Origin of the sequence: Rhodovastum atsumiense, assembly GCF_937425535.1 — a bacterium.
Classification (GTDB): Bacteria; Pseudomonadota; Alphaproteobacteria; order Acetobacterales; family Acetobacteraceae; genus Rhodovastum; species Rhodovastum atsumiense.
The window spans coordinates 5039881-5270566 of the sequence record NZ_OW485601.1 but is presented as its reverse complement, the minus strand read 5'-3'; the positions used below and the strand labels follow the sequence as shown (position 1 = coordinate 5270566).

Sequence of the window (230686 nt, the reverse complement as noted above, 5' to 3'; positions counted from 1 at the left end):
TTCCTTCGGCGCGGTAGCCCACGATGTCCGGCGTATTCTGCAACACGCCGAGCGGCGTCAGGAAATGCTCCCGCCGCCCGGGCTTGCCGGTCGAGACATGGGTCGCCCCGATGACCTGCCAGCCTTCGGACGGCGACGCAGCAACAACGAGGAGTTGTTGGACCGATGGGCTGCGGTCCACGATGATCAGCAGTTGGGGGCGGCTCAGCACGACGTTCGATGCCTGCAACTGGCCACGCGCGAGGTCGAGGAGTTGATCGGTCTGAACCGTGGAGAGCGTCAGCAGACCGGGCACTTCCTGCCGCATCTGTTCGCGCAAGAGCGTCAGGCTGGCCTGAAACCCAGAGGCGACAACCGGAATGGCCTGCATCCGGGCCTGCACCGGTTCGGCGATCGCGGCCCCCGTCGTGGCCGACGCAGCGAGCATCAAGCTGCAAAGGAGTGCAGAACGGAACATCAACATCATCGTGCAGCCTTGATACGAGGTCGGTTCAGGCGGATGGAATGGACGCCAGGTGCGGAAGCTTCCGGCCAGTCGCCACAGGAAGGCGGGGGACCAGGCGTCAGCCGATCGCCTGGCCACGCTGTTGCTCGATATAGGGAAGCAGGCGGCGGGCGATGACCTCGTATCCGGCATTGGTCATGTGGATGCCGTCATTGGCGCGCAGCCGTGTCGTCTCCCCGCCCGGTCCCGGCCCGTGCGCGCTGAACCCGCCATCCGGCCCGACGAACGCATCCCACACCGGCACCCAGATACCGCCATCGGCCAGCACGTTGCGCTTGTAGATGTCGTTCAGCATCAGCATGTCTTCGGTGTATTCCGGATCCCGTACGTTCGGGTGGCCAACCCAGAGCACCGGGGCACCGGCGCCGTGCAGCGCGGTGACGACCTCGCGCACCCGCGCGCCATAGCGCTGCTCGAAGGCAGAGCAGAGCGCAGGCACCACCTTTCCGTGCGTGCGCACCGGTGGCCGGTCATTGGCGCCGAACATCACCACGGCAACGCCAGGCTGCTCGCTTGCGGCAAGCGCGCGCGCATTGTTCGGCCAGTCGGAGGGACCACGGGCGATCAGGCCGGTGCCGATCCGCGTGCGGTCGAGCACGCGCACCGCCGGCATGCCGCGAAGCACTTTCTGCAGGCCCGCAGCCAGGCCTTGCGCCTGGGAGTCGCCGATCACCAGGATCCGCAACGATGGCTCGGCGCGTGCCGGCGGCGCGCCGGCCAGGAAGGGCAGGACAAGGCCGCCCAGCATGGCGCGGCGCGACCATGTCTTGTCGGTGCGCCCGAAGGATATTTGACTGGCTGATAACATTTCCAGGTTTCTACTTCAGGTTAAAAAGCTTCTCTTTAGAATTCTACTTTTGCTATTAGCTGCTGGTCAAATGATATGGACCCGTTTTGTGATGAGCCCAAAACAGCGGCCGTCCGCGGAGCAGCGGCTTTTACGCAACGACATCCCCCTGTTGTCGCGCCGGTCCCTCACTGTCCTGCTGGCGACGGCGCTGGCGGCGCCCGCCCTTCCGGCGAGGGCCGCGCCGTTGCCACCGCTTGCCGTGTTCGGCGACAGCCAGGCCGAAGGCGTGGCCGTGGCACTGCGCCAGGCAAGGCGCCGCTATCCCGATCTGCGTGTACAGAACTGCGCCCGGGCCGGCTCGGCGATCAGCCAGGCGGCCGCCTATGACTGGCCGGCGGCGATCCGCACCTACACCGCGACCGCGCAGGGCGGCGTGGCGATCATGTTCTTTGGCGGCAATGACCGCCTGCCGATCCGCCTTGCCGGCGAACGCCCGGTGCAGTTCCGCAGCGATGCCTGGCGCGGCCTCTACATGGCCCGCGTCACCGCAATGCTGGAGACGTTGCGCGGTGCCGGGATAGGGGTGCTCTGGCTTGGCCAGCCGGTAGCGCGCGATGGCGTCTACAGCCACGACATGGCGTACCTGAACGGGATCTATCAGGACATGGTGCAGGCCGCCGGCGGAACCTTCGTGCCGCTCTGGTCGGTGGTAGCCGACGCCGCGGGTCACTACGTCTCGCATGGCCGCTCGCTGGAAGGACGCGAGGAGCGGATGCGGCTCGATGACGGCATCCATTTCACCCCCGCCGGCTATGCGCTGATTGCCGAGCGGGTGATGCAGACGCTCACCGCCGGAAACGCAGCGGGGATCTGATGCGCCGCCGTGCCCTCTCCGCGTTGCCGGCAGTGTTGCTGCTCGGTAGCTGCTTTCCACGTGACGAAGCGGCCCCGGCCAGGAACGGGGGGCGTGCCCAGGCCGGCACGGGCACGCCATACCTACCGCTCTATGCCGCGCTGGCCGCGCTCGAGGACGGACAGGGCGATGGCCAGTTGACGGCGTTGCAGATCGGCGACAGCCATACCGCCGCCGACGGCTTCAGCGGCCGCATGCGCGAGTTGTTCCAGGCGCGCTTCGGCGATGCCGGCCGGGGCATGCTGCCGCCGGGCATTCCCTTCGCCGCCTACCGGCCGGCGCAGGTCGAGGTAACCGCCCAGGGCTGGCATACGCTCAGCAGCTTCGGCCGGGCCGCCGCGCCCGGGCCGTTCGGCCTGTCCGGGTTGCGCCAACGCGCCGAGGGCACCGCCGAGATGACGCTCACCGCCCGCACGCCGGGCGGCGTCTGCAGGGTGTGGGTCGAGGCGCTCGGGCAGCCGGGCGGCGGCACCCTGGAATTGCGGGCCGACACCGGTGCGAGCGTCAGCCTTGCCACCGCCGCCGCCCCTGCGCCCGGCCCGGGCGGCGCGATTGGCCGGGCGCCGCTCTGGCTGGATCTGAAGGCCGGGCCGGCGGCGAAGGCGGTGGTGCTGCGGGCCGGCGGCGACGGCCCGGTCGATGTCCTGTCCTGGGGCGCGGCCAATGGACGTCGCGGCGTAAGCTATGCCAATCTCGGCACCATCGGTGCCACCATCGACCTGGTCGGCCGCTGGGACGCGGACCTGATCGCCGCCGAACTGGCGCGGCTGCAGCCGGCATTGCTGCTGGTCGCCTTCGGCTCCAACGAGGGCTTCGACGACAACATCGACCCGCACGCCTACGAACGCCGCTATGCCAACCGGTTGCAGACGTTGCGGCGGGCCTGGCCTGCGGCGGCGGCTGCGGTACTCGGTCCGCCCGACGGGGCGCGGCGCGCGCGGGCGGGGCATGCCGGCGAGGCCTGCCCCGGGCAATCCGCCTGGGTACGACCGCCGCGCCTCGATGCGGTGCGGGCAGCGCAGCGCCGCGTCGCCACCGCCACGGGCTCCGGCTTCTGGGACTGGTCGGCGGCGATGGGCGGTGCCTGCAGCATTCTTGCCTGGGCGGAATCGGTGCCGCCGCGGGCCGCCCCCGACCGGCTGCACCTGCTGCGGCCGGGCTATCGCGCCACCGCCGAGGCGCTGTTCGAGGATATCATGCGTGGCTACGACCGCTATCGCGGGCTGCCCGGGAAGGCCGGCTGATGCTGTTCCCGACGCTGGATTTCGCGCTGTTCTTCCTTGGCGTCGCGGCGCTGATGGTGCCGCTCGCCGACCGCTTCGAGGCGCGCAAGCTCGTCCTGCTGGTGGCGAGCTACCTGTTCTACGCCAACTGGAACTGGCGGTTCTGCTTCCTGCTGGCGTTCAGCTCGCTGGTCAGCTACGTCGCCGGCCTGCTGCTGGACCGCAGCGCTGGCGATGAACGGCGGCGCGGACGCATCGTCGCGGCGGCCGTCACCATCCACCTCGCGTTGCTCGGCACCTTCAAGTATTTCGACTTCTTCGTCAGCTCGGCCAACGATCTGGCCCGCGCGCTCGGCCTGCCGGAGATGCTGCCCTTCGTCGAGATCATCCTGCCGGTCGGGATTTCATTCTACACCTTCCACGGCATCTCCTACGTGGTCGACGTCCGGCGCGGCGACGTGGCGGTGTGCCGGTGCCTGACCGACATGCTGCTCTATCTCTCGTTCTTTCCGCAGCTCGTCGCCGGGCCGATCGTGCGCGCCTCCGCGTTCCTGCCGCAGCTCTACCGCCCGCAGGCCGGGGCGGTCGACATCCCGGCGGCGCTGCTGCTGATCCTTGGCGGGCTCTTCAAGAAGGTTGTGATCGCCAACACGCTCGCCACGGATCTGGTCGATCCGGTGTTCTTCGATCCCGCCGCCTTCGGGGCCGCCGACCTGCTGCTCGCGGCCTACGGCTACGCGGTGCAGATCTATTGTGACTTCAGCGCCTATACCGACATCGCCATCGGCTGCGCGGCGCTGCTCGGCTTCCACTTTCCGCGCAACTTCGACCAGCCCTATCGCGCCGCCAGCCTGCAGGAATTCTGGCGCCGCTGGCACATCTCGCTGTCGTCATGGCTGCGGGACTACCTCTACAAGCCGCTCGGCGGCAGCCGCGGCGGGCCGTGGCGGACGGCGCGCAACCTTGCGATCACCATGCTGCTCGGCGGTATCTGGCACGGCGCCGCCTGGCCGTTCGTCGCCTGGGGGGCGCTGCACGGCCTCGGCCTGATCGTCGGGCGCGCGCTCGCCCCGCTCACCGGCGGGTGGGCCGGCACGCGGGCCGGACGCATCCTTGGCACCTTCGTCGTCTTCCACGTGGTCTGCCTGAGCTGGATCCTGTTCCGCGCCGGGTCCTTCGAGACGGTGATGATCTATCTCGCCGGCTTCGCGCGGCTCGATGGCGGGATCGCGCAGACGACGCCGCTGGCGCTCGGCCTGATCGTGCTCGGGCTGGCGCTGCACTTCCTGCCGCCCGACCTGCCGGCGCGGCTGAACCGGCTCGTCCCCGCGCGGCAGGGCTGGGCGATGGCCGCCGCGTTCGGCGTCTGCGCCCTCGCCATCGACGCGCTCGGGCCCGATGGCGTGCCTCCCTTCATCTATTTCCAGTTCTGAAAGAATCCATGAGCGACATTGTCAACTGGCGGACCCTGGACAGGACGCTCGACCGCGCCATGCCGGCCGCGGCGCCGCGGCAGGTGCTCACGGCCCTGCTGCTCGCCACGGCCCTGGCGGCACCGTTCGGCTCGCGCGCCCTGCTCGACTGGACCGAGCGCCAGCCGGACAGCCCGGCGATGATGATCCTGCATGACGGCGCGCTTGCCTGGGACGCGGCGATGACCCGGCTCGGGCTCGCCGACGCCTACGGGGCGGTGCGGCAGGGAATGCGCAACCTGCAGGCGGCCCGCTTTGCCTCCCCTGGGCAGCCCTGAGCGTTTCCAGCCGGCATCAGCGCTCGAGCGCCAGCGCGACGATTTTCCGGTACCCCCCCGCTGTCGGGTGCAGCCTGTCCGGCTCAAGCGACACGGTCGCCGTGTCCACCGTCGCATCGTTGTTCGCCGCCGCCACCGACCGGATGGCCGCGCGCGCTGCCTCCGGGCGGGACGGCAGGACCCACACGACGCGGCGCGCCCTGAGATTCTGCCGTATTTCGCTCAGCGCTTCCCGCGTGCCACGATCGTCATTGGCGCCGAGGGACACCACCACCGTATCCGAATCCTGCGGAGATTGCAGGTACTGCCTGAGGAATCTCCGCGAGCCGATGCCGATCCGGACCATGCTGCGGCAGGTGGGGGCGGCGGCGGCGATGCCGACCGCGAGGCTGTCTCCAAGGATGAGGCACGCGCCCGTAGCGGCGGACGCCGGCGCAACCGGCATCGCGGGCAACAGGGCAGGCGTGCCACCCATCGCCGCGGCAACTACTCCCACCAGGGTTCGAAGCAAAGCAGCGGGTCGCCAACGAACCCGGTTCATCCGGCACTCCCTGGACAACGCGCGGCCATGCGGTCCGACAGGTCTCTCCGGTGCCAGACAGTACCGCATCGGCCTTCCCACATACAACGTTGCCGTCCTCCGGCATCCTGCGTGGTCCGGCAAAAATGCTCGCATCGAGGAGGTCGCGGCTGGTAGAGGTACGGCCGCCATTGCCATGGCCGTCCGTATGATGGCGGCCGCGCCTGTTCGCATCAGGACCTGGACTCCGCGGGATAGGGCGACATGACCTGGTATTTTCGGCGCACCCGCCTGACGCGGGTGATGGTCCTTGCTGTTGCGACCCTTGCCATGGCGAGGGCCGCGGCCGCCCAGCCGCGGCTCGAGGAGCTGGCGGGCCTGTGGACCACCGGGCCGGCGACCGCCTGCCCGGCCAAATCCTATGTCTGGAGCGCCACCGGCAACGACATGACGTTCCGCGATCAGGCCGGCCGTGTCGATGCCGAGCGCGTGACCGGCCGCCGGGCGGACGGATTCACGACCGAAACCCTTGCCTCGACCACGACGCCGGTCGGGACGCAATGGGACTATCGCGTCGTCGGTCCGGATTCCGTGCAGGTCCGCAATCTGTCGAACGGACGGGGCTTCACCCTCAGCCGCTGCCCGGCGGGCACGGGCCTGCAGAGATGGAGCGGAACCTGGAAGCGGGAGAATGCCGAGATCACCATCAGGGTCGTCGGCAACCAGCTCCAGGCCGAGGGGAATGCCTCGTGGATCGGCCGCGTGCCGGGCGCGGTCCATGTCGGGCAATTCTCCGAACGAGCCGTCCCGCGCGGCTCCCGCGTGACGTTCGGACGCGCCGACGAATGCCTGGTGGAAGCACGGCTGGAACAGGCGCGGCTGGTGGTGCAGGACAACGCCGGCTGTGGCGGCCTGAATGTCTCGTTCAATGGGGTCTACACCCGGGCCGGCGCCACGTCGGAACGTCCCCGTGCCGCGCCCCAGGCGCCGCATGACGGGACGGGGCGATGGCAATTCATGGCCCCCGACGGCGGCGGCGGACCCAAATTTGGCTGGATCGTGTCGGATGCCGACGGATCAAGCGAGATCGCCGGGCCGTTCTTCGTGTGCGGCGAGCCGCCCGGCTCCGACGATATCTTCTTCGGCTTTACCGTGGCGCCGGATATCCCGCTCGGAAGGCGCGTCACCCTCAGGATCAGCACCGCCGCCAGGGCGGTCACCCTGACCACCAACGTCAGCGAGAGTCCCAATGGCCACGCGTTCTCGGTGGTCCTGCGGCCGGACGCCCCCCTGTTCAGCCTTTTCCGCGACACGGGCATGCTGACCGTGGAGGTGATAGCCCTGGAGCCGCCGCAACGCTTCAGCCTGCAGACAGCATCCGAACCGTTCCGTCGCTTCGCCAGGGCCTGCAATCTGGGATTCTGATGCGCCGGACCCAATGGACCAGTCTCGCGCCTCTCCCCCAAAGGGCGAGGCAGTCCCGACAATGGCGGCACTGACTATGTTACCAGCTACTACCAACTGCCATGTGATGACAATGTCGGCCCAGGGTGTGATCGCGTCACCTGAATTCGGGACCTGATTCGGATCCGATCCGGGTGTTCCCCCGAAGACAACGCCTCCCTCATCGCCATGCCCGGCTTTCTCGCCCATGCCGACCGGGTCGCGATCGAGCAGGCCGGACGCGAACACCATGTGTTCAGGATCGCAGGCGCAACCGTCACCGAAACCAGCCGACAGGGCAGGCAGGAACCGGCCGCGGGGTCTTCTGCCTCCCCTTCATCCCCGGCCCCGCCGGGGCGCGGCCGTCCCCATCACTCGATGATGGCCGGACGATTTTTACGAAAAAGCAACTAAATTATATAAAACTAAGAAAAATTCAGAGTAGCTAATCAATAAATTTATCGTTTTGTACACTTCTCTGTGTTTTATTCCCGCCATCTCCGCCGGCACGGAAGTTATCTTTCCGTAGAAGTTATCTTTCTGTACCGGTGCGGGCAATCAGCGGAGACACCGTTCGCGGGCCCTGGTCCGCTTCAACAGGATCCCGAGACCCATGGCTGCGTCGCGACTGCTCACCGCCACTGAAACCACCGGCTTCTCTTTCGTTCCCACCGGCAGCGCTCCCGGTATCGAGCAGTTCCCCGCTCTGCGGGCGCTGCTGGACGAGCGCGTGCCGGCGGTTGCCTCCCTGTTCGCCGAACCGCAGCCGGATCGTCGTCCTGGCCAGGCGGGGACACGGGTTTCCTGGTATGCGCCGGCCAGCCAGGCGCCGGTGCCACTGGTCAACCTGCCCTTCGCCGAGCGGACCGCCGCCGAGGAATCGCTGCGCGCCCAGGTGGCGGCGCTCGGGCCGCTGCTGACCGACCCGGCGACGGCACCGCTGCTGCGCGCTGCCCTCACCGTGCCCGCCGCCACCGACCTGCTCTGGACGGGAGAGGCGGTCGCGCTGGTGAACTGGGGCATGATGCCCGCCGGCACCGACGGGACGCCGGCGGCCCTGGCGGCGCACTGGGCCAAGGTGTTCCAGGACATCCTGCCGCTGGAGCTGAACCCCTGGAAAGTCCCGGCGACGGCCCCCGCCGCGCCGCCGTCCCTCTCCCCCTCTCCCCCGGGCAGCGCGGCGCCGCCACCGGTGGCGCCGGGTGGGCACCGGGGGCTCTCGCTTGCCGCCACCATCGCCGCCGCCGTCGCCATCGTGCTGCTGGTGGCCGGCATCGCCCTCGCCGCCGGCTACTACGCCGGCTGGACGATACTGGCTCGCCGGCTGGAGGCCACCGCCCCCCGCCCGCCCGAGCCCGGGCTCGACGCCGGCCTGCGGCGGATGCAGGAAGCTGTCAACGACGGCCTCCGCCGGCGCGTCGACCAACTGGAGACGGCACTGCGCGGGGATGTCTGCACGCTCGACGCCGGCGGCGCCGGGCGGGCGCCGCTTTCGCCGATGCCACCGGTGCTGGCCGCGCCCCCCGAGCAGCAGCCGGTGCAGCGCCCGGCCGCCCCCGGCCAACCGGCCCAGGCCACCAACCTCGCCGACCTGCTGGAACAGTCCACCGTGCTGGTGCTGGCCGAGATCCGCGCCCCGAACGGCGACACCGGGCTCGCCACCGGCAGCGGCTTCGCGGTGGCGCCGGACCGGGTGGTGACGAACCTGCATGTGGTCGACAACGCCCTGCCGGGCCGCCTGCTGGTGGCCAGCCGCAAACTGGGGCGGGCGGTGCCGGCCGAGGTGGTGGCGCGCACCCGCAACCACGAGATCGGCCAACCCGATTTTGCCGTGCTGCGCCTGCAAACCGGCACCTTGCCGCCGCTGGCGCTCTCGACCGGAGTGGACCGCCTGCTGCCGGTCGTGGCGGTGGGCTTCCCCGGCTTCGTGACCGGCGCCGGCGACGATTTCCGCCGCTTCCTGGACGGCGACAACGCCTCCATCCCCGCCGCTCATTTCACCTCGGGCGAGGTCAGCGCGGTGCAGGCGTTCGAGGGCCAGCAGGTGATCGTCCACACCGCCAACCTCAACCGCGGCAATTCCGGCGGCCCGCTCACCGACCGCTGCGGGCGGGTGGTGGGGGTGAACACCTTCATCCGCACCGACCAGGAAACCGCCTACCGGGTGGACTACGCCCTCACCGCCACGGTGCTGGCGACCTTCCTCGGCCAGAACGGTGTCGACATCCGTCGCGAGGACGGTCCGTGCCACCCCGAAACGCCGCCTCCGCCGACCCCGGCCACGCCGTCTCCGGTCGCCCCCGCCCCGGCGACACCCGCCCCGACCCCACCCGCCACGCCCCCCGCGCGCTGAAGGCACACCCGGATGAGCGCGCTGCGCCTGCTGAAGGAAACGCCGAGTTCCGAGCGCCGCCCCCGGCGCATCCTCGACGGCGTGGTTCCGGATTACCGCGACCAACTGGTCACCCATCTCGAAGCCGTTGGCCTGCACGCCCAGGCCCGGCTGTTCTCGCAGCCGAACATCCTCGCCGACCGGGTGCAGTGGTACACGGATCTTCCCGGCACGATCCACGTCGCCGCCGCCCTGCCACCGCATCGCCGCGCTGAAATCGCCGCCTCGCTGCTGGCGCTGATGCAGGCGCTGGACGCCGAGACCGCCCGCCTGCGGGCCAACCGGGCGACTTCCGACCAGGCACTCGGCGCCCTGCTCGAGGTAGCGCTGCAGGACGTGGTGCTGGCTGACGTCCATTTCGTCACGGCGATGAGCAAGGCGGCGCTGGAAGGCACCGAGCCGCTCACCGGCGAGATCACCGCCGCCGCCTGGGGGCTGACCCGCACCGAGGGCCAGCCGCCCCTGCCCGACCTGCTGGGCGACCTGCAACGCCTCGCCACCCCCCGCCCGGTGGCGACGCCGCCACCCCCCGTCCCGGCCATGCCCTCGCCGCCGGCAACGCCGATCTCACGGCCCCGCTGGCCATGGTGGTGGCTGCCGCTGGCGCTGCTGCTCCTGCTGCTGGCAGCGGGGCTGGTGTGGTTCATCCCCCGCCTCGCCGGCGCGATTGCCGGGCTGCCGCCGCCGACTGCCTGCGCCGAGCCCCCGCCCGCCGAAGCCGCCGACCTGCAGGACGAGGAACTGCGCCTGCGCGCCCGCATCGCCGAACTGGAGCAACGCCTCGCCGGCCACGCCCTGCAATGCCGCGTCGAGGAGGCCCAGCGTCCGCCCCCCACCCCCCCCGCGCCCCCACCGGCACCGCAGCCGCGCGCCGAGTTGCCGAAGGATCGCTGGGAGCAACGCGATCTCAGCATGCTGGAAGGCTGCTGGCGCAACATCACCAGCATGCGCACCATCGACATGAAGACCCGGGTGGTGAACGAGGTCCGCGACTGGAAGCTGTGCTTCGATCGCTCGGGCCACGGGCAACAAACAGTAAGCTGGGGCGACGGCGATGTCTGCCAGGGCTCGTTGCGCGCCTCCTTCGCCGAGGGCGGCAAGCTGACCCTGACCGACGCGGAGCACTGCACCGGCCCCGGCAAAGGACTGGTGCTCGGCCAGACCGAGTGCCGCCGCGACAGCGATTTCGAAGCCACCTGCCTGCGTCGCGACCTGGAGGGAGGACGCGGCAAGCAAACCGGTCGCTTCCGGCGCTGACCCGGCCGCAGAGACGATCCCGAGGTGCGAGCATGCCCACATTGATCAGCATCCTTCTCCAGATCCGGCGGCCCGCCCGGCGCGGCCCCGGGTGCGCGGTGCCATGACCCGCCCGGACGTCGACCGCTCCGCCGCGCCAGTCGCCACCGCCCCCTGGCTGCGCCGACGTTTCCTGGTGGCGTTGGCGATCACCGCAGTGGTTGTCGGGGTACCGCTCGCGGTATTCGCCGCCTGGGCCGGCGCGCGGCTGGCAATCGCCCTGGCCGGGGCGAACGATCCCCGCGCCGCCTTCTGCCCGATGCCGCCAGGTGCCCTGTTGCAGGCCGAGGCAGCCGAGCTGCGTCGCCGTATCGCCGAGCTGGAAGGCGACCTCGCCCGCCGGCACGGCCGCTGCCCGATCTGCGCCCCCGCCCCCGCCGACGCGGCGGAGGTGGCAATCGTGCTCGACACCTCGACCTCCATGCGCTGGCCCGGCAGCATGGACGCGGCGGCCGAGCAGGCCCGCATCGACGAGATCGAGCGCGCCACCGGCTCCGACCGCAGCAGGCTGGAGGAACGGCTGGAGGCCGACTGGGCCGCCGTGCCGGCCGCAGAGCAGCGCATGGAGGTGGCGCGGCGGGCGGTGCTGGCGGTGGCCGGCACGCTGCCCCAGGCAAGCCGGGTGAGCCTGCTCACCTTCGCCCCCCCTCCCAACGGCAAGGGCGTCGCGCCCCGCTGCCAGATCGCGCCGGTACGCCGTTTCGCCCCTGGCGAACGCGACCACCTGGCGGAGGCGGTGACCGCGGCGCAGCCCAACGCCACCACCACACCGCTCGCCACCGCCATCACCGAGGCCGCCGCCGCCGTGCGCCCCCGCGCCGCCGGCACGGCGGCGACGGTGGTGGTGATCACCGACGGCCAGGAAAGCTGCAACGCCGATCCCTGCGCCGCCGCCCGGGCCGCCCGCGCCGCCGATCCGGCGCTCAGCCTGACCGTCATCGACATCGCCGCCAACCCGACCCTTGCCTGTCTCGCCGAGGCCACCGGCGGGCGGGTGCTGGCGCCAACGGCCGGCGCCGACGTGGGGCGCCTGCTGACCGAGGCGCTGCGCCCGCCGCCGCGCGCCTGCATTCCTCTCCCGGCCGCCGGCCGCCGTGCGGAGACGCCCTGATGATCATACCCGCCAACAAGCTGCCCCCCCTGAACGCCGGCACCGACGTGCCGCTGGTGCCGGGGTCCGGCATCCAGTTCCTCGACGTGCCGCTCGGGCTGGAGGCGCTGCGCCTGACCCGCGACTGGTACGAGCTGCCGCGCCAGGATGGCCTCGCGGCGTTGCGGCCGCTGCGCGAGATGCCGGACGATCCCGGCAACTGGGCCTGCGAGCAGGATGGCCGGCTGGTACCGGTGGCCCGTGACGACGAGCGCGCCTACACGCTCGACCTGCGCGGCGCGCTGCTGCCGTTCCTGCGCAAATGGGTGCCGGTGCCGTTCCTGCAGGTGGAGGTGGACGGGCCGCCCGGCCGCCGCCGTCTCTCGCCGGGGCCGTCCAACTGGGCGCGGCTCCACGTCGTCCAGCTCGCCACGCCGGATGAAGGCGGGTTCAGCCACCGCGCCGTGCTCGCCTTCGACACCACCTTGGCGAAACGGGACGACGCGGCCGGCTACCTGGCCCCGCGCGAAGGCGAGCCGGGGCGGTTCGCGCTGGCCACCCGCACCGAGGAAGTGGCCTGGCTGCTGAACACCCCCTGGATGCAGGGCTGGCTGGCCGAGACCTACCGCGAACGCGACAGCGCCGGCCAGGAACTGCCACGCGACGCCGCGATCGGCTGCCGCCACTTCGCCGCCTACCTCACCCTGCTTGACCTGCTGGAGCGGAGCGAGGCGATCCCCTCCGTGCGGCTGATCGACCTGGCCGCCGCCGAGCGCGAGAACAGCTTCATCAACGTCGATCTGGTGCTCGATCTCGGCAACAGCCGCTCCTGCGGCTTCCTGGTGGAGGAAACGCCCGGGCGCGGTCGCTCGATCGCCGATGCCTGCCGGCTCAGCCTGCGCGACCTGTCGATGCCGGAGGTGGTCTCCGACCTGCCCTTCGAGAGCCGGGTGGAATTCGCCCAGCCCGCCTTCGGCAAGGAGGAATGGTCGCTGCAATCGCGCCGCAGCGCCGCCTTCGAGTGGCCGAGCCCGGTGCGGGTGGGGCCGGAGGCGGTGCGGCTCTCGGCGCTGAACCGGGGCAACGAGGGCGAGACCGGGCTCTCCAGCCCGAAGCGCTATCTCTGGGACGAGCAGGCGCGCCTGACCCCCTGGCGCTTCAACCCCGCCACCGCCGGCGACGAGGGGATTCGCGGCAGCTACCTGCGCCATCTCACCGAGGACGGCACGGTGAAAAGCCTGCGGACGGGGACACGCGGCATCGCCCTCAGGCCGCTGTTCAGCCACGCCAGCCTGTTCACCCTGTTCCTGCTGGAGGTGCTGCTGCAGGCACGGGCGCAGGTGAACAGCTACGCCGCCCGCTACGGCCGGCACGTGATGGCGGCGCCGCGCCGCCTCGGCAGCCTGGTGCTGACCCTGCCGCCGGCGATGCCGCTGGAGGAGGTGCGCAAGGTGCGCGAGCGCGCCCGCGCCGCCACCCACCTGCTGCGCGACGTCACAGGCGACGGCCTGCCCGAGCCGCAGGTCAGCAGCGGCGAGGCGCCGGCCCGGCGCCGGGCAATCCCGGTGGAAGCGCGACTCGACGAGGCCACCGCCACCCAGATCGTCTATCTCTACGACCAGATCACCCGCGCCTGCCGGGGCAATGCGCAGGAATACGTCGAGCTGGCCGGGCGGCCACGGCCGGGGCCGGACGGCACGGCACGGCCTGCGCTCAGGATCGCCTCGATCGATGTCGGCGGCGGCACCACCGATCTGGCAATCCACACCTACACCCTGAACGCCCGCGTGGTGATGCCGCACGAGGAATTCCGCGAGGGCTTCCGGCTGGCCGGCGACGACGTGCTGGAAGCAGTGGTGATGCGCCACGTGATGCCGCCGGTGATGGACGCACTGGCCGAGGCCGGGCTCGGCGAGGAAAGGGCGCGGCAATTCCTGGTGTCGCTGTTCCGGGTGCCGGCCGGCACCGCGCCGGCACGGCAGGCGCGACGGCTGGCACTCAGTCACCTGTTCGCCCCCGCCGCCCTCGGCCTGCTGACCGAGTACGAGAGCTGGGATCCGATGGTGGCCAGCAGCGTCGAGACCCGCCTCCTCGGTGCCCTGCTGGCGGCCCGCGCGGGCGGGCTGCAGGCCGCGCCGGTGCCGACGCGCAACCGCAAGGCCCGGCCGGCGCAGTTGCAGGCCGCCGCGTGGTTCAACGAGCAGGCCGCCGAAGCAGGGGCGCATGGCTTCGACGTCGTCGCCGCGACAATGGCGCTCGATTTCCCGGCGATCCACGAGACGGTCATGCAGACGCTCGGCGAGGTGCTCGAGCCGCTCTGCGAGATGGTCTATCATTTCGATTGCGACGTGCTGCTGCTCTCCGGCCGCGGCGCGCGCTGGCCGGGGGTGCTGGAGCGCGTGCGCGCCTCGCTGGCGATCGAGCCGCAGCGTATCCAGCCGATGCACCGCTACCGGATCGGCGCCTGGTATCCCTTCGCCGACGGCACCGGCCGTATCTTCGACCCGAAGACCACCGTCGCGGTGGGGGCGATGCTCCACCGGCTGCTGCGCGGCGGGCAGCTCACCAACCTCGCTCTGGTCGACCGCTTCGCCATGCGCTCCACCGCGCGGCACGTCGGCATCATGGAAAGCGACCGACGCATCCTCGATGACCATATCCTGTTCCGCGACATCGACACCAGCGCCGCCGGCGAGGGCGAGGTGGCCGAGGCCACCGCCACTTTCTCCAGCCGCTGTTTCCTCGGCTTCAAGCAGTTCGCCGCCGAGCGCTGGCCGGCGAGCGCGCTCTACCGGCTCGACCTCGCGCCCTCCCCGCCGCCCGACCTCGTGCTGCCGCTCAGCTTCACCCTCCGCCGCGAGCTGACCCGCAAGGAGGACGGCGACGCCATGGAACTGGAAATCGACCAGCCGAGCGTGGTGGACGCCACCGAGAAACCCCGCCCGCGCGCGCTGACGCGCACCCTGCAGACACTGCCTGCCGACGAAGGCAGCCAGTGGCTCGATTCCGGCCAGTTGGCGACGCTCGACGTGATCCTCGCCACCTTGCCGCGGCACCGCTGAGAAGGAAACGCGCCCGATGTCGGACCCGGCCATCGATCGTCTCGCCGGCCAGTGCGGCAATGCCGAGCAGGCGGCGCAGCAGGCACTGGCGTGGCTGCGCGACTACCCCGAACGGGTCGCCGCGCAACGCCCCGTGCTGGAGAAGGATTTCCGGCTGCAGGCGGTCACCGCCCGCAAATTGCGCGCGGCCGCGGCGCGACCGGTGGCGGTGGGGGTGTACGGCCTGTCGCAGGCCGGCAAGTCCTACCTGATCTCCACCCTCGCCCGCCCGCCCGGGCAAGAGCTGAAGGCGCTGCTCGACCAGCCGCGCGGCTTCCTCGCCGATATCAACCCGGAATCGGAGAAGGAAGCGACCGGCCTCGTCACCCGCTTCACCATGCGCCGCGAGGCCGCGCCGGCGGGTTTCCCCGCCCGGCTGCGCCTGCTCAGCGAGACCGACCTGGTGAAGATCCTCGCCAATTCCTGGTACTGCGACGCCCTCGATGCGACCAAAACCGAGTTGCCGGCAGCCGAGATCGAGAAGCTGCTGACCGCCTGCGAGGCCGAGGCCCGCGGTGCTCGCGCGCATGGCGAGCTGGCGCAGGAGGATATCTGGGACCTTCAGAGCTATGTGGAGCTGGAGTTCCGCCGCTTCCCCACGGCGGCCGCCTTCGCGGGGCCGTTCTGGGACCGGATGGCGGCGATGCTCCCGGTGCTGCCGCTGGCCCGGCGGGTCGAGCTGTACGAGCTGCTGTGGCACCGCTTCGCCCCGTTCACCGGGGTGCTGCGCCGGCTCGGCGGGCGGCTGCAAGATTTGCGCTTCGACCGCGAGGTGTGGGCGCCGATCAAGGCGCTGGTGCCGAAGACCGACAGCGTGCTGCGGGTGGATACGCTCGACCATCTCGCCGATGCCGACGGCCCACGCCTCGATATCCAGGCGCAGAACGGCGCCCGCTGCACGCTGACCCGCGCCGAGCTGACGGCACTGGTGGCCGAACTGCAGATCAGCATGGCCGAGCTGCCCTGGCCGATCTTCGAGAGCACCGACCTGCTCGACTTCCCCGGCGCGCGCGAACGCACCGGCAAGGACCACGCCGCCGAGATCAACGCGCGCTCTACCATGCTCGGCGAGTTCTTCCTGCGCGGCAAGGTGGCCTACCTGTTCGAGCGCTACGCCGCCGAACGCGAACTGAACGCGCTGCTGCTCTGCATCAAGGAAAGCAACAACCCGTACGACGCCACTATCCGCCAGTCGATCCGGCAATGGATCCACCGCACCCACGGCGAGCGGCCGGAAGACCGGGCGCGGGTGGAAACGGCGCTGTTCGTGGTGCTGACGCGGGTGGACATGCACTTCAACCGCACCCCCGGCCGCGCCGACGATGCTCCCTCGGGCGATTTGTGGGAGGCGCGCATCAAGGCCAGCATGCTGCAGCCCTTGCAGGAAGCAAAAGGCTGGCTGGACGAATGGCATCCGGGCACGCCCTTCCGCAACACGCTGCTGGCGCGCAACCCGGGCAAGTCGCAATCGCTCTCCGTGCTTGAGGACGGCAAGGAGGTCGGTTTCCAATCCGGCATTCCCGAAAAGATCGAACGCTGGGGCCGTGAATTCGCCGCGCACGCGGATGTCCGCCGCTACATGGACAACCCCGAACGCGCCTGGGCGGAAGTGTTCCGGCCGAACGACGCCGGCATGAGCTACCTGGTCGAGCGGCTGACCCCGGTATGCCGGCCGGAACTGAAGCTGCGGCAGGTAAGCAACCAGCTTGCCATGCTGCGCGAGGGAATGCGACGGCGGCTGGCGGAGTGGCATGTCAGCGACGACCTCGACGCCGAAGTGGCCAAGCGCCGCGCGGCGCTGCGCCCGGCGCTGGAAGTGGTGGAGGCGAACGGCGCCAATGGGCGCTTCGGCCTGCTGCTGACCATGTTTCACCTCGAGGCGGCGGAGGCGCTGCAGATCCTGCTCGGCAGCGAGGATGAGGCCGAGCGCACCGGCGTCACGGCGGAGGAACGGCCGAAGCCGATCAGCCTGCGCGGCCGCCTGCCGGGCGGCGCGGCGGCGCAGGCGCCGGACACGCCCTCGCCGCGCATGCAGGCGCTGGCCCGGGTGCTCGCCGCCGGCTGGATCGGCAAGCTGCGCCGCTTCGCCGCCGAGGCGGAACTGCGCGGCCATTTCGGCTTCGAGGCCGCGCAGGCCGACGCGCTGGTGGCCGAGATCATCGCCACCGCCGTCCGCTGCCGCCTGCCGGAGCGGCTGGCGCAGATGCTCCAGCGCACCAGCGGCGGCCAGCATTTCGTGCAGTCGGCCGAGCGGCGGGCGGTGCGCGCCTGCCAGATCGTCAACGAGCAACTGAACTTCGTCGGCCTGCGGATCGAGGGCATGCTGGCGGCGGAGCGGCCGGTGATCGGCGAGGACCCTGCCCACCCCGGCGCCAGGTTGCTGGCCTTCACTCCGCCCGCCCCGCCCGGCCCCGGCTTCGAGATCGGCCCGCAACCGGTGCCGTTCGGACCGATGTTCTGCCTCGGCTGGGTGGATTCGCTGGCCGACGCGGTGGAACGCAACGTGCGCGACCGCGAGGGCGGCGGAATGGTGGACCGGGCCGAGAACGATGCCCTCGGCGCCGTGCTGGCGCTGCTCCAGGAGAGCGCATGATGGAGTTCAGGATCGAGCCGGTCGAGGCCGACCCGGAAGGCGCGACCGGCGCCTTCGTGTTCACGCCGGCCCCGTTCGTCGGCGCCGAAGTGCGGGTACTGCTGGAAGCGCCGGCCCGCGACCGCAACAACCGGATCGGCCCGCATGGATGGTCGGTGTCGGGCGAGGGGCTGGCGGCACGACGGGTGGAGAAGCGCGGCAACGAATTGTGGGTGTTCTTCGGCCGCGAGATTTCCTTCTACATGCGCCCCGATGAGGCGGTACAGGTGACGCTGCTCGACACCGAGGCGGTGGGCGAGGAGATCTGGCCGCCGATCGCGCGCGGCGACGAAACCCCGCCACCGCCCTACCAACGCCCGGCGCCGACCCCGCCGCCCCCTCCGCCGGCGCCGGCACCGCCTCCTCCGCCGGCCCCACCCCTTCCACCACCAGAGCCGCCGCCGACAACGGAGCCGCTGCCAACACCGGAGCCACCGAAACCGGAGCCGGTGACGCCGAAGCCAGTGACGCCGGAGCAGCCGGTCAAACCCGTACAGCCGTCCTGGCCGCTGTGGGGTGCGCTGGCGGCGGTGCTGTTGCTGCTGGCGGCGGGCGGCGGCGCGTGGTGGTGGCTGCATCGCCCGGCGCCGTCGTCGCCAGAGGCCGCCGTCACGCCGCCCCCGCCCCCGGCGCCGGCCCCCGCCCCCGCGGCGCCGCCTGCCCCGGTCGCGCCGCCGGCGCCCCCACCGGCCGCCGCCGCGGCCGATCCTTGCCAGGACGCCGCCGCGGTGCTGGCGCGGCGCTGCCCACCGGAGCGGCTCGCCGCCCTGCCGGCGGCGCAGCAGACCGTGCTGGCCGACGCGCTGATGGCGCTCGGCGGGCCCGAGGCGGGCAACATCGCCGTGGCCCTGCTCGGTGCTGCCGGCAACACCGGCGATCCCGCCGCCATGCTGCGGCTCGGGCGGCTGTACGACCCGGCGACCTTCCGCGCCGGTGGGCCGCTCTCGGCCGCCAACCCGGCACGGGCGCTGGATCTGTACGGCCGCGCCGCCGCCGCCGGCAACACCGAGGCAAGCACCGCCCGCGAGACGCTGGTGGAACGCCTGCGCACCCTCGCACGCGGCAACGACGCCGAGGCAACGAAGGCCCGCCAGGCCCTCGCCGCCGCCGGCATCGCGCCCTGATCATCCCGGAGACCCGGCATGCACCGCCGCCTGTTCCTCGCCGCCGGCCTCGGCCTGACGCTGCCCCATCCCGGCGCCGCCGCCCCCCCCGCCGCGCCCCCGGCCGGCTCCCCCCCGGCCGGCGAGCGGCAGGCACTGCTGATCGAGGGAAAGCGCACCCTGCGCCAGCGCGCGCTCACCCGACCGGGGGCGGCACCGCGCCCGCAGCCCGGCGCAAGCGGGGCGCAGGCGGCGCTGCCCCCGCTGACGCCGCTGTATGTGTTCGCCCGCCGCCCCGGCCCGGACGGACAGGAATGGCTGGAACTCGGCCGTGCCCAGCGTGGGCCGACGCTCGGCTGGTTGCCGGCGACGGACACCATCCCCTGGGCACACACCATGACGGCGGCGTTCCAGAACCCCGCCGCCCGTGAGCGCACCCTGTTCTTCCGCGAACGCGCCGCGCTGATCGCCATGCTCGGCGGCGCCCATCCCGAGCAGGAAGCGCACGGCCTCGCCCTCGCCGCCGCGCGCCGGCCGGTGCCGGCGGACTTCCCGGTCACCGCCGTCGAACCGCCCGAGCACGTCGACATCAACCGGCAATTCTACCTGCTGCCGATCCTGCAGGCCGAGCAGATCACCTTCCAGGACGGGCGCGAGTACCGCGCGCTGGAAGTGGCGTCGATCCCGATCACCCAGGGGCCGCCGCCGGCACGGCAGGCATTCGGCGTCGGCATCGCCTTCGTGGTCGACACCACGTTGTCGATGGACCCCTACATCGAGCGCGTGCGCGCCGCCCTCAACGAGATGGTGCGCGCCACTGCCGGCACCGGCCAGAACACCCGTTACGCCCTGATCGGCTTCCGCAACAGCCTGGAGGCGCAGCCGCGGCTGGAATACGTCAGCCGCGTGTTCGCCCGCTTCGCCGACAACGCCGACCCCGCCAGCTTCGCCCGCCGCATCGCCGAGGTGCGGGCCACCAACGTCGACAGCCTCTCCTTCAACGAAGACAGCTTCGCCGCCGTGCTGGCGGCGGTGCGGGAACTGGACTGGGGCGACCTCGCCGCCCGCGTGGTGGTGCTGGTGACCGACGCCGGCAGCCGCGCCGCCAACGACCGCTTCTCCTCCACCCGGCTCGGCCCGACCGAGATCGGCGCGGTGGCGCGCGAGGCCGGGGTGGCGGTGATGGCACTGCACCTGCTCACCCCCGCCGGCGCCAACAACCACGCCTTCGCCGAGGCGCAATACAAGACCCTCACCGCCGCCCCCTTCCCGACGCTCGGGCCGCAATACTTCCCGGTGCCGGCGGGCGATCCGGCGGCGATGGACCGCATGGTCCGCCAGTTGCTGGCCTCGCTGCGCGAGGTCGCGGCCCAGCCCGGTGCCGCCGGGGCGCCCCCCGCCGGCGGAGGGGCACCGATCGGACGGCAGGCGGCGCTGCTCGGCCATGCCATGCGGCTCGACTGGCTCGGCCGGCAGAACCAGACCACCGCCCCGGCGGTGCTGCGCGGCTGGGCCGCCGATGGCTACCGCGCCGCCAACCCGCCCGAATGCCTGGAGGTGCGGGTCCTGCTGACCCGCAACCAGCTCAACGATCTGGCCCAGGCGGTGCAGATGATCATCGAGCAGGGCCGCGCCAACATGATCGACTCGAACGCCATGTTCGACCGGCTGCAAAGCGTTGCCGCGCATCTCTCGCGTGACCCGGAGCGGCTGCGCGAGCGCGGCCTGGAGAACCTCGGCGGCCTGCTCGGCGAGTATCTCGACGACCTGCCTTATCTCTCGGCGGTGGCGACGCTCGACCGCGACACCTGGCGCAGCATGCTCGGCGGGCCGCAGATCGAGTTCCTCGACAACCTGGAAACCCGGCTACGGGCCTATCGCGAATATAACCGCAGCGCCATCTGGACCAACATCAGCGGCGGCAACGATCCGGGCGAGGAAGTGTTCCCGGTGCCGTTGGCGATGCTGCCCTGATGACGGTTGCCTCCCCTTCCGGGGCGCTGCCCCGGCCCCGCCAGGGGGCGTTGCCCCCTGGACCCCCACCAAGGGCCGAGCCCTTGGAACCCAGGGGGTGCAGGGGTCTGCGACCCCTGCCGGGTCCAGGGCAGCGCCCTGGCGGGGTGCGGGGGCGGAGCCCCGCCTGCACAAGCAGTGCTCAGGCATGACCCATGCTCCGCCATTGCTCGACCTGCGCACCGCGGTGATTCGCCGTGGCGCCGGCGAGCATGCCTTCCGGGTGGAGGTGCCAGAGCTATGCCTGAGGGCTGGGGCGCGGCTGGCGCTGCTCGGCCCGTCGGGCAGCGGCAAGAGCACGCTGCTCGACCTGCTGGCGCTGGCGCTGCGCCCTGATGATGCTGCCGGTTTCACGCTGCATGTCGGCGGCGCGGCGTGTGACATCCTGGCCGGCTGGCGGCGCGGCACGCTCGATGCGCTGCGTGCCCGCCACATCGGCTACGTGCCGCAGACCGGCGCGTTGCTGCCGTTCCTCTCGGTGGGCGACAACATCGCCCTGCCCCGCCGCATCTGCGGCCTGCCCGGCCGGGCGCGCGTGGAGGCGCTGGCGGGGCGGCTCGGCATTGCCGGGCAACTGGGGAAGCTGCCGGCGGCGCTCTCGGTGGGGCAGCGCCAGCGCGCCGCGATCGCCCGTGCCCTCGCCCATCAGCCTGCCCTGGTGCTGGCCGACGAGCCCACCGCCGCGCTCGACCCGCCGCGTGCGGCGCAGGTGCTGGAGCTGCTGCTGGCCGAGACGGCGGCGGCCGGCGCGGCCCTGGTGATCGCCACCCATGACCACGCGGCGGTGGCGCGGCTCGGGTTGCCGGTGCTGGGCTTCGCCGTCGTCGCCGAGGGCGGGGAGACGGTGGCGCGCGCGGCAGCGGAAGCGGCGCCATGCTGATCCTGCGCCTCGCCCTCGCCGATGCCTGGCACGAGTGGCGCCTCTCTGCCTGCGCCGCCCTGACGGTGGCCGCGGTGGTGGCGCCGCTGCTGTTGCTGCTCGGGCTGAAGACCGGCGTGGTGGACCACCTGATGACGGCCCTGCGCAGCGACCCGCAATCGCGCCAGTTGGCCCTGCGCGGCCATGGCAGCTTCCCGCCCGCCTGGTTCGAGGCGTTGCGCGCCCGGCCCGATGTTGCCTTCGTGGCGCCCCGGCTGCGCCAGTTGGCCCAGCCGGTGGATGTCGCCCGCCCCGAGGACCCGGTGACCGGGCTGAACGCCGATCTCTGGGTGTCGGCCGCCGGGGATCCGCTGCTCGGCCCGGCGGCGACGGCGATCGGCCCGGCCAGCGTGGTGCTGAGCGCGCGGCTCGCCCGGCAGGGCCGGTTCGCGGTGGGGGACCGGCTGGTGGTATGGGCGCTGCGGCGCGGCCCCGAAGGGAACCGCCGCAACGACGCCACCGTGACGGTCGGCGCCATCGCCCCGGAGAGCGCCACCCAGAACGCCGTGGTGTTCGCGCCGCTGGCGCTCGCCGCCGGGCTGGAGCGGTTCCAGGAACGCGGCACCGACGCGGTCGCCGATGACTACGCCTTTCCCAGCTTCCGCCTGTACGCCCGCGACATCACTGACGTTGCTATCTTGGAACGTCTTCTGCTCGACCAGGGGCTGGAGGTGCGCACCGACGTGGCGCGGATCGAATGGACGCTGGAGATCGGCCGCAGCCTCTCCGCCCTGTTCGCCATCCTCACCGCCTGCGCCGCCGCCGGGGTGGGGGTGGCACTGGCGGCCAGCCTCGGCGCCAACGTGCTCCGCAAGACCCGCGACCTCTCGCTGCTGCGGCTGCTCGGGGTGCCGCCGCGCCGGCTGGCGGGCTTTCCGCTGGCGCAGGCGGTGGCCCTGGCCGGCGCCGGCACCGTGCTGGGGGCGCTCGTGGCCCTGACGGTGGGCGTGCTGATCAACCTTGCCTACGGCCGCGGCCTGCTTGGCGAGGACACGCTGTGCCGCCTCGCCCCCGGCGACCTGCTGGCGGCGCTGGGCGCGAGCCTAGCTTTGGCGCTGCTCGCCGGCGCGGCGGCGGCGCGGCCGGTGCTACGCATTGCCCCGGCGGAAGGATTACGGGAGACCTGACCATGCCTCGCTGCCATCCCGCGCTGCTGCTCGGCGCGCTGCTGTGCCTGCCGCTCGCCGCCCCGCGCGCCGCGGCCCCGCCCGCCCCGACCGGGGCGCCCGACTGGAACCCTCGCCCCGCCGAGGGCGACCTGATCGTGCCGCTGCCCTGCGAGCAGGCGCTGGTGTTCCGTCGCGTGCCGGCGCCGGTGGCCGACAGCCCGCTGTCGGACCGGCGGGAACTGCTCGGCGACGAACAGGCGAGCCTCCCCTATTCCGAGTTCGTGCACGAGGCTTTCCTGGCCGGCGCCTTCGGGCGCGGCGCCTCGGCGCATTTCTGGCTGGGCAAGTACGAGGTCACGCGCAGCCAGTACGTGGCGGTGACGAGCGGGTGCGAGGCGCTCGCCGCCCTGCCGGCCGAGCAGCGGCGGCTGCCGCAAGGCGGGGTGAGCTGGGCCGAGGCGATCCGCTTCACAGAAGCGGCCACCCAGGCGGCGCTGAAGCTGCGCGCGACGGCACTGCCCGCCGAGGGCGTGGCGCGCGCCTATGTCCGCCTGCCCACCGAGGCCGAGTGGGAATTCGCCGTGCGCGGCGGCGGCGCCGTGACGCCCAACGAATTCCGCCAGCGCCTGCCGCCGATGGACGAGCCGGTCACCGCCTATGCACAGTTGCGCCGGGTCGGCCGGCGGGCGCCGCCGCAGCCGGTCGGCCTGCTGAAGCCCGACCGGCTCGGCCTCTATGACATGCTCGGCAACGTCGCCGAGATGGTGCTCGACCCCTACCGCCTGACGCGCGGCGGGCGCGCGGGCGGACGGGCGGGCGGCATCACGGCGCGCGGTGGCGATATCGGCGCCGCCGCCGACACCATCCGCAGCAGCCTGCGGGTGGAATATCCGCCGGTGCAGGAAGACGGCTCCCCCACCGCCCCGGCGACGCTCGGGCTGCGGGTAGCGCTCGGACTGCCGATCCTCACCGACCTCACCGCCGACGGCGCGTTGCGCCAGGCCTGGGACCAGGAAACCGCCCGCCAGGACGAGGCGCTCTCGCCGGCCGCCGACCCGCAGGCATTGGCGCGCTCGCTGGAGGAGGCGATCAGTGATCCGGCGCAGCGACGGGCGGTGGCGGCGCTGCGTGGCGCGGTGGAGAACGAGCGCGCCAACCGCCTGCAGGCCAGCGAACGTGCCGCCCGCAGCGCGATCGGCGCCGGCGCCGTGCTGATCCGCGCCTTCCGCAACGAACATCGGGGGGTGCTCGGGCATCGCGCCTATCTGGCGGAAACCGAAACGGCGCTGCGGGGGCGGACGCTGACAGCGGCGGAAACCGACCGGCTGCAAACCGCCCGGCGCGCGGTGGAACAATACACCACCGCCCGCGACACCAGCTTCGCCGTGCTCACCGGCCTGATCCTGCAACAGACGGAACTCCCGCAGAAGCTGCTGCAGGCGCAACTGGCCGTGTGGAACAACGAGAACAGCGGGCCGGTGTTTGAAACCCTGCGGCGCTTCGCCGGCCTGTTCGTGGCCGAGGTGGCGACCGCCCGGAGCGGCCGCACGGTCACCCCGGAAGACGCGTACCGCCGGCTCGCCGGGGATATTCGTTAATAAACCAAAATTTTCCGCTCAAAAAAATCTACCTTCGGGGGATCTTTCCACCCATTTTTCAACTTCCAGTTATATTGGCGCTGCCTGTATAGTCGAAAACATACGATGCCACTCGTTAAGTAACGAGAAAGGATTAGCTGATGTCGACTATGATGAAGGCGTGCCCGCGCTCGCTGCGGCTGACGATGGCGGTGGCGCTGACGCTCGGCACCGTGGGGTGCTCGAATGTGCCACTCGCCGGGCAGGGCGCGCTGGTGGGCGGTGCCACCGGTGCAGCGATCGGCGGCATCGCCGGTGGCAAGAACGGCGCGCTGATCGGCGCCGTGGCCGGGGCAGCGGTGGGCACCGTTGCCGGCGCGGCGATGGACAACGAGCAGCAGAAATTCGCCAGCGTCGAGGACGAACTGCGCCAGCGCACGGCGACGGCGCAACAGGCAGCATTGCAGCAGCGCCAGGCCGCCACCTCGGCGGAGCAGGCGGCGCACCGCTACGAAAGCTCGCTGCGCGGCCTGCGCCGGCAGTGGCAGGCGAACCACGCATTGACCGAGCAGCAGCAGGCGACCCTCACCCAGGCAAAGGCCGAGCGCGACGCCGCCAGCGCCGCCGTGCAGCGCGGCCGCGCCCAGGCCCGCGCCGTCTACCAGCAGGTGGCCGATCTGAAGGCGAAGGGACAGGACACCTCGGGGCTGGAAAAGCAGGCCCGTGACATCCAACAGCAGACCGACCGCGCCCAGAACGGCCTCGACCGCCTGAACAAGAACATGGCAGGCATCGACGCGTGAAACGTTCGGCCGTTCTTGCGCTGACGCTCGGCCTCGCGGCCTGTGCCAATCAACCCTGCGATCCCCACCGGGATCGCAACATCTTCACTGTTGGGGGGTGCTTGGTCGGCGGCGGCTACCAGGCGCGCGTCGACCAGTTGCAGGTCGACCTCGCCCAGGTCGAGCAGGAGCGCAATGCGGCCGAACAAGATGCCCGCGCGGCGATGGCACGCCGCGACCAGGCGGCCGCCGCGCAGGCCCGGCTGCGCGTCGACATCGCCGATGAGCGCGCCCGCGTGCTGATGCTGCAACAGTCGATCGCGTCCGCGCGCAGCCGCGCCGGCGCCGACCAGAAGCGCCTGGCCCAGTTGCAGCAGGACCTCGGGCAATTGCGCGGCGAACAGGAACGCCTGCAGGCCGAGGCGGCCACCCGGCCGGACGCGCCCCCGCGCCTGCGTGAAGAGCAACAGCAACAGCAACAGCGCGTGCGGGCACTGGAACAGGCGGTGTTGCGAGCGGCGCCACGCGACTGACACCAACGGGACGGTTCTCCTGTCCCTTCCTCATCATCGCCATCGCCTCGTCGTTGGCGCTGAACGGCTATCCGGTCGTTCAGCGCCAACTGGAGGGTCAATGGCGGCGTGATCAAACCGCGCAAACCGAAGGTCCGCGCGGCCGAAATCCGGTCATGTGACGACCGCGGCGGTGCCAGCCTCCGCCGCGTCGGATGATGCGGCGTCGACAGACAGCACGGTGAGTCTCCTGATCCGGCCATCCTGGGTGGGCCAGTCGATCGACTGCCCCTCCGCCAGCCCTATCAGCCCGGCCCCAACCAGGGACAGCACCGAAATGCGCCCCGCGGCAATGTCGGCCTCGCCCGGGAGCACCACGCGAACCCGCCGTGTCTCGCCCGTGCTCGCTTCGCCGAACTCGACGACGGACCCCACGGTCACGATGCCGGCAGGCATCTGCCCCGCCGGCACCACATCGGCACGGTCGACCTCCTCCATCAGCAGGCGAGCGACCAGCGGACTGCGCCGCACCGCGGCCTCTGCCAGGGCCACCAGCCGGGTGTGATCCTCGACCGACATCAGCAACGGCGGGCGCATGGCGTCCGCCCTGGCTGTTTCATTCATGAAGCTCCTCCCTGCTTGTTTCGATGCCTCGCCTGAGGCACGGGGGGATATGTCACGCCACGCCTCACCTTCCCCCGACATGTGCGGCGGTCCGACGGCCTGCCCACCGTGAGGCGCGGACCAGGATCGTGGTGCACGGCCAGGACACACAGGACAACGCGGCGCCCGCCCGGTTCCGCCGCCTCGACCGATTGCCCGACGGAGGCGCCGAGCAACGCGGCACCGACCGGTGTCGTGACGCATAAAGTGAAGCCTTCACGGGCATCATCCCCGGGCGTCACCAGAACGCGGGATTCCGGCACGCCGTCCGCGCCGGCAAAGATCACCCGGGCCCCCAGGACTGCCACGCCCGATGACACGGCATCGGGCGGCACCACGCGACACCGGCCAAGCTTGTCGGTGAGCATCCATTTGACCGGATCCTCCGGATGGCGCCAGGACCGGGCCAGTCCCTTCAGGCAGGAATAGTCGGGCGCAGCCAGGACAGGCACCACGTCGGGATCTGGTTCCGGCAGGGCGTCCGCGGGAAGGTCAGGCAGGACCACAGGCCCGGGATCCCCTGAGGGGGGCCGCGAAGACGGTATGGACATGGTGGATTCTGTCCTTCCAAGTGACAGAGGCGCCCCAACCGGTGCGGCGGGGCGGCCACGCTTGATGCGTCTCAGAAATGAGGTCATCCCCAGGTTGGGGCGGGCGTCGGACGCGCACCGCCACAAACCTGGGGCTAGAGGCCCGCGATCAGGCTTCCCGCATGCGCCAGCCGGCGCCGGAATATCGCACTCACCCACACCATGCTGATTAGTTTGCCCACCAGACGGGTTCGGTCAAGTCACGCCGCCGTTCGAAGGAGGCTCCATGGCCGAATCCGGGACGCGCAACCGCTCCGGTCCAGCGGAAAGCGACGGAGCCCGGAAAGTGGAATATATTACAAAGTTGTAATGCGATGCCGCCGACCGAATGGGGAAGCGCCTGCGGGAGTGCGGTCCTTCGGGCAGGCGCGCTCTCCCTCGAAGCTTTCGATGTAAAGCTCGCGCCCGGTCTGGATCTCCGCCTCCGTGCCGCCGCATCCGGGGCATTGCAGCCGGTACGCGGCGGCCACCCAGCTACGATCACAGGCCGGGCAATGCGCCTGCACCGGCACCTCCTCGATGATCAACTGCGCGCCTTCAGCCAGGGTGTCCTCGGCGAACAACGCGAAGCAGCCGCGAAGCTGGCGTGATTCCAGCCCGCGCAGCCGGCCGACCTTCAGCCGCACCGAGACGATCCGGCGAATGCCGCTTTCCGCGGCCTTCTGTTCCAGGATCCGCATCAGCCCGCGCACGATGGCTGTTTCGTGCATCTCTTCGTCTCCGCTGTTCGCCGGCAGGGCCTGACCTAGCGCATCCCCGGTCCGGTCGGTGTCGCCCAGACGACACCCAAAAAGGTGAACCTGTCGGGAGCCTGACAGCGCCAGGCCCGCCATCGCGCGACTGTCCCGATGGCACTGGATGCCATGTGACCGGACGGAGATCCCGATGCTCTCGATGGGTGTGCTCGATCCCATGGCCTTGGCCTGGGTAGGCACCATATTTCTTTTGTTCGGCGAGGCTGCAGCACTCGCAAGCCTGCCGAACCTGCCGCGCGTCCTCCTCGTATCGACTGTCGCCGAAGTCGGCTATGTGCTGATCGGCCTGGGGCTGGGGGGACCGGCCGGCGAAACCGGTGCCTTCATGCATCTCGGCTACCAGCTGGTCATGCGCGGCCTGGTGGTCGTGATGGGGTGGTACCTGATCCGCCGCACCGGCTCCGCCAGCCTGAACGACCTTGCAGGCAGTGGCCACCGCATGCCGGTGCCCGCGACCCTGTTCGGCTTCGGCATGTTCTCCGTCATGGGGCTGTCGCCGTTCAAGGGATCGTACTCGAAGTTCCTGATCCTTTACGCGGCCATCGAGCAGGGCCATTGGCAACTCGCCGCCATCGCCACGGCCGCGACGATCCTTGCTGCTGTCTACTACATGCTGATCATCCAGCGGGTCTGCTTCGAGCAGCCGCCGCGGCGCATCGACCTCGCCCCGGTGTCACGGCAGGTGCTGCCGGTGGCGGCCGTGCTGGCCGGTGTCACGGCGCTGATCAGCTTCTGGCCCGTGCCGCTGCAGCATCTTGCCGAATGGCTTGCCGGCGTGACCGACGCCACGGCCGTGCCGGCCTTCGAGGCGCCCTGGGCCTCCCTCGTGCTGGTGCCCTATATCGGCGGCTTTCTTCTCTATGCGATCGGCCGCTTCTCGCCGCGCTGGCGCGACGTCGCGGCGGTGGCGCTGGCTGTCGTCACCCTGACCCTGGTGGCCGTCGACGACACGCTCGACCCGGCATCCCGGCTGTTCGCCCTGCTGTTCGCCGGCATCGCCTGCGTCATGGTGATCTACTCGCTCGGCTACATGGCCCATGCGGAATGGACCAACCGCTATTATTTCTTCGCCTTCCTCATGTTCGGCTCGCTCCTGGGCCTGGCAACGGCGCATGAGCTGGGGAATTTCTACGTCTATTGGGAGCTGATGACCTGGACCTCCTATTTCCTCGTCATCCATGAGCAGACCCGCAGCGCCCTGCGCGCCGGCCTGATCTACTTCCTGATGTGTGCCTCCGGTGCCTATGTGATGCTGTTCGGCATCCTCGTGGTGCATTCCGGAATCGGCTCCTTCGAATTCTCCGCGATCGCCGCCGGGATCGACCGGATTGCGCCGCTGACGGGCTTCCTGGCCGCCGCCTGCTTCTTCGTTGGCTTCGCCGTGAAGGCCGGCCTGGTGCCGCTGCATGCCTGGCTGCCGGTCGCGCATCCGCAGGCGCCTTCCTCGGTGTCCGGCCCGCTCTCCGGCATCCTGACCAAGGCCGGCATCTTCGGGTTCGTGAAGATCCTATATGCGGTTTTCGGCATCGGCGCGCTCGCGCGCTTCTCCACCGAGGCCATCGACCTGCGCACCATCCTGCTGATCCTTGGCTGCGCCACGCTGCTGTATGGTGAAATCCGCGCCCTGTTTGAAACCGAACTGAAGCGGATGCTGGCATTCTCGACGCTGGCACAGATCGGCGAAGTGGCCGCAATTCTCGGCATCGGCACGGCGCTGGCGACGGACGCGGCGTTGCTGCATGTCACCAACCACGCGGTCATGAAGATCCTGCTCTTCTATGCGGCGGGCGCCTTCCTGCTGCGCGCCGGCCTGCGCCGCATTGAAGACATGGCCGGGCTCGGCCGCGTCATGCCGCTGACCGCCGGCGCCTACGCGCTCGCCAGCGTGGCCATCATGGGGCTGCCACCTTTCTCCGGCTTCGTCTCCAAGTTCCTGATGATCTACGCCGCAGCCAGCAATGGGGATTACGCGGTTGCCGCGATCCTTCTGCTCGGCGGGATCATCGGCGTCGTCTACTACACGCGCGTCATCGGCGTGCTGTTCTATCGCCCCTATGCGGGGCCGACCGGCCTGCGCGAGGCGCCGGCCTCGATGCTGGTGGCCATGGGCGTGCTGGCCGCGGCCATTCTCCTGGGCGGCCTTGTCCCCGGATACCAGATTGATCTCGTGGCCCGTGTCGGCACGCTCGTCGCCCTGCGCGGCGGGATGGCCCCGGCGGTGCTGCCGAACCTCGTGACCGCCTGGCCGCTGAGCGCCAGCCTGGTCATGCTTGGCGCGATCGGCGTGCTGGCGATCGGCCGGGTTTCGGTCACCTGGGCCGGGCGGCTGGCCGTGGCGACCCTCGTGGTGGCGCTCGGTGTCGTGCTGCTGCAGGCCGGGCACGGCGATCTGCTCTCGGTTGGCTTCGCCGCCCTGATTGCCGGCGTTGCCGCGCTCAACATGACCCATGCCACGGCGTATCTCGCGCATGGCCATGCCCAACCCCGCTTCTACGCCGCCTTCCTCGTGATGGTCGCCGGCCTGCTCGGCATGACCACGGCCCCCGACCTGTTCACCTTCTTCGCCTTCTGGGAACTGATGAGCAGCTGGGCCCTGTGGGCGGCCATCATCCACGAGGAAACCGAGGAGGCACGGCGCGAAGGCTTCAAGTACTTCCTGTTCAACACGATCGGGGCAAGCTTCCTCTTCCTGGGCGTCGCCGGCCTCGCCGCCCGGACCGGGACTGTCATGCTCGGGGACATCGCGCCCGCACTGGCCGCGCTGCCGCCGCTGACGGCTGGGTCGATGGTCGGGCTAATCCTGCTCGGCCTGGTGATGAAGGCGGCAATGCTGCCGGCGCGGATCGACTACCAGATGCATCCGGCCGCCGCCCCGACGCCCGTGTCCGGCTACATCTCGGCCGTGCTGTTGAAGAGCGGCCCCTGGGCGGTGCTGAAGCTGTCCTTCGCCTTTGGCGGCGCGGCCGCCCTGGCGCGGTTCGGCGGCATGATCGGCGGCCAGCCCACCCTCCTCGCCGTGATCTCCGTCATTGCCGGCATCACCATCGTCTATGCCGGCGCGATGGCAATGGTGCAGAAGGGCATCAAGCTGCTGCTGATCTACTCGACGGTCTGCCAGCTCGGCTACGTGCTGCTGGCGCTGTCGTTCGGCACATCGCTGGGTGTCGCCGCCGGCCTGATGCACCTCGTCAACCATATGCTGCTGAAGGACACGCTGTTCCTGGTCGCCGGTGCGGTGATGGTGCACAGCCACGCCACCATGCTGGACGAACTGGGCGGGCTCGGCCGCCGCATGCCGCTGACCTTCGGCATGTTCCTCTTCGCCGGATTGTCGCTCTCGGGCATCCCGCCGCTGAACGGCTTCAGCTCGAAATGGATGATCTTCGAGGCGGCCTTCCAGTCCGGCCATTGGATGCTCGGCGTCATGGCGATGGTCTCGAGCCTCTTCACCCTGGCGGCCGTGCTGAAGTTCGCGCACGTGGCCTTCATGGGGACGCCGACCGCCAGGACCCTGAGCGCCCGCGAAGCGCCGATCGGAATGCTGGTTCCAATGGGGCTGCTGACGCTCGCGAGCCTGGCCGTCACCTTCCTGCCCGGCCTGGTGCTGGTGCCGATCTCCTGGATCCAGGCCGAACTGGGGCTTACCCCTGTCGCGGCGCGCCTGTTCGGCGGACTGCCCGGAGTCGATGGCTGGAACCCGAGCCTGCTGGCCTTCCTGATGCTGGTGCTGGGCCTTGCGCTGCTGCCCTGGCTCCGGCTCGGCCACCGCGCCGGGCTGGTACGCAGCGAGCCGCACAGCTGCGGCGTCACCACCCTGGCCCCGGATCTCACGCGGGTTGGCGCGGCGAGCCTCTTCGAAGACCCCGACGCCGCCATCCGTTCCCTGCGCGTGCCCGCACCGGCCGGGCAGGGCTGACAGGCCTGAGAGAGAAACGATCATGTCGATGCAACTCACGACGTTCGCGGCGGTGCTGGTGTTTCCTGGCGGCCTGTTCGCCCTGGTGCTTGCCCTGGCCCTGAAGGGCGTGGACCGCCGCGTCGCGGCCCGGCTGCAGGGCCGGGTCGGCCCCCCCCTGCTGCAACCCTTCTTCGATCTGGTGAAGCTGGGCTTCAAGCGCAGCATGGTGCCGACCAGCGCCTGCGAGGCGGTCTTCTTCGGCGCGCCGCTGGTGGGGGTCGTCTCCCTGCTGGCCGCCGCGGCGATGGTTCCGGTGGCCGGCCTCTACACGCCGTCCCCGGCCCTGGGCAACCTGCTGGTGCTGCTCTATCTCCTGGCAGTGCCGGGGATCGCGCTGATGCTCGCCGGATCGGCCTCCGGCTCGCCCTATGGTGCGATCGGCTTCTCGCGCGAGATGGTCATGATGCTCGCCTATGAAGCCCCCCTGGTGCTCGTGCTGGCCGCCGTCGCCCTGCGCACCGGCTTCGCCGAAGGGCACTGGGTGACGTTCTCCCTCACGGACATCGTCGCCTGGCAGCGAGCGCATGGCGCCAACCTGTTCGATCCGGTGATGTGGCCGGCCCTGGCCGCCTTCGCCCTGTTCTTCCCCGCCAATCTCGGCGTCGTGCCCTTCGACGTGCCGGAGGCCGAGACCGAGGTGCTGGAAGGGCCCCTGCTGGAATACTCCGGTCCTGCCCTCGCCTTGTTCAAGGTCATGTCGGCGCTGAAGGCCGCCGTGGTGCTGAACCTCGGGATCGCCCTGTTCCTGCCGATCGGCCCTGGCGGCATCGCCGGCCTGCTGGTCTGGCTGGTGGAAATGACCGCCCTGATGCTGCTCTCGGTCACGGTGGTCCGGCTCTCGGCGGCACGGATGCGCATCGATCAGGCGTTCACCTTCTTTCTCAAATGGGCCCTGCTGCTCGCGGCAGCGAGCCTGGCCGCCGTTGTTGCGCTCTAGGGGAGGACACGTCATGGACATCCTGACCCGCCTGAAGACGATGGCGACGAAATCGCCCTGGATCTACCGCATCAATGCGGGATCCTGTAACGGCTGCGACGTCGAGATGGCGACCGCCGCGCTGATCCCGCGCTACGACGTGGAACGCCTCGGGTGCCAGTACTGCGGCAGCCCCCGCCACGCCGACATCGTGCTGATCTCCGGGCCGCTGACACGCCGCGTGCTGACGGCCGCGCAACGGGTCTTCGACGAGGTGCCCGATCCCAAGGTGGTCGTGGCGGTGGGGGTCTGCCCGATCTCCGGCGGCATCTTCCGTGACAGCTATGCCGTCATGGCGCCGATCGACCAGTTCTTCCCCGTGGACGTGAACGTGCCCGGCTGCCCGCCGCGGCCACAGGCCATCATCGAGGGCATCGCCGAGGCCATCGGCATCTGGCGTGAGAGGTTGTGAGGACACGACGATGAACTTCCTGACGCTGTTCGCCCGCAACCTGCGCCATGGCCCATACACCGAAAGCTTCCCGTTCGGCCCGGCCCCGACGGCAAAGCGCTTCCGCGGACGGATCACCTTCGATGCCGCCTCCTGCGAAGGCTGCCGCGTCTGCGAGCGCGTCTGCCCCGCCGGGGCCATCCGCTTCGCGCGGACACCGGAGGGCATGACCTTCGATTGCTGGCACGACACCTGCGTCTTTTGCGGAAATTGCGAGTTCCACTGCCCGACCAAGTCGATCCAGCAGTCCGCCGACTGGCATCTCGCGCATCGGCAGGAGGCGAAGTTCACGCTGGTCGAGCACGGCCTGATCCCCAACCAGCCCTGCTCCGAATGCGGCGCCAAGGCGCTGGCCACGGCTCCCTCGGCGATCGCCGCCAAGCCGCCCCTTGTTCCCGAGGAGGTCGCGCATATGCGCACACTCTGCCCGAAGTGCCGGGCCAGGTTCCTCAAGAGCCGGAGGACCGGCGCATGAGCCGCTTCCCGGACGCCCTCGAATTGCAATTGCGCGAAGCGGCGCCGGCAGGCCTGCAGTTTGCCGCCAGCACCGACCGCCACGGTGTCACCGCGGCATGGTGCGACCTGGCCAGCAAGGACGACCTGCCGAAAGTGAGCGAACTGCTGCGGACGATCGGGGCCCGCCTGTCGATGATCACCGGCGCCCAGCCCCCGGCGCCGGAAGCCGAGGAGGACCAGGAGCCGGAAGAAGGGAAGCCCGCCGCCCCGCTGCCGGTGAATTTCGGCGGCACCCCGATGGACGGAACCACCTATGAGATCACCTACCAGTTCGATCTCGCGGGTGACACGCTCACCCTCACCGCCTTCGTGCCACAGGGCGGGGCGATTGCGTCACTGACCCCGCTGTTCCGTGGCGCCGACTGGCCGGAACGCGAGATCATGGAAACCTTCAACCTGGTCTTCGAGGGCCACCCCAACCCGGTGCGCCTGTTCATCGCCGATGACATCGAGCCGGCCGTGCTGGAACGCCTGATCCCGCTTTCCACCCTGGTCAACGCGGCCAGCACCAAGGACCTGTGGAACAAGGTGGCCAAGGCGGCCGCCGGAAAGGCCGCGCCATGACAAGCACATCCTCGACCTACACGATCCCGGTCGGTCCGCTGCACGTCGCCCTCGAAGAACCGATGTATTTTCGCCTTGACGTGCAGGGCGAGACCGTCCGCCATCTGGAGATCAATGCGGGCCATGTGCATCGGGGCATCGAGTACCTCGCCACCAAGCGATCGCTGTTCCAGAACATCGTCCTGACCGAGCGTATCTGCTCGCTCTGCTCCAACAGCCATCCCGAGGCCTTCGCCATGGCGGCCGAGCAGATCGCGGGCATCGAGGTGCCCGAGCGCGGCGCCTATCTGAGGGTTATCGCCGGCGAAGTGAAACGGATCGCCTCCAACCTGTTCAACGTCGCCATCCTCGCCCATCTCGTCGGATACGAAGCCCTGTTCATGCACATCATGCAGGTCCGCGAGATTGCCCAGGAGATCAAGGAAGCCGTCTTCGGCAACCGGATGGACCTGGGGGCGATGTGCATCGGCGGCGTCCGCTACGATCTCGACATCGAGACGACGGCCATGCTCATCCTCGGGCTCGACAAGCTGGCGGCGGAGATCGTCGGAATCGAGGACGCCTACCGCAGCAACGGCTCGATCCTGCGGCGCACCCGTGATGTCGGCGTCCTGTCGCACGAGGAAGGGCTTGCCTGCGGCGTGGTCGGGCCGGTGGCCCGCGCCACCGGCATCGACTACGATGTCCGGCAGATCGCACCCTACCATGTCTATGACCGTCTGCCGCTCGAGGTCCGGACGCGCACCGAAGGTGATGTCTGGGCCCGCGCGATGATCCGGTTGCACGAGGCGCGCAACGCCATCGAGCTGATCCGCGCCTGCCTTCATCAGTTGCCGGACGGCCCGGTCAATGTCGGCGAACGGCCTGACATTCCGCCCGGCCGCGGGGTGGCCAAATGCGAGGCCCCGCGCGGCGAGCTGATCTACTACCTGAAGACCAACAGCACGCCGAATCCGGAACGGCTGAAGTGGCGCGTGCCGAGCTTCATGAACTGGGATGCGCTCAAGTTCATGATGCGTGACGCCAAGGTCGCCGACATCGCCATCATCGTCAACAGCATCGACCCCTGCGTCTCCTGCACCGAGCGCTGAGGCCCACCGCATTCCCTGGCCGGCCAATCACGGCCGGCAGTCACTGAGGAGAGATCCCATGCCATTCGCCATCGACAACGAAGTCTGCAACGCCTGCGGCTCCTGCGAGGAGGTGTGCCCCAACAATGCCATCTCGCACAAAGGCAAGGTGTTCACGATCAATGCCGCCAAGTGCAAGGAATGCGTCGGGGACTTCGACGTGGCGCAATGCGCCGATGTCTGCCCATCCGGCGCCTGCGCGCTGATTGCTGCCTGAAGGGCGGGCCGGGGCCGGTTCCCGGTCCCGGCCGCCGCGGTTCACGACCACGGCTGCGCGGCCACTTACGCCGGAGGAGTACCATGGATGTCTATGAACAACTGATCCACGAAAGAGCGGAAGGACGCTCCTGCGCGCTGGCGACCATCGTCAACGTGGTCGGCTCCATTCCCTCCTATACATGTGCCAAGATGCTCGTCCGGGAAGACGGCACGATCGTCGGCACGATCGGCGGCGGCGCCGCCGAAGGCCGGGCCATCGCCATTGCCCGGGAAGTCCTGGAGACCGGCCGTCCGCAGATGATCTCGTTCAATCTGCACGAGAACCCGGTCCTCGATATCGGCATGGTCTGTGGCGGCAGCCTCGATATCTTCGTCGAAGCCATCCGGCCTTCCCCCACCGCCTATATCTTCGGCGGCGGCCATATCGGCTTCATCATGGCACGGCTGGCCAGGCTGGTGGGCTTCGAGGTCGTGGTGATCGACGATCGCCCCGAATTCGCCAACCGGGACCGCTTCCCCGAGGTCCAGGCGGTTCATGCGGGCGACCTCGCGGCCAGCATGGAGCAGTTGCGGCCGAACCGCAGCTCGCTGATCTTCATCGCCACCCGTGGCCATGGGCTCGACGGCCAGGCACTTGCCTGGGCGCTTGGAACCTCCGCCGGCTACATCGGCATGATCGGCTCGAAGCGGAAGGTGATCACCATCGGCAAGCGGCTGATGGCCCAGGGCATCCCGGCGGAGCAATTCCGTCGCGTGCAGGCCCCGGTCGGCCTGGACATCGGCGCCGACACACCGGAGGAAATCGCCATCGCCGTCATCGCGGAGATGATCGCCAACATACGCAAATCGGAAGGTGCCCGCCCGCTGGTCCGCACCATGGCGGACCTGATGGCCCGCGTGCCGGCATCCGGCCAGGTGCATCTGGTGGGCACGGACAGCGATACCGAGGAACTTGGCGCGGCCTGACCGGCCCGCCGTCGTCCTGGCTTTGGGTGTTCGGGACATATGTCCCTGGTGGAAGAGAGAAGAGCATGAAACGGACTTCCCTGAACGTTAACGGCGTTGAGCGCTGGGTGGTTGCCGAGAAAAGGGCAACGCTGGCGGATGTCCTGCGCGAGCAGATGCTGCTGACCGGATGCAAGGTCTGCTGCGAGGACGGACAGTGCGGCGCCTGCACCGTGATCATCGACGAGAAGCCGGTGCGCGCATGCCTGACGCCGTTGGAGAAGGTCGCCGCCAACGCCAGGATCACGACCATCGAGGGCATCGGCACACCCGACCGCCTGCATCCGCTGCAGGTCGCCTGGATGGCGCATGGCAGCGCGCAATGCGGCATCTGCACGCCGGGCTTCATCATGTCGGCGAAGGTCTTGCTGGACCGCAAGCAGAACCCGACCCGCGAGGAAGTCCGCTCCTGGTTCCAGCGTAACCGGAATCTCTGCCGCTGCACCGGCTACAAGCCGCTGGTGGATGCCGTCATGGACGCCGCCGCGGTGATGCGGGGCGAGAAGCGGATCGAGGACCTGGTGCCGAAGGCCAAGGAAGACGGCTCCATCCTGGGCACCGAGTTCATCCGCCCCTCGGCCCTGGCCAAGGTCACCGGCACATGGGATTTCGGCGCCGACGTGGCGTTGCGCATGCCCGAGGGCACCTTGCGGCTCGCGCTGGTGCAGGCCGAGGTCTCGCACGCGCTGATCAAGGGCATCGACGTCTCCGAGGCGGAAGCCATGCCGGGCGTGGTGAAGGTCCTCACCTGGAAGGACGTCAAGGGCAAGAACGCCATCACCGGCCTGATCACCTTCCCGACCAACAAGGGTGACGGCTGGGACCGCCCGATCCTCTGCAAGGACAAGATCTTCCAGTTCGGCGACGCGATCGCCATCGTCGCCGCCGATACCGAGGAACATGCCCGCGCCGCGGCGAAGCATGTGAAGGTGGACCTGGAGGTGCTGCCCGCCTACATGTCCGGCTTCGCCGCGCTGGAGCCCGACGCGATCGAAATCCATCCTGGCGTGCCCAACGCCTATTACGAGCAGGGCGTGGTCAAGGGACAGGACACCAGGCCGTTCTTCGAGAAGGCGGCCGCCGTGGTGGACATCACCACCTACTGCAGCCGCCAGCCGCATCTGCACCTGGAGCCCGATTGCGGCGAGGCGTTCATCGACGATGATGGCGTGGTGACCATTCTCTCGAAGAGCATTGGCCTGCACCTGCACCATGCGATGATCTGTCCGGGCATCGGTGTGGCGCCGGAGAAGCTGCGCATCATCCAGAACCCGACCGGTGGCACCTTCGGCTACAAGTTCTCGCCCACCATGGAAGCCCTGCTCGGCGTCGCCGTGCTGGCCCTCGGCAAGCCGGTGTCGCTGATCTACGACCAGTACCAGAACATCACCTATACCGGCAAGCGCAGCCCGGTGAACCTCAACATCCGTCTCGCCTGCGACGATGACGGCAAGCTGACGGCGATGGAGACGGACTGGTGGCTCGACCATGGGCCGTATTCGGAGTTCGGTGACCTGGTGACGCTGCGCCAGGCACAGTTCACCGGTGCGGGCTATCACCTGGAGAACATCCGCGGCCGTGGCCGGACCGTGGCCACCAACCATGCCTGGGGCTCGGCTTTCCGCGGCTATGGCTCCCCGCAGGCGTTCCTGGCCTCCGAAACCGCCATGGACATGCTGGCGGAGAAGATGGGCGAGGATCCGTTCGAGTTCCGCTACAAGAATCTCTATAACGAGAACTCGACCACGCCGACCGGGCAGAAGCCGGAAGTGCTGGTGCTGAAGCAGCTGTTCGACATGATCCGCCCCAAGTACGAGGAGGCGAAGGCGCGCTGCAAGGCGCTCTCCACCGCCGAGAAGAAGCGAGGCGTCGGCATCTCCCTCGGCATCTATGGGTGCGGGCTCGACGGGCCGGACAGCTCGAACGCGCGCGCCGAACTGACTCCGACCGGGGTCACCATCTACAATGCCTGGGAAGATCATGGCCAGGGCGCGGACCTGGGCACCCTGACCATGGCGCACGAGGTGCTGCGTCACGCCGGCTTCAAGCCCTCGGACATCAAGCTGGACCTGAATGACACCCGTGGCCCGGATTCCGGTCCGGCCGGCGGCAGCCGCTCCAACGTCTTCACCGGCCAGGCCACCCGCGTGGCGGCGGAGATGCTGCTGAATGCCATGCGGAAGGAGGACGGCACCTATCGCACTTACAAGGAGATGGTCGCCGAGAACATTCCGCTGGTCTATGACGGCAAGTGGGTCGCCGCCGCCTGCACGGATTGCACGTCCGATACCGCCCAGGGGGCGCCGTTCCCGATCTACATGTATGAGGTCTTCCTGCCGGAGGTCGAGGTCGACATGGAGACCGGCAAGGTCCAGGTGGTGAAGTTCACCACGGCGGTCGATGTCGGCACGATCATCAACAAGGCAACCGTGGACGGCCAGATCTACGGCGGCCTCGCGCAGGGCATCGGGCTTGCCCTCAGCGAGGACTTCGAGGATCTGGAGATGCACAACACCCTGCGCGACTGCGGGATCCCCTATCCGAAGGACGTTCCGGACGAGATGGAGATCCTGTATCTCGAAACGCCGCGCGAACTGGGTCCGTTCGGGTCCGCGGGATGTGGCGAGGCCCCGCTCACCGCGCCGCATCCGGCCATCCTCAACGCCATCTACAACGCCTGCGGCGTGCGGATCTTCCGGATTCCGGCACTGCCGGAAGTGGTGAAGATGGGGCTTGATCAGCTGCGGGCCGCCCAGGCGCCCGTCGCCGAACCCGAGCACGCCTGATCACCACCGGGGACCGCGGCGGTGACGCCGCGGTCCCCGGCCCGTGTTGCGGCCCTGGCGCCGCATGAGGAGAATGGTCATGGACGGCGAACGTGTCAGGGCATGGGAAGCGCGCTGCGTCGAGGAACAGCCGCCGGCCTGCGTGCTGTCCTGTCCGCTGCGCGTCGATGCCCGCTCCATGATGGAGAAGATGGCGCAGGGCGCCTTCGCCGAGGCCCTGGCGATCTATGCGCGGGTGGTCCCCTTCCCCGCCATTCTCAGCCGGATCTGTGACCGGCCCTGCGAAACCAGTTGCCGGCGCGGCGAGGCCGGGGGAGCCGTCCAGATCCGGGCGCTGGAGCAGGCCTGCGTCACCGGCTACTACGGCACGCTGCGGCGCACGCCCCAGAAGTCCCGCAAGCCGCGCCGGATCGCCGTCATCGGCGCCGGGCTGGCGGGCCTCACCGCGGCCTTCGACCTGGCGATGAAGGGCAATGCCGTCGAGGTCTTCGAGGCCGCGGCCGAGCCCTTGCCCCGGCTGCGGCAGGAGCACGGGGCCACGCTTCCGCCCTCCGTGGTGGTCACAGAGCTCGACATGCTGGCCAGGATCGGCGTGGCCCTGCACTGTGATACCAGGATCACCGGCGGTGACTCGCCACTCGGGTTGTCGCGCCTGATCGACACCCATGACGCCGTCGTGCTGGCCACCGGGGCGGCTGCGGCCGGGTGGGCCGGCCTCGGTGATCTCCCGGGCCTCGACCTCGCCCCGGACGGCGCGCCGGCCATCGATCCCCTCACCCATGCCACCAGCCATCCGAAGCTGTTCAGCGGTGGGACCCATGCGGCCGGCACTTCGGCGATCGTCTCGATGCGTGATGGCCGGCGCGCCGCGGTCTCGATCGACCGGCTGCTGCAGGGGGCATCGCTGACGGCAAACCGGACCGATGGCAGCAGCGGCCCGTCATGCCTCTACACCAACGTTGCCGCCCATGCGCCGGTCGCCCCGGTCGTGCCATCCGATCCCGGACAAGGCTACGACACCACGGAGGCCATCCGCGAGGCGGCGCGCTGCTTCCCCTGCCGCTGCCAGGAATGCGTCAGGGCCTGTGCCTTCCTGGCCCACTACAAGACCTACCCGAAGCGGACGGTGCGCGAGATCTACAACAACGACTGCATCGTCATGGGTACGCGCAAGTCCAACCGCATGGTGAACAGCTGCACCCTGTGCGGCCTGTGCGCCACGGTCTGCCCGAACGATCTGCCGGTCGGCGAGGTCTGCCTGGAGGCACGGCAGAGCATGGTGGAGAAAGGCCGCATGCCGGCTTCCCATCATGAGTTTGCCTTGCGCGACATGGCCTACAGCCGCTCCGGGCTGGTGGCCTTCCATCGCCACCAGCCGGGCCACGACAGCAGTGCGGCGGTATTTTTTCCCGGCTGCCAGCTCGTTGCCTCGGCGCCGGAGCATGTCGCGCGTGTCTATCGCCACCTGGCCGGGACCCTGCCCGGCGGGGTCGGGTTGATGATCGAATGTTGCGGGGCCCCGGCTCATTGGGCCGGGCGCCGCGACCTTCATGCGGAGGTGCTGGCCGGACTGCGCACGCACTGGGAGGCGCTGGGACGCCCGCGGATCATCACCGCCTGCAGCACCTGCCTCGGGATGTTCCAGGACTTTGCCCCGGAGATGGCACCCGAACCGGTCTGGACGGTGCTGGCCCGGATTGGCTGGCCCGCCGACGCGGCCCAGGCCCCCGGGCGGCACCTGGCGATCCATGATCCCTGCACCGCCCGGTCGGCGGCGGGCATGCAGCAGGCGGTGCGCGACCTCGCCGCCGGTCTCGGTGTTGTCCTGCAGGAGCTTGGCGGGGCTGACCACACCACGTGCTGCGGCTATGGCGGCCTGGTCTCCTTCGCCAATCCAGAAGTCGCCAACAAGATCGTCGACCAGCGCGCCGGCGCGAGCGAGGCGGACTATCTCGTCTACTGTGCCATGTGCCGGGACAACTTCGCCCGGCGAGGCAAACGCGCCGTGCATCTTCTCGACCTTGCCTTTCCGCCCGCCGACGGCACCGATCCCGCCGGCCGGCCGGATCCCGGATTTTCGCGCCGCCGCGACAACCGTGCGCGCTTCCGGACCACCATGCTGCGTGACGTGTGGGGAGAAACCATGAGCGATCCCGTGCCCGACCTGCCGCTCACGATCGCCGATGACGTGCGCGCCGACATGGAGCGGCGGCTGATCCTCGTCGAGGACGTCGCGGAAACGATCGCCCATGCCGAACGTGGCGGGCGCAAGCTCCGCGATCCGGCCAGCGGCCGGCTGGTCGCCACGCACCGCATCGGCAATGTCACGATCTGGGTGGAATACGCGGTGGCGCCGGCCGGGATCGTCGTGCACCGCGCCTACAGCCATCGCATGGTCGTGGAGGCGAAGCCGTGATCCGCCCCACCACGCTCCCCGCGACCGCGACGCCGGGACTGGTCTGCGCGCAATGCGACGTGCCGCTGGTCCCGGGGCCGGTCGAGGCCTCCTATCTCGGGCAGAGCTTCACCGTGGATTTGCCACGCTGTCCCCGCTGCGGCTTCGTCTATGTCTCCGAGGAACTCGCTTCCGGCCGCATGCTGAACGTCGAGCAGGCCCTGGAGGACAAATGACGCCCTGGGACGGCCCGCCGGCGGACAGCCTGTATGGAAGCGGCCTGGTCACCGACGGGCACGGCCTGCCGCTGCGGCCCGGCGGCGCGGCGCTGAGCACGGCATTGATCAGCGCGGCGGGCTTCCGGCCCGGCGGGATCGTGCTCGATATCGGATGTGGCCGGGGCGAAAGCCTGGCCCGGCTCCGTGCCCTGGGATGGCAGGCCGTGGGGATCGACCAGGCGGCGGCGGCACTCTGTCATGCCGGCGATGAGCCCGCGCGGTCCCTGCTGGTGCGCGGCAATGGCCTCTCCTTGCCGTTCGCCGACGCGAGCCTCGACGGCGTGCTGGCGGAATGCAGCCTCTCCGTCATGCCTGATCGCGCCGCGACGCTGCTGGAATGGGCGCGCGTGCTGCGGCCGGGCGGATCGCTGGCGCTCAGCGATGTCTATCATCGCCGGGACGATGCGGCCTTCGCCCCGGCCGGCGCGACGACACGCGCGAGGCTGCAAGGCGAAGTGCGGGACGCGGGGCTCGGCCTTGCGGTGTTCGAAGATCATTCCGACGTGCTCCGGGAATGGGTGGCACGGTTCATCTTTCGCTACGGGACACTGGACGCGTTGTGGGCCGGCGCCGGCTGCCGCGCCGCGACGTCGGCCCGTGCGGGCGCGCCCGGTTACTGCCTGTTGATCGCGCGCAAGCCGGATGACGCCACGGGCGGGCCCGGTCGGGAGGACTTCCACGATGGCCGATGACTCATTCAGAATTGCCGAGTTGCTGCTGCAGGGCTTCAAGTGCAGCCACATCCTGATGCAGCTGGCGCTGGAGGCGCAGGGACGCGCGTCACCGGAGCTGGTCCGGGCGATGTCGGGGCTGGCGGTGGGAATGTCGCAGGGCTTCAATTGTGGCGCGCTCACCGGCGGATGCTGCGTGCTCGGCCTCTATGCCGGCCGTGGCGCGGAGGATGAAGCCGAGGATCCGCGCCTTGATGTCCTGGTCGATGAATTCAGCTGGTGGTTCCGCAACCATGCCAGGGAGCAGTTCGGCGGCATCGATTGCGCGGAGATCATGCGGTTCGATCCGGCCTTGCGCCAGCAGCGCTGCCCCGGACTGATCCTGCGCAGCTGGGAGAAGCTGGTGGAGACGCTGGAACAGCACGGGATCGACATCGCCGTCCCGCCACAGCCGGCGGAGCCGGCCTGATGTCGGCCTCCTGCTTCGACGCCTTCCGCCAGGAGGTGGGCGCGGTGGTCCTGGCGGCCGGATGGTCCTCGCGCATGGGGGCGTTCAAGCCGCTGCTGCCGCTCGGGGAGAGCACCGTGGTCGGGCGCGTGGTCGCGACGCTGCGCCAGGCCGGCATCACCCGCATCCACGTCGTCACCGGACACCAGTCCGAGGCGATGGCACCGGTGCTGGCGCGGCTCGGCGTGGTGGGCGTGGCGAATCCGGGCTTCACCGACGGGATGCTGAGCAGCGTGCGGCGCGGCCTGAGCTCCTTTGCGGATGCGCCGCGCGGCTGCCTGCTGCTGCCGGTGGACCTGCCGCTGGTCCGGCCGCAGACGATCCTGCGCACGCTGCGGGCGGCTGCCGCGACCGGGGCCGCCGTGGTGCATCCCTGCATGCGCGGCCGGCGTGGCCATCCCCCCTTCATCGACCGCCGGCTGTTCGCACCGATCCTGGCGACCGACGCGCCGGGCGGACTGCGTGCCATCCTCGACCGGTATCCGGCCGAAGAGGTCGCGGTGGCGGACCGCTTCTGCCTGCACGACCTCGATGAACCGGCCGATTATCGCTGGGCCGTCAGGGCGCTGGCGCAGTACGACATCCCCGATGCCGAGGAATGCGCGGCCATGTTGGCCGCCACCGGGGCCCGCGCCGACCTGTGCGCGCACAGCCAGGCCGTCACCGACCTGGCGCTGCGGATCGCCCGCCAGCTGCGGGCCGCCGGTGTGCCGCTCGACCTCGATCTGGTGCGGGCGGGCGCGCTGCTGCACGATATCGCCAAGGGGCAGCCGCACCATGCCGCCGCCGGGGCCGCCCTGGTGGCCGAATGGGGCTTCCCCGAGGTCGCGCGGATCGTCGCCAGCCATATGGCGCTCAGCTTCGACCCTCCGGTGATCGACGCCCGCGCGGTGGTCTATCTCGCCGACAAGCTGGTCAGCGGCACCGCGCGCGTGTCGCTGGCCGAACGGTTTGGCCCCGCCCTCGCCCGCTGGCACGACAATCCCGACGCGCTGGCCGGCGCGCGGGCCCGGCACGCGGCGGCACGGGCGGTGCTGCAGGCCATCACCGCCCGCATCGGTGCCGCCGATGTGCTGCGGGGGGCGGAGGCTCCGGCATGACCTGCTCCGACAGCCGCCTGGACCTGGGCCGGACCGAGAGCGTCTGCCCCGATTGCCTCGCCCGCCTGCCCGCCACCCGCTTCGCCGAGGGCGATACGGTGTTCCTGGAGAAGACCTGCCCGACGCACGGCACCTTCACCACGGTGATCTGGCGTGGCCTGGACAGCTATCTGCGCTGGGGCAAGGCGCCGCGCGCCCAGGCCGTGCCGCCGGTCTGCGCCACCCCGGTGCGACAGGGCTGCCCGCATGATTGCGGGCTTTGCCCCGACCATCGCCAGCAGAGCTGCTGCGTGCTGCTGGAGGTGACGTCGCGCTGCAATCTCGCCTGCCCGGTCTGCTTCGCCGCCGCCCGCCGCGACGGGGCGGATGCGGGGCTCGACGACATCGGCCGCTGGCTGGACACCCTGGCCGAGGCGGGCGGGCACGTGCACATCCAACTCTCGGGCGGGGAGCCGACGGTGCGCGACGACCTGCCGGAGGTGGTGGCCCTGATCCGCCGGCGCGGCTTCGATTTCGTCCAGCTGAACACCAACGGCCTGCGGATCGCGCGCGAGCCCGCCTATCTGGACGCCCTGGCCAGGGCGGGACTCGACTGCGTCTTCCTGCAGTTCGACGGCGTGACCGACGAGGTCTACCGCCGGCTGCGGGGGGCGGCGCTGCTGCGGGTGAAGCGGCAGGCCATCGCCGCCTGCGGCGAAGCGGGGATCGGCGTGGTGCTGGTCCCCACGCTGGTGCCGGGGGTGAACACCCGCCAGATCGGCGCGATCGTCGATTTCGCGGTGGCGGAGATGCCCACCGTGCGGGCGGTGCATTTCCAGCCGGTGAGCTATTTCGGCCGCACGCCCGTCCCCCCGGCCGACCCGGCGCGGATCACGCTGCCCGAGGTCATGGCGGCGCTGGTCGCGCACGGGGGCGGCACGATCCGCATGGCCGACTTCATCCCCGGTTCCGCCGAGAACCCCTATTGCTCGTTCAGTGCCCGATTCACGCTGGGCGCGGACGGCAGGCTGCGGGCGATGCGGGAGGAAGCCTCCGGGTGCTGCGCCACGCCCCCCCGCCGCACCTGCTGCGGCACCCCGGAGCGCCCCAGCCCGGAGGTGGACCGGGCCCGGCGCTACGTCGCCGGGCAATGGAAGCAGCCCGGCGCCCCGGCCCCGGTGGCGGGGCTGGAAGCGTTCGACGCCTTCCTGGGGGGGCGGCAGCGCACGCTCGGCATCTCCGCCATGGCGTTCCAGGACGCCTGGACCCTGGACGTGGAGCGGCTGCGCCAATGCCACATCCATGTCGTCGCGCCGGACCGGCGGGTGATCCCGTTCTGTGCCTACAACCTCACCAACCGGCAGGGCCGGTCGCTCTACCGCCCCGCGGGAGACTGAGATGAAACCCGCGACGCTGGACCACTGGGCGGCCGCGCGGATGGGGGTCGCGGCGCCGCTGACCGAGGCGGCGGTCGCCGCCTACCAGCTTGCGCACCTGCGCGAGACCCTGGCCCATGCCCGGGCGGCGAGCCCGTTCTACCGGTGCCAGGACTGGCCCACCGGCCTGCCGGACAGCCTCGCCGATCTGGCCCGCTGGCCCTTCACCACTCCCGCCGACCTGCAACGCGGCGATCCGGCGTTGCTGGCCATTTCGCAGCGTGAGGTGGCGCGCGTGGTGACGCTCGAGACATCCGGCACCAGCGGCCCACCGAAGCGGGTGCATTTCACCGCGGCCGATCTCGAGGCGACCGTCGATTTCTTCCATCACGGCATGGCGCTGTTCACCCGGCCGGGGGACCGGGTGGTCATCGCCTTCCCCGCCGCGCGACCGGGCGGCGTGGGCGACGCCCTGGCGCAGGCGGCCCGGCGACTCGGGGCCGAACCGGTGCCGGCGCCGCTGGACCAGCCGGTGGAAACAATGGTCGCATTGCTGCGGGCGGAACGGCCGCAGGTGGTGTTCGGCCCGCCGGTCAGGCTGCTGGCGGCGGCGCGGGTCTCGGCCTGCGACGGCGGCCCGTCCCTGTCCGTGCGCGCGGCCCTGGCCAGTTCCGACAGCATCCCTGCCGCACTTGGCGACGTGCTCCGCCGCCATTGGCGCTGCGAGCTGTTCGCCCATTGGGGCATGACCGAGACGGGGTACGGCGGGGCGCTGGAATGTGGCTGCCACGCCGGCCAGCACCTGCGCGAAACCGACCTCTACGTGGAGGTCGTCGATCCCCTCACCGGCGCGGTGCTGCCGCAGGGGGCCAGGGGCGAGCTGGTGCTGACCACGCTGCGGCGGCGCGGCGTGCCATTGATCCGCTACCGCACCGGGGACCTGGGCCGACTGCTGCCGGGCCGCTGCGCCTGCGGCTCCGTGCTGCGCCGCCTGGACGAACGAACCGGACGAACCGGGGGGCACATCGCCCTGCCCGGAGGCGCCGCGTTGTCGCTGTCCGCGCTGGACGCGGCGCTGTTCGCCCTGGACCGGGTCACCGACTTCACGGCGGAGTTGCACAGGACCGTGCCGCCGCGGCTGGCCGTGTGCGTGGCCAGCCCGGCGCCGCTGCGGGGACCGGGGGTGACGGAGGCGGTGCGCCGGGTACTGGCCACCACGCCCGCGATCAGGTCGGTCCTGGAATCGGGTGCGCTCGGGCTCGAGGTCACGGTGGCCGAGGCGACGACCTGCCGGCATGGCGGCAAGCGACGCCTGGTCTGCCGGCCTGGCCCGGTCGCGCAATGGCCACGCGCGGTGCTGTTCGATCTGGACGGCACGCTGCTCGATTCCGTCCCGGACGTCCACCGGGCCCTCACCGTGGCGCTGGCACGAGCCGGCCTGCCGCCGCTGCCCCTGCCGGTGCTGCGTCCGCTGGTCGGCGGGGGCGCGCGCCGGCTGATCGAACGGGCCTGCGCGGTGCTCGGTCACCTGCCGGACACGGCCGGGCTCGATGCGCTGGTGACGGCGTTCCTGGCCGCCTACCATCCTTGCAAACCCGTGTTGACCACACCTCGGGCGGGGGTGCACAAGGTCACGCGCCGGCTTGTCGATGCCGGCCTCCAACTGGCTGTGGTCACCAACCGCCCGGGTGCGGAAGCAACGACGTTGCTGGAACGATTCGGACTGTCCGACGTGATCGAAGTGGTGGTTGGCGGCGACGCCGGTCCACCGAAGAAGCCGGATCCCGGGCTGGTGCTGCTGGCCTGTGCATGGCTCGGCGTGCCCGCGGCCGAGGCCGTGATGGTCGGCGACAGCGCCTATGACGTCGATGCCGCCAGGGCGGCCAACATGGCTTCGGTGGTCATGCGCGGCGGGTGTTCGGCGCAGCCAGTGGAAACGCTCGGCGCCGCCCGCGTGATCGATGGCCCGGACGACCTGCCCGAGGCACTACGTGGCCTCGGCGTCACCTAGATACGTGTATTTCGGTTATTGCCTCTGCACACGCAAACGGTCATCATTGTTCGCATATGTACGTTCTGACCAGATGGCCATACAATGATTATGCCAGCAGGAACGTCAGGAAATGAAACTATTCTATTTTGTAATAATTTCAAATTCGTTTCATTCCCTATCAGCCTGATAAGGGCAAGGAATCCCTGACAAGGCTTCCCACCGTTCGGATCCAAGCGGCTGCAGAAGGGAGAGTCTTCGATGTCACAATGCACGGACGGGCGGAGTGACGTCTGCTACATAGCCTGCAGCGCCCACGACGGACCGCTTCCAGATCGTTGCGTCACCTGTGGGGAAAGCCCGGTGACCGGCCGGGCCTCGGTGCAGTCCTGCCAGGTCTCTGCGGTGCAGGACGAGTTGGCGGGGGCGCCCCATCCGCTGATGCTGGCACGGCATCATTTCCTGGCGCATGGCGTGGTCCCGGCGGGGGTTCCCCTTGCCATCCTGCGCTCATGGCAGCGCAGTGCCGCGCATGGGCTCGATCCGGCCAACGCGCTGGCCGAGGAAGCGGTCTCGCGCACCGAGTTGCGCGAGGTGCTGGAGCGCAACCAGGACCTGGTGCAGGCTGCCTGGGGCGAGATCGAGACCTTGTGCCGCGACACCGAAGCCGCCGGCGGCATCGTCGTGCTGACCGATCCGGATGGCGTCATCCTGGTGCGGGCCGGCAGCACCAGCTTCGCCGAACAGGCCGACCGGATCGCACTGCGGCCGGGCATGCGCTGGAGCGAACCCGTCGTCGGCACCAATGCGATCGGCACCGCCCTGTTCGAGCGGCGGGAGATCTCGGTATTCGGTGCCGAGCACTTCCTGGCACCACACAGCGTGCTGAGCTGCTCGGCCACGCCGGTTTTCGGGCCGCGCGGCGAGATCGTCGGCGTGCTCGACCTCTCTTCCTCCGCGCAGTTGCCGCATGGCTATACGCTGGCGCTGGTGCGGCGCGCCGCCGAGCAGATCGAACGCCTGCTGTTTCAGCGCGCCTTCAGCACGCAGGAACAGATGCACCTGCATTCCAATCCCTACCTGCTCGGCAGCCCGCACGAAGGACTGCTGGCCTTTGACGGCGACCGGCTGGTCGGGGCCAACCGCAACGCCGTGAGCCTGCTCGGCCTGGCCTGGTCGGCCATCGGGTCGGTGCGCTTCGATCAGCTGTTCTCGGTGCAGCAGGCCAGCATCCAGCGCAATGCCTCTTCCGACGAATGCCTGGTGCAGACCATGCGTGGCAGCACCCTGTTCGCCCGGCTGCAGCAGCCGCCCCGGTCGCGGCCACCGATACCGCAAGCGGCCCCTCCCGGCGACGTCACCCCCCGGCCCATCCCGCCCGGTGGTGGACCGGAGCTGCCAGCGCGCGAAGCGCTGGAGCGCCTGCTGACCAACGTCCCGCCCGGTCAGCTACGCACCCGTCGCCTGAAGCCGGGCCATCTGCTCTATGGCGCGGAGGAAGCCAATGAAGGCCGCCCCTGCATCGTGGTAGTCCGCAGTGGTCGGCTGCGCTGCTTCATCTCGTTCGAAGGCAAGGAACTGACGCTGTTCATGCTGGAAGCGGGAGACGCGATCCTGCTGCATCCCCAGTCGATCCTGGAAGCCAAGAAAAGCTGCGACGTCGCCATCATGCGCCAGTCCACGTTCCGGGCGCTGGCCAGCAATGATCCGAATCTCGGCCTGTCGATGATGTCGGCCGTCGAGTGGATGCTGCAGAAATCGATCCGCATCATCGAGGAGATGGCTTTTCACGGCGTCAAGCACCGGCTGGTGCGGGTGCTGTGCGAGACGGCCGATCGTGACGGACGGCACACGGAGCATGGCACTGTCATCGACATCGCCCCGAACGGCGAGGACCTGGCCATGCAGGTGGGCGCGACGCGGCAATCGGTTTCGACGGTCATCGCAGGTCTGATCCGCGCCGGCGTGATCCAGCGGATGGGCAGTTGCGCCATCGTGGTGCCGAGCCTGGAACGGCTGAAGGCGGAAGTTCAGACGCCGGGTTGAGCAGCCTCTGGCGTACGGTGGGATAGCAGGAGCGGATGGGCAGTTGCGCCATCGTGGTGCCGAGCCTGGAACGGCTGAAGGCGGAAGTTCAGACGCCGGGTTGAGCAGCCTCTGGCGTACGGTGGGATAGCAGGAAAGGATCTCCCGATGTGCGGGAACTGTGGGTGCGGCGGGCACCAGACGACGGACCACGCAACGGTGACGGTCCATGAACACTTGCTGGCGGCAAACGACCACGTCGCCGCGCATGTGCGCGAACATCTCGATGCGAACGGCGTGCTGGCGGTCAACATCATGTCGTCGCCGGGCTCGGGCAAGACCAGGCTGCTGGAGGCAACGATCGAGGCGTTGCGTCCACATGCGCGCATCGCCGTCATCGAGGGTGACCTGGAAACCGAAAACGACGCGGATCGTATCCGCCGGCATGGCGTGCGCGCGGTGCAGATCACGACCGGCGTCACCTGCCATCTCGACGCGACGATGGTGCACGATGCGCTGCACGCGATCCCGCTCAAGGATGTGGACCTGCTGTTCATCGAGAATGTCGGCAACCTGGTGTGCCCGGCGGATTTCGACGTCGGGGCACATCTCAGCGTGGTGCTGCTCTCGGTGACGGAGGGCGACGACAAGCCGGAAAAATACCCGGTGATCTTCCGCGGGGCCGACATGGTGCTGGTCAGCAAGACCGACCTGCTGGCGTTCATCACCGAGTTCGATGTCGGCCTCGCCCGTGCCTGCGTCGGGCGGCTGGGCGGGACACGGCCGTTGCTGGAGGTATCGGCGAAGACCGGACAGGGGATTGGTGACTGGACCGATTGGGTGCTGAAACAACTCGCGGCCCGGCGCGCAACCCATCCGAAGCATGAGCACGTGCCATCACATAGCCATGCCGTTCAGGAAGCGATCTGAGGGAGCTTGCATCATTTAGATACCGCAATGGGCCAGCCACCTGACAGTAGGCGGCAGGGTGTTGCCACCGCTTGAACCCAAGCAGCACGCCTGGGTCTGCAGCAGCGCAGTGATGCATTGAGGGACAGCTGGCTGGCTGCCCCCATCTCCGAGGAGACGCGAGTAGCAGGCCAGCAAGGCGGTTGCTTTCGTGAGCCGGGCATGCCTGAGTACAGATCGTTCCGCTTTCTCTTGATCGTCCAGGACCGCTCGTGTCGATCCCGACGTACGATGACCTGATGCTCCCCGTGGTGAAGCTGTGCGCGGAGAAGACCTGGACGATGCGGGAGCTGATCGCCCGCGTGTCAGACGACCTTGGCCTCGCTGCCGTCGAGCGAGCGGCGCAAATCCCCAGCGGTAGCACGACCACGATCGCCAACCGGGTCCACTGGGCAAGACCTACCTGAAGCAGGCGAAGCTGCTCGAGCAACCGAAGCGGGGAACCGTTCAGATCACCGACCGCGGCAAGCAGGTGCTGGCCGCTACCCCGCCGAAGATCGACGGTGCTTTCCTGCTTCAGTTCGCCGAGTTCCAGGCGTTCCAGTCCCGGACCAAGTCGCATGACGCCCCTGCGGCCGCTGAGGGCACCTCCGCACCGACTCCGACGCCCGTAGAGCCGACCAGCACTCCCGAGGAGCAGATCACGACCGCCTCGCTGGCGCTCACCGAGGTCCTGCGGGACGCGCTGCTGGCCCGGGTCCTGGAGGCCTCGCCGACCTTCTTCGAGAGGCTGATCATCGACCTCCTGCTGGCGATGGGCTACGGCGGCTCGCAGACCGACGCCCGCCAGCAGCTCGGCGGCACCGGCGACGGAGGCGTCGACGGGGTGATCCGCCATTCCTAAGAAATTCGGCGCGTTGCTGGGGATGTTGGTCACACCCACTGAACTTGGAGGCAAGCGCCGGTTTCTATTCCCACAGGGGGGCGGCGGCCCGCGAGAGGTTATGTAGCATGCGCCACTGGTGAAATCGGGCTTGTACTCGGCGCCCCTCTCTGGCAAGAGGGGCGCACGGAGTTTCGTGCAACGGGTCGGCATGGCGCAACATTTCCTGCTTTCCGCAGCGGCACGCTCACTCAGCGCGGCGAAGGTCATGCGCATGTCGGAGAGCGGCGTGGTGAACGTGTTCATGCGCCTGCGCTGGCCTGAAACTGGCGGCAGGCCGGTCTGCCCTGGCTGCGGTTGCATGGTCTGCTATGCCTGCCCAAGATCTCCGGACCGGCCGCGCTGGCGTTGCAAGGTGTGTCGTGGCGATTTCTCGATCACCTCGGGCACGCTGTTCGCGCACCATAAGTTGCGTTGCGCACGTATCTGCTGGCGGTTGTCGCGTTCTGCAACGAGGTCAAGGGCCACAGCATGCTCGCGCTCTCCCGCGAACTCGATGTCCAGTACAAGACGGCGTTCGTGCTGGCGCACAAAATGCGTGAGGCCATGGCGTCCAGCGCGAAGGCGGTGCGCATCGGCGGTGCAGGACGTCAGGTCGAACTCGACGGCGCCTATTTCGGCAGCCATGTCCGGCCAGCCAATCTAGCGGCGAACCGCGTTGACCGGCGGCTGGCCGAGAACCGGTCGGACAAGCGCCAGGTCGTCGTGGTGATGCGCGAACGCCGCGGTCCCACGCTGGTGCAAGTGGTGCCGACCGAAGATGCCGCACTACCGCTCATCTCCCAGCGGATCGCCAAGGCGACCGTGCTGCATGCCGATGAGAGCCCGGCCTGGAACAAGCTGCACGCCAGGTTCCCGATGCGGCGGATCAACCATCAGGAGGGCTACAGCATCAACGGCGCCTGCACCAACGGTGCGGAATCCTACTTCTCCCGCCTGCGCCGCAGCGAGCTGGGGCATCACCACCACATCGCCGGACCGTATCTCCTCCGCTATGCCCAGGAAGCCGCCTGGCGGGAAGACGCAAGGCGCGTCAGCAACGGCGAGCAGGTGCATGGGGTGGTTCGCCTGGCCTTGCGCTGCCGACCATCGGTCGACTTCTGCGGTTACTGGCAGCGTGCCCATGTGGCCTAACGCACCCACCATCCGACCACGCCCACGGTCTCGACCCGCTCGATCGTATCCTTGGCGCGATTCAGCGACGCCAGCACAGTCTTTTGGATCAACGCGCGCTGGCGGTCGTCGCTGACCGCGATGCTTTTCAGATCCATCATTCGTTCGCCGATTTCGCGTGTCGTCATTGGCCGTGGCGCATCGCGCAACACGTCGTAGATCAGCCGAAGGCTTTCACCTGGACGGAACCAGGCGTTGCAACGTCGCCGCGGTCGAGGGCCGATCCCCTCGGGTCGGATCTCCGGATCGAACAGCCGCATGGTCGCGTCAAGGTGCGTCAAGGCGGTGCGGCGCTCGCCCAGCTGCTACTCCAGGTCTTTCACCAGCCCGGCCAACTCGGATCGCTTGTCACGCAATATACGGATGACTTCCTGCTCGGCCACCGTCGCCCTCCTCCTGAATTCCAGTGGAACGAGGGTAGATGGCCGATCTCAGAACCCGAACCGGCTGCAGGTGGCGTCTGCTACATGATGCCGCGGGGCCGCACACCGGAATGGCCGCTGCGCGACATTGTGGATGCGATCTTCTACGTGCTCCGCGGTGGCATCCCGTGGCGGATGATGCCGCCTTGCTTCCCGCCGTACCAGACGGTCTATGGCTGGTTCGCCCGCTGGCGCGACCGCAGCGTGTTTGAGGTGATCAACCATCACCTCGTCATGGCCGACCGCGAGCGCGCCGGTCGCGAGGCCAGCCCTTCGGCGGCGGTGATCGATAGCCAGAGCGTCAAGACCACCGAGGCAGGTGGCCCACGCGGCTACGACGCAGGCAAAAAGATCCTAGCATTACAGTTGCTTTTTTCGTTTCAGATGCGAGCGCTGTGCAGCGGCTTGGTGGGCGCGTCGCCAGAGCGACCAGGCGATAACGTGTGCGGGCTGGATGCGTCGTTGCGCAAGACGTGTGGCGACGCGTCGGATTTCCTGCATGGACCAGCGGATGAGCTCGGAAGGTTTCTTGCTGTCCGCAGGATTGTTTTTGGGGGTGGCAGGCAGTTGGCATGGTGGCGGATGGTCGCCAGCATGGCGAAGGCAAGCATCACCAGGGAGACGTGGCGGTGCCAACCGTGCCAGGACCTGGTTTCGTTGTGGTCGAGACCGAGCTCGTTCTTCGTGGTTTCGAAGCTGTCCTCGATCGTCCAGCGCTGGCCTTCGACGGTCACCAACCTCTCGATGCCGGTTCCGGCCGGGCACCAGGTGGTGAAGTAGGCATATTCGCCGTCGGTGATGTTGCGCCGGATCAGCAGACCGCGGGTCCAGAGCCCACTCTGGCTATCGTCGTATTCGGCCGCCTTGAGGTCGGCCAGTTCAAAGTAGGCCCAGTCATAGAGCCGCGCTCCCTTGGTGCCCGCGCCCGCCGAGAGGCGCTTCCAGGCGGAGGGGGCAAGATCCTTCGCAATGTCTTCGGCGGTGCCCGATACCTCCGGCTTGCCGATCCAGGACTGGAAGGTCTGGTTCGATTTGACGCCGAGCACGTAACCCTTGCCCGCCTTGCGCAGCGCCATCTCGATCTCGCCCACGCCGTAGACCGTATCCGCCGCCACCCAGGCAAACGGTACGCCTGCGGTGATGGCTCGCCTGATCATCTCCATCGCCAACCGCGGTTTGGTGGCAAAGCTCACCCCGGGCGGCACATGCGCGGCCGTAAGGCGCGCCGGGGAGTCGGTCCAGGCTTTCGGCAGGTAGAGGGCGCGGTCGATGAAGGCGTGGCCATGGCGCGACACGTAGGCGGCGAACACCCCGATCTGGCAGTTCGTGATCTTGCCCGCCGAGCCGGTGTATTGCCGCGCCACCCCGCAAGACGACTTACCCTGCTTGAGGAAGCCGGTCTCGTCGATCACCAGCACCGCTTCCGGGTCGGCCAGCGTCTCCAGCGCGTAGTCGCGTACAATGTCGCGCAAGGCGTCGGCGTCCCAGCGACCACGACCGAGAATGGCCTGTTGCCGCCAGGGGCCCGAATCGCCTGCCGCCTCGGCACGCATCCAACCGGTCTTGCGCCGCTCAGGCCCGAGCAACCCATCCAGGAACTGCCCCGCAGAGGCCGCCACCCGGTCCTGCGTGAACAGAGAACGCATGCGGGCTTTCACATCCCGCAGCGACGACGCCCAGAGTTCGAGCGTCGTCTCCATGCCTGCACTGCTCATCCGTTCCTCCCACCAGCGCATCACACATGGAGAGGGAACAGAAAAAAAGCAACTGTAATGCTAGGTTGGCAAGATTGACTGGCAGGCTTTGTCCTCCAGCTCTGCCAGATAGGCGGTCGGATCACGGCGGAAGCGGGTGCGCATGGTGCGGGCGTGGCGCCGACGATCGAGACGCCGTCGTAACTCCTTCCATCGCTCACGGTCGACGCGGCCAAGATCAGCGCCGTTGGGCGAATGGCGCCTGGTGGCGACGGCGGCGACCAGGCGCGCTTCGCCACGCAGCACGGCCGCGGGTGAGGCCACCTTGCGGCCGGTGGCCCGCCGCTCGTGGTAACGCTGCGAGCCGAACTCATGCTCGAGGTCGTTGTTGGTGCGCGGCAGGCCCAGGACGGCGTAGCAGTGGAACAACCCGGGGCGATAGCTGCGGGTGACCTTACAGAAATGGTCGACGGCGCCGCTGAGGCTGCCTGCGCTGTCACGGTGACGGGCCATGGCGCCGACCAGGCCGTCGAAGCGACGCTGGAGGGTGGCAGCATCCTCGGCATCATGGTTGTTCAGGAGGTGAGCGGCCTTGTGCACCCATGGATAGACCCGCTCGATGTCCGGCCACAACGCGGCCGTCTGCTCCAGACCGCGTTCGATCAGGTCTTGTAGTCGCGCGAGCGGCGGCGTGTCCCCCCTTTTTCCGCCACACGGTCCAGGCTGTCCGCCACCGCCTCCAGCCGCCCCTTGAGCTTCAGGCCCGCGGCCGCCAGCGGCGGACGGCCGTCGTCGGTGATGGCACTGCGCACCGCCGCGCAGTAGCCGCGCACCACCTCGGCCTGCGGCTCATCGCTGCCCTCGACGGACCGCTCGATCTGGCGGACGCCGCGAACCCGCTTCTTCAACTCCTTCTTCGCGTGCCGGTCGGCCTCGAAGATCGGCAGCACCGCCTCGCGCAAAAAGTGGAACTGGCAAAGCTGGTGCGGCACCCCGGGCAGCGCCCGCTCCACTGCCCGACGGATCGAGGTCTGGCCGTCGCTGACCACCCCCACGACCGGCACGCCCACCGCCTCCGTCACCTCCCTCAGCAGCGGGGCGAGGTCCCTGGCCGTGCCGGAGAGCAGGCTCCGCGCCAGCAACACCTCGCCCGAGACGCAGTCGCGCACCACCCACAGGACCTCGTGCCCCACGTCCGGCTGCAAGCCGTCCAGCGCCAGGATCACCCGCCTCTGCTTCGCCAGCAGCGCCCGCAGCCGACGGCTGTCGGTCAACGACGTCGCCAGCAGTTCGTCGTAACGGTCGAGCAGGTTGGTCACGCTCCGCTCGGAGATCTCCAGCCCGCGCGCCCGCAGGGCCTGGTGGATCTCCGGCACGCTGCGGTGGTCGCGGTGGCGCAGCACCCCCGCCAGCGCGATCACGTCCAGCCCAAACTCGTGCTTCGCCAAGGCGATCGAGCCTTCCGCCTCAGGCCGCCAAGGAAGGTCCCGGCGCTCGCAGCCAGCCTGCTCGCAACGCCGAACCTTCAGGCGCAGACGCGTCGGGCCCGCCAACGTCACAAGCGTGCGCTGGTTCTCGTAGCGTACCCGCATCGGGCTGCCGCAGGCCGGGCATGATTCCTGGATAGGCCACAGCACCGTTTCCCGGTCCGGTCGCTCGCGGGGCGATATCCTGGCCATCCGCACCTCCTGAAAGGAAGGTCCACCCCCCAGTCTAGCAGACAGTCAATCTTGCCGACCTAGAAAAGATCAATGGGCGCAAGCGCCACCTTCTGGTGGACACCGACGGACGCCCGCTGGCCGGCCAAGTGACCCCGGCCAGCGTGCAGGACCGCGACGGCGCACCGCCCGTGCTCAAGGCGTCGCGCGGCAGCTTCCCGTTCATCAAGCATGTCTTTGCCGATGCCGCCTACGCCGCCGAGCGTGTGGCTGCCGCGACGTGCATCGCCATCGAGATCGTCCGCAAGCCCCCCGGTCAGGTCGGCTTCGCCGTTCACCCGAGGCGCTGGGTGGTCGAAAGGTGCTTCGCGTGGGTCGGCCGAAACCGCCGTCTCGCCCGAGACTTCGAGGCCACCATCGCCTCGGCTACCGCCTTCCTCTACGCCGCCTCCGTCATGCTGCTCACCCGGCGGCTCGCTCGTTCCGCATGAGTTCAGAGACAGACTCTAAATCATGCAAAGCCATCGATCAGGAAGGCCGCACAGGACAATACCGATCATACAAGTCGCGTGAATATCAGCGCGAGTATCAGCGATGAAGATCACTGAACTGCACATGACCACCCGGCGGTCATCGAACCTCGGCAACTCGAATTACCTCACGTTGGAGGCCGGCGCGAAGGCTGTCCTCGACGAAGGCGATGATGTCGCGGATGTCCGCTCTGAGTTGGTGTCCGAGATCAACAAGTCCCTGCACGCGCAGTTGGACATGATCAGGGAAGGCGAATAGCTATGCTCGACGCCACCGAAGCCACCCCGGCCGCCATTGTGCCGACTGCCGGTTCCGCCACGCTGGTCCTGCCGGATGACCCGACCGAGGTCATCCCGACCCTGACCGCGGAAGTCGCGTTCGCCCCCGGCAACCCGCAGGTCATCATCTCGGCCGTCGAGAAATGGGCGAAGGCCGAGGCCGAGAAGCTGGACGCCAAGACGACGAAGTTGGCCCAGGCGCAGGAGACCGGGGATCGGGATTGGCAGGAGTTCGCCGACCCAGCAGCCGACGCCCGCGCCGCAACGGTGGATAAGCTGTCTGCCATGCACGCCGCTGCCGTGGCCCGGGAGGCTGAGCGCGCCGAGCTGGCACGTCTCCGGGCCGAGGCCGAGCGCCGTCGGCTGGAGGACGAGGCGCGGGCGCGCGCGGAAGCCGAGGCGCAGGCCGCCAAGGAGCAGGCCGAGCGCGAAGCGAGGATCGCGCAGGAAGCCGCCGAGCGCGCCGCCCGGGAGGCTGCAGCCAAGGCGGAGGCCGAGCGCCTGGCAGCCGAACGTCGTGCCGCTGCGGAGCGGGAGGCGATCGAGCAGCAGAAGCGGGAGGCCGAGGAAGCTGCCGCCCGCGCCGAAGCCGCCCGGCGCGAGGCAGAGGTGCGGGCCGAGCGCGAACGCCAGGAGGCTGCCGCCCGCGCGGAGCGTGAGCGCCAGGAGGCGATCGAGGCCGAGCGCCGCCGGGTCGCCGCCGAGGAAGCCGCCCGGAAAGCCGAGGAAGAGCGCCGGGCAGCCGACAAACGGCACCGCGGCCGGATCAACCGCGCCGTCCTGCAGGCCCTGGTCGGCCTGCCGATCGGCCTGACGGAGGACCAGGCCAAGACAATCGTGGAGGCCATCGCCCGCAGCGCCATCCCGCACGTCAGCATCGGTTACTGAGATGGCCGTCCGCCTCACCGAGCCCGGAGTGTATTCGCTCCGGGCCGCCGACTACCATTCCGATCCAGCCCCGGAGCCCAGCCTGTCCCACAGCATCGCCAAGATGCTGATCCCCGGCCGGCGCCCGACGCGGAGCCCCCGGCACGCGTGGCACGCGCACCCGCGCCTGAACCCGAAGTGGGAGCCGAGCAAGCCGACCCAGGCCAAGGACGAGGGGGCCATCGTGCATTCCCTGATCCTCGGCACCGGCGTCCCGGTCATGGAGGTGGCCGCCGACAACTGGAACAAGAAACAGGATCAGGTGCGCCGCGCCCAGGCACGCGCGGCCGGACAGATCCCCATCCTCTCCTGGCGCCTCGCAGAGCTGCATGACTGCGCCGACGCCGTGGTCGAGCAGATGATGGAGATCGAGTCCTGCACCGACTTTTTCGATCCGGATTGCCAGTCGGAGGCAACGCTGCTGTGGCAGATCGGCCCACTGTGGGCACGCGCCATGGTGGACCGCATGGCCCCGACCGGTATCTGGTATGACCTGAAATCCACCGGGATCAGCGCCGCGCCGGAAGACTTCAACTGGACGATGGAGCGCGAGCACGCGACCCAGGATGTCTAGTATCGGTCCGGCGGGCGCGCGCTGGCGGAGATCGGCAAACTGCCCGTGGCGCCGAAGGCTTTCCGGTTCGTCGCCTTCGAGACCTACGAACCCTATTGCGTCGCGATCTACGAGGTCGCCCAGACGCTCCTGGAAGCCGCAACCACCGACATGCACAAGGCAACCGCGACATGGGCGCGGTGCCTGCTGACGAACGAGTGGCCGGGCTACTCGTCCCAGGTCAACTACGTCGAGGCCAGCGTCGGACGGATGATCAATGCCCAGGAGAACGAGCTGCAGTGGTCTATGCCCATGGCGGAAGCAGCATGACCAAAGCGCCGCGCACCACCGGCCGGGGCGATCCTGGGCAGTCGTCCAAGATAGCGGCTGCCCTGCGCGAAAGCATCGCCACCTGGGCCAGCTACCTGTTCAACGTCGATGCGTTGCCACCGTCCTGGCCCATCAACTGGCGTCCGGATGGCGCCAAGCCCTGCATCGTCTGCCACGGGCGCCGCTGGTGGCGCCTCGCGTCCGATCCCAACTCCACTACCGGCTACGGGCCGGGATGGTGCTGCCAGACCTGCCACCCACCGCTGGCAGGAGCGTCCATCCTCACCGCGCCGGAACCCGAAAGGATCGCGGCATGACCACCACCGAGCACACGGCTCCCGCAGCAGCAGGGGCCAACCCTCTCAAATCCGCTGCTGAGCGGATCGCTCTGGTCCGGGCTGAGCTTGACCGGCTCCGCGCCGAGACCCAGCGCCTCCAGGCGGATGTGGAGCGGCTGACGCGGGAGCGGGATGAGGCAATCGACCGCGGCGCCCAAGCGCTGGAACGGCAGGATCAGAATTACCGCGCCCGCCTCGCCACGGCCGAGCGGCTGGCGGAGGCGGTGCATGGCCTGATCCCGGAGGGATGGGATACCGGCGCCATGGACCATATGCCCGGAATCGCCGATGCGCGCGCCGCCCTCGCGGCGTGGGAGGCGAGCCGTGGGTGAGCAGCAGACACCCCTCGACGCATTCCAGACACACATGAACCGCTGCATGGCGGCGGTTCTGGCGCCGATGCGCAGGCCGGATATCAGGGTCACGATCATCGTCCGTGCGCCAGAGGCCCTGCCCGAGGAAGCGATGATATCAACCAACGATGACCTGAGCGTCGTGCGCGACGCGGTGGTGCATTTTGCAGAGCGCTCCAATGGCTGACCGCGACACGATCGCCCGCGCGCTCGCGGCGAACCCAGCGCCCGGCGACTACGAGGATGTGCCGGCCGATGAGGTGTTCAACCGGCCGCGCTACTGCCACCTCGCGGAGCTATACCGACGACAGGCCGACGCGGTGCTCGCCGTCCTGGCGCCGGCCGGGGATGTGGAGGCGGTGGCGCGGGAGATGGCCGTCAATCGCGGTGAAGATCCAGACCAGATCGTCACCAATGACAGATACGAGGATGAGCCGCTGTGGTGCTCGTTCCGGCCCGAGGCGAGATGGCACCTCGGCCGCCTCGCCGCGGTGAGGACGGAAGCCGACCAGTTGCGGAGCGCGCTGCGGCGCGTCACCGATGCCGCCGGCATGCTCGCCACCGAGCTGACCGATCCAGGCCCCGAGGCGCTGACCGCGATCCACTGCGCAAGGGAGGCGCTGCGCACCGATGCCGCCCAGACCCCGGCGGAGGGAGGCGGCAATGCCTGACGCCCTCCACCGCGAGACTGCCTCAACCCGGCAGGAACGGCGTCGACTTACGGTGGCGATCCGCAGTCGTCGCTGGATGGCTCAGGTTGTGGTGCCTGTTCGCCATCTGGCCGCGAACACTTTCCGCCACGGCCCGAAGGCTGCCGAGCAGTCCAGAACTGCGCCCGATCGTAGGTCGCTGCAAGCGCCTTGCAATCAAACTGCCTTTTTCTACGGCGAGGCTCAATATTTTTGTAAACATCGCGCACCTCCAATAGTTATAATTATAACACATGGAGAGATGAAACGACGAACAAATGCAATGAGAATTTCAATAATGCTTGACTTGATGCTGACAGGCCCGTCGCCGAACGAGATCGAGACCACCGCCGGTGACAGCGGCCGGTGCCTGACCTGCCGGCATTTCACCCCGATCGACAACGGCTGCGTCCGGAACGGCACCGTGTGATTGCTCACGGGGGTGGCGGGAGGGGGTTGCGCTGGGCGCTGAGATGTGAATCAAAATCGGGATGCCGACCCCTCCTCGCATCCGGCTGACCGAGGCTGAAAAGGACGCGCTGCTGTTGGAGCAGGCGGCGCTGATTGAGCGCATGGCGGCGCGGATCGCCGAGTTGGAAACGCTGGTTGGCAAACCGCGGAAGACGTCGTCGAATTCCAGCCTTCCGCCGTCCCAGGATGGCCCGGGGCGCAAGAACCGGGAGCGGAAGCGGTCGCGCAAACCCCGCCCCTCGCGACCGGGGGCGACGCGGCCCCTGGCGGACACCCCCGATAAGACGGAACGCTGCCTGGTCGAGGCCTGCCCGCATTGCGGAGCGGCCGTGGCCGAGACGGCGCAGCAGTGCCGCGAGCGCTACGACCACGTCGACCTTCCCGCCGTCCGCCCGGAGGTGACGCGGGTCGAGGTGTTTGGCGGGCGGTGTCACGGCTGCGGCCGGCGCTATCGCGCCCCGACGCCCGCGGCCATGCCACCGGGGACGCCGTTCGGGCCAGGGATCCACGCCCTGCTGGCCTACCTGCATCACAGCCACCACGTTGGCTTCGAGCGCCTGTCGCGGATGTGCAAGGAACTGTTCGGGCTTTCCATCTCGGAAGGGGCGATCGCCAATGCCTTCCGCCGGATGGCAGGCAAGTTCGATGCCGCTTGCGCGGCCATCAAGGCGAAGCTGCTGCAGGCCCGCGTCATCGCCTCGGATGAAACCACCACCCGCATCGACGGCGTCACCCATTGGCAGTGGGTGTTCGTCTCCGAGCAGGCAATTCTGCACGAGATCGCGCCAGGGCGGGGACGCGCCGTGGCCGAGGCGGTGCTCGATGGCCACCGGCCCGAGGTGTGGGTTTCGGATCGCTACGCCGGGCAGCAGGAGTTGGGCCAGACCCATCAGGTCTGCCTCGCTCACGTGCTGCGCGACGTGCAATACGCCATCGACTGCGGCGATACGGTGTGTGCCCCGAAGATCCGCGACCATCTGCGCTGGGCGATCCGGATCGGCAAGCGACGACCATCGCTCAAAGACAGCACGCTCGCCGTCTATGCCGGCCAGGCCGAGCGACGTCTGGATCGCCTGCTCGGCACGCCGGCCGCTCATCCGGCCGGGCGGGAGTTGCAGCGGCAGATCAAGGCCTGGCGAAACAAGTTCTTCGTCTTCCTGCATGACCGGCGCGTTCCGCCGACCAACAACATCAGCGAGCAGGAAATCCGGCCCTCCGTGGTGTTCCGCAAGGTCACCAACGGGTTCCGCTCCGCCTGGGGCGCCAAGGTCCACGCCGGCTATCGCTCGGTCACCGGGACGGCCCGCCTGAAAGGAACGACCGCCCTCAACGCCGTCCGAGCTCTCATCGACGGTTCGTTCGCCATCGCCTGAACCCCGCGTCAGCCAACCCGGTGAGCAATTACGGCACCGTCACCGACGCCGCCGGGAATGAGCGGCCCATGATGTATGTCTATCCCGCGATGCGGGCACGGTGCTGGAAGGCCCCTGATGTCCGGTGACCGCAAAATCCACCGCCTCGGGCGGCGCCCGGATCCACTCGCCGAGCTGGTGCGGGACTGTGCCAGGGAGGCGGCCAAACCCGTCACCGCGCGCGGCGGCTGGGGCGCCCGCCTGCGCCGGCAACAGGCGCTCCTGCAGCGCGCGGCGGAGGCCCTGGGTAAGTGGGGACGCCGTCCCAACCACGCCCCGGGCCAGGGTGACCTGTGCGACCTGTTGGAGGATCGGGATGCAGCCTGAGGGTGAGCGCAAGGCCATGCCGCACTGGCCACGCGGTCTCTCGGAGGACTTGGCCGCCGCCTATGTCGGCCTATCGTCCAGCACGTTCCGCCGCGAGGTAGGGGCCGGCCGGGCACCTGCCTCGGTCCGCCTCACCCCCGGCCGTCAGGTCTGGCTCCGCGAGGATCTGGATGCCTGGCTTGACCGCCTGGCCGGCCGCGCGCCAGCCTCGGCCGGAACGAACCCATGGATGGCCAGGGTCAATGTCGCCGGTTGATCTGCCATACCTGAAAATCTACCGCTCTCGCGGCCGGCTCTACGCCTACTACCGGCGGGCCGGCTGCCGGATCCGGCTTGCCGGCGAGATCGGCAGCCCCGAGTTTCTGGCCAGCTACGACGCAGCACGGCGCCAGGTAGAGGCCGTCGCCACTCCGGGCCGCCAACGGGAAGCATCGCCCCTCCCCGGCTCTCTGCTGGCCCTCGTGCAGCTCTATCGCAGCGCGCCGGAATATCGCTCTCTGGGAGACGCTACCCGGGCCAGCTACGACCGCCACATTGATGCACTGCTGCCACGTTTCGGTGACCTGCCCGTCGCCCAGGTGCCCCGGGCGTGGGTGCTGGCGATGCGTGACGAGCTGCAGCAGACACCCCGGGCCGCGAACTACAGGGTGGCCGTGATCAAGCGCCTGCTGTCATTCGCGGTCGAGCGCGAATGGCGCTCGGATAACCCGGCGTCACGGACCAAGGGGCTCCGCACAGGCCCTGGGCATCGGGCGTGGGCCGATTCGGAGGTCGAGGCCATGACCAGCGAGGCCGCGGGAGACTTCCGCATTCCGGTTCTGCTGGCCCTGCACACCGCCCAGAGGCAGGCCGACGTGCTCGCAATGACCTGGGCCGCCTACGACGGCAGCGCCATTCGGGTCCGCCAGGGGAAACAGCGCCACCTGCGGGACGCCGCCGAGATGGCCATCCCGGTGCACCCGATACTGCGCACTGTCCTGGACGCCGAGCGTGAACGTCAGCGGGCCGAGGCCACGGCACGCAACTGCCCGGTCCCCGCCACCATCTGCGTCACCAACGATCTGCGGCCTTGGAAGGCGGACTGGTTCAAGCACCGATTCGCAGCGACACGCGCCACGATGGGGCTACCGACCGACCTGCACTTCCACGGGTTGCGGCACTCGGCCGCCTCTCGGCTCGCCGAAGCCGGCGCCAGCGACGCCGAAATCCAGGCCATCACCGGGCACCGGACACGGGCCATGGTGGCCCATTACACGGCCGGAGCGCGGCAAAAATCGCTGGCAAAATCGGGAATGGCCCGGCTGTCGCGGAAACGGACCGGGAACCAGAGTGTCTAACGCACCTGATTTGGAGTGTCTAACTTGGACCGCTTCCGAACCAGAAATCGCATATCCGGTTGATTTAATTGGTGAGCCCGGTGGGACTCGAACCCACGACCCCAAGATTAAAAGTCTCGTGCTCTACCGGCTGAGCTACGGGCTCTCTCACCGCGCCTTGAACGCCAAGGCGCGGCTTCGGTCAAGACGCGAAGTTACTTCACGTCCGCTGCAACGCGCATATGCACGATGCGATCCGGATCTGTCACTTCCCCGTTCCGGCCGGTTCCCTTTTTGATCTTGTCGATGAACTCCATGCCCGACACGACCTGGCCCCAGATCGTGTACTGCCCGTCCAGATGCGGCGCGGGGGCGAACATGATGTAGAATTGGCTGTCGGCGCTGTTCGGGTTCATCGACCGCGCGGCGCCCACCGTGCCCCGCAGGAAGCGGCGCTTGTTGGTGAACTCGGCGGGAATATTGCCAAGCCCGCTGCCGCCCGTGCCGGTGCCGGTCGGATCGCCGCCCTGCGCCATAAAGCCGTCGATCACGCGATGGAACGGGGTACCGTCATAGAACCCCTTCCGGCACAGCGTCTTGACCCGCTCCACGTGCTTGGGCGCGATGTCCGGAAGAAGCTGGATCACCACCCGCCCATCCTTGAGGTCGAGATAGACGGTGTTCTCGGGATCCAGCTGCGTCTGGGCTTCGCTCATACTGCTGCTCATTATGAATGGCGTTGCGGAAAAGGCTGCCAGCATGGCACGTCTGCGCATCATCACACGCTCCAGGTCTGTTGCGCCCTATGCGTGCGGCGGCGCCAGTCGGGCGCGCGTCCGCTGCAAGGTCAGCGGCGGCACGAAAGAGGAGATGTCGCCCCCAAGCTGGGCAATCTCCTTGACGAATCGCGACTGGATGAACTGGTGCCGTTCGCTGGCCATGAGGTAGACGGTCTCAACCGTCGAATCGAGCCGGTAGTTCATGCCGGCCATGGCGAATTCGTAGTCGAAATCCGAAACCGCGCGCAGCCCCCGCACGATCACGCTGGCCCCGACCGACTGCGCAAAATGCATCAGCAGGCCTTCGAAGGGCCGCACCTCGATCTCGGTGCCGGTGCGCTCGGCAATGGGCGCCACTTCCGCGCGCACCAGATCGACGCGCTCATCCAGCGGGAACAACGGCCCCTTGCCGATGTTCATCGCCACGCCGACGATCAGCTTGTCCAGCAACCGCGCGGCGCGCCCGATGATATCGAGATGCCCATTGGTCACCGGATCGAAGGTACCGGGATACAGCCCGATGCGATAGCGGCACGACGGCTCAGACATCGTCCGGCTCTCCCTGCTGCGTGCCAGGCCGATCCTCGGCCACACCGTCGCCCGGCGTCTCGATCACCGGGAAAACGCTCGTCACATGCTCGCCGGACTCCAGGCGGAACAGCGTCACCCCCATCGCGGCGCGGCCGGTCAGCCGCACCTGGTCGGCGGGAAGACGGATCAGCTTGCCCGCATCGGTCACCAGCATCACGTCATCGCCCGATCGCACCGGCAAGGTCCCGGCCACCGCCCGTCCAGTGCGCGCCGAGAGGCTGATGTTGGCGATCCCCTGTCCGCCCCGGCCGCTGACGCGGTATTCATAGGCAGAGCTGCGCTTGCCGAAGCCCTGGTCGGTGACCGTCAGCAGGAACTCCTCGGCACCCTCCAGTTCGGCGAAGCGCTCGGCAGACAACGCCACTTCGCTCGCACCCTCCTCTTCCTCGGTCGGCGCCTCGGCCTCCTCGCCGGCGGCACGGCGACGCGCGGCGGCGAGCTTCAGATAGGTCGCGCGCTCGTTGACGTCGGCCTCGACATGCCGCAGCACGGCAAGACTGACCACCTCGTCGCGCGGCTTGCCGCCTTCCTGCAGCTTCACCCCGCGCACGCCGGAGCTGTCACGCCCGGCAAAGACACGCAGATTCTCGTCGGTGATCTGGAAGCGGATGCAGCGGCCGCGCCGCGTGGCCAGCAGCAGGTCGTCACCGCCCTCGCGGCAGGTGGCGACCCCGATCAGCCGATCGCCCTCGTCGAGCTTCATGGCGATCAGCCCACTCGCGCGCACGTTGCGGAAATCGGACAGGCGGTTGCGGCGGACATTGCCCTGGGCGGTGGCGAAGACCAGGTGCAGGCTGTCCCACAGCGTCTCGTCCTGCGGCAGCGGCAGCACGGTGGTGATGGTGTCGCCGCCGAGTTCGGGCAGCAGGTTCACCAGCGCCCGTCCCTTGGCGGTGGGGCCGGCCTCCGGCAAGCGCCAGACCTTCTCCCGGTACGCCTTGCCGCCGGATGAGAAGAACAACACCCACTGATGCGTGTGCGCATTGAAGCTGCGGGTGACGACGTCGTCGCCACGCGTCGCCGCCGCGCTGCGACCGCGCCCGCCGCGGTTCTGCTGGCGGAACGTCTCCAGCGGGGTGCGCTTGATGAAGCCGTCGCGGGTGATGGTGACCACCATCTGCCCCGGCTCGATCAGGCTCTCGTCGTCCTGGTCGGCGACGCCATCGACGATCTCGGTCAGGCGCGGCGAGGCGATGGCGGCGCGCACCTGCTGCAGTTCGTTGCGCATCACCTCCATGCGGCGGGGATGGCTGGCAATGATATCCAGCAGGTCGGCGATCTTGCGCGCGACCTCGGTCATCTCGTCGTGGATCTTGTCGCGCTCGAGCCCGGTCAGGCGCTGCAGGCGCAGATCCAGGATGCCGCGCGCCTGCTCGTCAGTCAGGTGCACCGTGCCGTCATCGGCGACCACGTTGCGCACGTCCTCGATCAGGGCGAGCAGCGGCAGCACGTCGGCGGCCGGCCAGGCACGCTCCATCAGGGCGGTGCGCGCAGTGCCCGGATCGGGGCTGGTGCGGATCAGGCGGATCACCTCGTCGATATTGGCAACCGCGATCGCCAGCCCGACCAGCAGATGCGCCCGGTCGCGTGCCTTGCCCAGCTCGTAGCGGGAGCGGCGCAGGATCACGTCCTCGCGGAAGCGGATGAAGGCCTGCAGTGCGTCCTTCAACCCCATCAGCCGCGGCCGGCCGCCATCGAGCGCCAGCATGTTCACGCCGAAGCTGGTCTGCAGCGCGGTGAAGCGGAACAACTGGTTCAGCACCACCTCGGCGGTGGCTTCCCGCTTCAGCTCGACCACGATGCGCATGCCGGAGCGGTCGCTCTCGTCACGCATGTCGGAGATGCCCTCGACCTGCTTGGCGCGCACCAGCTCGGCGATGCGCTCCAGCAGGGTGGCCTTGTTCACCTGGTACGGGATCTCGGTGACCACGATCTGCTCGCGGTCGCCGCGGCCCATCTTCTCGATCTCGGCGCGGGCCCGCAGCACGATCGAACCCCGCCCGGTCTCGAAGGCCTGGCGGATGCCCGCGCGCCCCAGGATCAGGGCCCCGGTGGGGAAATCAGGGCCGGGGACGATCTTCATCAGCTCGTCGAGGCCGGTCTCCGGCTCGTCGATCAGGCGCAGCGTGGCGTCGATGATCTCGCCGGGGTTGTGGGTGGGGATGTTGGTGGCCATCCCCACGGCGATGCCGTTGGCCCCGTTGATCAGCAGGTTGGGGAAGCTCGCCGGCAGGACCCGCGGCTCCTGCGCCGATTCGTCGTAGTTCGGCTGGAAATCGACCGTGTCCTTGTCGATGTCCTCGATCAGGAAGCTGCTCGCGCGCGCCAGCCGCACCTCGGTGTAGCGCATGGCCGCCGGCGGGTCGCCGTCCACCGAGCCGAAATTGCCCTGCCCGTCGACCAGCGGCACGCGCATGGAGAAGGACTGCGCCATGCGCACCATGGCGTCGTAGATCGCCGCGTCGCCATGCGGGTGGTACTTGCCCATGACGTCGCCGACCACGCGGGCCGACTTGCGATAGGGCTTGTCGGCGACGTAGCCGGATTCCTGCATCGCGTACAGGATGCGCCGGTGCACCGGCTTCAGCCCATCGCGCGCGTCCGGCAACGCGCGGCTGACGATCACCGACATCGCGTAGTCGAGGTAGGAGCGGCGCATCTCCTCCTCGAGCATTACCGGCAGCGTGTCGGAGGGGGTGCCGGACCCGGAGGGTGGGTTCCCTGAGGGCGGATCCTGGGGCGTATCGCTCACGTCGGTCCTGATTCACTGGGTGGGGCTCACCCGGCGAACCGGGCAAGGCATCTGAGGGTCCAGGCAAACAAAACCAGCAGCGCGAACCGCCCGGTCGCGACTCCATGCCAGCCCATTGCCGTCACGGCTTCCTAGCATGCCCTGGCGGCTTGGGGGAGTGGCAGGGATGCAGCCGGGCCACCGGCCCGCCGAGAGCGCCCGATTGGGTAAATCGGAGCCCAAATAAATACATACGCAATCAATCGCATCGGGCGAACACGGATATTTTGATCGCAAGGTAAATTATTAAACCCGCAAATCACAAACACGAGAAATACTGTTGCTTTCGTGCAACACATGTCAAGGCGATATCTTCGCCGCCGGGATCCCGGCGCCCGGCCGGCAACTTCCACCCTGCTTTGAACTTTCGCGGGTTGAACTTTCGCGGACGATCTGCCCCCGCCTCGCGGCGGAACACCAGGCAGCCCGTCATCAGCGATAAGGGGGAGAGTACAGTTGAAAAGCCTGAACAGCGCCTTGCTGGCCGGAACGATTCTTGTTGCCCTCCCGATGGTGGCCCGGGCCGAAGCGATCAGCGGCCTTTATATCGGGGCCGGCGTCGGGGCCAATTTTCTGCAGAACCAGACCATCAAGGGGGTGCAATTGCCCGGCGCCCCGTACGCCTTCGCCGGCAGCAACCCGAAATTCGACACCGGCCTCGCCACCCTGGGCAGCGTCGGCTGGGGCTTCGGCAACGGGCTGCGCGTCGAACTGGAAGGCAATTACCGATTCAATAACCTGCGCAGTGTTGGCGGCATCCCGGGCAGCCCCACCGGCACCGAAGAGAAATACGGCGCGATGGTCAACGTGCTGTACGACATCGACATCGCCCGGTACGGGCTGAGTTTCTACAACATATCCCCCTATGTCGGCGCCGGCGTCGGCTGGGTGCACAACCGCTGGTCCAACGTCAATGTCGGCTCGGGCGCGCCCGGCGGGACCTTGCTGCGGATCAACAGCCAGGTGGACGACATCGCCTACCAGGCCATCGCCGGCGTGGCCTTCCCGATCGAGGCGGTGCCCGGCCTGGCGGTGACGGCGGAATACCGCTTCTACATCGAGCCGAACGACCGCAAATACGAAAGCCAGTACTTCGCCCCCGGCACCAAGCTCGGCCCGAACACCAAGGTCTCCGACGATCTGAACCACAGCGTCATGATCGGCGTCCGCTACGCCTTCAACGCCGCCCCGCCACCGCCGCCGCCAACCCCCGCCCCGGTGGTCGCGCCGGCCCCCGCCCCCTCGCGCACCTATCTCGTGTTCTTCGACTGGGACCGGGCCGACCTGACCGGCCGCGCCCGCCAGATCATCGCCGAGGCCGCCCAGAACTCGACGCGGGTGCAGTACACGCGAATCGAGGTGGCCGGCCACGCGGACCTGACCGGCACGCCGCAATACAACCAGCGCCTGTCGCTGCGCCGTGCCCAGAACGTCGCCGGCGAACTGGTCCGCAACGGCGTGCCGCAGGCCGCCATCTCCATCCAGGCCTTCGGCGACAGCCGCCCGCTGGTGCCGACCGCCCGCGGCGTGCGCGAACCACAGAACCGCCGGGTCGAAATCGTCCTGAGATAACCCCCAACCCGGACCGGCCGGGCGCGCCCGATCAAGGGCGCGTGCGGCGGCGGCAACGGCACTATCCGTCTCCGTCACCGCCCTGGCATGGTCCGGCCTCCGCACTGGAGGCCCCAATGCCTCTTCCCCTGCCTGGCTCCTGCCCGGCTCCTGGCCGGTCCGCCGGATGACACCCCTGACAGGCGCACCGGCCGCGGCGCGGCTGCGGATCGCCGACGAGGTCTCCTTGCCGGAGCTGACACTGCGCGGCCTGCTGCTCGGCGCGCTGATCACGGTGCTGTTCACCGCCTCCAACGTCTATCTCGGCCTCAAGGTCGGGCTGACCTTCTCCTCCTCGATCCCCGCCGCGGTGATCTCGATGGCGGTGCTGCGCCTGGCCGGGGGCGCCAACATCCTCGAAAACAACATGGTGCAGACACAGGCCTCGGCCGCGGGCACGCTGTCCTCGATCATCTTCATCCTGCCCGGCCTGGTCATGACCGGGCACTGGGTCGGGTTCCCGTTCTGGCAGACCGCCAGCGTCTGCGCCATCGGCGGCATCCTCGGCGTGCTCTATTCGATTCCGCTGCGCCGTGCCCTGGTGGTGCAGAGCCCGCTCGCCTATCCCGAGGGCGTGGCGGCGGCGGAGATCCTGCGCGTGGGCAGCGCGTCCCCCACCCCGGACCCGGCGGCCGCGCCCGGTCCCCCCGCGCCGGGCCTGGCCGACATCGTCGCCGGCGGCGTGACCGGCGCCGCCTTCAGCCTGATCGCCAGCGGCTTCAAACTATTCGGGGAAGGCCTCACCTGGTGGTTCGCCGCCGGTGGCGCGGTGTTCCGCCTCGGCACCGGCTTCTCGCTCGCCCTCGTCGGCGCCGGCTATCTGGTCGGCATCGTTGCCGGGCTGGCGATGCTGCTCGGGGTGGTGCTGGCCTGGGGTGTCGCCGTGCCGGTGCTCACCGCCACCACGCCGATGCCGCCCGAGGCGACGCTCGCCGGCTTCGCCACCCGGCTCTGGAGCACCCAGGTCCGCTTCATCGGCGCCGGCGTGATCGGCATCGGCGCGGTCTGGACCCTGCTGGTGCTGCTGCGGCCGGTGGCCGAGGGCATGCGCGCCTCGTTCGCCGCCCTGCGCACCTCCCGCAGTTCCGGCGCCGATGCCATTCCCCGCACCGAGCGCGACATGCCGATCCATCTGGTCGGCGGCCTCAGCCTGCTGCTGATCGCGCCGATGGCGCTGATCTTCCACCGCTTCCTAGCAGCCAGCGGACCGGCGCTGCCCGCCGGCCTGCACGCGAGCCTGGTCGCCGGGGCGGTGCTGTTCGCCTTCGCCTTCGGCTTCCTGATCGCCGCGGCCTGCGGCTACATGGCCGGGCTGGTGGGATCCTCGGCGAGCCCGATCTCCGGCATCGGCATCGTCGCGGTGACGCTGGTCTCCCTGTTGCTGCTGGTGCTGCCCGGCAGCGGCGAGCTGCTGGCAAGCCAGGAGGGCAGCGGGCTCGCAATCGCACTGGCGCTGTTCACCACCTCGGTGATCGTCGCGGTGGCATCGATCTCCAACGACAACCTGCAGGATCTCAAGACCGGCTGGCTGGTGGGGGCGACCCCGTGGCGCCAGCAGGTCGCGCTCATGGTGGGGTGCGTCGCGGGGGCCCTGGTGATCCCGCCGATCCTCGACCTGCTCTACGGCGCCTACGGCTTCGCCGGGACGCTGCCGCGGGCGGGCATGGATCCGGCCCAGGCCCTCGCCGCGCCGCAGGCGACCCTGATGTCGGCGATCGCGGTCGGCATCTTCACCCACCGCATCGACTGGTCGATGATCCTGCTTGGCATCGGCATCGGCCTGGTGGTGATCGGGCTGGATGCGCTGCTGGCGCGGCGGGGCGGCCTCGCCCGCCTGCCGGTGCTCGCGGTCGGGATCGGCATCTACCTGCCGCCCACCATCAGCGTGACCATCGTCATCGGCGCGGTGCTCGGCTGGCTGATCGCGCGGGCACTGCAGCGCCGGGCAGCCGCCGCCGGCACCGATGCCGCGCCGGCCCTGGAGCACGCACAGCGTCGCGGCGTGCTGCTGGCCTCGGGGCTGATCGTGGGCGAAAGCCTGGTGGGCGTGCTGCTGGCCGCCATCATCGGGGCGAGCGGCAACCAGACCCCGCTCGCCCTGGTCGGCCCGGGCTTCGAGCCGGCGGCCGGGTGGTTGGGACTCGCCGGCTTCCTGCTGGTCTGCGCCGCCTTCGCCGGGCGCGTGCTCGCCACCAGATAAGGCTGTTCGCGGGGCTTCGCCCCGCACCCGACCAGGGCTTCGCCCTGGACCGACCAAGGGCTTCGCCCTTGGATCCCATTGTTTTCCGTGCCGCGCAGCGCTCCTGGGATCCAAGGGCCTTGTGGCCCTTGGTGGGTCAAGGGCAAAGCCCTTGCCTTGCCTAACGCTTATGAGCCTCAGCCGCGCCCCGGCAGCGCCGCCAGGACCTCCCGTCGCAGCCGCGCTAGCAGCGTGCCGCGATGCGCCATATCGTGTTGGTCCAGATAGCTGCGTGCCGCCGTCGACAGCACCCGCCGTTCCGCCCGTCCGCCCAGCCGCATGGCCGCCGGCCAAGCGCGCAGCGTCTGCCATCCGACGCCGTTGCGCACCCCTCGCAGCAGGTAGCCGCAGAAGCGCGGCAGCAGCGCCAACTGCGACGCCCCCCATTTCCGCTCGATGTAGAGCCGGTTGCGCACGAAGTGGAACCAGCGCGTGCCCGACCACGCGAAGCGCTGCTCGCCGCTGACCTTGTGGCGGACGACGATGTCGCCGCGGTAGCGCACCCGCCAGCCATGCTCGATCGCGCGCAGGCAGAAATCGAACTCTTCCCAGCAGAAGAACAGGGCGTCGTCATAGCCGCCGGCTTCTTCCCAGGAACGGCGCCGGATGGCATGGCCCGCCCCCACGAAGGTCGCCGCTTCGAATGTCTCCGCCGCGCGCGGCAGCAGTGACCGTGGATAGCCCCAGGACAGCAGGTCGTCCGCCCCGTCGGCGAACCGCACGATGCGGAAGCCGACAGCGGCCAGCCCCGGATCGGCATCCAGCGCGGCCACCGCCCGGGCCAGGGTGTGCACCTCGTCGAACTCGGCATCGTTGTCGAGCGCCACCACGACCCGGCCATGCCCGAGCCCGGTCCCCCGGTTGCGCCCCCCCGCCACGCCATGGTTGCGGTCGAGCTGCACCAGCGTCGCATCCGACCGCCCCTCCACCGCAGCGGCGAGCAGGGCGAGGTTCGCGGGGCGCGAACCCTGGTCCACCACGATGACGTGGCGCGTGACGCCGATCTGCGCGAGCGCCGATGTGATCGCCGCAACCGTGTCCTGGGCGCGGTCGAGTGCCAGAATGACCACGTCCGCATCATAGGCCCCCGCCGGCGCCGCTGCGGCACCGGCGATATGCCGGGGTGTTGTCCGATCGCTATTTGTCATGCTTCGGCGCAACGCAGGCCCGGGCTTGTCGTTGCATCCGGACGCAAATGAGGGAGCGACCTTTCTTGCACATCCGCGTTGTCATGCCTGCCTTCAATGTCGCCCCCTGGATCGGCGCGGCACTGACCTCCCTGCAGGAGCAGACCCACCCCGACTGGAGCGCGGTCATCGTCGACGACGGCTCGACCGATGGTACCGAGGCCGTGGTGGCGCAGCACCAGGACCCACGGATCCGCCTGATCCGCCAGGCCAATGCCGGTGTCTCCGCGGCCCGCAACCGCGGCCTCGAGGAAGCGGGGGGCGATGCCGTCCTTTTCCTCGATGCCGACGACTGGCTCGCCCGCGACGCCATGGCCCGGCTCGCCGCCGCGCTCGGCCCGGCGGTCGCCGCGTACGGCCCGTTCTGCTTCGTTTCGGAATCGGGTGCATTGCGCCAGCGCAAGCGCGGCCCATTCCCGCAGGGCGATATCCTGGAACGGCTGCTCGAGCAGAACCTGTTCGCCAATGGCGGACACATGCTGATCCGCCGCAGCGCCGTTGACGCCGCCGGCCGCTTCCGCACCGACATCACCTACGGGGAGGACTGGGAGTTCTGGATCCGCGTGGCGCTGCATGGGTCCTTCGTCGTCACCCCCGGCCGGGCGCCGCTGCTGTTCGTGCGCCAGCGCGCCAGCGGCGCTTATCTGCGGTTGGCTCATGATCCCACCTCATTCCGTTCGTGCCTCGATGCCGCCTTCGACCATCCCGCCCTGATCGCCCGCCTGGGCCGCGACCGCCTGGCCGCGCTGCGTGCGCGCACCGAGGCGGAGAATGCCTGGATCATCGGTCGCGAACTGATCCGTCACGGCGACCACCGCGCCGGATGCCACTGGCTGCGCCAGGCCCTGCGCGCCAAGCCGCAGGCGAAGCGGGCAGTGCTGGCCGGGGCGGCGCATATGCTCGGCCTGCTGCCCGAGGCCCTGCAGGGCCCGTTCCGTCCGTATCCGCGGGCACAATAGCGGCCGGCCTCAGATGCCGGCGGCATAGCCGTCGCGGCGGGGGTCGGCCGCACCGGTGATCACCCCCGTCACGGCATCGATGGCGACCGCCTGGACAGCGCCGGTTGCCTCGCTCCAGGCACCGGATGCAGTGACGTCGTGGCCGCGTGCCCGCAACGCCTCCAGCACCGCCGGCGCGATCCGGTCCTCGGCCGTCACCCGCCGCCCGTCCCACAGCCGCGCCCGGGGGGCCTCGATCGCCTGCTGCAGTGGCTCCGCGAAATCGACGATGCGGACCAGCGCCTGCGCCAGCACCTGGCTGATGCCCCATCCCCCCGGACTGCCGAGCGCAAGCCAGGGCCGGCGGTTGCGCGTCGCGAGCACGGGGGCGATCGGCGTGGCGATCCGGCGCCCACCCGCCGGCCGCGCCCCGGTGGGCGGGGGAATCCGTCGCCCCCAGGACAGGGCGTTGTTCAGGCACAGGCCCAGCTCCGGCACCACCACCCCGCCACCGAAGGCCGATCCGAGCGTCTGCGTGATGCACACCAGGTTGCCCATCCGGTCGGCCACCGCCAGCGCCGTGGTGTGCGGCTGCGGCGCCTGCCATGGCTCGACCGCTCCTTCCACCGGCTCGCCATCGCGCGCGCGCAGGCGCAGCCGCTCCAGCGTGTCGTCCGCGAGCCATCGCTCCGGCTGGGCTTCTTCCGGCAGATCCTCCCCCGCCGCCCGTTCCATCGCCGCCAGCCGCATCGCCCGCCACACCGCGTCGAGATGCGCGACCCCGCCGCATTCCATGGCGGCGAGGTCGACATCATCGAGAATGCCCAGGGCGAGCAGCAACTCGCCCCCCCGGCCCGGCGGCGGCGGCACATGCAGCACAAGATCGCGGTAGCGCATCGAGACCGGCCGTTCCCACCGCGCCGACACGGCTTCCAGGTCAGCGAGCGACAGCACGCCGCCGAGCGCCTGCACCTGTGCGACCAGGGCCTGTCCCAGCCGTCCGCCATGCAGCGCACGCGGCCCCTCCGCCGCGATCGTCGTCAGCGTCGCCGCCAGGGCGGGCTGGCGCAGCACCGCCCCCGGCCGAGGCCTTCCGCCAGCGCCATAGATCCGGTCCCAGGCGGCGAAGCAGGGCGAGTCGCGCAGCTCCCGGGCGGCATGGGCCAGAGTGGCAGCGACGCACCCGACCACCGGGATCCCGTCCTCCGCCAGTTCGATCGCCGGCGCCAGCACCTGCGCCAGCGTGAGCGTGCCATGGGCGCTCAGCAGGTCGTACCAGCCGGCCAGGGCCCCCGGCGCCGCGACGGCCATCCCTCCGGACGGTGTGCCCCCCTCTCCTCCACCGGGAAACCGCGCCGGCACCACCGGGGTGAAGCCCAGCGTGCGCGCCCGGTGGTCGGCCGCCACCCAGCACGTCGCCATGCCGCCGCCGCCGAGCCCGGACAGGCCCGGCTCCACCACCCCGAGCGCCGCCGCGGTCGCCACCGCGGCGTCGAAGGCATTGCCGCCGCGGCCGAGAATCCGCACGCCCGCTGCGGCAGCCAGAGGATGCGCCGCTGCGACCATGCCCTGTCGCGAGGCGATGAGAGGCGCTTTCCCGTCCATGCCGGCTCCGCCCTCGGAAAATGCTTATGGAACTATGGAATGGCCACCAGTCCTTCGCGGCGGGGGTCGGCCCCGCCGGTCAGCACGCCGCTCGCCGGGTCGATCGCAATCCCCTGCATGCCCCCCAGCTTCGCGCTCCAGTCCGGCACGGCCTCGATGTCATGGCCACGCGCGCGCAGCACCTCCAGGGTCGCCGGAGGGATGCGCCGTTCCGCCTGCACCCGCCGCCCGTCCCACAGCCGCGCCCGCGGCGCCTCGATCGCGGCCTGCAGGTCCAGGCCGAAATCGACATGCTGCACCAGCACCTGTGTCTGGAACTGGCTGATGCCGTGGCTGCCGGGGGTGCCCAGCGCCAGCACCGGCCGTCCCTGACGCAGCGCCAGCACCGGCGCGAGCGGCAGCGTCAGCTCCGTCCCGGGCAGCAGCGGCTGGTCTCCCTGGGCGTCCAGATCGCTCCAGAAGAGAAAATTGCCGAGGCAGATGCCGGTGCCCGGCACCACCACGCCCGAGCCGGACAGCCCGCCGAGGCTTTGGGTGACGCAGACCACGTTGCCGTGGCGATCCGCCACCGCGAAGCTGGTGGTGTGGCCTTTCGCCGGATCCTCCGGCTGCGGCCAGCCGGGCCCGGTTGGCCCTTCGACCGGTGCTGCCTCGCGCAGCCGTGCGCGCAGCGGCGCCACCTGCGGTTCCGACAGCAGCCCGGCCAGCATCGTTGCATTCGGTCGGTTATGGGCAATGCGGACCCCCGCCGCGAGGCGGATCGCCCGCCACACCGCGTCCAGGTGTTCCACCCCGTCGCGCTCCATCCCGGCGAAGTCCACGCCATCGAGCAGGCGCAGCGTCAGCAGGAACTGGAATGCCTCGCAGGGCGGCGGCGGGGCGTGCAGATCCAGGCCGCGATACTCCACCGCGACCGGATCGAGCCAGTGCGGCCGCGCGGTCTCGAGATCCTGCCGGGTCAGGCTGCCGCCCAGCGCCTCGACATGCGCCACCACCCGTCGCCCGAGCTCGCCGCGATAGAGGTATTCCGGCCCTTCCAGTGCGATCGTCTCCAGGCTGCGCGCCAGGGCGGACTGGCGCATGATGAAGCCCGGTCCCGGCTCGCCACTGCCTTCGTCCAGATAGGCGGCGCACCAATCGGCGTAGCAGGGGAAATCCCGCAGCGCGGCGATCGCCTGCAACAGCGTGGCACCGGGATGGTCGATCACCAGGTGGCCGTCGCGCGCCAGCGCGATCGCCGGCGCGAACACCTCCATCAGCTTCTTCTGGCCATGCGTCTTCACCAGTTCGCACCAGCCGGCGAGGCAGCCGGGCACGCCACAGGCGAACCCGCCACGGCTGCTCTCCTCGCCGCGCCCGGTGGGGAAGCGGCCGGGAACGCGGGTGACGAAATCCAGCACCCGCACCCGCTGCTCCGCGGCGATGAAGCAGGTCGCCATGCCCATGCCGGCGAGGCCCGACATGAACGGCTCGACGACATTGAGTACGGCGGCGGTCGCCGCGGCGGCATCGAAGGCATTGCCACCGTTCGCGAGCAGCCGGGCGCCGGCCTGGGCGGCCAGCGGATGCGCCGCGGCCACCAGGCCATGCCGTGCGGAAATCAAGGGGCGCCTGCCGTCCATCGGACTTCGCCGGCCTCCGAATCCTGACCAGGCAACAAACCTGCTCCACCAGGATGGACATCGCAAGAAGTGCATCCCGTAAATCGAAAAGAACGATAAATTCTTATAAGATGATATGCAGAAATTATCTTTGGTGGATCACGACAATTGCGGGGAGCAATGCCAGGGTGAGCCCGGATCTTCTGGAAAAACCTACGGTCGAATGCAGTTCCGGAGACGCTGGTCAGCCCAGGGGGTCGAGCGCCAGCCGCGCCGCCGCCAGCGCGGCATCGGTCGGGCGCAGGGTGATCTCCAGCGCCGGCGCCGCCGCCCGCATCGCCTGCAGGATCAGCGGATGCAGCCCCGCCGCCCGTCCGGTCAGCACCACCGGCCGCCCCCCTTCCTGGCGCACCAGCGCCAGCGCCAGCCGCCCGAGTTCCGTGCCGGCATTGGCCAGGATCTCCCGCGCGGTCGCGTCCTCGCCCGCTGCCGCCGCGACCGCGCGCGCCAGCATCGCGACTTCCGTGCGCCCGCCGCCATAGACGCGGGTCCGCACGACATCCCAGGAATCCCCCCCCAGCGCCGCCGCCAGCGCCACCGCCAGCGGGCTGGTCCAGTCCGGCTCGGCGTCGCGACGGCGCCAGACCGCCCGCAGCGCCTCGCGGCCGATCCAGAAGGCCGAGCCGCCGTCATCGATCAGCATGCCCCGCCCACCGGTGCGCAGCACGCTGCGGTCCGCCCGCACGTGCACCCCGACCGACCCGGTGCCGGCATAGATCAGATGCCCCGCCCCTGGCGCGAAGGCCGCGTGATAGGCGATCCAGGTATCCTCGCGCACCCGCACGGCGGCCCCGGGCAGATCCAGCGCTGCCGCGATCGCCGCGCCGGCCACCGCCGCCTCGTCCGTGTCCGCGGCCAGGCCGGTGATGCCCGCCACCACCGCCCCGGGCCGGGCCAGGCCAGTCAGTGCCCCGGCCAGCGCCGAACAGGCCTGGCGCAGCCGCGCCCGCTCCGCCTCGTGGTAGAGATGCCCGGAGATCGCGGCCACCTCGCCCGCTGCCAGCACCGTCCCCGCCGCGTCGCAGAGCGTCCAGCGCGTCGCCGAGCCGCCGGCGTCCAGGCCGAGCCCGATCATCGCGGCGTGGCCGCCACGAAGCGTTGCGTGAGGCCGCGCGGATCAGTGATCGCGGTGCCCACGCACACCGCATGCGCCCCGATCGCGAAGGCCCGCGCGACCTGCGCCGGCGTCCGGTAGCGGCCCTCCGCCACGACTTTGGCGCGGCAATGTGCCACCAATGCCTCCAGCAGGTTGAAATCCGGCTCCTCCGGCACGGGCGCGTCGGTGTAGCCGGCGAGCGTGGTGGCAACCCAGGTGGCGCCGGCCCGCTCGGCGGCAAGGGCCTCCTCGAGCGTGCTGACATCGGCCAGCACTTCGTGGCCGAGTTCGCCGCGGATGCGGCGGATCAGCGTGGCGGCAGGTTCGCCACGGCGTGCCCGTGCGGTGGCATCGAGGGCGATGATGTCGGCCCCCGCCTCCGCCACCGCATAGGCGCTTTCGAAATCGGGCGTGATGGTGACGTGGAAGCCCTGGTCGAAGCGCATGAACAGGCCGATGATCGGCAGGGTGGTGGTGGCCCGGATGGCGGCCACGTCCATCGGCCCCGCGCAGCGGATCGCCTGGGCGCCGCCCTGCTGCGCCGCGCGCGCCATCGCCGCCATGAAGGTGGGTCCGTGCAGTGGATGGTCCGTCCGCGCCTGGCAGGACACGATCAATGCGCCGCGCGGAATCATGGCCCCTCCCGGCCGACCGGTCCGGCATGGGTCAAGGCCTCGGCCGGCCGGCATGAGGCACCTGGCACCTTCTCTGTCATGAAGCTGACATCCTCCAAGCCTGTTGCCGACGACACGAAGCGATCGCGCGCCCCCCTGCCGCCAGTCCTGGTGGTGGAGGCCGGCCATCGCTGCCAATGCCGCAACTTCATGCCGCACAGGCGGAAGTATCAACCTAAAATTAACCCATAAGTTGGGATGCGGCCTGTTGCTGCCCGGACATCGGGTGCAGCCTCTGCCTGACCGCGTTCTGTCACACAGCCGTTTTCCAAACCCTGTCGCTTTCGGCACGGAATTCGAGCGCCTATAACCCCTCGAAATCGTTCGGCTGCTGAGAGGTTGCGATGGCAAGGAAGACGGTTGTACAGCCCCGTATCGCGCCGCGCGTGCGGGCAACGGCCAGGGCCGAGCCGGCACCGGCGGACGCCGAGCCGGCGCCCGTCTATGTCGGGCTCGATATCGGCTATTCCAACCTCAAGCTGATCGCCGGCCCCGCCGACGGCGACCCGACCGCCACCGTCCTGCCCGCCGGCGCAGGGCCCCGGACGGCGATGCCCGAGCGCATCGGCTACAGCGCCGGCAGCAGCGCCGGCGAGGGGCTGGTGGTCGCGCTGGACGAGGAGACCTGGGTGGCCGGTGTCGAGCCGGGCCGCCTGCAGAACTGGGAACGCGCCCTTCACCCCGATTACGTCGCCACCTCCGGCTTCCGCGCCCTGGCCCATGCCGCCCTGCTGGTCGCCGGCACGCCCCGGGTCGAGCGCCTGGTGACCGGCCTGCCGGTGACGCAATGGCTCGACAGCGCCCGCCGCGAGGCGCTGCACGCCCTGCTGCTCGGCCACCACGCGGTGGCCCGGGACCAGGACGTGGAAGTCGACACGGTCGAGGTGCTGCCCCAGCCGGCCGGCGCCTATATCGACATGCTTGCCGATGCCGAACAGCGCGCCATGGCCGCGCAGTCGCGCGTGCTGGTGGTCGATGCCGGGTTCTTCTCGGTCGACTGGGTGCTGTTCGACGAAGGCGAGATCCGCGCCACCAATTCCGGCACCTCGACCGCCGCCATGAGCGTCCTGCTGGAAGGCGCGGCGGCGCTGATCCAGCAGGAACGTGGCGGGCGGATCGAGCGGGAATTGCTGGAACGCGCGCTCCGCCTCGGCGCCAGCTCGGTGCAGTTGTTCGGCGAACCGGTGCAGCTTGCGCCCTATCTTGCCTCGGCCGCCTCCCAGACCACCGGCGTCGCCATGATGGCGCTGCGCCAGACGCTACGCGGCGAACGGCGCGAGGTGGACGTGGTGCTGCTGGCCGGCGGCGGCGCCGAGACCTATGCCGATGCCGCCCGCGACGCCTTCCCGCGCGCCCGCGTGGTGGTCCCGCCCGAGCCGGTGCTGGCCAATGTCCGCGGCTTCTGGGCCCACGCCAGCCGCCACGCGAGTTGATCTCCGGGGCCGGCCGGCCGTCTTCGCTTGCATGCCATGGGGGCCGCGGGACAGCATCGGCAGTCAGGTCGGACCGCGCGCGGCCCGGCCTGACTGCTTGTGCCCCTTTGTCAGGATTGCCCCGCCGTATGACTGCCCGCATCATTCCCGTCGAGCCGTTCGACCTCGTCGTCTTCGGCGCCACCGGCGACCTTGCCCGCCGCAAGCTGCTGCCCGCGCTCTATCACCGCGACCTTGCCGGCCAGCTTTCCGACGCAACCCGCATCATCGGCGTCTCCCGCCGCCGCCTCTCCGACGAGGATTTCCGCTGCCTCGCCAGCGACGCCATCACCGGCCATGGCGACGAGCCGGATGCCGCCAACCTCGCCCGCTTCCTCCGCCGTCTCTGCTACGTCGCGGCGGATGCCGGTGCCGATGATGGCTGGCCCGCGCTGGCAGCCCGGCTCGCCGAGCAGCCCGAGCACATCCGGGTGTTCTACCTGGCCACCGCCCCCGAGCTGTTCGGCCCGATCTGCGACCGGCTCGGACAGGCCGGGCTCGCCGGCGGCACCGGCCGGGTCGTGGTGGAAAAACCCATCGGCAAGAGCCTCGCTTCCGCCCGGGCGGTGAACGAGGCGGTGGGGCGCCATTTCTCCGAGGATCGCATCTACCGCATCGACCATTATCTCGGAAAGGAAACCGTCCAGAACCTGATGGCGCTGCGCTTCGCCAACGCGCTGTTCGAACCGCTCTGGCGCGCCGCCCAGATCGACCACGTGCAGATCACCGTGGCCGAGACACTCGGCGTCGAGGGGCGCGCCGGCTACTACGACACCGCCGGCGCCCTGCGCGACATGGTGCAGAACCACATGCTGCAGTTGCTCTGTCTGGTGGCGATGGAACCGCCGGCCTCGCTCTCGGCCGACGCGGTGCGCGACGAGAAACTGAAGGTGCTGAAATCACTGGTGCCGATCGGGGACGGCAACATCCACGAACGGACCGTGCGCGGGCAGTACCGGGCCGGCGCCTCCCGCGGCGGACCGGTGCCGGGCTACCTGGAGGAACTCGGCGACCCAACCAGCCGCACCGAAACCTTCGTGGCGCTGAAGGCGGAAATCGCCAACTGGCGCTGGGCCGGGGTGCCGTTCTACCTGCGCACCGGCAAACGCCTCCCGGCCCGCGTCTCCGAGATCGTGGCACAGTTCCGGCCGATCCCCTTCTCGGTGTTCGACGGCAGCGCCGGCCCGATCGAGGCGAACCGACTGGTGATCCGCCTGCAGCCCGACGAGGGCGTGAAACTCTGGCTGATGATCAAGGATCCGGGTCCGGGCGGCATGCGGCTGCGCCACGTCCCGCTCGACATGAGCTTCGCCAAGGCCTTCGGCCTGCGCAACCCGGACGCCTATGAACGGCTGCTGTTGGATGTCGTGCGCGGCAACCAGACGCTGTTCATGCGGCGCGACGAGGTGGAGACGGCGTGGAGCTGGATCGATCCGATCCTGCAATCATGGGCCGCCAACCCGGAACCACCACGGCCCTATACCTCCGGCACCTGGGGGCCTTCGGCCGCCATCGCCCTGGTCGAGCGCGATGGACGGAGCTGGTACGAACCCGTCGAATGACGTCTTCCCCTTGCGGCCGGGCACCTGCTGCCACGCCCGGCCGCGCCTTGTGACGTCACCGGAAACCGGCAGGGCGATGAAGTCCCGCGCTGACGATTTGGTACAATTTTCCGATTTCTGCTGATGAACCGCCGCTGGTCCGCATTTTGTGTTGTCGAAATTCAGCAATGACATGGATACTTTAAATAAAATAAAAATCGTGCGCATCCCGACATTCATGGAACAACACTGAGTTGCAATCCCTGGAATGACTTTATCTCCTGTTTACGGCAGATGAGGCAGACAAGGGGAGGGCAAGCATGTGGAGTGACTGGGAATCATTGAGCGGCCAGTTGACGTCTGATCCGGACGTATCGTCCTGGACATCGGACCACCTCGACGTCTTCGCCCGCGGTACCGACAATGCGCTCTGGCACAAAGCGTGGGACGGATCGCACTGGAGCGGATGGGAATCCCTCGGTGGCGTGTTGACCTCGGGCCCTGGCGCCGTCTCCTGGGGACCGGACCGGATTGACGACTTCGCCCGGGGTGGAGACAACGGGCTTTGGCACAAGGCGTGGAGCTGAAGCGCTCCGGCCCGTCCCGGCCGGGTGAAAGGTGACACCTTCTGCCCGGCCGGATCCGTTGCGCCGCCCGCGGATCAGCCGCCGGGCAGCAGCACGGCCGCCCCGGTCAGCGCCCCGTCACGCAACCGCGCCAGGGCCTCATTCGCCGCGGACAGCGGGAAACCGGTCGTCTGCGTGACCACCGGCACCCGCGCGGCAATGGCGAGGAAGTCCTCCCCGTCCCGCCGGGTCAGGTTGGCCACCGAGCGGATGCTGCGCTCCATCCACAGGATGGAATAAGGAAAGGCCGGGATGTCGCTCATATGGATGCCGCCGCAGACCACCACGCCCCCCGGCGCGGTGGCACGCAGCGCCGCCGGCACCAGCGCCCCCACCGGCGCGAAGATCAGCGCGGCATCGAGCGGCTCGGGCGGCGGCGCATCCGATCCGCCGGCCCAGACCGCGCCGAGCGCGCGGGCGAAGTCCTGCGCCTCCCGGTCGCCGGGACGGGTGAAGGCGAAGACCTCCCGCCCCTCCCAGCGCGCCACCTGCGCCGCGATATGCGCCGCCGCGCCGAAGCCGTAGATGCCGATGCGCCGGGCATCGCCGGCCATGCGCAAGGTGCGATGGCCGATCAGCCCCGCGCACATCAACGGCGCCGCCTCGACATCGGTGAAACAGTCGGGAATGGCGAAGCAATAACGGGCATCGGCCACGGCGTATTCCGCGTAGCCGCCATCGATCTGGTAGCCCGTGAACCGCGCCTGCGGGCAGAGATTCTCCCGCCCGCCGCGGCAATATTCGCACTTGCCGCAGGTCCAGCCGAGCCACGGCACGCCGACCCGGACGCCGCTGCCGAAACGCTCCACCCCCGGCCCCACCGCCGCCACCCGCCCGATGATCTCATGTCCCGGCACGATCGGCGTGGGAATGTCCGGTAACTCGCCGTCCACCACATGCAGATCGGTGCGGCACACCGCGCAGGCATGCACCCGCACCAGCACCTGGCCGGGTCCGGGCTCCGGGACCGGCCGTTCCTCCGGCACCAGCGCCTCGCAGACACGCGGCAACACCATCGCCTTCATCCGCGCCTCCTGCCTTCCCGCCGCCAGGGCCCGGCCCCGGTCAGCCCAGCGCCCGCCGCACGCTGACCGTCGCCACCCCCAGCAGCACCACCGCGATCAGCGCCATCGGCCAGATCGCCTGCACCGCCACCGCCGCCGGCATGTCCTGCAGGAACACCCCGCGGGCCACCACCAGCATCCAGCGGATCGGGTCGGCCCGGCTGAGCCATTCCACCACCACCGGCATGTTCTCAACCGGCGCGGCGAACCCCGACAGCACCACCGCCGGCGAAGCATAGATGAACACGCCCAGGATCGCCTGCTGCTGCGTGCGCGCCACCGAGGAAATGGCCAGCCCCACACCCACCCCGGCCAGCATGTAGACCAGCAGCGCCACTTCCAGCAGCAGCACGCTGCCGGTGAACGGCAGGCGGAACCACAGCAGCGCCGCGGCGATGACGATATGCGCCTCCACCAGCCCCACGATCGCCGCCGGCACCGCCTTGCCCAGCATGATCTCGACCGGGCGCAGCGGCGTCACCAGCAATTGCTCGAAGGTGCCGAGCTCGCGCTCGCGGGCCAGGGAAAGCGAACTGACCAGCATCGCCATCAGCAGCGACAGCACCGCGACCAGCCCGGGCAGGATGAACCACTGCGGATCGAGCGTCGGGTTGAACCAGTCCCGCACCTCCAGCGCGATCGGCAGTACCGGCACCGACTGGTGCTCCAGCGCGAAGCGCTGCACGATCGCGCCGGCATAGCCGTTGACCAGCAGCGCGGTGTTCGAGCGCCTGGCATCCAGCAGCAACTGGACCCGCGCCTCCCGCCCGCCCAGCACGCGCGCGGAGAAATCCTGCGGCACGTGCAGCACCGCCACGACATCCCGCGCGTCCAGATCCGCCCGCGCCGAAGCCGGATCCTGCGGCGCCGCCACCACCCGGAACGCCGGCGAGGCGGCGAAGCGCCGCACCAGTTCGGCGGCCTGCACGCCGGCATCCTCGTTCCAGACCGCCAGCGGCACCTTCTGCACCTCGAAGGTGGCGGCGTAGGAGAAGATCAGCACCTGCACCAGCGGCGGCCCCAGCAGTACCGCCCGCGTCTTCGGATCCTTCCAGAGTGACGCGAGTTCCTTCAGCACCAGCGCCAGCACGCGTCGCCACATCGCCCGCCTCCTTGCCCCTAATCCAGCCGCCGCCGCGTCACCGCCAGCGTGGCGGCAACGGCGATCAGGGCGGCGATGGCCAGCGCCGCCAGGTTCGGCAGGATCAGCGTCCAGACGGTGCCGGCCAGGAACAGCGTCTGCAGGATCGACACCAGGTAGCGCGCCGGAAACACATGCGTCAGCACCTGCAGCCAGCCGGGCATCGAGGCGATGTCGAACAGCATGCCGGAGAGCATCAGCGCCGGCAGCATGGTGGTGATGAAGGCCACCTGCGCCGCCACGAACTGGCTGCGCGCCAACGCCGAGATGAACAGGCCGAGCGACAGCGCGAACACCAGGAACAGCGCGGCGGCGAGCAGCAGCACCGCGAGGCTGCCGCGGAACGGCACGGCGAACACCAGGATCGCCATCAGCACCGACACCACCATGCCCAGCATGCCAAGGGCGAAATAGCAGGCCAGCCGCGCCGCGATCATCTCCGGCAGGCGTGCCGGCGAGGCCAGCATGCTCTCCATCGTGCCGCGCTCCCATTCGCGGGAGACGACCAGCGCGGTCAGCAGGGTGCCAACCATCGACATCACGAAGGCCACCATGCCCGGCACGATGAAATCGGCCGAGCGCAGCTCCGGATTGAACCAGTAACGGTGTTCCAGCGTCACCCCGCCGCGCGGCAGCAGGCGGCGTTCCTGCGCCCGCCCCACCATCCAGGTGGCGAGCGCCCCCTGCACATAGCCTTCCAGGATGCGGGCGGTATTGGGATCAGTGGCATTCACTGCGAGTTGCGCCGGGGCCGGCCAGCGCGACGGCCGGGCCAGCCGGGCCAGGAATTCCTCGCGCAGCACCAGCATGCCCCGCACCGTGCCGGCCACCAGCAGGCGCTCGGCCTCGGCGGCGCTGGTGGTCTGCACCGGCGCGAGATAAGGCGAGGCGGCGAGCGCCTGCAACACTTCGCGGCTGTCCTCGGCGGGCGCCTCGATCACCACGGCCAGCCGCATCTCGCGCGCATCCAGCGAGATGCCGTAGCCGTTCACCAGCAGCAGCACCACCGGTAGCAGGAAGGCGATCAGCAGCGAGGACGGGTCGCGCAGAACCTGCAGCACCTCCTTGCGCAGCAGACCGCGCAGGCGCAGCAGCGTGGCCGCCCGGCCGGCCATCACGCCGCCCCCACCAACTGGATGAAGGCGTCCTCCAGCGTCGGCTCGGGCAGGTCGGGCCGGCGCACCCGCCCCCTCAGCCCGGCCGGCGTGTCGGTCGCGATCAGCCGCCCGCCGCTGATGATCGCCAGCCGGTCGCAGTATTCCGCCTCGTCCATGAAATGGCTGGTCACCAGCACGGTGACGCCGGCCTGCGCCAGCGCCCCGATGCGCGCCCAGAACGCCCGCCGCGCCAGCGGATCGACGCCGGAGGTCGGCTCGTCGAGGAACAGGATGTCCGGCCGGTGCAGCAGCGCCGCGGCCAGGGCCAGCCGCTGCTTGACGCCGAGCGGCAGGCTGCCGGCCACGCTGCCGCGCTGCTCGGCCAGTTCGAACCGCTCCAGCGCCTCCGCGATCGCCTCCGCCCGCGCCCGTCCGGCGAGGCCGTAGACGCGGGCGAAGAAGGCAAGGTTCTCGGCCACCGTCAGCTCTCCGTACAGCGAGAAGCGCTGCGCCATGTAGCCGATGCGCGCCCGCGCCGCCGCCGGCGCCCGCAGCAGGTCCAGCCCGGCCACCCGCGCCGCCCCCCCGGACGGCCGCAGCAGGCCGCACAGCATGCGGAAGGTGGTGGACTTGCCCGCACCGTTCGGCCCGAGCAGCCCGAAGATCTCGCCGCGCGCCACCGCGAAGCTGACATGGTCGACCGCGGTGAAGGCGCCGAAGCGGCGCACCAGGTCGCGCACCTCGATCGCCGGGCCGGGCGCGGCCGCCGGGCGCGGCGGCTCCGGCGGCACCACCGGCGGCGCCGTGGCCAGCCGGTCGACGAAACCGTCCTCGAAGCGGGGCGGCACCGGTGTCAGCACCCCACCACCGAACGCAGCGGCGTCGGGCATGGCGCTGCCCGCCCGCAGCACCAGCCGCAGCGCATCGCCCTCCACCGCGACGTCCAGCACCGCCGGATGCGCCACCACCTGCCGCAGCACTGCCCGCCGCCCACCCGCCGGCACCGCGAGCCGCGCCACACGCCCGCGCAACGGCGCCAGGAACCCGGCGGGCGGCCCGGCGGCAAGCAGGCGGCCCTCGTGCAGCAGCAGCACGCGCCCGCACCGCTCGGCCTCGTCGAGATAGGCGGTGGCCCAGACCACCCCCATGCCGTCCGCCCGCCCCTCATCCAGCATCGCCGCCACCATCGCCCAGAGCTCGCGGCGGGAAGCGGGATCGACGCCGACCGAAGGCTCATCCAGCAGCAGCAGCCGCGGCCGCGCCAGCAGCGCGCAGGCCAGGCCGAGCTTCTGCTTCATCCCGCCGGAAAGCTTCCCGGCCAGCCGCGCGGTGAACGGCGCGAGGCCGGTGAAGCCCAGCAGGCGCGGAATCCGCTGCTGCCGCACCGCCGCGTCCAACGCGTGCAGGTCGGCGAACAGCGACAGGTTCTCGGCGACGGTCAGGTCCTCGTACAGGCCGAAACGCTGCGGCATGTAGCCGATCGAGGGATGCGCCGCCGCCGCCTCGGTCGCCATGTCATGGCCGAGAACTGTCACGCGCCCGGCGCTCGGCTTCAGCAGCCCCGCCAGCAGGCGCAGCAGCGTGGTCTTGCCCGCGCCGTCCGGGCCGACGATCCCGGTGATGACCCCCGCCTCGATGCCGGCGTCCAGCCCCTCCAGCGCCACCACCGGCGACGCCCCGCGCATCCCCGGAAAGACATGCCGCAGGCCCGCCATCCCGGCGAGCATGGCCGGCTACTCCCCGCCCAGGCTGATCGTCACCGGCATGCCCTGGCGCAGCCCGTCATCCGGCGCCGTGATGCGGATTCGCAGGCGATAGACCAGCTGCGTGCGCAATTCCGGCGTCTCCACCGTCTTCGGCGTGAACTCGGCGACCGGCGAGAGATAGCCGACACGCCCCGCATAGACGCGCCCGCCATCCGTGCGCACCTGCACCTCACGCCCCGGCGCGGCGCGGCCGAGCAGCGGCTCGGGCACGAAGGCGCGCACCCACACTTCGCCGGAAATCGCCATGGAGTAGACGGGGGCAGAGGGCAGCACCACCGTGCCCGGCTCGATCACCCGGGTCATCACCACCCCATCGGCCGGGGCCTTGAGCCGGGTGCGCGACAGCGCCTCGGCGGCCAGGGCAACGGCCGCCTCGGATTCGCGCAGCGTCGCCCGCGCCGCCTCGATCTCCCCCGCGCGCGGCCCGGCCACCGCCTCGGCCAGCACCGCCTTGGCATGGTCGAGCTGGGCCCGCCCCGCATCGAGCGCCATGCGCGCGTCGTCATAGGCCTGGCGCGAGGACACGTCGCGGCGCACCAATTCCTCCTGCCGGGCGAACACCGCTTCGGCATGCGCGAGATTGGCCTGGGCGGTCGCTACCGACGCGCGCGCCTGGTCGAGCTGCTCGATCCGCGTGCCGGCGAGCAACAGGCCGAGATTGGCCCGCGCCGCGTCGCGCCGCGCCACCGCGAGATCACGCAGGCTGCGATAGGTCTCGTCGTCCAGCTCAGCGACGACCTCGCCCAGACGCACCGCCTCGCCTTCGCGGCGCGCCATGCTGACGACGCGGCCCTCGGTGTTGAAGGCGAGGTCCACCTGCCGGATCTCGACATTGCCGAACAAGGTGCCGGGCGGCGGCGCCGAGCCGGCACGCTGCACCACAAGCCAGACCACGCCGGCCATCACCGCCAGCGCGACCAGGAGCACCGCGAGTCGTTTCGGTCTCACGCCGCCCTCCTTCGAAACGAAACCATGCATCCCGGGACACCGGAGCGGCTTTGACCTGCGTCAACCGCCGCGGCATGGGGCGCTGCCCCATACCCCGCCAGAGGCCCTGCCTCTGGACTCCGGCAGGGGCCAAGGCCCCTGCACCCCCGGCATCCCTCCTGGAAAGGCAGGAGAATTCCGCCCGGTGACGGGGGCGCCGCGACGTCTCCCGCGGCCTGGGGACAGGGAGCACGCGCCATGAGCGAGTACCAGTATTACGAATTCCTCGCCCTCGACCGTCCGCTCGATGACGCGGCCCGCCAGGAATTGCGGGCGTCGTCCAGCCGGGCGCGCATCACCGCCGCCAGCTTCACCAATTCCTATCAGTGGTTTCTCAGCAACGTCGAATATGTCGGGCTGAAGGTCGCGGACCGGAACCTCATCATCGACATTCACCTCAACGAGGTGGACCTGGACGAGGAGGACGACTTCGCGGCGTTCCTCAACCTCGTGCAGGCCGCGGCCGAACGCGCCGCCGACACGCCTCCCCCCGCCGATGAGGTCCGGACGATTATTTCCGCCCTCCCTGACCACGACAGGGTCGAGATGCTCATGCGCCTGTTCGAAGGCGACCCGCATGTGGCCATGTGACCTGCGGGCATGCACCGCGGCAATCTGTCTGGAGCGCGAGCGGGAAGAAGCCGAACGGGCGGCGGCCGGGCGCGAACGCCGCAACGCCGCAGGCTACACCAGGGCGGTCGCCGTACTGGCTGACCTGCGGACGCTCGCCGAGGAACGCGGCACCCTTGCGGATTTCCACCAGCGCCTTGCGGCAATTCGCGAGCAGGCATTCCTGGGGCGCATAGAAGGCCTCTAAGGCTTCCGCCGCCTCCGCCCGCGCCTGGAGGATTTGGCACCGCTGGTCGGACCAGGCTGCATAGCGCCGGCCCGCCTTGCCGGCGTCATTTCCGGCACACAGAGCCGTGACGGGAGCGCACCCCCGTCACGGTTCAAACGCGTAGCAGGCTCAGGCGAGCTTGAGGTTGGTGGCGGCGGCCTTGCCGCGCTCCATCATCACCTCGTAGCTGACCTTCTGCCCCTCATCGAGGCCGCGCAGGCCGGCAGCCTGGACGGCCGTGATGTGGACGAACACGTCCTTGCCGCCGTCCTGCGGCATGATGAAGCCGAAGCCCTTGGTGGTGTTGAACCACTTGACCGTTCCGATAGCCATCCGAGTCGCTCTCCGCTGCAGGCGCCGCACAACAGCGTGCGGCACGCCAACCGGACCTTGGTTGTCTTGGAGGCGCCCGACGGGTCGATGAATCGGAAGCGCAGCAAGCTTGGCCAAAAATCGATTGCGAGCGCAGGGTCACCAGAAAGCCAGGGCCGTGTCAAATCCTGCCGCAGCCACGTGTCCGTGACACCCGTCTGAGTCGAGCCTGTCCGGGCCGAATCGAGGGCGCGGCGCGGTCACCGACCGCGCCGCTACGACCCCGGGGCTCACGCCAGCTTCGCGAAGGTCATGCGGTCCTTGTTCTCCCGCATGAGCATCGCGAATCCGGGAATGGTGTCGAGACCGAGGCCCAGCGGCATCCCGCTTTCGGGATCGGGCTGGATTTTCGCGTAGCCCTGGCCGGAGATCTTTTCCCACTTCCCCGCCGGCTTCTTCACCTCGATGTTCACCACTGTCGCCTTCAGCACCATCCGCACGATCGCTTCCTTCGGCGACGAGGGCTTCGTCAGGCTCGGGCTGCCGGCGATCATCTGCCAGCCGTTCGCCAGCGCCCAGGCGGTCAGGTCGTCCTTGTTCATCCGATCTCCTTTCCGGAACGTACCGCTTCGTCCTCACCCGGCCACGGCACCCGGCGCGCCGGCCCGGCGCCGGCCGGTAGGCCGCGGAGGGCCGCGCGCACCAGCACGTCCAGCGCGCCCAGGAAGCGCGAGCGATCCGCCCGGGTGAGCGGTGCCGGGCCGCCGGTTGCCACGCCACTCTCGCGAAGGTGCCGCGCCAGATCCCGCCCGGCCAGTGCCTCGCCGATATTGTCCTCCGTCCAGAGATGGCCGTTCGGTGCCACCGCGCCTGCCCCGCGCCCCAGGCAGCGCGCCGCCAACGGAATATCGGCGGTCACGCACACGTCCTTCGCGGTGATGCGCTCGGCGATCCAGTCGTCGGCCGCATCGGCGCCGCTGTCCACCACGATCATGCGCACCCAGGGCAACCCCGGTGGCCGCAACGGGCGCGAGCCGTTCGACACCACGTGCACCACCAGTTCCAGGCGTCCGGAGACCCGATACACTTCGTCGCGCACCGGGCAGGCATCCGCATCGACATAAATCTCGGTCATGCCCCAGGCTCGCACGTCGCGGCCGAGGGTGCCATGCTCCCCCGGCACCACCATCGACCAAGCGGGGGAGGAATAGCGTGGGACGCGAAAAATTCCCTCGGCGAACCGCCTTGGAGGGCCCAAAACCCCCTACGGGTCCTTTGCTGCCGGTCGTTCCCTCCTGCTCGCCCGACGCCTCCGGGGGAGGAATCCGGTGGACACGACCACGCACCCCCCCCTCATCCCGCATGCTTTCCAAGCCGAGCGCCGATCGGCGGATCGACGCTGGCAAGGCGCATTGTGGGTGCGTAGTATTACCTAGCCTGACAAGGTATTACCGGAGGCTGCCATGCCCGCCACGGTCACCCGCAATGGCCAGGTCACCATCCCCAAACCCGCCCGGGACAAGCTCGGGATCGGGCCGGGCAGCGCTGTGGGCATGAGCACCGACGAGATCATGGCGCTGACGCGCGGCGATGGCTGGGCGACGGCACGCGCAGCGCCATCAGCATCCCGAAGCTGGGCGCCCAGGCCGACAGCAGACTGCACAGGCTGAAGACCAGCAGCGAGGCAGCCAGCACCTTGCGCCGGTCGAAGCACGACAGCCACAGCACCATGGCCGGCCCGCAGACCGCGACCACGCCCGCGACCAGCGCGAACAGCCAGCCGGCCTGGGCCACGCTGACGCCATGGCGCTGGACGCTGGCCGGCAGGATGCCGACCACACCAAACGCGATAGCATACAGGCCCAACACCCCCAGTGCTATGAAGAACAGCGCGCGCGTGCCGTTCATGGCTGCGCCCCGGTCCATCGATCGGGCGTCGCTGCACATGACCCGGCCACGCCCACCGGAGCGGGAAAGCCGTGCCGCCTGCTCGCCCACACCACCACCAGCGTCGCCGCCAGCAGCACCAGCAAGGCCGGTGCGAAGGCACCGACACCCAGCCGTTCGAGCAGCACGCCGCCGACGATGCCGCCACCGGCAATCGCCGTGTTCCAGGCGGTGACCAGCATGGACTGCGCGATATCCGCCGCCTCTCCTGCCGTCCTGGCCAGCGCCGTCTGGAACAGCGTCGCCGCACCGCCGAAGGCCAGGCCCCAGGCGGCCACCGCCGCATAGACCACGTCAGGCGCACCGCCTGCCACGCCGAGGCCCAGCACGGACAGGCCGAACACCACCGTGCTGGCCAGCGTCAGCGCACGCAGGTAGCGGTCGATCAGCACGCCGACGATCCAGATGCCCAGCAGCGACGTGACGCCGAACACCAGCAACACCAGGTCCGTCCGTTCGGCCATGCCTGCCGCCGCCAGGAACGGCGCGATGTAGGTATAGAGGATGTTGTGCGCCAGCACGAAGGCCAGCACCACGAACAGCACCGGGCGTACACCGGCCACGGTGAATACGTGTCCCAGCGACAGTCGCCTGCCCACCGCCTGCCCGGCGAAATCCGGCAGTTTGATGCGCACCCACACCATGAGCAGCAGCGACAGTCCGCTCATGATACCGAAGCACATCCGCCAGCCCGTGAGATTGCCGAGGAAGGTACCGGCCGGCACGCCGAGCGACAGCGCCAATGGCGTGCCCACCATCGCAATGGCGATGGCGCGGCCCTTCTGGTGCTCGGGCACCATGCGCGCGGCGTAGCCCGCCAGCAGCGCCCACAGCAACCCAGCCGACACACCCGCCAGGAAGCGCGCCACCATCGTCAGCACGTAGCTGCCGGACAACGTCGTGACGGTATTGCCAACGACGAAGCCCGCGATCGCCGCCAGCAGCAACGGGCAGCGACGTACGGCCTGCGTGGCAGCGGTCAGCGGAAGCGCCGCCACCAACGAACCGATGGCGTAGATCGTCACGGTCTGGCCGACCCAGGCTTCGGACACCGCCAGGTCCTGCGCCATCTGCGGCAGCAGTCCGGCGGGCAACGCTTCGGTCAGGATGGTGATGAAGGCCGCCATGGCGAGCACCAGCAGAGAGGCCAGGGGCAAACGGTCCGTGGCAGCAGCGCTCATCGTCCGGCATCCCGCGCAGATTGCGCCGTATCGTCCACGGAGCGGGCCACAACCACCTTGCCGGCGATGCCACCGCCTTCCACCAGCCGATGGGCTTCGATCAGGCGGGCTGCGTCCAGCGGATGCAGCACGCGACTGGCCGTCGAGCGCAGCACGCCCGCGTCCACCAGCGCCGCCACTTCGTCGAGGATGCGGTGCTGCGCGATCATGTCCGCTGTGCGGTAAAGCGGGCGCGTGAACACCATCTCCCAGTGCAAGGACACGCTCTTGGCCTTGAACGGCGCCGCGTTCAATGTGTCGTGGTCGTCGATGATGGCCAGGCGACCTTGCGGCGCGATCAGTTCCGTCAGTTCGTGCAGATGCCCGGCGGTATGCGACAGCGCCGCGACATGGGTGACGGGCGGCACGGGCAGCGCGCCGATCTGCACCGGCAGCGGCTGCCGGTGGTCGATGACATGGTGAGCGCCCAAGGCGAGGCACCAGTCACGGCTCTCCGTGCGCGAGGCGGTGGCGATCACGGTCAGGCCAGTCAGCCGGCGGGCAAGCTGGATCACCATGGAGCCGACTCCGCCGGCACCGCCCAGCACCAGCAGGCTGCCGGCATCGGCTGGCTTGCCGGGCGCCACACCCAGGCGATCGAACAGCAATTGCCAGGCCGTCAGCGAGGTCAGCGGCAGCGCCGCGGCATCGGCGAAGCTCAGGGTCCCGGGCTTGTGGCCGACGATGCGCTCGTCCACCAGATGGAACTGCGCATTGCTGCCGGTGCGATCGAAGGAGCCGGCGTAGTAGACCGCCTGTCCCGGCCGGAACAGCGTAACCGCTTCGCCGACGGCTTCGACGATCCCGGCGGCATCCCAGCCCAGCGAGCGGACGCCGCCGGGCACCGCGACCAGGCCGGCCCGGACCTTGGTGTCCAACGGATTGACCGAGATGGCGTGGACTTCGATTCGCAGGTCGTGCGGTCCCGGCTCGGGGCGTTCGGTTTCGATGTCGGTCAGGCAGTCGGGATCGGCCAGCGTGGAATGCCTGAGAAACGCGATGGCGGCCATGTGCGGAGGCGTCGTTGTCATCGCCGCACCTCCAATGCGCCATAGACCGCATCGCGCAAGTCGGTGACGAAGCGACCGGACATGCCTTCGTATAGCGTGTTGGTGAAGGCGACAACGCTGAGTCCCTGCGCACGGTCCACGAACCAGGAATGGCCATAGGCGCCGCCCCACCGCCAGGTGCCTTCCGATTCGGGAGAAGCGGCCAATGCCGGGTCGCGCAAGACCGAGACCCCCAGTCCGAAGCCGAAACCCGGCGCATCGGGCAGTTCCCGACCGCCTGTCTGGTCCCGAGCCATCTCCGCGATCAATTCGTTGGGCAGGAGCACGCCGTAACCCTGGCGCAGGGCTTCCAGCAGGCGCATCAGATCTTCCGCCGTCCCTGCCATGCCCGCGCCGCCCGAAGGAAACGCCCGCGGATCGAAGATGCGCCCAGGGCTGTAGAGAATGCCGACGGCGCCCTCGAAGGCCGAGACCGTCTCGCCCTCGGCCAGCCGATGCGGCTGCGGTGTGTCATTCACATAGGCGGTCGCCACGCACTGGGGATCGCGAGCGATGAAGCCGGTATCGACCATGCCCAGCGGGCCGGTCACCAGCCGGCGCACCGCCTCGTCCAGCGACGTGCCGTGGATGCGCGCGATCAGCGCGCCCAGCACGTCGGTCGCCAGTGAATAGCCCCAGGCCGTGCCTGGCTCGTACAGCAACGGCACGCTGGCGAGGCGGCGCAGGTTCTCCTCCAGGCTGATGCCGGAAGCGTCCATGCCGTCCGAGACGCCGGCCCGCGCATACAAACCGTCTGCGTGGATCTCGAAGAAGCGGTAGCCGAGACCTGCCGTGTGGCTGAGCAACTGCCGCGCCGTGATGCGCGCCGGGCGACCGTCGGCCAGCCGGGGCTGAAATTCGGGCAGCCAGCGCTCGATGCCCGCGTCCAGGTCGAGCCGGCCTTGCGCCACCAGTGCCAGTGCCGCGGTGGAGACGATGGGTTTGCTGACCGAGGCCAGCCGGAAGACCGTCTCCAGTGCCATCGGCCGTGCGCTTTCGCGGTCGGCGAAGCCGGCGGCCTGCTGGTGGACCAGTGCGCCGTCGCGCGCCACCAGAACGACGGCACCGACCAGCCGCTGGTCGTCGAGCGCCTGCTGAACGGTGCTGTGAATGCGCGCGCAGAGATTCGCCGGCGGGACGCCTTGGTGCAGAGGAAACAGAGGATTCATCATGGCAAGTGGCTCGATTCAATCGGCGATGCCTTGACGATAGAAATCCTGCGATTAAAGAAAAAGCAGGCTACATTTCCTGTTTGTACGGAGCTATGTGTCCGTAATAGAGGGACGGAATGGACAGCCTGAATGGCTTTGTCGTGTTCGTGCAGGTCGCCGAGACGCGCAGCTTCGTCGCCGCCGGCCGGCTGCTGGGTGTCTCGGCCTCCGCCGTGGGCAAGAGCGTGGCGCGGCTGGAGGAGAAGCTGGGCGTGCGCCTGTTCCATCGCAGCACGCGCAGCGTCACACTGACCGCCGAGGGCACGCTGTTCCTGGAGCGCAGCCGCCGCATTCTGGCCGAGATCGAGGCCGCAGAACTGGAGTTGTCGCAGGCAACGGCCGCACCGCGCGGGCGCCTGCGCGTGAGCCTGCCGCTGGTCAGTTCGCTAGTGCTGCCGGTGCTCGGTGAATTCATGCGCGCTTATCCTGAGATCGAGCTGGACCTGGACTTCACCGACCGCATGGTCGATGTCATCGAGGAAGGCTTCGACGCCGTGGTGCGCACGGGCGAGCCGGCCGACTCCCGGCTGTCGGCGCGGCGGCTGGGCAGTTTCCAGATGCGACTGGTCGCCTCGCCGGACTACCTTGCGCGCCGGGGCACGCCGCGGACACCGGCCGATCTGCGACAGCACACCTGTCTGCACTATCGCTTCCCCAACAGCGGCAAGCTGGAGACCTGGGCGCTGCGGCAGGCGCCTGGCGAGCCCGAACTGCAACTGCCGACATCAATGATCTGCAACAACATCGAGACGCGCGTGTGCTTTGCGCTGCAAGGATTGGGGATCGCCTATCTGCCGGCATTCGCCGTCCGCGAGCCATTGGCCGATGGTCGGCTGGTGCCAATCCTAACCGATCATGTGGAACGCACCGGCGTTTTCCATGTGCTGTGGCCGGCGAGCAAGCACCCCTCGCCAAAGGTTCGGGCACTGGTGGACTTCCTTTGCGCGAGAGTATGTAGAAGTCTCGATTTCATCTGATATATGGTTCGTTCCGCCGTGGTGGGTGTCCGCCGGATCGAAGCTGTCAGCCGAGGCTCCTATGCGACCCTGGCAAGGTTCTGCTTCTCGCACGCGAGCGGAGCGCTGTTGGGGAAGGTCTGCATTGGCGCCTTGCCGAAGCACGAGCCCCCCCTGGTGCGTGCGCACCTCATTGTAGCCGATCATCCAGGCATCCAGCGCGCGCAGGCGCTTCTTCATCGTCTCCAGGCCGTGGCGCGCCTCGGCTTCTCAGTCCCACCAAAACAGACCCAGGCGCTCATGCACGCGCTCGACGCCGAACCGTGCCAAAGCGCCGCGGCCTTGCTGGTGGTCACTGGCGCGCGCAAGTGGGAGGTGCTGAGGGCGACGTGGGACAACGTCGACCTCGACCGCCATCTGCTCACTGTGCCGCGGTCGAAGAGCGGGCGGACGCGGTACGTCCCGCTCTCGCCGGTGGCAGTGCGGATCTTGCGCGCGCAGTGGCTCCGGCGGATGGACGGCTGCACCTACGTCTTTCCGAGCGACCGCCGGGAGGGCCGGCCTCTGGAGAACCTGCGCGGCGCGTGGCAGCGGACGATGAGGCTGGCCGGGCTACCCGACGAGCTGCGCATCCACGACCTGCGGCACTCGTTCGCCTCGGCGCTGGCGAACGCCGGCACACCGCTGAACGAGATCGGGACCGTGCTCGGGCACACGCAACTCTCGACCACGACCCGCTACGCCCACCACGCGCCGCAGCGCCTCGTGGAGACAGCCGCCACCGCCGCGCGCGCCTGGAACCTTCTGCCGGGCGCTCGCCGCAGCCATGCGGGTCGTCCTGCGGTCGTGTCGCACTCTGGCGCCACTGGGCGTCGTGTGCTGCTCTGCTCTGCACTTCACCACGGAAACACTATTGGCAGAATGCGAGCATGACCGAGGAAATGCTGACCGACGACGCCATCCTGGAGGCATTTGCGACAGCGGGAAACACGCTGCCTCGCAAGGCGCTGAAGCAGGCAGCCGAGCGCTGGCCCGAGATCGCCCCTGCCCTGCTCGCACGGCTGGAAGCGGCCGCCGCCGGCAGTGACCGGTCCGACTGCACCGCCGACATCATGTTCTACGCCGTCTATCTGATGGCGCAGACTCGCGAGACCCGCGCCTTCCGCCCGCTTTGTACGCTTGGTGCCGACTCGGAGTTGCTGGAGCGGATCCTCGGCGACGGCATCACCGTAGATCTGCCGGCCATCTTCGCCCGCATCTTCGACGGTGATCCGAAACCGCTACATGCGCTAATTCGGAACAGCGAAGCGGATCAGTTCGCGCGCGACGCCGCACTCGAAGCGCTGGCGTGGCTCACCGCCACCGCGCGGATCGACCGCGACGAGACAGACGCCTTCCTGCGCGACCTGTTCACCGCCCTGCCACCGGAAGGGTCGGAAACTGTCTGGGTCGGCTGGCAGCAGGCGATCGCTGCCCTCGCCCTGGAGGACCTGGTGCCGCTGGTCGAGCAGGCCTTCGCGCGCGGCCTGATCGACCCGTCTTTTCTCGAGCTGAGTGATTTCCACAAGGATCTGCGCAAGGTTCAGCAGCCAGGGGCACCGGCCGATGCGGTCCTGATGCGCATGAAGGACCTGAGCAGCCTCGACGACGCGGTAGAGCACCTGTCGCGCTGGGACAGCTTCCAACCGAAGGCGGCGCGCGAGGAACGATGGAACCCGGGCCTACTGCCGCCCGGAGACCCGGTACGCAACCCGCTGCGGAATGTCGGACGCAACGATCCTTGCCCTTGCGGCAGCGGCAAAAAGTTCAAGAAGTGTTGCCTCGGAAAGCTGGGATAGCGGCGCTGCTTTCCTCTCGCATTAGACGCGATTTTCTCCCCCCAAAGCGACTTGTGCGTTCGCCTGGTGCCGCCAACAGCCAAACGGGGGGAATAGCGGGGGGTGCAAAAAACCTCCCGGCGAACCGCCTCGGAGGGCTGAAAAAATCCAAATCTTTCAGAAAGTTATTGGCACGCCCGAGAGGATTCGAACCCCTAACCCCCAGATCCGTAGTTCTCGGAACACCATCGTAACGAATGGGTGGATAGCACCCTTTCGATCCGTTTCAGGCACTTTGCTACCGGTCGTTCCCGCCTGCCCGCCCCCGATTCCTCCTGTTCGCCCCCATGCGTACCCCATGCCCCCGGGGGAAAGGCGGGGGAAGTTTGGTGGACAGGACCACGCCGCCGCCCCACTCATCTCGCATGGCTTCCCGGCTGAGCTCCGATCGGTGGATCGGGGCTGGCAAAGCGCATTGGGGGTGCGTAGTATTACCTCCCCTGACAAGGTATTACCGGAGGCTGCCATGCCCACTACGGTCACCCGCAAGGGCCAGGTCACCATCCCCAAACCCGTCCGGGACAGGCTCGGGATCGGGCCGGGCAGCGCTGTCGCTTTCGAGTTGGCGCCCGACGGTCGGGTCGTTCTGGTCAAGGCCGGGGTTGACCGACCGCCGAGCCGCTTCGCCCGCCTGCGGGGTGCGGCCGGCGTGGGCATGAGCACCGACGAGATCATGGCGCTGACGCGCGGCGATGGCTGACGGCACGCTGATCGACACCAACGTCCTGCTCGACCTTGTCACCGACGATCCGACCTGGGCGGGGTGGTCAGTCCAGCAGCTAGATGCCGCCGCCCTGCGCGGGAAGCTTCTGATCAACGACATCGTCTATGCCGAGCTCTCGGTCCGCTTCGGGCGGATCGAGAATCTTGAGGCCCTGGTGGATGAGGCCGGCCTGATCGTGACGCCGATACCGCGGCCGGCCCTGTTCCTGGCGGCAAAGGCGTTCCAGCGCTACCGTGCCGCCGGCGGCACGCGCACTGGCGTGCTGCCGGACTTCTTTATCGGCGCGCACGCCGCCGTGGCCGGGCTGCCGCTGCTCACGCGGGACCCACAACGCTTCCGGACGCATTATCCGACCGTCGCATTGATCACGCCCCAAGATTCTCCCCGCTGACATCGACAACGAAGCCGGCGCGCAGGCCGACAACTTTGGATTCCCTTTACACCGCCCTCCCCGCCCGAATGCGTTTGCGTGCGCACTGATGGCTGGTTGGTGCACTTTGGTGGCTGGGGAGAGAAGAGGATTTGGAATCCACCAAGCGGTGTGAGCCCTGCCACCTCAGCCCGCAAACCCTACCCGGTGCCAGAACATGTTGCACGCCAAGAAGGTCCCCGCTTATCAACCAGTCGACCCGGCGAAGGTGGTGGATTCTGGTGGGTCAGACGGGGGCAACGGGCGAGCGGTGCCGATCAGACCCATCACGCTGCGGCAAATCGGCGGCCGTCGTCCAAATTGTCCTTTTGGATCAATAGGTCGGAGCGGATCAATTGGTTGATAAGCGGGAAGAAGGTCAACCCCGACGACGCAGTCCGAGAGAATCGGCACCCCTCACGTCACCTGAATATCCCAAGATTTGGATATCTGTGGCTCTATAAAACAAGCATAATTCTTGTCTCTGACAATCTGCTTGTCCAGTGCTTTTGCAATTGTTTTATCGCCACCAATATTGAAAATTAATAGATTAATACTTTTCTGAACATTTTCGGCTGCGTGTTTTCTAAATTTAATGATGTATTCGCCTTTTATTTCAGTTAATATTCTATCTAGTGATCTACAACCTTCATCAATAGAGATTTTGCATGAGAAAACCCCGCGTGAAATCGGCTGGACTTTTTCCCTGTAAGCAATAGATTGCTCACGTTCATTCTGCGGCTGCTGCTTCGTCTCTACGTCTCGCCACAAAAGCCCCTCAAGAAGCTCATAGGGAACCTCTCGACCTGGATGTCGAAGCAGCACCACAAGCGCCAGCACTCCACGTGCGAGCGCCTGGCGACGCTTCAGTTCGAGACGGGTGGAGTCCCCCTTCCAAACAATCTCGCAAAATTCGAACCCACTAGGCGCACTCGCCAAAGTCAATCTTGGCTGTGATGAACCATAAAGCGATTCTTGTATATTTTCAGCAAGCTGGATTTCATTGAGCATTACCCCCTCAAGATCAAGAAATCCATTTACCTTGATCCCGCTCTTAATCTGTGATTGCTCACGGGGTTGGCGGGAGGGGGTTGCGCTGGGCGCTGAGATGTGAATCAAAATCCGGATGCCGACACCTCCTCGCATCCGGCTGACCGAGGCTGAAAAGGACGCACTGCTGCTGGAGCAGGCGGCGCTGATTGAGCGCATGGCGGCGCGGATCGCCGAGTTGGAAGCGCTGGTTGGCAAACCGCGGAAGACGTCGTCGAATTCCAGCCTTCCGCCGTCCCAGGATGGCCCGGGGCGCAAGAACCGGGAGCGGAAGCAGTCGCGCAAACCCCGCCCCTCGCGACCGGGGGCGGCGCGGCCCCTGGCGGACACCCCCGATCAGACGGAACGCTGCCTGGTCGAGGCCTGCCCGCACTGCGGAACGGCCGTGGCCGAGACGGCGCAGCAGTGCCGCGAGCGCTACGACCACGTCGACCTTCCTGTCGTCCGCCCGCAGGTGACGCGGGTCGAAGTGTTCGGCGGACGGTGTCGCGGTTGCGGCCGGCGCTATCGCGCCCCGACGCCGGCGGGCATGCCACCGGGCACGCCGTTCGGACCGGGGATCCACGCCCTGCTGGCCTACCTGCACCACAGCCACCACGTCGGCTTCGAGCGCCTGTCGCGGATGTGCCAGGAGCTGTTCGGGCTTTCCATCTCGGAAGGGGCGATCGCCAATGCCTTCCGCCGGATGGCAGGCAAGCTCGACACGGCTTGCGCGGCCATCAAGGCGAAGCTGCTGCAGGCCCGCGTCATCGCCTCGGACGAGACCACCACCCGCATCGACGGCGTCACCCATTGGCAGTGGGTGTTCGTCTCCGAGCAGGCGATCCTGCACGAGATCGCGCCAGGGCGGGGACGCGCCGTGGCCGAGGCGGTGCTCGATGGCCACCGGCCCGAGGTATGGGTTTCAGATCGCTACGCCGGGCAGCAGGAACTGGGCCAGACCCATCAGGTCTGCCTCGCCCACGTCCTGCGTGACGTGCAATACGCCATCGACTGCGGCGACACGGTGTGCGCTCCGAAGATCCGCGACCATCTGCGCTGGGCGATCCGGATCGGCAAGCGTCGACCATCCCTCAAGGACAGCACGCTCGCCGTCTACGCCGGCCAGGCCGAGCGGCGCCTGGATCGCCTGCTCGGCATACCGGCCGCTCATCCGGCCGGACGCGAATTGCAGCGGCAGATCAAAGCCTGGCGAAACAAGTTCTTCGTCTTCCTGCATGACCGGCGCGTTCCGCCGACCAACAACATTAGCGAGCAGGAAATCCGGCCCTCCGTGGTGTTCCGCAAGGTCACCAACGGGTTCCGCTCAGCCTGGGGTGCCAAGGTCCACGCCGGCTACCGATCGGTCACCGGGACGGCCCGCCTGAAAGGAACCACCGCTCTCAACGCCGTCCGCGCTCTCATCGACGGTTCGTTCGCCATCGCCTGAACCCAGCGTCAGCCAACCCGGTGAGCAATTACCTTAATCTCCCAGTGCGGGTCGCGCGCGCTGGCACTGGCTGCGAAATAGTCTAGCACCAACGCATCCCACCACTTTGGCAAAACTATCACCGGTGTACCGCACTCCACGGCGGGCAGATCGTTGCTAGATTGGATCCAGCCGCGGGCCGTCGCACTGATCTGCCCAGCACGGAGTACCTGCAGTAGCCAATCGTGCACGCGGCAGACCCTGGCCTCCGCATCCGTCTGCGCCTGACCTTGCCCGCGGTCTTGCAACATTGCCTCCAGCATCCCCGCATTAGGCACGCGCGGTGTCCTTGGCCGCGGGAGCACCGGCGGAGGGCCGCCCACCCTCTGTGGCATCGTGGCAGCGGCCGGCGCGAACCTACGTGAGTACTCGGGGCCTGTGGCCACCGGGGTGGCTGGTGGCTCGTCGAACTCGACCTGACCCGGCAGGCGTCCCAGGCGCATGTCCGGTTCGACCTCGTCCACCTCTTCGAAGCAGGCGAGCACCCAGCGGTACGCGTCATCGAGCTGGATCTGCCGGACCTGTTGATTACGTGGCGGGTCAATGTTGCGGGGTGAACGGGTCATGCTTGCTCTGTCAATGTCGGATTCCGTCGTCGATGCATGGCCTTTCGGAGGCCAAATTCCGAGTTAGACCATTACCCCATTAATCAACTTATTGGCGAGCACCGCCGGTCGATGCGGGCGCAGCTGCGCCGCACTTCGGTGGTACCGGGAGCGGCCGGGCCGGGCCGTCTCGGGTCCCTTCCAAACTGCAAACGGAGCGACCCATGAGCTTCATGATCTCGCCTGAGAACAACGTCTACGACATCGCCACCCTCGGCGGCGCCAAGGCCTTCGAAACCGACGTCAACGCCGGCTTCCTTCTGCTCAGCTCGGTGGCGGGGCAGATCCACGAGTACCACCAAGTCCCTTTGAAGGTTGCGCTCGCCTGGCGCAACGCGACCACCGTGTTGCTCACGAGCCACCGGCCCGGCCGGCCCGTCCAGCAGATCAACTGGCAGGAACTCGCAGTGGAGGCGGACCCCACCTGGGCTGCCGAGTATTACGGCACTCCCCAGGAGAAAACCCCCTCCACCAAGCGCAACTCGCGCCCGGCCAACGGGGCTGAGTAACCCTTGAACCGAGACTGCTGCCGCGGCCTCGGCAGCAGTCGTCAAGAAATTGGCAGAAATGAGCGAAAAACGACTTATCAAGTCTCAGGATACCGCAGACTTCGCTATGCCGGCCAAGGACGAAAGCGGGAAAATGGCCCGCTCGTCCTCCCCGGTCGGCACCGAGGCACAGGGTGCGACCAGTTCTGTCGCTAGTGTTGGTTTTGACACGGAGTGGATCAGTGCTTCGGATCCCTTCCAATCCGAGGTCTGGAACTATGCCCAAGCACGTTAAGGGCGTGACGCCCGGCGAGCCCTCCCGTAAGCCGCCGGCGAACATCGACCCCGCCACCCCAGCGATAGCCGACGGTATTTCGGACGACGTTGGCACCGTGGCACTGGCTCCCCTGGCCGGCCTCCCGGCAGATATCCAACATCTTCTTGCAAATGCTGGGAATTCCGCCCATGCGCGCAACGGCACGCATGGGCTTCAGCCGCGCCAGATCCGCGCCAAAATGAAGGAGCAACTCCGGCAGCAAGTAGCGCTGCTACACCACCATGGCAGCGTCCCGCCCCCGCAGTCCCCCCCCTACGCAGGACCACCTGCGAACGTCGGCTTCGATGCCGAATGGGTCACTTGGCCGGATGGCCGCGGTGGCTGGTGGAACGAGATCCTTTGCATCACCGCCGTGGTCGAGTGCGGCGGGCGCTATGCCCGCTACATGCACGTCCCCCGCGGTCCGGCGCGCAAGGACCGACCGACCATCGCCGAGTTCTTCGAAAAGACCCTTCGCCACGCCATCAAGGCGGGCGTGCTCCCCTCCATGCCGGATCGTGTCACCGTGTTCGGCCACTTCATCCGGGGTGACCTGGCCACTTTCCTCGATTTCTGGGCACGGAAGCGGGAGTTCCGGGGGTTGGGAAAGACGGTTGTCAGCAAAACCGACGGCCACCTCATCGAAGTCGCTCCGGGAACCGATGGGCCGCGGTCCGACAGCGTCACCGACGAGCCCGTCCAGGAAGGTGGGTGGACCCGCCCCCAACAGTTGTATCTCCGAGCTCCCGACGGCAGCCGGCTCCAGGTCCGCCTGCGGTTTATCGACACCATCAGGCTGACGCCCGGGCAAAAAGGCCTCACCTATGTGGGCGTGATGAACGGTCTGCCCAAACTCGACCTGCACGACGATCTTGGCGTCCCGCGGACCAAGGCTTCTGAGCGGCCCGAATGCGTGGGCCGCGGCCTGCCCGCCCGCTACGGCAAGGAGCGCATGGATCTCGTCAAGCGCGACTTCCGCGAGGCCTTCGACGCATACGCCTTCCGCGACAGCGAGATTGCCCTGGCCCACGGGCTCAGGATGCAGGCGTTCGCCCGCGACCAGCTCGGGCTCAGAGAGCTCCCCACGACGCTCGCCGCCTGCGCCGCTGCGTTGGTGCGCAACCTTGCCGGCGGAAGCGCGCCCCTGGCAGCCCAGGTCGGCCGCGTCTTCGAGCCTCGCACCTACTTCAACGAGGCAAAGCGCACGTACCGCAAGCTCCAGTCACACAAGCCGATTCCGTCCCCGGGTCAATCGATCTACTACGAGTTCGCCCGGAATTGCTATCACGGCGGCCGCAATGAGTGCTTCTACCATGGGCCGAGCGATATCTGCCCCTGGTACGACTTCGACCTGCCGGCCGCTTACACGACGGCGCTCACGGCGCTGCGCCCGATCGACTACGACAACATACGCCCGGAGTTTGATCCCGCTGCCTACGGGATTGGCGACATGGGCTTCGCCTGGATTACCTTCGAGTTCCCGCTAGGCACGCGGTTCCCCTGCATTCCCGTCCGGACCCCGTCGGAGGCCCTCGTCTTTCCCCGGGTAGGCCACAAGGAGGACCGCGTCTTCGTTTGCTCCCCCGAGATATTCCTTGCCGTGCGAATGGGGGCGAAGGTCACCATCGTCCAGGGATTCAAGGCACCTTGGAAATCCGAAGAGCGGATCTTCGAGAAGTTCACGCGCCTCGTGCAAACGAGGCGGCGGGAGTTTCCGAAGGACCGGCACCGCGCCACCAACGAACTCTGGAAGGAGATCGGCAACTCCGCCTACGGCCTCCTAGCGCAGGGTCTGAGGGACAAGCGCGTCTTCGATCCCAAGACGATGCGCGGGCAACCGCTCGAGCCCTCGGCACTCACCGAGCCGTTCATGGCAGCGTGGGCGACCAGCTTCATCCGCGCGGTGCTCGGCGAGATCCTGGCCGGCGTGCCCTCGTGGGGAACCGTGCTCACCGCCACCACGGACGGTCTGCTCGTCAACGTACCGCTCGACCAGCTCAGCCTGGATGGCCCCGTCTGTGCTTACTTTGCCGATCTGCGCGAGCGGCTTTTCGGCGCGCGTGAGGTGCTGGATCCGACGCCCAAGCACGGCGCGCGCCAGCTGATCTCCGTGGCGGTCCGGACGACCTTCACCGCGCTCAAGGCCGATGGCTTCGAGCCGGTCTGCGCCAAGGGCAGCGTCAAGCCGCCGACCCGCTCCGATCCGTCCGCCGAGAACCGCTTCATGCTGCGACTCTACCTTGGTCTGCGCCCCGGCATGACCGTGGTCCACGAGCAGCTGATATCCGCCCGCGAGCAGCTGACGCGCGAGGCGGACCTGCACGGCATCGAGCGGACGCGGACCCTCAACCTGCGCTACGACTTCAAGCGGCGCCCCGTGCGGCCACGCATGGTGCGGCTCGGCCGCCGCAAGGACCGCATCGCCTGGGACACCGATGCCTGGGAAAGCGTCGAGCAAGCCGAATTCGCCCGCGTGCGGGTGGACGGCTGGAGCCGCGATCGACAGCGCGTCTTCCGGACGATGGACGACTACCGTGACTGGGAGGCGTATTTCGAGGCTTCCTGGGCGCTGAAGCGGGCCTGCGAGGCCGCCGGCGTCCGGACGCTCCAGGTGCGGCAAGACAATGCCTGGGGCATCCTGAAGCGGGTATTCCTGCAGGCCGGCCGCCAGGGTCTGTGGGGCATCCGATTCCAGAAACGCGGCCTCGCGGCAGTCGCGAGGCTCCTCTCGGAAGCCGGCTTCCCTACCGGAAAAGAGGACATCACCTACGCAGGGCGCCGGTCTGCCCCTCTCCTCGCTCACTGCGTGCCGTGGGTGCCGGAGACACGGGCCCTGCTCAAGGCGATCCTCGCGCACTTTCCCACCTTTGAATGGCAGCTGGCGTTCGTGCCTGCCCGCGGACCGGTCATCGACGCCGCCCTCGATCCCGAAGGCATCGCCCTCGGGGAACCCGGCACCCAAGAGACGTCGTGACGTCCATTCAGCCCTATTTCTTCGCCGCGCCCAGTACGGGCGCGGCAGCAGCCTTCCACGTAACGACCCACAAGAGGAGTTGCCCCGGGATGGCGAAGGCCGCCCTCACCACCGCCTACATCAAGAACCTCCTGGCCGTCGCGCCGGGAGAGCGGAAGTACCGGGTGTATGACCTTGCCATCCCGGGCTTCGCGATCGAAGTCTGCCCCTCGGGCCGCAAGACTTTCTGGCTCCGGTACACCGACCCACGCCACCGGCGCCGGGAGCTGAGGCTCGGCCGCTACGGGGACATCACGGCCGACCAGGCTCGCAAGAAGGCCCAGGAAAAGCGGGCTGCCATCAGCCTGGGCGGCGACCCCGCTGGGACCCGCGACCGACTGGCGGCGATACCGACCGTCGCCGCTTACGCGGCCGACATGTTCATCCCCCACGCGCGCGAGCACCTGCGCTCGCACGCCAACTACGAGGCCGCGATCCGCCTGCGCATCGCCCCCGCGCTCGGGCGGAAGGCGCTCGATGAGGTGACGCCCGCTCACATCGCTGCGTTCCGCCGCGGCCTGATCGACGAGGGGCTGTCGAACGCCTCGGTGAACCGGCACCTGGCTGTGCTGCGGCGCATGTTCAGCCTCGCCCTGCGCTGGGGGCTCTACCAGGGCGCCAACCCCGCCCAGCACCCGGGCATGCTGCGCGAGGAGCCCCGCGAGAGCTACCTGGCGGAGGCGCAGGTGGCGGCGCTGATGGCGGCGCTCGGCGAGGACCCCGATCCGCTCGCGGGCCGGGCGATCGCGCTCCTGGCGCTGACCGGCGCGCGCCGCAGCGAGGTGCTGCGCGCGCGCTGGGCAGACGTGGATGTGGAGCGGCGCCTGCTGACGGTGCCGCGGTCCAAGAGTGGCCGGCGGCGGCACATCCCGCTCAGCGACGCTGCCCTTCGGCTGCTGGAGACGCTGCCGCGCGCGCCGGGCCAGGAGTGGCTGTTTCCGTCCCCCCGCCGGCCCGGGCGCCCCATGCAGAGCGTGCGCTCGGCCTGGGCGCGGGCCCGCCGCGCCGCCGCCCTGCCCGCGGGCACGCGGCTGCACGACCTGCGCCACACCTTCGCCAGCATCCTGATCAACGGCGGCCGGTCGCTGTACGACGTGAGCCGCGTCCTCGGCCACACCCAGCTCGCCACCACCGCCCGATACGCCCACCTGAGCCCGCAGACGCTGGTGGAGGCCGCCAACATGGTCGGGCGGGTCGCGACAGGCGCCGGCGATGCCCTCGCCGGGCCGACAGCGGGGGCGGATCGATGAGGAACGTTACTGCGGACTCCCTGCTGCAGGCGGGATACTCTGAGCCCTCGGCGGGTGGCCTCCTCACGACCGCGGGCGCGGCGGCGTGGCTGGGGGTCAGGCGGAAGGCGTTGGAGCGGTGGCGGTGCAGCGGGGGCGGGCCGCCCTTCGTCCGGCTAGGCCGGAAGACCGTCCGCTATCGCGTCCGCGACCTCGAAGCCTATGTGGCCTGCTGCGTGCGCACATCCACTGCCGACGGCTGAGTCGGGGGCGCTCTGCCGTTTTGGGAAAAGGGCCCAGCACACCTTGGTGCTGGGCCCTGCTCAGTTGCGCCGCCGTCATATCCGATCTGGTTCAAGACGGGGGCGGTGTCCTCATTCCCCGCTCGTCACCATCTGCTCGATCGCGTCGGCAATGGCCTGCTCGCCAGTTCCTCCGCGCCGTGCCACGTAGGCCTTGAAGCGGACGTACAGCTCCGCCGGCAGCGTCGCGCCGACCCGCCGGCTGCCTCCCTTCCGTGGGCGGACCACCGGCTCTGGGGGCGGCTTCGCCTCCCCCTTCGACGCCAATATCCCCCTCTGCAGCGGCCCTCCCCCGATCATGAACGCCGCCCCCCGCCGGTGCTTCGGGCGCGCGGCTGTTCCGGGATGCCGTCGATGAGCCGCCGTACCGCCTGCCAAAGGTCGGACAGTTCCTTCGCTGCCACGCTGTCCGGCTTGGTCTCCAGTACCGTGAGCCCCGCTGCCATCGCGGCCGAGATCTGAACCCGGTTGTGCACCGGCGGCCAAAGCAGCCCGCCGCGGCTGCGCAGTTCCTCAACTGCTCGCCCGGCAATCCGGCTGCGGCACACCGCGCGGTTCAGCACGTAGCGGAACGGCTTGCCCGCCCCCTCGGCCATCTGCGCAGTCGAGGCGACCGCATGCAGGTCCAGCGGGCCCGGCCCCGTCGGCACCAGTACCAGATTGGAGAGGGCGATCGCCTCCTTGTGGATCGCGTTGGCGTAGCCGGGCGGGCAGTCCAGGATGGCGAGGTGAAAGCCGTCGGCTCGCCAGGCACGCAGTTCCTGCGCGAGCGGCCGATCGGCTGACGAGACGAGCTGCGGATGCGTCGACTCGCGGTCGTTCCACCACTCGGTCAACGAGCCCTGGGGATCGAGGTCGGCGATGCAGACCCTGAAGCCACGGCAGGACATGGTGGCGGCGGTGGCCAGCGCGGCAGCCAGCGTCGTCTTGCCGACACCGCCCTTGGCGGCGGCGAGCGCGATCGTCTTCACGGAAGTCCTCCTGAACGGGTGAGCGTGCTGGCCGCGCGCAGATGGGCAAACGCGCGGCCCCACATTCACCTGTTCACGCGAGCGTGCGGACCGGTGTGGTGGAGTTTGGCCCTGGGTGTGCCGAGGCCGCGGCCCCGACCGGATGTGAGCCGTCATCCGGCACTGTGGGCTGAGCGGCTCTTCCATGAGAGCGGTGACCCTGCGGGCCACGCCGGTTCCGATCGCATCTTGCCGACGCTCATCGTGGCTCTGTCGTCATGCCGGGCGCCGGCAAACCCGTTTCACGGCGTGCTTGCGCCGGTTGGTGTCATTTCCAGGTTGGGGAGATAAATGGATGACAGTGACACCTTCCTCCTTGTCACGCGACCATCTGCTCGACCGTTCCGTGCGGTCGAAGCTCGCCGAGGGTGTTACGCACATCGCGCCACAGCGCGTCCAGATCGGGCCCCGGGAAGTCAGTTGGCGACGCCTTCTTCTGCGTGCGCGACCCCAAGCCCGACGTGTCGCCGGCCACGATCTCCTCGATCGTTGGCTATAGCAACCCGGCGGGCGTCAAATCGTCCCAGCTGCCCCGCAGCACGGCCCGGTTCACCACCACCGCAGCGGCACTCCGGCCCGGGTGGACTCGCCTGCCGCCACTGCGACCGTTGCGAAATCCGGTGTACCCAACTGCGCCGGTACCAGCACCAGGTCCGAGCGGCTGATAGCGTCGCGCAGCACGCCGGCCGCAGCCGGCGAGCAGTTCACGAAACAGCAAGGCTACCCGTACCTGCACCGTACGGATCTTGCCCCCCATGCCGTAGTTGGCCGCCACCATCACCTGCTGAGCCCGGTTCAGCCGTGAGGTGGCCAGACGCAACCGCACCGACATCCGAACCCGCCCCGCTATCTCGGCGACCGAGGCCGTCGCCAGGCCGAGCACACCCACCTCCGCCGACACCCGCACCCGGTCAGATGCCGCGGTCATCTCGCGCAGGATTGCCGACGCGGCCGCCACCCTCGTCTTGCAGACACCGGCCTTCGCGGCAGCGCGCATGATCGCTTTCACGGAAGTCTTCCTGAAAAGGGTGAACGTGCTCTCCGCGCGGTACTGGCGAAGCGACAGCCCAAGCGGGATCGCGCCGCCCCCCATAGCCTCAGGGAGGAGGGCCTCCTGCCGATCAACCCTGATACTGATTCATAGCATCACAACCAGCGCCATCGCCTCATGGAACTCGCTGGAAATGTGGCGGTGTGTCGCCTGCTGCAGCATCTTGCGCAAACGTGACGATCTACCCATAATTGATAAGCTATGTGCAATGATCGATAAATGTTAAATCGCACACGATCTCCAGGGGCATTTTGCTGTGTCACGTTCAGGATGTGCCCCTTCTGTAGACATTCAGCGGGCGCCCGATGAGCCGCGGTTTCAATGTGAACGCTGTGGAGCATGCTGTCGCAGTCTGAACGGACATCCCTGGTATCGTCACCTCGACCGGGGGGACGGAACCTGTGTTCATCTTGATACCGATCTGACGAGCTGCGCGATCTACGCAACGCGCCCAGATGAATGCCGTATCGATTTGATGTACCAACGCTTATACGCTGATCGGATTGATCTTCGGCAGTACCACGAACGGGTCCACGCCGCGTGTGCCGTGCTTCGGCAGATGCTGGCCACCGGGCATTCCCCCCCATCCACTTCCACCTGCAAGCCGCGGGGCTTGCGCATTACGAAAGACTTGGCTGGTATGTTCCTGTCCAATCTGCAACCCGATCAGCAGGCTGTTTTCCTGCATCTCGCGCAAAGCCTTGTGGCCGCAGACGCCCGCGTTGATGTGGCCGAAAGCAGCCGCCTTGAAGGTTTTATTAGCGAAATAGGCACCGTAGTTACGCCGCGTGCCTGCACGATGAGCGAAGTTGCCACAATATTTAATACACGTCGCGCTCGCGTCTCGGCTTTTCTCGAACTATTGGCACTCGCGCACATAGACGGGGACTACCACGCCAGCGAAGCCGCTTTTATCACCAACCTTGCCGCTGCTTTTTCCATCCCCCCGGAGGATGTGGACGACATGACGTCCTGGGTTGTTCGACAACTGCATTTGCTGCGTGAAGCCGAGACTTTCCTGGAGGACTGACCGTGCCACTTCCCCTGATTTTGGGTGCCGTTGCCATCGCTGCCGGTGGATGGGGCGTCAAGAAAGGCTTTGATGCAAAAGCCGACTTCTCCCGCGCGAAAAGCATTACTACCGAAGCCCAGAGCACTTTTGAGGAAGGACGAGAGGAACTGGAAGCTGTTCGCCGGATTGTTCAGCAACGACTTGAGTCACTCGGCAAGGAAAAAGCCTTCTTGTACGAGCGCGGACTCATCCCGTTCGTCGATTACTTTCAGAAAATCAAAAATATTGATTTTCATGATCCCAATATCGCCTCGGGATTGCGGCTCGCCGTCAACGCTGCCGACATGCTTGAGGTGCAGGAGATCGCGCTCCGCATGGTCGACGTGCTGCAAGGCGGCGCGGCTGCATTGGGCAGCGGGGCTCTGGCGGGGCTGGCGGCGTTCGGCGGCGTTGGCGCTCTTGCCACGGCCTCTACAGGTGCCGCGATCAGCGGCCTCGCGGGTGCTGCCGCGACCAACGCCACCCTGGCCTGGTTCGGTGGCGGCAGCTTGGCGGCTGGCGGTATGGGTATGGCCGGCGGTGCGGCGGTGCTCGGAGGAATTGTCGCGGGCCCCGTGCTGGCCGTCGGCGGCATGGTGATGGCCTCCAAGGCGGCGAAGGCCGTCGAGGACGCCCAGGCAAACCTGGCGAAGGCTGCGGCGGCCGTGGAGGAGATGAAGACCGCCGAGGTCGCAGCCCGTACCATCCAGCGCCGCGCCGAGGAGATGGCCGACGTGCTGGAGAAGCTCGAGGATTGCTTCATGCCGGCTCTCGTCGACCTGCGTGCGCTGGTCGCTGAGGCGACCGACTACGCCACCTATGACGCCGCTGAGCGGCAGTTGGTGATGCGCTGTGCGGCCCTGGCGAAGACCGTCAAGAACGTGCTGGAAGCGCCGCTGTTCGACGCCGATGGTGCGGTCACCCGCGAGTCGCGGCGGGCCGTGCAGGAAGCACGCGACTTCGTGGCCAAGCTGGCCAGCATGTGACCCCCCGCGCCAGGGTGTGCCGCACACCCTGGCGCCGCCGCATCGGATATCCCATGACGCCTCCCGGGACGCCAGTTCCCTCCTTGCTCGACGATGTCATCACCGAGTTGCAGGCCGAAGTGCGCCGACGTCTCTCGCGTCGGTTCGGCAGCGCAGTCACGCTGATGCCGGGTCCAAATCTGTATGCCGCACATTTCGACCGCTTCGTGGCGATACAGGAAGTCTCGTGCAACGATGACGGCAGCCCAAACCGCAACCCGAACATCAAAGGCCATATGTTTGAGGTGCTGGAGAAAACGGCGGTCAACCTTGATAGCGAAATTAATGGCCGAAATACGCGTGCCTTCACCACCGATGAGCTTGCCAAACGCCAACAGGTGGGTGATCTCCCTGCAGGATTGGCATCTTACGCAGTACGCAACCACACCTCAGTCGACAACGTCATAGTCCGAAAAAATCGAGTCATCGAAGCCCAGCAGCTCAAGGTTGTCGACAAAACCGCTGCGCTTCTGGAGGAAAGATATCTTCAGGATAGTGTCAGCCAGATCGTCGTGCCCCACGATCATTATGATCGCCATAAGCAGACGCTAAAGGAAATAGTAGCCCGGGGTGGGCCGAAAGCTGAAAAGGCACGCATTGCCCTCGGCAAGCTCATCCAGGGCCAGCACACCTCTTGGGCCGCCGAGCACCCTGTGACCCAGTCCGTCATGGGCACTGCCGAACATGCTGCCGTGCGTGTCAGCGAAGGAACAGTCAAGAACGCCGTGCTGGACACCGCGGCCTTCGTCGTCAGCGGCGCGATCTGGGAGATGCAGGACGCCTTTCATGGTGCTGGCGGTCCGCCGGCCCTGGCACGCGTGCAGCGCCTCTTTGCGGCCACCTGGGACCGCCTGAATGTGGCGTTGGCGCAGCACTCGCTTGGTGGGCTGGGGCAGTTAGCTTTCGAGGCCAGCACCGCAGTACTCGCCGGCCTCGTGAAAAGCGCCGCCAATCTGCTCAAGACCGTCGGCGCCCTGGCGCAGCAGATTTGGGACGCCATTTGGGGATATTTCACGGGAAGCGTCCCAAGCTTCGGCCGGCTGGTCGCTATTGTCCTCAAAGTGCTCGCGACACTCGGGATTGCCACCCTGAGCGTCGCACTGGAAGCCCAACTGCAGGCGCAGTTCGCAGCCTTACCGTTCGGCATCGGCGACATCCTGGCCGGGCTTCTGGCCGCCGTCCTCGGCGCGGTGGCAGCGGTCGCCGTCAATCAGGGAATCGATGCACTCCTTTATGGGATAGTGACACACTTGGAGGCCGCGCGTGCTGCCAAGCGGCGACGTGAGCAGATCGAGGCCACCTGCCGGGAGGCCCTGCCCCGGCTGATGGCGAATCGGGAAGCGCTCGCCATGCTGATCGAGCAGCACTACCTTGATCGCGAGGCACTGTTCGCCACCGCTTTCACCGATCTGAGCGCTGCACTGCGCACGACTGATAATCCCCAGCTTCTGGCCGCGCTGGAGCAAATCAACGGCGCTTTCGGCGCCAAGCTAAGCTGGAGCAACCAGACGGAGTTCGACCGCGACATGCTTGATCAGGGCGCTCCGTTCAAACTCTGAAGAAGTCATGGGGGGTAGGCGATTTCAGATTCTCCCTCCCGCCCATATATTTCTAAATAAAAACTAAAGGTTCTTTGCCCGCATTTCACCCGGGATCGCTACGTGCCGCACGTGCGGGAGCGCCTGCGAAGCGCCGCCAACTACGAGGCCTACCTGCGCCTCCGCATCCTGCCCGCGCTCGGCCGCAAGCGCGCAGACGGGCAAACGCGCGGCCCCACATTCACCTGTTCGCGCGAGCGTGCGGGCCGGTGTGGAGTTTGGCCCTGGATACGCCGAGGTCACACGGGGGCCGGACGGATCTTCCCTGGGAGCGATGAGCAAGCGTGCCACGCCGGTCCCGGTCTCATCTTGCCGACGCTCATCCTGGTTTTGTCGTCGTGCCGGACGCCGACAAACCCGTTCCACGGCGTGCTTGCGCCGGTTGGTGTCATTTCCAGGTTGGGGACATAGTAGGTGGCGATGACACCATGCCCCTGTGCCGGTCGGCAGGTGCGCGCCGCGACCTGATCACCGGCACCCGCCACTGCGAGGCATCGCGTCGCTGTCTCCTGCGCCCCGCGCCAGCGGCGGAACACACGGCAACACCGACCGCAGCGGCGCTGCCGGCTCGACATCTCCGCCAAGACGCTGGAGCGTCGAAGCCGCCAGGACGTCTGGCGTGTCCTTTGGGGGGGCCTCTCGCTCAAGGTCATGCGCTACCACGCTGACTACATCAACGGTTCCACCACCGGCCGCGTCATCCCTGTCGGCAAAACCGAACCGAATCCGAACCGATATCCACTTGCCAACCCTCGAGCGAGTTGTTTTGAATCGTGCACATGGTCCTCCTTGAGCATCCGGCAGATGCCGTCGCCAAGACCCTCGGTTCTGCCCCCGAGATCATGCTGCTCTCCTTGAACGCGCATGCTGCCGACGTGGCGGCCGTCACCGAGGCTCTGCTTTCCTTGCCCACAATCTCGATGCGGCTTGGGCATCTGGCGGGCTTTGGTGGGCCCATATCGCCTTCCCTGATTGCCCGACTGTGCGTCCTGGTCGCATTGCATGACGCAGGGAAAGTGAATGTTGGTTTCCGTAACCGCATTCGCTCTCTGCCCGGCCCGACCGCGGGGCATGTTCGTCCAATCATGGACCTATTGTTCCACCCTCTCTCGCGCGGCAGCGAGCAACAGCGGCGCGGAATACGCACCGCACTGATCACGGCGCTGCGGCTCAACGATGTCGTGAACTGGTTTCCTGACCCGGACCAGGCGCTCTGCGCGGTCCTCGCGCATCACGGTGCGCTTCCTGCCACTGGCGAGGCCGACCTTACCCTCTGGGAACCCCTTGGCACTTATGATCCGATCACGGCCGCGCGCCGCCTCGGTGATGCGCTGCCGCTCTGGTTTCCGCACGCTTTCGGGCCTGATTCGCCGACGATCCTGCCGCCGCGTTTCCTGCACGCATTCGCGGGGATTGTGACCTGGGCTGATTGGTTGGGCTCGGATAGCACGGTTTTCGGCCCTGCCGGCGATCCCTGGTGCGAAGACGGTGGCACCTCGCGACTCGACTGGGCACGTGCTCAGGCGCGGGCGCTGCTGGAGCGCCGGTTTATCATGCCGGCCCCACGGCAGAAGGCGGCACAGGCACCCGACCTCGCTTCGTTCGCCCGCCTGCTGCCGGGTTTCACGCCGCACTGGGCTCAGCAGCAGATCCTTTCGGCGCCTTTGCCCGAGCCTGGCGAAGTGCGCGTCCTGGAGGCGGAAACGGGCTCCGGCAAGACCGAGGCCGCGCTCATCCACTTCCTGCGGTTGCTGGCGGCGCGCGCGGTGGACGGGTTGTTTTTTGCCCTGCCTACACGGGCCTCCGCGGTGGCGATGCAGCAGCGGGTCACGAAGAAGCTGCGCGACTGGCTCGGAGCGGCGGCCCCCCCGGTCGGTCTGGCCGTGCCCGGGTATCTTCGTGTCGACGACCGGGACGGGCAGGCCCAAGTCGACTGGTCGGTCCTGTGGCCGGACGATCCCGCCGATACGAGGCACGATCGCGGCTGGGCGGTAGAAACGCCGAAACGCTATCTCACCGGCGCGGTCATGGTCGGCACGATCGACCAACTCCTTCTCGGTGGGATGCGGGTGCGGCACGCGCCGCTGCGCTCGGGCCCCATGCTGCGGCAATTGCTGGTGATCGACGAGGTGCATGCCTCGGACGCCTACATGTCAACGCTCTTGCTCAACGTCCTCGATCAGCATCGGGCGGCAGGCGGCCATACCTTCCTGATGTCAGCCACGCTTGGCGCCGCCGCACGCCATCGTTTGCTTCACAATACCCTCCGTGATCCGCCCACCCTCGCGACCGCGCGCGAGGTGCCTTATCCGGCGCTGTTGGGCTCCCAGGGCCTGATCTGCGGCGCGCCGCCACCGGACGAAGCCGCCGGCAAGGCCGTGACGGTCATGCTCGACGCCGATGCCAGCCCCGGGCATGCGGCCGCCCTTGCGGCCGATGCCGCCAGCCGGGGCGCCCGCGTGCTCGTCATCCGCAATCTGGTCAGGCTGGCGCAGGCGACACAGAGCGCCCTGGAAACCCTGGTTCCCAGCGACTGCCTGTTCAGTCCCAACGGTCGGCCCGCACCGCATCACGCCCGCTTCGCGGTGGAGGACAGGTTTCTGCTCGACGCCGAACTCGAAGCCAGGTTCGGCAGAGATGCGCAGAGTGGCGGCATCATCGCCGTCTCGACCCAGACGGCGGAGCAGTCCCTCGACATCGATGCGGATCTGCTGATCACCGACCTTTGCCCGTGCGACGTGCTGTTGCAGCGCTTCGGGCGGTTGCACCGGCATCGCCGTCCCGACCGCCCGGCGGGTTTTGCGACACCGTGCGCGATTGTTCTGGCACCACCGATCGAGGCGATCGCGCCATCGCCGAATGGTACGGCAAGCCATGCCCCTCTGGGGTTTGGGAAGGTCTATCCTGATCTCTCCATCCTCGCCGCGACCCGGCTGGCGCTGGTAGCCAATCCGATCTGGCGAATCCCCCACATGAATCGCGACCTGGTCGAGCGCACCACCCATCCGGAAGCGCTCAAAACATTGGCGCTCCAGCTGGGCCCAGCCTGGGTCCGCCATGTGAACGAAATCAACACTGGCGCCCAAATAGCCCAGATCACCCACGCGAAGGCGGCCTGGCTTGCATGGAAGAAAGCCCTTGCACCGCTACCCGAACTCGATGCCGCCCTGGCCACCCGGCTCGGGCTCGGCCGGCGGGTCGCGCGGTTTGAGACGCCCCAACCGGGGCCATTCGGCACGACGATCCAAACCCTGCCGGTGCCGGCCTGGATGGTCGAGGGGATCGCCCCGGCCGCCGATCCCGCCCCGGAGGCGATCCGTCCCGAGCCCGATAAGCTTCACTTCCGGTTCGCCGGGCGGGAATTCGTCTATGATCGCCTTGGCTTACGTCTGGCCGAGGCCGCTTGACGCTCCCCCGCCCGCTGCGGGGATGGACCGCTAGTCGGTCTACCAACGGTAGCGGCGCCTGAGCTCCCCCGCACCAGCGGGGAAGACCTACTAGGTTCAGCTCGTTTCGCTTGCACGACGAGAGACCCCGGACTACTCTTTGCTGGTCGTCACGGAAGCACCCCCGTGACGACCAGCAGGAGAGGGTCTCATGCCTGCCCATAATCTCCGCGTCGATGCGTGCTTCCCCGTCACCCTCCCCCACGGCGAGACAAAGCTGGGCCTGGGAGCGATCTTGGCGGCTATCGGGCGTAACGAGATCATCGGCTTCCCGGGTCTCGGCGCGCACCAGCGGCAAGGTTGGTTTCATTTTCTGAGCCAGATTGCGGCACTCTGCCTGCTTGCAGGCCCGTCCGAAGAGTGGCCCCCCGATCAGGCTTCGTGGAACGCCATGCTTCTCGACCTCGCCGGTGGCGACCTTGCCGGGGAGGCCGCCTGGACGCTGGTCGTCGAGGATCCAGCCCTGCCCGCCTTCCTGCAGCCGCCGGTGTCAGCCGACGAGTTGGCCGGGTTCAAGGCCGTCGGCACCGAGCCCGACCAGATCGACATCCTGGTCACCGCCAAGAACCATGACATCAAACAGGCGCGCATCGCCCACCCCGCCCCGCATGACTGGGCCTACGCGCTGATCAATGCACAAACGATGTCCGGATACAGCGGCAAACGCAAATACGGCATCGCCCGCATGAACGGTGGCTTCGGCAGCCGCGTGCTGGTCGAGCGGATCGCCGACATGCGTTGGGGGACCCGGGTCCGCCGCGCCGCCGAGGTGATGGTCACAGGTTTCGACAATCTCCTCGACGAGGCCGCCCCACTGTTCAACCCGAATGGCCACGGGTTGCTCTGGCTGATGCCCTGGAACGGCGCATCGTCACTGTCACTTGCGGAGGTTCATCCCTACTGCGTCGAGATCTGCCGTCGCTATCGCCTGGTGCCGAGCGCTCGCGGTCCATTGCTGCTGTTTCAGACGACCGATGGGGCACGCCTTGCCGCCAAGGACCAATATGGCAGACTCCATGATCCCTTCGTGCCGATCAACGAGGCGGTTCCCCCCGCAGCACTCACCGTCGGCGCCAATGGTTTCGACTATCGCCTCCTTGCCCGCATTCTGCTGGACTGGAAGCCTGCCAAGGGCACCGGCCTGAGTACTCCAACCGCGCTGCTGCCGCTTCCGGGCGAGGGCGACGGCCCCGGCCTCGTTCACTGCAGCGTCCTGGTCCGGGGCGAAGGCGGCACCGATGGCCTGCACGACCGCGTCGTGCGATGCAGTGGACAGGTGCGGCGTGCCTTCGGCAACGCGGAAACCCGGCTCGCGGTCGGCGAAATTGCCCGGGCGATGATCGATCGGATCAACCAGGTAGCTGAGACGCTCCGGCGCGCCCTGCGCGCGTTCGTTCAAGGCGGGCCTGAGAAGCTGGATTTCACCGACGACCGCGTCCGCCCCTTCCTGATCGCCTTCGACCGGACCGTCGATACGCGCTTTTTCGAGTGGCTCGACGCATGGGCCGCACCCGAGAATGAGGCCGCGCGGGAAGCCGGCCGCACCGGCTTCGAGGCGGCGCTCTACGACATAGCTCGACAAACCTTTGACACCGCAATCGCGGCCCTGCCCTGTCCCGCCAATCGCCGCGAGCGCGGCGAGGCCCGCGCCTTCGCCATCCTCCAGAACCGAAAGGATGGGCTTCACGTGCTGCTGTCACGGGCCCGCGCGCCAACCACACCGGAGCCGGAGGTCGCCGCATGAGCGCTCCATCCCCCACATCCTCCCCCACGGCACCACGCCCCGACGAGGTCATCATGGCCGGCGTGCACGCGTTCCAGGAACGGGCCGGCCTGTTCGATCGTGGCGCGATCGCCATGTTGCGACGGATGAGCCCGCGGCAGGGACCGTGGCCCGGCGTGTTCTGGAGTTTCATCACCCGTCCCGACTTCGCTGGCTGGACAGAAGGACGTGGCGCCGAAAACGCATGGGCGGTCCTGCTCGCCGGGATGGCCGAAATGGCCCCGCTCATCCACGAGCGTGGCACCGGATTGGGGACCGCGCTGCGCGGCCCGCGGGAAGGCGGCGGCTACAGCGAGCCGCGCCTGCTGCGCCTGTTGCGCGCCGACCGGCCAGATGCGTTCGCCTACGAGTTTGCGGCGGCGACCCGCTGGTGCGCCAGCCATCGCCGTCCTTTCGACTGGGTGCAGACCGCCCCGCTGGTGTTCGGTCGCATGGCCGGTCGCCTGGATGCCGACAACGCCGCTCGCAGGATCGCCCGCGATTATTTCCGCCCCTTCGGCAAAGGCGGCTCTGAACCCGACACCGCAACTGATCTCCCGGAAGGCATCGCACCGTGACCTCGCGTTTCCTGCAGATCCACACACTGACCACCTACGCCGCATCCCTGCTCAACCGCGACGATGTCGGCGCAGCCAAACGCCTGCCCTTCGGGGGTAGCATGCGCACGCGCATCTCGTCGCAATGTCTCAAGCGACACTGGCGCAAGGCCGCCGGCGCCTGGTCATTGGAAGCACTCGGAGTGCCGATGACGGTTCGCTCCCGCCGCATCTTCCCCGAAAGAATCGCCGCCCCCCTGCTGGCTGAAGGTCACGCCGTCCCCCCTGTGATCGCCGTGGTACAGGCGCTGATGGACGTGGTGTTGCAGAAAAACGAAAAAGGCGACGCTGCGGCCGATAAGCCCTCCCGTAAGAAGGTCGGGACGGTGACGACGGAAGATGCGCTCAAGACTCTGGAAACCGGGCAGGTCATCGTTCTCGGCCAGCCAGAGATAGATTTCCTGCTCGCCGCTGCCCGCGCGATCCTGGCCGAGGGCACCGCCGACCCGAAAGCCGCCGCCATGGCCTACGTGAAGCAGAACCGTGCCAATCTGGAAGCACTGCGCACCGCGGCGGGCCTTGACGGCGCGCTGTTCGGGCGCATGGTCACTTCCGACATCTTTGCCCGCGGTGACGCTGCCATCCACGTCGCCCACGCCTTTACCGTCCATGCCGCCGAGAGTGAGCCTGACTATTTCACTGCGGTTGATGACCTGGTGCAGGCGGCAGGCGAAACCGGCAGCGGCCTGATTTCCACCACCGAACTGACCAGCGGCCTGTTCTACGGCTATGTCGTCATCGACCTCCCCAAGCTGATCGAAAACCTCAGCGATGACGCCAGCCTCGCCGGCCAAGTCACCGAGCGCCTGCTGCATCTGATCGCCTCGGTCTCGCCTGGCGCCAAGCTCGGCTCGACCGCGCCATACGCCTACGCCGAAGCGGTGCTGGTGGAAGCCGGCGCGCGTCAGCCGCGCACCCTCGCCAACGCCTTCCGGCAGGCGCTGCCGGAAGCCGCAAGCCTCGGTGAGACGGCGCTGGATCGGCTCGGCGAGTATTTGCGGCGGTTCGACACCATGTACGGCCCTGACGAGGATCGGCGCGTTGCTGCGCTCACAATGCCGGCGGCGTTTCCGGCCGAGCCGATGCCCCTGGCGCCACTCGCCACCTGGGCGGGTGGAATCGTCGCCGGCACCCCGTGATGGAAGTGCTCCTGCTGCGACTGGAGGCGCCACTGATGGCGTTCGGTGGGCCGCAGATCGACGCCCACGGCGGCACTCGCGACCTGCCCGGCCTGTCGCTGCTCATCGGACTTTTCGGTAATGCCCTTGGTTGGACGCACGCGGACAGCACGCGCCTGCAGCGGTTGCAGGCGCGGCTGGCCATCGCCGGCGCGCTGGTCCGCGCCGGCGAGGTCGTCACCGACTATCAGACCGTCGATCTCGGCCAGCCATGGATGGTCAACACCGGCTGGACCACCCGTGGCCAGCGTGAAGAGCGTGGCAAGGGCGAGGCCACTCGCGGCACCCATATCCGGCTGCGCCAGTATCTGGCCGACGCGGCGGTGCTGGTGGCGGCCCGACTCGATCCAGACGACGAGGCGCCCACCCTCGCCGATCTCGCCGCCGCGCTCGCCAAGCCCGCCCGACCTCTGTTCATCGGCCGCAAGCCCTGCCTGCCCTCGACACCGATCGTACGCGGGATGGTCACAGCACCGACCCTACGAGCGGCGGTGCTCGCCGCCGTTGCCGAGGAGTCTGACGCCGAAGCCCTGGTCACGGTTGAGTGGCCGGCCTGGGAAGGCTGGCCGGGAGCCGATCCTCTGGCTCGCGAGCCAGAGCGCGTGGTGGACCAGCGGGACTGGGCGAACCAGTTCCACAGCGGCGAGCGGACGGTGTTTCGTGCCCGCCTGCCGGCACGTCAGGATGACGGCTTATGAATGCCCCTTCGTTCCCTGTCGACCCGCTGCACGTGCTTTACCTGCCGGTCCAAAGCCGCGCGCTGGCGGCCTTCGCACACGCGCAACGGCTCGGCGGCCGCCGTGAGAGCGCCGAGCCAGATCCGGGCTATGTGCTGCACGCACTGTTGGCCGCTCTGTTCGGCGATCTCGCCCCCCGGCCTTTCACGGTGCAACGCGCCGACTGCGCAGCTACCCTGCCCCTCTTGCCGTTGCTTGCCTACACGTGCCGTCCCGTGCCGGACTTGATGGCGCGGGCAATGGACGCGAGCGAGTTGGCGCGTGACTGCATCGCCTGGTCACAGGTAAGCGCCAAACCGATGCCCACGCGCTTTCCGCGCGGGCAGCGGCTCGGCTTCTCGGTGACGGTCTGCCCGGTGCGACGGCTCGGGCGTGGGGCGGATCTGCGGGCGCCGGGCAGCGAAGTCGATGCCTACTTGCTGGCGCTTGACGCGGCCGGACGTACTGCGGAATCCCCACGCCCCTGCCTCGGCGACCCGCGTCCAGAAGTGGACCGTGCAACGGTCTATCAGGACTGGTTGCGCGAACAGATGGAGCAGAACGGCACCGTGCGGGTGCTGCAGACACGGGTGTGCGCAGTCCGGCGGACTCTGCTGTTCCGGCGTGGATTGGCGACACCGGAAATGTCGGAACGCCCGGTTCATCGGATCGCGCGGCCGGTTGCTGAAATGGCTGGAACGTTGGAAGTTGCCGACCCGGAGGGGTTCGCGAAGCTGATCGCTCGTGGGGTCGGCCGCCACCGTGCGTTTGGCTTCGGCATGCTGTTGCTGCACCCCCCCGAGCGACGATGCTGAAGGGGCGCCTTGGACTTGAGACTGCGCGGGTTCCCCATGCAGACCGTCATGGGCTGATCTGGCTCGCGCGCGGCAATCTTTTTGTGGAAGACGGCACCCTGCGCTTTCGCACGGCCGGCGGTGGGGACCTGGATGCCGGGGACTATGCCATTCCCTACCAGATGCTGTCGTTGATCGTGCTCGGGCCCGGCTCGACGGTCTCGCACGATGCGCTTCGGCTGATGGCCCGACATGGCACTGGCCTCGTCGCTTCAGGCGACGATGGTGTGCGTGCCTACACGGCAATGCCGCTCGGGCCGGATGACAGCCGTCTCGCGCGACGCCAGGCGCGCGTTTGGGCAGATGCCGATGGAGCCCGCATCGCCATCGCGCGACGCCTCTACGCATGGCGGCTCGGTGAGATCCTGCCGCACCGCGACCTCGATGTGCTGAGAGGCATCGAGGGAGCGCGGATGAAGGAGACGTATCGCCTCCAGGCGGAGAAGTTCAATATTCCCTGGCACGGCCGCCGCTATGATCGCGCCAATCCCTCAGCGGCAGACTTGCCGAACCAAGCGATCAATCACGCGGCAACAGCGGTGGAAGCAGCGGCGTTCATCGCCGTGGCGGCGACCGCGACGCTGGCACCGCTTGGTTTCATCCACGAGGATTCGGCGAACGCCTTTGTCCTCGACATCGCCGACTTGTTCCGTGACAGCGTCACGCTGCCGCTCGCCTTTGGCGTTGCGCGCAAAGCGCTGCGCGATCCGAACACCAATCTCGAACGAGAACTTCGTGGCGTCGCCGGACGAATGTTCCGTGACGAACAGGTCATCCCACGCATGATCGATCGGATTAAGGAACTATTCGATGCCGATGACGCTGATCGTAACGCGTGATGTACCGGATCGATTCAGAGGTTTCTTGGCATCGGTCATGCTCGAGATCGCCCCCGGCGTATACACGTCGCCAACGATGACCAACGGCGTTCGGGATCGGGTATGGCACGTACTGAGCGACTGGCACAGTGAGATGCGACAGGGCAGTGCGGTGATGACATGGCGCGACCCAAAAGCGCCCGGTCGGCAGGGTTTGCTGAGTCTGGGGCTTCCGCCGCGGGACCTGCGAGACTATCAAGGCCTTCTACTCGCAAAACGCGAAAATGCCCCACCCAACGACAACCTTGGCTCATTGACAAAGTAAATAATGTCTGTAGCTTAGCGTAGAGAGGCTCCCCCGCCCACGCGGGGATGGACCCGATGCGCTTTGCCGAAGCGGCGTGGCGGTTTCGGCTCCCCCGCCCACGCGGGGATGGACCTGACCCAGGTTATCCCGGTGTCGTTGCTGGAATGGCTCCCCCGCCCACGCGGGGATGGACCGTTGCTCTGCGGGACCGTGAGTTCCGCCAGCATGGCTCCCCCGCCCACGCGGGGATGGACCTGATGGACGCGGCACCAGTCATCGACCTGGCCGGGCTCCCCCGCCCACGCGGGGATGGACCCGCGGCGATGACCTGTCGCGCCGTCTGCGGCAGGGCTCCCCCGCCCACGCGGGGATGGACCCGCAGCCGGGCCCGCGCCATGGAACACCGGACCGGCTCCCCCGCCCACGCGGGGATGGACCCCGCAGCCGCCCGCCGTGCGCACGCCGCAGCGGGGCTCCCCCGCCCACGCGGGGATGGACCCACGTCGGTGATACCGGTGTCGATCGCGAGAGAGGCTCCCCCGCCCACGCGGGGATGGACCCTTGTATCAGGCAAATTCGTTGCCGCCATTGTCGGCTCCCCCGCCCACGCGGGGATGGACCCCGCAGGGGCGTCAGCAGCCCGCTGAATGTGCAGGCTCCCCCGCCCACGCGGGGATGGACCCCTTGTAGGTGCCCGCCTGCGCGCCAGCCAGGAGGCTCCCCCGCCCACGCGGGGATGGACCTGCTCGTGGCTTCGTCATGGCCGGGCCGGTGCGGGCTCCCCCGCCCACGCGGGGATGGACCCGTCCTCACGCCGTCTGCATGGTCCGCGCTCGCGGCTCCCCCGCCCACGCGGGGATGGACCCGAGCAAAGAGCGCGGGGTTGATCTCGCAGCCAGGCTCCCCCGCCCACGCGGGGATGGACCCCACGACGAAGGGTTGTTCGTCGTGGCTCCGCAGGCTCCCCCGCCCACGCGGGGATGGACCCTCGACGCCGGGCACGCAGACCACGCGCACCGCGGCTCCCCCGCCCACGCGGGGATGGACCCGATCTGCGACATCCAGAAGCGCCGCTCTTGGGGCTCCCCCGCCCACGCGGGGATGGACCCTTCCCCAGAGCGTCACTGGCTCCAGAGAAAGCGGCTCCCCCGCCCACGCGGGGATGGACCCCGATCTCCTGACTGGAGGGACCATGAAAGCCCGGCTCCCCCGCCCACGCGGGGATGGACCCCGCCCCAGTGACTGCGGCAACAGGCGCCCTGCGGCTCCCCCGCCCACGCGGGGATGGACCTGGACTTGCCGACCTGGATTTCGAGCGACCGCGGGCTCCCCCGCCCACGCGGGGATGGACCTCAGCCCTTCTGACGTGTCAGATGTCCTGACGGGGCTCCCCCGCCCACGCGGGGATGGACCCTGGATTTCCACAGCACCGCCGCCGCCGTCCTGGGCTCCCCCGCCCACGCGGGGATGGACCCTGGACAGAAATTGACTGCTGCAGAGGTGGCTGGGCTCCCCCGCCCACGCGGGGATGGACCCGGCAGCGACACCACGTCCACCGCGCTGCCCACGGCTCCCCCGCCCACGCGGGGATGGACCCGGAGCGTCCGCTTCCAGCCGCGCCAGGTGCTGGGCTCCCCCGCCCACGCGGGGATGGACCCTGGACCAGGCGCGCTCCGCCGTGCAGCAGGCGGGCTCCCCCGCCCACGCGGGGATGGACCCCGGTCTGGGTCCGCGAATCCATCCTCGGCATGGGCTCCCCCGCCCACGCGGGGATGGACCGCACCAGACCGCCGAAGGCGACACCGAGCCGCCGGCTCCCCCGCCCACGCGGGGATGGACCCGCATCGGACAGCAGGTTGATGGATCGTGCCGTGGCTCCCCCGCCCACGCGGGGATGGACCCGGATCGAAGCCCATTCCCAACTTGGGCAAATAGGCTCCCCCGCCCACGCGGGGATGGACCCCAGGCACTCCGCGAACGCCTGCACGCGGCCGAGGCTCCCCCGCCCACGCGGGGATGGACCCCCGCTGCTTGACGACCGGCGTCACACTAAGGAGGCTCCCCCGCCCACGCGGGGATGGACCTTACCAAATATCCGCCACGCTTCATCAACAACAGGCTCCCCCGCCCACGCGGGGATGGACCCGAGCAGTCGCGCCGCTATGTGGACGCGGCTCCGGCTCCCCCGCCCACGCGGGGATGGACCTGTCTGCCCCTACCTGGGGCGAGAGATACCCGGGGCTCCCCCGCCCACGCGGGGATGGACCCGTCGCGTGGCGTGGAGTTGGACAGGCGGAGGCGGCTCCCCCGCCCACGCGGGGATGGACCTTGACTCTCATAGGTGAGGGGGTCGGTTGTTGCGGCTCCCCCGCCCACGCGGGGATGGACCTCAGCCGCATCACCCGCCAGCACTGGCACAGCGGGCTCCCCCGCCCACGCGGGGATGGACCCTCGATCAGGATCTCCATGCCCTCGCGGACATTGGCTCCCCCGCCCACGCGGGGATGGACCCGCACCAGGCGCCCCGACTCCCGAGCGCGCAGCGGCTCCCCCGCCCACGCGGGGATGGACCCCATGTCGTTTCACCGCGCGCATAAACGTATTAGGCTCCCCCGCCCACGCGGGGATGGACCCCGATATCGTTTCCCTGCTGCCCGGATGCGCCGGGCTCCCCCGCCCACGCGGGGATGGACCCAACACCGAGGTCGAGTACCGCTCCCTCGACGAGGCTCCCCCGCCCACGCGGGGATGGACCCCCTCCGCTTGCATGATTGTCGGGGCCGCCTGGGGCTCCCCCGCCCACGCGGGGATGGACCTGCCTTTAAACTAGGCTGCCCCTTCGGAATCACGGCTCCCCCGCCCACGCGGGGATGGACCCAGATCGCAGTGCCCGGACAGCCGGAAGCGGCGGGCTCCCCCGCCCACGCGGGGATGGACCCAGCTCACGGAAGTGATCCGTCACACCGCGCAAGGCTCCCCCGCCCACGCGGGGATGGACCCCTGTCAATAGATCGCGCGGAGCCACGCGCAAGGGCTCCCCCGCCCACGCGGGGATGGACCCGCCTCATGGCGATGGTGGAGGATGATACCGGCGGCTCCCCCGCCCACGCGGGGATGGACCCCGCCTCCCCCGCTGACCTCGGCAGAGATCATCGGCTCCCCCGCCCACGCGGGGATGGACCCATGAATGCACAGCTCGCCACAGAATGGGCAGCGGCTCCCCCGCCCACGCGGGGATGGACCCTGGTGGACGAGGACGAGGGGCAGGCGCGCGGGGGCTCCCCCGCCCACGCGGGGATGGACCCGTTATAAGGGTTATAAGGTCAGCCCATTACAGGGCTCCCCCGCCCACGCGGGGATGGACCCACTGCATATGGCGTCGGCTCGATTTTCTACTCGGCTCCCCCGCCCACGCGGGGATGGACCGTTCTTCGGTATCTCGCCGGCATCCGCCGCAACGGCTCCCCCGCCCACGCGGGGATGGACCCGTGGGCAACGTATCCATCGTGCGCGGAGCGTGGGCTCCCCCGCCCACGCGGGGATGGACCCGACGAGCGGCGCCGCGCTGGCGCTGACCGGCGGGCTCCCCCGCCCACGCGGGGATGGACCTGCATGCGAGACTTTCGTTTCCGCGTGCATGAAGGCTCCCCCGCCCACGCGGGGATGGACCCGCGCCCACAGCGCATCGAGGGCGGCGGTCATGGGCTCCCCCGCCCACGCGGGGATGGACCCCGTGTTGGGATCGATATCAGTAGGCATCACGAGGCTCCCCCGCCCACGCGGGGATGGACCCCGTCAGGCCCTATCGGACTATCAGCGTGGTTCGGCTCCCCCGCCCACGCGGGGATGGACCCCGGGTTACCGGTGGAAAACTGGACCCAACCGCGGCTCCCCCGCCCACGCGGGGATGGACCCAAATCGTTCGGCGGCGGCGGATATAATGTCTGGGCTCCCCCGCCCACGCGGGGATGGACCCAGGACGGCGGCGGCGGTGCTGTGGAAATCCAGGGCTCCCCCGCCCACGCGGGGATGGACCCCCATACAAGTCCATTCCAGACGAGACGATGCAGGCTCCCCCGCCCACGCGGGGATGGACCCACGGCATCCACCCTCTATCGCGAGGACACGGGGGCTCCCCCGCCCACGCAGGGATGGACCGTTGCATCTCCCGTGCTGCAAAGTTCCGGACGCGGCTCCCCCGCCCACGCGGGGATGGACCTGACCCGCTTTACGAGGATGGGCAGGCGGAGGGGGCTCCCCCGCCCACGCGGGGATGGACCCGATCCAGCCATCCCGGCAGGGTGTGGGTCAGAGGCTCCCCCGCCCACGCGGGGATGGACCCTATGACGATTGCGGATGGACTTGCGGGCGATCGGCTCCCCCGCCCACGCGGGGATGGACCTTGTCGGGAGTGCAGTCGGTCTCGGGACCGGTGGGCTCCCCCGCCCACGCGGGGATGGACCCGGTCATGCTTGCGGTCCCCTCAAGGTCCACAAGGCTCCCCCGCCCACGCGGGGATGGACCCAGCATCACGCCGGCGACGAGCAGGGCGACGATGGCTCCCCCGCTCACGCGGGGATGGACCTGCACGGTTGCCAGCTTGTTCGGCGCGGTCGTCGGCTCCCCCGCCCACGCGGGAACGGGCCATCGCTGCTGACCACATCCACTCTCTGGTCGAAATCATTACCAATTTCGCCCGCATGTCATTGGCGAGCCCGCTGGATCGTCCGGTGCTGGCCGGCCCGCCGCGCCGTCTCGCGGCGTTCCCGACATGCGAGACTTCCATGCCCGAGATCCCCCCGAAGGACATCATTGCCACCCGCCAGGACCACGTCGGCCGCTTCGCCGTGTTCCACCAACCCGGCCCCAACATCGTCGCTCCGCTCCCCTGGCAGGCCATCGCGCTCGACATCGGCAACGACGACACCATCACCATCCAGGTTCGCCTCGACGAGCGCCACGAGCCCGGCGCACCCGCCTGGACCGCCCGCGACCTCCTCCGCGTCGCCCTTGGCCGCCAGCTGACCGAGGGCGACCGCAGCGGTGATGCCCTGGCTCGAACCAGCGCTTCTCACCTCGCCTCCGCCCTGGTCGCGCTGCAGCGCCGCCTCGGCCTGCCGCCGGCGCCCTCGATCGCGGTCGCGCCCGGACCGCACCGCTCGGTCTACGCCTGGACCGTCGCCACGCTGCCCGGCGTCGGCTCGCTACAGCTGTGCCCCGGCTTCCGCGGCGACGGCGAGGGCGTCACCCCCGAGCTGCTGCTGCACGTGCTCGACCAGCTCCTGGCCGACGCCGCCAACGGCATCCGCTCCGACCTCCACCTGCGCGAGGCGGCACAGCGCGTCGGGGACGCACTCGCGGCGGAGGTCGCCCGCATGCGCGCCGTGTGCGGACCGGCGCAGCCGCACTGACGCGACGCATGGAACGCCAACGCCATGCCCCGCCTCACCACCGCCCTACTCCGCGGCCTCCCGCCCCTGCCCAAGGGCACCGCCAAGCAGCGCATCTTCGACGACGCCCTCCACGGCTTCATCGCCGAGCGCCGCCGGTCGGTGACCACCTTCTATCTTCGCTACGCCGACGCGCGCGGCCGCGCCCGCGAGGTCAAGCTCGGACGCCTCGGCGACGTCACCGCCGAGCAGGCCCGGCGAAGAGCCGAGCAGATCAAGGCCTCGGTCAGCCTGGGCGCCGACCCGGTCGCCGAGCGGGCGAAGCTGCGCGCCGTCCCCACCCTGGCCGACTTCACCCGGGATCGCTACGTGCCGCACGTGCGGGAGCGCCTGCGCAGCGCCGCCAACTACGAGGCCTACCTGCGCCTCCGCATCCTGCCCGCGCTCGGCCGCAAACGCCTCGACGAGATCACCCCGCACGACGTCGCCGCCCTGCGCCGCGCGCTGATCGCCGAAGGGCTCTCGGCCTCCAGCGTCAATCGTCACCTCGCCACGCTGCGCTCGATGCTGAACCTGGCGCTGCGGTGGGGCCTGTTCGACGGACGCAACGCCGCGGCCTCGCCCGGCATGCTCCCCGAGCAGCACCGCGACCGCTATCTCACCGCCGAGCAGACCCAGGCGCTCATGCACGCGCTTGACGGCGAGCCGTGCCGGAGCGCCGCAGCCGCGCTCGCCCTGCTGGTGGTCACCGGCGCGCGCAAGCGGGAGGTGCTGAGGGCGACGTGGGACAACGTCGACCTCGACCGGCTCCTGCTCACCGTGCCGCGCTCGAAGAGCGGGCGGACGCGGCACGTCCCGCTCTCGCCGGTGGCGGTGCGGATCCTGCAGGCGCAGTGGCTCCGGCGGATTGACGGCTGTGCCTACGTCTTTCCGAGCGACCGCCGGGAGGGCCGGCCTCTGGAGAACCTGCGCGGCGCGTGGCAGCGGGCGAAGAGGCTGGCCGGGCTACCCGACGAGCTGCGCATCCACGACCTGCGCCACTCGTTCGCCTCGGCGCTGGCCAACGCCGGCACACCGCTGAACGAGATCGGGACCGTGCTCGGGCACACGCAGCTCTCGACCACGACCCGCTACGCCCACCACGCGCCGCAGCGCCTCGTGGAAACAGCCGCCACGGCCGCGCGCGCCTGGAACCTTCTGCCAGAATCCGACGACGACGGCGGCGACAAGCGCGACTGAGCGTTCGCGCGAGTTTTCATTCAGCTGAATGCACGAACGCGCAAACGCGCGTTCGTGCATCTGCAAGGACACTCATGATCATCGTCTGGATGAGCGCCGGCGCTGCAGTCCTCATGGCTGCCGCCGCGCTTCTTCTCGCCTTCATCGGCCACCGGCACCACACGTCGCGCTTCCAGGTCATCTTCATCTGCGTGCTGGGCGCCGTGTGCAGCGGCGCCCTCGCCATCGGATGCTCGGTCGGCCTGCGCATCACCGCCAGGCACGACGCCTTCATGCAGGCCTGTCCGCAGGACCACCCGCGCCATGAGTGCATCGCGCTCTGGCGAGCCGACAGTGTCGGCCTTGTGATCGTCACATCGCCGTCGAGGAAAGATCCTGGATGACCCAGTACCTTCTGATCGCCGCCCTGGTGACCTGCGCCTGTGGCGTCCCCGCCGCAGCCATGCGGGTCGTTCTGCGGCGCCGCTCGGTCGGCGCTGCCGCGCTTGGCTGCACCCTCTCCGCGGTGGCGTTCGTCGGCCTCGGCATCACTGCCATCGGCATCCCGCGCCACCACGCGGCGTTCGAGGACTTCATCACGGATTGCAGGCAGCACCATAAAGCCTACGAATGCTCCATCCTCTGGCGCGCCGGCGGGACCGTCCTGTTCATGCCGACCGCCACCGCGAAGTAGCGCGGCGGGAGACAAATCACGCCGGGATGGGCATATGCCCATCCCAGCACACGTTCTGATTTCTTGCTGTGTGGACGCAGCCTCGTTCCCCACTCTGGCGCCCCCGGATGCCGTGTGCTGCACTGCGCTTCACCGTGGAAACACCCCTGGCCGAATGCGAACATGACCGAAGCAGTGCTGACCGACGACGCCATCCTGGAGGCATTTGCGACGGCCGAGAACGCGCTGCCTCGCGAGGCGCTGAGGCAGGCAGCCGAGCGCTGGCCCGGGATCGCCCCTGCCCTGCTCGCGCCGCTGGAAGCAGCCGCCGCCGGCACCGACCGTTCTGACCGCAACGCCGACATCGTGTTCTACGCCGTCTACCTGATGGCGCAGGCCCGCGACACCCGCGCCTTCCGCCCGCTGTGCGCGCTCGGTGCCGACCCGGAGTTGCTGGACCGGATCCTCGGTGACGGCATCACCATGGATCTGCCGGCCATCCTCGCCCGCGTCTTCGACGGCGACCCGGCCCCGTTGCATGCGCTGGTCCGGAACAACGAGGCGGACGAGTACGCGCGCGACGCCGCTCTGGAAGCACTGGCGTGGCTCACCGCCACCGGGCGGATCGACCGCGACGAGACAGCCGCCTTCCTGCGCGACCTGTTCACTACCCTGCCGCCGCAAAAGGCTGAAGCCGTCTGGGTCGGCTGGCAGCAGGCAATCGCCGCCCTCGCCCTGGAGGGGCTGGTGCCGCTGGTCGAGCAGGCCTTCGCGCGCAACCTGATCGACCCGTCCTTCCTCGCGCTGAGTGATTTCCGGGAGGATCTGCGCAAGGCTCAGCAGCCGGGCGCGCCGGCGGATGCGATCCTGTCGCGCATGAAGGACCTGAGCAGTCTTGACGATGCGGTGGAGCACCTGTCGCGCTGGGACAGCTTCCAGCCGAAGCCGGCGCGCGAGGAACGGTGGACCCCGGACCTGCTGCCGCCCACGGAGCCGGTGCGCAACCCGCTGCGCGATGTTGGACGCAACGATCCCTGCCCGTGTGGCAGCGGCAAGAAGTTCAAGAAGTGCTGCCTTGGGAGGCTTGGATAGCGGCGCGGCGTCCCCCATCGCATTTGACGCGATTTTCTCGCCCAACAAGCGACTTTTGCGTTCGCCCGGTGCCGCCGGCAGCCAAACGGGGGAATAACGGGGGGCGCAAAAAAGCCCTCCCGGCAGACTGCCTTGGAGGGCTCAAAAAATCCAAATCTTTCAGAGATTTACTGGCGCGCCCGAGAGGATTCGAACCCCTAACCCCCAGATCCGTAGTTCGCGGAACGCTATCATAACGAAAGGGCGGATAGCACCCTTTCGATCCGTTTCAGGTACTTTGCTGCCGATCGTTCCCTCCAACCCGCCCTCGATTCCCCCCGTTCGTCCCCATGCGCTCCCCATGCCCCCGGGGGAAAGGCGGGGGAAGCTTGGTGGACAGTACCACGCGCAGCCCCACTCATCTCGCATGGCTTCCCGGCTGAGCGCCGATCGGCAGATCAGAACTGGCAAAGTGCATTGGGGGTACGTAGTATTACCTCGCCTTACAAGGTATTACCGGAGGCTGCCATGCCCACCACGGTCACCCGCAAGGGCCAGGTCACCATTCCCAAACCCGTCCGGGACAGGCTCGGGATCGGGCCAGGCAGCGCTGTTGCTTTCGAGTTGGCGCCCGACGGTCAGGTCGTGCTGGTCAAGGCTGGGGCCGACCGACCGCCGAGCCGCTTCGCCCGCCTGCGGGGTGCGGCCGGCGTGGGCATGAGCACCGACGAGATCATGGCGCTGACGCGCGGCGATGGCTGACGGCACGCTGATCGACACCAACGTCCTGCTCGACCTCGTCACCGACGATCCGACCTGGGTGGAGTGGGCACTCCAGCAGCTGGATGCCGCGGCCCTGCGCGGGAAGCTGCTGATCAACGATATTATCTATGCCGAGCTCTCGGTCCGCTTCGGGCGAATCGAGGATCTTGAGGCCCTGGTGGAGCAGGCCGGCCTGATCGTGACGCCGATGCCGCGGCCGGCCCTGTTCCTGGCTGCAAAGGTGTTCCAGCGCTACCGTGCCACCGGCGACACGCGCACTGGCGTGCTGCCGGACTTCTTCATCGGTGCCCACGCGGCGGTAACCGGACTGCCTCTGCTGACACGCGACGTGCAGCGTTTCCGCACGTACTATCCGAGCGTCACGCTGATCACGCCTTAAACCGCGGCACGAGCGACCTACGTCTCGTGCCAGCATCGCTAAAAGCCCGCGGGCGATAGCGCTCTACGCAATGCCGCCATCTCGATAAAGCATTTCTCTAGGATTTTCATCCTAGCACAAAAGTCCCCTGCGTGAGAGGTCTCCGCCTCTGCGGCCAAGCCCGCCTGCCTTTCCCCGGCACTCGCTGCGGAGTGAGGTGATGTGGTGGATGGCCCTTCCTTCCCGCCTGAGTTGTGGGAAGCTGCGGCAGTCGAAGGGACCACATCACCTCACTCCGCAGCGAGTAGGCGCGAGCGGACGGCCAGTCAGATCGATCAGGGTAGGCTGCGGGAGAGCGCGGGCGTTCCAGCACTGGGCCAGCGATCCTTGTGGATCGAGATCAGCCAGGGCAACCTTGATGCCGGGACGGTACAGGGTGGCGGCGGTGGCCAGCGCGGCAGCCAGCGTCGTCTTACCGACACCGCCCTTGGCGGCGGCGAGCGCGATCGTCTTCACGGAAATTCTCCTGAACGGGTGAGCGTGCGGACCGGTGTGAAGTTTGGCCCTGGATGTGCCGAGGCCACACGGGGGCACCGGGCGGGATGCGGGCGGTCACCCGGCACTGTGGGTGTGGGCTGAGCGGCTCTTCCCTGGGAGCGGTGAGCAAGCGCGCCACGCCGGCCCCGATCGCATCTGCCGACGCTCATCGTGGCTCTGTCGTAGTGCCCGACGCCGGCAAATCCGTTCCACGCAGCGCTTCCGCCGGTTGGTGTCATTTCCAGGTTGGGGATAGAGAAGGTGGCGATGACACCATGCCCCTGTGCCGGTCAGGAGGTGCGCGCCGCGACCTGATCATCGGCACCAGCCGCTGCGAGGCATCGCGTCGCTGTCTCCTGCGCCCCGCGCCGACGGATCACACAGCCCTGCCACCTCCACGCCACGTCTCCGCAACGAGGTGGTGCTGCAGCTCGGTGTCTCCGTCAAAGCTCTGGAGCCCTGATGGCGAAATTTGAGGCACCACGTGAACGAATTGTCCCCGGCACCTCACGGTGCCGGGTTCTCTCGATCGCACTTGCGACGCCCGAAAAGAGGGGAATTCGGTCTAATCACCGCTCGCTCATGGTCGTGTCATCCGGCAGACCCACCGCGATGCACCCCGGCATCATCGCATGCGGCCTTCGCTCGCTGCCAGCAAGGCCTGGATCCGGGCGACCAGTTCATCGGTATTGATAGGCTTGCGCAGCAGCGAGAACGCAGCCGCGCCGGTGTCGCCCAGCGCCCGCGCGGTGCTTTCACCGGCATAGCCGGTCAACAGCACCGCAGGCAGGCCGGGACGGCGGTGCTGTGTCTCCCTGATGACGGCGATCCCGTCCATGCCCGGCATCGACAGATCGGTGACAAGGGCATCCACGGCTTCGCCCGCGTCGAGCAAGGCAAGCGCCTCCTTCCCGTTCCCGGCGACCAGCACGCCGAATCCCGAATCCTCCAGTTGAGCCGCCAGCACTTCGCGCAGAAGGTCCTCGTCGTCGACCACCAGCAGCCTGGCGGCGGCATTGCCGGCCGGGTGGAGCGCCACATCCGCCGCACCATCAGGCGCCGCCGTGCCGACCGGTGCCGGATCGGCCTCGGGCAGCCACAGCGTCACCCGCGTACCCTCGCCTGGCATGCTGGTGATGCGGAACGCCCCGCCGGACTGCTCCGCGAAACCCTTGACCATCGGCAGGCCGAGCCCGGTGCCGACGCCGAGCGGCTTGGTGGTGTAGAACGGCTCGAGCGCATGGGCGAGCGTGGCGGCGTCCATGCCCATGCCGGTATCGGCGACGGTCAGCCGCACGTAGCGGCCCGGGGCGAGCCCGGCCATGTGCTTGGGCCCGTCCGGCGGCATCGCCTCCGACGCGGCGGCGAACAGCAGCCGGCCGCCGCGCGGCATCGCATCGCGCGCGTTGGTCGCGAGATTCACCAGGGCGGTCTCGAGCTGCCCCTTGTCGGCGAAGCACGGCGGCACGCGGGCCTGCACGTCCGTGACGATCTCGATACTGGTGCCGAGGGTATGGGCGAGGATATCGCGCAGGCCGTCGAGCAGCGCGGGAACCTCCAGCCGTTCCGCCCGCAGGTCGCCGCGGCGGCCGAAGGCGAGCATGCGGCGGGTGACCGAGGCGCCGCGTTCGGCAGCCTCGATGACCAGACCGGCGAAGCGACGCACGCTGGCCCGGTCGTCCGGCCGCCGCTCGATCAGCGCCGCCGCGCCCGAAACCGTCTGCAGCACGTTGTTGAAGTCGTGCGCGATACCACCGGCGAGTTGGCCGAGCGCCTGGATGCGCTCGGCATGCGCGGCGCGCGCCTGCGCCGCCTCCCGCGCGGCGACCTCCGCGCGCACGCGCTCCTCCAGGGTCACGTTGGCTTCCGCGAGGATGCGTTCGGCCCGCTTTCGGTCCGACACGTCGAAGGCCGCCACGACGGAAGCAATGATCGCGTCGTCGGCATCGCGCACCGGCGCGGCGTAGATCTCCAGATCCATCAGGCGGCCATCGGTGCGGCGGTAGAGCATCGGCTCGGCCATGATCGTCTCGCCCTGCTGCAACGCCCTCCAGCTGGGATATTCCGCCGGCGCATAGGGGCGGCCGTCGGCGTGCTCGGCCCCATGCCGCGCCAGTCCCGGATTGGCCTGCAGTGCCGCATCCGCCGCGCCGAACACGACATCCGAGTAGCGGCTGCGCATGGCCACGGTGCCATCCGGACGCTCCCGAATGGCGACGGCCGCCGGGATCTGTTCCAGAACCGCGCGCAGGCGCGCCTCGCTCACCTGCAGGGCCGCTTCCATGCGCTTGCGCCCGGAAATGTCCTCGATTACAGAAATGAAACGGTCCGGCTCGCCCCCGGACGCACGCAGCAGGGACACGGTGAGATTCACCCAGACGACGTCGCCGTCCTTGCGGAGGTAGCGCTTTTCCATGGCGTAGGTCGTGATGTTCCCCGCCAGCAGTGCGTCAACCTGCGCGAGGTCTGCATCAAGGTCATCGGGATGGGTGATGTCCTGGAACGTGCGCGCGAGCAACTCATCCCGGGCGTAGCCGGTGATGGCACAAAGCCTGTCGTTGACGCGCAGCCAGGCACCGTCGGGGCCGACATGGGCCATGCCCACCGCGGCCTGCTCGAAGGTGGCGCGGAAGCTCTGCTCGCTCGCCTGCAGGGCGGCGGCGGTGCGGCGCTCCTCGGTCACGTCGCGGAAGAACACCGTGATCCCCTCCGACGATGGATACACCCAGGCATCGAAGTGCTTGTCAAACGTGGCTGAGTAGCCTTCCGCATGCGCCGGTAGCCCAGTATCCATCGCCTTGCGGCAGGCATCCCCGAACGGGCTCTCAACCAGACGGGGCAGCACGTCCCAGAAGACCTGACCCAACAGTTCCTGTTCGCGCGCGATCTGTGCCAGTGCATGCCCGTTGAGGAAAGTGACGCGCCCGGCGCGATCGAGCACCATCACGCTGTCGGTGGTGCTTTCCAGCGCCGTGCGCAAGGCGCGCTCACGATCCTCGTGCGCCTGTGCCATCCGGTCGAACGCCGCCGCGAGCCGGCCGAACTCGCCGGCTTGCGCGGCGAGCCCGCTGCGGGCCGGAAGATCACCGGCCCGCCAGCGCTCGGCGACGGTCAGCAGTTGTTCGACCGGGCGGTGGATCAGGCGCAGGCCGAGCAGGGCCGTCAGCACCAGGGCCAGGCCGCCGCCGGCGAAGATCAGCCAAAACCCGGTGCGGTTGGCCCGCATCAGGGTGGCGAAGGTCACCTCCGGATCCAGCCCGACTGCCACCACCCAGCCCTTCGGCTCGGCGTCGACCGGCGAATACGCCACGATGAAAGGGCGACCATCAGGGCGCGTCATGGTCGTGACCGCGTTCTTGCTGCCGGCGATGATGAAGCGCTCCTCGGCGGGCACGGGCCTGCCGACGAACCGCCCTCCGTCCGGGTAGCGCGCCAGCACGGTGCCGTCGCGGTCCACGATCGTCGCCACGGCGCCCGGCGGCAGGTCGTGACCCTCGAATTGCCGCTCCAGCCAGGCAAGGTCCAACGCGACGACGACCACGCCGCCGATCGTCCCGTCCTGGAGCCTGAACGGCTTGGTCATATGAATGGACGGCTTCCCGGACGTGTCGTCGATCGCGTAATCGCCGATGACGAAGCCGCCGGTCTGCAGGGCGCGGCGGAAATAGGCCCGATCCGACAGGTCCGCGCCGGAATCGAGTGCACCCGGCGCACATCGCATGTGCCCGTCCGGACCGATGACGGCGGCGGAGAGATAGCGCCGCGACTGCTGCAGCAGATTGGAGAGCAGGCGGTGGCAGATGTCGGGAAGGTTCTCGCGCAGGGCGGGCGCAGCGTTGAGGGTGTTCAGCACCTCCTCCGCGCTCTCCGCGATGCGCCCCTGGGCGGCGGCGAACAGGCTCATCAGCCGCAGCGCCTCATCCTGCACGAGTTGCCGGCGGATCTGTCGCGTCTCGCTTTCCGTGTACACCTGGAAGCCCAGGACCGGAATCAAGGCGACGGAAACGATCAACAGCAACCGGACCAGAAGGCTTCGCACTATCAACCTCGTTCGAACGGTGTTTGGTCGCTTGTGCCCCTGTTGTCGTCACGCATTGGAGCCTCGCCCCGTGCCGTCAGCGGTCAGCAGGTCATCCAGGCATTCAGCCAGGCGAGCGGCGGCGATCGGTTTGTGCAGCACCGCCGATGGCCTGCCTGGCCCGTCGCCGGCCGTCGTCGGCCCGGCGGCATCGACGAAACCCGTCAGGATGACCGCAGGCAGGTCAGGCCGCCGCTCCTGCGCATGGCGGATGAGGGACGTCCCGTCCATGCCCGGCATGGACAGGTCGGTGACCAGTACATCCACAGGCTCGCCCGCGTCCAGCAAGGCGAGGGCCTCGGCGCCGCTCTGCGCCAGGAGCACACACAGACCGGCATCCTCGAGCCCGCCGGCGAGGGTTTCGCGCACCATCTCCTCGTCATCGACGAGCAGGATGCGCGCCGCCAACCTCCCGGCGGCCGGGGACTCCCGGAGCACCCGGCGCCGTTCGGCCGTCCCACCGTCGCCCTCCGCCACCGGCAACCAAAGAGTCACGGTCGTCCCGCAGCCGGGCGCGCTCTCGATGGCGAGGCCGCCGCCGCTCTGCTCGGCGAAGCCTTTGGCCATCGACAGGCCGAGGCCGGTGCCGCTGCCGACCGGCTTGGTGGTGAAGAACGGCTCGGAGGCGCGTGCCAGTGTCTCTGCGTCCATGCCGATGCCCTCGTCGCTGACCGCGAAGCGGACGTAGCGGCCCGGCCTGAGGGCGGCCGGACGGGAAGTTTCAGCCTCGACCCTGTCCGCCGTGGCGGCCAGGGTCAGCGTGCCGCCCTCGGGCATGGCGTCGCGGGCATTGGTCGCGAGGTTGATCAGCGCGGTCTGAAGATCGGCCCTGTCCGCGGTCACCGCAGGCAGCACGGGCTGAAGCTCGATCCGCGTCGCGACCTGGCCGCCAAGCGTGTGCGCGAGCACATCGCGCAGGGCGTCCAGCATGGCAGCGGGTTCGATCCGCTCTGGGCGGAAGCTGCTGCGCCGCGCGAAGGAAAGGAGGCGTTCGGTGATGACGGCACCTCGCTCGGACGATTTCAGGACGACGCCGGCGAACTTCCGCACGCCGGCCGGATCGGCGGCGCGCTTCTCGATCAGCCGGGCCCCGCCCTGGACCGCTTGCAGGAGGTTGTTGAACTCGTGGGCGACCCCGCCGGCGATCTGCCCGAGCGCCTGCATGTGCTGGGCATGGGCGGCCCGCGCCTGGGCATTCACCCGCGCCGCCACTTCGGCATGTACCCGCTCCTCAAGGTGCCGGTTCAGCACGGCGATCTCCGCCTCGGCCTGCCGTTGCGCGGTCACGTCGGTCATGGCCACCAGGATCTCCCGCGGGTGCCCGTCCGGGCCGCGCCGGAGCGCTGCGCGGATGGCGACCGTGAGGTGTCTGCCGTCCCGGGTCACCTGCCGCAGGTCGTCGACCCACTCGCCGTCACGCTGCAGCACCGCCATTGCCTCGTGCCGCGGCGCCGGAAAGTCGGTCTGCAGGAGTTCGGGCATCGCCCGCCCGACCGCTTCCGCCACCGTCCAGCCGTACAGCCGCTCGCATCCCTTGGACCAGAAGCAGATGACCCCATCCTCGACGTTGATCATCGCGAACGTGCCGAGGTTCACCGTCTCCAACAGGTCGCGCAGCCGCGCCTCGTTCTCCACCAGCGCCTGATCGGCGCGCAACTGCTCGGTGATGTCCCGTGCCGTCACCACCGAACCGACGATCGTGCCGTTCTGGTCTCGGATCGGGGTCAGGTTATAGCTGCCGACCCAGGTTTCGCCCGTGTCGCGGCGGCGCAGGCGGCACACGGCACCGACCGCCGTCTCGCCGCGCAGCGCCCGCGGAACCGCCCACTGCTCCGGGGGCAGCGGCTCGCCGTTTTCAAGGAAAGCCTCCACGAGCGCCGGATAGGCGTCGAAGGTCCTGGCACACTCGTCCTTGCTGCGGAACCGAAGGAAGGTCGCGAACGCGTCGTTCAGGTGGATCAAGTTCCCGGCGGCGTCGGAGATGTACACCGCGTCCGTCATGGCGCCGAGCGCCGCTTCCAGCTGAACCCGGCTTTCCAGCGATGCCGCCTCGCTCTCGCGCAGCGCGTCCTCGGCGCGCTTGTGGCGGGTGATGTCCTGCACCGTGCCGCGCAGGGCGGTGACCCGCCCCGCGAGGTCCTGCACGGCCTCGCAGCGGGTGGTGATCCAGATCGGCGTCCCGCCCCGGAACGCCTCGACGTCCAGCTCGTAGCCGATCCCGGTCGCCAGGGTCCGCTGGACCGCTTCGTTGATCCGCTCCCAGCTCTCCAGCGGGTAGAGCCAGCCTCGCTGGTCCCGGAAATTCGGCATGCACTCGGCGGCCGGATCGAGGCCATAGATGCGCAGCAATTCGTCCGAGCCGGTCGTGGCGTCCGTCGCCGCGTCCCAGTGCCAGCTGCCGATATGGGCGACCCGCTGGGCCTCGCGAAGCTCCGCATCCCGCTGCACGCGCGCCGCTTCGGCCTCACCCCGCTCCCGCAGGGCGGCGAGCAGCGAGGCGGCAGTAGCATCGGCCTCGCGCAGCCCGAACGAGGGGGTGTCCGTTCCGGCGGCGCCCTCCGCCGCCGCGAGACCCGCCAGGGCGTGGATCGGCCCGGCGATCCGCGCCGCGATCAGACTGGCCAGCGCGAGTGCCGCCAGCAGCGCGAGAGCGGAGAGGGCGAGGGTGATCCCGAGGGCCCGCCAGAGCGGCGCGTAGAGCTGGCTCTGCGGCACGCCGACGCTGACGCCCCAACCCGAGGGACCGGGGCGGCTCCAGGTCGTCAGCACCGGGATGCCTTCGAGCGTGACCGCCTCCATCACGCCCTCGTCGCGTCCGAACAATGTCCGCAGGAAATCCTGGGTCGCCGACCGGCCCAGGAAGCGCTCCGGGTTCGGCATGCGTGCGACGAGAACGCCCTTGCGGTCCAGGACCGCAGACACCCAGCCGGACGGCAGGTGCTGCCGCCGGATCGCCTCCTCGAAGGCGCCGAGCGACGGGTTCATCGCCAGTACCAGGGCGATGCTGCCGTCGGCGCCCCTGACGGGGACGTCGATGGCGATGACGGGGCGGTGCGACACGGCCCCGATGAAGACATCGGACACCGTGGGCCGGCCGGTGGCCACGACGCGTCGCAGGTTCTCCGTGTCCGACCGCGCCGGGAGCGGCGCGCCGGGCGGCTCCGCCAGGTTCATCACCTGCTGCCCGTCCGCGCGCAGGAGCAGGATGTTCGCCCCGGGATCATCGTGCGCGCGGACCGCTTCGGCCTGGGCGCGGAAAGCCGTCAGGTCGCCGGCCGCCAAATGCGGGGAAGCGGCCAGCACCCCCATCGCCGCGATGCGGGCGCGGAGTTCGCCCTCGACAGCGAGCGCGATGCCGCGGGCCATGGCCTGCGCCTGCTGCCCGGCCCGCTCCCGGTCCGCCCGGTAATTGGCGGAGACCACGCCGGCCACGAGCAGCATCAGCGGCAGCATGGCGGCGGCGACGAGCTGGAACAGACGGGCCCGGAGCGAAGGCGCGGCGCCGCGCATCAGCCAACGGCTCATCTGACGGCCTCCCCCGCGACGCCGCGCGGCAGCGGCGGCGGCCTGACTGGCGGAGTGAACAGTCATGACCTTGCGGTCTCCAGGCCGGCCTCGATGCGCGCGGCCAGGGCGCGGCCCGCCACGGGCTTGCGGATCAGGGTGTAGGCGTCTCCGGACGAAAGCGCCGCGCGCTCGCCCATGTAGCCGGTCAGCAGGAAGCAGGGCAGCCCGCGGCGCAGGCCGCGCGCCTTCTCGATGGTCTCGATACCGTTCATGTCCGGCATGGACAGGTCGCTCACCAGCGCATCCACGGCTTCTCCGGACCGCAGCAGCGCCAGCGCCTCGGCGCCGCTCGCCGCGACCAGGGCGGCGAAGCCCACGTCCTCGAGCTGGGCCGCGAGCGTCTCCCGCACCAGGTCGTCGTCATCGACGAGAAGCACGCGGGCGGCGCCCGCGCCGGGCTGGACACTGCCTTCGTCCTCGGCGTGCGGGTCGGCTGCCCCGGTGGCCTGGCGGAGCCACAGCGTCACCGTGGTGCCGGCGCCGGGCGCGCTGGCGATCATGAACCCGCCGCCGGACTGCTCGGCGAAGCCCTTGACCATCGGCAGCCCCAGGCCGGTGCCCTGTCCATGCGGCTTGGTGGTGAAGAACGGTTCCGTCACCCGCGCGAGTGTCGCCTCGTCCATGCCGGTGCCGGTGTCGGACGCGCTGATCCGGACATAGTCGCCGGGCGCGAGGCCGGCCGGATGGGCGGCCGCCGCGGCGACATGCTCCGCCCCGGCCGAAAAAGTCAGGATGCCGCCCTGCGGCATGGCGTCGCGGGCGTTGGTACCAAGGTTGACCAGCGCCGTCTCCAACTGCCCGCGGTCGGCCAGCATCGGCGGGATGTCCGCAGGCACCTCGTTGCGGACGCTGACGGCGCTGCCGAGGGTGTGGCCGAGCACCTCGCGCATGCCCTGCAGCAGTTCGCCGGGCGGGACCGCCTCGGCGCGCATCTCGCCCCGGCGCGCGAAGGAGAGCAGGCGCTGGGTGATCGAGGCACCACGGCCGGCGGCATCGATCGCGGTGCGGGCGAGGCGGCGCACCTTGTCGTGGTCCTCCGGCCGCCGCTCGATCAGCGTGGCCGCCCCGGAGACGCTCTGCAGGATGTTGTTGAAGTCGTGCGCGATGCCACCGGCAAGCTGACCCAGCGCCTGGATCCGCTGGGCGTGGGCGGCGCGCGCCTGGGCATCCTCCCGGGCCGCCACCTCTGCGCGCACCCGCTCCTCGAGGTCCCGGTTCAGCTCGGCGAGCGCCGCCTCGGCCCGTCGCTGCGCGGTGGTGTCGGTCAGCGCCTCCAGCACCGTGAGCGGCCGGCCGTCCGGTCCCCGGCGGAGCACATTGCGGACGGAGACGATGATCTCGCGCCCGTCTTTCGTCCGCTGCCGCAGGTCGCCCGTCCACTCGCCGTCGCGCTCCAGTGCCGCCTCGACCTCGGCCAGAGGCACCGGAAAGACAGTCGGCAGCAAGTCGTGCGACATTCGGCCGAGCGCCTGCCCGGCCGTCCAGCCGTAGAGGCGCTCGGCCCCGTGCGACCAGAAGCGGATGGTGCCGTCGGGGTCGCGCGCCATGAACGTGCCCAGGTCGAGCGTCTCGACCAGGTCGCGCAGCCGCGCCTCGCTCTCCCTGAGGGCTTCTTCGGCGCGCAACCGCTCGGTGATGTCGCGTGCGGTGACGACCGATCCGACGATGGCGCCATGCCGGTCACGGATCGGGGCCAGGGTGTAGCTGCCGACCCAGCTCTCTCCGGTGTCCCTGCGCCGCAGACGGTAGATGGCGCCCACTTCCGTCTCGCCGCGCAGCGCCCGCGGGACCGCCCACTGCTCCACCGGGGCCGGTTCGCCGCTCTCCAGGAAGACGTCCAGCAACGCCGGATACGCGGCAAAGGTCCTGGCGCATTCGTCCTTGTGCCGGAACCTGTAGAACGTGGCGAAGGCATCGTTGAAGTGGATGAAGTTCCCCGCCGCATCGGAGATGAACACGGCATCCGTCATGGCGCCGAGCGCCGCTTCCAACTGCGCCCGGCTTTCCGCCAGCGCGGCCTCGGCCGCACGCTGTTCGGTGACGTCGGTGCTGGTGCCGAACCACAGCGTGACCCGGCCGTCGGCGTCGCGCACCGGCAGGGCACGGGAGAGGAACCAGCGATACGCGCCGTTCCGGCCGCGCAGCGGGAAGGTGTCCTCCCACGGCTCGCCGCTGTCCCAGGCGCGCTGGATGCGCTCCACCACGCGGTTCACGTGGTCCGGGTGATGGACCTTGCGCCAGCCCCAGCCCTCCATCTCCTCCAGGGTGGTGCCGGTGTAATCGTGCCAGCGCCGATTGTACCAGAAGATCCAACCATCCGGCCGCGCCATCCAGGCCAGCTGCGGGATGTTGTCGGCCATGGCGCGGAACCGTGCCTCGCTCTCGGCCAGCGCCCGCTCCATTTGGTGCTGCTCGGTCTCGTCGCGGGCAATGCAGACCAATCCAACGACCTCGCCCGTGGCGGGGTCGTGCAGCGGCGTCTTGGTCGAGCGCCAGGTGCGCGCCATGCCCCGCTGGGCATGGGGTGCGATCTCGATGACCGTCTCGCTCTCGCCGCGGCCCATGATGCGCAGGTCGTTGCGCAGCGCGGCCTCCCCCGCCGCCGGAACGGCGGAGTACTCGGCGGCGGTGCGGCCACGCACCTCTTCGAACGGGAGGCCGATCGCGGTCAGGGTCGCCGGGTTGGCGTAGAGCATCCGCCCGGCACGGTCCTTGGCGAAGAGCAGGTCGGGCGTGGCCTCGCCGAGCGCGCGCAGCATCCCCTCGTGCTCGGCGAGGCGGGCGGCGGTTTTCCGTTCCTCGGTGACATCACGGAAGAACACGGTGATCCCGCCGTCGTCGGAAGGGAACGCGCGCGCCGTGAAGTGGCGATTCAGGGGGACGTAGAACTGCTCGGCCTCGGTCGGCAGGTGCCCGGCCATGCAGCGCTGGTAGGCGTGCCAGAACGGACCGTCCACGGCTTCAGGGAAGGCATCCCAGATCACCTGTCCAACAAGGTCGCGCCCGGCCGCGATCTGCTCCCGGGCCCAGCGGTTGAGGAAAGTGAAGCGCCAGTCCGGGGAGAGCGTGTACACGCCGTCCCCGGTGCTCTCCAAGGCGGCGCGCACGGCGTGTTCCCGCTGCTGTGCCGCCTCGGCCACCGCGTCGAAGGCAGCCGCCAGGCGGCCAAATTCCGACCTGTCCCGTTGCAGGCCGGTGCGGGCCGTGAGATCGCCCTCGCGCCAGCGCCCGGCGGCCGCCAGCAGTCGCGCCATCGGGCGCCACACCATCGGGCCTGCCACCATAACGGTCACGCCCATCGCCAGGATGACGCTGAGGACAAGAAACATCAGGTTCAAGTAGTGTTCTTGGGCCATGGCAGCGAGGAGCACCGGGCTGTCCAGGCCGACAGCGATGCCGAACCATTCGGGTCCCAGGCTGATCGGCGCATAGCCATAGATCCGGACGATGCCGTCCGGTCCTGGCATCTCCCGCACGCCGGTTTGCGCCCTCTCCAGTGCCTTGCGCATGTCCCCGGACACGGACCGGCCGACGGAACGCCCCGGTTCCGGCCGCCCGGCGAGAACGGTGCCGTTTTGGTCGGTAATGACGGCCGCGGCGGCTTTGGGCAGCTTCAGGCGGTCCAGCCTGCCCTGGAGCCACTCCAGATCCAGGGCGATGGTGAGGACACCGGCCACCCGGCCATCCGGGTTGCGGTAACGCTGGGCGAAGTGGACGCTCGGTCGCTTGGAACCGCCGCCGACGGCGTAGTCGCCCACCACCAACTCATCCGTGGCCAGCGCGTGATGGAAATAGGGGCGATAGCTGCCGTCCGCCCCGATGTCCGCAAGGCGGGAGGAGCAGATGACCTTCCCGTTCAGGTCGTACCCGGCAATGGCCGCATACCTGGGGGAGCGCTTCAGCAAATTCGGGAAGTACGGGGCGCAGTCGCTTTCCCAGTGGTCACGGGTGGCGCTTATGTTGACCAAGGCGGTCATGAGCTGTCGGGCGCCTTCGACCACCTGCTCCTGTTCGGAGGCAACAAGATCCACCAGGCGCAATGCTTCGTCGTGGATCGCCTGCTGGCGGGCGCGATGGGCGCTAACCTCGGTCCATGCCTGGAAGGCGAGAGCCGGGAGCAAGGCAAGGAAGGTGATGAGGAGCAAGCGTCCGACGAGGCTTCCCATCGCAGGTGTTCCCCCACCCGGCGATGCATCATGCTCGTCAAGCAATGACCTCACATCGCCGTGATATTTAACATATCAAAAGACGGTCAAAAATCAATTAATTAGTATAGTAAAATAAGGAAAATTCCTTCAAGTCGCATGACAAATTAAAGTGCTATCTAAAAAATAAAATAATCTGCCTTGTCGAAAAATACAAAAGTAAAATACTTTCTTAACTACAACTTATGAACCGTTTCTGGATTTTGTATATTGATGACTCTTGCCGGTCTGATTAATTAATTTTGCTTTCTGGCTGCAGCACGGCCTCCGGGCGCGTAGCAGGCGAGGATATCGAGTGGGAGCCGCCTCGGTATCGGTGCACAGAAGGGCTTCGGTATCGCGATGATGATCGGGGTAACGAACCAGCATCCCGCAGATCGATACTGGTTGCTTACGGAAGTGCCACCACAGCGCGGTGCCGGTCGCATGCGCGATCCAGCGGCCGCTGTGTAGAGCGGAGCGGTTATTCACCCATCGTTGGCCGCGACTGCTGACATGGCGCTCACCATTGGACAGAACCGCATCATGGAAGGCGCTGGCCAGCGCGATCCGCTGTCCTCGGCGCAGTTCCGGCATGTGGTCAAGGCCCATGATGTTCCGCGACTACACAATCAATCCAAGACCGCTCAAGTCGGATCAATAATTTCCAGAATTCAATTTCCGTTTTGAGCGCATGTCATCGCGTCGTCCACCGGAACCCCCGGCGCTGGCCGGCCCGCCGCGTCGCGCTGCGGCGTCCACGCCATGCGAGACTTCCATGCCTGAGATCTCACCGAACGACATCATTGCCATCCGCCTCGACGAACACCAAGAGCCCGGCATCCCGCCTGGACCACCCGCGCCCCCTCCGCATCGCCCTCGGCCGCCAGCTGACCGAGGCCGACCACAGCGGTGATGCCCTGGCCCGAACCAGCGCCTCCCACCTCGCCTCCGCCCTGGTCGCGCTGCAGCGCCGCCTCGGCCTGCCGCCGGCACCCTCGATCGCGGTCGCGGTCGCGCCCGGGCCGCACCGCTCGGTCTATGCCTGGACCGTCGCCACGCTGCCCGGCGTCAGCTCGTTGCAGCTGTGCCCCGGCTTCCGCGGCGACGGCGAGAGCGTCACCCCCGAGCTGTTGCTGCACGTGCTCGGCCAGCTCCTGGCCGACGCCGCCAATGGCATCCGCTCCGACCTCCACCTGCGCGAGGCGGCACAGCGCGCCGAGGACGCACTCGCGACGGAGGTCGCCCGCATGCGCGCCGTGTGCGGACCGGCGCAGCCGCACTGACGCGGCGCATGGAACGCCAACGCCATGCCCCGCCTCACCACCGCCCTGCTCCGCGGCCTCCCGCCCCTGCCCGAGGGCACCGCCAAGCAGCGCATCTTCGACGACGCCCTCCACGGCTTCATCGCCGAGCGCCGCCGGTCGGTGACCACCTTCTACCTCCGCTACGCCGACGCGCGCGGCCGCGCCCGCGAGGTCAAGCTCGGACGCCTCGGCGACGTCACCGCCGAGCAGGCCCGGCGAAAAGCCGAGCAGATCAAGGCCTCGGTCAGCCTGGGCGCCGACCCGGTCGCCGAGCGGGCGAAGCTGCGCGCCGTGCCCACCCTGGCCGACTTCGCCCGGGACGGCTACCTGCCGCACGTGCGGGAGCGCCTGCGCAGCACCGGCAACTACGAGGCCTACCTGCGCCTCCGCATCCTGCCCATGCTCGGCCGCAGGCGCCTCGACGAAATCACCCCGCATGACGTCGCCGCCCTGCGCCGCGCGCTGATCGCCAAAGGGCTCTCGGCCTCCAGCGTCAATCGCCATCTCGCCACACTGCGCTCGATGCTGAACCTGGCACTGCGGTGGGGCCTGTTCGACGGGCGCAACGCCGCGGCCTCACCCGGCATGCTCCCCGAGCAGCACCGCGACCGCCATCTCACCGCCGAGCAGACCCAGGCGCTCATGCACGCGCTCGACGCCGAGCCGTGCATGAGCGCCGCGGCCGCGCTCGCCCTGCTGGTGGTCAGTGGCACGCGCAGGCAGAGGGTGCTGAAGAAAGCAACGTGGGAACATGTCGACCTCGACCGTGGCTGACTCACACCGATCCTCGCCGTTGTATTCTGCTTCTGAGGTATGTGCCTACCGGCGCCCGAGTTGCTCGAGCAGAAGGCGTGCCTGTGGGTCCGATGGCGTCAGCGCGACCAAATCGCGCGCATAGCGTTGCGCAGCGTCGGGATCACCGCTGTCCCGGGCGATCGTGATCAGCCCGAGCAGCACGTCGCGGTCGGCCGGATGCTGCCGGTGCGCCTGTTCCAGCACCGCGATTGCCTGTTTCGTCATCCCGGCCGAGTTCAGCGCAACGGCGTAGACATAGGCGTAGCGCGGATTGCCGGGCGCCAACTCGTTCGCGCGGCGCAGCGCCTGCAGCGCGTCCGCGGCATTGCGTTGGCGCACCAGCGTCAGGCCCAGGGCATGCCAGGCATCGGCGTTGCCCGGCTCGATGGCGATGGCGCGGCGCAGCAGTTCCGCCCCCTCTTGATCACGGCCGCGCATGCGATCGAGATCGGCCAGATTGACCATGCCCGGCACGAAGCGGGGATCGAGCCGCAGCGCGGTCTGGTAGGCCTCCTCAGCCTGCGTGGCCTGGCCGAGGCGGAGGTACAGCAGGCCGATATTGAGATGCGATTCGGACCGGTCGGCATCGACCAACTCGGCGTTCAGCAACTCCCGCAGGCCACGTGCCAGGGCGACGCGCTGCGGGTCTGTCATCTGTGCCTCCGTGCCGGCCAGTGCCCGCGCCGCTTCTACCCGCACCGCCCGCACTCTGTCGTTCAACAGCGGCGCCACTCCTTGCACCATGGAACGCCCCGGCGCGGCCGGCAGCGCTCGCGGCACCGCCGCTCGCACCAGCGGGTTGGGATCGGTGATCGCCGCCTTCACCGCCGCCTCCGAGGTGCCGGTCGCCCGGTTCCGCAGCAGGCCGAGGGCGGTGGCGCGCGCAATCGGCGGCTGGCCCGCGTCCAGAATCAGCGCATCGAGCAGGCGTTCCGCGTCGGCGGCCCCCGTTCGGCCGGCCTGCAAGGCGGCGCCGAAATGCGACGTGGTCCGCCGCCCGGCGGGGTACCAGGCGGCAACTGCGCGCGCGGCCCAATCGGCCGGACGATCGGCATGACACTGGGTACAGGCGTTCGGCGTGCCGAGCGACGCCGACAGGTCGGGCCGCGGCACCCGCAGGGAGTGGTCGTGACGGTCGTGCACGATCATGTAGGTGCGGGTCGGCATGTGGCAATTGACGCACTGACCTCCAGTGCCGCTGGGCTCATGATGGTGGTGGGCCGTGGAATCGAAGCGGGCGGCCATGTGGCATTGGCCGCAGACCGCATTACCCTCCACCCTCAGCCTGAGACCGTGCGGCTCATGGCAGTTCGAGCAGGTGACCCCGGCCTGGTGCATGCGGCTCTGCACGAACGAGCCGTACTCGAACACCTCGCCATCGATCTGCCCATCCGGAAAATAGTAACCGGGGTCAAGCAGTGCGGGCAGATACCCATCGAGCAGCGGCGCCCCGACCAGGGGCGTGTCAAGCAGCTTCTTGCGCCGCATGTGGCAAGGCGCGCAGGTGTCGGGTTCGGTCGAGGCGAGCGGCGCGGTCCGGTGCGCGATGCCGGTCTGCACGTCCATCTCCCAGCCGCCTCCGTCCGTCGGGCGCAGCCAGTTCGCCAGCCCCATGCGGTCGCCCGGCGTCACCGGGACAGGCGGCTTCGGCCGGACCTCGGCCCAGGCGACGTGCACCGAGCCGGCGCCGTGGCACGCCTCACAGGCGACATCCACATCCGTGAAAGCGGTGGCGTAGGCGTTGGTGGCGAGGTCGAAATTCCTCCGAAGGTCGGTGGTGTGGCAGTCGGCACACTGGTAATTCCAGGTCTGGTCACGTCCGGTCCAGTGCAGCCGGTCGCCGGCGCGCAGCCGCTGCTCGGGATACAGGCCGAACCAGCGCTGGCCACCCGACGCCTTCGGCCTGGCGTCCCAGGCGATGCCGAGCGCCTGCAGCCGGCCACCGGGAAAGCGGATGAGGTATTGCTGCAGCGGATCGACGCCAAACGTATAGGCAACGTCGTACTCGTGGGGATAGCCGTCGGGCCCCTCCGTCCGCACGACGAAACGGTCTCCGGCGCGGCTGAACGTCGTCGGTATGCCGAACTGCGTGAAGCTGGCGTTGTTGAAGTCGCCCAGCACCGTCGCCGGCGTCGCCTCCTGCATGGCACGCGCATGGTGCGAGCCTTTCCAGAGGCTGGTTTCGGAAGGATGGCAGGCGGCGCAGGCCTTCGCACCCACGAACCGCGGCGCCTCCTGCGCGCGCAACGGCGACAGCCACGCCACCCCGAGCAGGAGCACGAGAGTCACCAGCCACCGGAGCAAGGCCATCCTGCGGCTTCTTACAATCCAAGGGGTGTGACAGGGTCCTGCCGTGAGGACGAGTACATCCGCTTCCAGGAAATCGAACATATCGGGCTGTTCATCATTCAATGGTCGCTCCCGCCCCAAACCAGACCTTCGTGGCCACGCAAGCCCTCCGTGTGAGGCTGTGTCACAGTCCTCGACGGGTCATGCGCTTCAGGACGGCTACCTGCCGGAAGAACTGCTGCCTCGGCTGGGCGGGGCTGCCGACCAGGGCGGCGCCAGCGGGCACGTCCGACATCACGCCCGCCTGCGCTCCGATCCTGGCTCCCTGCCCGATGCGGATGTGCCCGGCGATAGCTGCCTGCCCACCGACCTGAACGAAGTCGCCGAGCACCGTCGAGCCTGCGATGCCCACCTGCGCCACGATGACGCAGCATCGGCCAAGGCAGACGTTGTGCCCGATCTGCACGAGGTTATCGAGGCGCGAGCCCGCACCGATCACCGTATCACCTGTCGAACCCCGGTCGATGGTGGTGTTGGCGCCGACCTCCACATCGTCGCCCAGGACCACGCGTCCGAGCTGTGGGACCGACAGGAAGCCGTCTTCGGTGTGTGCGAAGCTGAAGCCTTCCTGCCCGATGCGCGCGCCCGGGTAGACATAGACCCGTGCACCGACAATGGCATGGCTCAGGCTCGCGTGCGCGCCAACCCGGCAGTCGGGGCCGATGACCACGCCCTCACCGATGGCGGCGTAGGGCCCGATCCGACAGCGGGCGCCGACTTCGGCCCCTGCTTCCACCAGGGCAAACTGCCCGATCCCGGCCGAGGGATCGATCAGCGCCCGCTCATCGACGAACGCCGTGGGATGTATGCCAGGAGCATCCGGAGCCTTTGGGTGGAACAGGCCAGCCACCCGCGCCCACCCTTCGTACGGGTTTCGCGTGACGATCGGCACCACCCCTGACGGCACCCGCGCGATCATGTCCGGATGGACGATCACCGCGCCCGCCGAGGTCACCTCAAGCGCCGCGGCGTAACGCCGGTTGTCGAGGAAGCTCACCTCATCAGGCCGGGCGGCCTGCAATGGAGCGACACCCGTCAGCAGCAGATCGGCCTCGGGCGCCGTGCCGCCTGCCGCCTTGGCAACGGTAGCAAGTGGGTATGGTCCGCTTCTGGCGAAGAAGCGCGGGTCGCCGATCGACATCCCGGTAGGTCCTCCTCTGTTTGAGGCGAAGGGCACGTCTGCCAGCCGCGCACGGACACCCCAAAAAGCGGCGCCGGAACGACCAACCGAGAGTACGGAACCATCTCGACATCCGTCATGGCCAGAATACCCCCCCCGCTTCTTGAGAGGCTGGGCGAACGGTTGTGCGTGCCGCCGTTACAGCCGGGAGCCGGTAGATAACCCCACCGCGCCCCATCGGCCCCCGCCATGGCGAGTTCGTCTGCTCTCTCTATCATCGCGGGTGGGCCGTACTCGCGCGCTGTGTCGTCGTGCAGCACAAGCATCTTCAGTACTCGGAAGAACCGATCCTCGACGGTTGCACCGGTCAGGTAGCGGATGCGCCCGGGCGCACCGCCACGGCGATCGGCTACTGCGCCTGGTGGCTCTTCACGATTTCGTCGATCTTCTCCTTCACGGCCTGTAGGTTGAAGGAGGCAGGAGCCTGCATTGGCGGGTAATCGATGCCCGTCCGGGCCAGGTCCGCCACGACTTTCTGAACCACGACGAAACGCCAGAACTCGCGGGCCATGAAGTCGTTCATGTAACCGCCGCCAAGCGTATTGAGTGTTTCGCCACGGATCGACGGTGTCCGCTCGAACGGGTCCTGACGGAGGTTCACGATGGTTGGCATGTCCGTCGTGACCTTTTCGCCCGGCCAGCCATAGGGCTGCTCGAAGAAGCGGTACTTGAAGTCATCGATGCGGATGGCGCCAAGATGCGGTCCGCCGAAATAGAACAGTTCGTGCCGCTTCGTCGGCCCCCGGTCCAGCAGCAGGTCGAGTTGGTTGTAGCCGTCCAGGTGGTTCTTGTAGGTGCGGTCGCCCAGCTTCACCCCCTTCAGCAACTGGTCGGTGATGTTCGGGTTGCCGGCGGCGGCGACCAGCGTCGGCAGCCAGTCGAGGCCGGAGAACAGGCCGTTCTCGACCTTACCCGCCTTGATCCTGCCCGGCCACCTGATGATCGCCGGCACGCGGAAGCCGCCCTCGTAGACCGTTCCCTTGGTCGCCTTGAACGGGGTCATGCCTCCGTCCGGCCAGGTGAACACTTCGGCACCGTTGTCGGTTGTGAAAATCACAATCGTGTTCTCAGCCTCGCCGATATCCTCCAGGTGCTTCAGCAGCACGCCAACACTATCGTCAAGTTGCGCCATGCCGGCTTCTTCCAGGCCGTAGTTATTCTGTGGGTTCATCAGCCCCTGGTATTTAGCAGAGAGATAGGTGAACACGTGCATGCGTGTGGTATTGTGCCATACAAAGAATGGCTTGCCGGCCTGCTTTGCCTTGTCCATGAAGGCCGAACTGGCGCCGACCAGCACCTCGTCGAAGGTCTCCATGTTGTACTTGGCGCTGGGGCCGTGCTGCCATCCCTGCCGGCCCGCCATATTGGGGAACGGCGCCAGGGGGCCTTCATCGACGATTCTCTGTTTGCCCACCTTGCCCCAGCGCGGCTGGACGGTGGCGTCGTCGACGTCACTCGCGTAGGAATGCACCAGATTGCGCGGACCGGTCTTCTCGATCCAGTCCTGCGGGTAAGAGTACCAGTACGGATCGGACATGGCGTCGAGATGGTACAGGTAGCCGAAGAACTCATCGAAGCCGTGGACGGTCGGCAGGTACCTGTTTAGGTCGCCCAGATGGTTCTTGCCGAACTGTCCGGTCGCATAGCCCATCGACTTCAGGACGGTGGCGAGCGTTACAGCCTCGTCGGGAAGGCCCACTGAGGCTCCGGCCTGACCAACGGTCGTCAGACCCGTGCGCAGCGGCAACTCGCCGGTGATGAAGTTCGCCCGGCCGGCGGTGCAGCTTGCCTCGGCGTAGTAATCGGTGAAACGCAACCCCTCGGCGGCCAGCCTGTCGAGGTTAGGCGTCTTGCCGGACATGATGCCCTGGTGGTAAGCGCCAATGTTGAACCATCCCACGTCGTCGCCCATAATGACCAGGATGTTCGGCGGTTTCGCCGGAGCCTGGGCCGCTGCTGGGGTGACCATAGCGGTAATGGCTGCCAGAGCAACTCCGGCCGCCACTACGGCAAACCTAGTCGATCTCAATAGGCCAGTTGCCATCAGGCCTCTCCCGATTTTGCCTTGCCATTATTCAGCCGCGCCGGGGCTGCGGCTCCGTGTGTGCCGGATTAAGGAATCAGTGTGTAACCGGCGAAGGCACATTGGCTATGCAGTTTCGGCGCAAAGGCCGGACCGTGGCGGATTGTGCGCGCAGGATGCGGGCCAGGCCTCGCCGATCGAGACGCTGGCGGAGTTCTTTCCATCGTTCTCGGCCTACACTGACCAGATCCGCGCCGGTGAGTGGATGCTGCGGGTGACGACGGCGACGACCAGGCATGCCTCGCCGCACGGCGCGACCGTGAGGGAGGCCGCCTTGCGGCCGATGGCCCGTCGGTCGTGATCTCGACTTTGGCCCTTTCGGGGGAGGTCAAGCGGCGTAGGACACCAACTCGGCCAGACGCTGCTGCAGGGGCCTGGGATTTTCGGCGGTTCGTGCGCGCATCCGCCAAGTCGGATAATCGTCCCGCCACAGGATCGGGCTCACCGCCTCCTCTGTCCACAGCACCCGTCTGACAGCGGCGAGGCAGTCCACGAACGTCGGGTCCGGCTTCCTGTACCAGGCAGCGCCGAGCATCGCGAGTTGGCCGGTCCGCGCGGCCAGATCGGCGGCCCATAGCATCACCAGCGAGAACAGGCCGAGCAGCAATGGCGTGGTTCGCTGGATCGCCCGATCCGACCACTGGCGCTGTGTCTCGAACCCGAGGTGGCGCCGGGCCTCTTGGAAAGTGGGCTCGACTGCCCAGCGCATCGCGTACCACGTCAGGATCTGCAACGCGGATTGCCCAGGGTCCGAGCAGACAAACACGCGTGTCTCGGCGCGCCCGGCCGGGTCCCGGGTCAGCACCCAGCGTACCGGCATGGTCTTGCCGTGCGCGCTCCACAGGGCCGTGCCGGTCACGACGTCGACCTCCCGCTCTGCCTTCCCGTCCTTCGTCCGCCATCCTGGGATGATCATGCGCTCCCACTTCGTGGCCTTCCGCAAAGCCCGCGTCCGCGGCGTCAGCTGACGGGTGCCGACCAAGCGCGGCCTGCCTTTCTGGCCCCTTTTGCGTGGCGGGGGCGGGTTGAAGAAGCGCGCGTCCATGCGGCAGCGTGCCACGCACACCGCGTGGTCTCGCAGCGTCCAGAACACATTCAGGCTGGCGTAGGCGCCGTCCCCCACCATCACCAGCCGTCGGCCGGGGCACCAGCGGGCGACCAGCCGCATGGCCCAGGTGGCTTTCTCCGGCAGTGTCTGGTGCCGCCGCGTCCGCCTGGCATCGGTCTGCTCCGAGCGGCTCAGGACCGTCAGGAACGGTAACCCCCACGTGCGCCTGGCAAAGCCGGGCCTGGCCATCACCTGCAGTGACAGCCACCGCAGGCCCGCGACCTTGACGAAGAAGCCGCGGCTCGACCGCACCGCATCGCGCCAGATCCCCTTGTCGCGGATCCTGACGCCGCGCCGCCGTTCGACGGAGTCGTCGACGGCGATCACCAGCGGCTCGCCCTCCGGCACGAACGCCTCCTGCAGCAAACCGAGCAGGATCTTCGCGCCCTGCAGGCCCGACCACTCCGCGCGGGAGAGGAACCGATGGAACCGGCTGAACCCCCGGTCCGAGCCGCCATCCACCGCCCGCAGCGCCGCGCACACCGTCCGCCGGTTCAGGCACAGCAACGCCCCGGTCGCCAGCGCCACCGCGTTCAGCCACGACGGCTGCGTGAACATCGCCGCGAACGGCAGCAGCCACATCTCCATCGTTCGGGTGCTACTGGACGCGTCAATCTTCGCCATGGCTCCCTCCCCCGCGAGGCCATACCGTGTCTTTTCCCGTGAGAGGAGGATGGGGAATGGTCGGGTCGCCACCAGTGCCGCTTCACCGCTTGCTCGCCCCGATGGCCTCGCTTTTGCGCGCGCGACAGCCCCCAGTCAGCCCGACGACGCTTCCCGGGCCGCCACCGATGCCCCGCTCCGAGATCCTGGCCCGCTACCGCCGCCTGCGTCAGATCAGCAAGGAACAGCACGAGGCCGTCCTGGACATCATCGCCCAAGACGTCCTGCTCGACTGGGCCAGGCGCCTCGACATGACCGAGGGCAAGGCGGTGGTGCTCGAAAGCGACAATGAACTGACGCTGCCGGAGGATCTGGCCATCTATCTGCCCAGGCTGGGCCGTTCACACCCGCTCGACCGCTACGCCCAGGTCGCACGGTTCGCGCTCGGCTCCGACGAAGCGATCGTGCTCGCGGCGATGCGCCGGGCGCGTTTCTCCCTGTGGCGTATCGAGCGGCGGCACCCGACCACGGGCCTGATCCTGCGCGATCTGCTGCGGGACGAGGAGACCTGGCTGGTCGACGAGGCCATGGAAAAGAATGCGCCACCGGGAATGGAGATGGCTGCGCGTCTCCTGCAGCCCGCGAGCTTCGCGATGACCGCTCGCATCATCGTGCCGATCCTTCCAGACCTGATGACACTTCCGGAACTGATGGCAGAAGTGTTCACCAGGGCACCTGCGTTGAGACGCCTTCAGGGGGACGTTCTTGCCGGGGACCCGCGCTTCGCGATCGGCATCTATCGCGCCGCCGTGGCCGCGGGAGCGATGGATCGCGTCCGCTTCAAACGCAAATAGGGCCAGCTTCATGCGCGCGGACGCATGACCATCCCCCATCCAAAAGCGCCAAAGTCCAGCTTCCCGGCCCGCCCTATGCCTGTCCATTCTGCCGCGCGACCAAGCGCACAGCCTGGCCGCAGCGGTCGCGCCTCACCGGTGCCCAATGGGTGGAATGCGACGCCTGCCGCGCCCGTGGTCCGGTCAGCCTGCCGCATCTGCGTGGCGAGCCCCGCATCGAAGGGCTTGAGCGTGCCGTGCGCGGCTGGCTCTTCGTCGCGCAGACCGTTGCCGTCGAAGGACACGGCGACACCACCTCTGCCGAACGCTGGATGACGCGTCAGGAAGTCCTGGCGCTCGATGCCGCCGCGGCGGCCGCCGGCGTCGCCGTTGGAAGCCACTCCGCATGATCCCCGTTGAACTGGCCCACCAGCAGGCCGGAGCCGTCGAGCACGTCATCAAGGCCGAGGGTCTGGTGATCAGCCGTGACATCCGCACCATGGCGCTGCGCCTGCTGCGAAACCCGGCCATCAACTCCGACGCCCTGCTGGGCGCCTACGACGCGCTGATCGAGCTGTCGCAGATCGCCGCACAGGACTGCCTGCACAGCGTCGCGCACGGCTATCGCCGGCTGGGTGAGCTGCTCGCCGAACAGGCGCCAACCCGGGTGACGTGATGCAGGCGCCGGCGCTGCCACGGATCGGCGCCGACCTGGTTCGCGACGATGTTCAATCCCTCGATTCTCCAGAGGCGTGAGATGCTCCTTCATCCCACCCAGAGCACAGGCCCGCATCCGCAAGCAATCCGCGACATCGAGACGGTGCACCGCAAGGTGGCGGTGCTCGATCGCTGGAGACGCACGATCGGCCCGGCCACTGCCATTGGCGAGCGCCGGCTCGGCACTGTGGTGCTGCAGGTCCTGGTGGAGCTGCAGCCCGGCAACCGAATCTGGCTGGCCCCGCGCAATGTCGCGGATCTCGATGCCTTGCCGGCGGACAACGTCACCACGCTGCCGTGCCCGCACCATCGCCAAAATGCCAAGCCTTCGTCAGCGGAATTGCGAGGCGTGGCATGAAGATCGCGCTCGACCAGATCGATCCGCCGCTCGACAACGTACGGCGGATCCCGGCCACCACCGAGGCCGACACAGCGCTGCGCACGTCCATCGCCACGCTCGGCATCCTGCAGCCTCTGCTGGTGGTGCCGGCCGGCGACCGCTATCGCATCGTCGATGGCGAGCGCCGGCGCGCCCAGGGCGTCGCCGCCGGTCTGGCCGAAGCTCCGGTCGCGATCCTGGCTGAAGCCGAGGACGGATTCGTCAGCGCGGCATCGGCCGCGGCGAACATGGTGCGGGCGGAGATGTCGCCGCTCGACCAGTGGCGCGTGATGACCCGGCTGCAGCAGGAAGGCTACACCCTGCCGGCGGCGGCCGCCGCCCTTGGCCTGAATGAATGGGAGGGGCGCAAGCTGGACCGCTTGTCGCGGCTGCACCCCGACCTGCTGGCGGAGATGGCGCACGGCAACTGGCCGAACCACAGGCAGCTTGCCCGGATCGCGATGGCGCCGCTCGAGCGCCAGGCCGCGGCGTTGAAGAAGGCACGCAGCCGCAGCGGTCCCAACCGGGGCTGCATCGACTGGTGGGCCCTGGCACAGGCCTGCAGCGAGCGCCGGATTCCAGCAAGCCGCGCCATCTTCCCGATCGAGACCAGCGGCGTGGTCTTCGAAGAAGACCTGTTCGCACCGGCCTACGAACCGGAGAGCTACACGGACGATGCCGTCGGCTTCATGCGCATGCAAAAGAAGGCGTTGGAGGCGCGCATCCTCTGCCCGCCGAAGGGCGTCACCTACCAGCTCGCCGAGCACACCAAGACGGGATCGCTGAAGCTGCCGAAAGGTGGCGAGATCGAATATCAGGCCGACCCGATGCAGCCGAAGCGCGGACGCCTGGTGCTGTGGGGGATCGACGAAGGCCAGAGCTACGGGAAGGTCACCGGCACGGTCGTGAAGCTGGTGAAGCCGGAGAAAGCCAAGGCAGCACCAGCAAAGGATGCGCCCACCGAGGGCGTGGAGACTGGCAACGAGGACGCAGACCGCGACGACGCTTCTGATGCGCCGGCCACCGCGGAGCCCGAACCGGTCGGGATCACCAAGGCCGGCCTGCAGATGGTCGCAGCGGCGAAAACCGCCGCGCTGCAGGCAGCGCTCCGCGACCGCGACACCAGGCCGCCACTGGAGGAAATGGCGCCGCTGCTGGCGCTGGTGCTGACGGCCCCCAACGTCAGCCTGCGCGGCATCGACGAACCCGGTCAGTTTGAACAACTGGTTCACGGCCTCGTCTCGCCGGCAGGCCATGTCACGCCGGGGGTAATGCCGCGCCAGGCGATTGAGGACATCGTCGCCGAGGCGCTGGCGCTCTGCCTGTCGGCGGAGCCGCCCGATGCCACCCGCCGGAGCTATCGCGGCGACAGCGGCGTGGTCGCCGAGTGGATCGGCCATTTCCTCGATGCGGACGCCAAGCTCGACCGCTTCGACACCGAGCCGTTCCTGGTCACCTGCTCCGCCGCGGTGCTGCGGGAGGCGGCGAAGGCCGCCGGCATCCGCCCCGCGGCCAAGGTCGGCGAGCTGCGGGCGCAGCTCGTGGACAAGCTGCCCAACTGGCGCCCCAGCGCCGCGGCCTTCGGGGCGCCGGGGCCGAAGGCATATGCCAAAGCATGATGCTTCTATGTGCGACCACGCTATCATCTTCAGCGAAACGATAATCCATCGCTTCACTCCCTGGACACACGCCGCAAATGCCTGAACTTATTCTGAACTCGCCCGACCCAAAGACCCTGAACCACCTTATTGCAAGTGGGTTTTGCCATACAGGAACTTGGCGACGAAGTGACCAAGGTCATCCGGTGTGCGATGGCGCTTTCCCAGATGCTCCCGGCATTTATCTGTTCGTCGAGGACGAACGTATTCTGTATGTAGGATCTGCAGAACAAAGCCTGTGCAAACGGCTACGAGAGTACATGAGGAATCAGCGTAATTTGGCACCAAATAAGAGACCAGTGCACCATGCGCTTGCAAATTCTATAAATAATCTTGGAAATGTGAAGGTTTATACACGGATTATTTCCACAAAAGAAGAGCATTCATATTGCAAACTTCCCGTTGACTTGCTTCTTGGTGTAGAAAGCGGCCTCATTAAGAGTCTAAATCCTCCATGGAATCGCCGGGGCTCTAAAGCAGCGCCGAAAGACACAGCATATGATGGCTGAATTTAACATTCGCCTTTTCATGCTCGTCCTCTTTCTATCGCTCATGATCTGCAGAATTGTGACGGCCGGGTGCATGGCCGTCACGACAAGAACTGGCCGAAGCCATGTGCTGAACGTAACGCCGGGGATGGTGGCTGCTCACATCCCTCTGGAGTTCATCAATGCGCCGTCGTGTTGATGTCTCAGAGGCTGACCCGGAATGGAATTGCAACAATAAAGCGAGTTATTCCAATCGCTTGTGGTGGAGGATTGGTTGGTACACTGGGGTTGCGTGATGTCAGCAACCGCGATTCTCTCGAGTTTGCAAAGACACGAGGGACTTCGTCATGGTCTGGACCGACATCACGCGACCGAAGTATCGGCGCGACGGGCTGCGCTATGCAAGCGACACCACCGATGCCGAATGGGCGGTGATCGCGCCGCTGCTGCCGCCGCCAGCGGGGTGCGGACGGCCTCGCGAAACCAGCCTGCGAGGGGTGATCAACGCCCTCTTCTACATCGCCCAGTCCGGCTGCCAGTGGCGCCTGTTGCCCAAGGATTTCCCGCCGTTCACCACGGTGCAGCGCTACTTCTACGCTTGGCGTGACAGCGGGCTGTGGCAGGCGATCAACCACGTGCTGCTGATGCAGGTTCGCGAGGCGGCCGGCCGCGAAGCCAGCCCGACTGCGGGCGTGATCGACAGCCAGTCGGTCAAGACCACCGAGGCTGGCGGCCCCCGCGGCTATGCGGCGGAAAAGATGGTCAAAGGCCGCAAGCGGCATATCCTCACCGACACCATCGGCCTGCCGGTGGCAATGATTGTGCATTCGGCAAACATCCAGGACCGCGACGGCGCGCCACTGTTGCTGGAGAGCATCCGCAGTTCATTCCCCTGGCTGCGCCATGTGTTCGCCGATGCTGCCTACGCGGGTGAGAAGCTGCGCACGGCCCTGGACAGCATCGGCACATGGACCCTCGAGATCATCAAGCGGTCCGACGCAGCCAAGGGCTTCGTCTTGTTGCCACGGCGGTGGGTAGTCGAGCGGACGATCGCGTGGCTGAACCGCAACCGGCGCCTGGCCAAGGATTTCGAGGCCACCACGGAAAGCGCCGTGACCTGGCTCTACATCGCCAGCGTCAAGTTGATGTCCCGTCGCCTCGCCGCGACTTGAGCCGAGCACCTGATCCACTTCCCACATAGAATCAGGGAAATAGAGATACGAAGCCGATTCGAGTCAGACACTCAGAGGCTGTCTCTGAACGGATGCGGAATGGGGGTTGGATGGCCGGGTTAGGTATGATTCCAACAGGTTGTCGAGACCGAGTTGGATGGACACCTGATGTGGACCCCGACCACCCGCGCCCAACATAGACGCGATGGCCTGCGCTTCGCCAGCGACACCACCGATGCCGAGTGGGCCGTGCTGAGGCCGCTATTGCCGCCCCCTTCACCACGGGGCCGCACACCGGAATGGCCGCTGCGCGACATTATAGATGCGGTCTTCTACGTGCTCCGCGGCGGCATTCCGTGGCGGATGCTGCCGCCTTGCTTCCCGCCGCACCAGACGGTCTATGGCTGGTTTGCCCGCTGGCGCGACCGGGGCGTGTTTGAGGTGATCAACCACCACCTCGTCATGGCCGACCGTGAGCGTGCCGGTCGCGAGGCCAGCCCTTCGGCGGCAGTGATTGACAGCCAGAGCGTCAAGACCACCGAGGCAGGTGGCCCGCGCGGCTACGACGCAGGCAAGAAGATCAACGGGCGCAAGCGCCACCTTCTGGTGGACACTGATGGACGCCCGCTGGTCGGCCAAGTAACCCCGGCCAGCGTGCAGGACCGCGACGGCGCACCGCCTGTGCTCAAGGCGTCGCGCGCCAGCTTCCCGTTCATCGAGCGTGTCTTTGCCGATGCCGCCTACGCCGCCGAGCGTGTGGCTGCCGCGACGTGCATCGCCATCGAGATCGTCCGCAAGCCCGCCGGTCAGGTCGGCTTCGCCGTTCACCCAAGGCGCTGGGTGGTTGAAAGGTGCTTCGCGTGGCTCGGCCGAAACCGCCGTCTCGCCCGAGACTTCGAGGCCACCATCGCCTCGGCTACCGCCTTCCTCTACGCCGCCTCCGTCATGCTCCTCACCCGGCGGCTCGCTCGTTCCGCATGAGTTCAGAGACAGACTCTCAGAACTCCCCTTCTGGCCCCGCTGCCTCAGCCGGGAAGAGGCTGCGCGCTATGTCGGCGTCTCGGTGGCCGTCTTCGAAGCCGAAGTGCGCAATGGCATCTGGCCCCTGGGACGGGCCAGGGGCGCCAAGGGCGGCCGCTTGACGTGGGATCGGCTGGCGCTCGACGCTGCGGAGGACCGCCGGTCCGGCCTGGCGGCCGAGCCGTCCGTGAGCCTTGCGCCGGATCCGGATGTACTCGCTTGGGAGACGCGCCTGAATGCCGCGAACCACGACGACCGGTCTCAACGTCGCCTCGTATCGGCGCGCTGACGGTACCATTGTCCGGCGCTACTACGACCGGGAGACGCGCGAATTCCTCGGCACCGACCGTGACGCTGCGTTGGCCGCCGTGGCGGCCCGCCGGCAGGCCGCCCTGGCCGAAGCGGCGCTGCCGCGGTCGTTGAATGCCCTGATCGACGAATATCTCCGCACGCCCCGCTACCGCCAATTGCGTCCGAGCACGCGCACGCTCTACGACATTTACCTCGACCAGATGCGCGCCACCTGGGGCGACCTGCCGGTGCGCGGCATCCGGCCCGGCACGATCGAGCGGATCAAGACCCAGCTGCAGGACCACCCGGCGAAGGCGAACATGATCCTGGCGCTGTTCCGCCTGCTGCTGGGGCTGGCGGTGCGGCTGGAGTGGATCCCCGCGAATCCGGCGCAGCAACCCGGCCGGGTCGAGCTGCCGCCCCGCACCGAGATCTGGAGCGTCGAGGACGAGACGCGATTCCTCGATCACGCACGCCCCAGCCTGCGCCTGGCTTTTCTGCTGCTGCTCTACACCGTGCAGCGCCCCGCCGATGTGCTGGCGATGTCACGCGATGCCGTGAGCGAACGCAACGGCCGGCTCTACATCGCCCTACGCCAGCGCAAGACCGGCGCGTTGCTGGATGTGCCGGTACATGCCCGGCTGGAAACCGCGCTCCGGGCGCGAATCGCTGCCTGTGCCGACGAATCGGGTCCGGCCCTGCTGGTGGCCTCGCCACGCGGCAAGCCCTGGCGCTACCGCAACTTCGCCCGCGCCTGGGACAACACTCTGGCCAAGATGGATGCAGCCCTGGTCGAGCAATTCATCGAATCGGGGATGACGGAGAAGGACGCCCGCGCAGAGGTTGAAGCACGGCACCGGCAGCGGCGTGACCTGCGGCGGACCGGCATCGTGCGCCTGGCGGAAGCCGGCGCCACCACACCGCAGATCGCGGCCGTCAGCGGCCACGCGATCGATTACTGCCAGCGGATTATCGACACCTATTTGCCGCGCCGGACCGAGGTCGCGCTGGGCGGGATCGAAGCCTGGGAGAAGCATGCGGGGACCGAACCATCGAAGGTGGTCACCATCGCCACGGCGCGTCGCCGGAAGGGCTGAACAGCCCGGGAACCGCCAAAACCCCTTTGCGCAAAGTACTGCAAAGGATGGAGCGGTCCCGACTTATCCACAATCTAAGTGATTGAAACTGGCGCGCCCGAGAGGATTCGAACCCCTAACCCCCAGATCCGTAGTCTAGTGCTCTATCCAGTTGAGCTACGGGCGCCGCCGGTGAACGGGGATGTAGCCGGTCCGCCGGGCGGGGGCAAGAGGGAAACCGCAACGCATAGCTGGTTTCTCTCTCCCCGCTTCCGCAACGATCAGGCGGCGAGCTTGTCCAGTTCGCGCAGCACCGCCTCGCCCATCACCTGCGTGCCCACCTTGGCACAGCCCGGCGCCATCACGTCGGCCGTGCGCAGGCCATTGGCCAGCACGTTGACGCAGGCCCGCTCGATCAGCTTCGCGTCTTCCTCCATGTCGAAGGAATACCGCAGCAGCATCGCAAAGCTCAGCATCTGCGCCAGAGGATTGGCCACACCCTTGCCGGCGATGTCGGGCGCGCTGCCGTGGATCGGCTCATACAGCGCATGCCGGCGCCCTGACGCATCCGCCAGGCCCAGCGTCGCCGAAGGCAGCATGCCTAGCGAACCGGTCAGCATCGACGCCAGATCCGACAGCAGGTCACCAAACAAATTGCCGGTCAGGATCACATCGAACTGGCGCGGGTTGCGCACCAGCTGCATGGCGCAGTTGTCGGCGTACATGTGCGCCAACTCGACATCGGCGTATTCGGCATCGTGCAGCGCTTGCACCGTCTGGCGCCACAGCAGCCCGCTCTCCATCACGTTGGCCTTTTCCACCGAGCAGACGCGGCGCTGCCGCTTGCGCGCCAGCTCGAAGGCCACGCGTGCCACCCGCTCGATCTCCGGCGTGGTGTAGACCTCGGTGTTGATACCCTTCTTGGTGCCGTCAGGCAGAATCTCGATGCCGCGCGGATCGCCAAAATAGATGCCGCCCGTGGCCTCGCGCACGATCATGATGTCGAGCCCGCGCACCACCTCGGGTTTCAGCGTGCTCGCATCCACCAGCGGATCCAGCACCGTCGCCGGGCGCAGATTGGCGAACAGGCCAAGCTCCTTGCGCAGCCGCAGGATGGCCAGCTCAGGACGCTTGTCGAAACCGAGCGAATCCCACTTGGCCCCACCGACCGCGCCGAACAGCACGGCATCGGCCTCCAGCGCACGGGCAATGGTGGCATCGGCGATCGGCGTGCCACGCGCATCAATCGCGGCGCCGCCGACCAGATCCTCGGTGATGTCGAAGGCAACGTGGCGGCGGCGGTCCATCCAGTCGATGACGCGGCGAACCTCGCGCATCACCTCCGGCCCAATGCCGTCGCCCGGCAGGACCAGAAGCTTCTTGTTGGCGGCCATTGCTGAAAATCCTCGATTGCGTCTGGGGAACGCCACGGGCTCAGGCTCCGGGCCACATGGCACTCAGTCTCGGGAGCGCGGCTGCGCTCACATGAGATCGGGGGATCGGCCCAGCTGGCCTTCCCCCGCTCCCGTCCCGACAAGGGAACAGAACGTTTCCACAAAGTCCAGGACAGGCACAGCCAGGACGGACAGGGCGGGCTTGCACCCGCACGGTCCGTTCTTTGCTTCCTTACACGGCGATGCCGGACAGCCAGGGCACCTCGGCATGTCGGCGCTGCTCGTAGGCATCGATCCGCGGCGCATGCTGCAGGGTCTGGCCAATATCATCGAGCCCGTTCAGCAGCAGGTGCTTGCGGAACGGGTCGATCTCGAAGGCGATCTCCTCGCCGTTCGGGCGCACCACCACCTGCCGTTCCAGATCGATGGTCAGGCGCGCGTTCTCGCCGAGCTGCGCATCCTGCATCAGCTGGTCGCAAACCTCGCGCGGCAGCCGGATCGGCAGGATGCCGTTCTTGAAGGTGTTGTTGTAGAAAATATCGGCGAAGTCCGGCGCGATCACGCAGCGGATGCCGAAATCCAGCAACGCCCAGGGCGCGTGCTCGCGCGAGGACCCGCAGCCGAAATTCTCGTGTGCGATCAGGATCTGGGCGCGCCGGTACGGCTCCCGGTTCAGCACGAAATCCGGCCGCTCGCGCCCCTCCGCGTCGTAGCGCAGCGAATCGAACAGATTCGCCCCGAGCCCGGATCGCTTGATGGTCTTGAGGAAGCGCGCCGGGATGATCTTGTCGGTGTCGACATTCGCCATCGGCAACGGCGCTGCGATGGCGGTCAGCGTGGTGAAAGCGTCCATCACACAAGCTCCCGAACATCCGCCAGATGGCCGGTCACGGCCGCGGCCGCGGCCATGGCCGGAGAGACCAGGTGCGTCCGCCCGCCCGGCCCCTGCCGGCCCTCGAAATTGCGGTTGGAGGTGCTGGCGCAACGCTGCCCCGGCGTGAGCTTGTCGGGGTTCATGGCCAGGCACATCGAGCAGCCCGGCTCGCGCCATTCGAAGCCGGCTTCCAGCAGCACGCGATCCAGCCCCTCGGCCTCAGCCTGCTGCTTCACCAGCCCCGAGCCCGGCACCACCAGCGCCCGCACGCCCGGCGCCACCTTGCGCCCGCGCGCGACCCGCGCCACCTGGCGCAAATCCTCGATGCGACCATTGGTGCAGGAGCCGACGAACACGACATCGACCTTCAGGTCGGTCAGCCGCTGTCCCGCTTCCAGGCCCATGTACTCGATCATGCGCTGGATCTGCTGGCGACGCGCCTCGTCCGACTCCTCGCGTGGATCCGGCACGGTGCCGGTCACCGGCAGCACCGCTTCCGGGCTGGTGCCCCAGGTTACCATCGGCGGAATTTGGGCGGCGTCGAGGACGACAGTGCGGTCATAGACCGCGCCCGGATCCGACGGCAGCGTGCGCCAATAGGCAACGGCCGCCTCGAACCCCTCGCCCTTGGGGGCGAAGGGACGGCCACGCACATACTCGAAGGTGGTTGCGTCCGGCGCGATCATGCCGGCCCGTGCGCCGGCCTCGATCGACATGTTGCAGACGGTCATGCGCCCGGCCATGTCGAGCGCGCGGATTGCCTCGCCGGCGAATTCGATGACGTGGCCGTTGCCGCCCGCGGTGCCGATGCGGCCGATGATCGCCAGCACGATGTCCTTGGCGGTGCAGCCGGCCGGCAGCGTGCCGTCCACCCGCACCAACATGTTTTTCGCCGGCTTCTGCAGCAGCGTCTGCGTCGCCAGCACGTGCTCCACCTCGGAGGTGCCGATGCCGAAGGCCAGCGCCCCCAGCGCGCCATGGGTGGAGGTATGGGAATCGCCGCACACGATGGTCGTGCCGGGCAGCGACACGCCCTGCTCGGGGCCGACGATGTGGACGATGCCCTGGCGCGCATCCAGCAACGGCAGGTAGGGCACGCCGAACTCGGCGACGTTGCGCTCCAGCGTCTCGACCTGCAGCCGGCTTTCGGGCTCCGAGATGCCGTTGCGGCGATCGGAGGTGGGGACGTTATGGTCCACCACCGCGAGCGTGTGGTCCGGCCGGCGCAGCGTCCGGCCGGCGGCGCGCAGGCCCTCGAAGGCCTGCGGGCTGGTCACCTCGTGGACGAGGTGACGGTCGATGTACAGGACGCAGGTGCCGTCGGGCAAACGCTCGACGACATGCGCGTCCCATACCTTGTCGAAAAGCGTGCGCGGCGCCGGGGCCGGCGACGGATGGATGTTCGGATCAGCCATTTATTCTCCCTCCCCTGCACGCCGCAGCGCGCCCGTGCCGCCTATTCGGCGGCGGTCTGTTCCGCCGCGCCGCTCACGTCACGGGCGCGCTCGGCGATGCGGGCGGACTTGCCGCTGCGGCCGCGCAGGTAATACAGCTTGGCGCGGCGCACATCGCCGCGACGGACCACCTGGATCTCCGCGATCGTCGGCGAATACAGCGGGAACACGCGCTCCACGCCCTCGCCGTAGCTGATCTTGCGCACGGTGAAGTTACTGTTCAGCGCCTTGTTCGAGCGCGCGATGCAGACGCCCTCGAAGGCCTGCAGACGGGCGCGCTCGCCTTCCACCACCTTCACCGAGACGCGCAGCGTGTCGCCGGGGCGGAAATCGGGCACCGCACGCTCGGCGGTGAGGCGGGCGATCTGCTCGGCCTCGAGCTGCTGGATGATGTTCATGGCTTGGTCCTTTCGGTGAAATCCCTTACGGCGCGCCGGGTGCGGTGGCAACCGCGCGGCCGTGCATGTCTGATCGATGGGCCGCCCACAGATCGGGGCGGCGCTCGCGGGTGATCCGTTCCGCCTCGGCGCGGCGCCAGGCGGCGATCTCGCCGTGGTTGCCGGACAGCAGCACGTCGGGCACGGCGCGGCCCTGCCACTCGGCCGGGCGGGTGTAGTGCGGGTATTCCAGCAGTCCGGCCGAGAAGCTTTCCTCCTCGGCGCTCTCGGCCGCCCCCATCACCCCGGGCAGCAGCCGCACGCAGGCATCCAGCAGCACCATCGCCGCCAGCTCACCGCCGGAGAGCACGTAGTCGCCGATGGAGACCTCCCGCAGGCCGCGCGCCTCGATGACGCGCTGGTCGATCCCCTCGTAGCGGCCGCAGAGCAGCATCACCCCCGGCCCCGCCGCGAGGTCGCGGACCAGGTCCTGGGTCAGCGGCGCCCCGCGCGGGGTGAGGAAGATGCCGGGTCGGTCGTCGGCGATCTCGGCCAGCGCCGCATCCACCACGTCCGGCCGCATCACCATGCCGGCGCCGCCGCCGAACGGGGTGTCGTCGACGCTGCGATGCCGCCCCAGGCCGTGGGCGCGGATGTCCCGCGCCTCCAGCGACCAGGCGCCGCGCTCCAGCGCCCGCCCGGCCAGCGACTGCCCGAGCGGCCCCGGAAAGGCCCCCGGGAACAGCGTCAGCACGCTTGCCCGCCAGCTCATGCCGCGCTCTCCCGGTCCGGTGCCGCCGCCTGCTCCGCCACTACCACCTCGTCCGGCAGGACGATGGTGACGCGGCCGGCGGCAAGGTCCACCTCCGGCACGGCGGCGCGGGTGAAGGGCACCAGCAGCGGGCCGATCTCCAGGCTGGCGCCGGCGCCGTAGTCATGCACCGTGTCCACCCGGCCCAGCACCCGGCCGTCCGGCCCCACCGCCTGCAGCCCGATCAGGTCGGCGAGATAGAACTCGTCCTCCTCGGGCGGGGGCAGGCGGTCGCGCTCGACATAGAGCCGCACGTTCACCAGCCGCCCGGCGGCATCACGGTCCCGCACCGGGACCGGCTTGCCATCGACGATCTCGGTGATCTCGGCGATGCCCTCGCCGCGCCAGCGCAGCGTGAAACGGCGTCCGCGATCGTCCGCGAACGGCCCGTACTGCGGCAGTTCGTCCGGCGTGGCGGTGTAGCTGTGCACGCGCACCAGCCCCCGCACGCCGTGCGGCCTGCCGATCACGCCCATCAGGATGCGCGGTTCAGGCAAGGGCGTCGGCTCAGGCGCCAGCGGCCTTCAGCCGCTCCTGCGCCTTCTTCTTCGGCGCGGACTGGATCGGCTGCTCGCGGAAGGTCGGCATCGGCGCCAGGCCGGCATGGCCCAGGAAACGGGCGACGCGCTCGGTCGGCAGGGCGCCCTGGCTCACCCAGTGCTGGATGCGCTCGCTCTGCAGGCGCACGCGGTCGGCATGATCGGCCGGCAGCATCGGGTTGTAGCTGCCCAGCTTCTCGATGAAGCGGCCGTCCCGCGGCGAGCGGCTGTCGGCAACCACGATGTGGTAATAGGGGCGCTTCTTGGCGCCGGCGCGGGAGAGGCGAATCTTCAGGGACATGGGTTTCGGTGGTCTCCGTGTGAATCCAGTGGATCGGGTTTGAAACCGTGCTCAGAACGGGCGGCGGTTGCCGGGAAGCAGGGCCTGCAGGCCGTGGCGCATCAGCCCCTTCTGCCCCAGCTTGCTCACCCGTTTCATCATCGCCGACATCTCGTCGAACTGCTTCAGCAGCCGGTTGACGTCCTGCACCGAGGTGCCGGAGCCGGCAGCGATGCGCTTCTTGCGGCTGGCCTTGATGATGTCGGGGGTGCGCCGCTCCTGCGGCGTCATCGAGGAAATGATGGCGGACTGGCGCTTGAACACGGTCTTGTCGAGGTCGGCGGCCCCGGCCGCGTCCAGATGCGCCTGCAGCTTGCCCGCCCCCGGCAGCATGCCGATGATCGAGGACAGGCTGCCCATCTTGTTGATCTGCTTGATCTGCTTGGCGTAGTCCTCGAGGTCGAACTTGCCCTTCGCCATCTTGCGGGCAAGCTTCTCGGCCTCTTCCTGCTCGATCGTTTCGGCCGCCTTCTCGACCAGGCCGACCACGTCGCCCAGGCCGAGGATGCGTCCGGCGACGCGCTCGGGATGGAAATCCTCCAGCCCCTCGATCTTCTCGCCGGTGCCGACCAGCTTGATCGGCGCGCCGGTGATCGCCCGCATCGACAGCGCCGCGCCGCCGCGGGCGTCGCCGTCCATGCGGGTCATGACGATGCCGGTGACGCCGACCGCCTCGTTGAAGGCGCGCGCGGTGTTCACCGCGTCCTGGCCGGTCATGGCATCGACCACCAGCAGCGTCTCGGCCGGAGAAGAGGCGGCGCGGATCGCCTTCACCTCCTCCATCATCTCCTGGTCGATGGACAGGCGGCCGGCGGTGTCGAGGATGACGACGTCATAGACCTCGCGCCGCGCCGTCTCCATCGCCCGCTGGGCGATCTGCAGCGGGGTCTGGCCGGCGATGATCGGCAGGCTCGGCACCCCGGCGCGCTCGGCGAGCTGCTGCAACTGCAGCTGTGCGGCCGGGCGGTAGGTGTCCAGGCTGGCCAGCAACACCTTCTTGCGCAGCCGCGAGGCCAGGCGCAGCGCGATCTTGCCGGCGGTGGTGGTCTTGCCCGAGCCCTGCAGGCCGACCATCAGGATCGGGATCGGTGCGGTGGCGTTCAGGTTGAGCGGCACCGCGCCGGCCCCGCCCAGCTGCTCGACCAGCACATCGTTGACGATCTTCACCACCTGCTGGCCGGGAGAGACGCTGTCCAGCACCTCCTGCCCGACGGCGCGCTCGCGCACCTTGGTGATGAAGTCCTTGACCACGGGCAGGGCCACGTCGGCGTCGAGCAACGCCAGCCGCACCTCGCGCAGGGCATCGGTAACGTCGGCCTCGTTCAGCGCGCCACGGGCACGCAGGCCGTCGAAGACACCCGAAAGCTTGCCGGACAGGTTTTCGAACACGCGAACCCCAACACCATGCGCGCCGGTGCGCGAACCTTCGCGGACCGGCGGTGATCGAAGGGGGCGCTTATGGCGGGCGGAGGCGCCGGAGTCAAGGAACCGCCGCGCCCGGGGCGCTGCCCCGGCCCCGGCAGGAGGCTCCGCCTCCTGCACCTCCGCCAAGGGCCGCAGGCCCTTGGAACCCGAAATGGGGTGCAGGGGCCGATGGCCCCTGCCGGAGTCCAGAGGCGGAGCCTCTGGCGGGGCCGGGGCAGCGCCCCGGAACTGGCGCGTCCGGCGGACGCTGAGCGGCATGTCAACTCACGGAGGAATCCCGTGACCTTCATCGCGCATCTGACCGACCTGCATTTCGGCGCCGAGGACCCGGCCGTGGTGTCGGCGCTGAGCGCGGAGCTACGAGCCGAGCCGCCGGATCTGGTCGCGGTCAGCGGCGACCTGACCATGCGGGCCCGGCGGCGGGAATTCCGGGCGGCCCGGGCCTTCCTCGACGGGCTGGGCGCGCCGGTGCTGGCGGTGCCGGGCAACCACGACATCACCCCCTTCGCCCTGATCGAGCGCTTCCTCGACCCGTACGCGCGCTGGCGGCAGGAGATCGCGCCGGAAACCGAGCCGGCCTGGTGCAACGGCCATGTCGCGGTGATCGGGCTCAACACCGCGCGGCGCTTCGGCGAGCACATGGACTGGTCGCGCGGCCGGGTAACAAGCAAGCGGCTGGGCGGGCTCGGGGCCAGGATGGAGGCGCTGCCGCCCGAGCTGGTCCGCATCGTGGTGGCGCACCACCCGCTGGTGCCCCCCGAGGGCGGACCGCGGGTGACGCTGGCGGGGGGCGCGCGGCGGGCGCTGGCGGCGATGACGCGCCACCGGGTGCGGCTGGTGCTGGCCGGGCACCTGCATCGCGGCTATGCCCGGCTTGCCTCGGCGGCGATCGATGCGCCGCTGATCGTGCAGGGCGCCACCTCGACCTCGGTGCGGCTGCGCGGCGAGCCGAACGCCTATAACCGCATCCGCATCGGCCCCGACGGTACCCCGGTGCTCACTGTACGGGTGTGGGACGGCCAGGGCTGGACCACGCGGGCGCGCCCGGGCGAGGAGCCGGTGGGCAGCGAGGACACGCTGCGGGCGCGGGAACTCGGTGTTCCCGGGGCATGAAGCCCCCCTGGAAACCGGGCTATGCTGGCGCTTCCTGCCAACGGAGACGCGCGTGCGGTTTGTTGTTGCCCTGGCGGCCCTGCTGCTGGCCTGTCCTCTCCCTGCCCTGTCCCAGCACGCCCCGCCCCCGGCGGAGCTGGGCGAGGCCCGGCCGGCGCTGCCACCCAATGCCGTCAGCCGCCACCGCCTCGCCCTGCCGGGCCGGACGCTGGCCTTCACCGCCACCGCCGGCGCCATCCGGCTGAGCGACACGCAGGGAAAGCCGCAGGCGGAGATCGCCTTCATCGCCTACACGCTGGACGACGCCGACCCGCGCACCCGCCCCGTTGCCTTCGCCGTCAACGGTGGGCCGGGCGCGGCCTCGGCCTGGCTGCAGCTCGGCGCCATGGGGCCGTGGCGGCTGGCGATCGATGGCGTGCCCTCCCCCTCGGCCCCGGCGCTGCCGGTGCCGAACGCCGAGACCTGGCTCGACTTCACCGACCTCGTGTTCCTCGATCCGGTTGGCGCCGGCTACAGCCGGTTCGCCCGCGACGACGCGGAGCTGCGCCGGCGGCTGTGGTCGGTGGACGGCGACATCACCGCCCTGGCCGCAACCATCCGCCGCTGGCTGGCCCAGGCCGGCCGCGAGGCCTCGCCCCGGCTGGTGGTAGGCGAAAGCTATGGCGGGTTCCGCGGGCCGCTGCTGGCGCGGGCGCTGCAGCTCACCGAGGGCTTCGGCGTGGCCGGGCTGGTGCTGGTCTCCCCGGTGCTCGACTTCGAATGGCGGGCGCGCGGCACCGATCCGCTGTCGCTGGTGCAGCGCCTGCCCTCGATGGCGGCGGTGGCGGCGCAGGCGGACGAGCGCGGGCTGGACCTGGAAGAGGTGGAAACCTACGCCGCCGGACCGTTCCTGGCCGACCTGCTGCGCGGCCCGCGCGACAGCGCCGCGGTGGAGCGGCTGACCGCGCGGGTGGCGGCACTGACCGGGCTCGATCCGGCGCTGGTGCGCCGCCGCGCGGGGCGGATCGACCTGCAGACCTTCCTGCGCGAACGCGCCCCGGGCCAGGTGGCCAGCGCCTACGACGCCACCCTGCTGGCGCCCGATGCGGCGCCGGAAGTGGCCTGGAACGAACAGCCGGACCCGGTGCTGGACGGGCTGCGCGCGCCGCTGACCACGGGGATGCTGACAGTGTACGGCTGGCTGGGCTGGCACCCGGACGGCGCCTACCGCGTGCTGAACGACGAGGTGTCGCAGGCCTGGGACTGGGGGCACCGGCTGCGCCGGCCGGACGCCACCCGGGCCCTGCGCGAGGTCCTGGCGCTGGATCCGGCGCTGCGGGTGCTGGTCGCGCATGGCCGCGACGACCTGGTGACCCCCTATTTCGGCACCAAGCTGGTGCTGGCGCAGTTGCCGCAGATCGGCGCGCCGGACCGGGTGCGGCTGCTGGTCACGCCGGGGGGACACATGGCCTATCTGCGCGACGACGCCCGCAAGGCGCTGCGCGAAGGGGCACGGGCGCTGCTGGAACGGTGAACGATCCCCTGCCCGGCCTGACTCAGACCATATAGACATCCGTGACGTCGGCGGTCAGGGCGACGGCCTCGCCATGCAGCACCCGGCAGGCCGTCTCCACCCGCACCAGATCGCGGGCCGGCGTCACCGCCGCCAGTGTCGCCGCCAGATGGACGCAGGCACCGACCGGCACCGGACGCCGGAAGCGCACCGCCCGATACCCGGCGAGCAGGCTCCGCCGGCAGTGCCCGACCCGGAACAGCGCCTGCAGGAAGCGGGGTAGCTGCGCCAGCAGCAGGTTGCCCGGCACGATCGCATCCGCGCCCTGATGGATCGGGTTGCCATCGCCGCAGAGGGCCAGGAAAGCCTCGACCATCGCGGCATCGACCACGAGCCCACTCGGGCTGCGCTGCTCCTGGCCGATGAACCTCCCCAGTTCCGCCGGCGTCGCCACCGTGATCATGCGGACAGCAGCAGGGCGCTGCCGAGCCCGCCGGCGGCGGCGATGGCGGCAAGCCCCACCGCACCGGGGGCATCCGCCTGCAATTCATGGAACAGCCGCACCGCCAGGATCGCCCCCGACGCGCCGATGGGGTGGCCACGGGCCAGCGCGCCGCCGCCACGGTTGCAGCGCGCCGGATCGAGGCCGATGCCGTCGCGGCACGCCATGGCCTGGACCGCGAACGCCTCCATGATCTCGCTGACCGCGATCCGCTCCGCCGCGACCTCGCAGCGCGCCAGCAGCGCCCGCGCGGCGGCGATCGGGGCCAGCGCGGGATGAACGGGATCGCCGGCGCCACGCACGCCGCCGAGCAGGCGCAGCGCCCGCCCCGGATGCCGGCGGGCCAGCGCCTCGTCCACGACCAGCACCGCGGCCGCCGCATCCGCCTCGACCGCGACGGTGGCCGCGGTCACGCCGTGCGCCGCATCCCCGGCCAGCACCGGCAGGCGCGCGCAGAGACGCCGGGTCAGCGGACGGGCGAAGGCATCCCGCTCCAACCCCGCCAGCGGCACCAGCTCCGGATGCCTGGCCCCGAGCGCCCGCCTGTGGCTGGCGATGGCGTAGTCCTCCTGTCCGCAGCGCGGGACACCGCGCAGCGCGGCAAGCCCGGCGGCGGCCTCGATCATGTCCGGATCGCGCTCCGGCCACGGCGTGAAGGGGGGACGCGCGTAGCTCTGCGGGGCCTCGGCGGGATCGCGCGGCCGGCGCTGGCGGATCGGCGCGCGGCTGTAGCTTTCCAGCCCCCCGGCGATCACTGCCCGCGCCTGCCCCGCCGACACCAGGGCGGCGGCCAGCAGCACCGCGTCCAGCCCGCCGCAGCACTGCGTGTCGATGGTCATGGCCGGCACCGTCTCCGGCAGGCCCGCGAGCAGCGCCGCGACCCGCGCCGGATTGCCGCCGCCATACAGCGCGTTGCCCAGGATCACCTGGTCCACACCGGCATCCCCTGCCTCGGCGCACAGGGCCTGGATCACCGGCGCGGCCAGTTCCGCCGCCTCCAGCCGGGCGAAGGCACCGTGGCGCGGCGCCACCGGGGTCCGGCGGGCGGCGATCACCCAGGCGCTCATGACAGCGGATCGCCCTCGCCGGCGGCGATGCGCCGGCGGATCGCGGCGAAATCGGTCTTGCCGGACGGGGTGTAGCTCCATTCCGGCAGCAGCAGATAGCGCTGCGGCACCTCGTGCGGCGGCAAATGCGCCCGCAGGCCGGCGACGAGGTCGCGCCGCGCCGGCACGGCCTGCGGGCAATGCAGCACCGCAACCAGCCGCTCGCCGCGTTGCGCATCCGCAAGCCCCAGCACCGCCGCCGCGGCAACGGCGGGGTGCGCCTGCAGCCGCGCCTCGATCGCCTCGGGATGGATGTTCTTGCCCGAGGAAATGATCATGCGGCTGGCGCGGCCGACGATGTGCAGGAAGCCGGCCGCGTCGAAGCGGCCCACATCGCCCAGCGAAACCGCCGCGCCGGCCCGCAGCAGCGTCGCTTCCGCTTCGGTGGCATAGCCCAGGAAGCACAGCGGGCTCTCGACGAAGACGAGGCCGGTGGCCCCTTCCGGCAGGCAGGTACCGTCGTGGTCGCGGATCGTCACCCGCACCCCCGGGAACGGGCGACCGACCGACTCCGGCGGGGCGTCCTGCTCCGGACCGGTCATGGCAATGAAGCTGGTCTCGGAGGCGCCGTAATATTCGCAGAACCGCGCCCGCGGGAACTGCGCGGCCAGCGCCACCCGCCGCTCGGGCGGGAACTTCGCCCCGGAGGAATAGATCAGCCGCACCGCCGCACAAGGCTGCCGGCCGGCCTCCATGACCATTTGCAATTGTGAGGGCACGCCGTACAGCACGCTGGCCGCGCCCGCATCCAGCAGGCGCCGTGCCGCGCCGGCGGCGAAATGGCGGCACAGCGTGATGGTGGCGCCCGCGTGCACTGCCCGCAGGAAGGCATAGAGGAAATTGGAATGCACCAGGCTGCCGAGCGCGAGCACGCCATCGGTGGGGCCGATCGGCAGGATCGCGTCGTCGCCCCGGAAACTCTCCAGCCAGGACAGCTGGTGACGACGGAATCCCTTCGGCATTCCCGTCGTCCCTGACGTGAAGCCGACATAGAACGGCGTTTCGGCAGCCGGCTCGGGCAGGCGGGTGAGATCCCGGGGCGCGTCGAGCGCATCGGCGACGGCGGCAAACCCCAGCCTGGGCGGCAGGACGATGCCGTCGGCGCCGACCAGCAGGCCCGGACGCAACTGCGCCAGCACCGCCCGCCGCGTCTCCGCCGGCCAGGCAGGATCAAGGATCTGCACCTCGCGCCCGGCGCGGATCGCGGCCAGAATCAGCAGGAACAGCGCGGGCTCGTTCGGCAGCGCCATCGCCAGGCCGCGCCCCGGCGGGATGCGCCCGGCCAGGAACGCCGCGAGGCGATGCACCGTCCCGTCCAGCGCGGCCCAGGTGATCGCATCCTGTTCCCAGCGGATCGCGATGCCGTCCGGCGCGCGGAGCGCATGCCCCGCCAGGGGGGCGGTGATGCTGCCGGCGGCTGGCATGGCTCAGTCCTCGTGAAACGTCGTGAACCCGTCCACCGGCACGCGGGCGGTGCGCAGCGCGTTCTCCGGCCGGGTGGTGTCCTCGTGGCCGAGCGCCATGCCGGCGAGCAGGATCTGCTCCTCCGCCAGCCCCAGTTCGGCGCGGATGACCTGGTGGTGGCTGGTGAAGGCGGCCTGCGCGCAGGTGTGCAGGCCGAAGGCCCGCGCCGCCACCATCACGTTCTGCATGAACATGCCGCAATCGAGCCAGCTTCCGGCGCCAAGGCGGCGATCGAGGGTGAAGAACACCCCCACCGGCGCGTCGAAGAAATCGAAATTGCGATGATGCTGGCGCTGCATCGCCGCGGTGTCGCGCCGGCCGATGCCCAGCAGGCCGTACAGCTCCCAGCCCAGTTGCCGCCGCCGCCCCAGATAGGGCTCGAACCACTGCCGGGGATAGTAGTCGTATTCCGCCGGCACCTCCGGGTCGGGCGCCGCGGCGGCGGCCTGCAGCGCCGCGCAGAGCCGCGCCCGCGCCGCCCCCGTCACCACATGCACCTGCCAGGGCTGGATATTCGCCCCGCTCGGCGCCCGCGCGGCGGCGGTGAGGATCCGGGCGATGGTCTCGCGCGGCACCGGGGTCGGCAGGAAAGCCCGCACCGAACGGCGGCTTTCGATGGCGGCGAGGACGGGATGCTCCATGCGGCTCTCCGGCTGCGGGGACGTCACGATGTCCGGCGGGGTGAAGGCACCGGGCGACGACGGCGGGCCGCGCCAGGGTTCCACATCCACCAGGACGCTGAGCCCGACCGGGGCCTGTGACAGGGCGGAACTGCCCTTGTCCAGGGTCAGCACGTTCGGGTTGCCGTGGCGGTCGAGCCCGTCCGGGCCGGGATCGTACCAGGCGCCGGTGGCAAGCTGCACCACCCCCGGCATGACCGCCTCGCTCAGCACGGCGCCGGCGAGGCAGGCGCCGCGATCGTTGAACAGCCGCACCGGCATGCCCGCGGTGATGCCGCGCGCGGCGGCATCGGCCGGATGCAGCCGGACCGGCTCGCGCCCCGCCACCTTGGCGGCGCGGCTGACGCTGCCATGGTCGTACTGGCTGTGCAGCCGCGTCGCCGGCTGGTTGGACACCAGATGCAGCGGGAACCGCGCCGCCGCCGGCGCGCCCAGCCATTCCGAGGGCGGCAGCCACGTGGCATGGCCCGGACAATCCGCCAGGCCGAAACCGGCGATCGTCTCGGAATACAGCTCGATGCGGCCGGACGGCGTGGCCAGCCGCGCGCCATCCGGATCGGCGCGGAAGGCCCCCAGCAGGTCCGGCCCCGGCGTGGGTGTCGGCAGGCGCGCCTCGCCCTCCCGCCAGAACCGCTCGAAGTCCGGCAGATCGTGCCCATGCGCCGCCGCCCGCGCGCGCGCCTCGGCGTAGAGCTGGCGCACCCAACCCATCTCGTCGCGTCCTTCGGTGAAGGTCGCGCCGAGGCCGAGCCGGTCGGCAATGCCGGCCAGGATGGCGAAGTCGCTGCGCGCCTCCCCCACCGGCGCCACCAGTTGCCGCATGGCGAAGAGATGCCCTTCGGTGGTGGCGATGCCAAGGTCGTTGCGCTCGGCCGAAGTGGTGCAGGGCAGCACGATGTCGGCATGCCGGGCCAGCGGGTTCCACCATGGCTCGTGGACCACCACCGTTTCGGGTCGGCGCCACGCCTCCACCAGCCGGTTGAGGTCGGAGTGGTGGTGGAACGGATTACCGCCCGCCCAGTGGACCAGCCGGATATCGGGATAACGCAGGCGGCGCCCGTCATAGGCGAAGGACTCGCCCGGATGCAGCAGCATGTCGGCAAGCCGTCCCACCGGGATGAAATCCACCACCTGGTTCTCGCCCTGCGGCAACGCAGGCCAGGAGAACGGATGCGGCGTCAGCCCGACGCGGTTGCTGCCGCCATAGCCGAAGCCGAACCCGCCGCCGGGCAGGCCGATCTGCCCCAGCATGGCGGCGAGCGTGATCGCCATCCACAGCGGCTGTTCGCCGTGCTCAGCCCGCTGCAGCGACCAGGCGACCGTGATCATGGTGCGGTTGGCCGCCATGCGCCGGGCCAGCGCCCGGATCGCCGCCGCCGGCAGCCCACAGATTGCGCCAGCCCAGTCGGCATCCTTGGGCTGGCCGTCCGCCGCCCCGGTCAGGTAGGGTAGGAAACGCTCAAAGCCGGTACAGCAGCGCGCCAGGAACGCGGCGTCGTGCAGCCCCTCCTGCCACAGCGTATGCGCCAGCCCCAGCATCAACGCGGTGTCGGTGTTCGGCCGTGGCGCCAGCCACTCCGCGTCCAGGTCCGCCATCGCGTCATCACGGATCGGACTGATGGTCACGAACGCCATGCCGGCGGCGCGGCAGCCCCGCAAGGCATCGGCGATGCCATGTCGGCCGACGCCACCGGCGGCCACCTGCGTGTTGCGCAGTGGCATGCCGCCGAACATCACCATCAGCGTGGTATGGCGCCGCAACACCGGCCAGGGCGTGTGCGCGCCCACCAGCCCGTCCAGGCTGCCGATCACATGCGGCAGCAACACCTCGGCGGCGGCGTAGCTGTGGGTGTGGCTGGAAGCGGTAAAACCGCCGCAGGCATTGAGGAAACGATGCAACTGGCTCTGGGCGTGGTGGAACCGCCCGGCACTGGCCCAGCCATAGGAGCCACCGAAGATGGCGCTGTTGCCATGCACCCGTCGCACCCGGTCGATCTCATCGGCAACCAGCGCGGTCGCGGTCTCCCAGGAAACCGGCACGAAAGCCTCGCGCCCACGCCGCGCCCGGCTGGCGCCACGGGCACGCAACCACCCCTCGCGCACCATCGGCTGGCGGATGCGCAACGGATCGGCCAGCGCGCCGGGGATGGACTGGCCGATCGGCGAGGGAGCGGGATCACCGGGCAACGGTGCCAGCGCCAGCAGCCGGCCTTCCGCGACCGTTGCGTGGTAGGCGCCCCAGTGAGTGAACAACACGGCTTCGTCCGGCATGGTGCCCTTGGCGGGGCGTTGCCCCGCCCCCCACCAGGAGGCTTCGCCTCCTGGACCTCCACCAAGGGCTTCGCCCTTGGAACCCATTCTGTGCCGCGCAGCGCGAATTGGGGTGCAGGGGGCCCCTGCCCCCTGCCGGGTCGAGGGCGGAGCCCTCGCCTTCCCTTACGCTGCCCGACGGATCAGTGGATAGGACCGCCGCACCGTCACCGCAACGGCCGCGGCAAGCCCCGCCTTGATCAGATCCCCCGGAATGAACACGGCCGACCCCATCGCCACCTTCTCCAGCGGCAGATGCGCCACCACCGCCACCCAGGGAATGCCGATGGCATAGCATACGACGATGCCGCCGATGACGCAGAACAGGAAGGAAGTGACCGGCCGCAGTGTGGCCCAGAAGCGTTCGTGCAGCGCCCCGACCACGACCGCGCCCACGACCCAGCCCAGCATGAACCCGGCACTTGGCCCGAAGAACACGCCCAGCCCGCCACGCCCGCCCGAGAGGAGCGGCAGCCCGAGCGCCACCAGCACCAGCAGCAGCAGGATCGCCAGCCCGCCGCGACGCGCGCCGAGCACGGCACCGGCCAGCATCGGCCCCAGCGACTGCGCGGTCACCGGCACGCCGAGCATGGGCACGACGAAAGGCGGAAAGATCGACAGCGCCGCGGTCAGGGCAGCGAAGAGGGCAATGTAAACGACGTCGCGCGTGGTGAATCCGGCTGCGGACATGGGGATTCCTGTTGACGGGACTCGGGGTTGCGGGAAGGCGACGGCACGGGCGCGTCCTCCACGCCGCCGGAGCGTGCCTCGATCGCATCGGCGACGTCGCCGGCCATGCGCAGCGTGCGGACGATCAGCGGCAGCAACAGCGCCAGCGGGTTGCGGTCAAGCCCGCGGGCGCGCTGGGCGTCGCGGATCTCGCGCGCCTGCTCGGCGATCACCGGAATGAAGCGCAGCGCCAGCGAGATCGCCAGTGCCACCTTGGCCGGGTTCACGCCGAAGCGGGCGAAGGGTCCAAGCCCTCGTTCCAGCGTCGCGATCATCGCCTCGGTACGCGTGGTCCGGGTCACCAGGTCAGCCGCGAGCACCAGGGCAGCGAGGCGCAACACCACCAGCAGCCCCAGTTGCCACGCCTCCATCACCCATTGCGCGAGAAAAAGTACCCCGAGCAGCCACAGCAGCGGCCGCAACTGGCGCAGCGGCACCAGCGGGGACAGCCGCGCCACCGGATACAGCAGGACCACCCCGGCGAAGGCCGCGAGCATCGCCCGCCAGTCCTCGACCAGCACCAGCCCCGTCCCCGCCACGGCCAGCGCCAGCAGCTTGGCCGCCGCCGGCAGGCGGTGCAACACGGAGGACAGGGGGGGCGGCGCGGTCCTCATTGCATGCGCCGCCGGTAGAAATCGAGCGCCGGCGCGGGCAGGTCGTCGGCCACCACCCGGCCCTCGTCGAACACGATCACCCGGTCGAAGCGCTCGAGCAGGCCGAGGTCGTGGGTCACCACGATCGCGGTCTGCGCAAGCCCGTCGATGACCCGCGCCACCATGCGCGCGTTGCGCAGGTCGAGCAGCGTGGTCGGCTCGTCGAACACGACGCAATCGGGCTCGGTCACCAGCACGCCGGCCAGGGCGAGCAATTGTTTCTGCCCGCCCGACAGCGCATGCGCCGGATGGGCGCGCAGGGACAGCAGGCCGTAGCGGTCGAGCACCGATTCGACCAGCGCCTCGCGCCCGGCGCGGGAGAGTTTCAGGCCGCGCAGCCCGAAGGCCACGTCCTCTTCCACCACCGGCATGACGATCTGGTTGTCCGGATTCTGGAACACGAACCCGACCTTGCGGCGCACCGCCTTTCCCTCGTGAGCGGTGTCGAGGCCGTCCACCAGCACCTGGCCGGCGCTGGGCAGCAGCAGCCCGTTCAGCAGGCGGGCGAAGGTGCTCTTGCCGGAGCCGTTGCCGCCGACGATGCCGATTCGCCGCTCGGACAGCACGAGGTCGATGCCACGCAGGGCTTCGAACGCCTCGAAGCGTTGATACACCGAGCGAACCTCGATCCGCATCCTGGTCATCCGTTCCGCCGCCCGTGGGGCCGGCGTGGTAAGTGGGAAGGGAGCGTGACGCCCCCTTCCCCTGTGTGGCTTCAGGACCCGCCGGAGGCAAGCGCCTTGAAACCTTCGATCAGTCGTCTCAAATGGTCTTGGTTACTGGCAGGCGCCCTGTCCGGACCTCTTTTTGCGGAGAGTCTCAGCCGAACAGGGCCTTGAGCACCATGTAACCGACCGACGGCACCAGCAGGCATCCCAGCCCGGTGTAGAAGGTCGCGGTGAGGGCACCATAAGGGACCAGCTTCGGATCGGTGGCAGCCAATCCGGCGGCTGTGCCGCTTGTGGTGCCCATCAGCCCACCGAACACGGCCGCGGCGGCCGGGGTGGTGATGCCGGCGGGCTTGGCCAGCAGCGGCGTCAGGATCATCACGGCGATCGACTTGACCACGCCCGCGGCGACCGACAGGGCAATCACCTCGGAGGAAGCACCGAGCGCGGTGCCGGTCACGGGGCCGACGATGAAGGTCGCGGCACCGCCACCCAGGGTGGCCATGTCAACCGGGCTCGTATAGCCGAAGGCGGCGCCGAAGGCGGCACCCACCGCCACCGAGAGCGCGATCGAGACGAACAGCGCGATGGTGCCGGGCAAGCCCGCCTTCTTCAGCTCCTCCAGCTTCACGCCGAAGGCGGTGCTGACGATGGCGAAGTCGCGGAACATCGCGCCGCCCATCAGGGCGAAGCCCGAGAACAGGCTGACGTCGGCGATGCCCTTCTTGCCGCCGGTGTACTTGCCGCCGACATAGGCCAGGACCAGGCCGAACACGATGGCGATGGCCGAGCCGTGGATGCGGTTACCGGTCGCCTTGCCCAGATGGCCGGAGATCCACATGATCAGGCCGACAAAGACGAAGGCCGTGATCAGCGGGTATTCGAGAAGGAAATGATAGAGCACGGTCATGTCACACTTCCTCCGCGATCTTGGCCGAGGCCTCTTTCGGGCTGAGCGCCGCGAGCGGACGGATCAGCAGGAAGCCGAGCGCGACGGGGGCGAGCCCGAGGATGAAGGCCAGCGCCCCGGACCCGAAGGCCGCCAGGATGTTCTGCGACGCGGCCATCGCCACGACGATCGGGATATACATCCCGTTCCAGAACATGATGCCGCCCTCGGCCAGCTTCGAGAGCTTGCCCTGGTCCATCAGGCGCCGGGAGATGATCACCAGCAGCAGCATCGCGATGCCGACGCCGCCGATATTGGCATCGATGCCGACCAGGTAGCCGATCAGGTCGCCCGCCAGGGTGCCGATGAGCATGCAGCCGCCCATCAGCGCGAGTCCATAAATCACCAAGTCACGTACCCCATTTGGAGGTTCCGGTGATGCGGCGGGGACGGGGCACCGTCCCCGCCGCCACGATCTCACTCGATGGTCATGATCACGCCGCCGGGCTTCAGGCGGTCGCCCGCCTTGACGGCGATCGACTTCACCGTGCCGTCGGCCGGCGCCAGCGAGTTGTTCTTCATCTTCATGGCCTCGACCACGGCCACGACCTGACCCTTGGTGACTGCGGCGCCGACCTCGACTTCGAGGGAGACGATCACCGATGGCATCTTGACTTTAACGTCCATGACTCATTGCTCCGTTGGTTGGAAGGTTGTGGGGGCGCAACGCCCCGGAAATTGCCATGAGGATACGCGATCTTCTTCACGGTCCACATGGTTATTAAACAATGCGCTTTTATCTGTAACAAAAACGTTGTGTATCGTTTTAACAAGAACAGAAATATTGCGAGAACAATATTCTTCCAGCTTCACGCCGTATCTTTGATTTACGTCAATTTCGACATCTATTTTGCATTCGTTCTGGCTGGAGATTGCCTGGATGCCTTCCCAGAACGTCTCCAGACCTTGCGGCTGGGTGGCGGCGACGACGATGTCGAGATCGGAGTCCGGGCGCAGGTAGCCCCCGAGCCTGGTCACCGCCTGCAGCGCCGCCGAGCCGATCAGCCCCACGGGCAGGCCGCAATGCCGCGCCAGCCCCGCGATCTGCGGCAGCGCCGGATGCGGTGGCCCCGACTGTGCCAATGCCTCGCGCATCACCTGCCATGGATCGAGGATGGAGCGGACCTGCCGTGGCGAGACCAGCACGGCGGCGCGCACGCGCTGCTCGCCCACGCGGACGGGAAAGGCGAAGCCGAGCTGGCCCTGGCAGGCGCCGCAGGGCCGGGTCGGCCGCGCCACGATGCCGGGCACCAGCCCGGTGAGGAACAACCGCGTCACCTGCGACTCGATGTCGCGGTGGCGCATGACCGGCGGCAGGGCCGCGATCAGCTCCGGCAGCAGCGCGGGCAACGCCGCCAGGGTCGGGAAAGCCAGGACGTGGCGCCGCTCGAACATGGTCACCGCCGCTTCGTCCAGGCCGGGTCGGTCTTGGCGTGCGACTGGAACGCCATCTGCGCCCGCAGCAGCGCATCGAACAGCCGCGTGGCCACCGGTCCCTCGATGACGATCGGCGGCTCCGCGCGCGGCGGCGCCCCCGGCGTGCCCGGCACCAGTTCCAGCCGCGTCGCCGCCGCCCCGGTGACCAGCCCGGGCGCGACCTTCACCACGCGCCCCTTGATGCGCAGGATGGAACGGGCGGCTCGCTCCACCGTCGCGGCGGCCGTGGCCGTGGTGTGCGTCACCACCACCTCGTATTCGGGATAGGTGCGTTCGCGCCGGTAGGTGATGATCCCGCCCTCGCGGTCGCAGACATGGCCCGACTCCGAGACGAGGAAGCTGTCGCCGGTCGGCAGCCCGCCCGCGACCAGTTCCCGGTACGCCGGGCCGCGCGGCGAGGCCACCAGCGCGATGTCCTCGCGCAGCGCCCGGCCATCGAGGGTGAGCCAGCCGAATTCCTGGCAGCCATAGAGATCGTGCACCGCATAGCCGAAGCGGCGCGCGACCGGCAGCAGCTCCTCATCCAGCGGCGTGCCCGCCGTCACCAGCAGGCAGGAGCGCGGCAGATGCGCCGCGAGCCCCAGCGTCGCCGCCTGTTCCAGGCTCGCGCGCAGGAACGAGGATTCGCCGAGGATGATGCGCGGCTGCTCGCGGCAGGCCGCCACCAGCAGCGCATCGCGGCTCGAGCGGGCCAGGAAGCCCCATTCGATGCCGCATTGCCGCAGCGCCTCGGCGGAGAAGACATTGACCAGGGGCGGATAGGTGACGAGCATCCGCGCCCCCTGCCCCACCCCCAGCCGCGCGAAGATCTCCCGGGCCACCGTGCAGCGGTCCGGGATCTCTTCCTGCGTCACCCCGACGATGTTCTGGAACGCCGAGGAGCCGGTCGTGAAGGTGACATAAGCCAGGTTGAGCGGCGTATGCACCTCTTCGATCACATGGGCCGCGGTCGGACCGGCGATGCCTTTTTCGGCAAGCCCCCGCCGCGGCATCTCCGCGAGCGTGGGCGCGTTGCCGAACAGCATCAGCGCCTGTTCCAGGGCATTCAGCGCGTCGTCTGACATCACCGGTCCTCCCGCCTGCCCCGTTCAGCGCGCCGGGGCGTACTTGTCCGCGACCGCCGCGAACTCCTGGTTCATCAGCGCCATCACCTTCGGACGCACCACGCGGCCCTTGCGGTCGGCGCCGAGCGCGCCACGGCCCCACGGGCCGAGCGTGTCCTGCTGCCCGGCCGCCTTGGCCGCGCGGATCGCCTGGATGTGCCGAGCGATGGCCGGACGCATGCCCTCGATGCTGTCGACCAGTTCCTCGACCCCGCCGAGAGCATGGAAGAAGCGCGGGCCGGCGGCGAAGACCGGGTTGCCCTTGGCCAGTTCCTGCAGGGTCTCCAGGTCCTTGCGGATGATGCGCGAGACGCTGGTCAGCGGCATCACGTGGATCATCGTGCCGAAATTGGCATCGAGCGACAGGATGTGGTCGGCCTGCAGCCCGTGGCAGAGGAAGGCACCGGAGATGGCGCGGCCGATCACCATGGCGACGATCGGATGCCCGGCCAGCCGCGCTTCCGCCAGCGCCAGCTGGTAGGCGCCGGTCGCCTTGTTCATGCCGAAGATTTCCTCGACCTTGCCCGGGCCGTTGCCTGGGGTGTCGACGATCAGCACCAGCGGGCGCTTGCCTTCGAGCGGCTTGTCGGAATCGGCGGCGAGGGTGGCATAGACGGCCTGCGCCATCTTGTAGCCTTCCTCCATGCCGATGATGCCGGCGTAGACGACCGGGAACTTCTCGTTGAAGGCCTCGGCGTCGCTGGCGATGATCGTGCAGGTCTGGCCATCAAGCTGCGCGGTGCCGACAACGGCGCCCGGCCCGAAATCGGGGTCCTCGAAGCTCTTGGCGCCAACCTGGCCTTCGGCGAAGGAGCCGGGATCGACGATCAGGTCGATCGCTTCCCGCCCCTTCCCCATCATGGTCTGCTGCTCTTCCATGGAATCTCTCCTGAAGATCGGGTGTGCGTGGCGGGATCAGACCTGCAGCCGCTTCGCCAGGCCGAGGAACTGCTCGAGCGGCAGGTCGGTCAGCGCGGCGGGGTCGGGGTTGCCGGCACGGGCCCAGACGTCGCGGGCATCCTTCGGCTGCATCTCGGCGGCGAGCGCCACCGCGCGCAACTGCCGTTCCACCGCTGCCGGCGAGCCGATGCGGCGCAGCTTCTCGAACTCCGCGACCGGCAGCACGGCCAGTTGGGCAAGCTGGGCACGGAAGGCGGCGATGCTGTCGGCGACCAGGAAGTTGCAGTCGCCCATGAGGTACTTGTGCTTGCCGCCGGTGGTGCGGAAGACCAGGCCACGGTCGGAGGCGTCGAATTCCTCCTTGCCCATTTCCTGCTCGATCACTTCCGGCCCGGTCAGGCCGAGGCGGCCGAACTCGCTCATCACGATGGCATCGGTGGCGGCGGCGACGAAGCCCATGCCACCGAAGCAGCCGACCTTCGATCCGATCACCGCGACCACCGGCACCTTGCCGCGCGCCTTCTGCAGCTGGTCCATCACCTCGGCATGCGCGAGCAGGCCGGCGTTGGATTCATGCAGCCGCACGCCGCCGGTTTCGAAGGAGATCACCACCATCGGCTTCTCGGCATCCGTGAGATCCGGATGCTTCGCCACCAGTTGGTCGTGGAACTCGGTCGCCAGCCGGATGGTGTTGGCCATCTTGGCGCCGCCGACCTCGCCGACCGAGCCACCGATGAAGCGGCCTTCCTGGGAGACGACGAAGATCGGGGTCTTGCCGATGCGGCCGACGCCGGTGACGATGCCGTCGTCGAACTGCACCGCCTCGCCCAGGGCTTCCAGGTGCGGGCTGAAAAGCCGGTCGAACGGGCCGGCCAGTTCGGTGAAGCTGCCGTCATCGACCAGGCCGAGGGCCCGCTCGCGCGCGCTGGATTCAAGGAAGCTCCGCTCCTGGAGCGCTTTCCAATCGGGCATGTTTCCGCCCTCCTTACTTGCCGGACGCTTCGGACAGGGCCTGGTTCAGACGCAGCAGCACCACGGCGGGGGTGGCGTTGTTGTCGTTGATCTCGATGCGCGCATTCGCCAGCGCATAGCGGCCGACGAAGCCGTTCAGCACGCGCTGCCACAGATCATCGAAGCCCACCACCGGGGTGACGATGCGTACCTGTACCGAACCGCCGAGATCCTGCGGCGTCATCAGCACTTCCATGTCGCCCGAGCCGGCCACGCCGATATGCGCCGACGCCGCCAGGTTCGCGGTCGCGGCATCGAGGTGGATGTCGAATTCGAGTGTGTTGAGAGCCATGATGTCTCTTCCCCTCTTACCAGTTCCGGAACCGGGCGGGCGGGTTGTAGAGGCCGCCGGACCAGGTCACGAGGTCGCGGATGCTGCGCGCGGCCAGCAGCGAGCGGTCGGCACGGTTGCGGTTGACGCCGAGATCCTCCGGCGTGCGGACGATGCCCGCCTCGCGCAGCCGCTTCGTCTCCTCAGGCTTCGCCGCGAGGCCGAGCTCGGTATAGCCGGCCACGGCGCGGAGCGCCGCCATGCGGGAGTCGATGTCCGGGCAGCGGTTGAGGTAGGCGATGCCTTCCTCGGTGACGACATGCGTCAGGTCGTCACCGTAGATCATCACCGGCGGCAGGTCGAGTTTCGCGTTCTTCGCCAGTTCCCAGGCGTCAAGCCGGTCGACGAAGACCGGGGCACGGCCTTCGCCGAAGGTCTCCACGCCCTGCACCACCAGCCGCTTGCCGCGCGGCATGTCGCCGAGCACCTGGTTGAGCGTGGGCATTTCCTGGCCGCACTTCAGCCAGCTTTCGGTGACGTGGCGCCGCCCCTTGGCATCACAGCCCATGTTCGGTGCGCCGCCGAACCCGGCCACGCGGCTGGCCGTCGCCGTCGAGGAATTGCCGAACTTGTCGATCTGCAGCGTGCCGCCGATGAACATGTCCAGCGCGTAGTGGCCGGCGGTCTGGGCGAAGGCGCGGTTGGACCGCAGCGTGCCGTCGGGGCCGGTGAAGAACACGTCCGGCCGCGCCGCCACGTAGTTCTCCATGCCCAGCTCGCCGCCGAAGCAGTGGATGGTATCGACCCAGCCCGACTCGATCGCGGGGATCATCGTCGGGTGCGGGTTGAGGATCATGTGGGTGCAGGCCTTGCCCTTCAGCCCGAGTTCCTCGCCATAGGTCGGCAGCAGGAGTTCGATGGCCGAGGTCAGGAAGCCGATGCCGTGGTTGATCCGCTTCACCCCGTACTCGGCGTAGATGCCCTTGAGGCAGAGCATCGCCAGCAGGATCTGGGTGTTGGTGATCAGCGCCGGGTCGCGAGTGAACAGCGGCTCGACGAAGAAGGGCCGCGGCGATTCGATGACGGCGTCGATCCAGTCGGCGGGGATGTCCACGCGCGGCAGGGTGTCGACGATTTCGTTGACCTGCGCCACCACGATGCCCTGGCGGAACTTGGTCGCCTCGACGATGGTGGGCGTGTCTTCCGTATTGAAGCCGGTATAGAGGTTGCCCTTGCGGTCGGCCTTGAAGGCGCAGATCAGCGAGACCCGCGGCGTGAGGTCGAGGAAGTAGCGGGCGAACAGCTCCAGATAGGTGTGGATGGCGCCGAGCTCGAGCTTGCCCCCGCGGATGAACTTGGCGACGCGGCCGGCCTGCGGGCCACCAAAGGCGAAGTCCAGCTTGCGGGCGATGCCGTTCTCGAACAGGTCGAGATGCGCCGGCAGCGGCACCGCGGACTGCACCATGTGCAGGTCATGGACCTTGGCGCGATCGACCTTGTTCAGGCACTCGGCGAGGAAGTCGGCCTGCTTCTGGTTGTTGCCCTCGATGTTGACGATGTCGCCGGGGCGGATGATCGCCTCCAGCAGCGCCACCGTGTCCGCCGCGCGCACCTGCTTGCCCGCGCCGATGAACTGCGCGGCGGCGGCCATCCGCCCGGCCGTGTCGGCGGCGCGGTGGTCCCATTTCTTCTCTGTCTTCGCGTTCAACATGGAACGACCTCTACCTTGCTTCTGAATTCGTCATGCCTGGACCGGCGCGCGCGCCGATCCGGATTGCCTCGTCGCCAGCGAAATTTCTCCGTAGTGAAGCCGATGCGTGACCCCGTCCGCGTCGCGGACGCAGAGGGCGCCGTCGGCACCGAGATCGGTGGCGACGCCGCAGAGCCGCGTGGAGCCGGCCTGCAGCGCGATGCCGCGGCCGAGCGTGCAGGACCGTGCGATCCAGGCCGCGCGCACCGGGGCGAAGCCGTCGCACTCCCAGATGGCCTGCCAGTCCTCGAGTTCGTCGAGGATCGCGTCGAGCAGGGCGAAGCGGTCCACTTCGCAGCCTGCCTCGGCTGCGACCGATGTCGCGAGACCGCGCAGATCCTCGGGAAAATCCATTGGGGCCAGGCCAACATTGAGGCCGATGCCCACGATCACGTAATCCAGGTCGCCCTCGGGCGTCAGCGCCAGTTCGCTGAGGATGCCGCACAGCTTGCGGCCACGGGCGAGCAGGTCATTCGGCCATTTCACCTCGGCAGCGACACCACTCACCCGGGCGATGGCCGCCGTCACCGCCACCGCGGCAACCAGCGTGGCCTGGTAAATCTCTTCGATCGGCCGGGAAGGCCGCAGCAGCACCGACAGGCAGAGCCCGCCGCCGGGCCGCGAGAACCACACGCGCTCGCCCTTGCCGCGGCCGCTGGTCTGGTGATCGGCCACCACCACGGTGCCGGCCGGGGCACCGGCAGCGGCGAGGTCCGCGATCAGCCGGTTGGTCGAGCCGGCTTCGGCGAGATGGTGGATCACCTGCCCGATCCCCTGCCGGCGTTCGAGCCAGGCGAGGCGGGGCATGTCGTGGGCCGGATTGGCTTCTGGGACTGGCGTTTTCATTGTTGGCGTCTTGGAACCTTGCCCGGCGCCGCATGGCGCCGGGCCGGGCCGGTCAGTGAACCAAGTTGATCGTCGAGGCGAAGACGCCCACGGCGATGGCGGAGACGATAACACCGCAGATCGAGGCGCCCATGGCGAGCGGCATGATCATCGCGTAGGGATTGGCATGCTCGACTTCGTGCTGAGCGATCTTGGCGGTCGAGGGCACGCAGGAGACGCCGGCAATGCCGATCACCGGGTTGAAGGTGCCCTTGGTCCACCACCACATCAGCCAGCCGCCGCCGAGGCCGCCGAGGGCGGAGAAGAACAGCGCGGTGATGCCGAGCACGACCAGCAGGCCGACGCGCGGATCGAGCAGCGTGCTCGCCTCGCACAGCACGCCGAGCACCAGGCCGAGGAACAGCGTCGAGCCATAGGTGATGGTGTGCTCGAGCAGCTTCTGGTACGGCTCGATCTCGGCTTCCTTCACCGCCACGCCGAGGAAGAAGGACAGGATCAGCGGGGTGGCAACCGGCAGCAGCAGGCAGAGCAGGCCGGCGGCGATGATGGTGAAGGTGAACTTGGCCTTCTGCGAGACTTCCGGGAACTCGAACTCGGTTTCGATGGCGCGGTACTTCTCCGGCACCAGCCAGCGCACCAGGTACGGATAGCCCGCGTAGGTCAGCGAGAGATAGAGATAGGCGATGATCGAGATCGGGACGAAGATGTCCTTGGCCATCATCAGCGAGCCGAACAGCACCATGGGGCCGTCGGCGCCGCCGATCGAGCCGACCGCGGCTGCCTGGCCGGGCGTCAGGCCGCAATAGTAGCCGATCACCAGGGTCACGAAGGTGCCGAGCTCGGCGAAGATCGCGATGGTGATGCTGGCCCAGGGCCGCGCCAGGATGAAGGAGATGTCCGCCATGGTGCCGATGCCCATGAACAGCAGGCAGGCGACCAGCGAGTTGACGAAGGTCATGTTGTAGATCGGCTGCAGGAAGTCGATCTGCATGATGTTCAGCAACTCGACGGGATCGGACACCATCGGCGCGATCACCAGCGTGCCGATCTTGCCGCCCTCGAGGATCATCACCCCGGCATTCACCGCCATCATGCCAAGGCCCATGGGGACCATGATCAGCGGTTCAAGGGTGCGCTTGAAGCCAAGATAGGCAAGGAAGAAACCAAGGACGATCAGCGCGATGCGCGCGAAGGCGATGACCGGTTCCTGGATGAAGAGTGTTCCGATGCCCGGAAACACACTGAACAGCTGTGACAACATGGCGATGGGGTCTCGTGGGTTAATCGCTGGTCGGCATGGCCTTGGAGATGCCGACGATCACGGCGATGACTCCATAGGAGATGACCGCCGTGATCAGATAGGCCAGTAAGGCGTAGACGATGATGTTCATGGCATCCTCATTCGTGAAATTTTCCAGTCATTGTCGGGATCTTTACGAACCGCTCACGCGCGCCACGCGCCCCCCGTTCAGGAGGGTGTGGACCCCCACGGTGACCGCGAGCAGGTCGGCGGAACCACCGGGGCTGAGATTGCGGCAGATGCACTCGGCCTCCAGCCGGCCGATGGCGGCCATGCCATCGTCGGTCAGGGCACCGCCGCGGCGCAGGATGGCGGCGGCGGTGCCGCGGATGAAGGCGAGCGCATCGCTGCCACCGCGCCAAAGCAGCGTGGTATCCTCGGTCACTGCCATCAGCGAGATCAGCGTGTGCAGGAAGGCCGTCTGCAGCGAGGCCCCGGCGGCGTGGGCTTCCGCCAGCGCCGGCAGTCCGGCATCGAGCACGGTGGGGAACCCGGCCTCGGCTTCGCCACGGATGCCCAGCACGCCATAGCGCTGGTACAGCCATTCGCCCGCGGTCGCCGGTTCGCGCCCGGCGCAGCCGGCGAGCTCGCGGGCGCACAGTCCCTGGGTCATCTGCGCGGCGGTGGAAAACAGGCTTTCAGCATCAAGGGAATTTCGGTTCCGTGCGAGCAGTCCCGCGACGGCGCTGAGCACGCCGGCAGAGAACAGCAGCCCGCGTTGCGTATTCACGCCGCCGGTGGCGGCGAGCAGCGCTGCCTCATGGGTGCGACCGATCTCGCGCACGCGCGGCAACAGCGCAGCGGGCGCGCCTGCATGGACCAGCCCGGCCTGCGCGCACAGATAGAAGCACGGCGCGATCGCGGCCGAGGAAACCATGAAGGTTTGCAGGTCCATGTCGCCATGCGCGCCGTTCGACAGCGGCGTGACCAGACCCGGCTTGGGATGCGTGCAAACTTCGAGCAGCGCGCCGGCAAGAAACGAACTGCCGATCATCCACGCCAGCGATTCAGGCGGGACCTGGATCCTCCCGCTGGCGACGGCGTCGTTCGGTGCAGCCTGCATGGACGCTCACCCGACACGATGCTGGCCGGCCGCATCGCGCGGCAGTGCCAGATCCGGCCCCCCACGCCCGCAGGCCGCGACATCGCGACACGGGTCAGGGAACCTTCAAGGGTTCACCGTCACAAAAGCACTGGATCACGTGGCGATTCACGGGCTGAGCAGCGCCGCAGACACCGGCGCCTCTTGCACCGGACTCGATGCCACCCATGTTCACGTCGCCCCACACCGGGGCTTCACATCCCCCCGGGACACCCACGAAGGGACCGGAGGATCACGGGAACTTCATTACTCTGATTTTACCAATGCGCCATACGCGATTTTGCGCATGGCCGCCGTCACCATATCGCCGGTGCACCGTCCCGTGGCGGACGACGACCGGCGATGGCGCAACGGAACGAATTTCTTCGCGCATGGGCGAAATGTCAGAGATGCATGACGCCGAAGCCCATGCGCTCGTGATTCGTCAGCGGGTGGAAGGCGGATTCACCATGACAGGCGACGACCACCCAGCGTCCGTCGCTGGCCACCGCCACCTTCAGCTTCAGGCTGGATTCGGCGGTCACGTCCGCGCTGACCCCCTTCAGGCACTCCAGCCCGGCATGGATGACGGCGTGGATCTCGTTATGGGCATGGCGGATCACCTGGCCCTGCAGCGCGCAGGCAACGATCGACTTGACGAAGACCTGGGTAACATGGGTGCGCACGCCAGTGATGAAAGTGACCGCCAGCCGGACGCGCTTTTCCTCCTGAACCAGCTTCTTGATGGCGTCCTCTTCTTCGCGCGAGCTGATCGCGGCCATGATCGCGATCTTGCCGATTCGATCCGGAACGATATCCATCGGGGCATCCTCTTGTCAGTTGCCGACCGGCACCTTTCTGCCGGGCCGGCAGCGGCGCGTGGCGGGGGTGGTGCCATCGACCGGCGCGGCACCGAAGCCGGGTATATGGCGACACGGCGATCGCGAACACCCGGCAACGCGGCGTTGCCACCGCGTCAGTCGAACCGTCAGGGGGCGGACGCCACCGAGGCCGCCGCCGCCAGCGCGGCATGGCGCCGGGCCAGCAGCGCGCAGACGAAAAGCTGCAGTTGGTGAAACAACATCATCGGCAGCACGATCAGCCCGGTGGCATGGCCCGCGAACAGCACGCTCGCGATCGGCAGGCCGCTCGCCAGGCTTTTCTTCGAACCGCAGAACAGGACGGCGACGCGGTCCTCGCGCGAAAAGCCAAGCGCCCGCCCCACCAGTGTCATCGCCGCCATCACCAGGCCCAGCAGCACCGCGCTCATGGCCAGCAGCCGCAGCAATTCGCCCGCGCCCACCTGATGCCAGATGCCCTCGACCACGCCTTCGCTGAAGGCGGTGTAGACGACCAGCAGGATCGAGCTGCGATCGACCAGGCCGACCAGGGTGCGGTGGCGTTGCACCCAGCCACCGATCCGGGGCCGTGCCAGTTGCCCCGCGAGGAAGGGCAGCAGCAATTGCACGACGATGGTGACGGCGCCGCCGGTCGAGATGCCGATCGAACTGCCCGCCACCACCAGCCCCGTCAGCAGCGGGGTCAGCACGATGCCGACGAGGTTGGAGAGCGAGGCGGCGCAGAGCGCGGCGGGAACGTTGCCCTGCGCGATCGAGGTGAAGGCGATCGAGGACTGCACCGTCGAGGGCAGCAGGCAGAGCAGCAGCATCCCCACCCAGAGATCGGGCGGGAACAGGCCGGGCCACAGCGCCCGCGCCGCCAGCCCCAGCAGGGGGAACAGCGCGAAGGTGGACAGCAGGATCACCAGTTGCAGGCGCCAGTGCCGCGCCCCGGCCAGGGCCGCCTGCGGCGACAGCCGGGCACCGTGCAGGAAGAACAGCAGCGCGATCGCCCAGCCCGAGGCCGCGCTGGCCAGATCCGCTCCGCGACCCTGGGCCGGCAGAACGAAGGCCAGGGCGATCATGGCGGTCAGGCCGATCAGGAAGGGATCGATCCCCACGCGGGCAAGCATGGGGCGCAGCGGTGGCAGTTTCGGCATCTTGGCAGCTCCTTGGCCTGCCAGAATCGCAATCACCCGGGCCATTGTGAACCGCGCACACCATGCTTACTGTCATCACGGTCCATGATGACAGGCAGCTTCGACCCGATCCTGCTGGAAACGTTCCTCGCGGTCACCCAGACGCGGAACTTCACGCATGCCGCCCAGCGGCTGGGCCTGCGGCAATCCACCGTCAGCCAGCACATCCGCCGGCTGGAACAGCAGGCCGGGCGGCGCCTGTTCCAGCGCGACACCCATTCGGTGGTACTGACGCCCGACGGCGAGGCCATGATCGGCTTCGCCCGCAGCATCCTGGAAGCGAATGCACGGGCACGGCATTACTTCGGCGGCGCCCGGCTGCGCGGGCACCTGCGCTTCGGCGTCTCCGACGATTTCGTGCAGACCCGCCTGCCGGAATTGCTGCGCGACTTCGTCCTGCTGCATCCGGGGGTCGACCTGGCGCTGACGGTGGGCACCAGCGCCCTGTTGCGCGGCCGGCTCGACGAGGGCGAGCTGGACCTTGTGCTGTGCAAGCGCCAGCTTGGGGAAGATCGCGGGGAGCTGGTCTGGCGCGAGCGCCTGGCCTGGGTCGGGCGGGCCGACCTGCGCCTGTCATCCGATCCGGCGCAGCCGGTGCCGCTGATCCTGTATGCGCCGCCCAGCATCACCCGCAGCACCGCGCTGGAGACGCTGGAGCGGGCCGGCCGTCCCTGGCGCATCGTCTGCACCAGCAGCAGCCTGAGCGGGTTGCGCGCCGCCGCCTTCGCCGGGCTGGGAATCGCGGTCAGCGCGCTCAGCCTCATCCCGCCGGAGCTGGTCGATCTGGGCCACGCGCTGCGCCTGCCGGACCTGGGAGAGACCGAATTCGTGCTGCTGGGCGGGCAGAAGCCGTTGCGTGGCCCGCCGGCGGCGCTGGCGCAGGCGCTGCTGGCCAGCGGCGACCGGCTGCAGCGTCCGGCGACCGGCGGCACCGCCCCGCCACGATAGGGGCAGCGCGATCAGCCGTCCCTGGCCACGGCGCAACCGTGGTCCAGCAATTCCTCGCCGCCGCCGGGACCACCCAGCCAGGGCGGAAACCCGCCCGGCTCGGCGCGGCCTTCCAGCACGATGAAGCCGGCCTGCCCGTCCGGCAGGGCGGCGCCGGTCAGCACGATGGTCTCGTTGCCCATGGCCTCGCGTGCGCCGGGCAGGCCCTCGGCCACCAGCCGGAACGGGTCCACTTCCCCCAGCTCCGGCCCGGCGATGCGGCGCACCTGGTAGGCATGGCCGGCGAAGGTCCCGGCCAACGGCGTCCAGTCGGTGCCGATCCCGCCCCCCTGCCGGCGCAGGGTGTCGCGCAGGTCGGCGCGCAGGCAGCCGATATGGATGTGCAACTGGTTCTGGCTGCGGGCCGGGCGGGCGTTGATCGCCAGCCCGATCTCCGTATCGTCCAGCGGCCGGCCAACCCGCGCGGAAACCAGTCCGCGCACGGCCCAGGCGGCAGCGAAATAGTTGGTGCCCCCCGGCTCCAGCAGGGCGGGTTCCTCGATGCCGCTCAGGCGCAAGGTCGGGATGAGCAGGTATTCGAACGGCTTGTGCGCGGCATTGTCCTTCAGGACGGCGGTGCCGGCGCGCAAATCCACCTGGGTGCAGGGGGATGGATCGTCGCGCCGCATCTGGCCGGGAACACACTGCCCGTCGACGATCTTCCACAGCGCATCGGGATCGGCGGCCAGGGCGCAGCCGGCGTCCAGCGAGACCAGCGTGCAGAGCAACAGGGCGGCGCGGTGCATGACGTGTCCTCCGCCGGGATCGGGAATCGTTTGCCACCCGGCTCTACAGCCTGTCCGCCGGCAAGGCAAAGTCCGGGATCGACTCGTGGCGCCGTGTCAGGTTCGGGAAACAGCCAGGAAGTGAAGGTGCCGATGAACCCGACCCGACCCCAGGACGAAGCCCCGGTGCGGATCACCCCGTTCCAACCGGCAGACGAAGCCGGCGTCCTCGATGTGATCCTCACGGTGCAGCAACAGGAGTTCGGCATTCCGATCACCGCCGGGGATCAACCGGACCTGCGCCACATCGACAGTTTCTACCAGACCGGCGCCGGCGGCTTCTGGGTCGCCAGGGCCGATGGCCGCGTGGTCGGCACCATCGGGCTCAAGGATATCGGCGACGGCCAGGCGGCGCTGCGGAAGATGTTCGTCGCGGCGGCGTATCGCGGCCCCGGATTCGGCATCGCGGCGAAGCTGCTGGAGACGCTGCTCGCCGCCGCCTGGGCAAAGGGGGTCACGGCGATCTTCCTCGGCACCACCGAGAAATTCCTCGCCGCGCACCGTTTCTATGAAAAGCACGGCTTCACCCGGCTGCCGCGGGAGGACCTGCCGCCGACCTTCCCCGTGATGGCGGTCGACACCCTGTTCTACGTCTGGCGCGGCTGAGTGGATCAGAGCCGGGCCTTGCCATCGAGGATCAGGCAGGTGCCACCCTGGCGTTGTGCCGGCGGGCACAGGCGGGTCGCACCGGCCAGGGACAGGGTGCCAACCTCGGCGCGCCACAGGGTCTGGCCCCGCGCTGCCACCGGTTCCACCCGCACCGTGCCATTCACCGGCCTGGCCGCCCGCTGCGCCAGATCAAGGGCGTAGCTGCGTGAGGAAAAGGCGCCGAGCCTGACCCGGAAGCGGGTGTCGCCGGCGGGCGGGGCCGGCGTCGCCAGCACCGGCACGGCGCGCGCCGCCACCGGCGACGTGGCCGCCCGCGCCGAGGCGATCAGCGGCGGCACCGGGGCGGGCCGGTCCATCTGCATCCGGGCGAAGCCGGCATCCAGCAACTCCGCCATCAGTTCGTCCCGCCCCGCCGCGGTATCGGCGCCCAGCACCACGCCGATCAGCCGCACGCCACCCCGCTGCGCCGAGGTCACCACGTTGAAGCCGGAAGCCCGGGTGTAGCCGGTCTTGAGCCCGTCGGCCCCCGGATAGCTGGCCAGCAGGCGGTTGTGGCTGAACACGGTCTCGCCGCGGAAGCGGAAGCTGGTCGTGGCGAAATAGCGGTAACGATCCGGGAAGCGGATGAGGATGTGGCGAGCCAGCAGCGCCATGTCGGCCGCCGTCGTCACCTGCGCCGGATCGGGCAGGCCGGAGGCGTTGCGGAACACGGTGTCGCGCATGCCAAGCGCGCGGGCGCGCTGCGTCATCCTGGCGGCGAAGGCGGATTCGCTGCCGCCGAGCAGTTCGCCCATGGCCGCGGCGGCGTCGTTGGCCGAGCGCGTCACCATGCCGAGCACGCAGTCCTCGACGGTGACGCGCATGCCCGGCCGCAAGTTGAGCCGGGTCGGCTCCATCGCCGCGGCGCGCGGCGAGACCGGGACGACGCGGCCCGGGGTCAGCCGGCCGGCCTGCATCGCCTCGAAGGTGAGATACAGCGTCATCACCTTGGTCAGGCTCGCCGGATGGCGCAGTTGCCACGCATCCCGCGCCAGCAGCGTGTCGCCGCTGTCGGCATCGATGACGATGAAGCTGGGCGACGCACGTGCGGTTGCCGGCCAGGCCAGCACCAGCGCCAGGATCAGGGCGGTCCAGACCGGTCCCCGCATGCGATATCTCCTCATCCGGTGACGATCCGTCGTCCGGGCTGCTGCTGGAACCACTCGTCGATGGCGGCGGCCAGCGCCGTCGCCAGCTTGCGGCGGTGTCCCGGCAGGCGCAGCAGCCGCTCATCCTGCCGGTTGGACATGAATCCCATCTCAACCAGCGCGCTGGGGATGGTGGCCGAGCGCAGCACCGCGAAACCGGCGCGCCGTGTCGGATTGCGCAGCAGGAACACCTGCCGCCGCAACTGGCGGACCAGGCAATGCTGCACCGCCGCCGCGCCGGCGAAGGTCTCCCGCAGCACCAGCGCCGAGAGGATGTCCCGCACCTCCGGGCGATAGGCGCGGAATTCCCGGGCGATGAAACGGTCGGCCGCGTTCTCGCGGGCGGCCAGCCGGGCCGATTGCGAATCGGAGGCGCGGGCGGCGAAGACGTAGACGCTGGCGCCGCGCACGTCGGGCCGGTCGAGCGCGTCGGCATGCAGCGATACGAACAGCGCCGCGCCGTGGCGCTCGGCCATGGCAACTCGATCCGATAATGGAACAAAATCGTCGCGGGCGCGCGTGAGCCGCACCCGGTAGCGCCCGCCCGCCTCCAGGCGGCGCTTCAGGTCCTGGGCAGCGGCGAGGACGACCTGTTTCTCATGCGTGCCGGCAACCCCGATCGCGCCGGGATCTTTGCCGCCATGGCCGGGATCGAGCATCACCAGCGGACGCTGGCGCGACGGGGGCGTGGGCTGGCGAGGCTTCCGGGAGGCCGGCCTGCGGCGGGGAGCGGCTGCCTGCGCACCCAGGGCAGGCAGCCCCAGCGCGGCCAGTGCGCATCCACCCAGAAACGTGCGTCGTCCGAACCTCATGGGCGGAACCTAATGGGGCGTCTGAAGAAATGGCCACGCCTGAATACTTACAATCCGGTAATTTTTCAACCAAATCGCCGCATCCCGGGATCAATCTTGTCCCACCATCAGTAAAAGACCGGACAACCCCTCGCAGTTTGGCAATATAAGTCAAAGTTTGTTACTTGACGCAGGCACGGCACCCCTGCCCGCCGCCCCGGCAAAGCCCTGGCCGGACCGGAATACGCGTGGCCGACGCTCACCTTCGCCAGGACGGGAAACCGGAGCACATACGGCCCCACCTCGTCGCGCAGGAAGGCGAAAAATCATATCAACAAATAAGGAGGACGATTTTCTAGTATCGAGCAAAAGGTCATGATAATCTATCGATATGACTTGGCGAAATATTTGCTTATTTGGGATTTTTATTATCGAAGTTATGGATTTATTCTATTTTCAATTTGCCTATATTTTCAACTTGTCACGAGAAATACGATCTTCCTGACCGGACCACCGGCGCGGCTGGATGCGTGCGCCCTGATTTTTCTGCTTTCGCAAAGGATGAGCCGTGACCGACATTTCCTCCACCACGGACATCTCGACCCTGACGACGGACGAGATCGCGGCTCTCACCACCAGCCAGATTGCCTCCCTGACCACCACGCAGGTCGTCGGGCTGACCACCGACCAAATACCGGCGCTGTCCAACACCCAGATCGGGGCGTTGACCGCCACGCAGGCTGCGGTGCTGGAAACCGAAGACCTCGCCGCCCTCACCACAGACCAGGTCCCCGGGCTTGCCACCGCCGCCCTGGCGGCGCTGACCACGCGGCAGATCGGCACGCTGACCACCGCCCAGGTCGTGGCGCTGACCACTGCCCAGGCCAGGACCTTCACCACCGCCCAGGTCGCGGCCCTGACGTCGGCCCAGGCCGGGGCACTGGAACTCGACGATCTCGCGGCCCTGACCACCACCACCCTGGTGGCGCTCACCACCGCCGCCGTCGCCGCCCTCACCACCGATCAGGTCCCCGCCCTCACCACCGCCCAGGCCAGGGCCCTCACCACCACCCAGATTCGTGCCCTCACCACCGCCCAGCTTGTCGCGATCACCAACGATCAGGCGGGGGTGCTCACCTCCGGCCAGACAGCGGTGCTCACGAGCAGCCAGGCGGCGGCGCTGGAAGCCAGCGACCTCGCGGTGCTGACCACCGCCGCCCTGGTGACGCTCACCACCGCCGCCATCGCCGCCCTCACCACCGATCAGGTCCCCGCCCTCACCACCGCCCAGGCCAGGGCCCTCACCACCGCCCAGGTCGCGGCCTTGACGCCGGCCCAGGCCGGGGCGCTGGGGCTCGATGATCTCGCGGCCCTGACCACCGCCCAGATGGTGGTGCTGGGCACCGCCGCCGTCGCCGCCCTCACCACCGATCAGGTCCCCGCCCTCACCACCGCCCAGGCCAGGGCCCTCACCACCGCCCAGGTCCGCGCGCTGACCACCGATCAGGTGGTGGCGATCACCAACGACCAGGCCAGGGTGCTCACCTCCGACCAGGCGGCGGCGCTCACCTCCGCCCAGGCGGCGGCGCTGGAGCCCGGCGACCTCGCGACCCTGACCACCACCAGCCTGGTGGCGATCACCACCGCCGCGGTCGCCGCCCTCACCACCGATCAGGTCCCCGCCTTCACCACCGCCCAGGCCAGGGCCCTCACCACCGCCCAGGTCCGCGCGCTAACCACCGATCAGGTGGTGGCGATCACCAACGACCAGGCGGGGGTGCTCACCTCCGGCCAGACAGCGGTGCTCACGACCGCCCAGGCGGCGGCGCTGGAGCCCGGCGACATCGCGGCGTTGACCACCGCCGCCCTGGTGGCGCTCACCACCGCCGGAGTCGCCGCCCTCACCACCGATCAGATCCCCGCCCTCACCACTGCCCAGGCCAAGGCCCTCACCACCGCCCAGGTCGCGGCGCTGACGTCGGCCCAGGCCGGGGCACTGGAACTTGACGATCTCGCGGCCCTGACCACCGCCCAGATGGTGGTGCTGGGAACCGCCGCGGTCGCCGCCCTCACCACCGATCAGGTTCCCGCCCTCACCACCGCCCAGGCCAGGGCCCTCACCACCGCCCAGGTCCGCGCGCTGACCACCGATCAGGTGGTGGCGATCACCAACGACCAGGCCAGGGTGCTCACCTCCGACCAGGCGGCGGCGCTCACCTCCGCCCAGGCGGCGGCGCTGGAGCCCGGCGACCTCGCGGCCCTGACCACCACCAGCCTGGTGGCGATCACCACTGCCGCGGTCGCCGCCCTCACCACCGATCAGGTCCCCACCCTCACCACCGCCCAGGCCAGGGCCCTCACCACCGCCCAGGTCCGCGCGCTGACCACCAACCAGGTGGTGGCGATCACCAACGACCAGGCGGGGGTGCTCACCTCCGGCCAGACAGCGGTACTCACGACCAGCCAGGCGGCAGCGCTGGAGCCCGGCGACCTCGCGGCGCTGACCACCTCCGCCGTGGTGACGCTCACCACCGCCGCGGTCGCTGCCCTCACCACCGATCAGGTCCCCGCCCTCACCACCGCCCAGGCCAGGGCCCTCACCACCGCTCAGGTCGCGGCCTTGACGCCGGCCCAGGCCGGGGTGCTGGAGCTCGACGATCTCGCGGCCCTGACCACCGCCCAGATGGTGGTGCTGGGAACCGCCGCGGTCGCCGCCCTCACCACCGACCAGATCCCCGCCCTCACCACCGCCCAGGCCAGGGCCCTCACCACCGCCCAGATCGCCGCACTGACCACCGATCAGGTGGTGGCGATCACCAACGATCAGGCCAGGGCGCTCACCTCCGGCCAGACAGCGGTGCTCACGACCGCCCAGGCGGCGGCGCTGGAGGCCGATGATGTCGCGGCCCTGACCACCGCCGCCCTGGTGGCACTGACCACCGCGGCCATCGCCGCCCTCACCACCGACCAGGTCCCCGCCCTCACCACCGCCCAGGCCAGGGCCCTCACCACCGCCCAGGTCGCGGCCTTGACGCCGGCCCAGGCGGCGACCCTGGAAGCCGATGACCTCACGGCACTGACCACCGCCCAACTGGTGACGCTCACCACCGCGGCCGTCGCCGCCCTCACCACCGACCAGGTGCCGGTGCTGACCACCCTTCAGGCCAGGGCCCTCACCACCGCCCAGGTCGCCGCACTGACCACCGACCAGGTCGTGGCGCTGACCGGCGACCAGACAAGGGCGCTCACCTCCACCCAGGCGGCGGCGCTCACCTCCGCCCAGGCCGCGGCGCTGGAAATCGACGACCTCGTGGTGCTGACCACCACCGCCCTGGTCGCGCTGACCACCGCGGCCATCGCCGCCCTCACCACCGATCAGGTCCCCGCCCTCACCACCGCCCAGGCCAGGGCCCTCACCACCACCCAGACGGTGGCCCTCGGCACCGCCCAGGTGGCGGCCCTCACCCCTGTGCAGGCCGTCGCCCTGACCACCGCCCAGGTGGTGGCCCTGACCACCGCCCAGGTGGCGGCGCTGGAAACCGACGACCTCGCGGCGCTGACCATCATCCAGGTCGCCGCGCTGGAAACCGGGGATCTCGCGGTGCTGACCACCGACCAGGTCATCGCGCTCACCACCGCCCAGGTGCAGGCCCTGACCACCGCCCAGGCGAGGGCCTTGACCACCGCCCAGGCGGCAGCGCTGGAAACCGACGACCTCGCGGCCCTGAGCACCGCCGCGCTGGCGGCGCTGACCACCGCCGCCGTCGCCACCCTGACCACCGATCAGGTCCCCGCGCTGACCACCGCCCAGGCCAGGGCCTTCACCACCGCCCAGATCGCCGCCCTGACCACCCCCCAGGCCGCCGCCCTGACCACCAGCCAGGCCATCGCCCTGACCACCGCTCAGGTGGTGGCGCTGACCACCGCCGCCGTCGCCGCCCTCACCACCGATCAGGTCTCCGCTCTCACCACCGCCCAGGCCAGGACACTCACCACCGCCCAGATCGCCGCCCTGACCACCGATCAGGTGGTGGCGCTGACCACCGCCCAGGCGCAGGCCCTGACCACCGCCCAGGCGCAGACCCTGACCACTACTCAGGCGGCGGCGCTGGAAACCGACGACCTCACGGCCTTGACCACCGCCGCGCTGGCGACGCTCTCCACCGCCGCCGTCGCCGCCCTCACCACCGGTCAGGTCCCCGCGCTGACCACCGCCCAGGCCAGGACCCTCACCACCGCCCAGATCGCCGCCCTGACCACCCCCCAGGCCGCGGCCCTCACCACCGCCCAGGCCATCGCCCTGACCACCGCCCAGGTGGTGGCGCTGACCACCGCCGCCGTCGCCGCCCTCACCACCGACCAGGTGCCCGCCCTCACCACCGCCCAGACCAGGGCGCTCACCACCGCCCAGTTCGGCGCGCTGACCACCGATCAGGTCGTGGCACTGACCACCGCCCAGGCGACGATGCTCACCTCCGCCCAGGCGGCGGCACTCACCTCCGCCCAGGCGGCGGCGCTGGAAACCGACGACCTCGCGGCACTGACCTCCACCGCCCTGGTCGCGCTGACCACCGCTGCCGTCGCCGCCCTCACCACCGGTCAGGTGCCGGCGCTCACCACGGGACAGGCCGGGACGCTCACCACCGCCCAGGTCGCGGCGCTGACCTCCGCCCAGGTCGTGGCGCTGACCACCGACCAGGCAAGAGTGCTCACCTCCACCCAGGCGGCGGCACTCACCTCCGCCCAGGCGGCGGCACTGGAAACCGACGACCTCGCGGCGCTGACCACCACCGCCCTGGTCGCACTCACCACCGCCGCTGTCGCCGCCCTCACCACCGATCAGGTGCCGGCGCTCACCTCCGCCCAGGTGACAACCCTCGCGACCAGCCAGATCCGCGCATTGACCACCGCCCAGGTCGTGGCGCTGACCACCGACCAGGCAAGAGTGCTCACCTCCACCCAGGCGGCAAAGCTCGCCACCGCCCAGATCGCCGCCCTGGAGACCGCCGACCTCGCGGCCCTGACCACCGCCGCGGTGGTGGCACTGGGCACCGCCGGGGCCGCCGCACTGACCACCGACCAGGTACCCGCCCTCACCACCGACCAGACCCGCGCCCTCGCCACCGCGCAGATCGCGGCATTGACCACCGCCCAGATCGTGGCGCTGACCACCGATCAGGCACCGGCACTGAGCACCGCGCAGGCGGCAGCCCTCACCACCGCCCAGGCGCAGGCGCTGGAAACCGCCGATCTCGCCAGCCTCACCACCGCCGCACTCGCAGCCCTCACCACCGCCGGGACCACCGCGCTGACCACCGATCAGGTGCCAGCCCTCACCACCGCGCAGATCGCCGCGCTGACCACCGGCCAGGCCGCGGGGCTCACCACGGCCCAGGTCGTCGCCCTCACCACCGATCAGCTTCCCGCCCTCAGCACCACCCAGGCCAGGGCCCTCACCACCCTGCAGGTGCCGGCACTGGAACCCGCCGATCTCGCGACACTGACCACCAACGCGCTGGCGGCGCTCAGCACCGCCGCCGTCGCCGTCCTCACTACCGATCAGGTGCCCGCCCTCACCACCGCCCAGGTGCCCGCGCTCACCTCCGCCCAGGTCGGGGCGCTCACCACGGCCCAGATCACCGCCCTCACCACGGCTCAGGTGCCCGTACTGACCACCGCACAGGTCACCTTGCTGACCACCGCGCAAGCGGCAGCCTTCACCACCCTGCAGGTACCCGTCCTCACCACCGCCCAGGCGAAAGCCTTCACCACCACCCAGCTACGGGCCCTCACCACCGCCCAGATCATCGCCCTCACCACCGACCAGATCCCGGCGCTCACCACCGCGCAAATCGCCGCGCTGACCACCGCGCAGGCGGCGGCGCTGGAATCCCAGGATCTTGCCGCGCTGACCACCGCCGGGCTGACGGCACTCACCACCGCCGCCATCGCCGCACTGACCACCGACCAGGTCATCGCGCTCACCACCGCTCAGGCACGGGCCCTCACCACCGCGCAGGCGCGGGCCCTCACCACCGCCCAGCTCGGTGCCCTGGAAACCGACGACCTGGCGGCGCTGACCACCGCCGGCGTGGCAGCCCTCACCACCAGCCAGACCAGCGCCCTCACCACCGACCAGATCCCGGTGCTGACCACCGCCCAGGTGGCGGCACTGACCGCCAGCCAGATCATCACGCTCACCACCGGCCAGATCATCGCCCTCACCACCGCCCAGGCGGCGGCACTGACCTCCGCCCAGGCGGCGACACTGACCTCCGATCAGGCGGCGACACTGGAAACCGCCGACTTCGCCGCGCTCGCCACGGCTGCCATCGCGGTCATCACCACCGCCGCCGTCGCCGCCCTGACCACCAATCAGCTTCCCGCCCTCACCACCGCGCAGGCAAAGGCGCTCACCGTCGCCCAACTCCGCGTCCTCAGCACCGACCAGCTCGGTGCCCTGGAAACCGAGGACCTGGCGGCGCTGACCACCGCCGGCGTGGCAGCCCTCGCCACCAGCCAGACCATCGCCCTCACCACCAACCAGATCCCCGCGCTGACCAGCGCCCAGGTGGCGGCCCTCACCACCGCGCAGATCCGTGCCCTCACCACCGACCAGGTGCCCGCCCTCACCACCATCCAGGCAGCAGCGCTCACCACCGCCCAGGCGGCGGCGCTCACCACCGGACAGGTGCTCGCACTGGAAACCGGCGACCTCGCCGCGCTGATCCCCGCCGCGCTGGCGGCGTTCACCACCGCTGCCATCGCCACCCTCACCACCGACCAGGTGCCCGCCCTCACCACCGCCCAGGCACGGGCCCTCGTCATCGCCCAGGTGCAGGCGCTCGGCACCGCGCAGGCAGCGGCGCTGGCAACCGTCGACCTCGCCGCGCTCAGCACCGCCCAGGTGGCAGCGCTGACCTCCGCCGCCGTCGCCGCCCTGACCACCGACCAGGTTCCCGCCCTCACCACGTCCCAGGTGGCAGCGCTCAACACCGCACAGATCCGCGCCCTGACCACCGACCAGGTGCCCGCCCTCACCACCGCCCAGGCACGGGCGCTCACCACCGCCCAGGCGGCGGCACTGACCACCGCCCAGGCGGCAACGCTGGAAGCCGGCGACCTCGCCGCGCTGACCACCACCGCGCTGGCGGCGCTGACCTCCGCCGCCGTCGCCACCCTGACCACCGATCAGGTGCCCATCCTCACCACCGCCCAGGTGGCGGCACTGACCACCGCCCAGATGCGCGCCCTCACCAGCGATCAACTGCCGGCGCTCACCACCGACCAGGCGAAGATCCTGACAACCGCCCAGGTGGCGGCGCTCACCACCGGGCAGGTACCGTCGCTCGGAACCGACGACCTCGCCGCACTGACCACCACCGCGCTGGCGGCGCTGACCTCCGCCGCCGTCGCCACCCTGACCACCGATCAGGTCCCCGCCCTGACCACCGCCCAGGCCAGAGCCCTCACCACCGCACAGATGCGGGCCTTCACCAGCGCCCAGGCCGTGGCGCTGGAAACCGCCGACCTCGTCGCCCTGACCACCGCCCAGGTGGCGGCGCTCACCACCGCCGCCGTCGCCGCGCTGACCACCGATCAGGTGCCCGCCCTGACCACCGCCCAGGCCAGGGCGCTGACCACCGCCCAGGTGCGGGCCTTCACCAGCGCCCAGGCCGTGGCACTGGAAACCGCCGACCTCGTCGCCCTGACCACCGCCCAGGTGGCGGCACTCACCACCGACGCCGCCGCCGCGCTGACCACCGACCAGGTGCCCGCCCTCGCCACTGTCCAGGTGGCGGCACTGACCACTGCCCAGATGCGCGCCCTCACCACCGGCCAGGTATCCGCGCTGACCACCGCCCAGGCCAGGGCCCTCACCACCGCCCAGGCGGCCACGCTGACCACCGATCAGGTGCCGGCACTGGCAACCGCCAACATCGCGGCACTGTCCACCGCCGGCGTCGTGGCGTTCACCACCGCCGCCATCGCCGCGCTGACCACCGATCAGGTGCCCGCCCTGACCACCGCCCAGGCACGGGCCCTCACCACGAGCCAGATGCGGGCCCTCACCACCGCCCAGATCCCGGCGCTCACCACCGCCCAGGCGCCCGTCCTCACCACCGCCCAGATCACGACACTGACCACGGCGCAGGCGGCGGCGCTGGAAACCGACGACCTCGCCGCCCTCACCACCTCCGCCGTCGCCGCGCTGACCACCGCCCAGATCCCGGCCCTGACCACCGACCAGGTCCCGGCGCTCACCACCGCCCAGGCACGGGCACTCACGACGAACCAGGTGCGGGCGCTCGCGACCGCCCAGATCGCGGCCCTCACCACCGACCAGGCGCGGGCCTTCGCCACCACCCAGATCGCGGCCCTCACCACCACGCAGGTACCGGCCCTGGAAAGCGAGGATGTCGCCGCCCTTGGCACCATCCAGATCATGGCCATCACCACCGCCGCGCTGGCGGTCCTGACCACGAACCAGGTGGTGGCGCTTCAGTCGGCCCAGGTGGCCGCGCTGACCACCGCCCAGGTGCGGGCGCTCACCTCACTGCAGGCCGGGGCGCTGACCACCGAGGAGCTCAGTGGCTTCACCACCCTGCAGGTTGGCGCCCTGACCACCACCGCGCTGGCCGCCATCCCGGAGCTGGACCGGGCCCATGGCTTCCGCGCGGGCCAGCTCGCAGTGATGTCGGCCGAACAGCTCAGGGCGTTGTTCGATGTCAGTTGAGCGGTCGCCCCTGCCACCAACGGGGCTTCGCCCCATGGAGTCCCATCACCTTTCGCGCCGGCGGTGACCAAGCGCATAGCCCAGGATCACGCCGAACAGCAGCCCGGCCCAGGGATGGGCCCGCAACGTCGACCCGACCTGCGAAAACACCCCGGGCAACGCCTCGCGCCGTGGCGGGACCTGGCCGGCCTGATCAGGGATGGAGGCCGCCGCCGCACCACCGACCGGCTGTCCCGTTTCGTCGAGAAGGCGCGCCGCACCGCCGGCGGCGCCGATCGGTCGGCCCGTCTCGTCGAGAATGGGCTGCGTGGCCCGGCCCGTTTCAGCCTGTGACATGTTCTGTCCCTCGCGTAAACGCGAGGGACAGAACAGGCAAACCCGGCCGTGGTTGCGCCCGTACTATCGCCCGTACTGGCGGAGATCAGGCCACCAGCGCGGCTCGCTCGCTGCTGGCGCGGGCCCAGGCCAGGGCGGCATCCTCGTCGAACAGCTCGGTCAGCTTCTTCATCATGGTGCCGCCGAGCTCCTCGGCGTCGACGATGGTGACGGCGCGGCGATAGTAGCGGGTCACGTCATGGCCGATGCCGATGGCGATCAGCTCCACCGCGTCACGGCTCTCGATGTCGCGGATCACCTCGCGCAGGTGCTTTTCCAGGTAGTTGCCGGGATTGACCGACAGCGTGCTGTCGTCCACCGGGGCGCCGTCGCTGATCACCATCAGGATGCGGCGGTTCTCCGGGCGCGCGAGCAGCCGGCGATACGCCCATTGCAGCGCCTCGCCGTCAATGTTCTCCTTCAGCAGCCCCTCGCGCAGCATCAGCCCGAGATTCTTGCGGCTGCGGCGCCAGGGCGCGTCGGCGGCCTTGTAGATGATGTGGCGCAGGTCGTTCAGCCGGCCGGGATTGCGCGGCTTGCCGTCGGCGACCCAGCGCTCGCGGCTCTGCCCGCCCTTCCAGGCGCGGGTGGTGAAGCCCAGCACCTCCACCTTCACCGCGCAGCGTTCCAGGGTGCGGGCGAGGATGTCGCCGCACATCGCCGCCACGGTGATCGGCCGGCCGCGCATCGAGCCGGAATTGTCGATCAGCAGCGACACCACGGTGTCGCGGAACTGGGTGTCGCGCTCGCGCTTGTAGGACAGCGCCTGCAGCGGGTTGACCACGACGCGGGCCAGCCGCCCGGCATCGAGCAGCCCTTCCTCCAGGTCGAAATCCCAGGCGCGGGTCTGCTGCGCCAGCAACCGGCGCTGCAGACGGTTGGCGAGCTTGGACACCACCCCCTGCAGATGCTGCAATTGCTGGTCGAGTTGCTGGCGCAGCCGCGTCAGCTCCTCCGGGTCGCAGAGATCCTCGGCCGCGACTTCCTCGTCATGCTGGCGGGTATAGGGGCGGTAGCTGGACTCGGTATCGACGACCGGGCGCTCGCGGCGCGGCTGCGGGCCGCCGGGACGGTCCTCGCCCTCGGCCGCCATCGCCTCTTCTTCCGCCTGCTCGGCGGACTGGTCGTCGGTGGCCTCGCCCTCGACCTGCTCGGGCTGGGCGCCGAGGATGCTCTCGGCGTCGGAGTCGCTCTGGCCCTCGCCCTGCTGGCTGTTGTCCTGCTGGCCGGATTGCTCGCCCTGGTCGTCGCCCGGCTCGCCCTCGTCGGGCTCGGCGTCGGCCTCTGCCTCGGCAAGGTCCATGGCGGCGAGCAGGCGGCGGGCGGCACGCGCGAAGGTCGCCTGGTCGTCGCGGGCGGCGGCCATTTCCTCGATGGCGCGGTCGGCCCGCTCGCCAAGCGTGCCGCGCCACAGATCCAGCACGCGCTGCGCCGACTCCGGCGCGGGCTCGCCGGAGAGGCGCTCGCGCACCAGCAGGGACAGCGCCGCGGAGACTGGCAACTGGTCCTTGCGGGTCATGCGGTCATAGCCCTCGACCTCGCATTCATCGGCGAGGCGGGCACGCAGGTTGGAAGCGACCCCGTCCATGTGGCGGGCGCCGACCACCTCGACGCGGGCCTGTTCCAGCGCGTCGTAGACGTCGCGCGCCTCGCGCCGGGCGGGGGCACGGGCGGCGTGCACGGCATCGTCATGATAGCGCACCCGCAAGGCGAGGCTGTCGGCCACGCCACGCAGCCGCGCCATCTCGCCCGGCGGCAGCGCGCGCGTGGGCAGTGGCAGGCGGGCACGCTTGCCGGCGAGCCCGGAGGGACCGGGCTGGAAGGCGACCTGCACTTCGTTGTTGTGGGCGATGGCACGCAGCGCGCCGGCGGTGGCGCGCTTGAACTCCTCGGCCCGGGTGGTGTCCTTGCCCCCGCTTCCACTCATGCCTGCAGACGCTCCTTCAGCCGCGACGGATCAGGTTGCCCGTCGGCAGGTCCTGGTTGAAGCAACGCTGGAAGTACTCGGCCACCGTGCTGCGCTCGGCCTCGTCGCACTTGTTCAGGAAGGTCAGCCGGAAGGCGAAGCCGACATCATTGAAGATGCGGGCGTTCTCGGCCCAGGTGATGACGGTGCGCGGCGACATCACGGTGGAGATGTCGCCGTTGATGAAGCCGGCGCGGGTCAGTTCGGCACAGGCGACCATGCTCTCGATCTGCTTGCGCATCGCCTGGTCAGTGCCGTCGAGGCCCATCTTGGCCAGGACGATCTCGGTTTCCTGCGCGTGCGGCAGGTAGTTCAGCGTGGCCACGATGTTCCAGCGGTCCATCTGGCCCTGATTGATCTGCTGGGTGCCGTGATAGAGGCCGGTGGTGTCGCCGAGGCCCACGGTGTTGGCGGTGGAGAACAGGCGGAAGCTGCGATGCGGGCGGATCACCTTGTTCTGGTCGAGCAGCGTCAGCCGGCCTTCGACCTCGAGCACGCGCTGGATGACGAACATCACGTCGGGACGGCCGGCATCGTATTCGTCGAACACCAGGGCGCAGGCATGCTGCAGCGCCCAGGGCAGGATGCCCTCGCGGAACTCGGTGATCTGCTTGCCTTCCTTCAGGACGATCGCGTCCTTGCCGATCAGGTCGATGCGGCTGATGTGGCTGTCGAGATTGACGCGGATGCAGGGCCAGTTCAGCCGCGCCGCGACCTGCTCGATATGGGTCGACTTGCCGGTGCCGTGGTAGCCCTGGATCATGACCCGGCGGTTGAAGGCGAAGCCGGCGAGGATGGCCAGCGTCGTCTCCGGATCGAAGCGATAAGCAGGGTCGACATCCGGCACGTGCTCGGTGCGCACCGAGAACGCCGGAACCTCCATGTCGCTGTCCACCCCGAAGGTCTCGCGCGCATTCACCGTGGTGTCCGGCAGATCGATCGCCGAGGTCGGCATGGCGCGGGTGTCGGAGAGAGCGGCTACCTTGGTCATAGGCCAGTCATCCTGTGTTCTTGGGGGCAGACTACACCCGGCATCGGACTCGGACAGAGAGTAGGCGAGAGCCGGACCGGCGTCACCCCGCCGCGGCAACCCGTTGCCCGCCCGCCAGATGGCCGCGCAGGGCGGCATAGGCGAGGTTGATGCACTTCAGCCGCTCCTCGGAGGCGCGGTCGCCGTTGTTGGCGTCCGGATGGTGGCGCTTGGCCAGTTCCTTCCAGCGCGCCTTCACCTCGGCCAGCGTCACCGGCCAGGTCAGGCCGAGCGTGGCCAGCGGCTCGCGCATCTCCGCCGGCGGCTCGTCGTGGCGCGACGCGGCGCCCGCCCGCAGCCGGGCCGCGTCCAGCAGGTGCAACGGATCGCGCGCCAGCGCTTCCTCGATGCGCTGCGCCCCGATATGGCCAAGCGGCCAGGAAGGACGCTGCCAGGACGTGTCGGCGCGCAGTTGCGCCTCGATCTCGCCCGGCGACATGCCTTTGTAGAAGTCCCACGAGGCGTTGTAGGCGCGCACGTGCTCGAGGCAGAACCACCAGTAGTCGTTCAGCTGGCTGCGTGACTTCGGCGCACGGTACTCGCCGAAGCCGCCGCAGCCAGGCATGTCGCAGTGTCGGCCCGGCGCCCGCGGATCGGGCGCGTAGGCCCGGGGTCGCGAAGTGCGTCGGGTCATCGACACGATATGTGCGGTGATCGCCGGCGTTTGCAAAGGGGGTATCGCACTGGCGGGCGACACGGCGACGGGATATCCTCCGGGCATGACGACACGCGCTGATCGCATGGCCGCCGTGCTGGAACGGCAGCTCTCCCCGACCCTGCTGCGGATCGAGGACGACTCCGCCCGCCATGCCGGCCATGCCGGCGCCGCACCGGGCGGCGAGACGCATTACAGCGTGCTCGTGGTCTCCCCCGGCTTCCGCGGGCAGGGCCGCCTTGCCCGCTCGCGCGCGGTGCATGCCCTGCTGGAAGCCGAATTCGCCAGCGGCCTGCACGCGCTCGCCCTGACGCTGCGCACCCCCGAGGAACACGCGACCCTCGGCGGCGCCTGAACACCACGTCACGGCACCGGATCAATACGGCTTGAACATGGCTGCCGGGTCCATGGGACACCGGCGCCGTCCGCACCGTGCCTGTGCCATAGTGGCGCGGCATCGCCCCCACAGCCGCGCGCGACCGATGTCCGGCGCGCTTGCGTGCCCGCGCGGGGGGAATGGGTGCGATCACTCTTTGTCATGGTGAGTCCGGCCATCTCCGCGCAGCGCCGTGTTGGCAACGGATTAATACGGATCTGATCACAACCCGTAGTCTTGCGGGAAACTTGCACTTAACTAATCGCGCTGCATTCTCCCGTAAACCGACAATGGGAGTGGCAGCCGTGGCGACAAGCCGGCTCATCAGCCGCAACGTGAAGGGCTCGCAGGGGCGCACCAGCATGCGTCTCGAACCGGAACTCTGGGACGCGCTCGAGGAAATGTGCCGGCGCGAGCGCATGCCGATCCGCGAAATGGTCCGTCGGATCGGCGCCGAGGCGCCACCCGGGGGACGCACCAGCGCGGTGCGCGTGCGCCTGATCACCTATTTCCGCGAGGCCGCGACCGAAGGTGGCCACGTGGCTGCCGGGCACGGCGCCTTGCCGTCGGATACGGTGATGTCCGGCTGACGCCGGTCACGTGGTCCCGTCGGCCGCCCCGGCCGCCTCGGACCCGGAACCGCGATACAAACGAGGCCAGCGGCGGCGCACGGCATCGCGGGTATCCGCGTAGCCGTAGCACGTATTCAACAGGACGGGCCTCGCCTCCTCCGCTGGCGCCTGTCCGGCCTCGGCCAGTTGCCGGCGGTGCTCCTCGGCGCGGCGCAGCCGTACTGGCCACAACGTCTGATAGGCGGTCGTGGCCATCTGCTGCAGCATTTCCCGCAGATGCGTGCAGCCATCGATGCCGCCGACCCGGGCATTCGCCTCCCTGAGGAAGCCGGGCCCGATCGTCAGCCCGGCCAGGCGATCGAAATGCCGGCCACTCTGCCGGCACACGTCGAACGGCCCGTACGCCGTGACCGCCTCGAAGGCGACGATGACCATGTCCTCGTCCACCGTCATGCGCGCCCACATGTCATGCAGCGGCTCGCCCGGCTCGATCCGCCCGCCAGGACGGTCGAGCCCGTCGAAGCCGCGCGTCTTGGTGTCGCGCAGATGGGCCTCGATGTCGAACAGGCCGTCGGCGCGATGATAGCCGCGCAGGCTGATGTCTCGTAGGTGGATCAGTTCGCGCTCGGTGGCGGTGCTCAACGGCATCTGGCGTTCTCTCCCGTGCGGCGCCGCGGCTGCAACCACGGGCCTTTGTTTTGCTGCATCGCAGCGATATTGGGCCGTCAGGCCGGCGGAACAAGTTCAGCGCATGATCGCGCGCGGCGAACCGGCGGAGCGCCTTCAGGCGGCCGGTTCGCCGGCGATCGGAACGCCGCCACAGGCCCGCATCAGCTCGGCCACCTCGGCGATGGCGGCCTCGGCGGCCGCGACATCGGTGCCCTTGGCGACGATGGCGACGCCGTTGCCGGTGAGCCGGTAATAAGGATAGCTGCCGATATCGAGATCGGGATGGCGCGCCTGGATCGCCGCGAGCCCCTCGGCGAGCCGCCCTTCCGGCACTTCCCCGGTGTGCACCGCCCGCGACAGCACCGGCGCGCCGCCGGCGAGTTTCGGCGCCAGCACCTCGAACATCGCCTGCATGATCCGCGGCACCCCGGCGAAGACATGCACATTGCCGATGGTGAAGCCCGGCGCGATCGAGACCGGGTTGTCGATCAGCTCGGCACCGCGCGGCAGCGTCGCCATGCGCTGGCGCGCCGCATTGAACTCGCCGGGCCGGTAATGGCGGTCCAGCCGCGCCCAGGCTTCCGGATGCTTCTCCCACGGCACACCGAAGGCGGCGGCGACGCATTCGCTGGTGATGTCGTCATGAGTCGGGCCGATGCCGCCGGTGGTGAAGACGTGGTCGAAACGGGCGCGGACCTCGTTGACGGTGGCGACGATGGTCTCGGCGATATCCGGGATGACACGTACTTCGCGCAGGGGGATGCCGATTTCACCGAGTCGGGTGGCGAGAAATTTGATATTCGCGTCCTGGGTGCGGCCGGACAGCACCTCGTTGCCGATCACCAGCAGGCAGGCCGTGGGGTTGGCATGGTCCGGCATCGCATCCTCCTTCGCTGGGGCGATGGTGGCAGCCCCGTCCCAGGCCGCCAAGCGCGGAACCCGCGTCGCCGCGCTCCGTAACCCGCATACCGGATCAACGGAGGATCCCTCCCATGCGCCTCGCCCTCCCCTGTTTGGTGTCCCTGCTCGTTCTCGGCGGATGTACCGCGCTCGAATACCAGGCTGGCGACAGCTTCGAACGCACCCGGCAACTGGCCGAGGCCGGGGATCCCTCGGCCCAGCTCGATCTCGCTCGCATGTACGCGGCGCCGGACCGCTTCCCGCAAACCCGGGGAACCGCCCCCGACCCCACCAAGGCCGCGGAATGGTGCTTCATCGCCAGCGCCGGCCCCGCCCCCCGCGCCGACATCGCCGCGCGCGGCCCCTCCTGCGTCGAGATCCTGCGCACCATCCCCGCCCGGCAGGCCTCGGTCGGCCAGACCATGGCGCAGGCCTGGCTGCTCGGCCCGCAGGACTACATCGAGCGCTGAGCGCCCGCCGGCGGCCCGGTCAGAGAAAGTCGCGCAGCAGCGGCACCAGCGGCAGGTCGGCTTCCGGCATCGGATACTCGGAAAGCTTCTCCGGCCGCACCCAGGCCAGGGCCTGGCCCTCGCGTGGCTGCGGCCGCCCCTTCCAGCGCCGGCAGAGGAACAGCGGCATCAGCAGGTGGAAGCGCTCGTAGCGGTGGGAGGCAAAGGCGAAGGGTGCGAGACAGGCCGCCGCCACGTCGATGCCCAGCTCCTCGCGCAGTTCGCGGATCAGCGCCGCCTCCGGCGTCTCGCCGGGATTGAGCTTGCCACCGGGGAATTCCCACAGCCCGGCCATCCGCTTGCCCTCCGGGCGGCGGGCCAGCAGCACGCGGCCATCGGCGTCGATCAGGGCACAGGCGGCGACCAGCAGCAGCGGACTCGATCCCGCCGGAGCCGGGCCGCAGGATTCGGGCTCGACTTCCGGCTCCGGGCCGCCAAACAAATCCTCCCGCGTGGCCTGGAACCGCAGCACGCGCTGCTCGGCATTCAGCGACAGGAACTTCTCCCGCCCCTCGCCCACCTGGCGGAAGCCAATGCGGCGCAGCACCGCGACCGAGCCGGCATTGTCATGCGCGGCCGTCGCCTCCAGCCGCACCAGGTCGAGATTGGCCAGCGCCCAGCGCGCCAGCCGCGCCGCGGCCTCGCTGGCCACGCCATGGCGCCAGAAACGCTGCCCGACCCAGTAGCCGAGACTCGCGGTCTTGCGCGCCTTGTCCACCCGCAGCCCGACACCGCCGACGATGATCTCCCGCTCCCCCTCGGTGCCGGTGACGGCGAGATGGTAGGCGGTGCCCTGCCGCAGCGACTCGGCGGCGGAGCGGATCCACTCGTCGGCCAGTTCGCGCCGGTATGGGAACGGCACCGCGGCGAGGTTGCGCGTGACCATCCAGTCATTGATCAGCCGGTGCAGCTCCGCCGCGTCCTCGGGCTTGTAGGGACGCAGGATCAGCCGCTCGGTGGCGAGCGGCGTGAAATCATCCGAGGCTTCCTCTGCCTCGGCGGGCGGCCCCGGCTCAGGGGAGGACGACTCCACCGGGGCTTGCGGAGGCGGGACAGCCGAGGCTGCGGCCACGTCGAGGTCCCCCTCTTCGGGCACGTTGGCTTCGGCGGAGGACGGGGCTGGCTGCTGGGTAGGGCGACGACGGGGCGGCATGGCAACGGAGTGCCGCAGACCGGGCCGCGTCGCAAGAGCGTCCGGCGCAACCGGTACGCCGGAAGGCGCCTCCCGCTTCACGAGCGTGTGGTGGACAGGACCACCATGACCAGGGAATGGCAGTGCCGGCGACGGAAACGCATCATCGCGATCTCGCAGACATGTACATTAGTACATGATGCTTGCCCCCCACCCGGGCTGCAACGATTTTGTCGGGGGTCGATCCCCGGCGGCATCATGGGATGCCGCACGGGAAGTCAGCGATTTGGAACGTATGCGAAATAAAGCGCGTGGCGCGGGTCACCCGGATCCCCCCGCGCCGTCACCTCCTGGCACTGCCAGCCAAGCCCGACCTCCCGCAACGCCGCCTCGAACGCCGTCGAGCGGTCGGCCGACCAGACCGCCAGGCACCCGCCCGGCAGCAGCGCAGCCCGGATCAGCCGCAGCCCCGTCGTGCCATAGAGCGAGCCATTGTCCTCCAGCGTCAGCGCACCCGGACCGTTGTCGACATCAAGCAGCACCGCATCCCAGCCGGGACCAGGGGCCCGTAACAGCGCCGACACGTCCTCGCAGCGCACGCATACCCGCGGGTCCTCGAGCGGACGGCCGGCCAAACCCGCCAGCGGGCCACGGTTCCAGGCGAGCACCTCGGGGAAAATCTCCGCCACCTCGACCCTCGCCGAGGGCGGCAGGACGTCCAGGGCAGCCCGCACCATGAAGCCCATGCCCAGGCCACCGATCAACACACGCGGCGCCGGACCAGGCAACGCCGCGCAGGCCCGGCGCGCCATCACCTCTTCGGAATGATGGGCGCGGCTGGACATCAGCTCCCAGCCATTGAAACGAATCTCATACGTGCCGCCACGCCGGCGCAGCACGATCCGGGCCTCGGGGCTACCCGCGGCTGCAAGCTCGATCCATTCTTCCATGCCGGCCCCACCCGTGCGGGGCGCTGCCCCACCCCCGCCAGGAGGCCTTGCCTCCTGGACCTCCACCAAGGGCGAAGCCCTTGGATCCCATCACCTATACCGCTTCCACCGCCTCGTGCTGCTCGGCCTGCAAGGCCCACATCCTCGCATAGACCCCGCCGAGCGCGAGCAACTCCGCATGCGTGCCACGCTCGGCCACGCCACCATCCACCAGCACCAGGATCTGGTCGGCATCCACGACCGTGGACAGCCGGTGCGCGATCGTCAGCGTCGTGCGATCCCGCGACACCGCCCGCAAGGCCGTCTGGATCTCCTGTTCGGTGTGCGTATCAAGCGCACTGGTCGCCTCGTCCAGGATCAGGATGCGCGGGTCCTTCAGGATGGTGCGGGCAATGGCAACCCGCTGCTTCTCGCCACCCGACAGCTTCAAGCCGCGCTCGCCCACCCTGGTGTCGTAGCCGTCCGGCAAACGCAGGACGAAATCATGCACCTGCGCCAGCCGCGCCGCCGCCTCGATCTCGGCCTGGGTCGCGCCCGGCCGGCCATAGGCGATGTTGTAGCGGATCGTGTCGTTGAACAGCACAGTGTCCTGCGGCACCACGCCAATGGCCGCGCGCAGGCTCTCCTGCGTCACCTCCCGCACGTCCTGGCCATCGACCAGCACCCGCCCGCCGGTCACGTCATAGAAGCGGAACAACAGCCGGCTGATGGTCGATTTGCCGGCCCCCGTTGGCCCGACGATCGCCAGGCGTCCCCCCGCCGGCACCCGGAACGAGACGCCCTTGAGGATGCCGCGGTCCGGGCGATAGCCGAACTGCACCTCCTCGAACACCACCTCCCCGCCCCGCGCCTGCAGCGCCGGCGCGCCCGGGCGGTCGGCGACCTCCGCGGGCACCCGCATCAGCCGGAACATCTGCTCCATGTCGGTCAGGCCCTGCCGGATCTCGCGGTAGACAAAGCCGAGCATGTTGAGCGGCTGGTACAGTTGCATCAGATAGGTGTTGACCAGCACGAAACGTCCGACCGTCAGCGTGCCCGCCACCACTTCCTGCGCCGCCATCAGCATCACCACCGCCAGCGTCGCCGAGATGATCGCCGCCTGCCCCAGGTTCAACAGGTTCAGCGTCACCTGGCTCTTCACCGCCGCGCGCTCGTAGCGGACCAGCGATTCGTCGAAACGACGGGCCTCGTGCGCCTCGTTGCCGAAATACTTGACCGTCTCGAAGTTCAGCAGGCTGTCGACCGCCCGCGTCTTGGCGTCGCTGTCGTTCTCGTTCATCGTCCGGCGGATGCGCACCCGCCAGTTGGTGACGACGAAGGTGAAGGACAGATAGCAGGCGACCGCCACCAGCGTCAGCAGCGCGTAGCGCCAGTCGAACAGGTGCCAGAGGATGGCGGTGACCAACCCCACCTCCACCAGCGTCGGCACCACGTTGAACACCGCCAGCCGCAACACCGCCTCGATGCCGCTGGTGCCGCGGTCGATCGCCCGCGACAGCCCGCCGGTCTGGCGGTCGAGGTGAAAGCGCAGCGACAACTGGTGCAGGTGGCGGAAAGTCTCCAGGGCCACCCGCCGCACCGTGCGCTGCTGCACCGCGGCGAAGATGGCGTCGCGCATCTCCCCGAAGCCCGCGGCAGCGACGCGCAGCAGCCCGTAGCCGACGACCAGCGCCACCGGCACGGCCAGCATCGCCCCCTGCGTCGGCGCCAGCGCATCCACCGCACGCGCATAGACGATCGGCACCAGCACCAGCGCCACCTTGGCACCGAACAGGAACGACACCGCGATCGCCACGCGCAGCCGCGTGCCGGGACTCTCCTTCGGCCAGAGATACGGCAGCAGCGAACGGATGGTGGCGAGGGTGGAGCGCTCGGGCACGCGCGCGCCCGCGAAATCCGGCTGCGCCGGCAGGGCCGAAAGATGCATCCTCATGGCCAGGGATGTGGCATGCGTTCCCTGGCATGGGAAGGCTGCGGTGGCAGCCCTGGCGGAACTCCGCTATGCGGCCGGCATGGATCCGCGATTTGCCCGGCATGTCGATGCCTGCAACAACGCCCGCCTGCCCGGCGGGCGCCTTCCCTTCGCGATCGGCGACCTGCCGGTCGGATGGGTCCGCCCCGAGGTGGCGCGCGCGCTCGCCGATTTCACCTCCGTCTCAGCTGGCCCCGCCGGCGTCACCCTGGCCGCCGATGCCGCCGCCGAGCTGCCGGCGATCGGCCGCGCCCTCGCCGAGGCCGGCTTCACCCGCTGGCGCGGCGAGGCCTTCGACGTGCGCGCCGAGCCGGGTGGCCCGGTGCTGACCACGGTCGACCGCGGCGGCCTGCCGCTGTTCGGCCTGCTGGCGTTGGGGGTGCACGTGAACGGCCTGGTCACGCGCCCGGATGGCCTGCATCTCTGGATCGCCCGCCGCGCCGCCGACAAGGCGCTCGATCCGGGCAAGCTCGACCACCTGGTCGCCGGCGGCGTTCCCGCCGGGATGACCCCGGCGGAAACGGTGGTGAAGGAAGCCGCCGAGGAAGCCGCCGTGCCTGCCGCCCTCGCCGCCAACGCGATCGAGCGCAGCACCCTGACCTACGCCATGGACCGCCCGGAAGGGCTGCGGCGCGACATCCTGGTCTGCTACGACCTGTACTTGCCCGAGGAATTCCACCCCACCGCCGCCGATGGCGAGGTTGAGAGCTTCGAGCTCTGGCCGGTGCAACGCGTGCTGGAGCGGGTGCGCGACAGCGACGACTTCAAGTTCAACGTGAACCTGGTGCTGATCGACCTGTTCCGCCGCCTGGACCTGCTCTGACCCCTGCCCGCCCCCCTTCCCGGCGATAAGGGGGGCCGGCATCCCGCCGGCCGGCCGGGCTCAGCCTTCCGGCGCCGCCGCGGCGATCGGGATCTCGCGGCTGTCGGAAGGCTGGTCGCCGGTGCCGGGCATCGACTCCCCGTCCTCGCCTTCGCTCTCGCCTGGCTCCTGCATCTGCGGCCGACGGCCCTGCTGGCCATTCTGCTGCTGGTTCTGCTGCGCCGCCTGGTTGATCGCGTTCAGGATGCGGAAATAGTGCTCGGCGTGCTGGAAATAGCCTTCCGCCATCACCCGGTCGCCGCTGCCGGTCGCATCCCGGCCGAGCTGAAGGTATTTCTCGAACAGTTGCTGGGCAGTGCCACGGATACGGACATCCGGTCCGCTGCTGTCGAACACATGGTTGCGATTGAGGGGAATCCCGCCACCGCCGCCCCCCTGGTGGCGCATGCCGCCACCACCGCCACCGCCTCCGCCGCTGCCGCCCCCACGATGGTTGCGTCCGCGCATACGTTTCATGTTCATGCGTTTGCCAAAGCGCTTTCCTGTTCGAACACCGGACCCCGCGGCGCCCCCGTAGGCGATGCGGGTCCGGCCCGGTCGCTGGCCAGTCGCGACACTCCTCGCGCCGGCCGCGCTTCAACCCGTTTCCGGGTCGCTCCTTACCGATGGCTTCTGCGCGGCACCCGGCCCGACACGGGCAATTACCCCAAGGGGCCATTGCCGGGGCATACAGACCTGATCCCCGGAAACAGCCCCGGGCGACCCTTGCCGCACGCGCACACGCTAGCGGCCTCTCCCGCCCCTGCCAAACGATTTTTCAGTCATGGCCAAGGGTCAGAACCGCAGCACGCGCAATACCGGCCAGATCGGCACGCAAAACAGGATCGTCAAGCCCCGCCGCCCGCGCCAGCGCGGCCACGCCAGCGGCCTGCCCCGCCCCCAGTTCCAGCACCGCCACCCCGCCAGGCGCCAACAGCCGGGGAAGTCGTTTCACAAGAAAGCGATAGGCCGCCATCCCGTCTGCGCCACCGTCCAGCGCGCTGCGCGGCTCGAAGGCGGCGACCTCCGGCATCAGGCCGGGGATCGCATCCGATTCGATATAAGGCGGGTTGGACAGCACCAGGTCGAAACGGCCGGACAGCGCCGCCGCCCAGTCCCCCGCCAGGAAGGCCGCCCGCCCGGCCAGCCCATTGGCACGCGCGTTGGCCGCGGCCAGCGCGGCCGCCTCCGGCACCAGGTCCACGCCTACGCCGAAGGCCAGCGGGAATTCCGCCAGGGCGGCGAGCAGCAGGCAACCGGTGCCGGTGCCGAGATCAAGGATCCGCCGCACCGCCGCACGGTCCGGCCGGGCAGCCAGGGCAGCCTCGATCAGCGTCTCGGTGTCGGGGCGCGGGATCAGCGTGGCCCGCGACACCGCGAGATCAAGCGTCCAGAACCCCTGCCGCCCGGTGATCAGCGCCATCGGCTCGCGCGCCGCCCGGCGCGCCACCGCGACGTGAAACGCCGTCGGGTCACCGGCGGCGTGCTCGTAGAGCAGCCGCGCCTCCCGCCGGGGCTCGTCGATGCCGGCATCGCGTAGAAGGGTGGTTGCTTCGCGGAGAAGATCTTCTTTTGTCATGGGATCCAGGCCCCGACACAGTGCCGGGGCGCTGCCCCGGACCCTGGCAGGAGGCTTTGCCTCCTGCACCTCCACCAAGGGCCAAAGGCCCTTGGATCCCATTATTCTTCCGCGGCCAGGCGAGCGGCCTGATCCTCGGCGATCAACGCGTCGATGAACTCGTCCAACTCGCCCTGCATGATCCGGTCGATCTTGTAGAGCGTCTTCTCGATGCGGTGGTCGGACACCCGCCCCTGCGGGAAATTATAGGTGCGGATCCGCTCGCTGCGGTCGCCGGTGCCCACCTGGGACCGGCGATCGGCCGCGCGGGAGGCGTGCGCCTGGGCGCGTTGCTGCTCGTACAGCCGGGCCCGCAGGATCTTCATCGCCTTGGCGCGGTTCTTGTGCTGGCTTTTCTCCTCCTGCATCGCCACCACGATGCCGGTGGGCAGGTGGGTGATGCGCACAGCACTCTCGGTCTTGTTGACGTGCTGGCCGCCGGCACCGGAGGCGCGGTACACGTCGATGCGCAGCTCACCCTCGTCGATCTGGACATCGACCTCCTCGGCCTCCGGCAGCACCGCCACCGTCACGGTCGAGGTATGGATGCGGCCCTGGCTCTCGGTCGCAGGCACACGCTGCACCCGGTGCACACCGGATTCGTATTTCATCCGCGCGAACACGCCCTGGCCGGTGATCTCGGCCGAGGCACCCTTCAGCCCGCCCAGCTCCGATTCGTCGTATTCCAGCACCTCGAAGCGCCAGCCGCGCAGCACCGCATACTTGCGGTACATGTCGAACAGCTCGGCGGCGAACAGCCCGGCCTCGTCGCCGCCGGCGGCGGGACGAATTTCCAGGATGGCGGGGCGCTCGTCGGCCTCGTCCTTCGGCAGCAGCGCCAGCCGCAGCGCGTGCTGCAGCGCCGGGATGCGGCCCTTCAGCTCGAACAGCTCGGCTTCGGCCAGTTCCCGCATCTCCGGATCGGCCAGCAACGCCTCGGCATCGTGGGCCTGGTGCTCGGCAGCGCGCAGCTCGTCGATGCGCTCCACCACCGGCTCGATCTCGGCCAGTTCCCGGCTGGCCTTGACGAAAGCCTCGCCGCCCAGGCCCTCGGACAGCATGGCGCGCAGCTCGGCGGCACGGTCGAGGATGCGGTCGAGCTTGAACGAAAAGCTCATCGCAGCCTTGCGGGCAGGTCCGCGACCGGCACCTCGGCCTGCGCGCCAGTGGCCAGGTCCTTCACCTGGGCCACGCCACGCGCCACCTCGGCCTCGCCCAGGATCACCGCGGCGCGGGCGCCGATGCGGTTGGCCCGCTCCATCCGCTTCTTGAGGTTGCCGCGATAGGCCATCTCGGCGCGGATGCCGCCCTGGCGCAGCGCCTGCAGCACATCCAGCGCGGCGGCCTCGGCGACCTCGCCCACCGGCACCACCGCGACCGGGCGCGGCGCGGGCGGCGCCTCGGTCAGCAGCATGGACAGCCGCTCCACCCCGGCGGCCCAGCCGACGGCCGGCGTCGCAGGCCCGCCCATCTCCGCCACCAGCCCGTCATAGCGCCCGCCGGCCATCACCGTGCCCTGCGCCCCCAACCGGGAGGTGACGAACTCGAAGGCGGTATGACCGTAATAATCGAGCCCGCGCACGATGCGCGGATTGTCGACGAAGGGCACGCCGAACCGGGTCAGGTAGTCCTTCAGCCGCTGGTAGAACGTGGCGGCCTCCGGCGTCAGGTAGCCTTCGATCAGCGGCGCGCCGGCGACGACGCGGCGGTCGCCGTCATCCTTGGAATCGAGGATGCGCAGCGGGTTGCGCTCCAGCCGTGTCAGGCTGTCCTCGGACAGCTTGTCGCGATGCGCGGTGAAGTACTCGACCAGCGCCGTCCGCCACGCCTCGCGGCTGGGGCGGTCGCCGAGCGTGTTCAGCTCCAGCACCACGTCGGCGGCAAGGCCGAGTTCGCGCAGGATGTCCCAGCCGCAGGCGATCACCTCGGCATCGGCCAGCGGCTCGGCGGTGCCGAGCAGCTCGGCGCCGATCTGGTGGAACTGCCGGTAGCGCCCCTTCTGCGGCCGCTCGTAGCGGAACATCGGCCCGGCGTAGAACACTTTCTGCGGCAGCGACTGGGTCAGGCCGTTCGTGACCAGCGCCCGGCATACCCCCGCCGTCATCTCCGGCCGCAGCGTCAGCGAATCGCCGCCGCGATCGGTGAAGGAATACATCTCCTTCATCACCACGTCGGACGTGTCGCCGAGGCTGCGAGCGAACACGCGGGTATCCTCGAAGATGGGGGTGGCCCATTCCTCGAGCCCGTAGCGGGCCGCGACGCGCCGCGCCGTGTCGATGACGTGCTGGTGCCGGCGATGGTCCTCGCCGATCAGGTCCCTGGTGCCGCGGGCCGGCTGCAGTTGCTCGCTCAATCGTCACTCCGCCGCCTGGTTCGGGATGACCTCGCCGGCCCGGATCGCCGCGGCCTTCTGCTCCACGAGGTCGACGATGTGGTCGACCATGGAAGCGCTGTCGACATGATGGTCGGTCTTGCCGGCCATGTACACCATGTGCCGCCCGCCGCCGCCGCCGGTGACGCCGATATCGGTCATCAGCGCCTCGCCCGGGCCGTTGACCACGCAGCCGATGATGGAGAGGGTCAGCGGCGTCTCGATATGTGCCAGCCGCTCTTCCAGCTTCGCCACCGTCTCGATGACGTTGTAGCCCTGCCGCGCGCAGGATGGGCAGGAGACGATCTTCACGCCGCGATGGCGCAGGCCCAGGCCCTTGAGGATCTCCCAGCCGACCAGCACTTCTTCCTCGGGCTCGGCCGAGAGCGAGACGCGCATGGTGTCGCCCACGCCCGCCCAGAGCAGCGCGCCCAGGCCCATGGCGCTCTTGACCGTGCCGGTGCGGCGTCCGCCGGCCTCGGTGATGCCGATGTGCAACGGATGGTCGCAGGCTTCGGCGAGTTGCTTGTAGGCGGCAACGGCAAGGAAGACGTCGGACGCCTTCACGCTGATCTTGAATTCGTGGAAGTCGTGGTCCTGCAGGATCTTCGCGTGTTCCAGCGCGCTTTCCACCAGCGCGTCCGGGTTGGGCTCACCGTATTTCTCCAGCAGGTGCTTTTCCAGGCTGCCGGCATTGACGCCGATGCGCATGGAGCAGCCGTGGTCGCGCGCCGCCTTGATCACCTCGCGCACCCGTTCGGCGCTGCCGATGTTGCCGGGATTGATGCGCAGGCAGGCCGCCCCGGCCTCCGCCGCCTCGATGGCGCGGCGATAATGGAAATGGATGTCGGCGACGATCGGCACGCGGGCCTCGCGCACGATCTTCTTCAGGGCGGCGGTGCTCTCCTCGTCAGGGCAGGAGACGCGGACGATGTCCACCCCGGCCGCCTCGGCGCGGCGGATCTGGGCGATCGTCGCCGCGGCGTCGCTGGTCAGCGTGTTGGTCATGGTCTGCACGCTGATCGGCGCGTCGCCGCCGACGGGTACGCTGCCCACATGGATCTGGCGCGACTTGCGCCGGGCGATCTGCTGGTACGGGCGATAGCTCATGGGGTACAGCTCCGGGTGGACGGACGGGCAACGCAACATGCCCGAGCGCCGGGCGCCAAGCAAACGCCGCGCAGCGCACCTGGGGTGCAGGGGCCGTGTGGCCCCTGCCGGGTCAAGGGCGGAGCCCTTGCCTTAACTCTCTTATATTATTGCGCCGGCGGCTTAGGGGCAGCCCGTGCCGCCGTAACGGAAGGTGCCAGCCTGCCCTCGCGGATGGCCTCGGGATCGAGCGGCAGGTCGCGCCGCACTGCGCCGTCGATGCCGAGTGCGGCGGTGAGCTGTCCGTCGACCAGCACCTCGGTGCCGCCGGCATTGCCGGTGGTCAGCACCAGGCGCTCGCGCGGCGGCACCGGCCAGGTCTCGCCGGCGCGCAGCACGCGGTTCAGCAGCACCTGGCCCTGCTGGCGGTCGCGCACCTGCAGCCAGGCATCCGCCTTGGCCCGCAGCACGATGCGGGTCCCTTCCGGCAGCGGCGGCAGGGCCGCGGCGGTAGTGGTGCCGGCGGCGAGCGGTGGGCCGAACACGCCGGTAGCCGGGATCGCCGCCGCAGCTGAACTGGGCGGCAGGGGCGTCAGGGCCGGTGGCGGCGTCACGGAGGCCATCTGGCCGGGGCCCGCCGCCGTGGGGAACGGCAGCACCATCGGCTGGTCGGTTGCAGGGCCCGCAGCGGTCACCGGCGCGGCGGGCACGGCGGCCGCGAGCGGCACCGGGGCGGGCGGCGGCTGCACCAGCGTCGCCAGCCGTTCCGGCACCTGCCGCACCGGCGGCTCGCCCGGCTGGCTGCCGGAGACGCGATACCAGCCGACATAGGCGCCGATCGCCAGCGTCACCCCCAGCAGCACCACCGCCCCCGCGGGCACGCCGCGATCGGGCACCGGGGTCGGGAAGCTCAGCTCGGGCTGTCGTGCCAGGCCCGCCGCCTCGGCCCGGAAGCGCCGTGCCACTTCGTCGGGGTCGAGCCCGAGCAGTTGCGCGTAGCTGCGCACATGGCCGATCACATAGGCCAGGGCCGGCAGATCCGCGGGGCGCCCTTCCTCGATCGCCCGCAGCACCGCCGGGCGGATGCGAAGATAGCCGCCGATGGCCTCGAGGTCCCAGCCGAGACGTTCCCGCGCCGCCTGCAGGTCGGCGCCGACCCTGAGGACGTGACCGGGCCCACCCGGATCTTCGAGTGGCGAAACAGCGGTCCCTCGCGGCGCGGCGGCGGACCTGCGAACCTGCAGCACGGCGGCTCGATCCCAAGAAGTTGCGGTGTTCAAGGATGGATGCCCAGCCCCCGGTCAGCGGGGGTCAATCCGGTTTCCTGCGACGGCTTGTAAACCGCTGTAGGCGGCTTGCCAACCAAGATACACATCCAACACCGGAAAAGCTCGCGGAACAGGTGAAAACCATCCGCCAGGCCTTTGGGTTTGAAGTATTTTTTGCGCGCAGAAAGTTTGTTGACAACGCTCCCTAAACGGGCACGTCGTGCTCGCGCGCCCAGGCGGCGATCGGCTCGCGAAAGCTTGGTTCCGCGCCCCCGGTACGGCGCAGCGAGGTCAGCAGCTCGCGAAACGCCGGCAGTTCCACCGCCGCCAGCGTCGCCTTCACCGGCAGGATGGAGGAGGCCGACATCGACAGCGAGGTGACGCCGAGTCCCACCAGCGTCATCGCCTCCAGCGGCCGCGCCGCCGCCTCGCCGCACACCGACAGCGGCACCCCCGCCGCACGCGCCTGCGCCGCGAGGTCGGCGAGCAGGTTCAGCATCGCCGGCGACAGCATGTCGTAGCGCCCGGCCAAAGCGGGGCTGGAGCGATCGGCAGCGAACACGAACTGCATCAGGTCGTTGGTACCGACCGAGATGAAATCGGCATGTTTGAGCAATTCCGGCAACTGCCACATCAGCGCCGGCACTTCGAGCATGGTGCCGATATTCAGCGACTCCGGCACCGGCCGCACCCGCTCGACCTCGGCTTCCAGGATGGCGCGCGCGGTGCAGAACTCGGCCACGGTCGCCACCATCGGGAACATCACCGACAGTTTTCGCCCCGCCGCCGCCATCAGCAGCGCCCGCAACTGCCGCCGCAGCAGCGCCGGACGATCGAGCCCGATGCGCAGGCTGCGCCAGCCCATCGCCGGATTCTCCTCCTCCGGCACCGGCGTGCCCGGCAGCAGCTTGTCGCCGCCAAGGTCGAGCGTGCGGAACACCACCGGCCGCCCCGCCGCCGCGTCCAGCACCCGGCCATAGACCGCCGCCTGCTCGGCCACGTCGGCGATGGCGCCGCGGGCCAGCATGGCGATTTCCGTACGGAACAGGCCGATTCCCTCGGCGCCGGTGGCATCGAGCTGGCCCAGTTCCAGCGCCAGCCCGACATTGAGCATCAACTGGACCTTGGTGCCGTCGCGCGTGGCCGAGGGCTGGCCACGCAGCGCCGCCCAGCCGGCGCGCCGTTCCTGCCGCGCCTGCTGCGCGCGCTGGTAGACCTGCAGCACGTCCTGTTCAGGACGCAGGATCACCTGGCCGGAGGCGCCCTCGTCGGCATCAACCACCACGTCGTCGCCGGCCTCGGCCGCCTCGATGATGCCGCGCACCCCGCCCACCGTGGGGATGCCGAGCGCGCGGGCGAGGATGGCGGCATGGCCGGCAGGACTGGCTTCCTCGACCACCGCGCCGCCGATGCCGCGCGCGTGCCAGTCGAGCAGTTCCGCCGGCCCGAGTCGGCGTGCCAGCAGAATCGCCCCGGGCGGCACCGAGGCCGGCACCGCGCCGCCGTCCAGCGCCGCCAGCAGCCGCCCGGCCATGTCTTCCAGGTCCGCCAGCCGCTCGCGCAGATAGGGGTCGGAGATCCGCCGCATGCGGTCGCGCAGCTCGCCCGCCACCCGGTGCACCGCCGCTTCCGCCGACAGCCCGCCGCGAATCGCCTCGTTCACGCGCTTGAGCCAGCCCGGATCCTCGGCGACCAGCCGGTATGCCTCCAGCACCTCGCGCGCTTCCGGCGTCGCCTGGCCGGAGCCGCCGGAGAGCCGGTTGGTGATCAGGTCATCGAGTCCGCGCCGCATGATGTCGACGGCGCGGGCGAGTCGCGTCATTTCGGCATCGGGGTCCTCGGCCAGCAGCCGCCGCGGCGCATGCGCCCCCGGCATCACCGCCGGCCCGATCGCGAGTCCCGGCACCAGGGGACTGGCCATGAAGCGGCGCGGCAGGGCGGCGCCCAGCCCTTCTTCCGCCCCGTCCGAGGCGCCGAAGGCAGCCAGCGGCTCGACCAGCAGCATGGCCACGGTCTCGAGCGCGTCGAGTTCTTCCGATTCGTAGCGGCGCACCGCCCGGTTCTGCACCGCGAGCACGCCGAGGGTGCGGCCGGCGCGACGCACCGGCACCGCCATCATCGAGGTATAGGGTTCCTCGCCGGTTTCCGGGCGGTAGGCGAAACCGGGATGGTTCTGCGCGTCCGGCAGGTTGAGCGGCTGGGCGGTGGCGGCGACCAGGCCGATGATGCCCTCGCCGACCCGCAGCCGGGTGCGGCCCACCGCTTCCGGCCGCAGCCCGACGGTTGCCGCCAGTTCCAGGATGTCGCCGGGACGCATGGCATAGACCGAGCACACCTCGGTCACCATTTCCGATGACACGAGGCGGACGATCTCGTTCAGGGACACAGGGCCGCGCGCCAGGAGGTTGCGCAGCCGTGCGAGCAGGAGGCGCGGCGTCGACATCGCCGCCCCTTCTGTCAGAGTGGCGTGGCGATCGTGTGGCGCGAAGCGAGCGCCGCCACCGCCTGCTCCACCAATTCGGTGATGATGGCCGCCACCGGCTGCACCGAGGTGACCAATCCCACCGACTGGCCGGCCATCAGGCTGCCGGTCTCGACATCGCCCTCGATCACGGCGCGGCGCAGCGCCCCGGCCCAGAAATGCTCGATCTCGAGCTGGGCTGCTTCCTTGGTCAGCTCGCCGGCCTGGTAGCGGCGCACGGTCTCGGCCTGGTGGGCGAGGAACCGCTTCGTCCCGTCATTGGCCAGTCCGCGCACGGGAATCACCGGAAACCGTTCATCGAGCTGCACCGAGGGTATCGCGTCCCGCGCGGCGGCCCGAACAAACGCCTGCTTGAAGTTGGGATGGGCGATGCTCTCGGCGGCGGCGGCGAAGCGGGTGCCGAGCTGCGCGCCGGAGGCGCCCATTTCCAGATAGGCCAGGATCGCCTCGCCACGGCCGAGCCCGCCGGCGACGAAGATCGGCACCTCGCGGATATGCGGCAGGATCTCCTGCGCCAGCACGGTCAGGCTGACCGGGCCGATATGGCCGCCCGCCTCGTTGCCCTCGATCACCAGGGCGTCCGCGCCGGTGCGCACCAGCCGCTTCGCCAGCACCAGCGCCGGGGCGAAGCAGACCAGCTTCGCGCCGCCGTCCTTCACCGCCCGCACCGCGCCACCGGAGGGAATGCCGCCGGCCAGCACGACATGGCCCACCCCCGCCGCCAGCGTCACCCGGATCAGGTCGTCCAGCTGCGGATGCATGGTGATCAGGTTGACGCCGAAGGGCCGGTCGGTCAGCGCCTGGGTGGCGGCGATCTCGCGTTCCAGCAGATCCGGCGTCATCGAGCCGCAGGCCAGCACGCCGAAGCCGCCGGCATTGCTGATCGCCGCGGTCAGGTTGCGCTCGCTCAGCCAGGACATGGCGCCGCCCATGATGGCGGCCTCGCAGCCGAGGAAGTCGCGCCCGCGCGCCCACAGCCGTTCCAGCTGTGCCCGCGCCGCCTCCCGCGCGGGTTCCGCGGCGGAGAGGGGGGCCTCAGGCGGCATCGAGGCCGTACGCCGTATGCAGCGCCCGCACCGCCAGTTCGGTGTATTCGGCCCCGACCAGGACTGAAACCTTGATCTCGCTGGTGGAAATCACCTCGATGTTGATCCCGCGATCGGCGAGGGTGCGGAACATGGTGCTGGCGACGCCGGCATGGCTGCGCATGCCCACGCCGACCACGCTGATCTTGGCCACTTCCTTCTCGGTCAGCAGCATCTCGTAGCCGATCTCGCTTTTGTGCTGCGCCAGCGTCTGCTCGGCGCGCGGCAGATCGGTCTTGCCCACCGTGAAGGTCAGATCGGTGGTGCCGTCGGCCGACACGTTCTGCACGATCATGTCCACGTTGATGGCAGCGGCCGAGAGCGGGCCGAAAATCGCCGCCGCGATGCCCGGCCGGTCCGGCACACGCCGCACCGTCACCTTCGCCTCGTCGCGCGAATAGGCAATGCCGGCGACCAGTTCCTTCTCCACGATCTCGTCCTCGTCCACCACAAGCGTTCCGGGCAGGTCGCTGCCGAGCAGGTTGCCGCCTTCGAAGCTGGACAGCACCTGCACCCGCACGCGTTCCTTCATCGCGAGCTCGACGCTGCGGGTCTGCAGCACCTTCGCCCCGACCGAGGCGAGTTCGAGCATTTCCTCGTAGGCGATCTTAGCGAGCTTGCGTGCCCGTGCAACAATGCGCGGATCGGTGGTGTAGACCCCGTCCACGTCGGTGTAGATGTCGCATCGATCCGCCTTCAGTGCCGCGGCGAGCGCCACCGCCGAGGTGTCCGACCCGCCGCGCCCGAGCGTGGTGACGCGGTTGTCGGGGCCCACCCCCTGGAACCCGGCCACCACCGGCACCTGCCCGCCCTGCATGCGGCGGATCAGCTCGTCCCCGGCGATGCCCTCGATGCGCGCCTTGCCGTGCGCGCCATCCGTGCTCAGCGGGATCTGCCAGCCCTGCCAGGACCGGGCGTCCACCCCGATCGACTGCAGCGCGATCGCGGTCAGCCCGGAGGTGACCTGCTCGCCGGTCGCCACCACCGCGTCGTATTCGCGGGCGTCGTGCAGCGGCGAGAGGTCCTGGCAATACTTGACCAGGGTGTTGGTCACGCCGGCCATGGCGGAGACCACCACGGCCACCTCGTTGCCCGCGTCGACCTCGCGCTTGACACGGGCGGCCACGTTACGGATTCGGTCGAGATCGGCGACGGAGGTGCCGCCGAACTTCATGACGATGCGCGCCATCGGGAAGGTTCCGGCTCGAAGGGCCGCGCACCCGGTTGCGCCGCGGCCGAGACCGCGACACATACTGGCGCCATCGGGAGTGGGCAACATGCAAGCTGTGGCGGATCGGGGAGTCTCCCCCGAAGAAATAGCGCGGTTCGACGCGCTGGCGGGGAAATGGTGGGATCCGGACGGCCCGATGAAGCCGTTGCACCGGATGAATCCGGCCCGGGTGGGCTGGATCGATTCGCGCATCCCGCCCGCGAGCCGGGTGCTGGACGTGGGCTGCGGCGCCGGGCTGCTGGCCGAGGCGCTGGCACGGCGCGGCCATGACGTGCTCGGCATCGATGCCGCCGGGGAAGCGATCGCGGCGGCGCGCGCGCACGCCGAGGGGCGTGGGCTGAAGCTCGCCTATCGCGAAGGCGTGGCCGGCGACCTGCTGGCCGAGGGGCAACGCTTCCCGGTGGTGACCGCGCTGGAGGTGATCGAGCACGTGCCCGATCCGGCGGCGTTCCTGCATACCCTGGCGGGGCTGCTGGAGCCGGGGGGAACGCTGTTCCTCTCCACGCTGAACCGCACGAAGCGGTCCTTCCTGGTGGCGAAGTTCGGCGCGGAATACGTGATGCGGTGGCTGCCGGTCGGCACGCATGACTGGCGCAAGTTCGTCACCCCGGCCGAGCTGGGGGCGCTGGCGCGCGACGCCGGGCTCGGCGTCGCCGACATCACCGGGCTCGAGTTCGACCCGCTGGGCTGGCGCTGGCGCACCGGGCGGGACCTCAGCACCAACTACCTGCTGCAGGCACGGGCGGTCTGACCGTCGCGGCGCGGGCGGGCCGGACCGTTCAGGACCGGCTTGAACCCGCGCCGTCCCTGCTGCTTCTCTTTCCCGTCAGGGAGAGAAAGCACCATGGACAGCGGGCTGACCGAGCCGACACTGCACTTCCCCCATGCTGAACCGCCGCCCTTCGGCGAGCTGCGGGAAATCGCGCCGGGCGTGTTGTGGCTGCGGCTGCCGCTGCCCTTCCGGCTGGACCACGTCAACATCCACCTGATCGAGGATGGCGCGGGCTGGGCGGTGCTCGACACCGGCATCGGCGACCGGCGCTCGCGCGAGATCTGGGAGGCGGTGCTCGATGGGCCGCTCGCCGGGCGGCGCCTGACGCGCATGATCGTGACGCATTACCACCCGGACCATGTCGGGCTGGCCGGCTGGCTCGCCCACCGCTTCGACCTGCCGCTGTGGATGCCCCGGCCGGAATACCTGTTCAGCCTGGCGCTGGCCAATGCGCCGGGCGACCTGGGGGTGGAATCCTGGCGGCCCTTCTACCGCCGCCACGGCCTGTCCGAGCCCTTCACCGACCGGGTGCTCGACCGCGGCCACCTGTACCTGCGCTGCACCACCGGGGTGCCGAGCACCTACCGGCGGATCAAGCACGAGGACGAGATCGACATCGGCGGCCGCCGCTTCACCGTGCTGACCGGCGGCGGCCACGCGCTGGAACAGGCCATGCTGCTCTGCCCGGAGGAGAAGCTGTTCTTCAGCGCCGACCAGGTGATCGCCAAGATCTCGCCCAATGTCAGCGTCACCGCCATGGAGCCGGAGGCGGACGCGCTCGGGATCTATTTGGCGTCGCTGGCCGCGCTGCGCCGGCGCGTGCCGGCGGACGTGCTGGTGCTGGCCGGGCACGGCCTGCCCTTCCACGGGCTGCACCTGCGCATCGACGAGCTGATCGCCCACCATGCCGCCCGCTGCGCCCTGATCGC

Annotated in this window: 201 protein-coding genes, 2 tRNA genes, 5 pseudogenes and 1 CRISPR repeat array (2 of these 209 running past the window's edge); of the genes and pseudogenes, 113 read left to right on the top strand and 95 right to left on the bottom strand. The window is 69.2% G+C overall.

Annotated features, from left to right (window positions below; genetic code table 11):
- Together NBY65_RS23735 and NBY65_RS23730 are read right to left on the bottom strand one after the other, a co-directional pair.
- Positions 1–466, bottom strand: the 5' portion of a protein-coding gene (locus tag NBY65_RS23735; RefSeq protein ID WP_239002779.1) for a L,D-transpeptidase. 389 nt of this gene lie to the left of the window's left edge; only the first 466 of its 855 coding nucleotides appear in the window; it begins with the start codon at positions 464–466; the stop codon falls past the left edge of the window.
- A gap of 97 nt (positions 467–563) precedes the next feature.
- A complete protein-coding gene (locus NBY65_RS23730; protein ID WP_150040779.1) occupies positions 564–1313 on the bottom strand; it encodes an SGNH/GDSL hydrolase family protein in 750 nt (249 codons plus the stop codon).
- A gap of 91 nt (positions 1314–1404) precedes the next feature.
- On the opposite strand from NBY65_RS23730, the gene NBY65_RS23725 reads away from it, so the two are divergent.
- From NBY65_RS23725 to NBY65_RS23710, 4 genes are read left to right on the top strand one after another with little or no spacing between them, the layout of a single operon-like run.
- Complete coding sequence (locus NBY65_RS23725) at positions 1405–2169, top strand: SGNH/GDSL hydrolase family protein (RefSeq protein ID WP_162530535.1); 765 nt, start codon at positions 1405–1407, stop codon at positions 2167–2169.
- Positions 2169–3452, top strand: coding sequence for a GDSL-type esterase/lipase family protein (locus NBY65_RS23720; RefSeq protein WP_150040781.1), 1284 nt, complete (start codon positions 2169–2171; stop codon positions 3450–3452). The genes NBY65_RS23725 and NBY65_RS23720 overlap by 1 nt, the downstream gene beginning before the upstream one ends.
- Positions 3452–4864 carry an MBOAT family O-acyltransferase gene (locus NBY65_RS23715; protein ID WP_150040782.1) on the top strand — a complete coding sequence of 471 codons (1413 nt, stop codon included), beginning with the start codon at positions 3452–3454 and terminating at the stop codon, positions 4862–4864. Before NBY65_RS23720 ends, NBY65_RS23715 begins: the two co-directional genes overlap by 1 nt.
- Positions 4865–4872: 8 nt before the next feature.
- A complete protein-coding gene (locus NBY65_RS23710) occupies positions 4873–5181 on the top strand; it encodes a hypothetical protein (protein ID WP_150040783.1) in 309 nt (102 codons plus the stop codon).
- Between the two features lie 16 nt (positions 5182–5197).
- Here the strand turns inward: NBY65_RS23710 and NBY65_RS23705 are convergent, their stop codons facing one another.
- Entirely contained in the window at positions 5198–5722 is a 525-nt protein-coding gene (locus NBY65_RS23705; RefSeq protein ID WP_150040784.1) for an SGNH/GDSL hydrolase family protein, read from the bottom strand.
- Between the two features lie 243 nt (positions 5723–5965).
- On the opposite strand from NBY65_RS23705, the gene NBY65_RS23700 reads away from it, so the two are divergent.
- From NBY65_RS23700 to NBY65_RS23640, 13 genes are all read left to right on the top strand, one after another.
- Positions 5966–7126, top strand: a complete 1161-nt coding sequence (locus NBY65_RS23700) for a hypothetical protein (RefSeq protein ID WP_150040785.1) — start codon at positions 5966–5968, stop codon at positions 7124–7126.
- Between the two features lie 631 nt (positions 7127–7757).
- Complete coding sequence (locus NBY65_RS23695) at positions 7758–9497, top strand: S1 family peptidase (RefSeq protein WP_150040786.1); 1740 nt, start codon at positions 7758–7760, stop codon at positions 9495–9497.
- Positions 9498–9509: 12 nt separating this feature from the next.
- The gene (locus NBY65_RS23690) at positions 9510–10793 is read left to right on the top strand and encodes a hypothetical protein (protein ID WP_162530536.1); all 1284 of its coding nucleotides are present in this window, start codon (positions 9510–9512) and stop codon (positions 10791–10793) included.
- Between the two features lie 103 nt (positions 10794–10896).
- On the top strand, positions 10897–11943 hold the full coding sequence (locus tag NBY65_RS23685; protein WP_150040788.1) for a VWA domain-containing protein: 1047 nt from the start codon (positions 10897–10899) through the stop codon (positions 11941–11943).
- A complete protein-coding gene (locus NBY65_RS23680; protein ID WP_150040789.1) occupies positions 11943–14984 on the top strand; it encodes a virulence factor SrfB in 3042 nt (1013 codons plus the stop codon). Before NBY65_RS23685 ends, NBY65_RS23680 begins: the two co-directional genes overlap by 1 nt.
- A gap of 16 nt (positions 14985–15000) precedes the next feature.
- Entirely contained in the window at positions 15001–17616 is a 2616-nt protein-coding gene (locus tag NBY65_RS23675; protein ID WP_150040790.1) for a virulence factor SrfC family protein, read from the top strand.
- Positions 17613–18779 carry an SEL1-like repeat protein gene (locus NBY65_RS23670; RefSeq protein WP_150040791.1) on the top strand — a complete coding sequence of 389 codons (1167 nt, stop codon included), beginning with the start codon at positions 17613–17615 and terminating at the stop codon, positions 18777–18779. The genes NBY65_RS23675 and NBY65_RS23670 overlap by 4 nt, the downstream gene beginning before the upstream one ends.
- Before the next feature lie 18 nt (positions 18780–18797).
- Positions 18798–20732, top strand: a complete 1935-nt coding sequence (locus NBY65_RS23665; RefSeq protein WP_150040792.1) for a vWA domain-containing protein — start codon at positions 18798–18800, stop codon at positions 20730–20732.
- A 187-nt stretch (positions 20733–20919) separates the two neighbouring features.
- Positions 20920–21651: an ABC transporter ATP-binding protein gene (locus tag NBY65_RS23660; RefSeq protein ID WP_150040793.1), complete on the top strand. Its 732-nt coding sequence runs from the start codon at positions 20920–20922 to the stop codon at positions 21649–21651.
- Positions 21645–22817, top strand: a complete 1173-nt coding sequence (locus tag NBY65_RS23655; RefSeq protein WP_150040794.1) for an FtsX-like permease family protein — start codon at positions 21645–21647, stop codon at positions 22815–22817. Before NBY65_RS23660 ends, NBY65_RS23655 begins: the two co-directional genes overlap by 7 nt.
- A gap of 2 nt (positions 22818–22819) precedes the next feature.
- On the top strand, positions 22820–24397 hold the full coding sequence (locus NBY65_RS23650; RefSeq protein ID WP_150040795.1) for an SUMF1/EgtB/PvdO family nonheme iron enzyme: 1578 nt from the start codon (positions 22820–22822) through the stop codon (positions 24395–24397).
- Between the two features lie 140 nt (positions 24398–24537).
- On the top strand, positions 24538–25179 hold the full coding sequence (locus NBY65_RS23645) for a glycine zipper domain-containing protein (protein ID WP_239002780.1): 642 nt from the start codon (positions 24538–24540) through the stop codon (positions 25177–25179).
- Entirely contained in the window at positions 25176–25691 is a 516-nt protein-coding gene (locus tag NBY65_RS23640; RefSeq protein ID WP_150040796.1) for a hypothetical protein, read from the top strand. Before NBY65_RS23645 ends, NBY65_RS23640 begins: the two co-directional genes overlap by 4 nt.
- Positions 25692–25844: 153 nt before the next feature.
- On the opposite strand, the gene rnk is transcribed toward NBY65_RS23640, so the two are convergent.
- Together rnk and hypA are read right to left on the bottom strand one after the other, a co-directional pair.
- Positions 25845–26294 (bottom strand): nucleoside diphosphate kinase regulator, encoded by a 450-nt coding sequence (rnk, locus tag NBY65_RS23635; protein WP_150040797.1) that lies wholly within the window; start codon positions 26292–26294, stop codon positions 25845–25847.
- 925 nt (positions 26295–27219) lie between these two features.
- Positions 27220–27756, bottom strand: coding sequence for a hydrogenase maturation nickel metallochaperone HypA (hypA, locus tag NBY65_RS23630; protein ID WP_203330473.1), 537 nt, complete (start codon positions 27754–27756; stop codon positions 27220–27222).
- Between the two features lie 52 nt (positions 27757–27808).
- Here hypA and NBY65_RS23625 point away from each other — a divergent pair, with 52 nt between their 5' ends.
- The 21 genes and pseudogenes from NBY65_RS23625 to NBY65_RS23525 all read left to right on the top strand — a co-directional run bounded on the left by NBY65_RS23625 (position 27809) and on the right by NBY65_RS23525 (position 52591).
- A complete protein-coding gene (locus NBY65_RS23625; protein ID WP_150040799.1) occupies positions 27809–31594 on the top strand; it encodes a proton-conducting transporter transmembrane domain-containing protein in 3786 nt (1261 codons plus the stop codon).
- Positions 31595–31616: 22 nt separating this feature from the next.
- Entirely contained in the window at positions 31617–32573 is a 957-nt protein-coding gene (locus tag NBY65_RS23620) for a respiratory chain complex I subunit 1 family protein (RefSeq protein ID WP_203330474.1), read from the top strand.
- 13 nt (positions 32574–32586) lie between these two features.
- Complete coding sequence (locus NBY65_RS23615) at positions 32587–33024, top strand: NADH-quinone oxidoreductase subunit B family protein (protein WP_150040800.1); 438 nt, start codon at positions 32587–32589, stop codon at positions 33022–33024.
- A 10-nt stretch (positions 33025–33034) separates the two neighbouring features.
- Complete coding sequence (locus tag NBY65_RS23610; protein ID WP_150040801.1) at positions 33035–33538, top strand: 4Fe-4S binding protein; 504 nt, start codon at positions 33035–33037, stop codon at positions 33536–33538.
- The gene (locus tag NBY65_RS23605) at positions 33535–34143 is read left to right on the top strand and encodes an NADH-quinone oxidoreductase subunit C (RefSeq protein WP_150040802.1); all 609 of its coding nucleotides are present in this window, start codon (positions 33535–33537) and stop codon (positions 34141–34143) included. Before NBY65_RS23610 ends, NBY65_RS23605 begins: the two co-directional genes overlap by 4 nt.
- Entirely contained in the window at positions 34140–35234 is a 1095-nt protein-coding gene (locus NBY65_RS23600) for a hydrogenase large subunit (protein WP_150040803.1), read from the top strand. The genes NBY65_RS23605 and NBY65_RS23600 overlap by 4 nt, the downstream gene beginning before the upstream one ends.
- Before the next feature lie 58 nt (positions 35235–35292).
- Positions 35293–35490 carry a 4Fe-4S binding protein gene (locus NBY65_RS23595; RefSeq protein ID WP_150040804.1) on the top strand — a complete coding sequence of 66 codons (198 nt, stop codon included), beginning with the start codon at positions 35293–35295 and terminating at the stop codon, positions 35488–35490.
- Between the two features lie 83 nt (positions 35491–35573).
- Positions 35574–36458, top strand: coding sequence for an XdhC family protein (locus NBY65_RS23590; protein WP_150040805.1), 885 nt, complete (start codon positions 35574–35576; stop codon positions 36456–36458).
- A 65-nt stretch (positions 36459–36523) separates the two neighbouring features.
- A complete protein-coding gene (locus NBY65_RS23585) occupies positions 36524–39283 on the top strand; it encodes a molybdopterin-dependent aldehyde oxidoreductase (RefSeq protein ID WP_150040806.1) in 2760 nt (919 codons plus the stop codon).
- A 79-nt stretch (positions 39284–39362) separates the two neighbouring features.
- Complete coding sequence (locus tag NBY65_RS23580) at positions 39363–41699, top strand: pyridine nucleotide-disulfide oxidoreductase/dicluster-binding protein (protein WP_162530538.1); 2337 nt, start codon at positions 39363–39365, stop codon at positions 41697–41699.
- A complete protein-coding gene (locus tag NBY65_RS23575; RefSeq protein WP_150040808.1) occupies positions 41696–41914 on the top strand; it encodes a DVU_1557 family redox protein in 219 nt (72 codons plus the stop codon). Before NBY65_RS23580 ends, NBY65_RS23575 begins: the two co-directional genes overlap by 4 nt.
- Complete coding sequence (gene trsM / locus NBY65_RS23570; protein WP_150040809.1) at positions 41911–42648, top strand: DVU_1556 family methyltransferase; 738 nt, start codon at positions 41911–41913, stop codon at positions 42646–42648. The genes NBY65_RS23575 and trsM overlap by 4 nt, the downstream gene beginning before the upstream one ends.
- A complete protein-coding gene (locus NBY65_RS23565; protein ID WP_162530539.1) occupies positions 42638–43096 on the top strand; it encodes a DVU_1555 family C-GCAxxG-C-C protein in 459 nt (152 codons plus the stop codon). Before trsM ends, NBY65_RS23565 begins: the two co-directional genes overlap by 11 nt.
- Positions 43096–44235 carry a DVU_1551 family NTP transferase gene (locus tag NBY65_RS23560; protein WP_150040811.1) on the top strand — a complete coding sequence of 380 codons (1140 nt, stop codon included), beginning with the start codon at positions 43096–43098 and terminating at the stop codon, positions 44233–44235. Before NBY65_RS23565 ends, NBY65_RS23560 begins: the two co-directional genes overlap by 1 nt.
- Positions 44232–45611: a radical SAM (seleno)protein TrsS gene (gene trsS / locus NBY65_RS23555; protein ID WP_150040812.1), complete on the top strand. Its 1380-nt coding sequence runs from the start codon at positions 44232–44234 to the stop codon at positions 45609–45611. Before NBY65_RS23560 ends, trsS begins: the two co-directional genes overlap by 4 nt.
- A gap of 1 nt (position 45612) precedes the next feature.
- Positions 45613–47601 carry a DVU_1553 family AMP-dependent CoA ligase gene (locus NBY65_RS23550; RefSeq protein ID WP_150040813.1) on the top strand — a complete coding sequence of 663 codons (1989 nt, stop codon included), beginning with the start codon at positions 45613–45615 and terminating at the stop codon, positions 47599–47601.
- A 342-nt stretch (positions 47602–47943) separates the two neighbouring features.
- Positions 47944–49626 (top strand): GAF domain-containing protein, encoded by a 1683-nt coding sequence (locus NBY65_RS23545; RefSeq protein ID WP_150040814.1) that lies wholly within the window; start codon positions 47944–47946, stop codon positions 49624–49626.
- Positions 49627–49824: 198 nt separating this feature from the next.
- Entirely contained in the window at positions 49825–50535 is a 711-nt protein-coding gene (hypB, locus tag NBY65_RS23540) for a hydrogenase nickel incorporation protein HypB (protein ID WP_239002781.1), read from the top strand.
- Positions 50536–50813: 278 nt separating this feature from the next.
- Positions 50814–50995 (top strand): annotated as a pseudogene (locus NBY65_RS23535) (winged helix-turn-helix domain-containing protein); the annotation flags it as partial.
- 51 nt (positions 50996–51046) lie between these two features.
- Positions 51047–51418 carry a restriction endonuclease gene (locus tag NBY65_RS23530; protein WP_150040817.1) on the top strand — a complete coding sequence of 124 codons (372 nt, stop codon included), beginning with the start codon at positions 51047–51049 and terminating at the stop codon, positions 51416–51418.
- A gap of 190 nt (positions 51419–51608) precedes the next feature.
- Positions 51609–52591: pseudogene (locus NBY65_RS23525) on the top strand (IS1595 family transposase).
- Here NBY65_RS23525 and NBY65_RS23520 read toward each other — a convergent pair.
- On the bottom strand, positions 52588–52890 hold the full coding sequence (locus NBY65_RS23520) for a hypothetical protein (protein WP_150040818.1): 303 nt from the start codon (positions 52888–52890) through the stop codon (positions 52588–52590). The pseudogene NBY65_RS23525 and the gene NBY65_RS23520 overlap by 4 nt on opposite strands.
- A 111-nt stretch (positions 52891–53001) precedes the next feature.
- Here NBY65_RS23520 and NBY65_RS23515 point away from each other — a divergent pair.
- Positions 53002–53406, top strand: a pseudogene (locus NBY65_RS23515) (transposase); the annotation flags it as partial.
- 182 nt (positions 53407–53588) lie between these two features.
- On the opposite strand, the pseudogene NBY65_RS23510 reads toward NBY65_RS23515, so the two are convergent.
- Both NBY65_RS23510 and NBY65_RS23505 read right to left on the bottom strand, forming a co-directional pair.
- Positions 53589–54767, bottom strand: a pseudogene (locus tag NBY65_RS23510) (IS701 family transposase); the annotation flags it as partial.
- A 60-nt stretch (positions 54768–54827) separates the two neighbouring features.
- Positions 54828–56338 (bottom strand): ISNCY family transposase gene (locus tag NBY65_RS23505; RefSeq protein WP_250265768.1). Its coding sequence is split into 2 segments (ribosomal slippage): positions 54828–55441 and positions 55441–56338, totalling 1512 coding nucleotides; the frame shifts between segments, so codons are not numbered across the junction.
- Positions 56339–56487: 149 nt separating this feature from the next.
- Between NBY65_RS23505 and NBY65_RS23500 the strand changes: the two are divergent.
- The 14 genes and pseudogenes from NBY65_RS23500 to NBY65_RS23440 all read left to right on the top strand — a co-directional run.
- Positions 56488–56895, top strand: a pseudogene (locus NBY65_RS23500) (transposase); the annotation flags it as partial.
- Between the two features lie 103 nt (positions 56896–56998).
- Positions 56999–57193: a hypothetical protein gene (locus tag NBY65_RS23495; RefSeq protein WP_150045809.1), complete on the top strand. Its 195-nt coding sequence runs from the start codon at positions 56999–57001 to the stop codon at positions 57191–57193.
- 2 nt (positions 57194–57195) lie between these two features.
- On the top strand, positions 57196–58101 hold the full coding sequence (locus tag NBY65_RS23490; protein ID WP_150045808.1) for a hypothetical protein: 906 nt from the start codon (positions 57196–57198) through the stop codon (positions 58099–58101).
- Position 58102: 1 nt separating this feature from the next.
- Positions 58103–58714 carry a hypothetical protein gene (locus NBY65_RS23485; protein ID WP_150045807.1) on the top strand — a complete coding sequence of 204 codons (612 nt, stop codon included), beginning with the start codon at positions 58103–58105 and terminating at the stop codon, positions 58712–58714.
- 45 nt (positions 58715–58759) lie between these two features.
- The gene (locus NBY65_RS23480) at positions 58760–59023 is read left to right on the top strand and encodes a PD-(D/E)XK nuclease-like domain-containing protein (RefSeq protein WP_162530934.1); all 264 of its coding nucleotides are present in this window, start codon (positions 58760–58762) and stop codon (positions 59021–59023) included.
- The gene (locus NBY65_RS23475) at positions 59020–59340 is read left to right on the top strand and encodes a hypothetical protein (RefSeq protein ID WP_150045805.1); all 321 of its coding nucleotides are present in this window, start codon (positions 59020–59022) and stop codon (positions 59338–59340) included. Before NBY65_RS23480 ends, NBY65_RS23475 begins: the two co-directional genes overlap by 4 nt.
- Entirely contained in the window at positions 59337–59693 is a 357-nt protein-coding gene (locus NBY65_RS23470; protein WP_150045804.1) for a hypothetical protein, read from the top strand. The genes NBY65_RS23475 and NBY65_RS23470 overlap by 4 nt, the downstream gene beginning before the upstream one ends.
- On the top strand, positions 59686–59901 hold the full coding sequence (locus NBY65_RS23465) for a hypothetical protein (protein ID WP_150045803.1): 216 nt from the start codon (positions 59686–59688) through the stop codon (positions 59899–59901). Before NBY65_RS23470 ends, NBY65_RS23465 begins: the two co-directional genes overlap by 8 nt.
- Entirely contained in the window at positions 59894–60385 is a 492-nt protein-coding gene (locus NBY65_RS23460) for a hypothetical protein (protein WP_150045802.1), read from the top strand. The genes NBY65_RS23465 and NBY65_RS23460 overlap by 8 nt, the downstream gene beginning before the upstream one ends.
- 316 nt (positions 60386–60701) lie before the next feature.
- Positions 60702–60833, top strand: a complete 132-nt coding sequence (locus tag NBY65_RS33910) for a hypothetical protein (protein ID WP_275266349.1) — start codon at positions 60702–60704, stop codon at positions 60831–60833.
- A 61-nt stretch (positions 60834–60894) separates the two neighbouring features.
- Positions 60895–62247 (top strand): IS66 family transposase, encoded by a 1353-nt coding sequence (tnpC, locus tag NBY65_RS23455; protein WP_250265687.1) that lies wholly within the window; start codon positions 60895–60897, stop codon positions 62245–62247.
- 117 nt (positions 62248–62364) lie between these two features.
- The gene (locus tag NBY65_RS23450; RefSeq protein ID WP_150044295.1) at positions 62365–62613 is read left to right on the top strand and encodes a hypothetical protein; all 249 of its coding nucleotides are present in this window, start codon (positions 62365–62367) and stop codon (positions 62611–62613) included.
- On the top strand, positions 62603–62869 hold the full coding sequence (locus NBY65_RS23445; RefSeq protein ID WP_203330689.1) for a helix-turn-helix transcriptional regulator: 267 nt from the start codon (positions 62603–62605) through the stop codon (positions 62867–62869). The genes NBY65_RS23450 and NBY65_RS23445 overlap by 11 nt, the downstream gene beginning before the upstream one ends.
- Complete coding sequence (locus NBY65_RS23440; protein WP_162530822.1) at positions 62856–63950, top strand: tyrosine-type recombinase/integrase; 1095 nt, start codon at positions 62856–62858, stop codon at positions 63948–63950. The genes NBY65_RS23445 and NBY65_RS23440 overlap by 14 nt, the downstream gene beginning before the upstream one ends.
- Positions 63951–64019: 69 nt before the next feature.
- Here the strand turns inward: NBY65_RS23440 and NBY65_RS23435 are convergent.
- From NBY65_RS23435 to gyrA, 4 genes are all read right to left on the bottom strand, one after another.
- Positions 64020–64095, bottom strand: a tRNA-Lys gene (locus tag NBY65_RS23435).
- 49 nt (positions 64096–64144) lie between these two features.
- Positions 64145–64645 carry a peptidylprolyl isomerase gene (locus tag NBY65_RS23430; protein ID WP_150044291.1) on the bottom strand — a complete coding sequence of 167 codons (501 nt, stop codon included), beginning with the start codon at positions 64643–64645 and terminating at the stop codon, positions 64145–64147.
- 87 nt (positions 64646–64732) lie between these two features.
- Complete coding sequence (gene coaD / locus NBY65_RS23425) at positions 64733–65257, bottom strand: pantetheine-phosphate adenylyltransferase (protein ID WP_150044289.1); 525 nt, start codon at positions 65255–65257, stop codon at positions 64733–64735.
- Positions 65250–67973: a DNA gyrase subunit A gene (gene gyrA / locus NBY65_RS23420; protein ID WP_150044305.1), complete on the bottom strand. Its 2724-nt coding sequence runs from the start codon at positions 67971–67973 to the stop codon at positions 65250–65252. Before gyrA ends, coaD begins: the two co-directional genes overlap by 8 nt.
- A gap of 573 nt (positions 67974–68546) precedes the next feature.
- Here gyrA and NBY65_RS23415 point away from each other — a divergent pair.
- The gene (locus NBY65_RS23415) at positions 68547–69662 is read left to right on the top strand and encodes an OmpA family protein (RefSeq protein WP_239003078.1); all 1116 of its coding nucleotides are present in this window, start codon (positions 68547–68549) and stop codon (positions 69660–69662) included.
- A 166-nt stretch (positions 69663–69828) separates the two neighbouring features.
- Positions 69829–71901, top strand: a complete 2073-nt coding sequence (locus tag NBY65_RS23410) for an OPT family oligopeptide transporter (RefSeq protein ID WP_150044287.1) — start codon at positions 69829–69831, stop codon at positions 71899–71901.
- A gap of 176 nt (positions 71902–72077) precedes the next feature.
- On the opposite strand, the gene NBY65_RS23405 is transcribed toward NBY65_RS23410, so the two are convergent.
- Entirely contained in the window at positions 72078–73010 is a 933-nt protein-coding gene (locus NBY65_RS23405; protein WP_162530821.1) for a glycosyltransferase family 2 protein, read from the bottom strand.
- A gap of 143 nt (positions 73011–73153) precedes the next feature.
- On the opposite strand from NBY65_RS23405, the gene NBY65_RS23400 reads away from it, so the two are divergent.
- The gene (locus NBY65_RS23400; protein WP_162530820.1) at positions 73154–74086 is read left to right on the top strand and encodes a glycosyltransferase family 2 protein; all 933 of its coding nucleotides are present in this window, start codon (positions 73154–73156) and stop codon (positions 74084–74086) included.
- A gap of 9 nt (positions 74087–74095) precedes the next feature.
- Here NBY65_RS23400 and NBY65_RS23395 read toward each other — a convergent pair whose 3' ends face one another.
- The 4 genes from NBY65_RS23395 to NBY65_RS23380 all read right to left on the bottom strand — a co-directional run bounded on the left by NBY65_RS23395 (position 74096) and on the right by NBY65_RS23380 (position 79062).
- Positions 74096–75670, bottom strand: a complete 1575-nt coding sequence (locus NBY65_RS23395) for a gamma-glutamyltransferase family protein (RefSeq protein ID WP_150044281.1) — start codon at positions 75668–75670, stop codon at positions 74096–74098.
- 32 nt (positions 75671–75702) lie between these two features.
- Complete coding sequence (locus NBY65_RS23390) at positions 75703–77292, bottom strand: gamma-glutamyltransferase family protein (RefSeq protein WP_150044279.1); 1590 nt, start codon at positions 77290–77292, stop codon at positions 75703–75705.
- A 223-nt stretch (positions 77293–77515) separates the two neighbouring features.
- A complete protein-coding gene (locus NBY65_RS23385; RefSeq protein WP_150044277.1) occupies positions 77516–78406 on the bottom strand; it encodes a BadF/BadG/BcrA/BcrD ATPase family protein in 891 nt (296 codons plus the stop codon).
- Positions 78403–79062: an N-acetylmannosamine-6-phosphate 2-epimerase gene (locus tag NBY65_RS23380; RefSeq protein WP_150044276.1), complete on the bottom strand. Its 660-nt coding sequence runs from the start codon at positions 79060–79062 to the stop codon at positions 78403–78405. Before NBY65_RS23380 ends, NBY65_RS23385 begins: the two co-directional genes overlap by 4 nt.
- Before the next feature lie 383 nt (positions 79063–79445).
- Between NBY65_RS23380 and NBY65_RS23375 the strand changes: the two genes are divergently transcribed.
- The 3 genes from NBY65_RS23375 (at position 79446) to NBY65_RS34140 (ending at position 82701) form a co-directional block, all read left to right on the top strand.
- Positions 79446–80534: a ParM/StbA family protein gene (locus NBY65_RS23375; RefSeq protein WP_150044274.1), complete on the top strand. Its 1089-nt coding sequence runs from the start codon at positions 79446–79448 to the stop codon at positions 80532–80534.
- Between the two features lie 128 nt (positions 80535–80662).
- Positions 80663–82135, top strand: a complete 1473-nt coding sequence (zwf, locus tag NBY65_RS23370; protein WP_150044272.1) for a glucose-6-phosphate dehydrogenase — start codon at positions 80663–80665, stop codon at positions 82133–82135.
- A gap of 299 nt (positions 82136–82434) precedes the next feature.
- Positions 82435–82701, top strand: a complete 267-nt coding sequence (locus NBY65_RS34140) for a hypothetical protein (protein ID WP_150044270.1) — start codon at positions 82435–82437, stop codon at positions 82699–82701.
- 74 nt (positions 82702–82775) lie between these two features.
- Here NBY65_RS34140 and NBY65_RS23365 read toward each other — a convergent pair whose 3' ends face one another.
- Genes NBY65_RS23365 through NBY65_RS23345 form a run of 5 tightly spaced genes read right to left on the bottom strand, consistent with a single transcriptional unit; the run spans position 82776 to position 88756 of the window.
- The gene (locus tag NBY65_RS23365) at positions 82776–83765 is read right to left on the bottom strand and encodes a zinc-dependent alcohol dehydrogenase family protein (protein WP_150044268.1); all 990 of its coding nucleotides are present in this window, start codon (positions 83763–83765) and stop codon (positions 82776–82778) included.
- 40 nt (positions 83766–83805) lie between these two features.
- Positions 83806–84906, bottom strand: a complete 1101-nt coding sequence (locus NBY65_RS23360; RefSeq protein WP_150044266.1) for an ABC transporter permease — start codon at positions 84904–84906, stop codon at positions 83806–83808.
- A gap of 17 nt (positions 84907–84923) precedes the next feature.
- On the bottom strand, positions 84924–86060 hold the full coding sequence (locus NBY65_RS23355; protein WP_150044264.1) for an ABC transporter permease: 1137 nt from the start codon (positions 86058–86060) through the stop codon (positions 84924–84926).
- Positions 86060–87769 carry an ATP-binding cassette domain-containing protein gene (locus tag NBY65_RS23350; RefSeq protein WP_203330688.1) on the bottom strand — a complete coding sequence of 570 codons (1710 nt, stop codon included), beginning with the start codon at positions 87767–87769 and terminating at the stop codon, positions 86060–86062. The genes NBY65_RS23355 and NBY65_RS23350 overlap by 1 nt, the downstream gene beginning before the upstream one ends.
- Positions 87770–87775: 6 nt before the next feature.
- Positions 87776–88756, bottom strand: a complete 981-nt coding sequence (locus NBY65_RS23345; RefSeq protein ID WP_162530819.1) for an efflux RND transporter periplasmic adaptor subunit — start codon at positions 88754–88756, stop codon at positions 87776–87778.
- 237 nt (positions 88757–88993) lie between these two features.
- On the opposite strand from NBY65_RS23345, the gene NBY65_RS23340 reads away from it, so the two are divergent.
- Together NBY65_RS23340 and NBY65_RS23335 are read left to right on the top strand one after the other, a co-directional pair.
- The gene (locus NBY65_RS23340) at positions 88994–89386 is read left to right on the top strand and encodes a hypothetical protein (RefSeq protein WP_203330687.1); all 393 of its coding nucleotides are present in this window, start codon (positions 88994–88996) and stop codon (positions 89384–89386) included.
- A complete protein-coding gene (locus NBY65_RS23335; protein WP_203330686.1) occupies positions 89373–89612 on the top strand; it encodes a hypothetical protein in 240 nt (79 codons plus the stop codon). The genes NBY65_RS23340 and NBY65_RS23335 overlap by 14 nt, the downstream gene beginning before the upstream one ends.
- A 150-nt stretch (positions 89613–89762) precedes the next feature.
- Here NBY65_RS23335 and NBY65_RS23330 read toward each other — a convergent pair whose 3' ends face one another.
- The 3 genes from NBY65_RS23330 to NBY65_RS23320 form a co-directional block, all read right to left on the bottom strand.
- Complete coding sequence (locus NBY65_RS23330; protein ID WP_150044260.1) at positions 89763–89966, bottom strand: cold-shock protein; 204 nt, start codon at positions 89964–89966, stop codon at positions 89763–89765.
- Between the two features lie 269 nt (positions 89967–90235).
- A complete protein-coding gene (locus NBY65_RS23325; protein WP_150044258.1) occupies positions 90236–90547 on the bottom strand; it encodes a hypothetical protein in 312 nt (103 codons plus the stop codon).
- Positions 90544–91080 (bottom strand): YaiI/YqxD family protein, encoded by a 537-nt coding sequence (locus tag NBY65_RS23320; protein ID WP_150044257.1) that lies wholly within the window; start codon positions 91078–91080, stop codon positions 90544–90546. Before NBY65_RS23320 ends, NBY65_RS23325 begins: the two co-directional genes overlap by 4 nt.
- Before the next feature lie 328 nt (positions 91081–91408).
- On the opposite strand from NBY65_RS23320, the gene NBY65_RS34135 reads away from it, so the two are divergent.
- Positions 91409–91615 (top strand): AbrB/MazE/SpoVT family DNA-binding domain-containing protein, encoded by a 207-nt coding sequence (locus tag NBY65_RS34135; RefSeq protein WP_150044255.1) that lies wholly within the window; start codon positions 91409–91411, stop codon positions 91613–91615.
- Here NBY65_RS34135 and NBY65_RS23315 read toward each other — a convergent pair.
- Genes NBY65_RS23315 through NBY65_RS23300 form a run of 4 tightly spaced genes read right to left on the bottom strand, consistent with a single transcriptional unit; the run spans position 91515 to position 95333 of the window.
- Positions 91515–91853 (bottom strand): MFS transporter, encoded by a 339-nt coding sequence (locus NBY65_RS23315; protein WP_203330685.1) that lies wholly within the window; start codon positions 91851–91853, stop codon positions 91515–91517. The two genes, NBY65_RS34135 and NBY65_RS23315, sit on opposite strands and share 101 nt — an antisense overlap.
- Positions 91850–93073, bottom strand: a complete 1224-nt coding sequence (locus tag NBY65_RS23310; protein WP_150044253.1) for an MFS transporter — start codon at positions 93071–93073, stop codon at positions 91850–91852. The genes NBY65_RS23315 and NBY65_RS23310 overlap by 4 nt, the downstream gene beginning before the upstream one ends.
- Positions 93070–94122, bottom strand: coding sequence for a zinc-binding alcohol dehydrogenase family protein (locus NBY65_RS23305; RefSeq protein WP_150044299.1), 1053 nt, complete (start codon positions 94120–94122; stop codon positions 93070–93072). The genes NBY65_RS23310 and NBY65_RS23305 overlap by 4 nt, the downstream gene beginning before the upstream one ends.
- Positions 94123–94139: 17 nt before the next feature.
- Positions 94140–95333, bottom strand: a complete 1194-nt coding sequence (locus NBY65_RS23300) for a serine hydrolase domain-containing protein (protein ID WP_150044251.1) — start codon at positions 95331–95333, stop codon at positions 94140–94142.
- A gap of 116 nt (positions 95334–95449) precedes the next feature.
- On the opposite strand from NBY65_RS23300, the gene NBY65_RS23295 reads away from it, so the two are divergent.
- The 5 genes from NBY65_RS23295 to NBY65_RS23275 all read left to right on the top strand — a co-directional run bounded on the left by NBY65_RS23295 (position 95450) and on the right by NBY65_RS23275 (position 99320).
- The gene (locus NBY65_RS23295; protein WP_150044249.1) at positions 95450–96349 is read left to right on the top strand and encodes a LysR family transcriptional regulator; all 900 of its coding nucleotides are present in this window, start codon (positions 95450–95452) and stop codon (positions 96347–96349) included.
- A 3-nt stretch (positions 96350–96352) separates the two neighbouring features.
- Complete coding sequence (locus tag NBY65_RS23290; RefSeq protein WP_150044247.1) at positions 96353–97261, top strand: tyrosine-type recombinase/integrase; 909 nt, start codon at positions 96353–96355, stop codon at positions 97259–97261.
- Between the two features lie 8 nt (positions 97262–97269).
- The gene (locus tag NBY65_RS23285; RefSeq protein ID WP_250265734.1) at positions 97270–98166 is read left to right on the top strand and encodes a DUF1186 domain-containing protein; all 897 of its coding nucleotides are present in this window, start codon (positions 97270–97272) and stop codon (positions 98164–98166) included.
- A gap of 505 nt (positions 98167–98671) precedes the next feature.
- Positions 98672–98905 (top strand): AbrB/MazE/SpoVT family DNA-binding domain-containing protein, encoded by a 234-nt coding sequence (locus tag NBY65_RS23280; protein WP_150044245.1) that lies wholly within the window; start codon positions 98672–98674, stop codon positions 98903–98905.
- Positions 98898–99320, top strand: a complete 423-nt coding sequence (locus tag NBY65_RS23275) for a type II toxin-antitoxin system VapC family toxin (RefSeq protein WP_150044243.1) — start codon at positions 98898–98900, stop codon at positions 99318–99320. Before NBY65_RS23280 ends, NBY65_RS23275 begins: the two co-directional genes overlap by 8 nt.
- A 435-nt stretch (positions 99321–99755) precedes the next feature.
- Here NBY65_RS23275 and NBY65_RS23270 read toward each other — a convergent pair whose 3' ends face one another.
- Positions 99756–100349, bottom strand: a complete 594-nt coding sequence (locus tag NBY65_RS23270; protein WP_150044241.1) for a hypothetical protein — start codon at positions 100347–100349, stop codon at positions 99756–99758.
- A 115-nt stretch (positions 100350–100464) separates the two neighbouring features.
- Here NBY65_RS23270 and tnpC (NBY65_RS23265) point away from each other — a divergent pair, with 115 nt between their 5' ends.
- Positions 100465–101817: an IS66 family transposase gene (gene tnpC, locus NBY65_RS23265; RefSeq protein ID WP_250265707.1), complete on the top strand. Its 1353-nt coding sequence runs from the start codon at positions 100465–100467 to the stop codon at positions 101815–101817.
- A gap of 8 nt (positions 101818–101825) precedes the next feature.
- Here tnpC (NBY65_RS23265) and NBY65_RS23260 read toward each other — a convergent pair whose 3' ends face one another.
- Complete coding sequence (locus tag NBY65_RS23260; RefSeq protein ID WP_150043113.1) at positions 101826–102422, bottom strand: hypothetical protein; 597 nt, start codon at positions 102420–102422, stop codon at positions 101826–101828.
- Between the two features lie 203 nt (positions 102423–102625).
- Here NBY65_RS23260 and NBY65_RS23255 point away from each other — a divergent pair, with 203 nt between their 5' ends.
- The 4 genes from NBY65_RS23255 (at position 102626) to NBY65_RS34130 (ending at position 107770) form a co-directional block, all read left to right on the top strand.
- Positions 102626–102970 (top strand): hypothetical protein, encoded by a 345-nt coding sequence (locus NBY65_RS23255; RefSeq protein WP_150043112.1) that lies wholly within the window; start codon positions 102626–102628, stop codon positions 102968–102970.
- Between the two features lie 257 nt (positions 102971–103227).
- Positions 103228–106239, top strand: coding sequence for a hypothetical protein (locus NBY65_RS23250; protein ID WP_150043111.1), 3012 nt, complete (start codon positions 103228–103230; stop codon positions 106237–106239).
- 89 nt (positions 106240–106328) lie between these two features.
- Positions 106329–107528: a site-specific integrase gene (locus NBY65_RS23245; protein ID WP_150043110.1), complete on the top strand. Its 1200-nt coding sequence runs from the start codon at positions 106329–106331 to the stop codon at positions 107526–107528.
- The gene (locus NBY65_RS34130) at positions 107525–107770 is read left to right on the top strand and encodes a helix-turn-helix transcriptional regulator (RefSeq protein ID WP_150043109.1); all 246 of its coding nucleotides are present in this window, start codon (positions 107525–107527) and stop codon (positions 107768–107770) included. The genes NBY65_RS23245 and NBY65_RS34130 overlap by 4 nt, the downstream gene beginning before the upstream one ends.
- A gap of 111 nt (positions 107771–107881) precedes the next feature.
- On the opposite strand, the gene NBY65_RS23240 is transcribed toward NBY65_RS34130, so the two are convergent.
- The 4 genes from NBY65_RS23240 to NBY65_RS23225 all read right to left on the bottom strand — a co-directional run bounded on the left by NBY65_RS23240 (position 107882) and on the right by NBY65_RS23225 (position 109828).
- Positions 107882–108076 (bottom strand): hypothetical protein, encoded by a 195-nt coding sequence (locus tag NBY65_RS23240; RefSeq protein WP_150043108.1) that lies wholly within the window; start codon positions 108074–108076, stop codon positions 107882–107884.
- Between the two features lie 29 nt (positions 108077–108105).
- Positions 108106–108780, bottom strand: coding sequence for a ParA family protein (locus NBY65_RS23235; protein WP_162530743.1), 675 nt, complete (start codon positions 108778–108780; stop codon positions 108106–108108).
- 358 nt (positions 108781–109138) lie between these two features.
- Positions 109139–109294, bottom strand: a complete 156-nt coding sequence (locus NBY65_RS23230; RefSeq protein WP_162530742.1) for a hypothetical protein — start codon at positions 109292–109294, stop codon at positions 109139–109141.
- A gap of 18 nt (positions 109295–109312) precedes the next feature.
- Positions 109313–109828: a hypothetical protein gene (locus tag NBY65_RS23225; RefSeq protein ID WP_150043106.1), complete on the bottom strand. Its 516-nt coding sequence runs from the start codon at positions 109826–109828 to the stop codon at positions 109313–109315.
- A 655-nt stretch (positions 109829–110483) separates the two neighbouring features.
- On the opposite strand from NBY65_RS23225, the gene NBY65_RS23220 reads away from it, so the two are divergent.
- The 18 genes from NBY65_RS23220 to NBY65_RS23135 all read left to right on the top strand — a co-directional run bounded on the left by NBY65_RS23220 (position 110484) and on the right by NBY65_RS23135 (position 132756).
- A complete protein-coding gene (locus tag NBY65_RS23220; protein WP_250265733.1) occupies positions 110484–110900 on the top strand; it encodes a hypothetical protein in 417 nt (138 codons plus the stop codon).
- Positions 110901–110902: 2 nt separating this feature from the next.
- Positions 110903–111907: a hypothetical protein gene (locus NBY65_RS23215; RefSeq protein WP_150043104.1), complete on the top strand. Its 1005-nt coding sequence runs from the start codon at positions 110903–110905 to the stop codon at positions 111905–111907.
- 83 nt (positions 111908–111990) lie between these two features.
- Entirely contained in the window at positions 111991–113505 is a 1515-nt protein-coding gene (locus tag NBY65_RS23210; protein WP_150043103.1) for a hypothetical protein, read from the top strand.
- Positions 113506–114323: 818 nt separating this feature from the next.
- Positions 114324–116951, top strand: coding sequence for a CRISPR-associated helicase Cas3' (cas3, locus tag NBY65_RS23205; protein WP_250265732.1), 2628 nt, complete (start codon positions 114324–114326; stop codon positions 116949–116951).
- A 190-nt stretch (positions 116952–117141) separates the two neighbouring features.
- Positions 117142–118734, top strand: a complete 1593-nt coding sequence (locus NBY65_RS23200) for a hypothetical protein (RefSeq protein ID WP_150043101.1) — start codon at positions 117142–117144, stop codon at positions 118732–118734.
- Positions 118731–119330 (top strand): type I-E CRISPR-associated protein Cse2/CasB, encoded by a 600-nt coding sequence (gene casB / locus NBY65_RS23195; RefSeq protein WP_150043100.1) that lies wholly within the window; start codon positions 118731–118733, stop codon positions 119328–119330. Before NBY65_RS23200 ends, casB begins: the two co-directional genes overlap by 4 nt.
- On the top strand, positions 119327–120508 hold the full coding sequence (gene cas7e / locus NBY65_RS23190) for a type I-E CRISPR-associated protein Cas7/Cse4/CasC (RefSeq protein WP_150043099.1): 1182 nt from the start codon (positions 119327–119329) through the stop codon (positions 120506–120508). Before casB ends, cas7e begins: the two co-directional genes overlap by 4 nt.
- A complete protein-coding gene (gene cas5e / locus NBY65_RS23185; protein ID WP_150043098.1) occupies positions 120508–121245 on the top strand; it encodes a type I-E CRISPR-associated protein Cas5/CasD in 738 nt (245 codons plus the stop codon). Before cas7e ends, cas5e begins: the two co-directional genes overlap by 1 nt.
- Positions 121242–122078, top strand: a complete 837-nt coding sequence (locus tag NBY65_RS23180) for a type I-E CRISPR-associated protein Cas6/Cse3/CasE (RefSeq protein ID WP_150043097.1) — start codon at positions 121242–121244, stop codon at positions 122076–122078. The genes cas5e and NBY65_RS23180 overlap by 4 nt, the downstream gene beginning before the upstream one ends.
- Positions 122072–122956 carry a type I-E CRISPR-associated endonuclease Cas1e gene (gene cas1e / locus NBY65_RS23175; protein WP_150043096.1) on the top strand — a complete coding sequence of 295 codons (885 nt, stop codon included), beginning with the start codon at positions 122072–122074 and terminating at the stop codon, positions 122954–122956. Before NBY65_RS23180 ends, cas1e begins: the two co-directional genes overlap by 7 nt.
- Positions 122928–123260 (top strand): type I-E CRISPR-associated endoribonuclease Cas2e, encoded by a 333-nt coding sequence (gene cas2e, locus NBY65_RS23170; protein WP_150043095.1) that lies wholly within the window; start codon positions 122928–122930, stop codon positions 123258–123260. The genes cas1e and cas2e overlap by 29 nt, the downstream gene beginning before the upstream one ends.
- 26 nt (positions 123261–123286) lie before the next feature.
- Positions 123287–127889: a CRISPR direct-repeat array (repeat unit 29 nt; unit sequence GGCTCCCCCGCCCACGCGGGGATGGACCC).
- A gap of 137 nt (positions 127890–128026) precedes the next feature.
- Positions 128027–128653 (top strand): hypothetical protein, encoded by a 627-nt coding sequence (locus NBY65_RS23165; protein ID WP_150043094.1) that lies wholly within the window; start codon positions 128027–128029, stop codon positions 128651–128653.
- A 24-nt stretch (positions 128654–128677) separates the two neighbouring features.
- Complete coding sequence (locus tag NBY65_RS23160; RefSeq protein ID WP_150043093.1) at positions 128678–129871, top strand: site-specific integrase; 1194 nt, start codon at positions 128678–128680, stop codon at positions 129869–129871.
- Between the two features lie 74 nt (positions 129872–129945).
- A complete protein-coding gene (locus NBY65_RS23155) occupies positions 129946–130254 on the top strand; it encodes a hypothetical protein (RefSeq protein ID WP_150043092.1) in 309 nt (102 codons plus the stop codon).
- Positions 130251–130544, top strand: coding sequence for a hypothetical protein (locus tag NBY65_RS23150; RefSeq protein ID WP_150043091.1), 294 nt, complete (start codon positions 130251–130253; stop codon positions 130542–130544). The genes NBY65_RS23155 and NBY65_RS23150 overlap by 4 nt, the downstream gene beginning before the upstream one ends.
- A gap of 162 nt (positions 130545–130706) precedes the next feature.
- Positions 130707–131615: a DUF1186 domain-containing protein gene (locus tag NBY65_RS23145; protein ID WP_239002948.1), complete on the top strand. Its 909-nt coding sequence runs from the start codon at positions 130707–130709 to the stop codon at positions 131613–131615.
- A 507-nt stretch (positions 131616–132122) separates the two neighbouring features.
- On the top strand, positions 132123–132356 hold the full coding sequence (locus NBY65_RS23140) for an AbrB/MazE/SpoVT family DNA-binding domain-containing protein (RefSeq protein ID WP_150043090.1): 234 nt from the start codon (positions 132123–132125) through the stop codon (positions 132354–132356).
- Positions 132349–132756, top strand: coding sequence for a type II toxin-antitoxin system VapC family toxin (locus tag NBY65_RS23135; protein ID WP_150043089.1), 408 nt, complete (start codon positions 132349–132351; stop codon positions 132754–132756). Before NBY65_RS23140 ends, NBY65_RS23135 begins: the two co-directional genes overlap by 8 nt.
- A gap of 264 nt (positions 132757–133020) precedes the next feature.
- Here NBY65_RS23135 and NBY65_RS23130 read toward each other — a convergent pair whose 3' ends face one another.
- The 5 genes from NBY65_RS23130 to NBY65_RS23110 form a co-directional block, all read right to left on the bottom strand.
- Positions 133021–133251, bottom strand: coding sequence for a ParA family protein (locus NBY65_RS23130; RefSeq protein WP_150043088.1), 231 nt, complete (start codon positions 133249–133251; stop codon positions 133021–133023).
- Positions 133252–133897: 646 nt separating this feature from the next.
- Positions 133898–137311 (bottom strand): PAS domain S-box protein, encoded by a 3414-nt coding sequence (locus NBY65_RS23125; protein ID WP_150043087.1) that lies wholly within the window; start codon positions 137309–137311, stop codon positions 133898–133900.
- A 48-nt stretch (positions 137312–137359) separates the two neighbouring features.
- Entirely contained in the window at positions 137360–140875 is a 3516-nt protein-coding gene (locus NBY65_RS23120; RefSeq protein ID WP_150043086.1) for a PAS domain S-box protein, read from the bottom strand.
- A gap of 62 nt (positions 140876–140937) precedes the next feature.
- Positions 140938–145083, bottom strand: a complete 4146-nt coding sequence (locus NBY65_RS23115; protein WP_150043085.1) for a hybrid sensor histidine kinase/response regulator — start codon at positions 145081–145083, stop codon at positions 140938–140940.
- Positions 145084–145305: 222 nt separating this feature from the next.
- Positions 145306–145713, bottom strand: coding sequence for a hypothetical protein (locus tag NBY65_RS23110; RefSeq protein ID WP_150043084.1), 408 nt, complete (start codon positions 145711–145713; stop codon positions 145306–145308).
- A 194-nt stretch (positions 145714–145907) separates the two neighbouring features.
- Between NBY65_RS23110 and NBY65_RS23105 the strand changes: the two genes are divergently transcribed.
- Positions 145908–146387, top strand: coding sequence for a hypothetical protein (locus tag NBY65_RS23105; RefSeq protein WP_150043083.1), 480 nt, complete (start codon positions 145908–145910; stop codon positions 146385–146387).
- Between the two features lie 24 nt (positions 146388–146411).
- Positions 146412–147182 carry an integrase family protein gene (locus NBY65_RS23100; RefSeq protein ID WP_150043082.1) on the top strand — a complete coding sequence of 257 codons (771 nt, stop codon included), beginning with the start codon at positions 146412–146414 and terminating at the stop codon, positions 147180–147182.
- A 45-nt stretch (positions 147183–147227) separates the two neighbouring features.
- On the opposite strand, the gene NBY65_RS23095 is transcribed toward NBY65_RS23100, so the two are convergent.
- The 3 genes from NBY65_RS23095 to NBY65_RS23085 form a co-directional block, all read right to left on the bottom strand.
- Complete coding sequence (locus NBY65_RS23095; protein WP_162530740.1) at positions 147228–149513, bottom strand: tetratricopeptide repeat protein; 2286 nt, start codon at positions 149511–149513, stop codon at positions 147228–147230.
- A 163-nt stretch (positions 149514–149676) separates the two neighbouring features.
- Positions 149677–150693, bottom strand: a complete 1017-nt coding sequence (gene lpxD / locus NBY65_RS23090; RefSeq protein ID WP_150043080.1) for a UDP-3-O-(3-hydroxymyristoyl)glucosamine N-acyltransferase — start codon at positions 150691–150693, stop codon at positions 149677–149679.
- Positions 150694–151081: 388 nt separating this feature from the next.
- The gene (locus NBY65_RS23085) at positions 151082–152701 is read right to left on the bottom strand and encodes an arylsulfatase (protein WP_203330624.1); all 1620 of its coding nucleotides are present in this window, start codon (positions 152699–152701) and stop codon (positions 151082–151084) included.
- Positions 152702–152918: 217 nt separating this feature from the next.
- On the opposite strand from NBY65_RS23085, the gene NBY65_RS23080 reads away from it, so the two are divergent.
- On the top strand, positions 152919–153116 hold the full coding sequence (locus NBY65_RS23080; protein ID WP_150043079.1) for a hypothetical protein: 198 nt from the start codon (positions 152919–152921) through the stop codon (positions 153114–153116).
- Between the two features lie 27 nt (positions 153117–153143).
- Here the strand turns inward: NBY65_RS23080 and NBY65_RS23075 are convergent, their stop codons facing one another.
- Entirely contained in the window at positions 153144–154547 is a 1404-nt protein-coding gene (locus NBY65_RS23075; RefSeq protein ID WP_150043078.1) for an IS701 family transposase, read from the bottom strand.
- Positions 154548–154714: 167 nt separating this feature from the next.
- On the opposite strand from NBY65_RS23075, the gene NBY65_RS23070 reads away from it, so the two are divergent.
- The 9 genes from NBY65_RS23070 to NBY65_RS23030 all read left to right on the top strand — a co-directional run bounded on the left by NBY65_RS23070 (position 154715) and on the right by NBY65_RS23030 (position 162181).
- Positions 154715–155380, top strand: a complete 666-nt coding sequence (locus NBY65_RS23070; RefSeq protein ID WP_150043077.1) for a hypothetical protein — start codon at positions 154715–154717, stop codon at positions 155378–155380.
- Between the two features lie 149 nt (positions 155381–155529).
- Positions 155530–155769, top strand: a complete 240-nt coding sequence (locus tag NBY65_RS23065; RefSeq protein WP_150043076.1) for a hypothetical protein — start codon at positions 155530–155532, stop codon at positions 155767–155769.
- Positions 155766–156035, top strand: coding sequence for a hypothetical protein (locus NBY65_RS23060; protein WP_150043075.1), 270 nt, complete (start codon positions 155766–155768; stop codon positions 156033–156035). The genes NBY65_RS23065 and NBY65_RS23060 overlap by 4 nt, the downstream gene beginning before the upstream one ends.
- Positions 156036–156116: 81 nt before the next feature.
- Positions 156117–156434 carry a hypothetical protein gene (locus NBY65_RS23055; protein WP_250265731.1) on the top strand — a complete coding sequence of 106 codons (318 nt, stop codon included), beginning with the start codon at positions 156117–156119 and terminating at the stop codon, positions 156432–156434.
- A complete protein-coding gene (locus tag NBY65_RS23050) occupies positions 156431–158074 on the top strand; it encodes a ParB N-terminal domain-containing protein (RefSeq protein ID WP_150043073.1) in 1644 nt (547 codons plus the stop codon). The genes NBY65_RS23055 and NBY65_RS23050 overlap by 4 nt, the downstream gene beginning before the upstream one ends.
- 77 nt (positions 158075–158151) lie before the next feature.
- Positions 158152–158622 carry a GIY-YIG nuclease family protein gene (locus NBY65_RS23045; protein WP_150043072.1) on the top strand — a complete coding sequence of 157 codons (471 nt, stop codon included), beginning with the start codon at positions 158152–158154 and terminating at the stop codon, positions 158620–158622.
- A 326-nt stretch (positions 158623–158948) separates the two neighbouring features.
- Positions 158949–159773 carry an IS5 family transposase gene (locus NBY65_RS23040; protein ID WP_150045871.1) on the top strand — a complete coding sequence of 275 codons (825 nt, stop codon included), beginning with the start codon at positions 158949–158951 and terminating at the stop codon, positions 159771–159773.
- Between the two features lie 168 nt (positions 159774–159941).
- Entirely contained in the window at positions 159942–160754 is an 813-nt protein-coding gene (locus NBY65_RS23035) for an IS5 family transposase (RefSeq protein ID WP_250265680.1), read from the top strand.
- Positions 160755–161029: 275 nt separating this feature from the next.
- Positions 161030–162181: a site-specific integrase gene (locus tag NBY65_RS23030; protein ID WP_150044518.1), complete on the top strand. Its 1152-nt coding sequence runs from the start codon at positions 161030–161032 to the stop codon at positions 162179–162181.
- Between the two features lie 89 nt (positions 162182–162270).
- Here the strand turns inward: NBY65_RS23030 and NBY65_RS23025 are convergent.
- From NBY65_RS23025 to ffh, 9 genes are all read right to left on the bottom strand, one after another.
- Positions 162271–162347, bottom strand: a tRNA-Arg gene (locus NBY65_RS23025).
- 94 nt (positions 162348–162441) lie between these two features.
- Positions 162442–163554, bottom strand: coding sequence for a 3-isopropylmalate dehydrogenase (gene leuB / locus NBY65_RS23020; protein WP_150044520.1), 1113 nt, complete (start codon positions 163552–163554; stop codon positions 162442–162444).
- A 232-nt stretch (positions 163555–163786) separates the two neighbouring features.
- Positions 163787–164407, bottom strand: coding sequence for a 3-isopropylmalate dehydratase small subunit (leuD, locus tag NBY65_RS23015; RefSeq protein WP_150044522.1), 621 nt, complete (start codon positions 164405–164407; stop codon positions 163787–163789).
- Positions 164407–165843 (bottom strand): 3-isopropylmalate dehydratase large subunit, encoded by a 1437-nt coding sequence (gene leuC / locus NBY65_RS23010; RefSeq protein WP_150044524.1) that lies wholly within the window; start codon positions 165841–165843, stop codon positions 164407–164409. The genes leuD and leuC overlap by 1 nt, the downstream gene beginning before the upstream one ends.
- Before the next feature lie 41 nt (positions 165844–165884).
- Positions 165885–166280 carry a 50S ribosomal protein L19 gene (gene rplS / locus NBY65_RS23005; protein WP_150044526.1) on the bottom strand — a complete coding sequence of 132 codons (396 nt, stop codon included), beginning with the start codon at positions 166278–166280 and terminating at the stop codon, positions 165885–165887.
- Between the two features lie 25 nt (positions 166281–166305).
- Positions 166306–167031 (bottom strand): tRNA (guanosine(37)-N1)-methyltransferase TrmD, encoded by a 726-nt coding sequence (gene trmD / locus NBY65_RS23000; protein ID WP_150044528.1) that lies wholly within the window; start codon positions 167029–167031, stop codon positions 166306–166308.
- Positions 167028–167567: a ribosome maturation factor RimM gene (rimM, locus tag NBY65_RS22995; protein ID WP_150044530.1), complete on the bottom strand. Its 540-nt coding sequence runs from the start codon at positions 167565–167567 to the stop codon at positions 167028–167030. The genes trmD and rimM overlap by 4 nt, the downstream gene beginning before the upstream one ends.
- Positions 167568–167577: 10 nt before the next feature.
- Positions 167578–167910 (bottom strand): 30S ribosomal protein S16, encoded by a 333-nt coding sequence (gene rpsP / locus NBY65_RS22990; protein WP_150044531.1) that lies wholly within the window; start codon positions 167908–167910, stop codon positions 167578–167580.
- A 51-nt stretch (positions 167911–167961) separates the two neighbouring features.
- The gene (gene ffh / locus NBY65_RS22985; protein WP_203330697.1) at positions 167962–169338 is read right to left on the bottom strand and encodes a signal recognition particle protein; all 1377 of its coding nucleotides are present in this window, start codon (positions 169336–169338) and stop codon (positions 167962–167964) included.
- Positions 169339–169653: 315 nt separating this feature from the next.
- On the opposite strand from ffh, the gene NBY65_RS22980 reads away from it, so the two are divergent.
- Complete coding sequence (locus NBY65_RS22980; protein WP_150044535.1) at positions 169654–170487, top strand: metallophosphoesterase family protein; 834 nt, start codon at positions 169654–169656, stop codon at positions 170485–170487.
- A 52-nt stretch (positions 170488–170539) separates the two neighbouring features.
- A complete protein-coding gene (locus NBY65_RS22975; RefSeq protein WP_203330698.1) occupies positions 170540–172000 on the top strand; it encodes a S10 family peptidase in 1461 nt (486 codons plus the stop codon).
- Positions 172001–172022: 22 nt separating this feature from the next.
- On the opposite strand, the gene NBY65_RS22970 is transcribed toward NBY65_RS22975, so the two are convergent.
- The 21 genes from NBY65_RS22970 to NBY65_RS22865 all read right to left on the bottom strand — a co-directional run bounded on the left by NBY65_RS22970 (position 172023) and on the right by NBY65_RS22865 (position 192738).
- Positions 172023–172442: a MaoC family dehydratase gene (locus NBY65_RS22970; protein WP_150044537.1), complete on the bottom strand. Its 420-nt coding sequence runs from the start codon at positions 172440–172442 to the stop codon at positions 172023–172025.
- Positions 172439–173548, bottom strand: coding sequence for an acetyl-CoA C-acyltransferase (locus NBY65_RS22965; RefSeq protein WP_150044539.1), 1110 nt, complete (start codon positions 173546–173548; stop codon positions 172439–172441). The genes NBY65_RS22970 and NBY65_RS22965 overlap by 4 nt, the downstream gene beginning before the upstream one ends.
- Entirely contained in the window at positions 173545–175011 is a 1467-nt protein-coding gene (locus NBY65_RS22960; RefSeq protein ID WP_150044541.1) for an AMP-binding protein, read from the bottom strand. Before NBY65_RS22960 ends, NBY65_RS22965 begins: the two co-directional genes overlap by 4 nt.
- 3 nt (positions 175012–175014) lie before the next feature.
- The gene (locus NBY65_RS22950; protein ID WP_150044543.1) at positions 175015–178002 is read right to left on the bottom strand and encodes a molybdopterin-dependent oxidoreductase; all 2988 of its coding nucleotides are present in this window, start codon (positions 178000–178002) and stop codon (positions 175015–175017) included.
- 165 nt (positions 178003–178167) lie between these two features.
- Positions 178168–178731: a biotin transporter BioY gene (locus NBY65_RS22945; RefSeq protein WP_150044545.1), complete on the bottom strand. Its 564-nt coding sequence runs from the start codon at positions 178729–178731 to the stop codon at positions 178168–178170.
- A complete protein-coding gene (locus tag NBY65_RS22940) occupies positions 178671–179384 on the bottom strand; it encodes an energy-coupling factor transporter transmembrane component T family protein (protein WP_150044547.1) in 714 nt (237 codons plus the stop codon). Before NBY65_RS22940 ends, NBY65_RS22945 begins: the two co-directional genes overlap by 61 nt.
- Positions 179381–180058, bottom strand: coding sequence for an energy-coupling factor ABC transporter ATP-binding protein (locus tag NBY65_RS22935; RefSeq protein WP_150044549.1), 678 nt, complete (start codon positions 180056–180058; stop codon positions 179381–179383). Before NBY65_RS22935 ends, NBY65_RS22940 begins: the two co-directional genes overlap by 4 nt.
- 184 nt (positions 180059–180242) lie before the next feature.
- A complete protein-coding gene (gene madM / locus NBY65_RS22930) occupies positions 180243–181001 on the bottom strand; it encodes a malonate transporter subunit MadM (RefSeq protein ID WP_150044550.1) in 759 nt (252 codons plus the stop codon).
- Position 181002: 1 nt separating this feature from the next.
- Entirely contained in the window at positions 181003–181386 is a 384-nt protein-coding gene (madL, locus tag NBY65_RS22925; RefSeq protein WP_250265767.1) for a malonate transporter subunit MadL, read from the bottom strand.
- A gap of 71 nt (positions 181387–181457) precedes the next feature.
- Complete coding sequence (locus tag NBY65_RS22920; protein WP_150044554.1) at positions 181458–181667, bottom strand: biotin/lipoyl-containing protein; 210 nt, start codon at positions 181665–181667, stop codon at positions 181458–181460.
- 3 nt (positions 181668–181670) lie between these two features.
- Positions 181671–182435: a malonate decarboxylase holo-[acyl-carrier-protein] synthase gene (mdcG, locus tag NBY65_RS22915; protein WP_239003097.1), complete on the bottom strand. Its 765-nt coding sequence runs from the start codon at positions 182433–182435 to the stop codon at positions 181671–181673.
- Positions 182436–182437: 2 nt separating this feature from the next.
- On the bottom strand, positions 182438–183541 hold the full coding sequence (locus tag NBY65_RS22910; protein ID WP_250265730.1) for an acyl carrier protein: 1104 nt from the start codon (positions 183539–183541) through the stop codon (positions 182438–182440).
- Positions 183542–183565: 24 nt separating this feature from the next.
- Complete coding sequence (mdcE, locus tag NBY65_RS22905; protein ID WP_150044560.1) at positions 183566–184459, bottom strand: biotin-independent malonate decarboxylase subunit gamma; 894 nt, start codon at positions 184457–184459, stop codon at positions 183566–183568.
- Between the two features lie 36 nt (positions 184460–184495).
- On the bottom strand, positions 184496–185452 hold the full coding sequence (locus NBY65_RS22900; protein ID WP_150044562.1) for a biotin-independent malonate decarboxylase subunit beta: 957 nt from the start codon (positions 185450–185452) through the stop codon (positions 184496–184498).
- Between the two features lie 13 nt (positions 185453–185465).
- Positions 185466–185783 carry a malonate decarboxylase acyl carrier protein gene (gene mdcC / locus NBY65_RS22895; RefSeq protein ID WP_150044564.1) on the bottom strand — a complete coding sequence of 106 codons (318 nt, stop codon included), beginning with the start codon at positions 185781–185783 and terminating at the stop codon, positions 185466–185468.
- A gap of 16 nt (positions 185784–185799) precedes the next feature.
- Entirely contained in the window at positions 185800–187473 is a 1674-nt protein-coding gene (gene mdcA, locus NBY65_RS22890) for a malonate decarboxylase subunit alpha (RefSeq protein WP_150044566.1), read from the bottom strand.
- A 30-nt stretch (positions 187474–187503) separates the two neighbouring features.
- Complete coding sequence (locus tag NBY65_RS22885) at positions 187504–188358, bottom strand: biotin--[acetyl-CoA-carboxylase] ligase (protein ID WP_150044568.1); 855 nt, start codon at positions 188356–188358, stop codon at positions 187504–187506.
- A gap of 52 nt (positions 188359–188410) precedes the next feature.
- The gene (gene madB, locus NBY65_RS22880) at positions 188411–189619 is read right to left on the bottom strand and encodes a Na+-transporting malonate decarboxylase, carboxybiotin decarboxylase subunit (RefSeq protein WP_150044570.1); all 1209 of its coding nucleotides are present in this window, start codon (positions 189617–189619) and stop codon (positions 188411–188413) included.
- Between the two features lie 172 nt (positions 189620–189791).
- The gene (gene mdcB / locus NBY65_RS22875) at positions 189792–190721 is read right to left on the bottom strand and encodes a triphosphoribosyl-dephospho-CoA synthase MdcB (protein WP_150044572.1); all 930 of its coding nucleotides are present in this window, start codon (positions 190719–190721) and stop codon (positions 189792–189794) included.
- Positions 190722–191143: 422 nt separating this feature from the next.
- A complete protein-coding gene (locus NBY65_RS22870; RefSeq protein WP_150044574.1) occupies positions 191144–191560 on the bottom strand; it encodes a HutP family protein in 417 nt (138 codons plus the stop codon).
- A gap of 167 nt (positions 191561–191727) precedes the next feature.
- The gene (locus NBY65_RS22865) at positions 191728–192738 is read right to left on the bottom strand and encodes a bile acid:sodium symporter family protein (protein ID WP_150044576.1); all 1011 of its coding nucleotides are present in this window, start codon (positions 192736–192738) and stop codon (positions 191728–191730) included.
- An 84-nt stretch (positions 192739–192822) separates the two neighbouring features.
- Between NBY65_RS22865 and NBY65_RS22860 the strand changes: the two genes are divergently transcribed.
- Positions 192823–193725, top strand: a complete 903-nt coding sequence (locus NBY65_RS22860; protein ID WP_203330699.1) for a LysR substrate-binding domain-containing protein — start codon at positions 192823–192825, stop codon at positions 193723–193725.
- Positions 193726–193736: 11 nt separating this feature from the next.
- Here NBY65_RS22860 and NBY65_RS22855 read toward each other — a convergent pair whose 3' ends face one another.
- Positions 193737–194510 (bottom strand): CDP-diacylglycerol diphosphatase, encoded by a 774-nt coding sequence (locus tag NBY65_RS22855; protein ID WP_150044578.1) that lies wholly within the window; start codon positions 194508–194510, stop codon positions 193737–193739.
- Positions 194511–194642: 132 nt separating this feature from the next.
- Between NBY65_RS22855 and NBY65_RS22850 the strand changes: the two genes are divergently transcribed.
- The gene (locus tag NBY65_RS22850) at positions 194643–195155 is read left to right on the top strand and encodes a GNAT family N-acetyltransferase (protein WP_150044580.1); all 513 of its coding nucleotides are present in this window, start codon (positions 194643–194645) and stop codon (positions 195153–195155) included.
- Positions 195156–195160: 5 nt separating this feature from the next.
- On the opposite strand, the gene NBY65_RS22845 is transcribed toward NBY65_RS22850, so the two are convergent.
- Both NBY65_RS22845 and NBY65_RS22840 read right to left on the bottom strand, forming a co-directional pair.
- Positions 195161–196306 (bottom strand): D-alanyl-D-alanine carboxypeptidase family protein, encoded by a 1146-nt coding sequence (locus tag NBY65_RS22845; protein ID WP_162530830.1) that lies wholly within the window; start codon positions 196304–196306, stop codon positions 195161–195163.
- Positions 196307–196317: 11 nt separating this feature from the next.
- A complete protein-coding gene (locus NBY65_RS22840; RefSeq protein ID WP_150044589.1) occupies positions 196318–197157 on the bottom strand; it encodes an N-acetylmuramoyl-L-alanine amidase family protein in 840 nt (279 codons plus the stop codon).
- Between the two features lie 547 nt (positions 197158–197704).
- Here NBY65_RS22840 and NBY65_RS33905 point away from each other — a divergent pair.
- The gene (locus NBY65_RS33905; protein WP_284347519.1) at positions 197705–205873 is read left to right on the top strand and encodes a beta strand repeat-containing protein; all 8169 of its coding nucleotides are present in this window, start codon (positions 197705–197707) and stop codon (positions 205871–205873) included.
- 45 nt (positions 205874–205918) lie between these two features.
- Here the strand turns inward: NBY65_RS33905 and NBY65_RS22810 are convergent, their stop codons facing one another.
- From NBY65_RS22810 to NBY65_RS22795, 4 genes are all read right to left on the bottom strand, one after another.
- Complete coding sequence (locus NBY65_RS22810; RefSeq protein ID WP_150041538.1) at positions 205919–206209, bottom strand: hypothetical protein; 291 nt, start codon at positions 206207–206209, stop codon at positions 205919–205921.
- A gap of 85 nt (positions 206210–206294) precedes the next feature.
- Positions 206295–208175, bottom strand: coding sequence for a cobaltochelatase subunit CobT (gene cobT / locus NBY65_RS22805; protein ID WP_150041539.1), 1881 nt, complete (start codon positions 208173–208175; stop codon positions 206295–206297).
- Positions 208176–208191: 16 nt separating this feature from the next.
- Complete coding sequence (cobS, locus tag NBY65_RS22800; protein WP_150041540.1) at positions 208192–209205, bottom strand: cobaltochelatase subunit CobS; 1014 nt, start codon at positions 209203–209205, stop codon at positions 208192–208194.
- Between the two features lie 82 nt (positions 209206–209287).
- The gene (locus NBY65_RS22795) at positions 209288–209878 is read right to left on the bottom strand and encodes a J domain-containing protein (RefSeq protein ID WP_150041541.1); all 591 of its coding nucleotides are present in this window, start codon (positions 209876–209878) and stop codon (positions 209288–209290) included.
- 85 nt (positions 209879–209963) lie between these two features.
- Between NBY65_RS22795 and NBY65_RS22790 the strand changes: the two genes are divergently transcribed.
- Together NBY65_RS22790 and NBY65_RS22785 are read left to right on the top strand one after the other, a co-directional pair.
- Positions 209964–210254, top strand: coding sequence for a BolA family protein (locus NBY65_RS22790; protein WP_150041542.1), 291 nt, complete (start codon positions 209964–209966; stop codon positions 210252–210254).
- Between the two features lie 326 nt (positions 210255–210580).
- Complete coding sequence (locus NBY65_RS22785) at positions 210581–210865, top strand: ribbon-helix-helix domain-containing protein (RefSeq protein ID WP_162530599.1); 285 nt, start codon at positions 210581–210583, stop codon at positions 210863–210865.
- 6 nt (positions 210866–210871) lie between these two features.
- On the opposite strand, the gene NBY65_RS22780 is transcribed toward NBY65_RS22785, so the two are convergent.
- Together NBY65_RS22780 and NBY65_RS22775 are read right to left on the bottom strand one after the other, a co-directional pair.
- Positions 210872–211495 (bottom strand): DUF2889 domain-containing protein, encoded by a 624-nt coding sequence (locus NBY65_RS22780; RefSeq protein ID WP_150041544.1) that lies wholly within the window; start codon positions 211493–211495, stop codon positions 210872–210874.
- Positions 211496–211630: 135 nt separating this feature from the next.
- On the bottom strand, positions 211631–212395 hold the full coding sequence (locus NBY65_RS22775) for a competence/damage-inducible protein A (protein ID WP_150041545.1): 765 nt from the start codon (positions 212393–212395) through the stop codon (positions 211631–211633).
- A gap of 113 nt (positions 212396–212508) precedes the next feature.
- On the opposite strand from NBY65_RS22775, the gene NBY65_RS22770 reads away from it, so the two are divergent.
- On the top strand, positions 212509–212886 hold the full coding sequence (locus NBY65_RS22770) for a hypothetical protein (RefSeq protein WP_150041546.1): 378 nt from the start codon (positions 212509–212511) through the stop codon (positions 212884–212886).
- Between the two features lie 19 nt (positions 212887–212905).
- Here the strand turns inward: NBY65_RS22770 and NBY65_RS22765 are convergent, their stop codons facing one another.
- The 3 genes from NBY65_RS22765 to NBY65_RS22755 form a co-directional block, all read right to left on the bottom strand.
- On the bottom strand, positions 212906–213874 hold the full coding sequence (locus tag NBY65_RS22765; protein WP_239002840.1) for a bifunctional GNAT family N-acetyltransferase/(deoxy)nucleoside triphosphate pyrophosphohydrolase: 969 nt from the start codon (positions 213872–213874) through the stop codon (positions 212906–212908).
- Positions 213875–214335: 461 nt separating this feature from the next.
- Positions 214336–215007 carry a spermidine synthase family protein gene (locus NBY65_RS22760; protein ID WP_150041548.1) on the bottom strand — a complete coding sequence of 224 codons (672 nt, stop codon included), beginning with the start codon at positions 215005–215007 and terminating at the stop codon, positions 214336–214338.
- A 94-nt stretch (positions 215008–215101) separates the two neighbouring features.
- On the bottom strand, positions 215102–216934 hold the full coding sequence (locus tag NBY65_RS22755; RefSeq protein WP_239002841.1) for an ABCB family ABC transporter ATP-binding protein/permease: 1833 nt from the start codon (positions 216932–216934) through the stop codon (positions 215102–215104).
- 49 nt (positions 216935–216983) lie between these two features.
- On the opposite strand from NBY65_RS22755, the gene NBY65_RS22750 reads away from it, so the two are divergent.
- A complete protein-coding gene (locus NBY65_RS22750; RefSeq protein WP_239002832.1) occupies positions 216984–217802 on the top strand; it encodes an NUDIX hydrolase in 819 nt (272 codons plus the stop codon).
- A 60-nt stretch (positions 217803–217862) separates the two neighbouring features.
- Here NBY65_RS22750 and NBY65_RS22745 read toward each other — a convergent pair whose 3' ends face one another.
- The 9 genes from NBY65_RS22745 to NBY65_RS22705 form a co-directional block, all read right to left on the bottom strand.
- Positions 217863–218324, bottom strand: a complete 462-nt coding sequence (locus NBY65_RS22745; protein WP_150041550.1) for a DUF4167 domain-containing protein — start codon at positions 218322–218324, stop codon at positions 217863–217865.
- Positions 218325–218619: 295 nt separating this feature from the next.
- Positions 218620–219420 carry a peptide chain release factor N(5)-glutamine methyltransferase gene (prmC, locus tag NBY65_RS22740; protein WP_150041551.1) on the bottom strand — a complete coding sequence of 267 codons (801 nt, stop codon included), beginning with the start codon at positions 219418–219420 and terminating at the stop codon, positions 218620–218622.
- 101 nt (positions 219421–219521) lie between these two features.
- Positions 219522–220577 carry a peptide chain release factor 1 gene (gene prfA, locus NBY65_RS22735; RefSeq protein WP_150041552.1) on the bottom strand — a complete coding sequence of 352 codons (1056 nt, stop codon included), beginning with the start codon at positions 220575–220577 and terminating at the stop codon, positions 219522–219524.
- Complete coding sequence (gene hisS / locus NBY65_RS22730; RefSeq protein WP_150041553.1) at positions 220574–221812, bottom strand: histidine--tRNA ligase; 1239 nt, start codon at positions 221810–221812, stop codon at positions 220574–220576. Before hisS ends, prfA begins: the two co-directional genes overlap by 4 nt.
- Before the next feature lie 3 nt (positions 221813–221815).
- Complete coding sequence (gene ispG, locus NBY65_RS22725; RefSeq protein WP_150041554.1) at positions 221816–222940, bottom strand: flavodoxin-dependent (E)-4-hydroxy-3-methylbut-2-enyl-diphosphate synthase; 1125 nt, start codon at positions 222938–222940, stop codon at positions 221816–221818.
- 146 nt (positions 222941–223086) lie between these two features.
- Positions 223087–224166, bottom strand: a complete 1080-nt coding sequence (locus NBY65_RS22720; RefSeq protein ID WP_162530600.1) for a helix-turn-helix domain-containing protein — start codon at positions 224164–224166, stop codon at positions 223087–223089.
- A gap of 226 nt (positions 224167–224392) precedes the next feature.
- Positions 224393–226630 (bottom strand): phosphoenolpyruvate--protein phosphotransferase, encoded by a 2238-nt coding sequence (ptsP, locus tag NBY65_RS22715; RefSeq protein WP_150041556.1) that lies wholly within the window; start codon positions 226628–226630, stop codon positions 224393–224395.
- A 14-nt stretch (positions 226631–226644) separates the two neighbouring features.
- Entirely contained in the window at positions 226645–227715 is a 1071-nt protein-coding gene (locus NBY65_RS22710; protein ID WP_150041557.1) for an NAD(P)H-dependent flavin oxidoreductase, read from the bottom strand.
- Positions 227705–228943, bottom strand: coding sequence for an aspartate kinase (locus NBY65_RS22705; protein WP_150041558.1), 1239 nt, complete (start codon positions 228941–228943; stop codon positions 227705–227707). The genes NBY65_RS22710 and NBY65_RS22705 overlap by 11 nt, the downstream gene beginning before the upstream one ends.
- 88 nt (positions 228944–229031) lie before the next feature.
- Here NBY65_RS22705 and ubiG point away from each other — a divergent pair, with 88 nt between their 5' ends.
- Positions 229032–229736, top strand: a complete 705-nt coding sequence (ubiG, locus tag NBY65_RS22700) for a bifunctional 2-polyprenyl-6-hydroxyphenol methylase/3-demethylubiquinol 3-O-methyltransferase UbiG (protein WP_150041559.1) — start codon at positions 229032–229034, stop codon at positions 229734–229736.
- Positions 229737–229829: 93 nt separating this feature from the next.
- Positions 229830–230686: the 5' portion of an MBL fold metallo-hydrolase gene (locus NBY65_RS22695; protein WP_150041560.1), read on the top strand. The gene runs 193 nt beyond the window's last position; the window shows 857 of its 1050 coding nt (coding positions 1–857); its start codon is at positions 229830–229832; its stop codon lies off the right edge, out of view.

What these genes read in the sequence shown, in the direction of transcription:
- tnpC (WP_250265687.1), top strand. Translation starts at nt 60,895, where the DNA reads ATGCCGACCCCTCCTCGCATCCGGCTGACCGAGGCTGAAAAGGACGCG.
- NBY65_RS23645 (WP_239002780.1), top strand. Translation starts at nt 24,538, where the DNA reads ATGTCGACTATGATGAAGGCGTGCCCGCGCTCGCTGCGGCTGACGATG.
- NBY65_RS23615 (WP_150040800.1), top strand. Translation starts at nt 32,587, where the DNA reads ATGGACATCCTGACCCGCCTGAAGACGATGGCGACGAAATCGCCCTGG.
- NBY65_RS23145 (WP_239002948.1), top strand. Translation starts at nt 130,707, where the DNA reads ATGACCGAAGCAGTGCTGACCGACGACGCCATCCTGGAGGCATTTGCG.
- NBY65_RS23275 (WP_150044243.1), top strand. Translation starts at nt 98,898, where the DNA reads ATGGCTGACGGCACGCTGATCGACACCAACGTCCTGCTCGACCTTGTC.
- cas5e (WP_150043098.1), top strand. Translation starts at nt 120,508, where the DNA reads ATGGAAGTGCTCCTGCTGCGACTGGAGGCGCCACTGATGGCGTTCGGT.
- NBY65_RS22865 (WP_150044576.1), bottom strand. Translation starts at nt 192,738, where the DNA reads ATGCCGAAACTGCCACCGCTGCGCCCCATGCTTGCCCGCGTGGGGATC.
- NBY65_RS22790 (WP_150041542.1), top strand. Translation starts at nt 209,964, where the DNA reads ATGACGACACGCGCTGATCGCATGGCCGCCGTGCTGGAACGGCAGCTC.
- NBY65_RS22810 (WP_150041538.1), bottom strand. Translation starts at nt 206,209, where the DNA reads ATGTCACAGGCTGAAACGGGCCGGGCCACGCAGCCCATTCTCGACGAG.
- NBY65_RS22900 (WP_150044562.1), bottom strand. Translation starts at nt 185,452, where the DNA reads ATGCCCGATTGGAAAGCGCTCCAGGAGCGGAGCTTCCTTGAATCCAGC.
- NBY65_RS23610 (WP_150040801.1), top strand. Translation starts at nt 33,035, where the DNA reads ATGAACTTCCTGACGCTGTTCGCCCGCAACCTGCGCCATGGCCCATAC.
- NBY65_RS23650 (WP_150040795.1), top strand. Translation starts at nt 22,820, where the DNA reads ATGCCTCGCTGCCATCCCGCGCTGCTGCTCGGCGCGCTGCTGTGCCTG.
- mdcC (WP_150044564.1), bottom strand. Translation starts at nt 185,783, where the DNA reads ATGGCTCTCAACACACTCGAATTCGACATCCACCTCGATGCCGCGACC.
- NBY65_RS22860 (WP_203330699.1), top strand. Translation starts at nt 192,823, where the DNA reads ATGATGACAGGCAGCTTCGACCCGATCCTGCTGGAAACGTTCCTCGCG.
- NBY65_RS23680 (WP_150040789.1), top strand. Translation starts at nt 11,943, where the DNA reads ATGATCATACCCGCCAACAAGCTGCCCCCCCTGAACGCCGGCACCGAC.
- cas3 (WP_250265732.1), top strand. Translation starts at nt 114,324, where the DNA reads ATGGTCCTCCTTGAGCATCCGGCAGATGCCGTCGCCAAGACCCTCGGT.
- cobS (WP_150041540.1), bottom strand. Translation starts at nt 209,205, where the DNA reads ATGACCAAGGTAGCCGCTCTCTCCGACACCCGCGCCATGCCGACCTCG.
- NBY65_RS23060 (WP_150043075.1), top strand. Translation starts at nt 155,766, where the DNA reads ATGATCCCCGTTGAACTGGCCCACCAGCAGGCCGGAGCCGTCGAGCAC.
- NBY65_RS23255 (WP_150043112.1), top strand. Translation starts at nt 102,626, where the DNA reads ATGAGCTTCATGATCTCGCCTGAGAACAACGTCTACGACATCGCCACC.
- ptsP (WP_150041556.1), bottom strand. Translation starts at nt 226,630, where the DNA reads ATGTCGACGCCGCGCCTCCTGCTCGCACGGCTGCGCAACCTCCTGGCG.
- NBY65_RS23050 (WP_150043073.1), top strand. Translation starts at nt 156,431, where the DNA reads ATGAAGATCGCGCTCGACCAGATCGATCCGCCGCTCGACAACGTACGG.
- NBY65_RS22940 (WP_150044547.1), bottom strand. Translation starts at nt 179,384, where the DNA reads ATGAGGACCGCGCCGCCCCCCCTGTCCTCCGTGTTGCACCGCCTGCCG.
- NBY65_RS22755 (WP_239002841.1), bottom strand. Translation starts at nt 216,934, where the DNA reads ATGCATCTTTCGGCCCTGCCGGCGCAGCCGGATTTCGCGGGCGCGCGC.
- rplS (WP_150044526.1), bottom strand. Translation starts at nt 166,280, where the DNA reads ATGAACATCATCCAGCAGCTCGAGGCCGAGCAGATCGCCCGCCTCACC.
- NBY65_RS23135 (WP_150043089.1), top strand. Translation starts at nt 132,349, where the DNA reads ATGGCTGACGGCACGCTGATCGACACCAACGTCCTGCTCGACCTCGTC.
- trsS (WP_150040812.1), top strand. Translation starts at nt 44,232, where the DNA reads ATGACCTGCTCCGACAGCCGCCTGGACCTGGGCCGGACCGAGAGCGTC.
- NBY65_RS23550 (WP_150040813.1), top strand. Translation starts at nt 45,613, where the DNA reads ATGAAACCCGCGACGCTGGACCACTGGGCGGCCGCGCGGATGGGGGTC.
- NBY65_RS22965 (WP_150044539.1), bottom strand. Translation starts at nt 173,548, where the DNA reads ATGAGCGCCTGGGTGATCGCCGCCCGCCGGACCCCGGTGGCGCCGCGC.
- NBY65_RS23070 (WP_150043077.1), top strand. Translation starts at nt 154,715, where the DNA reads ATGCCCCGCTCCGAGATCCTGGCCCGCTACCGCCGCCTGCGTCAGATC.
- NBY65_RS22710 (WP_150041557.1), bottom strand. Translation starts at nt 227,715, where the DNA reads ATGCCGCCTGAGGCCCCCCTCTCCGCCGCGGAACCCGCGCGGGAGGCG.
- NBY65_RS23335 (WP_203330686.1), top strand. Translation starts at nt 89,373, where the DNA reads ATGTGGCCATGTGACCTGCGGGCATGCACCGCGGCAATCTGTCTGGAG.
- NBY65_RS34130 (WP_150043109.1), top strand. Translation starts at nt 107,525, where the DNA reads ATGAGGAACGTTACTGCGGACTCCCTGCTGCAGGCGGGATACTCTGAG.
- NBY65_RS23605 (WP_150040802.1), top strand. Translation starts at nt 33,535, where the DNA reads ATGAGCCGCTTCCCGGACGCCCTCGAATTGCAATTGCGCGAAGCGGCG.
- NBY65_RS23565 (WP_162530539.1), top strand. Translation starts at nt 42,638, where the DNA reads ATGGCCGATGACTCATTCAGAATTGCCGAGTTGCTGCTGCAGGGCTTC.
- NBY65_RS23030 (WP_150044518.1), top strand. Translation starts at nt 161,030, where the DNA reads ATGCCGCGAACCACGACGACCGGTCTCAACGTCGCCTCGTATCGGCGC.
- NBY65_RS23055 (WP_250265731.1), top strand. Translation starts at nt 156,117, where the DNA reads ATGCTCCTTCATCCCACCCAGAGCACAGGCCCGCATCCGCAAGCAATC.
- NBY65_RS22745 (WP_150041550.1), bottom strand. Translation starts at nt 218,324, where the DNA reads ATGAACATGAAACGTATGCGCGGACGCAACCATCGTGGGGGCGGCAGC.
- NBY65_RS22950 (WP_150044543.1), bottom strand. Translation starts at nt 178,002, where the DNA reads ATGCCGGACGAAGCCGTGTTGTTCACTCACTGGGGCGCCTACCACGCA.
- rnk (WP_150040797.1), bottom strand. Translation starts at nt 26,294, where the DNA reads ATGAATGAAACAGCCAGGGCGGACGCCATGCGCCCGCCGTTGCTGATG.
- NBY65_RS23365 (WP_150044268.1), bottom strand. Translation starts at nt 83,765, where the DNA reads ATGAAGGCGATGGTGTTGCCGCGTGTCTGCGAGGCGCTGGTGCCGGAG.
- NBY65_RS23700 (WP_150040785.1), top strand. Translation starts at nt 5,966, where the DNA reads ATGACCTGGTATTTTCGGCGCACCCGCCTGACGCGGGTGATGGTCCTT.
- NBY65_RS23685 (WP_150040788.1), top strand. Translation starts at nt 10,897, where the DNA reads ATGACCCGCCCGGACGTCGACCGCTCCGCCGCGCCAGTCGCCACCGCC.
- NBY65_RS23485 (WP_150045807.1), top strand. Translation starts at nt 58,103, where the DNA reads ATGGCCGTCCGCCTCACCGAGCCCGGAGTGTATTCGCTCCGGGCCGCC.
- NBY65_RS23665 (WP_150040792.1), top strand. Translation starts at nt 18,798, where the DNA reads ATGCACCGCCGCCTGTTCCTCGCCGCCGGCCTCGGCCTGACGCTGCCC.
- NBY65_RS23295 (WP_150044249.1), top strand. Translation starts at nt 95,450, where the DNA reads ATGGACAGCCTGAATGGCTTTGTCGTGTTCGTGCAGGTCGCCGAGACG.
- NBY65_RS23710 (WP_150040783.1), top strand. Translation starts at nt 4,873, where the DNA reads ATGAGCGACATTGTCAACTGGCGGACCCTGGACAGGACGCTCGACCGC.
- NBY65_RS23250 (WP_150043111.1), top strand. Translation starts at nt 103,228, where the DNA reads ATGCCCAAGCACGTTAAGGGCGTGACGCCCGGCGAGCCCTCCCGTAAG.
- NBY65_RS23085 (WP_203330624.1), bottom strand. Translation starts at nt 152,701, where the DNA reads ATGGTCACCCCAGCAGCGGCCCAGGCTCCGGCGAAACCGCCGAACATC.
- leuD (WP_150044522.1), bottom strand. Translation starts at nt 164,407, where the DNA reads ATGGACGCTTTCACCACGCTGACCGCCATCGCAGCGCCGTTGCCGATG.
- prfA (WP_150041552.1), bottom strand. Translation starts at nt 220,577, where the DNA reads ATGAGCTTTTCGTTCAAGCTCGACCGCATCCTCGACCGTGCCGCCGAG.
- NBY65_RS23390 (WP_150044279.1), bottom strand. Translation starts at nt 77,292, where the DNA reads ATGGACGGCAGGCGCCCCTTGATTTCCGCACGGCATGGCCTGGTGGCC.
- NBY65_RS23340 (WP_203330687.1), top strand. Translation starts at nt 88,994, where the DNA reads ATGAGCGAGTACCAGTATTACGAATTCCTCGCCCTCGACCGTCCGCTC.
- cas1e (WP_150043096.1), top strand. Translation starts at nt 122,072, where the DNA reads ATGCTGAAGGGGCGCCTTGGACTTGAGACTGCGCGGGTTCCCCATGCA.
- mdcB (WP_150044572.1), bottom strand. Translation starts at nt 190,721, where the DNA reads ATGCAGGCTGCACCGAACGACGCCGTCGCCAGCGGGAGGATCCAGGTC.
- NBY65_RS23560 (WP_150040811.1), top strand. Translation starts at nt 43,096, where the DNA reads ATGTCGGCCTCCTGCTTCGACGCCTTCCGCCAGGAGGTGGGCGCGGTG.
- hypA (WP_203330473.1), bottom strand. Translation starts at nt 27,756, where the DNA reads ATGGCGGGCCTGGCGCTGTCAGGCTCCCGACAGGTTCACCTTTTTGGG.
- NBY65_RS22935 (WP_150044549.1), bottom strand. Translation starts at nt 180,058, where the DNA reads ATGCGGATCGAGGTTCGCTCGGTGTATCAACGCTTCGAGGCGTTCGAA.
- NBY65_RS23140 (WP_150043090.1), top strand. Translation starts at nt 132,123, where the DNA reads ATGCCCACCACGGTCACCCGCAAGGGCCAGGTCACCATTCCCAAACCC.
- NBY65_RS23150 (WP_150043091.1), top strand. Translation starts at nt 130,251, where the DNA reads ATGACCCAGTACCTTCTGATCGCCGCCCTGGTGACCTGCGCCTGTGGC.
- NBY65_RS23360 (WP_150044266.1), bottom strand. Translation starts at nt 84,906, where the DNA reads ATGTGGCGACGCGTGCTGGCGCTGGTGCTGAAGGAACTCGCGTCACTC.
- NBY65_RS23660 (WP_150040793.1), top strand. Translation starts at nt 20,920, where the DNA reads ATGACCCATGCTCCGCCATTGCTCGACCTGCGCACCGCGGTGATTCGC.
- NBY65_RS23395 (WP_150044281.1), bottom strand. Translation starts at nt 75,670, where the DNA reads ATGGACGGGAAAGCGCCTCTCATCGCCTCGCGACAGGGCATGGTCGCA.
- ubiG (WP_150041559.1), top strand. Translation starts at nt 229,032, where the DNA reads ATGCAAGCTGTGGCGGATCGGGGAGTCTCCCCCGAAGAAATAGCGCGG.
- NBY65_RS23040 (WP_150045871.1), top strand. Translation starts at nt 158,949, where the DNA reads ATGGTCTGGACCGACATCACGCGACCGAAGTATCGGCGCGACGGGCTG.
- NBY65_RS23625 (WP_150040799.1), top strand. Translation starts at nt 27,809, where the DNA reads ATGCTCTCGATGGGTGTGCTCGATCCCATGGCCTTGGCCTGGGTAGGC.
- NBY65_RS23290 (WP_150044247.1), top strand. Translation starts at nt 96,353, where the DNA reads ATGGTTCGTTCCGCCGTGGTGGGTGTCCGCCGGATCGAAGCTGTCAGC.
- NBY65_RS23095 (WP_162530740.1), bottom strand. Translation starts at nt 149,513, where the DNA reads ATGGCCTTGCTCCGGTGGCTGGTGACTCTCGTGCTCCTGCTCGGGGTG.
- NBY65_RS23110 (WP_150043084.1), bottom strand. Translation starts at nt 145,713, where the DNA reads ATGGGCCTTGACCACATGCCGGAACTGCGCCGAGGACAGCGGATCGCG.
- NBY65_RS23725 (WP_162530535.1), top strand. Translation starts at nt 1,405, where the DNA reads ATGAGCCCAAAACAGCGGCCGTCCGCGGAGCAGCGGCTTTTACGCAAC.
- NBY65_RS23160 (WP_150043093.1), top strand. Translation starts at nt 128,678, where the DNA reads ATGCCCCGCCTCACCACCGCCCTACTCCGCGGCCTCCCGCCCCTGCCC.
- NBY65_RS23380 (WP_150044276.1), bottom strand. Translation starts at nt 79,062, where the DNA reads ATGATTCCGCGCGGCGCATTGATCGTGTCCTGCCAGGCGCGGACGGAC.
- NBY65_RS23305 (WP_150044299.1), bottom strand. Translation starts at nt 94,122, where the DNA reads ATGGCCGCCATCGCGTTTCTCAGGCATTCCACGCTGGCCGATCCCGAC.
- NBY65_RS22795 (WP_150041541.1), bottom strand. Translation starts at nt 209,878, where the DNA reads ATGACCCGACGCACTTCGCGACCCCGGGCCTACGCGCCCGATCCGCGG.
- cobT (WP_150041539.1), bottom strand. Translation starts at nt 208,175, where the DNA reads ATGAGTGGAAGCGGGGGCAAGGACACCACCCGGGCCGAGGAGTTCAAG.
- mdcA (WP_150044566.1), bottom strand. Translation starts at nt 187,473, where the DNA reads ATGTTGAACGCGAAGACAGAGAAGAAATGGGACCACCGCGCCGCCGAC.
- madM (WP_150044550.1), bottom strand. Translation starts at nt 181,001, where the DNA reads ATGACCGTGCTCTATCATTTCCTTCTCGAATACCCGCTGATCACGGCC.
- NBY65_RS34140 (WP_150044270.1), top strand. Translation starts at nt 82,435, where the DNA reads ATGTGGAGTGACTGGGAATCATTGAGCGGCCAGTTGACGTCTGATCCG.
- zwf (WP_150044272.1), top strand. Translation starts at nt 80,663, where the DNA reads ATGACTGCCCGCATCATTCCCGTCGAGCCGTTCGACCTCGTCGTCTTC.
- NBY65_RS23595 (WP_150040804.1), top strand. Translation starts at nt 35,293, where the DNA reads ATGCCATTCGCCATCGACAACGAAGTCTGCAACGCCTGCGGCTCCTGC.
- NBY65_RS22910 (WP_250265730.1), bottom strand. Translation starts at nt 183,541, where the DNA reads ATGTCAGACGACGCGCTGAATGCCCTGGAACAGGCGCTGATGCTGTTC.
- NBY65_RS23705 (WP_150040784.1), bottom strand. Translation starts at nt 5,722, where the DNA reads ATGAACCGGGTTCGTTGGCGACCCGCTGCTTTGCTTCGAACCCTGGTG.
- NBY65_RS23310 (WP_150044253.1), bottom strand. Translation starts at nt 93,073, where the DNA reads ATGAGCGCTGCTGCCACGGACCGTTTGCCCCTGGCCTCTCTGCTGGTG.
- NBY65_RS23045 (WP_150043072.1), top strand. Translation starts at nt 158,152, where the DNA reads ATGCCTGAACTTATTCTGAACTCGCCCGACCCAAAGACCCTGAACCAC.
- ispG (WP_150041554.1), bottom strand. Translation starts at nt 222,940, where the DNA reads ATGAGCTATCGCCCGTACCAGCAGATCGCCCGGCGCAAGTCGCGCCAG.
- mdcE (WP_150044560.1), bottom strand. Translation starts at nt 184,459, where the DNA reads ATGGAAGAGCAGCAGACCATGATGGGGAAGGGGCGGGAAGCGATCGAC.
- NBY65_RS23490 (WP_150045808.1), top strand. Translation starts at nt 57,196, where the DNA reads ATGCTCGACGCCACCGAAGCCACCCCGGCCGCCATTGTGCCGACTGCC.
- NBY65_RS23495 (WP_150045809.1), top strand. Translation starts at nt 56,999, where the DNA reads ATGAAGATCACTGAACTGCACATGACCACCCGGCGGTCATCGAACCTC.
- NBY65_RS23675 (WP_150040790.1), top strand. Translation starts at nt 15,001, where the DNA reads ATGTCGGACCCGGCCATCGATCGTCTCGCCGGCCAGTGCGGCAATGCC.
- NBY65_RS23115 (WP_150043085.1), bottom strand. Translation starts at nt 145,083, where the DNA reads ATGGGAAGCCTCGTCGGACGCTTGCTCCTCATCACCTTCCTTGCCTTG.
- NBY65_RS23410 (WP_150044287.1), top strand. Translation starts at nt 69,829, where the DNA reads ATGACACCCCTGACAGGCGCACCGGCCGCGGCGCGGCTGCGGATCGCC.
- NBY65_RS23180 (WP_150043097.1), top strand. Translation starts at nt 121,242, where the DNA reads ATGAATGCCCCTTCGTTCCCTGTCGACCCGCTGCACGTGCTTTACCTG.
- NBY65_RS23285 (WP_250265734.1), top strand. Translation starts at nt 97,270, where the DNA reads ATGCTGACCGACGACGCCATCCTGGAGGCATTTGCGACAGCGGGAAAC.
- NBY65_RS22960 (WP_150044541.1), bottom strand. Translation starts at nt 175,011, where the DNA reads ATGCCAGCCGCCGGCAGCATCACCGCCCCCCTGGCGGGGCATGCGCTC.
- leuB (WP_150044520.1), bottom strand. Translation starts at nt 163,554, where the DNA reads ATGGCCGCCAACAAGAAGCTTCTGGTCCTGCCGGGCGACGGCATTGGG.
- trsM (WP_150040809.1), top strand. Translation starts at nt 41,911, where the DNA reads ATGACGCCCTGGGACGGCCCGCCGGCGGACAGCCTGTATGGAAGCGGC.
- NBY65_RS23730 (WP_150040779.1), bottom strand. Translation starts at nt 1,313, where the DNA reads ATGTTATCAGCCAGTCAAATATCCTTCGGGCGCACCGACAAGACATGG.
- NBY65_RS23585 (WP_150040806.1), top strand. Translation starts at nt 36,524, where the DNA reads ATGAAACGGACTTCCCTGAACGTTAACGGCGTTGAGCGCTGGGTGGTT.
- NBY65_RS22850 (WP_150044580.1), top strand. Translation starts at nt 194,643, where the DNA reads ATGAACCCGACCCGACCCCAGGACGAAGCCCCGGTGCGGATCACCCCG.
- NBY65_RS23450 (WP_150044295.1), top strand. Translation starts at nt 62,365, where the DNA reads ATGTCCGGTGACCGCAAAATCCACCGCCTCGGGCGGCGCCCGGATCCA.
- NBY65_RS23330 (WP_150044260.1), bottom strand. Translation starts at nt 89,966, where the DNA reads ATGGCTATCGGAACGGTCAAGTGGTTCAACACCACCAAGGGCTTCGGC.
- cas2e (WP_150043095.1), top strand. Translation starts at nt 122,928, where the DNA reads ATGCCGATGACGCTGATCGTAACGCGTGATGTACCGGATCGATTCAGA.
- NBY65_RS23620 (WP_203330474.1), top strand. Translation starts at nt 31,617, where the DNA reads ATGTCGATGCAACTCACGACGTTCGCGGCGGTGCTGGTGTTTCCTGGC.
- casB (WP_150043100.1), top strand. Translation starts at nt 118,731, where the DNA reads ATGAGCGCTCCATCCCCCACATCCTCCCCCACGGCACCACGCCCCGAC.
- NBY65_RS23320 (WP_150044257.1), bottom strand. Translation starts at nt 91,080, where the DNA reads ATGACCGAGATTTATGTCGATGCGGATGCCTGCCCGGTGCGCGACGAA.
- NBY65_RS22770 (WP_150041546.1), top strand. Translation starts at nt 212,509, where the DNA reads ATGCGCCTCGCCCTCCCCTGTTTGGTGTCCCTGCTCGTTCTCGGCGGA.
- NBY65_RS23165 (WP_150043094.1), top strand. Translation starts at nt 128,027, where the DNA reads ATGCCCGAGATCCCCCCGAAGGACATCATTGCCACCCGCCAGGACCAC.
- NBY65_RS23155 (WP_150043092.1), top strand. Translation starts at nt 129,946, where the DNA reads ATGATCATCGTCTGGATGAGCGCCGGCGCTGCAGTCCTCATGGCTGCC.
- NBY65_RS23385 (WP_150044277.1), bottom strand. Translation starts at nt 78,406, where the DNA reads ATGATCGGGCTCGGCCTGGACGCCGGCGGCTCGGCGACGCGCTGGACG.
- NBY65_RS22845 (WP_162530830.1), bottom strand. Translation starts at nt 196,306, where the DNA reads ATGCGGGGACCGGTCTGGACCGCCCTGATCCTGGCGCTGGTGCTGGCC.
- NBY65_RS23200 (WP_150043101.1), top strand. Translation starts at nt 117,142, where the DNA reads ATGCCTGCCCATAATCTCCGCGTCGATGCGTGCTTCCCCGTCACCCTC.
- NBY65_RS23720 (WP_150040781.1), top strand. Translation starts at nt 2,169, where the DNA reads ATGCGCCGCCGTGCCCTCTCCGCGTTGCCGGCAGTGTTGCTGCTCGGT.
- NBY65_RS22870 (WP_150044574.1), bottom strand. Translation starts at nt 191,560, where the DNA reads ATGGATATCGTTCCGGATCGAATCGGCAAGATCGCGATCATGGCCGCG.
- leuC (WP_150044524.1), bottom strand. Translation starts at nt 165,843, where the DNA reads ATGGCTGATCCGAACATCCATCCGTCGCCGGCCCCGGCGCCGCGCACG.
- NBY65_RS23520 (WP_150040818.1), bottom strand. Translation starts at nt 52,890, where the DNA reads ATGCGGCTGTTCGATCCGGAGATCCGACCCGAGGGGATCGGCCCTCGA.
- NBY65_RS23120 (WP_150043086.1), bottom strand. Translation starts at nt 140,875, where the DNA reads ATGAGCCGTTGGCTGATGCGCGGCGCCGCGCCTTCGCTCCGGGCCCGT.
- NBY65_RS23315 (WP_203330685.1), bottom strand. Translation starts at nt 91,853, where the DNA reads ATGAACGGCACGCGCGCGCTGTTCTTCATAGCACTGGGGGTGTTGGGC.
- NBY65_RS22705 (WP_150041558.1), bottom strand. Translation starts at nt 228,943, where the DNA reads ATGGCGCGCATCGTCATGAAGTTCGGCGGCACCTCCGTCGCCGATCTC.
- NBY65_RS22920 (WP_150044554.1), bottom strand. Translation starts at nt 181,667, where the DNA reads ATGGACGTTAAAGTCAAGATGCCATCGGTGATCGTCTCCCTCGAAGTC.
- NBY65_RS23445 (WP_203330689.1), top strand. Translation starts at nt 62,603, where the DNA reads ATGCAGCCTGAGGGTGAGCGCAAGGCCATGCCGCACTGGCCACGCGGT.
- NBY65_RS22970 (WP_150044537.1), bottom strand. Translation starts at nt 172,442, where the DNA reads ATGATCACGGTGGCGACGCCGGCGGAACTGGGGAGGTTCATCGGCCAG.
- mdcG (WP_239003097.1), bottom strand. Translation starts at nt 182,435, where the DNA reads ATGTTCGAGCGGCGCCACGTCCTGGCTTTCCCGACCCTGGCGGCGTTG.
- coaD (WP_150044289.1), bottom strand. Translation starts at nt 65,257, where the DNA reads ATGTCTGAGCCGTCGTGCCGCTATCGCATCGGGCTGTATCCCGGTACC.
- tnpC (WP_250265707.1), top strand. Translation starts at nt 100,465, where the DNA reads ATGCCGACACCTCCTCGCATCCGGCTGACCGAGGCTGAAAAGGACGCA.
- gyrA (WP_150044305.1), bottom strand. Translation starts at nt 67,973, where the DNA reads ATGCTCGAGGAGGAGATGCGCCGCTCCTACCTCGACTACGCGATGTCG.
- NBY65_RS23100 (WP_150043082.1), top strand. Translation starts at nt 146,412, where the DNA reads ATGCCCCGCCTCACCACCGCCCTGCTCCGCGGCCTCCCGCCCCTGCCC.
- NBY65_RS23655 (WP_150040794.1), top strand. Translation starts at nt 21,645, where the DNA reads ATGCTGATCCTGCGCCTCGCCCTCGCCGATGCCTGGCACGAGTGGCGC.
- NBY65_RS34135 (WP_150044255.1), top strand. Translation starts at nt 91,409, where the DNA reads ATGCCCGCCACGGTCACCCGCAATGGCCAGGTCACCATCCCCAAACCC.
- NBY65_RS23325 (WP_150044258.1), bottom strand. Translation starts at nt 90,547, where the DNA reads ATGAACAAGGACGACCTGACCGCCTGGGCGCTGGCGAACGGCTGGCAG.
- NBY65_RS22885 (WP_150044568.1), bottom strand. Translation starts at nt 188,358, where the DNA reads ATGAAAACGCCAGTCCCAGAAGCCAATCCGGCCCACGACATGCCCCGC.
- NBY65_RS23590 (WP_150040805.1), top strand. Translation starts at nt 35,574, where the DNA reads ATGGATGTCTATGAACAACTGATCCACGAAAGAGCGGAAGGACGCTCC.
- NBY65_RS22855 (WP_150044578.1), bottom strand. Translation starts at nt 194,510, where the DNA reads ATGCACCGCGCCGCCCTGTTGCTCTGCACGCTGGTCTCGCTGGACGCC.
- lpxD (WP_150043080.1), bottom strand. Translation starts at nt 150,693, where the DNA reads ATGTCGATCGGCGACCCGCGCTTCTTCGCCAGAAGCGGACCATACCCA.
- NBY65_RS23035 (WP_250265680.1), top strand. Translation starts at nt 159,942, where the DNA reads ATGTGGACCCCGACCACCCGCGCCCAACATAGACGCGATGGCCTGCGC.
- prmC (WP_150041551.1), bottom strand. Translation starts at nt 219,420, where the DNA reads ATGACAAAAGAAGATCTTCTCCGCGAAGCAACCACCCTTCTACGCGAT.
- NBY65_RS23670 (WP_150040791.1), top strand. Translation starts at nt 17,613, where the DNA reads ATGATGGAGTTCAGGATCGAGCCGGTCGAGGCCGACCCGGAAGGCGCG.
- NBY65_RS23300 (WP_150044251.1), bottom strand. Translation starts at nt 95,333, where the DNA reads ATGATGAATCCTCTGTTTCCTCTGCACCAAGGCGTCCCGCCGGCGAAT.
- NBY65_RS22780 (WP_150041544.1), bottom strand. Translation starts at nt 211,495, where the DNA reads ATGCCGTTGAGCACCGCCACCGAGCGCGAACTGATCCACCTACGAGAC.
- NBY65_RS22945 (WP_150044545.1), bottom strand. Translation starts at nt 178,731, where the DNA reads ATGTCCGCAGCCGGATTCACCACGCGCGACGTCGTTTACATTGCCCTC.
- NBY65_RS23695 (WP_150040786.1), top strand. Translation starts at nt 7,758, where the DNA reads ATGGCTGCGTCGCGACTGCTCACCGCCACTGAAACCACCGGCTTCTCT.
- NBY65_RS23260 (WP_150043113.1), bottom strand. Translation starts at nt 102,422, where the DNA reads ATGACCCGTTCACCCCGCAACATTGACCCGCCACGTAATCAACAGGTC.
- NBY65_RS23375 (WP_150044274.1), top strand. Translation starts at nt 79,446, where the DNA reads ATGGCAAGGAAGACGGTTGTACAGCCCCGTATCGCGCCGCGCGTGCGG.
- NBY65_RS22775 (WP_150041545.1), bottom strand. Translation starts at nt 212,395, where the DNA reads ATGCCGGACCATGCCAACCCCACGGCCTGCCTGCTGGTGATCGGCAAC.
- NBY65_RS23270 (WP_150044241.1), bottom strand. Translation starts at nt 100,349, where the DNA reads ATGCTCAATGAAATCCAGCTTGCTGAAAATATACAAGAATCGCTTTAT.
- NBY65_RS33910 (WP_275266349.1), top strand. Translation starts at nt 60,702, where the DNA reads ATGCTTGACTTGATGCTGACAGGCCCGTCGCCGAACGAGATCGAGACC.
- NBY65_RS23580 (WP_162530538.1), top strand. Translation starts at nt 39,363, where the DNA reads ATGGACGGCGAACGTGTCAGGGCATGGGAAGCGCGCTGCGTCGAGGAA.
- madB (WP_150044570.1), bottom strand. Translation starts at nt 189,619, where the DNA reads ATGTTGTCACAGCTGTTCAGTGTGTTTCCGGGCATCGGAACACTCTTC.
- NBY65_RS23430 (WP_150044291.1), bottom strand. Translation starts at nt 64,645, where the DNA reads ATGAGCGAAGCCCAGACGCAGCTGGATCCCGAGAACACCGTCTATCTC.
- NBY65_RS23460 (WP_150045802.1), top strand. Translation starts at nt 59,894, where the DNA reads ATGGCTGACCGCGACACGATCGCCCGCGCGCTCGCGGCGAACCCAGCG.
- NBY65_RS23600 (WP_150040803.1), top strand. Translation starts at nt 34,140, where the DNA reads ATGACAAGCACATCCTCGACCTACACGATCCCGGTCGGTCCGCTGCAC.
- trmD (WP_150044528.1), bottom strand. Translation starts at nt 167,031, where the DNA reads ATGAGCTGGCGGGCAAGCGTGCTGACGCTGTTCCCGGGGGCCTTTCCG.
- NBY65_RS22760 (WP_150041548.1), bottom strand. Translation starts at nt 215,007, where the DNA reads ATGGAAGAATGGATCGAGCTTGCAGCCGCGGGTAGCCCCGAGGCCCGG.
- NBY65_RS23440 (WP_162530822.1), top strand. Translation starts at nt 62,856, where the DNA reads ATGTCGCCGGTTGATCTGCCATACCTGAAAATCTACCGCTCTCGCGGC.
- NBY65_RS23470 (WP_150045804.1), top strand. Translation starts at nt 59,337, where the DNA reads ATGACCACCACCGAGCACACGGCTCCCGCAGCAGCAGGGGCCAACCCT.
- NBY65_RS23715 (WP_150040782.1), top strand. Translation starts at nt 3,452, where the DNA reads ATGCTGTTCCCGACGCTGGATTTCGCGCTGTTCTTCCTTGGCGTCGCG.
- NBY65_RS23245 (WP_150043110.1), top strand. Translation starts at nt 106,329, where the DNA reads ATGGCGAAGGCCGCCCTCACCACCGCCTACATCAAGAACCTCCTGGCC.
- NBY65_RS23690 (WP_162530536.1), top strand. Translation starts at nt 9,510, where the DNA reads ATGAGCGCGCTGCGCCTGCTGAAGGAAACGCCGAGTTCCGAGCGCCGC.
- NBY65_RS23075 (WP_150043078.1), bottom strand. Translation starts at nt 154,547, where the DNA reads ATGGCGAAGATTGACGCGTCCAGTAGCACCCGAACGATGGAGATGTGG.
- rpsP (WP_150044531.1), bottom strand. Translation starts at nt 167,910, where the DNA reads ATGTCCCTGAAGATTCGCCTCTCCCGCGCCGGCGCCAAGAAGCGCCCC.
- NBY65_RS23280 (WP_150044245.1), top strand. Translation starts at nt 98,672, where the DNA reads ATGCCCACTACGGTCACCCGCAAGGGCCAGGTCACCATCCCCAAACCC.
- NBY65_RS23475 (WP_150045805.1), top strand. Translation starts at nt 59,020, where the DNA reads ATGACCAAAGCGCCGCGCACCACCGGCCGGGGCGATCCTGGGCAGTCG.
- NBY65_RS22840 (WP_150044589.1), bottom strand. Translation starts at nt 197,157, where the DNA reads ATGAGGTTCGGACGACGCACGTTTCTGGGTGGATGCGCACTGGCCGCG.
- NBY65_RS23355 (WP_150044264.1), bottom strand. Translation starts at nt 86,060, where the DNA reads ATGGCCGGCCGGGCGGCCACGCTGCTGCGCCTGCGCGGTCTGCTGCGC.
- NBY65_RS23350 (WP_203330688.1), bottom strand. Translation starts at nt 87,769, where the DNA reads ATGCTCGCCGGGATGGCGGGCCTGCGGCATGTCTTTCCGGGGATGCGC.